Genomic DNA, 225,414 nt, shown 5'->3' with positions numbered 1-225,414 from the left:
GATCCATGGTTGGATCGGGCTCCGGGCGCGACGGTGCGACGGGAGTTTGGTGCGGGAGTTTGGTAACGGACTCGCAACGCGCGGGATGCGGGGTTTCCGGAGCCCCTCGAACTTCAGCTGTCGTGCGACGGCCACGATCAGGATCGGTGATGCAGGACTCCTTCGACTTGACGACCTTGATCTTCCTCGCCCTGGCGGTGTTCGTGATCTGGCGGCTGCGCTCGGTGCTCGGCCAGAAGACCGGAGCGGAACGCTCGCCGTTCAAGCCCGTGGACCGCAGCCGCACGGAGCCCCCGGCCAACCGGACGGAGGGCGACAACGTGGTGCGCCTGCCCGGCGCCGACCGTGCGCAGGCCGACCGGAGCCAAGCGGCCCCCAAGGCGGAGGTCCGCGACTGGCGCGGCATCGCCGAGCCGGGCTCGGCCATCGCCAACGGCCTCGAAGCGGTGGTGCAGGTGGAGCCCGGTTTCGATCCGCGCGGCTTCGTCGAGGGTGCCAAGTCGGCCTACGAGGCCATCGTGATCGCCTTCGCCAAGGGCGACCGCAAGACCCTGCGCAGCCTGCTCTCGCGGGAGGTCTGCGAAGGCTTCGAGCGCGAGATCGACGCCCGCGAGGGCCGGAAGGAAGTGGTCGAGACCACCTTCGTCTCCCTCGACAAGGCCGAGATCGTCGCCGTCGACGTGAAGAACCGCGTCGCCCAGGTGACGGTACACTTCCTGTCCCACCTCATCACCGCGACCCGCAACGCGCAGGGCCAGGTGATCGACGGCAGCGCCGAGACCGTGGTCGAGGTGCCCGACGTGTGGACTTTCGCCCGGACGCTCGGCACCCGCGACCCGAACTGGCAGCTCGTCGCCACCGAAGCCGGCGCCTGACCCCTCCGGACCGCGTGCGACCACTCGCCCTCGGCGCGGCCCTGGCCGCCCTCGCCCTCTGCCCTCCCCTCCCCGGCTCGGTCGCCCACGCGGCCGAGCCGCTGCGCTTGGGCGGAGCGGTCTCGGGCGGAGGGGTCTTGGGCGGAGCGGTGCTGGAGGGGGTTGATCTCGCGCACCTGCCAGGCTTTCCCGGTCCCGATCCGGTCCGTGCCCTCGAAGCCTTCCGCCGGACCTGCGCGGCGGCCCCCGTCCCGATGGCGCCGTCGGTCGCCGGCAATGCGGGCGATCTCGCGGCGGCCTGCGCCCGCGCCGCCGCCGTCCCGCCCGAGGGCGCGGCCGCCTTCTTCGCTACGGCGTTCGACGCCTACCGGATCGTCCGCCCCGCGGTTGACGGCGTTCCCGAGCGCCGGGCGGGATTCCTGACCGGGTATTTCGAGCCGGAACTCACGGGCTCGTCCGTCGCGGCTCCGGGCTTCACCGCGCCCGTCCTCGCCCGGCCCGACGACCTCGTGAGCCTGGAGCCCGGCGAGACCCGAACGGGCCTCGATCCGGCGCTCCGCGCCGCGCGCCGGACGGAGACGGGGCTGGCCCCCTATCCCACCCGCGCCGCCATCGAGGACGGAGCCCTGGGGGAGGTCGCCAAGGCGCTGCTCTGGCTCGACCCCGTCGACCTGTTCGTGCTGCAGGTCCAGGGGTCGGGGCGGGTGCGCCTGACCGACGGCCGGACGGTGCGGGTGCTCTATGACGGGCGCAACGGCCGGCCCTACACCTCCATCGGCAAACTCATCGTCACCGAGGGCCACCTGCCCCTGGACGGCCTCACCCTGGCGCGCTGGACGGGCTGGCTGCGGGACAACCCCGAGACGGCCCGCCGCCTGATGCGCCGCAACGAATCGTACATCTTCTTCAAGCTGGCGCCCGTCGAGGACCCGTCGCTCGGCCCCCCGGGGGCCGCCGGCGTCGCGCTGAGCCCCGGACACAGCCTCGCGGTGGATTCCACCCTGTGGCGCTACGGCCTGCCGTTCTGGCTCGAAGCCGCCGGCGATTCCCGGACCGCGCGCCTCGCCATCGCGGCCGATACCGGTTCGGCCATCGTCGGCCCGGCCCGGGGCGATCTCTACCTCGGCACCGGCGAGGCTGCGGGTGTCGCCGCCGGCAACCTGCGGGCGACGGCCGGCTTCGTCGTGCTGCTGCCCCGTTCCGGCGAGGCCAAGGCCTCTCCCGAGGTCTCTTCGAAGGCCCCCGCCGAGGTCCCCCCGAAGGCCCCCGCCGAGGTCCCCCGGAAGGCCCCTGCCCTCGCCCCGACCCAACCATGAGACTCCCCCGCCGACCCCGTGGCCTCTCCGGCGAGGACGCTTACCTGTGGGGTGAGATCGCCCGCCTGATCACGCCCCTGCGCGCGAAGTCCAAGCCCAAGCCGAAAGCGCCGGACGCCAATCCGCCCGCCACGCCGCTGCCGAAGGCCGGTGCGAAGCCGGCTCACAAGCCTTCGTCCGCGACGCCTGCGAAGCCGGCCGTGAAGCCGCCGGCGAAACGCGTCACCCTGAAACCCAATCCGCCTCCGGCCCTCCCCGCTCCCGTCGTCGCCCCGCCGGCCGCGGCTCCCGCCCTGGCGCCCGGGCTCGAGCGCCGCGTCCGTCTCGCTTTTCGGCGCGGCGCGCTCCAGGTCGATGCCCGGATCGATCTCCACGGGATGTACCAGGCCCAGGCCCACGGCGCGCTGACCGGGTTCCTCATGCGGGCACGGGCAGCCGGCCACACCCATGTGCTCGTCGTCACGGGCAAGGGTGGGATGGATTACAACGACGCCTTCTCGGAGCGCGGGGTCCTGCGCCGCAGCGTGCCGCATTGGCTGCGCGCGCCCGAGCTGCGCAGCATCGTGCTCGGTTTCGAGGAAGCGGCCCGTCACCACGGCGGAGCCGGGGCCCTCTACGTTCGCCTGCGCCGCCGCTGATAGGCGCGTCCCGGGGGCGGGTCGTGCCGGTCCCGGTTGAGGGCTTGAGAAAAATCGAGAATCACGATAGGGCTGAACTCCCTCCTCGTTATGCCGTGCTGCATCCCGTGAGCCCCAAGGCTCCCTCAAGACGATGCGCGGAGCCGTCCCCCTTCGACGCTCCGACCAAAGGCGCCTTCACCGCGCCCGGCGACTCCATCCCAGAATGCATTCCGCCCTTCCGTCCGTCCTGCCGCGGTTTTGAATTCCCAGGTTTTGAATTCCCATGACAGCCTCATACGACGCCCTTGAACCCGTGGATTCGCTGGCCGAGGGCGGCCTTGCCGCCGCCGATCTCGATAGCAAGCGCGAGGTCAAGCTCCAGGATCTCAAGTCGAAGACGCCGACCGACCTGATCGCTTTCGCCGAAGAGGTCGAGGTCGAGAACGCCTCGACGATGCGCAAGCAGGAGCTGATGTTCGCCATCTTGAAGCAGCTCGCGGCCAAGGAGGTCGAGATCATCGGCGCCGGCACCGTCGAAGTGCTGCAGGACGGCTTCGGCTTCCTGCGCTCGTCCGATTCGAACTACCTGCCGGGTCCCGACGACATCTACATCTCGCCGACCCAGATCCGCCGATTCGGCCTGCGCACGGGCGACACGGTGGAGGGGCCGATCCGGGGTCCGAAGGACGGCGAGCGCTACTTCGCCCTGCTCAAGGTCAACACGATCAACTTCGAGAACCCGGAGAAGATCAAGCACAAGGTCCACTTCGACAACCTGACGCCGCTGTTCCCGACGCAGCGCTTCAAGCTCGAACTGGACAATCCGCCGAAGAAAGATTTCAGCCCTCGGATCATCGACATCGTCGCCCCCATCGGTAAGGGCCAGCGCGCCCTGATCGTGGCGCCGCCGCGCACGGGCAAGACCGTGCTGATGCAGAACATCGCTCAGTCGATCACCATCAACCACCCGGAATGCTACCTCATCGTGCTGCTCATCGACGAGCGCCCCGAGGAAGTGACCGACATGATCCGCTCGGTGAAGGGCGAGGTCATCGCCTCGACCTTCGATGAGCCGGCCACTCGTCACGTGCAGGTGGCCGAGATGGTGATCGAGAAGGCCAAGCGCCTCGTGGAGCACGGCCGCGACGTGGTCATCCTGCTCGATTCGATCACCCGCCTCGGCCGGGCCTACAACACCGTGGTGCCGTCCTCTGGCAAGGTGCTGACCGGCGGCGTCGACGCCAACGCCCTACAGCGGCCGAAGCGCTTCTTCGGTGCCGCCCGCAACATCGAGGAAGGCGGCTCGCTCTCGATCATCGCGACCGCCCTCATCGACACCGGCTCGCGGATGGACGAGGTGATCTTCGAGGAGTTCAAGGGCACCGGCAACTCCGAGATCATCCTGGACCGCAAGGTCTCGGACAAGCGCATCTTCCCGGCCATCGACATCACCCGCTCGGGCACCCGCAAGGAAGAGCTCCTGGTTCCGCCGGACTCGCTCAAGAAGACCTACGTGCTGCGCCGCATCCTCAACCCGATGGGCGTCACCGACGCCATTGAGTTCCTCATGGACAAGCTGCGCCAGACCAAGAGCAACAACGACTTCTTCGACTCGATGAACACCTGAGCTTTTCGAGAAGGCCCCCTCCTTTCCTTTGGCGTGGGAGGGGGCCGAAAAATTCGTTTCGTTCCGACCGAGTGTCAGACCGACGCGGCACGCAAGTCATCGTTAAAAAACAACGAATTCCGCCGGAAACTATATCTCTTGCCGGCTTATGAAATTAGCCACTAAGCTGTGACTGCCCGGTGATGGACCAGCCCCCCACGATCTTCGCGCCGGCGAGTGGCTTCGGCCGCGCTGCTGTCGCGGTGATCCGGATCAGCGGCCCCGCCTCCGCATCGGTCCTGATCCGCCTGTCGGGCTCCCTCCCCGCTCCCCGTCGCCTCGTCCTGCGAACCCTGCAGGCGCCGCAAGTGCAGGAGACCTTGGATCAGGCCCTCGTCGTGTGGATGCCGGGACCCGGCACGTTCACGGGCGAAGACATGGCCGAACTCCATCTCCATGGCGGTCCAGCCGTCCGCGCGGCGGTGCTGGGTGCTCTTGCGGCTCTTCCCGGATGCATTCCGGCCGAGCCGGGAGCCTTCACCCGGCGCGCCTTCCTCAACGGTCGCCTGGGTCTCACCGAGGCCGAGGGCATCGCCGACCTCATCGACGCCGAAACCGAAGCCCAGCGCCGCCAGGCCCTGCGCCAACTCGACGGTACACTCGGTCGTCGGGTCGCGGCGTGGCGCGACCGCCTCATCGATCTCCTCGCCGGCGTCGAAGCCGCCCTCGATTTCTCCGACGAGGGCGATGTCGACGACGATGCCCTCGACGCCGCCCTGTTTGCCAAGGCCCGGGTGATCCGCGATGCCATCGCCGCCGCCCTCGATGACGGGGGGCGCGGCGAGCGCCTGCGCGACGGCTTCACCGTCGTCCTCGCCGGTCCACCGAACGCTGGCAAATCCACCCTGCTGAATGCCCTCAGTCGGCGTGACGCGGCCATCGTCTCCCCGGTTCCCGGCACGACCCGCGACGTCATTGAGGTACGCTGCGATCTCGGCGGCTTGCCGGTTCTCTTGATCGATACGGCGGGCCTGCGCGAGGCCGGCGACGCCCTCGAAGCCGAGGGCATCCGCCGGACAAGGGCTCGCATCGCCCAAGCCGATCTCGTGCTTCTCCTGGCGGAGGCCGGTTCGACCTCCGACATGACCGATCTGTCCGTTCCGATGCCCCCGGTGCTTCGGGTCCAGACGAAGGCTGATCTGTCCGAGGGTTCGCGCTCCGCCGATGGCCACGTCATCTCGGCGATGACCGGCGAGGGGCTCGACACCCTTCTCGATGCCATCGAACACCATGCCTCGGTGTCGATCGGGGGCGAGGCCGCGCTCATCACGCGCCAGCGGCACCGGGAGGGGCTGACGCGCTGTCGCGATCACCTCGACCGCTTGGTGCAGGGCGCTGTCCTACCCGAACTCGCCGCGGAAGATCTGCGTCTCGCTGTGCGGGCCCTGGGCGAGGTTGCGGGTCAGGTCGGTGTCGAGGAAATGCTCGATCGGCTGTTCTCCGGGTTCTGTATCGGAAAGTAGACAGGCCCGCAGTTTCACGTGAAAAACCGCCGGAATCGTTGACGGTGGCGCGCTCGGGCGCGTACTCCAGCGCCATGCTCCATTCCGTTCTGCCCTATGACGTGATCGTCGTCGGCGGTGGTCACGCCGGCACCGAAGCCGCCGCCGCTGCCGCACGGTTCGGTGCCCGCACGGCCCTGGTGACCCATAGCGCCGCGACCATCGGTGCGATGTCCTGCAACCCCGCCATCGGCGGGCTCGGCAAGGGGCATCTCGTCCGGGAAGTCGATGCCCTCGATGGTCTCATGGGACGGGTCGCCGACGCGGCCGGGATCCAGTTTCGCCTGCTCAACCGGCGCAAGGGACCGGCCGTGCGCGGCCCACGCACCCAGGCCGACCGCAAGCTCTACGCCGCCGCCATGCAGGCCGCCATCGCCGAGACGGCGAACCTCACGGTGATCGAGGGCGAAGTCGGCGACCTCACCGTTCACGACGGCCGAGTCGTGGGTGTCGTCCTGGGGGATGGACGTGCCCTCCCCTGCGCCACCGTGGTGCTGACCACCGGCACCTTCTTGCGCGGTCTCATTCATATCGGAGAGATCCAAACCCCCGCTGGACGAGTCGGCGAAGGCCCGTCCATTGGCCTTGCCGAAACATTGGATCGTCATGGTTTCGCACTGGGGCGTCTGAAGACCGGGACACCGGCCCGCCTCGACGGGCGTACCATCGCCTGGTCCGGACTCGAGATGCAGTCGGCCGACGCCGATCCCGTGCCGTTCTCGACTTTGACCGAGCGGATCACGACGCCGCAGATTCAGTGTGGCATCACCCGCACCACCCAGGCGGTACACGACCTCATCCGGGCCAATCTCCATCGCTCGCCGATGTATTCCGGTGGAATCGCCAGTCGTGGCCCGCGCTACTGTCCTTCGATCGAGGACAAGGTCGTGCGGTTCGGCGACCGGGAGGGCCACCAGATCTTCCTCGAACCCGAAGGGCTCGACGATCCCACGGTCTATCCCAACGGAATTTCCACCGCCTTGCCGGAGGCGGTGCAGCGCGCAGTGATCGCCCTGATCCCGGGCCTGGAGCGCGCTACCATCGTGCGTCCGGGGTATGCCATCGAGTACGACTACGTCGATCCCCGCGAACTCGATACGACGCTTCAGACGCGCCGGTTGCCGGGTCTGTTCCTGGCCGGGCAGATCAACGGCACCACCGGCTACGAGGAGGCGGCGGGGCAGGGGCTGGTGGCCGGTCTCAATGCGGCGCGTTTGGCCGGTGGGGCCGAGCTCGCCACCTTCGACCGGGCGGAATCCTATCTCGGGGTCATGATCGACGACCTCGTCACCCACGGGGTGAGCGAGCCCTATCGCATGTTCACCTCGCGCTCCGAGTATCGCCTGTCCCTCCGCGTCGACAACGCCGATGAGCGGCTGACGCCGCGCGGTGCGGCGTTGGGCTGCGTCGGGACCCGCCGCGCCAGCCACTTCGCCCAGGCGCAGGGGGGGCTTCACGCGGCAAGGGCCTGTCTCGACGGCCTGAGTCTCACACCGAACGAGGCCGCTGCGCACGGCATCCCGCTCAACCAGGACGGGATCCGACGCTCGGCGTTCCAATTGCTCTCCTACCCGGAGATCGACTGGGCCCGGCTTGCCGCGGTATGGCCGGACCTCTCGGGCGTCCCGGACCGGATCGCCGAGCGTCTCCAGACGGACGCCACCTATGCGGTCTATCTCGATCGCCAGAACGCCGACATCGCTGCGTTCCGGCGTGACGAGGCCGTCGCCCTCCCCGCCCGTCTGGATTACGGCGCGATTCCCGGCCTGTCCAACGAGATGCGGAGCAAGTTGGAAACCGTGCGTCCCGGAACCCTCGGCCAGGCGGCACGGATCGAAGGCGTGACCCCAGCGGCGCTGACCTTGCTCGCTGCTCATGCCCGGCGTGGGCACCGCCCGAGTGCCGCGCATGCAAGCTGAGTTCGGGCGCGACCGCGTCCTCTCCGAGGCCGGTGTTTCACGTGAAACAGCGTCGAGGCTGGACGTTTATGTCGAGCAGCTTCGCCGGTGGCAGACGGTGAAGAACCTCGTCGGTCCCGCGACACTCGACGAAGTCTGGACCCGTCACATCGCCGACGCGCTGCAACTCGCGGCGTTGGCGCCGGATGCCACGCGCTGGCTCGACCTTGGTTCAGGGGCTGGCATTCCCGGCCTGATCCTGGCGCTGGCCGGTCACGGGCGGCCGGGCTTTCAGGTCGATCTCATCGAGAGCAACGCGCGCAAATGCGCGTTCCTCCTCGAGTCCGCGCGCCTGACTTCGGCACCCGCGCGGGTGCACAACGTCCGGATCGAGGATGCGATCGGCAGCCAGACCGGTGTCGAGATCGTGTGCGCCCGCGCGCTCGCTCCCCTCACCCAGCTGCTTGCCTGGACCGAGCCCCTGTTGAAAACCGGCACCGTCGCGCTGTTTCCCAAGGGGCGTGACGTGCAATCCGAATTGACCGAGGCGGCGCAACGGTGGAGATTCGTTTACGATCTTGTGCCGAGCCGTACCGATTCTGACGCGCGGATCGTCCGCGTCACGGCCCTCTCCCGCGTGGATTCATGACCAGCGCTCCCACATCCGATCCCCTCAGCGGCGGCAGGCCGGACCGGCCCCTGCGCATCCTCGCCCTTGCCAACCAGAAGGGCGGGGTCGGCAAGACCACGACGGCGATCAACCTCGGCACGGCGCTCGCCGCCATCGGGGAGTCGGTCCTGGTGATCGACCTCGATCCGCAGGGCAACGCCTCGACCGGGCTCGGTGTCGACCGGCGCCAGCGCAAAATCTCGACCTATCATGTGTTGGCGGGGGAGGCGGAGCTGGGAGCCGCCTGCGTGCAGACGGCCGTGCCCCGTCTCATGGTCGCCCCCTCGACCATGGATCTCCTCGGCCTGGAAATGGAGATGGCGACCGCCCCCGACCGGGCGCACCGGCTGCGCAACGTCCTGAAGGGCGTCGGCCAGAGCGGGACGACGCAGGGCGTCACCTACGTCCTCATCGATTGCCCGCCCTCGCTCAACCTCCTCACCATCAACGCCCTGGCGGCAGCCGACGCGGTGCTGGTGCCCCTGCAATGCGAGTTTTTCGCCCTGGAAGGCTTGAGCCAGTTGCTGCGCACCGTCGAGCAGGTCCGGGGCGCCCTCAACGCGCGCCTGACCATCCAGGGGATCGTCCTGACGATGTTCGATCCGCGCAACAACCTCTCCGCACAGGTGGTGGCCGACGTGCGCAGCTTCATGGGCGACAAGGTCTACGAGACCATGATTCCCCGCAATGTGCGCGTGTCGGAAGCGCCGTCGCACGGCAAACCGGTGCTGCTCTACGATCTCAAATGCGCCGGCAGCCAAGCCTATCTCCGCCTCGCCTCCGAGATCATCCAGCGCGAGGGGCGTCTGCCCGTCGCTGCCTAATCCATGAAAACAATGCGTAACGGAGTCGAGCGGGTGGCGATGGCGGATGATGTGGTGCGGCCTCGGCTCGGGCGCGGTCTCGCGGCCCTGATCGGTGATTTCGGCGACGAGGGGGCCGACGCGAACCGGTCCCAGGCCCAGCGCAAGGTCGCGGTGGAGTTCCTGCGACCGAACCCACGCAACCCGCGCCGGCGTTTCACCGAAGCCGATCTCGAGGAGCTTGCGGCATCCATCAAGGTGCGCGGCATCATCCAGCCCATCGTGGTGCGGGCCCTGTCGGGGGTGCCCGACACCTTCGAGATCGTCGCGGGCGAGCGCCGTTGGCGTGCGGCCCAGCGTGCGGGTCTGACCGAAGTCCCGGTGGTCACCGTCGAGATCGACGACCGGACCTCGTTGGAGTTCGCCATCCTGGAGAACGTCCAGCGCACGGACCTCAACGCCATCGAAGAGGCGGCCGGCTACGAGCGGCTGATGAGCGAGTTTCAGTACAACCAGAGCGAGTTGGCCGAGATCATCGGCAAGAGCCGCAGCCATCTTGCCAACACCCTGCGCCTGCTGCAGCTGTCTCCCGCGATCCAGGATCGGGTGGTCGCCGGCGAGATCACGGCGGGCCACGCTCGCGCCCTCCTGGCGGTGAAGGATCCCGAGGCCGTCGCCCGGCGGATCGTCGAGGAGGGGATGTCGGTGCGCGAGGTCGAGGCCCTGGCGTCGGCCGAGGTTCCAGATAGCGACGCCCCCCGACCCGGCCGTCCCCGCCGTGGGGCCGAGAAGGACGCCACCCTGCGGTCCTTGGAGCAGGCCATGGGCCGGGCGATCGGCATGCCGGTCTCGTTCAAGACCAAGGCCGCCGGCACGGGCGAGATCCGCATCCGGTACGAGACCGCCGAAGAGCTCGATGGTCTCTGCCGTCTGCTTCAGGTGAGCCCGCAGGGGTAAGACGATCCCCCTGCCTCGTTGAGGCGGGGTGTCCCCCTTCAGGGCCGCCGCGCAGCCTCTGAGGCGATCCGCAGGAGGGTGCTCGACGCGTTGGCGTGGGCGAGATCCGGCGGCGAGCGGCGGCAGGCCAGCACGGCCTCCTGCAGGAGCTGGATCGCGTGGCGGAGCGCCGGAGGCGTCCAGCGCGCGAGCTGGGTCTCCACCGTGGCCTTGCGGCGAAAATGCAGACCGCGCCAATTGCCGACCATCATGCTGGCGCTCTGCCCCTCCCCGGCCAGACGGGTGGCGAGGAGCGTCAGGGCGTGGCGCAGGGCCGAGCCGAGCATCACCGAGGGGTCCATGCCCTCGTGGCGAAAGCGGCGGTAATCGCGCTCGACATCGGTGGTGCGGCCCGAGAAGGCCGCGTCGATCAGTGTGTTGAGGACACTGGCGGCGACGTCGCTCACCACGGCCTCGACGTCGTCGAGGCTCACCGTGTCCTGCCCGCGGGCGTAGAGCGCCAGCTTGTCGATCTCCGACAGGCTGGCACCGCGATCTCCCCCGAGGCTCGTCGCCAGCACGTCGCGCGCCTCGCGGGCGATCCGAAGCCCCTGCTCCTGCAGAGTGCGCTCGATGAGGTCGCCGAGGGCGCGCTCGTCGTCCGGGTAGCACGGGATCGCCAGGGCCTTGGGCGACTTCTCGCAGAGGGTGCGCAGCGGCGCGGATTTCGCCAGATCCCCGGCCTCCACGACGATGCGGGCCTGGGTGATCTCGGCCTTCAGGGCGGCCTCGACGGCCGGTGCGTAGTTGCGGCTTCCCGCCCGCACCCAGATCGTGCGGTTGCCGCCGAACAGGCCGACCGTGCCGGCCTCGTCGACGAGTCGGCCGGCATCCTGCGCCAGGGTGTCGCCGTCGATCTTCACCATGGCGAACGGGTCGCCCGGATCGGAGACGAAGGCCTCGGCGAGGCGCTTGGCACGTTCGAACACCAGGCCGGTGTCCGGTCCGTAGAGGAGCAGCACCGCGATGCGCGGGTCGGGCCCGCGCCGGATCAGCGCCTCGACATCGCTGGCCTTGACGGCGGTCATGCGGGCGAGCCCGTCAGGGCTTCGTCACCAGCACGGAGGCGATGCGGGTCTTGATCTGGTCGGCCAGCACCTTGGCGAGACGGATCTCCGCATCGCGGGCAGCGCGCAGGGAGGCGAAGCGCTGCACCGAGCGGTCGTAGGTCGCCGTCGAGGTGGCGACACCTTCGCTGATGATCTTGGTGCCGTCGAGATTCTCCAGGGAGTACTTCACGTTGGCGATGATGGTCCCGGCCTCGGCGCGCCCGGTCTGGGACGAGACGATGGGGGTCTGCACCGTCTCGCTCCCCTGCATCTTGAGGCGGTAGCGCTTGGTCGAGGGCTGGCCCGAGCCGTCGAGATCGAAGATCAATTCGCTGCGCAGATAGTGGCCGATGCGCTCCTGGCCCTGGGCCATGCTGACGTCGTCCACCTGCACGGACGCGAGCAGGGCCGCCATGGGCTCACCGGAGGCGGTGGGGCCGTAGAGGGGCCGGAAGCATGCGGAGAGATTGAGGCCGAGGGCGCAGACGAGCGCCACCCGGGCCGCCCGACGCGCAAGGCCGTTCCGCTCCGTCCGAATCGCCACACGCATCATCGTCGCCGCCGTTCCGACTGCCCAGTTTCGAAGGGCCGAGCTCGCTGTGTACGGCGAAGCCAGGCCCGCCGCCACCCTAGTGGCCGTGTGGTTTACGCTTCGTCTCCGGCCGGATCGTGGGCCTACACGACGAGGTTGACGATCCGGCCGGGTACGACGATCACCTTCTTCGGTGCACGGCCTTCGAGGGCCTTCCGCACGGCCTCGTCCAGGAGCGTCAGGCGTTCGACCTCAGCCTTGTCGGCGTCGCGCGGCACGGTCACGTCCGCCCGCTTCTTGCCGTTGATCTGGACGGGGAGGGTGACGGAATCCTCAACCAGGAGCGCACGATCCGCTACGGGCCAGGGCGCCTGGGCCACGAGGCCGTCGCGACCGAGGGCGTGCCAGCATTCTTCGGCGAGATGCGGCATCATCGGTGCCACGAGTTGGGTGAGGATGCCGGCGGCTTCTCGGGCGGCCCCCGCGTCGACGCCGCCGCGCAGGGCTTCGTCGAGGGCGTTGGCGAGGGTGTAGATGTGCGCCACGCAGCGGTTGAAGCGCAGGCGCTCGACATCCTCCTCGACGGAGGCCAGGGCCTTGTGTGCCGCCTTGCGTAGGGCGGCGTCGTTTGCGCCCGCCGTGCCGTTCGCCCCCGCCGCGAGGGAGACGAGGCGCCAGACGCGCTGGACGAAGCGGGCTGCACCCTGGACGCCGTCCTCGGTCCAGATCACGTCGCGCTCGGGCGGCGAGTCCGAGAGCATGAACCAGCGTGCGGTATCGGCGCCGTAGCTCGCGATGATGTCGTCGGGGTCGACGACGTTCTTCTTCGACTTCGACATCTTCTCGATGGCACCGATGGCGATGGGCGCATCGGTTTTCACGTGGAACGCCTGACGCTCACCGGACTCGGCGGTGATGCGGATGTCGGCCGGCTGGACCCAGGCGCCGGCCGCGTCCTTGTAGGTCTCGTGGACGACCATGCCCTGCGTGAACAACCCGTCGAAGGGCTCGGACACGCCGGACCAGCCGGTGGCTTGCATCGCCCGCATGAAGAAGCGCGCGTAGAGCAGGTGCAGGATCGCGTGCTCGATGCCGCCGATATACTGGTCCACGGCGAGCCACTGATCGACGGCCTTGCGGTCTGTGGGCGCGTCCTGCAGCCACGGTGCGGTGAAGCGCGCGTAGTACCAAGACGAATCCACGAACGTGTCCATGGTGTCGGTCTCGCGCCGGGCCGGCTTCCCGCAGGTGGGGCAGGGGACGTCGCGCCAAGCGTGGTCGCGCTCCAGCGGATTGCCGGGCACGTCGAACGAGACCTCGTCGGGCAGGCGCACGGGCAGGTCGGCCACGGGCACCGACACGGGGCCGCAGGCGTCGCAATGGATGATCGGGATCGGGCACCCCCAGTAGCGCTGGCGCGACACGCCCCAGTCGCGCAACCGGAACTGCACCTTTCGCGATGCGATGGGGGCGCCCGAAAGGGTCTCGGATTCGAGGCGGTTCGCCACCGCATCGAACGCCTCGTCCGTGGTCATGTCGTCGAGGAAGCGCGAATTGATCATCCGGCCGTCGCCGTCATAGGCGGTGTCGGTGACGACGAAGGTCTTGGCGTCCTGCTCTTCAGGGCAGACCACCGGAGTGTTGCCGAGGCCGTACTTGTTGGCGAAATCCAGATCGCGCTGGTCGTGGGCCGGGCAGCCGAACACCGCCCCGGTGCCGTATTCCATCAGCACGAAGTTCGCGACGTAGACCGGCAGCAGCCACGACGGGTCGAGGGGGTGGCGCACCCTCAGCCCCGTGTCGAATCCGAGCTTCTCCGCCGTATCGATGGCGGCCTGGGCCGTGCCCGTGCGGCGGCACTCTTCGATGAACATCTGGAGTTCGGGGCGCGCGGGCGCGAGCGCCGCCGCGATCGGGTGGTCGGCCGCGATCGCCAAGAACTTCGCGCCGAACAGGGTGTCGGGGCGGGTGGTGTAGACTTTCACCTCCGGCCCCACGCCGGAGGGGGGCGCGTAGAGGGCGAAGCGGACCTCCAGCCCTTCCGAGCGTCCGATCCAGTTCTTCTGCATCACCCGGACTTTTTCCGGCCACCGCTCGAGGCCGTCGAGGGCGTCGTACAGGTCCTGGGCGAAGTCGGTGATCTTGAAGAACCACTGGGTCAGCTCGCGCTGCTCCACCAGGGCGCCCGAGCGCCAGCCGCGCCCGTCGATGACCTGCTCGTTGGCGAGCACCGTGTGGTCCACCGGGTCCCAGTTCACCTTGGCCGTGCGGCGCGTCACCAGTCCCTTGTCGAGGAAATCGAGGAACATGCGCTGCTGGTGCTTGTAGTAGTCGGGATCGCAGGTCGCGATCTCGCGGCTCCAGTCCAGGGACAGGCCCATGCTCTGGAGCTGGCCGCGCATGGTGGCGATGTTGGCGTAGGTCCATTCGCGCGGGTTGACCTTGCGCTCCATGGCGGCGTTCTCGGCCGGCAGGCCGAAGGCGTCCCAGCCCATGGGGTGCAGCACGTTGAAGCCGCGCGCCCGCTTGTAGCGGGCCACCACGTCGCCCATGGCGTAGTTGCGCACGTGGCCCATGTGGATGCGCCCGGACGGGTAGGGGAACATCTCCAGCACGTAGTATTTCGGCCGGCCGTCGTCGTTCCTGGTGGCGTAGATGCCGGCCTCATTCCAGGCTTGCTGCCAGCGCGGCTCGGTCTCCTTGGCGTTGTAACGCTCGGGCGCGGCGGGGCGGGCGGACTGGGTCATGGCGGGCGCCATCCAAATGGAGGAGCGGGCGGCGTCCAGGCGCGCCCGAAAGGGTTGGCCGCCGGACTACCACGCGGCGTCACCCGGTCAACACGAAGGCGCGCCTGGAAATCTTGCTGGGTCGGGAGTTCTGCCGTGTCAGCGGCTCTGCCTTGCCGGCACCCGTGTTCTTGCCGGGACCCCTGCCTTGCCGTGCGCGTTCGGAATGGTAGTCCGATCCCAGATCCCACGACCCCTCCGAGAACGAACCCCATGGCCGACGCCCCCTTCGAGTATGCCCGCCCGCCCGCCGTCGATGTCGTCGCCGGCCTGGAGGCCGTGCGCGGAAAAATCCGGCAGGCGGCCGACGATGCCGAACGCGATCCGGCGTCCATCGCCCTCGTCGCCGTCTCGAAACTGATTTCAGCCGAAGGCATCCTGCCGGCCCTGCAAGCGGGACACCGGGTGTTCGGAGAGAACTACGTCCAGGAATCGAAGGCGAAGTGGCCGGCCTTGCGGGAGCGGTTCCCGGACGTGGAGTTGCACCTCGTCGGGCCGCTCCAGTCGAACAAGGCCCGCGAGGCGGTGGAGCTGTTCGACGTGATCCACGGCCTCGACCGGCTCTCCCTGGCCGCGGCACTCGGGAAGGAGATCGCGCGGAGCGGCCGGACCCCGAAGCTCCTCGTCCAGGTCAACACCGGCGACGAGCCGCAGAAGGCCGGCGTCTCGCCGGCCCATGTCGATGCCCTGCTGGCCGAGTGTCGCGACACCCACGGCCTCGCGATCGACGGGCTGATGTGCATTCCCCCGGCGGAGGACCCGCCCTCGGCCCATTTCGCCCTGCTCGCCCGCATCGCGGCACGCCACAACCTGCCGATCCTGTCCATGGGCATGAGCGCGGATTACCCGGCGGCGATCCAGATGGGCGCCACGCATATCCGCGTCGGTACGGCGATCTTCGGGGCTCGGCCCTCAAGAACCCAGTAGGACCGCGCCGTCAGAGCGTATCCACCACCCGCGCCATGGCGGCGCGAAGGGCCGCCGCCTCGGGGCCCCCGAATCCCTGCTCGAAGGCGGCCTGCGCCCGTTGCCAGAGCGGCGCCGCGGCAGCCAGGCGCTCCGCACCCGCCGGCGTCAGCGAGAGTTTGCGGGTCCGGGCATCGCGTCCGACGCCGATCGCCAGCAATCCCTCCCGCTCGAGGGGACGCAGCGCCCGGCCCAGCGTGGTGCGGTCCATCACCATCCCGGTGGCGAGGGCATTGATCGACATCGGACCCGACCGGCCGAGCCGGGCCAGTATCGGATACTGTGTCGCCCGCAGTCCCGCCGGCGCGAGGTGCCGGTCGTAGAATTGCGTCAGTTGCCGTGCGCCCTGCCGGACGGCGAGACACGTGCAGATTGCGATGGGGGTGGGCTCCGTCATGCCGGTACTTCCAGATGTTTCGCCACGACGCGACGGGGGATGCTTGAATAAAGCGTGCATATGCGCCTATGCAACGCGCATCTGAGACGGGCGGTTCGCCCCGGAGCGATCAGGCATGGCCTTTCGGGCCCTCCACCCTTCGACGGCCCTGGCGGGCGCCTTCGCGCGCCGCGACATCCACTATGGCTGGGTGGTGGTGGCGGTCACGTTCCTGACCATGCTGGTGACGGCGGGCGCGGTGGGCGCGCCGGGCGTGCTGATCCTTCCGCTGCAAAAGGAGTTCGGCTGGGACACGGCGACGATCTCCTCGGCCCTGGCCATCCGGCTGGTGCTGTTTGGCCTGATGGGACCTTTCGCAGCCGCCCTGATGAACCGGTACGGTCCGCGCCGCGTCGTCCTGACCGCCCTGTCCCTCATCGCCGGCGGCCTCGTGGCGTCCCTTTGGATGAGTCAAGTCTGGCACCTGATCCTGCTGTGGGGCGTGGTCGTCGGGATCGGTACCGGGCTGGCGGCCCTGGTTCTCGGCGCGACGGTGGCGACCCGGTGGTTCTCCCATCGCCGCGGCCTCGTGGTCGGCCTGCTCACGGCGAGTTCGGCCACGGGCCAGCTTGTGGTGCTGCCGGTCCTGGCGGCGCTGACCGAGCGGTTCGGCTGGCGGGCGTCCCTCCTGCTGATCTGCGGGCTCCTGCTCGCCGCAGGGCTCGGCGTCCTGGCCCTGATGCGCGACCGGCCGGAGGATCTCGGCCTGCTGCCCTACGGCGAGACGAGACCCCTCGCGGCCGCCTCGACCCCGACGGCGGGCGGGGCTGTCGCGGTCCTGCGCGACGCCGGACGGACGCGGGTGTTCTGGGTTCTGTTCGCCACGTTCTTCATCTGCGGGGCCAGCACCAACGGACTGATCCAGACCCACTTCATTCCCCTGTGCGCCGATTACGGCATCGGTCCCGTCCAGGGCGCCAGCGTGCTCGCCGCGATGGGGATCTTCGACTTCGTCGGCACCGTCGCGTCGGGCTGGCTGTCCGACCGCTACGACAACCGCTGGCTGCTGTTCTGGTACTACGGCCTGCGCGGCCTCTCGCTGATGTTCCTGCCGTTCTCGGACTTCTCGTTCGTCGGGCTTTCCCTGTTCGCGGCCTTCTACGGCCTCGACTGGATCGCCACCGTGCCGCCGACCGTGCGGTTGACGGCGTCGCGCTTCGGCCGGGAGCGGGCGAACCTCGTGTTCGGATGGGTGTTTGCCGGGCATCAGCTCGGCGCGGCGACGGTGGCCTACGGTGCCGGCCTGTCGCGCACGGCCCTGTCGAGCTACCTGCCGGCCTTCTTCGCCGCCGGCGCCCTGTGCCTGATCGCGGCCGGTCTGATCCTGACCCTGGCCGATCCGGCGCGGCGGGGCGACGGCGTTCCGAACGCCGTGCCGGCGCACTGACGGCGCGCGATGAGGTTATCCGATCCACATCCGCGTGCGCGGCCCGAGACGGCGCAGGAGCCGGGCGAGATCCGCGCGCTTCAGGGCGACGCAGCCCTCCGTTGGGGTGTAGCCCGGCCGCGCGCAGTGGAAGAAGATCGCCGAACCGAGGCGCTTGCGAATCGGTCCGCGATTGTAGTCGAGGTCGATGACGAGGTCGTACAGACCGTCGTCCCGCCACATCCGTTCCGTGCTCACAGGGCAGGGCAGGGTGACGGGCCGGTTGTAGCGCCGGTCCCCGGGCTCGTCGCACCAGCCGTCGCTCGGTCGCGTCGCGCGCAGGGCGAGGGCGGTGCGCGGTCGGGCCGCGAACACGTCGGGACGGTAGGCGCCCCCCCGCAGGCGAAAGTGCCCCCGCGGCGAGCCGCCGTCGCCCTCGCGCTTGCGCTGGACCAGCCCCGAGCGCCCGAGGGCACAGGGGATGACGGCCGGACCGGCGAGAACCTGTCCACGGGTGCGGTCGCCCACGAGGGCACGGACGCGCAGGTGCGAGAGCGTCGTTCGTTTCATGGGGCACCTTATCGCCCGGGACGGCACGGGATGCCATCATCGGCAGACCTTCGGCCCCTCCGTCATTTGCCACGCGACCGGACTGAAACTTTAGGCAGTCGTCGGTCGTTTGTGGGGATATTACTGCGCATACGCGCGTCTTTTCCTGAAGACGCGCGGTCCATCAAATCGTTTTCGTTCTGCCGCCGCCTCTCTGGATTCCGCTTGAGGCGGACGCCTTAATCCCTTCCCCTGGTCTGAGGATCACGCGCTGGACGTGACCTCACTCGTGCGCGAAAGTCGTCTGGTCGATGCCCAATACCCATCGCCTGCTGGTCTGCGACGACGATGCTTCGTTGCGGGAAACCCTGACGGAGCAACTGGACCTCTACGAAGAGTTCCGGGTAATCGGCCTGGCGGATGCCACCAGCGCCATCGCCTGCGTGACCGACGATCGCATCGACCTCGTGGTGATGGATGTCGGCCTGCCCGACATGGACGGACGCGAGGCCGTGCGGGCCATGCGCCGGAACGGCTATCGCGGGCCCGTCATCATGCTCACGGGCCAGGATTCCGAGGACGACACGGTGGAGGGGCTCGAAGCCGGAGCCAACGACTACGTCACCAAGCCGTTCAAGTTCGCGGTCCTGCTCGCCCGCATCCGCGCCCACCTGCGCAGCCACGAGGCGAGTGAGGATGCGGTGTTCCAGATCGGGCCCTACACCTTCCGCCCCGGCGCCAAGCTCCTGGTCGACGCGCGCGGGTCGAAGCTGAAGCTGACCGAGAAGGAGACCGCGATCCTGCGCTTCCTCTACCGCGCCGGGTGTGCGGTGGTGGGCCGGGACACGCTGCTCGCGGAAGTCTGGGGCTACAACGCCCAGGTGACCACCCACACCCTCGAGACGCACATCTATCGCCTGCGCCAGAAGATCGAGCCGAATCCGGGACTCGCGGCGATCTTGGTGACAGAGGGCGGCGGCTACAAGCTGCTTCCGTAGCGTATCGCGCCGCCGCGCGGCTTGCGGTAAGCTCGCCCATCGACGGAAGGGATAGGGCGGCTTGGGGCTGGACGACGACATCGCGATCCTGGCCGGCGCCCCCCTGTTCGGATTCCTGGGCCGCGACGCCCTGCGCCTGCTCTCCTTCGCCGCCGAGCGGCGCAGCCTGGGCTCCGGCGACCGGCTGTTCGCCCGCGGCGACGCCTCGGATGGCGGCTTCGTCGTCCTGTCGGGCACCATCGCCCTGGCGCCCCGCGTGGCCGGCGGCGAGACCATCACGCTCGGCCGCTCCGCCCTCATCGGCCGCCTCGCCCTGCTCCTGCCCGGTGAGCGGCCGACGGACGCCCATGCGGCGGCGGCGGCGGAGGTACTCCGCATCACGCCCGTCCTGATGCGGCGGGTGCTGGCGGAATTCCCGCAGGCCGCGCAGGCCATCCACGACGAACTCGCCGACGACCTGACCTCCCTCGCGGGCGACCTCGACCGGGTTCGCCGGCGCTTCGATGCCGTGACGCCCGTGCTTCGGGGTGATGGCGGCGCGGTGGCATAGCCCGCGCGGCGCCTGAGCCAGCAACGTGAGCCCGCGCGGCGCCCGAGCGCCGGTCCCCGGAGTTCGGACGGTCCTCTTTCGATCAATGTCGCGAATGCTCACGACCGCGTGAGGGCTTTCCTAAGACACGCGGGCGCAGGCTGGATCAGCGGAACGGGTGAGGGGGATCGGTGGAGTTCCGGCCTTCCTCGGAGACACTTCAGGACCATGCTGAACCATCTCGCGCAGGATGCGCAGGACCGGCGGGCGCAGATCGCCGGCGTGGCCTTCCTCGGCCTCGTCAGCCTGGGAGCCGTCTACGCCGTCGCGGTCTATTCCGGCCGGCTCATGGTCTGCCACGAGACCAACAGCTCCCTCACTGACCAGAACTTCATCGACATCATGATCGGCAACATCGTCCGCGAGGGCGATCACGGTGGACGCGCCTACGGCAACCGTCTCGACTACCTCGACGACCGGACCGAGTGCTGCACCATCGAACGGATCACGGACCGGCTTCCGTCGGGGGCGCCGGGCAAACCGGAGGTTTCCGTCTCGGCGAAGTACTTCAACACCACGCGCAAGGACTACGTCCTGATTCAGCGCCGCTTCGACGCCTGCGGCCACGCCGCGTCGAAACCCCTGACTGCCGGCTGACGGGTGACGCGGCCGAGGTGACAGGGCGGGCGGGCTTTTGTAAGCACGGAACCCTCGTCTCATCCCCGGAAGCCGTCATGTCCCACGCCGACCTCGCCACCACCATCGAGACCGCCTGGGAGGAGCGCGCCGGCATCGACACCGGCACCAAGGGCGCCGTGCGCGACGCCGTGGAGCACGCCCTCGACCTCCTCGATGCCGGCAAGGCCCGCGTCGCCGAGAAGGTGGACGGCGAGTGGCAGGTCAACCAGTGGCTCAAGAAGGCGGTGCTGCTGTCCTTCCGCCTCAACGACATGGAGATCATCCATGGCGGCCCCGACGGCGCGACTTGGTGGGACAAGGTCCCGTCCAAGTTCGAGGGCTGGAAGAAGAAGCATTTTCGCGAGGCCGGCTTCCGGGCGGTGCCCGGCTGCGTCGTGCGGCGCGGCTCCTACATCGCGCCCGGCGCGGTGCTGATGCCGTCCTTCATCAACCTCGGCGCCCATGTCGGCGAGGGCACCATGGTCGACACCTGGGTCACCATCGGCTCCTGCGCGCAGGTGGGGAAGAACTGCCACATCTCCGGCGGCGCCGGCATCGCCGGGGTGCTCGAGCCGCTCCAGGCCAATCCGGTCATCATCGAGGACAACTGCTTCATCGGCGCTCGCGCCGAGGTGGCCGAGGGCGTGATCGTCGGCGAGGGCAGCGTGCTCTCCATGGGCGTCTACATCGGCGCCTCCACCAAAATCATCGACCGGTCGACGGGCGAGGTCATGTACGGCCGCGTGCCGCCGTACTCCGTCGTGGTCTCCGGCACCACGCCGGGCAAGGACCTGCCGGACGGCACGCCCGGCCCGGGCCTGTACTGCGCGGTCATCGTCAAGCGCGTCGATGCCGGCACCCGCTCCAAGACCGCCATCAACGAACTGCTGCGGACCTGAATCCGTCGGCGGACCCCGGTCGAGCGCAGGCTCGGCGGGGTCTGGCCCCCCGCCGGCGGGCAGACCCGTCCGGCGGATCGCCGCGATCCCGCTTCGGAGCGGCGGGAGCACTGGTATTGTGCCGCATGTCGGGGGGAGGGGGGCGACCCCATCTTGCCGACGACGCACCCGTTGGAACTGCGCGATGATCGAGCCGGCCTGCTCCGCCCGTAGCCTGTCCCTCACCGTCGCCGGACGGCCGCTGCCGACGCCGTGCGACGTGATCGGCAACGGTCCCGATGCCCTGCTGCTCCCCGCCCTGTCGTCGATCTCCGCCCGGGCCGAGATGCGGCCGCTGGCGCGGGACCTTGGCCATGACTTCCGATGCCACGTACCGGACTGGCCGGGCTTCGGCGACCGGACGCGGCCGCGGATCGCCCTGAATCCCACCACGATGCACGGGTTCCTCGACGCCCTGCTGGCGGCGGAGCGCGGCCCCTACGCGCTCGGCGTCGCCGCGGGCCACGCGGCGGGTTATCTCGTGGCGGCGGCCCGACGGCATCCCGGCCTGTTCGCGCGTCTCGTCCTCGTGGCGCCGACCTGGCGCGGCCCGTTCCCCACCATGATGGGACCGAACCGGCGCGGCCTCATCGCGGGCATCCGCCGCGCCGTCGAGCTGCCGGTGCTCGGCGAAGCCCTGTACCGCCTCAACATCAGCCCGCCGGTGATCGGCCGGATGATGCGGGCCCACGTCTACGCCGATCCCGCCCACGTCACACCGGGTGTCATCGCCGACAAGCACGCCGTCACCCGCCACCCCGGCGGCCGCTTCGGCACCGCCGCCTTCGTCACCGGCGGCCTCGACCCGTGCGAGACCCGCAAGGACTTCCTCGACCTGTTCACCGATGACGGCCTGCCGCCGATCCTCGTCCTGCGCCCCGAACGGGCGCCGCGCCGCTCCGGCGCCGAGATGGATGCGCTCGTCGCTACCGGCCACGTCGCCCGCGCGTCGGTGCCGGGTGCCCTGAGCCCGCACGAGGAGTATCCCGGCGAAGTCGCGGCGGCGATCCGCGCGGCCTGAGGGCACGAGGGGCGTCACGAAACGCCGGGCCAAGGTCTCAACGGCGTGCCGACGCGGCGAGTGACAAAACACGCCGTCGGGCACCGTTCAGGCGGCGTGTGCGAAGGATCGGCCCTTGCCATAGGGCCGTTACATGGGAACCCTATGACACGAGGCTGCTCCGCCTTTCGTCCCCAGTTCCACACACGCTCTCAGAGACGCCGATGGCCCGCCTACCCTTCGCCCTCGTCCTCCTCGCCACCGTCGCTGGAATCGGGCCGGTCTGCGCCGAGGATATGCAGCCCAAAGATCCACTGGCCAAGGATGCGCCCGTCAAGGATGCACCCGGCAAACCCGCCTCCGCCCCCTCCGTGGCCACCACGCCGGTGACGCCGGCCAAGGTGGCGCGCCAGCCTTATCTCGCCGACGCCGTGGCGCCCGACACCGTGGCGATCCTCCCCGCGCCGCCGCGCGGCCAGTCGGCGGCGGAAACCGCCGACAAGGCCGCCTTCACGGCGACTCGCTCCCTCAAGGGCACCCCCCGCTGGGTTCTGGCCACCACGGACGTCGCCGACGGCGCCTCCGCGATCCTCGACGATTTCGCCTGCGTCATCGGCCAGCGCATCGATCAGGCCCGCGCACCTGCCCTGATGACCCTGCTGGAGCGCTCGCGCCTCGACATCGCCCGCGCGACCCGGGGGCCGAAGGAACATTACCGCCGTATCCGCCCGTTCGTCGGCAACGACGCGGAGATCTGTGTCGTCCGCTCGGCCGAGATCGCCAACGCGTTCAGCTTCCCCTCGAGCCACGCGACCCAAGGCTGGACCTACGCTTCGATCATGGCCGCGCTGATGCCCGAGAAGGCGACCCAGTTCTTCGTGCGCGCCCGGTCCTACGGCGAGAGTCGCGTCGTCTGCGGTTTGCACTGGATGAGCGATGTCCAGGCCGGCCGTACCGCCGGAAGCATCGTCTTCGCGGCCCTTCAGGGGGATGCGGGGTTCCGGGCCGATCTGGAGCGGGCCCGGGCGGAAATCACCAAGCTCGTCGCCGGGGGGGGCTCGGCGCCCGATCAGGCGATCTGCAAACGCGAGGCAGCCGGCACCGAATCCATCCTCTGAGACTGTCTCCGGATGATCCATTCGGAGACAGTCTCAGGCGGCCCGCGCGGCGCCTGAGCGAAGCCCAAATCCGCATCGCGAAGCGATCGACCGGACTTGGTATGAAACCGCGCCGCTCGTCCGCCTGTGGGCGGGACGTCGTGTGCCCATACGAAGAAGGCCCGCCGGAGCGATCCGGCGGGCCTTCTTGTTTTCCCGTGAAACCGACGGGTCCTACCCCTTGGCGGGGCCGGCTGCGCCCTGCTTGGCCCTGCGGCGACGCCGGGACAGCATGTTGAGGCCTTCGACACCGGCCGAGAACGCCATGGCTGTGTAGATGTAGCCCTTGGAGACGTGGGCACCGAACCCCTCCGCGATCAGCGTCATGCCGATCATGATGAGGAAGCCCAGCGCCAGCATTACCACCGTGGGATTGGCGGCGATGAAGCGCGAGAGCGGGTTCGCCGCCACCAGCATCACCGTCACGGCGCAGACGACGGCCACCACCATGATGGGCACGTGCTCGGTCATGCCCACCGCCGTGATGATGCTGTCGATGGAGAACACGAGGTCGAGGACGAGGATCTGGCCGATGGCCGTGGCGAAGCCGAGGGTCACGGCCTGCCCCAGGCCCTTGTCCTCCGGCTCCGGCTCCATGGTGTGGTGGATCTCCTTGGTGGCCTTCCACAGCAGGAAGAGACCGCCGCCGATGAGGATCAGGTCGCGCCAGGAGAAGGCGTGACCCAGCACCGTGAAGACCGGCTGCGTCAGGGCGACGATGTAGGCGACGGTCCCGAGCAACCCGAGGCGGAGCACCAGGGCGAGGCCGATGCCGATGCGCCGCGCCCGGTCCTGCTGGTGGGCCGGCAGCTTGTTTGTCAGGATCGAGATGAAGATCAGGTTGTCGATGCCGAGGACCACCTCCATCACGATGAGGGTGGCGAGGGCCGCCCAGGCGGTCGGGTCGCTGAGAAGGGGAAGGATGCTGTCCACGGGAGGGCTGTTCCGAACGTCGAGAAGGGCAGGGTACTGGAAGGCGAAGGTACTAGAAGGGCAGGGTGAAGGTAGGACGCGCGACGCCCGGGCGCTGCGACGCCTCCGGCGCGAAGATGCGGACGGCCTTGGGGAAGACCTTGAAGTAGGCCGGTGTGTAGGTCGACAGCTCGCCGTCGGTGTTCACTGGCCGGGGCTTCTTCGTCTTCACCACGATTTCGGTGGTGTGGAAGGCACGCACGTCCGCGGCCTTCCCTTGCGTGCCCCGCCGCAGGGCCGGCAGCAGGGCGAGCAGCCGCCACCAGTGCTTCACCTCCAGGCTGTAGAAGTCGAGCTTGCCGTCGTCGACGGTGGCGGTTTCCTCCACGGTCATGCCGCCGCCGTAATGACGCCCGTTGCCCACCGAGACCTGGATGGTGGTGATCGTCTCGGTCTGCCCGTCATGCTCGAGATAGACCGTGAACGGCCGCACCCGGCGCAGGACCCGCATGGCGGCGATGCCGTAACCGACGGTGCCCCACTTCTTCTTGGATTCGGCCGTGAGGTCACCGGCGAGCTCGGCCGAGAAGCCGATGCTGGCGACGTTGAAATAGTAGTGGCCGTTGACGCAGCCGAGATCGACCGGCCGGGCCTCCTCCGTGGCGATGAGTGTCGCGGCCGCCACCGGATCGGGGGGCAGGCCGAGGGAGCGGGCGAGGTCGTTGGCGGTGCCGAGCGGCAGGATGCCGAGGGGCAGGCCCGTCTCGACGAGGGCGGGCGCCGCCGCGTTCAGGGTCCCGTCGCCGCCGCCGAGGATCACCAGGTCGCTTTGCGCCGCATGCCGCTTGATGACGGCCGTACAGTCGGGATCGCCCGGTGGCTCGAAGGGTTCGATGCCGCCCTCGCGCAGGGCCTCGCGCACGGCATCGAGGGAGAAGCCGCCGTTGCGGGCATTGGGGTTGACGAGGAGGAGGCCCCGGCGGGCCTGCGGACCGGCGCTCACGCGCAGGCCTTGGGAACGGTGCGACGGGAAATCTGAATCGGCATGGGGTTGGAGACCCTCCGGTGCGTTCGCGCCGCGTGAGCGCAAAGGCAGAGAAGGGGTCCGACATCACGGTCAACGCCTCGACCGCCAGAGGGGCCCGGACCCAGTACGGTCAAGGTGGGTTGCCCGCCCGGGATGGCAAGGCCGAGGGCACCGGGAAAGCGGGATCGTGAGGCTGTGACCCTGGCGCCACGGTCGCGGATCATCGTACGTTGAGCGTCGATGGCGCGAAACCGAGCGCGCTCACGAAACGTTCAACCCCCATCGACCGCTCTGCTCCGCGAACCTTTCGCATCGGTCGCGACCCCGGTGATGATGCCATGCGCTACGGTTCGTGTTCCGTCTGCTTCGCCGCGTTGATGGGCGTCCTCTGGATCGGTGGGCCGGCCCAGGCCCAGTCGGGACCGGGCTGGATCGATCCGCCGGCCAAGACCGAGAGCAAGGCCGAGGGTAAGACCGAGACGAAGGGCGATGCGGCCAAGGCCGGATCCGGCAGCGAGCCCGAAGCCCGGACCGGGGCGAGGATGCAATCGGATTCCGGCACGCCGCGGGCCTCCGCCAGGGCGGAACCGAGTCCGCCGGCTGCGGTGCGCCGCCCGGCTCGTCCGTCCGCCCGGTATCGGGGGCCCGAGGATGCGCCGCCCCGCCGCCTGTCGCGTGTCCCCGCCGTGCCGGCGACGCCCATGGCGACGGCAGCCCCCGCAACGTCCATGGCCTCGGCCGACCGGTTCCCCGAATGGGCCGCCGCGGCGGAGCGCCTGAGCGACGACTATCTCGACAGCGTCTCCGCTCCGGGCCTCGGTCTCGTGACCGCCGCACCGCGCTTCTACGGCGAGCGTGTGCGCTTCCATGGCCGGGTCGTTTCCCTGGCCGCGCTGATGGCCGAGAAGCGCCGCTTCGCCGCCCGCTGGCCGGTGCGCCGCTACGAGCCGCAATCCGGCGCCACGCGCACCGCCTGCAACGCCGCCACCGCGACCTGCATCGTCCGCACCACCTTCGACTACCGCGCAGAGAACCCGGCCCGCGGCACCCGGGCACAGGGTGTGTCGGACCTCGTTCTCACCATCGACCTGTCCGGCCCCCGCCCGGTCATCGTCTCGGAAACCAGTCGCGTGCTGCGCCGCTATGGTCCGGGGCCGCTCGGCGCTATAGCGGGACGCACGCGCGGGGCGTGATCCCGCTGCGTCGTAGAATCCCTGGGAGTGGTCCACGCCTTGGAAGTGAGCGCCTTGAAACCCCGTGATCCGCGAGAGGGACCGGGCGATACCCCCGACGCGTTGGCGCGCGCCGCCCTGCGGACCCGGATCGCCGAGGAGATCGCCGCCCAGGGCGGCCATCCCCTGGCGCAGCGGACCCTCCAGCTTCTCACGGAAGCCGTCGCCGAGCCGCAGGACGCGCCGCCGGGCTACCGGATCCTCGACAGGGTCGGCCACCCGCGTCGCGGCCCCGCGGGGCCGAGCGAGGGCACGGGCAAGGCCGGCCCCGAACCGACCGTCGATTCCGAGCCGGCCATGACCCTGGCCGATTTCGTCGCGGACCTGCGCCGCCTTCACCCGGCCCTGTTCGTGCCGCCAGTGCCCGAGGCCGCCGCGCCTGCACCCGAGGCCGCGTCGGAAGGCGCCGCTGCTAGGGAATCCGCCACTCCGGTGCCGGCCGCTCCGGGCGCCGCAGCCCGGTTCGTCGAGGCCCGATCCACGCAGGCCAGACGCGCCCTCGCCCGTTCGGCCACCCGTGGTCGAGCCCTCGCCGGGCAGGCGACCGAGCGCTGGCAGGGCCTGCGCCGGCGCTTCGCTGCGCCTCTTGCTGCGACGTCCACGGAGTCCGCGCTCCCATTGACGGAAACGGCGACCCGGCCGGGCGGCCTCGGCACCTTCGCGCGCCAGGCGGCGGGGCGGGCGCGGGGCGGTTTCGCCGACACGGGCGCGCGCCTGCACGGGACCATGCGGGAGGGTGGGGTGCTTCGCGACCGCCGGGTTCTCGCCGCCGGCGCCGGCCTTCTCGGGCTCGTCGTCCTGATCGCCGTGGCCCAGCGCTCCGGCGAGGACACCCAAACGCCATTGCCGCCGCCGGTCTCCGACGCCGCCCCGTCCGCCACCGAGACGGTTCCCCCCGCCGTGAGCGAAGCGGCGAAGGCCGTCGGCGAGCGGGCCGCCGATGCCTTGACCGGCCCCGTCGAGGTCATCGACACCGCGACCCTGCGCGTGGCGGGGAAGCTCGTGCGCCTGTTCGGCGTCGAATGGGTGCGCGGGGGCCAGGCGGACGAACTCACACGCTATCTCGCCGGACGCACGGTCACCTGCCAGCCCGTGGCGGGCAGCGAGGCGCGCCTGTGTAACGTCGACGGCCGCGACCTGTCGGAGGTGGTGCTGTTCAACGGCGGCGGCCGCGCCTCGTCGGAGGCGACGCCCGATCTCGTCGCCGCCGAGGATCGTGCCCGGACCGAACGGCTGGGCGTCTGGGCCCGCTAGGGACCGTGCCCGACCGCTCCGGACCGGATCGCCCCGCCCGAACCGCGTTGCGCCGGGGTGTCCCCGGCGAACCCGCTTCCGCTCAACTGGACGGCACGCCGGACCGAAGCTGAAAAACTGGGCTGGATTGCATCGACCTTAAGCAATCCCTGCACACTCCATGCCCAAGGAGCATGGCTGACCCACCCGCTTTCCCTCTCGTCGTTGCAGTGCACAAACCTTACTTTCCGATCAGACGCCGCCGAACGAGACCAGGGCGGCAGAGACAAAGCCGGAAAGCAAAGCCCGTGACCCTCTCCCTCATCACCAGCCTGAAGTCCCGCTGGAAGGACAACGAAACCGCGCGCCAGATCGCCCAGCTGACCGACCGCGAGCTCGCGGATATCGGCGCCCAGCAGATCGGTGGCCGGATCCTCTCGAAGGCGCAGAACTACCGCGTCGCCGACGGCCTGCGTGGCACGCAGTCGCCGCTTCGCTACGCTTCGTTCCCTTCGGCCTGAAGACTCCTCCGACCCGCGGGTCGGGTCTGGCAGGGAATCGCCTGAACACGCCGGCCCCCCGTGGCCGGCGTTTCCATGTGCGGTGCAGCACGCGGCCGTGCGGCTACCCGAACGCGCCGACCTCGTGCTGGATCATACCGGAGAGCTCTCGCACCCGGGCGAAGGACCGGCGGATCGGCTCGAACAGGGTGTTGTGCTCCGCCTCATAGGTGCCGACATCGCGCGGCCCCGCCGGTTCGCCGAAGTTGAGACCGAGCGTCGGGTCCGGGGTCACCGGGAAGATGTCCTCCAGCAGAGTCAGGCAACCGTCGATGTCGAGACGCAGGAAGCGCTCGATGAGGGCCTCGCGGCTCACGCCCGATTGCGGCCGGAAGCCCGGGATGTGAACGGCCAGGAACCAGATCCGGTGGATCAGGGCCAGGCGGATGGCGTGCAGCAGAGTCAGGCGGGGCGACATCTTACCGAGGTCGGGGGCCGCCGCTTGGAGGCTGAGCCAGTCGCAGGTGAGGCGCCCGAACAGCCGGCGCAGGTCCGGCGCCAGACGCAGGCGGTCGAGGGCGGTGGCGATGACCACGAGTTCCTCCCGTCGCGCATCGCGCTGGGTGCGCCGCGCCCGCTCGAGCCACACGGCCGGGTCGAGGGTGTCGACATAGGCCCGCAGCACGTCGAGATCGCCGACGCTGGCGGCGTGCTGGACGAGGCGGAAGGCCCGGGAGAACCGCACGGAATCGCGCCGCATGTCGCGAAACAGGTCCGGCGCCCGGCCGGCGGCCCGGCCGATGCCGTGCAGGGAATTGGCGAGGAAGCCGAGCTGCTGCAGGATCGCGTTGTTGGGGATCGCCCGCATCTGGCGCGGATGGGTGATCATGCTCGGGCCCCCGCCATCGGATTGGCGCGCCACGGGTCGTGAACCGGTGCGGTCGAGGAGGCTCGGGCCGAACGTGCCGAGCAGGGCGGCGTAGCCCGGGTCGTCGACGAGGGTCTCCATGTCCTGGCGCACCACCGTGAAGAATTCGGCGGAGAAGTCGGCCTCGCCGTAGATCGGGTCGTCGGCCTCGTCGGCACCATTCGTCGCATCGGACAGGACATAGTCGGCAAACGAATCGTCGTCGGTGAGATCCAGGGCGAAGACGTGCTCGGCGATGCGCTCCACCGTGGCTTTCGCGAGCGGCAGGGTGCCGAACATGAGGTAGCCGTCGGAGCCCTGGAAGCTCGATTCGAGACGGACCCGGATGCCCGCCGCCCGGTTGCGCCGGCGCGCATCCTCGGGGGCGAGATAGGCGAGGCGGTCGCGCAGGCTCGTCGGGTGGGCGCCCCGGCCGATGGATTCGCCGTGGGTGTCGAAGATGGCGAGTTCGACGCCGGTGAGGTCGTTCTGCACCATGAGTTCGGTGATGCGCAGGCGCAGGCGCTCGATCCAGAAGCTCGCGGCGAGCTGGCCGACGTAGCGGCCGGAATCCGAGTAGCCGAACTGCACCGTGAGGCGGCCGATGCGCTTGAGGTATTGCCGCCAATGCGGGTTGCGCAGGGCGTCGTCGAGGACGCGGATGCCCTGCTCCAGGGCCGAGGCGGTCTCGAACAGGGGCGTGATCTCGACCTTGTCGGCGATCCCGTAGTGCCGGGCGAGCCAGAGGGCGGCCAGCAGGGTGTAGCCCGTCTCCGTCTCGGCGATGAGGAAGCGCACGGGATGCGTGCCGTCCACGTGCTTGAGGATCTGGGTGATGGTCATCATCAGCCGGGCGGCCGAGGCCCGCTCGGCGGCGAGCGCCCCGAAATCCACGTCCACGGCGTGGACGTCGTTGAGCAGCGCGTGGATCGTCGAGAGGTGGGAGCGGCGCTGGGCCGCGTCGGTCGGCTCGCCCTCGAGGTCGGTCACCCGGCGCACGGCGTTGTGGATCTGGCTGGCGTTGAGCCGGAAATGGGGCAGGGCGTTGGAGAGGCCGTGGGTGGCGATGCCCGAGCGCAGGATCGCGATGGCGCGCCGCTCCTCGTCCGTCGCGACCCCGCCCATGGCCCCGGCGAGGCCGGCGAGGATCGCGGTGGCGTCGGTCTGGGCGCGCTCGCGCTCGATGATGAGGGCGAGGGCGAAGCGGTGGACCGCCTCGAGGGACGGCTTGGTGCCGAGGCGCGGGGCCACGGCGAGCTGGCGATTGACCGCCGCCAGCGCCCCGGCCGTGAGGTCGCGGACCACCTGGGTCGCGGGCACCTGCGGCAGGTGGCGCATCACCCGGTCGAGCTGCATGCGCTTCGATTCGATGCGGTAGCGCAGGGTGTCCCACCACCCGATATCCGTGCGCCCGTCCGTGTCGCAGCCGACCCAGCTGGCGATGGCGAAGGGTTTCGGCACGAGTTCGGTCCAGCGGTCGGGCCAGCGCTGGCGGGCGGCCTCCAGGAGGGCGTCGTTGAAGGCGTCCAGGGCCGAACGGCCGTGATTGGCCGCGACGCAGGCCTGTTCGAACTCGTCGTCGAGGGAGATGGCCGGATCGGGCCGGGTGGAGAGGGCGGCGGCCTTCTCCGTCAGGGGCCGGCGCGCGGCCGCATCCGCCTCGCTCGCGGCCTCGGCGATGAGGCCGGCGACCGCCCGGGGCATGCCGAAGGTCGGATGCGCCGTGAACACCACGGCAAAGCCCGTGCGGCCGACGAGGTCGCGAAACGCCTCGAAATCGCCCTGGCGCTTCGGGATCGCCGCGACGAGGCGTGCCGGCGTGTGGGCCTCCTGCCCGGAGGCCGCATCCCGCTCAAGGCCCACATAGGCGCGCAGGCGCTCGGCCCGTTCGGCCAGGGCCTGCGCCCGCAGCCGGGCGAACAGGCCGTCGAGGACCTCCTCGCCGATCTCACCGCGATCGAACCGCCGGGTGATGGCCAGGGTCACCGCCAGGACGGGATTGCGGAACGGATCCTCCGCCGCCTGTTCGCGGGATTCCTCGATCAGCCCGAGGAGATCCGCCTCGAGGGCCTCGGGCGCGAGGACCCCGTGGGTAGGAACCCCGTGGGCAGGAACCCCGGGGGTCGGAACCGCGTGATCCGGGCTGCGGTCGTGCATGCGCATCGATGGACCTTGGTGACGGGGTGGACGGGGACCGTCATAGGACAATCCGGTGGCGGTGGGGCGATCCCCGGGCCGGACATCCCCAGACAGGCAGGTATCCCCGCTGGGCACCTGTATCCCGCCGGGCAAGGTATGCCCCGGCGGACGGGTATGCCGGCCCGACATCGCCACCCGGACGTTCGACGCCCGTGCGGTGCCACGCAAGGACCGTTCCGGGTCCGTCTCCCAAGCCGGGCGGCGGATGCATCGCCGGCCATCCTGGGGTAACGCTGACGGCGGCATGGAAACCACCCTGATCCTGGCCGCGATCGCGGTCTTCACCCTCTCGTGCATCGTGGTGATGGCGATGATGGCCCGCGCACGGCGGCCCGAACTGCGCATGGCGCGCGAGGAGGATCTGATGGAGGACCTCATGGAGGAGGACGAGGAGACCCTGATGCGCAGCCTGCAAACGCCCCGGACCAGCCCCATCGACCGTTCCGCGACGATCCTGCCCATCGAGCAGCAACCGGATGTCCGGCGCCTGCCTCCCGGCGACGGCACCCGATGACGGATCCGCGGATGCGTCCCACCCGCCCGACCCCCACGACCCGCTCGGGTCCTGCGGCCCGCCTGGCCCTCGCCGCGCTCCTCGCCGCCTGGACGCACGCCGCCGCGGCTCAGGAGCCGGCGCCGGACGAACCGGCCGCCGCCGCCCCGGTGCGAAAGACGGTGCCCCGCAAGGTCGCGCCGGCCAAGCCGAAGCCGGTCGCGCCGCCGCCCGCCGCCAGCGCACCGGAGACCCTCACGCCGGCGGCGCCGCCACCCGCCCCGCGTGCGGACCTCACCGTCGCCTGCGGGGAGAAGGCCGCCCTCTACGAGGGACCGAAGAACTTCTCCGTCTGGGTCACCCGGACCGGGCTCATCGTGGTCGAGAACCCCCTGCTGCCGCTGACGCCGGAGACGGCGCGGGTGCTGCAGGTCGTCATCGCCGGCAAGGTCGCGACCGCCTACGGGCCGGACCTGTACGCCCTGCGCCGGGGCGGCGCGCCCGCCGCCCTGGAGGGGGCGAAGGGTGGGACCATCCGCTGGGACCCGACCCCGACGCCCCTGCCCGACACCCTCAACATCGTCTCGGAGGCGGGCCAGCCCCTGGCACAGCTCGCCTTCCAGTCCTGCGGCGAGGCGCCGACCGTCAAGGCGGCTCCCGTGGCCAGATCCAACCCGGGCACCAAGCCCAAGGCCCGTCCGAAGACGGCGCCCGAAGCCCCTCCGGGGATGCGGCTGCCGGCCTCGGCCCTGGAGCCCTGATGCCGTCTCACCCGCAACAGAACGGAATGCCCATGGGCCCTGGACCGGGCGGCCCGACCGCCGCCGAAATCATCGCCCGCTTGCGGTTGGCCCCGCACCCGGAGGGCGGGCATTACCGCGAGACCTTTCGCGATGCCCGCACCATCGACGGGCGCTCCGTCGGCAGCGCGATCTATTACCTGCTCGATACGGGCGAGGTCTCGGAGTGGCACCGGGTCGATGCCGCCGAGATCTGGCACTGGCACGCCGGCGCGCCGCTGGTGATCACCCAGAGCCCCAACGGGCACGACGCGACGGCGGCCTATCTCGGGCCCGACCTCGCGCGCGGGCAGCAGCCGCAGATCGTCGTGCCGGCCGGCCATTGGCAGACGGCCACGAGCCTCGGGGCCTGGACGCTGGTCGGCTGCACGGTCGCGCCGGCCTTCGAGTTCGCCGGCTTCGAGATGGCTCCCCCGGATTGGCGGCCGACCCCGCGGACCTAACGGTCGCCGGCCCGCGAGGCCCGGACGGCGATCCCGGCGCCCAGGATGATGAGGGCGCAGGCCAGTCCAAGGGCCGGGCTCGGGTCCGCGTAGCCGCCGGCCACGAGGGTGATGGTCGAGAGCACGGGCGCCGCATAGGCGGCGACGCCGAGGAGCCGAAGGTCGCCCCGCTTCACGCCGACGTCCCAGAGGTAGAAGGCGGCGCCCACGGGGCCGAGGCCGAGGGCGAGGACTGCGCCCCATTGCACGGCGCCCACCGGCCACAGCGTCGTCTCGAAGGCCCAATGGCAGGCGAGGCTCAGGGCGGCGGTGCCGAGGCAGAAGCCCGCCACCGCGTCCGTCGGCACCGCGCCGACCCGCGCGGAGAGCACGGAATAGGCCGACCAGACGAAGGCGGCCGCCAGAGCCGCGAGGTAGCCGGGCAGTGCCCCGGGCTGGAAATCGAGGCCGCCCCGCCCGGCGAACAGGGCCACGACGCCGGCCAAGCCCAGGGCGGCGCCGACGAGATGCCCGGCGCGCAGGCCGGCCGCGCCCGGCATCTGCGCCGAGAGGAGCACGATGAGCAGGGGCCAGAGATAGTTGATCAGGCCGGCTTCCGCCGGCGGCGCGAGGCGCAGCGCGGCGAAGTAGAGGGAATGGTAGCCGAACAGGCCGCCGATGCCGAGGAGCCAGACCGGCCAGGGTTGGCGTAGGCCCCGGAGCCCCGCCGGACGCACGATCCAGCTGACGCAGCCCGCGAGTCCCCCGATGGCGAAGGTCATCGCGGCGAGCTGGAACGGCGGTACCGCCCCCGACAGAGCCGTCAGCAGGGCGAGCAGCGACCACAGCAGGATCGCGCCGAAGCCGAGAAGAGTCGCGGTGGACATGGAGGGCCGGGGTGGACTTGGAAGGGCCGGGGTGGCGCGCGCGGAGGCCCCTGTTCCACGCCGGCACGCCGAAAGGCAACATCGGTGCGCCACCAGTCTTTCACGGGCCGGTCACGGTTCCGGGCTACCGCTCGATACCGGTGTGAACGAAGCGTGGAGCGCAGAGAGCCATGCGGAGCATCATCCTGAGAGCGGCGCTCCTCGCCGGGCTGTCCGGTGGCGAGGCGCGCGCTGGCGAGATCGCTCAGATCGGACCGCGTCCGTTCTACCTCGTCGACAGCATGAAGCCCGGCCCGGTGCAGGATCGCCTTCGGGCCTGCGGTTCCGACAGAACCTACACGGCCCGCGCCTTCTCGATCGCGCATCGAGGCGCCCCGCTGCAATTTCCCGAGCACACCCGGGAGGGCGTCCGCGCGGCGGCCCGCATGGGGGCCGGTTCGATCGAATGCGACGTCCTCTTCACGCGGGACCGGCACCTGGTCTGCCGGCATGCGCAGTGCGACCTCCACACCACCACCGACATCCTGGCGCGGCCCGAACTCGCGGCGAAATGCAGCCGCGACTTCCAACCGGCCGATCCCGCCACCGGGCGCAAGGCGAGCGCGCGCTGCTGCACCGGCGACCTGACGCTGGCCGAGTTCCGGACCCTGAACGGAAAGATGGACGCCTTCGACGCGGAGGCCACGACCCGCGCCGCCTACATGAACGCCACCCCGCGCTGGCGTACGGACCTCTACGCCACCACCGGCACCCCGATGACCCACGGCGATTACATCGCCCTGGTGAAATCCCTGGGGCGCCGGTTCATCCCGGAACTGAAGGCGCCCGAGGTCGCGATGCCGTTCGGGGGCTACACTCAGGATCAGTACGCGCAGGCGATGATCGATGCCTACCGCCAGGCGGGGGTGCCGGCCGCCGACGTCCGGCCGCAGAGTTTCCAGCTGCGGGACATCCTGTATTGGCTGGAGGCGGAGCCGGACTTCGACCGGCAGGCGCTTTGGCTCGACAACCGCGACGAGACCGATCCGGGCTTCGACCCCGAGACGCCCGCGAGCTGGAAACCCGGCATGGCGGACCTCGCCGCCCTCGGCCTGCGCACGCTGGCGCCGCCGCTCTGGATGCTGGTGCGGGTGGGGGCCGGCGGGGGCATCGAGCCGTCCGCCTACGCGCGCGCGGCGAAGGCCGCCGGCCTCGAGCTGATCACCTGGTCGCTGGAGCGCTCGGGACCGCTGAAGGGCGGGGGCGGATACTACTACAAGTCCATCCGGCCGCTGATCGAGCGGGACGGCGACGTGCTCGCCCTCCTCGACGTCCTGTACCGGGACGTGGGTGTGACGGGGGTCTTCTCGGACTGGCCGGCGACGACGACGTTCTACGCCAACTGCATGGGGATCGAGTGAGGGGCGCGGCTCCCCCTCGGGGAAGCCGCGCGGGAGCCGGATCAGGCGATGTACTGGCCGCCGTTGATGGTGAGCGTCGAGCCGGTGACGAAGCCCGAATCCTCCGCCGCGAGGTACTCCACCGCGCGGGCGATCTCCTCGGCCTCGCCGAGGCGGCCGACGGGGATCGTGGAGATGATCTTGTTGCGGATGTCCTCCGCCACCGCCATCACCATCTCGGTCGCGACGTAGCCCGGCGCGATCACGTTGACGGTGATGCCCTTGCCGGCGCTCTCCTGGGCGAGCGCCTTGGCGAAGCCGATGACGCCGGCCTTGGCGGCCGAGTAGTTGGTCTGGCCGGCCTGGCCCTTCTGGCCGTTGATCGACGAGATCAGGATGATGCGGCCGAAGTTGCGCGAACGCATGCCTTCGATGAGCGGACGCGTGCAGGTGAACATCGAATCGAGGTTGGTCTTGATGACCGCCTGCCACTTCTCGAAGCTCATCTTGTGGAACGCGCCGTCGCGGGTGATGCCGGCGTTGTTCACCAGGATGTCGATGGGACCGACCTCGGCCTCGATCTGCTTGATGCCGGCCTCGCAGGCGGCGTAATCGCCGACGTCGAACTTGAAGACCGGGATGCCGGTCTCGGCCTTGAAGGCGTTGGCGGCTTCGTCGTTGCCGCCGTAATTGGCGGCGACCTTGTAGCCCTTGGCCTGAAGGCCCTTCGAGATGGCGGCACCGATGCCGCGCGTTCCACCCGTGACGAGGGCGACGCGTTCTTGAGCCATGATATCCTCCGGTTCGTGTTTTTTTGGCGGGTTCGCGAGTGGGTCGTGCGCGGCTTTAGCTGGCGAGGCAGCCGGCACGCGACCCATTTAAATTTGCGGCGCCATCAAGAATTATGGCGCCGCAAGGCCGTGCGATCAGACGCGCTCGATGCACATGGCGACGCCCATGCCGCCGCCGATGCACAGGGTGGCGAGACCCTTCTTGGCGTCGCGGCGCTTGAGCTCGTGCAGCAGGGTGACGAGGACGCGGGCGCCGGAGGCGCCGATGGGGTGGCCGATGGCGATGGCGCCGCCGTTGACGTTCACCTTGTCGGTGTCCCAGCCCATGTCCTTGTTCACGGCGAGCGCCTGGGCGGCGAAGGCCTCGTTGGCCTCGATCAGGTCGAGGTCGGACGGCGTCCAGCCGGCCTTGTCCAGGGCCTTGCGCGAGGCCGGGATCGGGCCGGTGCCCATCACCTTCGGGTCGACGCCGGCGGTGGCCCAGGACACGATGCGGGCGAGCGGCGTGATGCCCCGGCGCTCGGCCTCGGAGGCGGACATCAGCACGATGGCGGCGGCGCCGTCGTTGAGGCCCGAAGCGTTGGCGGCCGTCACGGTGCCGTCCTTCGAGAAGGCGGGCTTGAGCTTGGCCATCGCCTCGATGGTGGCGCCGTCACGGATGTACTCGTCGGTGTCGACGATGGTGTCGCCCTTGCGGCCCGGCACGGTGACGGGGCAGATCTCGTCCTTGAAGCGGCCTTCCTTGCGGGCGGCCTCGGCCTTGTTCTGCGACTTCGTCGCGAACTCGTCCTGCTGCTCGCGGGTGAGCTGGAAGGCCTGGGCCACGTTCTCGGCGGTGGTACCCATGTGGTAGCCGTTGAAGGCGTCCCACAGGCCGTCCTTGATCATGGTGTCGACGAGCTTGACGTCGCCCATCTTCTGGCCGCCGCGCAGGTACTGCGCGTGGGGGGAGAGCGACATCGATTCCTGGCCGCCGGCCACGATGACCGTGGCGTCGCCGTTGGCGATCTGCTGCATGCCGAGGGCGACGGTGCGAAGCCCCGAGCCGCAAACCTGGTTGACGCCCCAGGCCGTGGCCTTCTCGGGGATGCCGGCCTTGATGGCGGCCTGGCGGGCCGGGTTCTGTCCGGCGCCGGCGGTGAGCACCTGACCGAAGATCACCTCGTCCACGTCGTCGGGGGAGACGCCGGCCCGCTCCAGGGCGGCCTTGATCGCCACGGCCCCGAGGTCATGGGCGGGTACGGTGTTGAAGGCGCCGCCGAACGAACCGACGGCGGTGCGGGCCGCCCCGACGATGACGATATCTTCTGCTGCCATGGTGACGTTCTCCTCATGCCGGCCGGCGCTGCGTTGTCGCTTACGGGTGAGCGTGCGCGCCTTGTGCCGTTGCCATCGGATGAAAGCCCACGACCCCGCGAAGTCAAGGCGCTTTGGCGAGGACGCGGAGGCTCTGTCATACCCGTGGGTGCGGAGACCGGCACTATTCCGCGTGGACGGCGGTCAGATAGGTGTTTTCGTCGGCGGGCGAACGCTTTAAGATGAATCCAGGCGGATCTGGAGTGTTCACGGCTCCGTGTGCGTCGTCGAAGATCGAGCCGCAAGGATCGAGCGACCTGCATGATCGCGTTGGGAGAGGCCCCCAGAGATGGCGGACAACGGTAAGTCCAACCACACCGTTATCAAGAAGTACGCCAACCGGCGCCTCTACCATACCGGCACCTCGACCTACGTCACCCTCGAGGATCTCTCGACGATGGTCCAGAACGGTGAGGACTTCCTCGTCTACGACGCCCGTTCGGGCGACGACATCACCCGCTCGGTGCTCACCCAGATCATCTTCGAGCAGGAGAACAAGGCCGGCGACGACAACCTGCTGCCGGTCGCGTTCCTGCGCCAGCTCATTCGCTTCTACGGCGACAGCATGCGCACCATGGTGCCGAGCTTCCTCGAATTCTCCATGGCCAACTTCGCCCGCGACCAGGACGGTCTGCGCGAGAAGATGACCCAGAGCTTCGCCCCCACGGTGTTCCAGAACGCCATGGAGGAGCAGGTGCGGGCCAACATGAGCTTCTTCGGCGACGCCATGAAGATGTTCACGACCTTCGGCACGGGTCCCCTCTCGGGCATGGGCTCGCACCCCTCCGCCGCGCCGCGCCCGGCGCAGGCGGCGGTTCCGACGCCCACGGGGGCCGACCTCGACGATCTCAAGCGCCAGATGGCCGAGATGCAGTCGCGCCTCGAGGATCTCTCGAAGAAGTAGGGTCCCGCCGCCGCCCCAGGATGAAAGGTTGACGAACCGTTAACGTCGGCCCACCTCTTGCGCATCTCACCCCGGTTCACACGGGAATGGATGCGATGGGGCGATCTGGAACAGGCCGACGTCCGGAAACGGAACAGGCGCCGGTCTACGATCTCGTGGTGATTCCCGGCGGCGTCGAAGCGCAGGGCTTCCGGCGAGTCGCTTCCGCACGGGCGAATGCGGGTTTCCTCACCCACCTTCTCGTCAGCGCCGACCCGGCCATGCGCCCCGCACGGCTGGAGCGGACGCGCCTGGCCGCGGCCACCTATGCGGCTGCGGGTCGACGCATCGCCTGATCATCGGTCCAATACGAAAAACCGCGCCCGCTCTCGCAGGGCACGGTCTGTTCGCGCTCCGTCGGACCCGGTCTTCCGTCAGACCTGGTCTACGGGCGCGGTCCGTCGAACCCGGGCCGCCGGAGCGGCCATCCCGCCCGAGGGCGCGGCGTCGGGTTCAGGCCTCGGCCGACTTCACCTTGAGGACCTGACGGCCGCGGTACATGCCGGTCTTCAGGTCGATGTGGTGGGGACGGCGCAGCTCGCCCGAATCCTTGTCGGCGACGTAGGTCGGAGCCTTGAGGGCGTCGGCGGACCGGCGCATGCCGCGCCGCGAGGGGGAGGTCTTGCGCTTCGGAACGGCCATGGGATGATCCTGTCGATGGCAAAAAGGGCGCCTCAGGCGATCCCCCTCCGGGAGGACGCCTCGGCACCGTGTTCAAACGGAGATTCGAGGCCGGGCTTATAGCCGCGCGCGGTCGTCCTGGCTAGGGCACCGGGCGGAAAAGTGGAGCCGGTCTCCGCCGCGGCGATACGGGCGGAAAAGCGTACGGATCAAGATCTCGCGCGGTGATCCGGCGTTCCGCCAAGGCCTGCGCGGCGCAGTCGCATCGTTAAGCGGCGGTTCAACCGCGTTTGTCTAGGTCTTCGAAGGTTGGCGCGGCACCGCGATCACGCCATCGACTCGGGAGTGTCCCATGCCGTCATCCCTTCTTCGCAGCCTCGTCGTCCTGGCCGGCCTCGCCACCGTTCCCGCACTGGCGCAGGCTCCGAGCCCTTCTGCCCCGAGCCCCACAATCCCCACGACGAAGCCTGCCCCGGCGGTGCCGGCGCCCTCGAATCCCACTCCCCCCACCGTCACGCCGCCGAAGGCGCCGACGACGGCCGCCCAGCCCGAGACGGGCAAGCACGAGACGGGCAAGGCCGCGCTCATCGACCTCAACAGTGCCAGTCCCGCCGAACTCGATGCCCTGCCGGGCATCGGCGCGGCCCGGGCCGCCGCCATCGTCAAGGGCCGGCCCTATCGTGGCAAGGACGAGCTCGTCTCGAAGAAGGTCCTGTCGCAGGGCGTCTACGACGGTATCAAGGACAAGGTGATCGCCAAGCAGAAGTAAGCGCTCACGGCGCGCGGCGGATCGGGTATCCGCCGCGCTTGTCCGCCCGGGGGCCGGGTGTTACGCGCGGAGCCGTCTGTCTCCATCCGCGAAGCCCCCCATGCCGCCCCAACCCCTCGTGCGCGTCCATCGTGGCGACCTGCCCGCCGATTACGTCGCCGGCCCCGCCATCGCCATCGACACGGAGACCCTCGGGCTGAACCCGCACCGGGACCGGCTCTGCGTGGTTCAGATCTCGCGGGGGGACGGCAGCGCCGACGTGGTGCAGATCATCCCCGGCGGCCCGGTGCCGGAGGTCCTCGCCCGGGTGATGGGCGATCCCGGCACCCTCAAGATCTTCCATTTCGGCCGGTTCGACCTCGCCGTGCTGTTCAACGCGCTCGGGGTGATGCCTGCCCCGGTCTACTGCACCAAGATCGCCTCGAAGCTCGCGCGGACCTACACCGACCGCCATGGGCTCAAGGATGTGGTCCGCGAACTCGTCGGCGTCGACCTGTCGAAGCAGCAGCAATCCTCCGACTGGGGCGCCGAGACCCTGAGTCAGGCGCAGATCGACTACGCGGCCTCCGACGTCCTCTATCTCCACGCCGCCCGTGGCCGCCTCGACGCGATGCTGGCCCGCGAGGGGCGGACGGAGATGGCCCAGGCCTGCTTCGACTTCCTGCCGACCCGCGCCCGCCTCGACCTCGCCGGCTGGCCGGAGACCGACATCTTCGCCCACACCTGACGGAATTCTTCGCCGAGCCTTCGTCTTCGGCAAGTCTCTGTCTTCGCCAAGCCTTCGTCTTGGACAGGGCCTCGCTTCCATGGGGCGGTGCGTCCTCGCACATGAGCGCGGCCGGGCGTGCGGGCGCCCTTGATGATTTGGCAACGGGGTGGTCATAACTTCGCCATGGCCCGCGCGCATCCGGCGGCATGTTTGGGACTGTCATGCAGGTGGGCGAGGCCATCGAGACCGAGACATCCGGCGGCCCGCGCGCCGATGCGCGCCGCACCCGCGCCCATGCGCGCGCCCGCAGCCACAGCACCCGCGTCCGAACCCTGCGGCGGGTCATCCCCCTGGTGGCCGGCACGGCGGTGCTGGCCCTCGCGGCCGTCCTGTTCAATCCGTTCGGCACGAGCCTGCCGGGCGTGAGCGTCGGCCCCGTCAGCCTGTCCGGCACCAAGGTGAAGATGGAGAGCCCGCGCCTGTCCGGCTTCCGCCAGGGCGAGCGCGGCTACGAGGTCACGGCCACGGCGGCGTTCCAGGACGTGCGCAAGCCGACCCTCATCGAATTGCAGGCCATGAAGGGCCGCCTCAACACCGACGACAAGGGCGGCCGCGCCCATCTCGAGGCGGCGTCGGGCCTGTTCGACACGGCCCGGGAAGCCCTGACCCTGGAGCAGGACATCCGGATCTGGACCGACAAGGGCGAGGAGATCCGCCTGAAGTCGGCCGCCGTCGATTTCAAGGCCGGCACGGTCAAGTCGAACGAGACCGTCACGGTGACGATCCCGAGCGGCACCGTGGTGGCCGACACCCTCGACGTCACCGACAGCGGCCACGTCATCTCCTTCGTGGGCAACGTCCACACGGTGCTGCACGAACTCGACAGGCCGGACAAACCCGCCAAGCCCCCCCGCGTCCTCACCTCCGCGGCCGAGCCGACGGATGGGGAGTCCCGCCCGTGATCGCCCCGCGGTCCGTCGGCTGGGCGGCCCTCGCCGCCGGTCTCGCCCTCGCGGTGCCGGCCGGTGCGCAGACGGCCGCCCCCGCTCCGAAGAAGGAGAAGCCCGCCGGCGGCCTCGGCAATCTCGGCGGCGGCGGCAAGGAGCCGATCAAGATCGACGCCGACCGCCTCGACGTGTTCGACCGCGAGAACAAGGCCGTCTTCGCCGGCAACGTGGTGGCCGTGCAGGGCGACAGCACCATCCGCTGTTCCAGCATGACCGTGCGGTACAAGCGGGGTAAGAAAGACGACAAGAAGGGGGACGCGGCCCGGGAGCCGGCCGCCGACACGGCCGAGGCCTCGGAAAAACCCGCTGGCGGGATGGGCGAGAACGGCATCCAGCGCGTCGAGTGCGCCGGCCCCGTCACCGTGGTGCAGAAGGACCAGGTCGCGACGGGCGACAACGCGGTGTTCGACCAGGAGGCCAAGCGCATCGTGGTCACCGGCAACGTCGTGCTCAGCCAGTGCCAGAACGTGACCCGCGGCTCGCGCCTCGTCTACGACATGAACACCGGCCGGGCGAACATGGACCCCGTGGCCGGCGGCCGGGTCTCGGCCCTGTTCGTGCCGCAGAAGGAGGACGGCCCGAAGACCGGCAAGGGCTGCGCGACGCCCCCCGCCGCGGCCAAGGCTGTCCAGAAACCGGCGGACGGCAAGCCCGCCGAGGCGGCCAGGCCCCGGGCGCAGGCGAATTGAGCGCCGCGTCGCCGGTGTCCGCCGCCCCGGTCCAGCCGTCCCCGTTCAGCCGGATGTTCGGTCGGGGCCGCCGCGACGCGGCCGCCGCGCGCGAGGCCGCGATCCTCGCCGAGGGCGGCGGGCCGGGCATCCTGCACGTGCGCGGCCTGCGCAAGAGCTACGGCGCCCGCACCGTGGTGCACGAGGCCGGCCTCACCGTGCGCAACGGCGAGGCGGTGGGTCTGCTCGGTCCCAACGGCGCCGGCAAGACCACGATCTTCTACATGATCACCGGCCTCGTCTCGGCCGATCGCGGATCGATCAGCCTCGACGGCCTGCCGATCACCCACCTGCCGATGTACCAGCGCGCGCGCCTCGGCATCGGCTACCTGCCGCAGGAAGCCTCGATCTTCCGCGGCCTCACGGTGGAGGACAACATCCGGGCCGTGCTCGAAGTGGCCGAGCCCGACCGCAAGGAGCGAGCGAAGAAGCTCGACTCCCTGCTGGAGGAGTTTGACATCGCGCGCCTGCGCAAGTCCCCCTCCATCGCCCTGTCGGGCGGCGAGCGCCGGCGCTGCGAGATCGCCCGGGCGCTGGCCTCGTCCCCGAGCTTCATGTTGCTCGACGAGCCCTTCGCGGGCATCGACCCCATCGCGGTGGGGGACATCCAGGATCTGGTGAAGCACCTGAAGCAGCGTGGCATCGGCGTGCTCATCACCGACCACAACGTGCGCGAGACCCTGGGGCTCATCGACCGGGCCTACATCGCCCATTCGGGCCGGATCCTCACGGAGGGCACGCCCGAGGAGATCGTCGCCAACCCCGAAGCGCGACGGCTCTATCTCGGCGAGGATTTCCGCCTCTAAGCCGGGTTCGCTGAAACGGCCCCCGAACCGAGTGCGGCCCCGCGACGGCCCATTTCGCCCCATCCGAGACGCGTCGTCCGCCGCGTCCGGGAAGGCTTTCGTTACCGCCCCGATGTGATGCTGACACCACGCCGCGACGGCGCGTGCGGGCGGCTGGGCAATTTTTAGGCACCGAGCACCCAACACACTTTGACGTGGCCGCAGGTTGGGGCTAAACCTCGAAACGGTAAAAAGAAGCAAGATTGATGCCGAAGTTCGGCCCGCGCTGCCGCGCGCCGCCGAGCGGAGGTGCGACTCGGGGATCGGGACCTTACCATGAGTCTGGTGCAACGGCTGGAAATGCGCCAGGGCCAAGCCCTAGTGATGACGCCTCAGCTCCTGCAGGCGATCAAGCTCCTTCAACTCTCCCATCTCGACCTCACCGCCTATGTGGACGCGGAACTCGAGCGCAATCCGCTCCTCGAACGCGCCGAGGGCGAGACCGGGGACGAGCGTACCCCCGGCGAGACCCCGTCCGAATCCTCCGTCGACCGCCAGGGCGAGGAGGGGGGCGATTTCGACGGCGGCGATTTCGAGGGTGGCGAAGAGCCCTGGATCGCCACCACCCTGACGGCGAGCGGCGCCGACATGGAGGGCGCCCTCGACACCCGCCTCGACAACGTGTTCGCGGACGAGAACCCCACCCATGCCCGCGAGGCGGCGTCGGGCGACATGCTGTCCCTGACACCGGCACCCTACGGCAACACCGGAGGCTCCTTCGACGGCGAGGCCCCGGATTTCGAAGCGACCCTCACCTCCGAGATGTCCCTGCGCGAGCATCTGGTCGCCCAGCTCGACCTCGCCACCCGCGATCCGGCCGACCGTCTCATCGCCGGCTTCCTCATCGATGCCGTGGACGACGCCGGCTACTGCCGCGAATCCATCGACGACCTCGCCGAGCGGCTCGGCACGTCCCTCGACACCGTCGCGCGCGTGCTGAAACTGGTGCAGAGCTTCGAGCCGGCCGGCATCGCCGCCCGCGACCTCGCCGAATGCCTCGCCCTGCAGCTGCGCGACCGCGACCGGTTCGATCCGGCGATGCAGGCCCTGGTCTCGCGCCTCGACCTCGTGGCCAAGCGCGATTTCGCCTCGCTCCGGCGCCTCTGCGGCGTCGACGACGAGGACCTCGTCGACATGCTGGCCGAGCTGCGCCGCCTCGACCCGAAGCCCGGCCGCGCCTTCGGGGCCCGGGCCGTCGAGGTGCTGATCCCCGACGTGTTCGTGCGCGCCGCCCCCGACGGGTCGTGGCTGGTGGAATTGAACGCCGAGGCCCTGCCGCGCGTTCTGGTGAACCAGAGCTACTACGCCCGCGTCTCGCGCGGGGCGCAGGCCGAGGGCGACAAGGCGTTCCTGTCCGAATGCCTGCAGACGGCGAACTGGCTCACCCGCAGCCTGGAGCAGCGCGCCCGCACCATCCTCAAGGTCGCCTCCGAGATCGTGCGCCAGCAGGACGCGTTCTTCCTGCACGGGGTCGCGCACCTGCGCCCCCTCAACCTCAAGACCGTGGCCGAGGCCATCGGCATGCACGAATCCACCGTCTCGCGGGTGACCTCGAACAAGTCCATCGGCACGAGCCGGGGCACCCTGGAGATGAAGTACTTCTTCACGGCCGCCATTCCGGGCGCCGCCGGCACCGCCGCGCATTCCTCGGAGGCCGTGCGCCACCGGATCAAGCAGCTCGTCGACGGCGAGGCCCGCAGCGACGTGCTCTCCGACGACGCCCTGGTGCAGAAACTGCGCGACGAGGGCATCGACATCGCCCGCCGCACGGTGGCGAAGTACCGGGAATCCCTACGGATTCCCTCCTCCATCGAGCGCAGGCGCGAGCACTTCGCCTACGCGCGGTAGGGGAGCCCCCCCTCAGTACCCCTCCGCCAGGGTGCCGCGCTGGCGGGGGTCGGCCGCTCCGGCCACGAGCCCGTCCGCGGTCATCACCGAATTGGCCGAGCCCGAGGCCGGCGCCACCACCACCCGGTGGCCGCGCGCCCGCAGGATCGCGAGGGTGTCGGGCGAGACGCCTTCCTCCACCGTGAGCACGTCCGGGCGCCACTGGTGGTGGATGCGCGGAGCCGCCACCGCCTGCAGCAGGTTCATGCGGAAATCGACGACGTTGACGATGGTCTGCAGCACCGTCGAGATGATGCGGCTGCCGCCCGGACTCCCCGTCACGAGGAGCAGCTTGCCGTCCCGGAACACGAAGGCCGGCGTCATGGAGGACAGGGGCCGGGCGCCCGGCGCCACGGCGTTGGCCTTGCCGCCGACGAGGCCATAGGCGTTGAGCGCCCCGGTCTTGGCGGAAAAGTCGTCCATCTCGTTGTTGAGCAGCACCCCGGTGCCGGGGGCGACGAGGCCCATCCCGTAGGAAAAGTTCAGGGTGGTGGTGTTCGAGACCGCGTTGCCCTCGGCATCCATCACCGAGAAATGCGTGGTCTGGTCGGACTCGTGGGGGAGGGGATCGCCGGCCTTTACCTCCGCCGCCGGACGGGCGCGGGCCGGGTCGATGGCCGCGCGCAACCCCTCGGCGTAGGATTTGGCCGTCAGCCCCTCGACGGGGATCTGCGACCGCGCCGGGTCGCCGAGCCAGGTGGCCCGATCGGCATAGGCCGGCTTCATCGACTCGGCGAGGGTGTGGATCGCGTCGGCGCTGCCCGCTCCCATCCGGGCGAGATCGAAGCCCTCCAGCATGTTGAGGATCTCGATGAGGTGGATCCCCCCCGAACTCGGGGGCGGCATCGATGCGATGGACAGGCCCCTATAGGTACCGCGCACGGGTTGGCGGATCACCGGTCGGTAGGCGGCTAAGTCCTCCGCCGTCACGACGCCGCCGGCCTCCTGAACGGCCCGCGCGATAGCCACCGCGATGGGGCCGGTGTGGAACGCGTCGGGGCCGTCCTTGGCGATGGCCCGCAGCGTAGCGGCGAGGTCGGTCTGCACCAGCCGCTCGCCGCGACGAAGTGGTCTGTCGCCGGCAAAGAAGATCGCTCGGCTCGACGGCCAGCGCCCGAGCAGGTCGACGGCGCGGGGCAGGGAATCGGCGAGGCCGGCCTCGACGTCGATGCCCTCGCGGGCCAGCCGCTCGGCCGGGGCGACGAGGTCGGCGAGGGTGAAGCGGCCCGACCCGTAGAGCCGGTGCGCCTCGGCCAAGCCCCGCACGGTGCCGGGCACGCCGACCGCCTTGCCCGTGCGGGTGGAGGCGGCGTGGTCGGGCTCGCCCCGCGCGTCGAGGAACATGTCGGCGCGGGCCGCCGCCGGGGCGGTCTCGCGGTAGTCGATGGCCACGGTCTCGGCGGGGCTCGCCCGATGCACCATCATGAAGCCGCCGCCGCCGAGGTTGCCCGCGCGCGGCAGGGTGACGGCCAGCGCGAAGCCCACGGCCACGGCGGCATCGACGGCGTTGCCACCGGCCTTGAGGATCGCGACGCCGACCCGCGTCGCCCGCGCCTCCTGCGAGGAGACCATGCCGTGCGCGGCCAGTACCGGCAGCATCCGGGCGGTGTCCGACTGGATCGGCGAGGAATCCGCCTGCGCCCACGCCGCGTGGGGGAGGCCGAGCAGGAGGCAGAGGGCGAGGACTGGGGTCTGGCGGCGCATTCACACGGCTCCGTCGCGCGGGCCGAAGCGGCCCGCCACCAGCCAATAGACGAGGCCCGAGGCCGCGCCCGTGAGAAACAGGATGGCGGTGATGCGACCCTCCTGGGCGAAGGCCTGCGTGTCGCCGGCGCGGGCCGCGGACCGGGCGAGCCACGGCACGAGCGCCGTGAGGAGGCCCGTGCCGGCGCCGTACCAGGCGGCGGACCGCCAGTTCAGGGTCTCGCCGATCACCGCCAGGGCGACGGGCGGCAGCACGAGGAGGAGGAACAGGGCGCGGGCGAAGGCGGCGAGCGCGAACAGAATCGTCTCGGGGCCGATTCCGGAGGCGAGGTCGTTCAGCCCCTCGAACAGACCGGCGAGCCCGAGGCTCCCGAGCACGTCGCGTGAGACCGGATCGAGCATGGCTCCCAGCCCAAGGACGAACGCGCCGCACGGGATCGCCAGGAGCAGGGCGAGGCATCCGACGAAGACGCGGCCGAGGAACCGCATGGTGACGCCCTCTTGGATGTGTTGGAAACGCGGCCCTCCTCCCCACAAGGGGGAGGGGGGTGTCAGGCCATCAATCGTCGTCGCCGTCGTCGGCGCCCGCGTAGACGCCCTCGGCGCCGATCCCGTCCTCCAGCATCATCCGGGCGCGGGCGCGCAGCTTCTCGGTCTCGCTCTTGAGCTGACCGCAGGCGGCGAGGATGTCGCGGCCGCGCGGGGTGCGCACGGGGGACGCGTAGCCGGCGTCGTAGACGATCTCGGAGAAGCGCTCGATGCGCTCCCAGTCGGAGCATTCGTAGACGCTGCCGGGCCAGGGGTTGAACGGGATGAGGTTGATCTTGGCCGGAATGCCCTGGAGCAGCCGCACCAGCTCGCGGGCATCGGCGTCGGTGTCGTTGATGCCCTTCAGCATCACGTACTCGAAGGTGATGCGCCGGGCGTTGTTGAGGCCCGGATAGTTGCGGCAGGCGGCGATGAGTTCGGCCAGCGGATACTTGCGGTTGAGCGGCACCAGGGTATCGCGAAGATCGTCGCGCACGGCGTGCAGCGAGATCGCCAGCATGGCGTGGGCGTCGGTGCCGAGGCGCTGCATCTGCGGCACCACGCCGGAGGTCGAGACGGTGATGCGCCGGCGCGACAGGCCCAGGCCCTCCTGGTCGGCCATGACGCCGACGGAATCGATGACGTTGTCGATGTTGTAGAGGGGCTCGCCCATGCCCATGAACACGATGTTGGTCACCGCGCGGCGAACCTCGTCGGCCCCGGCCGGCGTCGGATTCTGCCCGGCCCAGTCGTTGAGGTGGTCGCGCGCCACCACCACCTGCGCGACGATCTCGGCCGCCGTCAGGTTGCGCACGAGGCGCTGGGTACCCGTGTGGCAGAACGAGCAGGTGAGGGTGCAGCCGACCTGGCTCGAGACACAGAGGGTGCCCCGGCCCCGGCCGGGAATGTAGACGCACTCGATCTCGGCGCCGCGATTGTGGTCGTGCTTGCCCGTCGGCGCCATGCGCATGAGCCACTTGCGGGTGCCGTCCCGCGAGACCTGCTCGGTGATCACCTCCGGCCGGTCGAGGGTGTAGGCGCGCGCCAGATCCGCCTTCAGGCCCTTGCCGACATTGGTCATGTCGTCGAAGTGCTTGGCGCCGCGCACGTTGACCCAGTGCCAGATCTGGCCCGACCGCATGCGCTGCTCGCGCTCGGACACGCCGATGGCGCCAAGCCGCGCCTTGAGGTCGTCCCGGGTCAGGCCGACGAGGGAGGACCGCCCGAGGGGGCCGCCGAGGGGCGTCGTCTCCGGCGCGAACTCGGGCAGCTTCTCGATTGCGGGGGCGGCGCTCGCGTCGCCCCGGGCGGTGTCGAACGACGCCGTCGCCATGGTCTTGGAACCTTCGATCTGGAATCGGTCCGATATAGGCGATCGGCGCGGCGAAGGCGAATACGGGTGCGGCATGGCCGGCGTGCACCGGGTTGGGCGCGGTGCGCCGGGTGTGGTACCGGGCGCCACGCCTGTTCTGACGCCCGCGAGGTTCGCCGTGATTCCCTGGGTCGCCCTCGACACCGCCCCGATCCCGGGCACAACCGACGAGCTGCGTCTGCTCCAGCGCGGCCATGAATTCCTCATCCGGATCGGCCGCAACGACCTGATGAACAGCCGCCTCAGCGGCTCGGAGGAGGCGCTGGCGACCCTGACGGCGGCGCGGATCGGCGGACGGGCCGGGGCGAAGGTCCTCATCGGCGGCTTCGGCATGGGCTTCACCCTGCGGGCGGCCCTGGACGCCCTGGGGCCGGATGCGCGGCTGGTGGTGGCCGAACTGGTGCCGGCGGTGCTCACCTGGGGGCGCGGCCCCCTGGCCCACATCTCCGCCGATGCCCTGTCCGACCCCCGGGTCGAGGCGCGGGAGGCCGATGTCGCCGCCCTGATCCGGTCCTCTGCGCTGGCCTTCGACGCGATCCTCCTCGATGTCGACAACGGCCCCGAGGGGCTGACCCGGGCGGAGAACGACCGGCTCTACGACGTGGGCGGGTTGGCCGCGGCGCGCAACGCCCTGCGCCCCGGCGGCGTGCTCGCCGTGTGGTCGGCCCATCCCGATCCGGCCTTCACCCAGCGCCTCGTCCGCGCCGGGTTCGCCGTGGAAGCGGTGTCCGTGCGGGCCGGGCGGGGGCGGGGCGCCCGCCACACGATCTGGCTCGCCGTGCGGCCGGAGCGGGCGAAATAGATCAGCCCGTGGCGCGCAGGCCGTCGCGGCGGCGGCTCAGGCGCGTGGCGCCGTAGATGGCGGCGAGCTGGCGCCGGGCCGCCTTGACCGGAGGGGCGTCGCGCTCGGCGCAGGCCGCCGCGATGGTCCGCAGGGTGTCGGCGACGGAGCGCTGCAGGCGCAGGTCGCCGGGCTGGCGCGCGACGTGATCGCTGGTGCTCATGCGTGTGGCCCCTCGGTGCCGACCCCCCCCGCGGGGCGTCGCCGCCAGCATCGGCACGGGGCTTGGCCGCAACATGGCAGCTTGGCCGTGACGCGTCCTGTCGGGACTGCGATGCCTATTCGCGGCCGCCGCCCTCGGTGAAGCGGTCGTGGCAGGTGTAGCCGACGAAGCAGCGCGGCGTGTCGCGCGTCAGCTCGAAGGCCGGCCGCGTCGTTTCCGGCAGGGGGCAGAAGCCGCCGTCGCGCACGAACCGGGCGTAGGTAAACGGCCCCGTCGTGAGCACGATGGCGCCCGTGCGGGCGACGAGGCCGGCCGCCTCGGCACAGATCATCTCCGGCATGGCCGGCCGCGGCTGGCCGAACCCTTGGCCGGAGGAGACGAGCAGGACGGCGGTGGCGAACAGGGTGGGGCGCATGGCGGGAGCCACTCTCGAAAGCGTGATCCCCAGTGTGGCCTCACGCGGCGGCGAGCGCCAGGGTGAAGTCGAACGCCTCGGTGACGCTCTCCTGCCACAGGGAGACGGGCGTCGGCCGGGCGAGGTGAAGCGCCCCCTCGGCCTCCCCGTCCGCCATCCGCAGGTCAGCGCCGACCCGGAGGGCGAGGTTCTGCATCGGCCGGTTCCGGCTGAGGCAGCGCACCCGCAGGTCGCGTACGCCGCGATTGCGCGCCGCCCCGGCGATCCGGCGAAACAGGGCGTGGCCGAGGCCGTTGCGCCGGTAGCCGCGCTCCACCGCGAAGGCGGCCTCCGCCTCGGCGCCGAGCCGGTAGCGCGACGGCGGCGCCCGGGTCGGTCGCAGCTCACCGAGGGCCCGCAGGGTGCCGTCGACGAACCCGCCGAACACCACGCCGTCGATCCTCAGGGCCCGGCGCGCATAGGCCAGGGCGGCCGCGTCGCTCAAGGTGCCCATGAAGCGGTTGGCGCGGGTCTCCGGATCGAGGCGCAGGAAGTAGGTCTCCACCGCCGCGGCATCGCTCGGCCACAGGCGGCGGATGACGGGGTGCAGGGCGCGCGGTTCCGATCGGGGTTCGCGCGTTCGGGATTCGGGCATTCGGGGCTCGGGCATGGTGATGCCTCTCCGGCGTGAGGGCGCGCCGCGGCGCGCCGGAATCCGGGCGTTGCCTCCCTCAAGGCCGGGCAGATGTGGCATCGCCACCCGATTTGTGCAATGCAGCAAAACGTCATGCCGGCCCTGTCGCTGGCATACCAATCACCCCGCTTGATCCGGCCCCGGACGCGCGGCAGACCCGGATCGTGCGGGCCGCCCGTCCCGGTCCCGGCCCCTGCGTCGAGGCTTACCGTCGTGAGTTCATCAGCCCCCGTGGCGCCGTCCGATCACGCCCGTTCGGGCGCGGTCTCCCCCGGTCCGGTCTTCGAGCGCTACGAGGCCCTGGTGGCGTCGGGCGCCATCGAGCGCGACCCGGCGCAGGTCCACCTCGTGCGGGCGCTGGACGGTCTGGCGCAGGAACTCGGCCGGCGCCGGCGCGCCCGCAAGGGCAGCGCGCTGGGCTGGCTGTTCGGGCGCAAGGCGGATCCGGCCGCCGTGCCGAAGGGCCTCTACATCTGGGGCTCCGTCGGCCGGGGCAAGACCATGCTGATGGACCTGTTCCACGAGGCGGCACCCGGCCCGAAGCGCCGGGTGCACTTCCACGGCTTCCTCGCCGACGCGCACGAGCGCATCCACGCCCACCGCCAGGCCCTCAAGGCCGGCACGGCGAAGGGCGACGATCCGATCCCCGTGGTGGCCGACGCGCTGGCCGACGAGGCGACCCTGCTGTGCTTCGACGAGTTCACCGTCACCGACATCGCCGACGCGATGATCCTGGGGCGCCTGTTCGACGCCCTGTTCAAGCGGGGTGTCACCGTGGTGGCGACCTCCAACGTCGAGCCCGACCGGCTCTACGAGGGCGGCCTCAACCGGGCCCTGTTCCTGCCCTTCGTCGCCGAGCTGAAGAACCGCGTCGACGTCCTGCGCCTCGATTCGCGCACGGATTTCCGGCTGGAGAAGCTCGGGGGCGCCTCGGTCTATCACGTGCCCGCGGACGCGGAGGCCGAGGCGGCCCTCGCCCGCGCCTTCAAGGGTCTCACGGGCAAGGCCCGGGGCAGGCCCGCCACCGTGCGGGTGAAGGGGCGGGACGTGCCGGTGCCGGAAGAGGCGGCGGGCGTGGCGCGCTTCACCTTCGCGGATCTCTGCGCGCAGCCGCTCGGGGCCTCCGACTACATGGCCGTGGCACGGGCCTTCCACACGGTGATCCTCGCCGACATCCCGGTGATGAGCGCGGAGACCCGCAACGAGGCCAAGCGCTTCATCACCCTGGTCGACACCTTCTACGATGCCCACGTGAAGCTCGTCGCCTCGGCGGCGGCCGAGCCGCCGGGACTCTACACGGCCACCGACGGCCGCGAGGCCTTCGAGTTCGACCGCACGGTGTCGCGCCTCATCGAGATGCGTTCTTCGGAGTATCTCGCCCTGCCGCACGGGGCCGGGGATTCGGAGGCGTCGGGATCGAGCGCGGGTCTGGTCGAGACCTGAGACCGCGATCGCCGCCCCACGCACCGCCCCTCACGTGCGATCGCGGCCCGCGGTCGCAGCGGCGCGGGTGCAGTTTGTGCGCCAACGCACATCCATAGTGCCGGATCGTCCCGGTCAGGGAGCCGGATCGGACCTCCGGCGTTGCACTGCAGCACGCGCTGCATTTAATTGGTCTCATTCCGAAGAACGACGTCGCGCCCGCCGCGCTGCCCATGCCGCCGCCGTCCGGTGGCGGTTGCCGTTCCTGCAGGAAGCCGGGGCTCTCCGCGCGAGCGATCGATGCGGGACCGCGACACGGATCGCGTGCCCGGACGCCGACCACGCGACCCAGACGGGCGCCCCGACGGTCCACGACCGCCGGAATCGCCCGATTCAGGATAGGACAGACCAATGATCAAACTCACCGTGAACGGGGCTGAACGCAGCTTCGACGGCGATCCCGACATGCCGCTGCTGTGGTACCTGCGCGACGAGGTCGGTCTCACCGGCACCAAGTTCGGCTGCGGCCAGGCGCTGTGCGGCGCCTGTACCATCCATGTCGGCGGCACCGCCGTGCGCGGCTGCGTCACGCCGGTCTCGGCCGCCGAGGGTCAGGCCGTCGTCACCATCGAGGGCCTGTCCCCCGACGGCAACCACCCGGTCCAGGCGGCCTGGCGCGACCTCAACGTCGCCCAGTGCGGCTATTGCCAGTGCGGGCAGATGATGCAGGCCGCCTCGCTCCTCACCGATACCCCGAATCCCACGGACGCACAGATCGACGAGGCCATGAGCGGCAACCTGTGCCGCTGCGGCACCTACCCGCGCATCCGCGCCGCCATCCATCAGGCCGCCGGCCAGGCTGCCCCCGCCGCCAAGGGAGAGCGCCTGTGATCCACGATTCGAAGATGATGGCGGAAGCCACCGCGACCCAAGACACCGCCCCGACGGCCCTCGCCAATGTCAGCCGCCGCGCCATGCTGGGCGGCATGGGTGCCCTGGTGCTCGCCCTGTCGTGGCGTGATTCGGCGAAAGCCGAGGACAAGGCGAACGAGCCGAAAAAATTCGGCGCCGATGCCATGCCGCACGGGTGGCAGGACGACCCCAAGGTGTTCGTCGCCATCGCCCCCGACGGCACCGTGACGGTGACCTGCCACCGCGCCGAGATGGGCCAGGGGGTTCGCACCTCCATCGCCTTCGTGGTCGCCGACGAACTCGAAGCCACCTGGGACAAGGTGAAGGTCGCCCAGGCCTGGGGCGACGAGACCCGCTTCGGCAACCAGGACACGGACGGGTCGCGCTCGCTCCGCCATTTCTTCCAGCACCTGCGCCACGCCGGGGCCGCCGCCCGCCTGATGCTGGTCCAGGCCGCCGCCAAGCAGTGGAACGTGCCGGTCTCGGAAGTGAAGGCCGAGAACCACGTCGTCACCCACGCCAAATCCAAGCGCAGCCTCGGCTACGGCGAGATCGCGGCGGCAGCGGCCGAACTGCCGGTGCCGGCCCGCGAATCCGTGACGCTCAAGGATTCGAAGGATTTCAAGTACATCGGCAAGGGCAAGATCGGCCTCGTCGACAACCGCGACATCACCACGGGCAAGGCCGTCTACGGCCTCGACACCAAGATCGACGGGATGCTCTACGCCCTCGTCGCCCGCCCGCCGGTCTTCGGCGGCAAGGTGGTGAGCTACGACGACACCGAGGCCAAGAAAGTCCCGGGCGTCGTCAAGATCTTCAAGATCGACGCCCCGGAGGCACCGGTCGAGTTCCAGCCGCTGGGCGGCGTCGCGGTCATCGCGAAAAACACCTGGGCGGCCATGAAGGCCCGCGAGGCCCTCAAAGTGACCTGGGACGACGGCCCCAATGCCTCCTACGACTCCGTCGCCTTCCGGGGCGAGCTGGAGAAGGCGGTGCGTGCCCCCGGCAAGGTCGTGCGCAACCAGGGCGACGTCGACGGCGCGATGGCGAAGGCCAAGAAGCGGGTCGAGGCCGAATACTTCGTGCCCCACCTCGTCCAGGCCCCGATGGAGCCGCCGGCCGCCGTGGTGCGGATCAAGGACGGTTTCTGCGAGGCCTGGGCCTGCACCCAGGCGCCGCAGGCGACCCACGACCGGCTGGCGAAGAAGCTGAATCTCGCGGCCGACAAGGTGCGGGTCAACCAGACCCTGCTCGGCGGCGGTTTCGGCCGCAAGTCGAAGCCGGATTACGTGCTCGAAGCGGCTCTGTGCTCCCAGGCCGTGGACGGCGCCCCGGTGAAGCTGACCTGGACCCGTGAGGACGACCTGCACCACGGCTACTACCACACCATCTCGGTGGAGCGCCTGGAAGCCGGCCTCGACGACAAGGGCATGCCGGTGGCTTGGCTCCACCGTTCGGCGGCCCCCACCATCGGGTCAATCTTCGCGGCGGGCGCCAAGAACGAACTCCCGTTCGAGCTCGGCATGGGCCTCACCAACACACCGTTCGCCGTACCCAACATCCGTCTCGAGAACCCGGCGGCCGACGCGCACGTGCGCATCGGCTGGTTCCGCTCGGTCTCGAACATCCCGCACGCCTTCGCGATCCAGTCGTTCGTGAACGAGTTGGCGCATGCGGCGGGGCGTGACCCGAAGGAGTACCTGCTCGCCCTCATCGGCCCCGATCGCAAGATCGATCCGACGACGCTCGGCGATGTCTGGAACTACGGCGAGGACCCGGCCCGCTACCCCATCGACACGGCACGCCTGCGCGGGGTCATCGAGGCGGCGGCCAAGGGCATCGGCTGGGGCCGCAAGATGGCGAAGAACACCGGGCTCGGCATCGCCGGTCACTACAGCTTCGTCACCCACACGGCGGTCGCCGCCGAGGTGGAGGTCGGGGCCAAGGGCGAGGTCATGGTCAAGCGCGTCGACATCGCCGTCGATTGCGGACCGCAGGTGAACCCGGAGCGCATCCGGTCGCAGATGGAAGGCGCCGTGGTCATGGGGATGGGCCTCGCGCTCTCGGCCGAGATCACGTTCAAGGACGGCCGCGCCCAGCAGAACAACTTCGACGGCTACGAGATCACCCGCATCGACGCCGCCCCGAAGGAGATCCACGTCCACCTGCTGCCGAACCCGAACTTCTCGGGGCCGCTGGGCGGCGTCGGCGAGCCGGGCGTGCCGCCGGTCGCCCCCGCCATCGCCAACGCGATCTTCGCGGCCACGGGCCGTCGCATCCGACAACTGCCGATCCGCGACCAGCTCAGCGCCTGAGCGGACGCCCCTCGGGGCGCCGCGACGAACCCGGCCCTGGGCCGGTGCCTCTCCGGGGGCTTCACGACGATGGACAGCACGAGAAACGGGGGTGTCGCATCGCGCGGCACCCCTTTTTCATGGTCGGGCGCGACGAAAAACGGTGGTTCCGCCATCCGGGCCGGAGCCGTCCCGCCTCCCGGCGGGTTGACCCGGGGAAGAGGCCGCCGCTTCGGCGCCTCCCTGCTGTATCGGGATTCGATTCGACGATGCCATCGAACACGACACGACCCGCCTGGCTCGCCGCCGGCCTCCTCGCCGCGACCCTCGCGGGTGCGGTGAGCCAAGCCCACGCCTCGCCCTGCGCGGACGAAATCGCGGCCCTCGAGGGCAAGGTGAAGAATCAGGCCAAGGAGTCGATCTCGGCCTCCACGAGCGGCCAGGCCGATGCCGGCGCGCGCGGCGGCGAGGGAGGGGCGTCCGGCGGCAATCCGAGCACGCACCCCACGACGCCGCCGGAGAAGTCGGCCGAGGCCGGCAAGGGCGGCGACAAGGCGATGCAGGCCAAGGTCGCCCTCGACGAGGCCCGCACCGCCGATGGCAAGGGCGACGCCAAGGGTTGCAGGGAGGCCCTCGGGCGCGCCAGGCAGCAGCTCGACGCGGCCCCTTGAGCGGGCGGCGGAGCGGCCCGGACGGGCGGGCTCCGCACGCGAGGCCCGGCGTCTCGTCCGACGAGACGCCGGGCCGGGCGGCACCCCTCAGGCGGCTGCGCTGAGGGCGTGCTTGTTGCCGTTGAGGCCGGCACAGAGGTCGTCGATGGCGGCCAAGTCCAGGGCCTCGCCGGAATGCCCGGCGATGGCGTCGATCAAATGATCCTGCTGCGGATTAAATGGATTTCCCTGCAAACGATAGAATTGATAATACCGCAGCGCAGCGATCACTGTATCCCGCTCGCGTTCGGTCATTGCAATACTTTGCATGCCACTCAATTTGACCTCATCCAGACTGCGAGGTGGCTGAGCGTAGGGAGTGCTCATGCCTGAGTAAAAGATGTAAACCAGCCGCGATGCCGACGTCTACCACTTGACAGCGGCGCGAAAACGGGCGGCGGGCCGCGTCGGAATGGGGGGGCGGACGCAAGTCTCTGGCACCGCGCCATTTCTCTTCGATCCAACGGTCACGCTTTTATTTCGCGCCTGTCGCCCGAGTCGCGGCGGACCGGTGGCCGATCGCCGGAAACGCATCCTTAACCCTGCTGTGCGATCTTCGCCGGGTCCGACCACGCCGATCCGGTGCCGTCGTGACGACGCGGCGAGAGGGGGCTTTTCGAATGCCCGAGACGCACGGCGAACGATCTCATGGCTCCCATGCCGCGGCTGCGACGGAGGCGGGTTCGGTGCGCCGTCCGCCGGCCCTGGCGCCGCACATCCGGCGCCACCTCGGCCACACCCTGCGGGCCTTCTATCCCGCGGATCCGGCCGAACCCGTGGGCGAGCGGATCGAAGCGTTGCTGATTCGGCTCGGCAAGATCGGTTAGCATCGCTTGCCCCGACGGTGTCCCCGGGACACGGCGCTGGAGCCGGCACAGGAGCAATTGATTCACGCCGTTCCGCATTGCCGGGTCGGCCGGGCCGTGGCGTTCATGAACCGGCCAGAAGCGTGGCCGTAAGGCTGGCCTCCCGGTCCTCGAAGCCTAAGATTCCATCGCCATGCTCGTCCTCGCTCTCGTCGTCGCCGGCAATGTCCTGTTGGCGGCCCTGTTCTCCCTCGTCGCCGTCGCGGCCGACTGAACCGGCGCCCCCGCGCGACCTCTTCCGTGCCGCCCGGCACGATCCGGTTCGCGGACGCCCGCCGGTGCCGCCGGGGTGGATCGACGCACCGTACGATTCGTGCTCGATGCGGGGCTCCCTCGCCTCGGGTCCCGGGGCGTTCCTCGGAGCACGTCACCGCATGAACACCAACGCCCTCTCGGTCACCTGGGCCCCGCGCCTGCTCAGCGTCCTGCGCATCATGGCGGGGCTGCTGTTCCTCGCCCACGGGACACAGAAGCTCCTCGGCTTTCCCGCACGCATGGGTGGCGGCGGCGCGCCGGAACTGGTCTCCCTGATCGGGATGGCGGGCCTGCTCGAACTCGTCGGCGGCGCGCTGATCGTGCTCGGCCTGTTCACCCGGCCGGTGGCGTTCGTTCTGTCGGGCCAGATGGCGGTGGCCTACTTCATGGCCCATGCGCCGAAGAGCCCGTTTCCCGCCCTCAACGGCGGCGACGCGGCGATCCTGTTCTGCTTCGTGTTCCTCTACCTCGCCGCCGCCGGCGCCGGCCCGTGGAGCCTCGACGCCCAGCGCCGCGGCCGGTTCTAACAAGCGCCGCGGCCGGTTCTAACAAGCGCCGCGGCCGGTTCTGATCGCGCCCTTCCCAACGTAAGCTGTGCCGTTCGTCACCGCCCCGGCGGCGCCGGCACGGCATCGTCCCGACACCGGGCCGATCGGGGCCGGACGGACCTTCAGACCATGAGCGCTTCCCTCTCGCCGGCCCCCTGGGACAGCACGCTGGCGTCCTCCGAAGGGGCACGCCAGCGCCTGCCGATGGCCCTCAAGCTCGCCTACACGGCTTTCATGGCCGTGCTGGTGCCGACCTACGGGTGGTATTACGGGCCGACGAACTTCCTCTACTTCTGCGACATCGCCCTGATCCTGACCCTCTGGGGGATCTGGACCGAGCGCGCGCTGCCCATCTCCATGGGCGCCGTCGGCATCCTGGCGCCGCAGGTGATCTGGGTGGCGGATTTCACCGCCGGCCTGTTCGGCCTGCCGATCACCGGCATGACCGACTACATGTTCAAGTCCGAGAATTCGCTCTTCCTGCGCGGCCTGTCGCTGTTCCACGGCTGGCTGCCGTTCCTGCTGATCTATCTCGTCTGGCGCCTCGGCTACGACCGCCGCGCCTGGACGGCGTGGTCGGGCCTCGCCGTGGTGGTGCTGGCGGTCTGCTTCTTCGCCATGCCGGCGCCGCGCCCCGATCCCGGCCTCACCCCGGTCAACATCAACTACGTCTGGGGCATGAGCGACACCGCCGCCCAGACCTGGATGTCGCCTTACGCCTGGTTCGGCCTCCTCGTCGTCGGCATTCCGCTCGCTCTGTGCGGGCCGACGCACCTCGCCCTGCGCGCCGTGATGCCGAAGGCCGTCAGGCGGTGAAGCGCCAGACGCTGCTCTGCTTGATCTCGGCATCCTCCAGGGACCGGCTCACCGGCACCGCGTAGGTGGCGAGCCGTTCGAGCCGGTCGCGCGGCAGGTAGGACCGGCCGGGATCGCCCACCAGCACGGTGGCGCCGCGCGCATGCAGCCCGGCCAGCCACGCGGTGACGCGCCCGGCGAGGTCGCATTCGTAGAAGATGTCGGCGGCGAGCACGACGGCGCTGCCGGGATCGGAGCCGATGAGGTCGTCCCGCACCGCCTCGATGCGGTCGGCGACGCCGTTGGCCGCCGCGTTGAGGCCGATGGCGGGGATCGCGAACCCGTCGAGGTCGCTCGCCGTCACGTGGATCGCCCCGGCTTTCGCCGCCGCGATGGCGACGAGTCCGGAGCCCGAGGCGAAATCGAGGACGCGGCGCCCGGAGACGAGCTCGGGGTTGTCGAGGATGTAGCGGGCGAGCGCCTGTCCCCCCGCCCAGGCGAAGGCCCAGAACGGCGGCGGCAGGCCGATGGCCTCGAGCTCGTCCTCGGTCTTCTGCCACAGGGCGGTGGCCTCGTCGGCGACATGCAGCACGATCTCGGGCGCGTGGGGCACCGGCAGCAGCCGGGTGTTTTCACGGATGAAGGCGAGGGGATCGGGCGAGGCGATCATGCCGAGAGCTCCGCGTAGATCGCACAGACGGCGCCGGCCACGGCCGCTTCCGTGAAGTCCCCCGCCCGGATGCGGTCGCGTGCCGCTTCGCCCATCCGCACCACGAGTCCCGGATCGGCGGCGAGGCGCGCGAGGGCGGCGGCCAGCGCCGCGGAATCGTCGGGCGGGACGACGAAACCTTCGAGTCCGTCGCGCACCAGGGAGCGGCAGCCCGGCACGTCGGTGGTGAGGAGCGCGCGCCCGCAGGCGGCCGCCTCCAGCAGGGTGCGGGGCAGGCCCTCGCCGCCCCGCGAGGGCAGGCAGGCGGCGTGGTGGGCGGCGTAGGCCCCGGCGACGTCGGCGGTGGGCCCGTGCCACGCGATCCCGTCGCGCGACCAGTCCCGGAGCGTCGCCTCGGAGATCGCCCGGCGGTTCGAGGGGTCTGGCGCGCCGTAGAGGGAGAGCTCCACCGCCACCCCGTCGGCGCGGGCGCGGCGCACGGCCTCCACGGCCGTATCGACGCCCTTCGACCACAGCATCCGGGCCACCAGGGCGACCCGCAGGGGCGGGGTCGGCGGCAGGGGTCGGGGCGTGAAGGCCTCGGGATCGACGCCGGCCCCGCCGACGAGGGTGACGGCGGTGTCGGCCGGGTCGAGGCCGAGCGCCCGGGCGTCGTCGGGATTCTCGAACAGGAACCGGGTTCGCTTCGAGGCGAGCGGTCCCCGGATGAGGCCGCGCAGCGCCAGGCGCGACAGCCGGCCGGTGGCATCGGCGCGGGCGCCGAGGAGCCCGAGGCCGGTCACCGCGTAGACCCGGGCGGGGATGCCCGCCATGGCGGCCGCGGTGCCGCCGACCAGGATGGCGCGCAGGGCAATGCAGTGGACGATGTCGGCCTTCAACGCCTTGAGGATACCGGCGAGCTGGCCCGCCGCGTACCCCGCCGCCATGGGGTTGAGGCTCGAGCGCTCCGCCTCCAGGTGGACCACCCGCGCACCCGTGGCCTCGATGGGCGCGCGGTGATCGCGCACCCGCGTCACCACCGCCACGGTGAGACCCATGGCGACGGCCGCCCGCGCCAGGGGCAGGAAGTGCGAGGCGAAGAACCAGTCCTCGGTGACGACGAAGACCAGGGTTTTTCGCGCGTGGGGCGGGTGGGGCGGCGTATCCATCCCTCAGCCTGTAGCATGCCTCGCCGCGCAGAAAGGCAAGACCGCACCAGGACAAGACCGCACGAAGACAAGACCGCCGGAGGACAAGTCCATGCACACGACCGAAAGCCTGACGATCCGGCCGTTCGAAGCCGACGACCGCGCGGCGGTGATCGCCCTGTGGCGCGCCTGCGGCCTCGTGGTGCCCCACAACGATCCGGACGCGGACCTCGACCGCGCCGCCGGGCGTCCGAACTCCGACGTCCTCGTCGGCGTCACGCCGGACGGGCGCGTCGCCGCGAGCGTGATGGTCGGCCACGACGGCCATCGCGGCTGGCTCTACTACGTAGCGGCCGAGGCGCGGGGCCGGGGCCACGGCCGGGCCATGGTGGCGGCCGGGGAAGAGTGGCTGCGGGTGCGGAAAATTCCCAAGGCGCAGCTCATGATCCGCGAGAGCAACGTGGGCGTGCGCGACTTCTACGCCGGCCTCGGCTGGAACGCGGTCCCGCGCATCGTCATGGAGCGCTGGCTGTAGCGCGATGTCGCGCCCGGAACGGGGCGGCCCGGCCACCGGTTGTCGCCTGACGAAATCATCCGGGGGGAGCGTTGCGCATGGCGTCGGATCGGGACGAGGACGGCACCGTCGCCGATCCGCGCGACGCGGCCGAGGAGGCGGGCCTCGCCTATGTCGACGAGTCCACGCCGGGGCTGACCCGCCGCCGGAGCGGCACGGGCTTCGCCTACCGCGACCCCAAGGGCGCCCCGGTGCGCGACGCGAAGACCCTGGCCCGCATCCGGGCGCTCGCCATCCCGCCCGCCTACACCGACGTGTGGATCTGCGCGCGCGCCAACGGCCACATCCAGGCGACGGGGCGCGACGCCAAGGGGCGCAAGCAGTACCGCTACCACGCCGACTTCCGCGCCGCCCGGGACCAGACCAAGTTCGAGCACATCATGACCTTCGCCGACGTGCTGCCGGGCCTGCGCGCCCGCGTCGACGCCGACATGGGCAAGGCCGGCCTGCCCCGCGAAAAGGTGCTGGCGACGGTGGTGCATCTTCTGGAGACCACGCTCATTCGGGTGGGCAACGACGATTACGCCCGCACCAACAAGAGCTTCGGTCTCACCACCCTGCGCGACCGGCACGCCACGATCGCCGGCGCCAAGCTCACCTTCCGGTTCAAGGGCAAGAGCGGCAAGACCTGGGACCTCGGCGTGAAGGACCGGCGCGTGGCCCGGATCGTCAAGGCCTGCCAGGATCTGCCCGGCCAGGAGCTGTTCCAGTACCGCGACGCGGACGGCGCCATCCGCGACGTGACCTCGGCCGACGTGAACGCGTACCTGCGCGAGATCACCGGCCAGCCGGTCACCGCCAAGGATTTCCGCACCTGGGCCGGCACGGTGCTGGCCGCCCTGGCGCTGCAGGAATTCGAGGCGTTCGACAGCCAGGCCGCCGCCAAGAAGAACCTTCGGACGGCCATCGAGAGCGTGGCGAGCCGGCTCGGCAACACGCCGACCATCTGCCGCAAGTGCTACATCCACCCCCAGGTGCTCGACGGCTACCTCGAGGGCGACCTGCTGCTGCAGGTGAAGCACGCCGTCGCGGACGAGCTGCGCGACGACCTTACGCGCCTGAAGCCCGAGGAGGCGGCCGTGCTGGGGCTGCTCCAGGCCCGGCTCGCCAGGGTGAGCAAGGCAACGCCGGTCAGGACGGCCACGCGTAAGACCAAGGCCAGCTCCCAGGCCAAATCTAAGGCCGCGACCAAGTCCGTCGGCAGGGCGGGATCGAACGGACGGGACACGGCGTCCGGCTCCGAAAGGCGCACGAAATCCCGGTCGAAGGCCCCCGATGCCGGGACGGCCGACCGGCCCACCGCCTGAGACCCATCCCGACCGCTGCCGCGAAGACGTGTCGTTTGGGCACGGACCTCCCTCCGCAACCGGATTCGAACACGTCCGTTGCCGAGGACGCGTCCCGGGAGACTCGCCGGACGGATCTGGATTTTTGGATAGCATGGCACGCATCGCGGTCGTCACGGGCGGGACCGCCGGCATCGGGCTGGCGACGGCGGAGCTGTTCGCCAAGCGCGGCTGGGCGGTGGCCGTCATCGCCCGCGATCCGGATCGCCTGTCGGAAACGGAGGCCCTTCTCAAGGCCTACGGCCGGCCGGTCCTCGCCATCGCGGCCGATGTCGCGGATGCCGAAGCCGTCGCGGGGGCGGCCGAGCGGGTGGAGCGCGAACTCGGCCCCATCGACGCTTGGGTCAACAATGCCATGGCAACCATCGTGAATCCGGCCGACCGGATCACCCCCGCGGAGTACCGGCGCGTCACCGAGACCACCTATCTCAGCCAGGTCTACGGGACGCTCGCGGCCCTGCGGTTCATGAAGCCGCGCAACCGCGGCGCCATCCTTCAGGTGTCCTCGGGCCTCGCCATCCGGGCCGCACCGCTCCAGGCTCCGTACTGCGCCGCGAAGTTCGCCGTCACCGGCTTCACGGATGCCCTGCGGTGCGAGCTCATCCACGACCGGGTCGCGGTCTCTCTGAGCATCGTCTACCTGCCGGCGGTCAACACGCCGCAATTCAACTGGGCCCGCAACCGCACGGGCCACGGCCAATACGCCCCCGACCCGGTCTACGACCCGCGCCTGTGCGCCGAGGCCATCGTATCCACGGCGGCAAAGCCGCAACGGGACGTCTGGGTCGGTCGCAGCGTGCTGATGATGCATGCGGCACAGGTGATCGCGCCCGGCTTCGCCGATTCCAAGGCCGCCAGCATGTGGGACGCCCAACTCACGGACGCACCGGCTGCGGACAAACCCGGCAATCTGTTCGAGCCCGTTCCGGGACCGGCCCGCATCGACGGGCGCTTCGGCGACCGTACGGAAACCACGCGCAGCGAGTATTGGACCAGCCGCGAGCGCGACTGGATGCTGGCCGGCCTCGGCGGTCTCGCCGCCGTGGGTCTCGTCGGTGCGCTCGCCCTGGCGCGCGGTCCGCGCCGTCGGCTCCCGCGCGCCTGAAGCCGAGGGCTGCGACCAAGCCGCGCCGCGCACGCGAATTTACAGTAGAGTAGACCGATTCGAGCAAGTTCTCCCGGGCCTGTCCTTCCGGACAAGTCCCGCCGGGGGACGCGGGCCGGACGGGAGGATGATCCATGGATGTCGATGCGCTTCTGCTTTCGCGGATTCAGTTCGGCTTCACCATGGCCTTCCACATCATCTTTCCGGCCTTCACCATCGGGCTGGCGAGTTTCCTCGCTCGCCTCGAAGGCCAGTGGTTGTGGACCGGCAACCCCCTGTACCGGAACCTCTACCGCTTCTGGGTGAAGGTCTTCGCGGTGTCGTTCGGCCTCGGCGTCGTGTCCGGCATCGTCATGAGCTACCAGCTCGGCACCAACTGGTCGCGCTACGCCGACTTCACCGGCAACGTGCTCGGGCCGCTGATCCAGTACGAGGTGATCACCGCGTTCTTCCTCGAGGCGGGCTTCCTCGGAATCATGCTGTTCGGCTGGGAGCGGGTGGGGGACCGCCTGCACTTCGTCTCCACCTGCATGGTCGCCATCGGCACCCTGATCTCGGCCTTCTGGATCCTGTCGGCCAATTCCTGGATGCAGACGCCCGCCGGCTTCGTCGTCGAGAACGGCCGGGCGGTGGCCACCGACTGGTGGCAGGTGATCTTCAACCCGTCCTTCCCGATCCGCTACGCCCACATGGTGATGGGCTGCTTCCTCACCACGGCCTTCGCGGTGGCGGGCATGTCGGCCTGGATGATTCTTCGCGGGCGGAAGGAGCCGCCGGCCAAGGTGGCCGGGGCGCGTGTCTCCCTGTCCATGGCCCTGTGGTTCGCGGTGATCTGCACGCCGCTGCAGATCATGATCGGTGACTCACACGGGCTCGCCGTGCTCAAGCACCAGCCGACGAAGCTCGCGGCCATCGAGGCGAACTGGGACCGGCAGGCCAACATGCCGCTGCTGCTGTTCGCGATCCCGAACATGAAGGAGGAGCGCAACGATTTCGAGATCGGTATCCCGAAGCTCGGCTCCTTCATCCTCACCCACGACTTCTCCGGCGTGGTGCCGGGCCTGAAGGACGTGCCGCCCGATCAGCGGCCGCCGGTCTGGCCGGTGTTCTACTCGTTCCGCATCATGGTCGCCATCGGGCTGGCGATGCTCGGCCTGAGCCTCTGGAGCCTGTACCTTCGCTGGCGCGGCACCCTCTACACCAACCGCTGGTTCCTGAATGCCGCGATGCTGATGACGCCGTCCGGCTTCGGCGCCGTGCTGTTCGGCTGGTTCACCGCCGAGATCGGGCGCCAGCCCTACATCGTCTACGGGCAGATGCGCACGGCGGACGCGCACTCGCCGCTCACGGTCAACGCGGTCACCACCTCCCTCGTCGCATTCCTCGTCGCCTACGCGATCATCTTCGGGTTCGGCTCGTACTACCTCGCCAAGCTCCTGCGCAAAGGCCCGGAGCCCCTGGAGGAGGCGGTCCGCGGCGAGGATGTCGCGCGGAAACCCAAGCGGCCCCTCTCGGCGCTCGACGAAACGGTTCGGGCGTAGCGTCAGAAGCCGGCCGGGAGGGCGAACTGGCCCGTGGACGGGCCGGCCGTGCGGCGCACGGGGGTGGATCCCTCGGTGTCCGTCACGGGGGCGAGACCGAGCTGGCGGGCCAGGGCGACGAGGTCCTTGAGGCGACCGGTCTGGGTCTTGCGGCGCAGGTTGAGCCGGTGGGTCTCCACGGTGCGGACGCTGAGGCCGAGGCGGCGGGCCACTTCCTTGTTGCTGAACCCGGCACTGAGGAACCGCAGGATCTCCGCCTCGCGCGGGGTCAGGCCGTCGGTGGGGGCCATACCCTGCGCCGGCGCGTCCAGGCCGGCCAGGGCCAGGATGGCGGCGCAGACGACCCGGGCGGAGGCGGTGCGGGCGACGAACATGTCGGTGCCGGCCGCGACCAGCCGCGCCATCGCGGCGGCGTCCAGGGTCTCGAAGGCGGCGACGATCTTGAGGCCGGGACACCGGGCCCGCAGACCGCCGATCCGCGCCACCCCGCCTTCGGGATCCCCGTCGCCGACGACCACGAGGGCGACATTGGCCCCCGGCACGTCCGATCCGCCGCGGGACAGGTCCGCTTCGCTCACCGTGTGCAGGGTCGGTTCGTGCTCGAGGGCCGCCCGAAAGCTCGGCTGCAGCCCGTGCGGCTCATCGACGATCAATACTCCAACGGCCTGATGCATGCCGCAATCCCCCTCATGTGCCACCACGAGACACCGCGGCAGTACTGCGAAGGTTCACTTCAAGATCTGTTCCAGGCTTCTGTTTACCATGTCTTGTGTGATTTCAAGATCAGCGCGGAGGAGCCGGGCGATGCCGGTGACGATGACTCCGCAGGATGCCGTACGCCGCTGTCTCGCTGCGGTACAGGCCGGAGTCCCGATGGGAGAGGGGGATCAGCCGGCGCGGGCGAGGATCAGGTCGGAGGTCGCGGTGACCACGCGGTTGCGGCCCGTGGACTTGGCTTCGTAGAGTGCGATGTCGGCGCGCTTGACCAGGCCCTCCACCGTGTCGGCCTCGATCCAGTCGCTGACGCCAAAGCTGCAGGTGAGCCGGATCGGTGCGCGCGCCCCGCGGATGCGCAGGGCCTCGATTCCCCGGCGCAGGCGCCCGGCGAGGGTCTCCGCCTCCGCCGCCGGACGATGCGGCAGGACGATGCCGAACTCCTCCCCGCCGAGGCGCCCGACGATGCCCTCGGTGCCGATCTCGCGGGCGACGGCCTGGATCGCCGCATCGCCGACATCGTGGCCGTACTCGTCGTTGATGCGCTTGAAGTGATCGATGTCGAGGAGGATCGCCGACATCTTGCCGTGGTTGCCGGCCCGGTCGGCCGCCTCGCGGGCGCGCTGGTAGAAGGCGCGGCGGTTGAGCAGGCCGGTGAGCGAATCCGTCTGGGCCAGGCGGATCAGTTCGCTCTGCATGGTGGTGAGCCGGTCGGCGGCGCGGAGCCGGGCGTGGAGCTCCTCGGGGCCGGGCGGCTTCTCGATGAAGTCGTCGGCGCCGCTGTCGAGGGCTTCGGCAAGGTTTCGGGCGTTGCGCGCCGAGGACATGGTGATCACGTACAGAGGCCGATTGGCCTCCGCCAGCAGACGGGCGGACCAACACAGTTCGAGGCCGCTGAGGGGCCTGACTTCGAGGCTGGTGATCAGGACGCGTACGGATTGTGTGGTCTCGACGAAATCCAGGGCCTCGCTGGAGTTCGTGAAGGCCGTGACCGTATGCCCGTTGGGCTCGAGCAGGGCGGCGATCATCTTGAGAACGACGCGGCTGGTGTCGACGAGAACAATATGCATGGCGTGCCCCTCACGTTTTCGGAAGGTATCGCCGAGAGATTAAATTGTTGCCAAGTTTTCTCGCCGCCCGCGATGCTTCGCCAAGCTCAGCGCAACGTTGCCTGCCGGGCCGGTACGCTCACGGGCACGACGCGTGCGCCCCCGGCCGACGCGTATGGCGTGGCGGACGGCGCCGGGGCGAACCGGCTCGCGCGGTCGCGTGCGAGCACCCGTGGTCCTGCCGTCGTACGCGCTTTTGCGGTCGCGCGGGCGGCGGGTGCAAGTGATTCGATCACGTAGACGGTGGGCGTTCCGACGGGCGCAGGGTGGATGCCCGAGACGGTGGGGATGCCGTAGGTGCCGTAGCCCCAGGCGCTCGGGACGATCTGGTCGGGCCGCGGAAACCGGGTGAGGGGTGCGCCGACATAGTCGCCCCGGATCGCGGAGCCGGCGTAGCCGTAGCCCGGCCCGACGTCGCCGTAGATCGCCTGTGCCTGCGCGCCGGCGAAGGTCGCGCACGAGAGGGCGGCTCCCAGCAGGGTCGCCTTGAGACGCGTGATCATCGGTGGCGCACTCCGCAACGGGGCCTCGTTCCTGGCCGGCATCATGAGGCACAAACCGCCGGACCGCCCCGGCGTTCCGGCGGGTGGGGGAGGGGAAGAGTGCGTAGGCCTCAGCCCGACGAGGAAACCCGCCTCGGGGCGGGTCCGATCCACGGGGGATCGCGTCGTCCTCCGGTCCGCGACCCTCGCGGGGTCGCTCAGCGGCAGGTGGTGACCCGCCGGACGATCCAGCCCTCGCCATCGACCCAGAGGCGGCGGCGCGAACGGCTGCAATTCGTCAGGTCGTCGTCCCCCTCGGTCATGGCCGCGACGGCCGTGATCGGACGGTTGGGAAGGGCGGACGCCTCGGACGAACCCTGGTTCGCGGCGGGCGCCGCCTGGGCGCCGGAAAGGCCGACGCACGTGACGAACAGGGCGCCCGCGGCCATGGCGGACAGCCGTGTGTGAAAGACCGACATATCTGAATCCTGACCGCGCACCGCTCGGTACCCTCGACCGCCGTTCGGAACGGCCGCGAAGGCCGCTCTCGCTACGACAGATCAAGTCGCGGCGGGCCGGAAGGGTTGCAGGAATTCAGGCGCCCCGGTGGCAGAAAAGTGTCGTTCGCCCCAAGACCAGGCTTCGCCGGCTCAGGGATTCGCCGTCACGGTGATCATCGGAAGGGTGACGGCGACCTGTGCGTCGCCCGGCAGGCCACCGGGCGAGGACGGAAGCAGGATGGCGCCGAGCCCGAGAAGTAGGCTGAACCCGAGCAGGGATACCTCGATGCCGCGATAGAATCCGTCCATGCCGCGCCCCTTCCCAGTGCCTGCGGCCATGATCCGCCACGGTGTGTGAGGAAAGGGTAACCTTGAGTGTGGAAGGGACCTTGGGTGTGGAAGCGGTACCCGCGCGCAGTGCGGATCCGCGGGCGGCCCGCCCCGCCCGCGTCGCGTCAGGCGGATCCGGCGGCCGGCATACGCAGGAGATCCGGCTGCGGCGGATGAAGCAGGGCGGCGGCGAGGTTGGCCTCGAGGACGATGAGGTCGCAATCGGGGTCGGGCTCCCAGCCGCACCTGCATCCGCCGGGCTGCTCGTGGGCCCGGGCCACCTGCCGGTAGAGGGCGCCGAGGGTCCGGGCCGCCGTTTCGAGGGCCTGCATGGCCGGCAGCGGCGCCCGGTTGAGGCTCTGCCAGAACGCCCGGCGCAGGGACTCGTCCAGGGTGTCCTCGGCCGAAGCCGCCTCGGCGCAGGCGTGAGGGGCGGGGTCGGCGTTGAGGCGGGGGTTCACGCGGGCGTCCTCCGGCGGATGTGGGCCGCGACCGGATCCGGGGCGGTGGCGACGAAATCGATGAAGTCGGTCAGGCGGTGCAGGCGCAGGTCGATGCAGGAGCCGTCCCACCAGGCGAGCTGCGCATAGCCCCGGACCCAATCCAGTGCCCGTTCCATCATCGTCGCCTCCCTGCCCGTCGCCGAATCGACGATGACAGCAATGCGGTGCAGCAAGATGGATTTCAATCGTATTGGGAAACATTGGAATGCGTATAAATCGACGCTTCGAGCCTAAAAGACCCAGCTTCGATTTGGATCAATTCCATGTCTTCGGTAAAATCCGAGCGCGGGCATGGGTTTGCCGCGTCGGCCCGCGAAGGGACGGCGGACGGGAGACGACAAACGGGGACGACGAAAAAAGATCGAGCGCGGTGACCGCCCGCTACAGCAGCGTTCGCATGGCCAGGAGGCCCAGCAGGAGGCCGCCGAGGCCGATCCCGACGGAGCCGAAGATGTAGGCGAGGGCGGCGGCATTCTCCCCGCGCTGCAGGAGGACGACCCCGTCGAGGGCGAAGGTCGAGAAGGTGGTGAAGCCGCCGAGCACCCCGGTGGCGAGGAACAGCCGCAGGGGCTGGCTGCCGCCGCGCAGGGCGTACCAGCCCACCAGCACCCCCATCAGGGCCGAGCCCAGGATGTTGATGGCAAGGGTTCCGAAGGGAAAGCCCTGACCGAGGCGCACGGCCGCGACGCCGACGCCGTGGCGGGCCATGCCGCCGAGGCCCGAGCCGAGGAAGACGAGGAGGAACCCCGCCGCGACGCTCACGGAGCGCGCCGTCTCAGCCGCGGGTGCCCCAGCGGGTGCCCATCCGGCTCGGCTGGCTGGCGTCGGGGCCCAGCGCCGGCCCGCTCGGCTTCGAGGGCGCGTAGGGCACCGGTGCCAGGGTCTCGGGGACCTCGGATTCCACCGCGACGCGGGGCTTGGCGAACTGGCCGGCGGTGCGGAAGCGCCAGAGATAGCCCGGCACCACCGCCTCCATGGTGGTGGGCTGGAGACCGATGCCCTCCAGGGTGCGCCCCTCCGCCTTGGCCGCCTCCGAGACGACGTTGTCGGACTGGAGCAGGGTGACCTGATCGCGGGTGAGCTTGAGGGAATCCGGCAGGAGGCCGAGGGTGAGGGTGTCGACGATCTCGAGGGCGCGGGCCTGGAGGCGGGCGACGGGCAGGGGCAGATCGAGCACCTTGCGGCGGCGCATGATCACCGTGAGCATGTAGCGCACGATGGCCTCCAGGGTGGCGACTTCCGGGCCACCGAGCTCGTACACCCGTCCGGCCGGCACGCGGCCCTCCACCGCCCGGGTCACCGCCTCGGCGACGTCGCCGACATAGACCGGCTGGAATCGGCTCCGGGCCCCGGCGAGCGGCAGCACCGGCAGGACCCGGGCCAGGGACGCGAAGCGGTTGAAGAAGCTGTCGCCCGGGCCGAACACCAGGGACGGGCGCAGGATCACGTGCTCGCCTCCGGCCTCCCCGATGCGAGCCTCGCCCAGCGCCTTGGTGCGGGCATAGGCCGACGGCGAGCCGGCATCGGCCCCGATGGCCGAGACGTGGACGAGGGGCGCCCCGACGGCGGCGGCCGCGCGGGCGATCTCGCCGGCGCCCTCGGCCTGGAGCTTGGCGAAGCTCTGGCGCCCGGTCTCCTGCAGGATGCCCACGAGATTGACCACCACGTCCGCGCCGTGGACCGCCGCAGCGATGGATTCGGGGTAGCGCAGGTTCGCCTGCACGGCGACGATCTGGCCGACCTTGCCCAGCGGCTGGAGGAACAGGGCGAGGTCGGGCCGGCGCACAGCGACCCGGATGCGGTAGCCGCGCTTGGCCAGCGCCCGGACCACGTGGCGGCCGAGGAAGCCGGAGCCGCCGAACACCGTGACGAGCTGGGCGTCGGGGCGGGTGAGGGGAAGGGTCTCGAAGCCGGTCATCGCTCTCAAACGTCTCGAAAAGCGGCCCCGGTGCGCCTGGCCGTGCCCCGATCGGGTCACGGGTCCGCGCCGGTCCTGGACGGGTGCCGGAACCGGCAGGCTTCAACCGGCAGGCTTCGACGGGGGACTATCTAGAACAGTTCCGGGCCCTGGGGGAGCCGGATGCCGACGAAAACCGCCGGCCTGTCACCCGGGGGCGCGTCAGCGCAGGCGCGCGGGCGCCTCGGGCGGGGCGAGGGGGGTGCGCCGGCTCAAGCCCTTGTGGACGTGGACCATCAGGGCGATGCCGAACAGCGGCGTGAGGAGGTTGAGGACCGGCACCACCATCAGGCCGGCCAGAAGCGCGCCGGCCGTGAGGGTGGTCGGCCCGTAATGGCGGCGCATGGCCCCGGCCTCGTCCATGGGCCGGAAGCGCCCGGCGGCGAGCTCGAAATACTCGCGCGAGAGCAGGTAGGCGTTGGCGCCGAAGAACGCCACGAGGTTCACGCCCGGCACGAAGAACAGGATCAGGGCGACGAGGTTCACCAGGAGGGCGAGGCCCGCGAAGCGCACGGCGTAGAGCATCGCCCGGCCGAGCGGCAGGGCGGTGCCCGGCGGATCGTGGGGAAAGTCCGTGCGCTCGACGATCTCGGCCGCGTCGTCGAGGAAGAAGCCCGCCACCAGGATCGAGATGGCCGGCATCACGTAGGCGAGCCCCACGAACAGGCCGGCCCCGGCGAAGAACACCGCCAGGGTGTCGAGGAACGGATAGTCCACCGAGAGGTGGTGCTGGGACAGGAACCAGTTGATCGCCCGGGTGAGCCCGGCCCAGACCACGATGAGCAGGCCGACGGTCAGCCCGAGGGACTTCCACAGGATCGCCCGCAGGGGCGGCGAGAAGACCTGCCGGAGGGCGGCGAAGGCGGCCTTGAACAGCATGACCGTGTCTCGAATCCCGTCTTCGTGTCGGATCGTCCGGCGCGGGCGCCGTTCCCGCACGCACGTCCCGAAGGTTCTGCCGGGACGGTTCTGGCGGCGCGGGCGGGTGGATGCAAGGGTGCCGCCGCACACGGTCCGCGTCCGGCAGCCTTCGGCCGCCCGGCGCGTTCGTCCCCGGAGCCCAGCCGGAACCGACGCCATGCGTGCCTTCCTCGCCGTCCTGATCCTCGCGGCCACGATGTCCGCGAGCGCGCATGAGGCCGTGGGCACCCATGAGGCCGTGGGCACCCATGAGGCCGTGGGCACCCATGAGGCMCCCATGAGGCCGTGGGCACCCATGAGGCCGTGGGCACCCATGAGGCCGTGGGCACCCATGAGGCCGTGGGCACCCATGAGGCCGTGGGCACCCATGAGCGCCTGGGGGCAGGGGGGCCGGAGGAGTCAGGCACCTGGCGGGCCGCCGCGCCGGCCTCCGCCCCGCGCTCGGAGGTGGCCGTCGCCGCGCTGGCGGGCCTCGCCTACGTGATCGGCGACTACAACGGGGCCACCGGCCTCCTCGTCCACGATCCGGCCACCGGCGCGTGGGGGACGGGGGCGGCGTTCCCGACGCCGATCCATCACGCCATGGCGGCGGGGTTCGGGGACCGGGTCTACGTCTTCGGCGGCTACGGCGCCGGCTGGCGGGCGAGCGACCGGGTCTGGGCCTACGATCCGAAGGCCGATGCCTGGAGCCCGCGCGCGCCGATGCCGAGCGCCCGGGCGGCAGGGGGCGCGGTGGCGATCGGCGACCGCATCCACGTGGTCGGCGGCAGCGTCTCGGGCGGCGGCAACGCGGCCGGCCATGCGGTCTACGACCCGGCGCGCGACCGCTGGACCGAGGCCGCCGCCCTGCCGACCCGGCGCGACCACCTCGCCGTCCAGGCCGTGGACGGCCGCCTCGTCGCCATCGGCGGGCGGATCGACGGCGACCCCGCCCGCAACCGCACCGTGACCGAGATCTACGACCCGGCCGCCGACGCCTGGCGCACGGGGGCGCCGATGCCGACGGCCCGGAGCGGGGCCGCGGCGGCGGTGCTCGGCGGACGGATCTTCGTCATGGGCGGCGAATCGGACGCCCGCACCTTCGGCGCCGTCGAGGCCTACGATCCGGCGCGGGATGTCTGGACCCGGCACGCCCCCCTGCCCACCCCGCGCCACGGCTTCGGCGCCATCGTGGCGAATGGGCGCATCCACACCCTGGTGGGCAGCCCGAAACCGGGGGGCGACCGCTCGAGCCTCGTCGAGGTCCTCGACCTCGGCGACGGGGCGCGGCGCTGACGCTGCGCGTTGCCGCGCATCGCCGGCCTCTGATAGGCCGACAGCCGAGCGAGCCCCGGACCCGACCATGCGCAGACCCGAGCACGACAGCCTGCCGCCCAGCATCGCGCCGCGCCTCGCGCCCCTGCCGGCCGCCGCGGAGGTGATCGTCATCGGCGCCGGGGCGGCCGGGATCGCGGCGGCGCGGGCGCTGACGCAGGCCGGGGTCGCGGTGGCGGTGCTGGAAGCGCGCGGCCGTGTCGGCGGGCGGGTGGCGACGGCCGCCCTGCGCGGCCACGCCGTCGATCTCGGCGCCCACTGGCTCCATGCGGGCCCGATCAATCCCCTCGTGCGCCTCGGCGAGGCCCGCGGCGAGCCCCTGCGGATCGCCGCGCAGGCGAGCCATGTCCGGGTCGGACGCCGCGCCGGCCGTCCGTCCGAAGCGGCCGCCCTCGGGCGCGCCTTCGCGGCGGCCGATCGGGCCATGAGCGACGGTGCGGCGCGCGGCGGACCGGACCGCCCCGCCGCCGGCGCCCTGCCGCCGGGGCTCGGCCCCTGGGGCCGCCGGGTGGAACTGGTGCACGGCCTCGTCTCGGGCCGGCCCCTCGACGCGGTCTCGCTGCAGGACTTCCCCAGCATGGAGTACGGCGACAACCGCTTCATCGCCGGCGGCTACGGCGGCTACCTCGCCCGCCTCGCCCAGGGGTTGCCCATCGCCCTCGACTGCCCGGTGACGGGGATCGACTGGGCCGGGTCGGGGGTGCGCGTCACCCTGGCGGATGGCGGCGTCCGCACGGCCCGCGCCGTGATCGTGACGATTCCCACCATGGTCCTGCGGGACGCGTCCCTGTTCACCCCGGCCCTGCCGCCGGCCGTGGCCGCGGCCATCGCGGGGTTCTCCGTCGGCATCTACGAGCACGCGGTGCTGCACTGGCCGTCCTGCCCGTTCCGGGGCGCCGACCGCCTCGCCAGCCTCGTCGGCGGGCCTTTTCCGGTTCCGGGGCTTCTCACCCGCATCGACGGCACGCCGTTCCACTACTTCGAGCTCGACGCGCCCATGGCGGCGTCCCTCGACGCGCGCCGCGCCGGCCCGGACGGGGTGCGGCGGTTGGTCCGGCGGGCGCTGGAACAGCATTTCGGCGCCCGCGCCCTGCACGACCTGTCGATCCCGGTGGTCAGCGAATGGCGCCACGACCCCTGGTCGCGCGGCTCCTGGGCGGTGGTGCCGCCGGGCCATGCCGGCGCCCGCCTGAGCCTGCACGCCCCCGTGGGCGAGCGGATCTGGTTCGCCGGCGAGGCCCTGTCGCGCCTGCAATGGGGGACCGCCGGGGGCGCCTACGCCGAGGGCCTGCGCGCGGGCGCGGAGGTCGCCGCGATGGTGCGCGGCGGGGCGGCGCCGGATCGCGCCGCAGACATCGCGTGACTTGCTCCGCGTGACTCGCGGGCCGTGCCTTGCGCCCCGTTGCGGCTCGGACGGATTGGTCAGCTGCGTTCGGGCCGCGTCGGCGGCGGGTCGCCCGCCCCCTCGCGCAGGGCATCCTCCAGGCGGACCAGCGCCGTCGCGATCCGGTGCGGCAGGTCCGTGCCGTCGGCCAGGGGAAACGCGTCGGCCAGGGCACGGTCGACGCCCGTCCGGAACGGGCTCCGATGGCCCGGCCCGGAGCGGGGCGTCCAGATACGGGATGCGGACGCTGTCATCGTGCTCGGGCTCACTTGCAGGCTACAGGCCAGGCTATTTGCGCTTCAGGACGTCTCGCAGCGGAAACGAGGCCCGCACGACGCGGTCCTCGTCCGTAATCTCGAAGACCTGACCGTTCACTTCCTCGCCAGCCCGAAGCTTCGAGGAGAGAATGTCGCGCGCGGCCAGCAGGGCTTCGCGACAGGCAGCCTCGACATTGGGCAGGAGGCTTCCTTCCTCGTCTTCGATGAGACAGTCACCATCACGGATGTTGATGAAGAAGCGCGGCATGTCCGACCAACGCAGGAGATGCTGCGGTGTTGCCGTACGATAGCGTCCCGGCTTCGTTTAAGATCGATCGCAGGGTCTTCCCGTGCGGTGAGCCCGCCTCCTGTGCGCTGGAAAAGCCTATGCGGCGACGCGCGCGTCCGTGATTTCGTCGGAGAAGATCGCCTGGAAGCGGTGGGGCAGGGTCGCGATGAGGCCGTCGATCTCGGCGCTCGGGCGGCCCGGACTGAACAGGAAGCCCTGGATGTCGTCGCAGTGGCGCGCCCGCAGCATGGCCGCCTGCTCGACGGTCTCGACGCCCTCGGCCGTGACGGTGATGGACAGCTTGGCCGCGAGCGTCAGGATCGCCTCGATGATCGCCAGGCATTCGTGCCGGGTGCCCATCTCGTTGATGAACGAGCGGTCGATCTTGATCTTGTCGACGGGGAACCGGATCAGGTAGCTCAGGGACGAGTAGCCGGTGCCGAAATCGTCGAGCGCGATGCGCACGCCGAGCCCGCGCAGTTCCTTCAGGTTCGACACGGTGGTGCCGTTCATCTCGAAGAACACCGACTCGGTGATCTCGAGTTCGAGGCGGTCGGGCGCGAGGCCGCTGGCCTCCAGGGCCTGGAACACGTCGAGGACGAAATCGGCGTGCCGGAACTGCGTCGGCGAGATGTTGACGGCGATGCGGATCGGCTCGGGCCACCGCGCCGCCTCCCGGCAGGCCTCGTGCAGCACCCAATGCCCGATCACGGCGATGAGGCCCGAGGCCTCGGCGACGGGAATGAAGTCGGCCGGCGAGACCGGGCCGCCGGGATTGCGGGTCCAGCGCAGGAGGGCCTCGAAGCCGCGGACCTCCCCCCGGGCGAGGCCGACGAGGGGCTGGTAGTGCAGGCTCAGCTCACCCTGGGCGATGGCGCGCTTGAGGTCGACTTCGAGGTCCCGGCGCTTCAGCACCGACGCTTCGAGATCGGGGGTGAATTCCGACACCTCGCCTCGGCCGGCGGCCTTGGCCCGGTAGAGGGCGAGGTCCGCCCGGCCCAGCAGGGCCTCGGGCGTCGTGGCATCGTTCGGGGCCAGCGCGATCCCGATGCTCACCCCGATCTCCACCTGCACGCCGTCGATGAGGTAGGGGAGGCTCACCTGCCCGATCACCGTGCGGGCGAGGGCGAAGGCATCGTCCGCGTCGGCGCAGGGATGCAGGATGGCGAACTCGTCGCCCCCGAGGCGCGCGACGAGGTCGCCGGGCCGGGCGAGGGCGCTCAGCCGCGTGGCGACGCCGGTCAGCAGCGCATCGCCGAGGGCATGGCCGAAGGTGTCGTTGACGATCTTGAATCCGTCGAGGTCGAGGTAGAGCAGGGCACAGGGCTGGCCCGTCCGCTCCGCGCGCTCGCATTCCATCGAGGCGAGATCCTGGAACAGGGCCCGGTTGGCGAGGCCCGTCAGGGAATCGTAGCTCGCCAGGTAGGCGATCCGGGCCTCGGACTGGCGCGCGACGGTGATGTCGACGCCGATCCCGCGAAAACCGAGAAAACCGCCCGACCGGTCGTAGAGCGGCTTGCCGCTCAGCCGCCACCATTGCGGCGTCCCGCCGAGGGTCACCTCGACGACGCGCTCGCGGAACGCCTGGCGCCCGGCCACGAGGGCGACGAGTTCCGCGGCGGCGGCGCCCGGGGCGGCCGTGGACATCTCCGCGTCGCGGAACAGCGTCTCGAACGGGGCGTCCCGGAGCCGCGTCGGGGATCTTCCCGAAATCTCGCCGAGGCGCTGCGAAACGTTCTGCAACCGGCCGTCGGGATCGGTTTCCCACAGCCACTCGCTGGCATTCTCGGTGAAATCGTTGAGGAGGAGGCCGATGGTCTCGTTCTGCTCGGCGACCCGGACGCGATCGACGATGCGCCCCATGGACACGTGCGCCATCCGTCTGGCGGTGAACAGGATGAAGCCGGCGTAGATCACGAACAGGACCGCGAGGACGCGGGCGACGTCGTCGCCGCGCGCCGCCAGCGCGAGGAATCCGCCGATGACCACGGGCACGGCGAACAGGGTCGCCACATGGCGGATCGGTCCGAGGGCATAGGCGGTCGCCATCAGCCCGGCGCACACGGCGACCACGTAGGTGCCGTGGTCGGGATCGGCCCGTACGAACAGGGCCATCGGCATCGTCGCCCAGGCGAGGCCGAGGCACAGGGCGAGGAGCCGGACGGTCGTCTGCCCCTTCTCGACGCGCGCCGCGGACGACGCTTCGCGGCGATAGAGGGAGGCGCCGGCGATGAAGGCGGCGGAGGGTAGGACGACGCCGGCGCACAGGGCGAGCAGGTAGGCGTCGGAGGCCTTGTTCCAGAACAGCAGCAGGACCGTGGCGACGACGACCACGTGCGTCAGGCCGATATGCACGCTGAGGTGAAGCGTTTCCTCGAGCTGCCCCGTCGCGGTCGCGATCCTGTACCGGGCGGACGCCGCGTCCCGTGCCGCAGGGGCGTCGAAGCCGGCGGCCTCGAAGGTCGCGTCCCGGCTCCGCGCCGAGACGCCGGTGGCGAGACCGGTGACGGCCGCCCGGAGGGTGGCCCCGCGGTGCGACAACGCGCGTGAGCCCGGAGTGGGACTTGAACTCGAAGTGCGACTTGAGCCCGAGATGGGACTTACGCCCGAAGTGGGACTTGAGCCCGAAGTGGGACTTGGCATTCGGAAGGTCCCGTTTCCGTTCAGCGTCCACCCTCCGCCGGAAAGGGACGGTGCACCCTGCGCGCGAGTCCTTTGAAGGATCGTTAAGCGCCCGCTTCGGTGAACGGAACGCCATCGGACGCGATCGCCGCACGAGCCCGAGCCCGGATGGATCGCGGCCGCCTGCCCCGCGGGTCGACCTCGCGGCGATCCACGGCGGGGCGGCGCTGGTACGAGTCGGTTCCGGGCGGGAACGCCGACGAAAAACGGCGCCTGACGACTAAAAATGTTCTTCTTGAAGAACACTTGCGCGGAGAACGAACTTGCTCCCGATGCCGGTGTGCGGAAAACGACCTTTTCCGTCTCCCCCGAAGCTTGACCCAAACATGGGAATTCCCATCTCCCGGAGCCTTGTCCCCGGGAAACGGTACGGGCAGGCTGGTTGACATCGTTCGTTATATAGAACGAAAACCTTGCCGTGGACCGGACGACCCGTGATCGGCTCCGGGATCCAGAACGGCCCGTTATCAAGAGGCGACAGATGTCGAGCGAGACCCACCAGACCCGAAGCCGTCGAAGCCTGGCTCTGTCCGCCTGCCTAGCCACCGCCCTGCTGCTGGCCGGGCCCGTCTTCCTGACGGGACCTGTCTCCCCGGCGGGACCCGCTCGCGCCGACAGCGAATTGCTCAACGTCTCCTACGATCCGACCCGCGAGCTCTACAAGGACATCAACGCCGCGTTCAGTGCCGACTGGAAGGCCAAGACCGGCGAGACCGTGACCGTGCGCGCCTCGCATGGCGGCTCCGGCTCCCAGGCCCGCACGGTGATCGACGGCATCCCGGCCGACGTGGTGACCCTCGGCATCCCCTCCGACATCGATGCCATTTCCCGGCTGTCGAAGAAGATTCCCGCCGACTGGCGCACGAAGCTGCCCAACGCCGGCCTGCCCTACACCTCGACGGTGGTGTTCCTCGTGCGCAAGGGCAATCCGAAGGGCGTCAAGGACTGGGGCGACCTCGTCAAGCCCGACGTCAAGGTCATCACCCCCAACCCGAAGACCTCGGCCGGCGGCCGCTGGAACTTCCTCGCCGCCTGGGGCTACGCCTACGAGAAGGACGGCAAGGACGTCGACAAGGCCAACGCCTTCGTGGGCGAGCTCTACAAGAACGTCCCCGTCCTCGACACGGGCGCCCGCGGCTCCACGGTGACCTTCGCCCAGCGCGGCCTCGGCGACGTGCTGCCGACCTGGGAGAACGAGGCCTACCTCGTGTTCGAGGAATTCGGCCGCGACAAGTTCGACGTGGTGGTGCCGCCGACCTCGATCTACGCCGAGCCGCCCGTCGCCCTCGTGGACGCCAACGTCGACAAGAAGGGAACCCGCAAGCAGGCGGAAGCTTACCTGCAGTTCCTCTACTCGGATGCCGCCCAGGCGATCTTCGCCAAGCACCATTACCGGCCCCTCAACCGCGCCGCCGCCAAGCCCGAGCATCTCGCAGAGCTGCCCGAGCTGAAGCTGTTCAAGATCGAGGATCTGCAGGGCAACTGGGACGATATCCAGAAGAAGAACTTCGACAACGGCGGCCTGTTCGACCAGCTGAGCAAGGCCGGGCGGTAACCGCTCCTTCTTCCCTGAACCGGCTTCGCCCAACGGGCCTGGCCTGAACAGGGGCCCCTCCTCCCCGCCCGCCGGGGAGGAGACCTCTCGAGACGCCCGGACGAGCCCATGGCCTCCCCACCCCTCCGCCCGCGACGGCGCTTCCGCCAACCGAGCGTCATTCCCGGTTTCGGCCTGACGATGGGCTACACCCTCACCTGCCTCAGCCTCATCGTGCTGCTGCCGCTGGCCGCCCTGGTGGTGCGCGCCTCCGGGCTCGGGCTCTCGGGGATCTGGGAGGTCGCCACCGATCCGCGCGTGGCCTCGGCGCTCCGCGTCAGCTTCGGCATCTCGGCCCTGGCGGCGCTCACCGCCTCGCTCTTCGGCTTCCTCGTCGCCTGGGTGCTGACGCGCTACGACTTTCCCGGCCGCAGGCTCGTCGACGCGGTGGTGGACCTGCCCTTCGCCCTGCCCACCGCCGTCGCGGGCATCGCGCTGGCCTCCCTCTATGCGCCGAACGGCCTCGTCGGCGAGCAACTGGCGAAGCTCGGCATCCAGGCCGCCTACACTCCGGTGGGCATCTACATCGCCATGGTGTTCATCGGCCTGCCGTTCGCCGTGCGGACGGTGCAGCCCCTCATCGTCGAGATCGACAAGGAGATCGAGGAGGCCTCGGCCACCCTCGGGGCGGGCCGCTTCCACACCCTGACGCGGGTGGTGCTGCCGCCCCTGATCCCCGCGGTGCTCACGGGCTTCGCCCTCGCCTTCGCGCGGGGCGTCGGCGAGTACGGCTCGATCATCTTCATCGCCGGCAACCTGCCCTACGTCTCCGAGATCGCGCCGCTCCTCATCGTCATCAAGCTCTCGGAATTCGATTACGGCGGCGCCTGCGCCATCGCGACGATCATGCTCGGCATCTCGTTCGTGACCCTGCTCGCCATCAACCTCATCCAGGCCTGGAGCCGCAGGAGATTCGGCTATGTCTGAGATCGCAACCGACCTGCCGAGGCAGCAGCCGGCCAGCGTCGTCACCGAGGGCGGCCTCGTGCGCGGCCTCCTCATCGCCGTGGCGATCGTCTTCCTCGCCCTGTTCCTGGTGCTGCCCCTGGCGACGGTGTTCGTCCAGGCCTTCGCAAAGGGCTGGGACGCCTATCTGGCCGCCTTCCACGAGGCCGACGCCCACGCGGCCATCCGCCTGACCCTGATCACGGCCGCCATCGCCGTGCCGTTCAACCTCGTCTTCGGCGTCGTGGCCTCGTGGGCCATCGCCAAGTTCGAGTTCCGGGGCAAGAACCTGCTCATCACCCTCATCGACCTGCCGTTCTCGGTCTCGCCGGTGGTCTCGGGGCTGATCTACGTCCTCGTCTTCGGCTCCCAGGGGCTGATCGGGCCGTGGCTGATCGAGCACGACATCCAGATCATCTTCGCGATCCCCGGCATCGTGCTGGCGACGATCTTCGTCACCTTCCCGTTCGTCGCCCGCCAGCTCATCCCGCTCATGCAGGAGCAGGGCACCGCCGAGGAGGAGGCCGCGTTGACCCTGGGCGCGTCCGGCTGGCACGCCTTCCGGACGGTGACGCTGCCCAACATCCGCTGGGGGCTCCTCTACAGCGTGCTCCTCTGCAACGCCCGCGCGATGGGTGAATTCGGCGCAGTCTCGGTGGTCTCGGGCCACATCCGGGGCCTCACCAACACGCTGCCGCTCCACGTGGAGATCCTCTACAATGAGTACAACTTCGTTGCCTCTTTCGCCGTCGCCTCCCTCCTTGCCGGTCTCGCTCTTGTCACCCTCGGCCTCAAATCCCTCCTCGAATGGCGCTACGCCGGCGACATCGCGGCGTCCGGCCGCCGGCACTGAACCGGTGAAGGGCTCCACCGCCATCCGGGTCGAGAACCTGTCGAAGACCTTCGACACGGCCGCGGTCCTGCACGACCTCTCCCTCGACGTGCGGGCGGGCGAATTGTTGGCGCTCCTCGGGCCCTCGGGCTCGGGCAAGACCACGCTGCTGCGCATCATCGCGGGCCTCGACTTCCCCGACCGCGGCCGCATCGTGTTCGGCGCCGAGGACGCGACGCGGCTCCCCGTGCAGCAGCGGGCCGTCGGCTTCGTGTTCCAGCACTACGCCCTGTTCAAGCACATGAGCGTCGCCGACAACATCGCCTACGGGCTGAATGCTCGGAAACGCGCCGACCGACCCAGCAAAGTCGAGATCAAGCGCCGCGTCGGCGATCTCCTCGATCTCATCAAGCTGTCGGGCTTCGCCGACCGCTATCCCTCCCAGCTCTCGGGCGGCCAGCGCCAGCGCATCGCGCTCGCCCGGGCGCTCGCCGTCGAGCCCCGGGTGCTGCTCCTCGACGAGCCGTTCGGCGCCCTCGACGCCCAAGTCCGAAAAGATCTGCGCCGGTGGCTGCGCGAGATCCACGACCGCACCGGCCAGACCACGATCTTCGTCACCCACGATCAGGACGAGGCCCTCGAACTCTCCGACCGGGTCGCTGTCCTGTCGCGAGGGCGCCTGGAGCAGATCGGGACGCCCGACGAGGTGCAGGAGGCGCCGGTCTCGGCCACCGTCCTGAAGTTCCTCGGCGACACCATCGAGGTCGAGGCCATCGCCCAGGGCGGCCAGGTCCGGGTCGACGGCCGGCTCACCCCCGTGGCGGCGCCCCCCGGCCTCGTCGGCCCGGTCAAGCTCTACGCCCGTCCCTGGCAGCTCCAGTTCGCGGAAAGCCACGAGGCGCACCTGCACGGCACCGTGCGCTCGTCCTACCGCAGCCAGGGCCGCCAGCGCATCGAGGTCGACCGCCCCGAGGGCAAGACCGTGGTGGTGGAGGCCTCCGACACCGCCCGCCTGCCCGCCGGCCGGCCCGTCGGCCTGCGCATCCTCGCCGGGCACGTCTTCGCCGGCTGACCGGGGTTCCGGACACGACGGCGGCCCCCTCGGAAGGTCCGAGGGGGCCGCATGGCATCGCCGGGTCCGTCCGCGGTGACGGGATCAGGCGGCCGAGATGTCGACCTGGATGTTGCCGCGGGTGGCGTGCGAGTACGGGCACACCACGTCGGCGCGCTTTACGAGATCCTGCGCCACGGCTGGGTCGACGCCCGGCAGGGTCGCCTTGAGGGTGACCACGAGGCCGAAGCCCGTGCCGTCGTCGCGCTTGCCGATGCCGACGGTGGACTCGACCTTCGAATCCTCGGCGATCTTCACCTTGTCCTGGGCGGCCACGAACTTGATCGCGCCGAGGAAGCAGGCGGCGTAGCCGGCGGCGAAGAGCTGCTCCGGATTGGCGCCGGGGGCACCGTTGCCGCCGAGCTCCTTCGGGGTGGTGAGCGTCACGTCGACGGCCCCATTGTCGCTGGCGGCGGAGCCCTCGCGGCCGCCGGTGGCGTGGGCGCGAGCGGTGTAGAGTGCCTGCATGATCGGTCTCCTCGTTGGGCTGATGGCCGTGACGGCGCGCCAATTCAATTGCGCGCAATCGATTTTTCATCTCGCACAAATATCGATTGCGCGCAACCCGGTTGCGGTACCGCGACGGTCGATTGTGCGCAATATGAGTTCCGCCTAAGATGGGCGCTCGTCGCGCCCTGGGGAAAGGGCGGCACCGGGAACCGGTTCCGTCCCCACCAACGGTGCGATGGGTCACGCATGGAAATGGAAAGTCGCCGCATGTCCGGCCGAGAGGATGCCCCGCTCTCTCCAGAAGTCCCGGCGGCCCCGTCCGCGGCGCAGAGCCTCGACGGGCAATTGTGCTTTGCCGTCTACGCGGCGGCGCACGCCTTCGGCCGGGCTTACCGCGCGCTCCTCGCCGCCCACGACCTGACCTACCCGCAATACCTCGTGCTCCTCGTGCTGTGGGAGCAGGAGGGCGTGACGGTCAAGGAGATCGGCACCCGGCTGTTCCTCGATTCGGGCACCCTGACGCCGCTGCTCAAGCGCCTGGAGGCGTCGGGCCATGTCCGCCGCGCCCGCGACCGGGCCGACGAGCGCCAGGTGAGCATCTTCCTCACGGAGAAGGGCCGGGACCTGAAGGGCCGGATGGACTGCGTGCCGCACGAGGCCGGCGGCCTCACCGGCCTCGATCTCGATGGGCGCCGGGCGCTCCTCGACGTCCTGGTGACCCTGCGCGGCGCCCTGCACGAGCGCCTGGGCGAAGGCGAGGGAACGTCCGCCGCCCCCGGCCGGGCGCGACCCGAGACGCGGGCCGGCAAAGGAAAAGCCGCCCCCGCGGGGGCGGGGACGGCTTCCTGACGATCTGCCTCGGCGAACCGACCCGCCGGTGGCGGGCCGGGCTCGGGATTTGGATTTGGTCTCGGATCAGGACTTGGTCTCGGATCAGGACTTGGTCTCGGATCAGGACTTGGTCTTGAGGTAGGCGATGATGTCGTCGACCTTCTTCGGGTCCTTGACGCCGGGGAAGACCATCTTGGTGCCGGGGATCTTCTTCTTCGGGTCGGTCAGCCACTCGTGCAGGTTGGCCTCGTCCCAGGTGATGCCGGAGCCCTTCATGGCCGCCGAGAAGGCGTAGCCGTCGGCACCTTCGCCGGCCTTCGCGCCGACGACACCCTTCAGGGTCGGACCGACGCCGTTCTTCTCGAAATTGTGGCAGGCCTTGCAGGGAGCGAACGCCTTCTCGCCGGCGGCCGCATCGCCTTCGGCGTGGGCGGAGAGAGGGAGCACGAGCGCGAGGGCGACGCCGAGGATGAGATGACGCATTCTTGTTTCCTCCTGAGGGGCGGTTTTGGGCCACCCCGGCTTATGGCAGAGCTTGGTCCTTTAGAACAGATCAAGGGTGAAAACGTTCCAGTCCGTGCGATGGCGTCTGCGGCGAAACGAAGCTTCGCCGGGCCGGCGCCGTCGACCCGTCCCCGACCCCGGCGCGAAGCCCCTGGGAAGGGCGCGGCTTTGGCTGTAGCGTCGTCCCTCGAAGACTGCTCCGACCGCATCGCCGGTCTACGCCGTCCAAGCTGAGCGTGGGCTGAAGACCCGGCGCCGACCGTCCCCGAGGAACGCCCGAAGGACCCGAGATGACCATCGCCTTTCCCGTGCCGGATGCCGGCATCGTCGCCCGCCGCGACGCGATCATCGAAGGGCTGCGCCCCCTGGTGGCGGCCGAGGCCCTGGTGACCACCGAGGACGAGCGCCGCGCCTTCGAGACCGACGGGCTGACGGCCTATCGCAAGATGCCGCTCGCCGTGGTCCTGCCCTCCACCACCGCGGAGGTCTCGGCCGTGATGGCGTATTGCCACGCCAACGGCGTGCGGGTGGTGCCGCGCGGCGCCGGCACCTCGCTCGCCGGCGGTGCCATCGCCCAGGAGGACGCCATCATCCTCGGGGTGGCCAAGATGAACCGCATCCTCGACATCAGCTACGAGAACCGCACGGCGCGGGTGGAATCCGGCATCACCAACCTGGCCATCTCGGGGGCGGTCTCCCACGAGGGCTTCTTCTACGCCCCCGACCCGTCGAGCCAGCTCGCCTGCACCATCGCGGGCAACATCGCGATGAATTCCGGCGGGGCGCATTGCCTCAAATACGGGGTCACCACCAACAACCTTCTCGGCGTCACCCTGGTGATGAACGACGGTACCGTGGTGGAGATCGGCGGCGAGCACCTCGATTCCGGCGGCTACGACCTGCTCGGCCTCGTCTGCGGCTCGGAAGGGCAGCTCGGCATCGTCACGGAGGCCACCGTCCGCATCCTGCGCGGTGCCGAGGGCGCGCGCCCGGCGCTTCTGGGCTTCGCCTCCGTGGAGGATGCGGGCGCCTGCACCGCCGCCATCATCGCCGCCGGCATCATCCCGGTGGCGATGGAATACATGGACCGCGAGGCGATCCTCATCACGGAGGACTTCGCCCAGGCTGGTTACCCGCGCGACGCCGAGGCCATGCTGATCATCGAGGTCGAGGGCTCGGACGCCGAGTGCGAGGCCATGCTCGCCCGCATCGTCGCCATCGCGGAGGATTTCCGCCCGACGAGCCTGCGGGTGTCGAAGTCGGAGGGCGAGTCCGCCGCCATCTGGAAGGGCCGCAAGTCCGCCTTCGGTGCCACGGGCCGCATCTCCGACTACATCTGCATGGACGGCACCATTCCCACCGGCCAGCTGCCCCTGGTGCTCGAGCGCATCGGCGCCATCTGCGCCGGCCACGGCCTGCGGGTCGCCAACGTGTTCCATGCCGGCGACGGCAACCTCCACCCCCTGATCCTGTTCGACATCAACAAGCCGGGCGAACTCCAGAAGGCCGAGGCCGCGGGCGACGCCATCCTCAAGCTCTGCGTCGAGGTCGGCGGCTGCCTCACGGGGGAACACGGCGTCGGCATCGAGAAGCGCGAGCTCATGCGCTTCCAGTACGGACAAGCCGATCTCGACCAGCAGATGCGGGTGAAGAACGTGTTCGACCCCGGCTGGCTCATGAACCCCGCCAAGGTGTTCCCCCTGGAAGGCCGCGTCGCGGCCTGACCCCGATTTGACTTCTCGCAGGCCGCGTCGCGGCCTGACCCCTTTCTGAGTTTGTCGACGGGCCGCATTGCGGCGTGAACGAAGTGAGCGGCGTCCCGGAACGGGGTGGAGCGTGACGGTGTTTCATCCTCCGCAATCGTGGAGGATCACCATGCGGATCGTTTCGACCCTGTCGGCCGTCGCCCTCGCCACCCTGGTGAGCGCCGGCGCGGCCGAGGCCAAGGGCTGCATCAAGGGCGCGATCATCGGCGGCCTCGCCGGCCATTACCTCGCCGAGCGCGGCGTCGTCGGTGCCGTGGCGGGCTGTCTCGGCGGGCGCTATCTCGCCAACCGCAAGGCCCGGCGCGAGCGCGAGATCGACTACGGCTCCCGCGTCCAGCAGCGCGGCGGCGGCTACAACCAGCGCAGCTACAGCTACTGAGCGTCACGGCCGGCCATCGCGCCGCCTTGCCGTGCTCGTGCCAGGAATCGCTCGCGGCCGGAGAGACGTGGAATGCTTCGGCCGGGCGGCTTCGCCGGGCCGGGCGCCGCCGTCTCCCGACGGGCCTGGATGGCTGCGCGCGGCGGAAACCTGACGCATCCCGCGCCTCCGGGCGGGGGCATCGCGGCTGGCCGTGAGCGCACGGGCCGTATCGCCGACTGGCCTGAGAGCCGACCGACGAGGCGCCGGGCTTGGCCCTCTCGGGTCGAAACGGCGTCCCTCTCCCAAGGCCCTTCGACTGCACGTGGAACCGCCGGAACGGCTCGCCCGCTGCCTCGTCGACGCGGTCATGCCGCCCGGCCGCCTCGTCCCGGCGCAGACGCGCCGCTTCGTCATAGGGGGCGGCTCGGATCGAAGCCGGATGCGCGCGGAACGTGTCTCCCGGCTATCGGATCGGCCGGTTTCCACGGCACGGTCGGGCGCCCCCGGCCGGCTCGCCGTATGACCTCGTCGGGTGATCTGGCTGTCGAAGGTCGAGACGTTGCACCAGTACAGGGCCGGGTGAGCGTTGAAGATCCGGAGGCCGCTCGTGCGCAGGGCCAGGAGGCACACCGCATCGACCCACTGCGTGATGCGGACGACCACGGGATGCCTGTACATCCTTCGGCGACGCTCGACGTCGCCGATTCCGGACGTAGAGCGGGTCGGTTGCGAGCCAAACGGTCTTCTTCGAAGTCGTGGCCGTCGGGGTGGAGGCCCCTGCGTCGGGACCTCCGAAAGCGTCGCGTATTCGAGATCACATGCCGCGGTTCATCATCCGGTTCTTCATCATGCGGCGCTTCATCATGTTCTTCCGCATCATGCGCTTCTTCATCATCATCCGCTCACTACGGTCCATACGGACCTGGGTGACGCCGCTCTCGGACTGAAGGCCGTTGACGGACATCGGGGCGGCCGTGGCCGAACCGGCGGCGAGGGCGATGCCGCCGAGGGCAGTCAAGGCGGTCAGCGCAAGGGTGAACGTCTTCATGTGTGATCTCCTGTGGAGGTGAACATCTTATCCAACCCACGAGACAACAGCATAATTGTATCGTTGTTCCCGAAAGAACGAAGAATTACTTTCCGATACTCTGATGATCTTGCAAGAGTCATCCCGCGCTCACATCAAGGCTTTTGCCTGGGCGCGATCCTATCCTCTCGCGTCGGTACGGAACGGGTCGGCGCGAAGTTTCAGGTCATCCACCAGGACGCCACGGAGTCGGATCTCGACCCCGGACGAGCGGACGGTGTCGACCCGACGAGATCGGGGCCGCCCGCATCGGGGCTCACCCTTTCAGCAAAGGCGGCCCCTCTCCCGCTCACGGGCGAAGGCCCGCCGATGTGGCGCCGCTGCCCCCCTCACCGATCGACGCACGACCGCTTCCGGCGGATGGCGGAGAGCGGCTTATCCGGCAAAGTCGGGTCGGGGGCTGGCTGGCCGCTCTGCGACTGGGTCGGGTGGATTTCTGCCTGTCTGCTATCGGGGTGCGCCTGCAAAGAACCGGACCTTCGCCGAGCTCGCGACGCACGACAGCATCGCGCCCATCTCGGTCACTTCACGACCCCGCGGAGCGCCATCGCATTCAGGCACTCGTGCAGAAGGCCTCCGAGTACGCTTAAATCATTATCATGCGGTTTTAGTCCGTGACCGAACTGGTCAACGGGAGCGCAGTGGAAGCGCCATGGCCCAAGGAAAGATTGAAAATCTCACACAGGTTATTTTTTGGATACGCAAGTGGCGGTAGGCTTTTCAAGTGTTCAGAAGTTATGCATCGGGTTGCTGCTGGTAGCCCATCGACAGATACAGCTTGAGCACAAAGTTGCGCTGCTCTCGGGGGTTATAGAGTCAGGACCTTAAAAAGGCCGGCTGCACGATCACTGAGGCTCGAAGGTCCCTCGACGTTTCTGAGGTGTGCCATGGCGAATCAAAACGATGGGCTCTCCCGACGGGATCGGGCGGAAAGTCCGGGTCGCATTGACGCAATGGCGTCCACTCGTTCCGGGTCGGGCTACCGGCAGGGCCGACAGGATGCTCCCGATGATCGCTCGAGTCTCGGCATGGTTGGACTGGCCCTCGCCGCCGCTGCCGGCGTGGCCGCCATCGGCATGCTCGGCGCTCAAATGGGCACTGCCGGGAACCGTACAGGGAGGGGGTCGAACCGACGCTCGGTTGTGAAGTACGAACCGGACTTCCAGCGTTCGATCACGATCGAGGATGTCCCCACGGACGAACTCTACCGTCGCTTGCGCGACCCGGACACCTTACGTCGGATCATGGCGCCCTTTGCGGATGTCCAACTAGTGGGCGACGGACAGACACGCTGGAGCGCCGGACACGATCTCGGCTCCTGGAACATGCGGATTGTGGATGACCAGCCGGGCGCGTTCCTGCGCTGGGAGGCTCAAGGCGAGGGGGATGTACTGATCCGGGAAGCGTCCGTGCGCTTCCGCGCCGCTGCAGGCAACCGCGGTACCGTGGTGACCCTGCGCATCAGCCTCGATCCGCCCGGAGGCATGGTCGGCCGGATCGCCACCCGGATGCTGGGCAACACTGTCCCGGCGGCGCTCGCGAGCAAGTCTCTCCACTACTTCAAAGCCCTCGTCCAGACCGGCGAGATCCCCACCACTGAGCGCCAGCCCGCGGCGCGGCCCGACCCTCGCTGAGGAGGACCTTTCTCATGCGCGCACTCGTCTGGAACGGAGTCAACGACCTGCGGGTCGAGACCGTCAAAGATCCCGAGATCATCAACCCGCATGACTGCATCCTGCGGGTCACCATGTCGACCACCTGCGGCTCGGATCTGCACTTCATCGACGGCTACATCCCCACCATGAAGGCCGGGGATGTGATCGGACACGAGTTCATGGGCGTGGTCGAGGAGATCGGGCCCGAGGTGAAGAAGGTCAAGAAGGGTGACCGGGTTGTGGTGCCGTCCTTCATCACCTGCGGCCAATGCTGGTACTGCAAAAACAAACTATCGTCCCTGTGCGACAACACCCATCCCAAGCCCGAGCTGCAGGAGCCTGTCCTTGGGTACCCGACTGCGGGCATCTACGGGTACACACACGCGTTCGGAGGCTATGCCGGAGCGCACGCCCAGTACGTGCGCGTGCCGTTCGCCGACAACGATTGCTTCAAGGCGCCGGAAGGTCTTCCGGACGAGCAGGTGCTGTTTCTCTCGGATGCGGCACCGACCGGCTATATGGGCGCGGATTTCTGCAACATTCAGCGCGGCGACGTGGTGGCCGTGTGGGGCTGTGGCGGCGTCGGCTTGATGGCCCAGAAGAGTGCCTTCCTGATGGGAGCTGAACGGGTCATCGCGATCGACCGCCTGCCCGAGCGGCTGCAGATGGCCCGCGAGCATGTCGGTTCGGAGACGATCAACTACACGGAAGTTGATAGCGTCCTGGAGGTGCTCAAGGAGATGACCGGCGGTCGGGGCCCCGACGCCTGTATCGACGCGGTTGGCATGGAGGCGCACGGGACCGGTCTGCAATATGCCTACGACCGTGCCAAGCAACTCACCTTCATGCATACGGATCGCGGCCAGGCTTTGCGCGAGGCGATCTTAACCTGCCGGAAGGGGGGAACGCTGTCGATCCTGGGCGTCTACGGCGTGATGGACAAGTTTCCGGTCGGCGCGATCATGAACAAGGGCCTGACAGTGCGCACGGCCCAGCAGCATGGGCAGGCTTACATGGACCGACTGCTCGCCCATGCGCAGAAGGGAGAGTTGAACCCATCGTTCCTGGCAACGCACCGCTTCTCCCTCGAAGAGGCTCCGCGCGGCTACGCCATGTTCAAGCACAAGGAAGACGGCTGCGTTCGCTCCGTGTTTGTTCCGTAAATCGAGCCGCGCTCCACAAAGAACAACCACTGTCCGTTTGAATTTACTATTCGTAATGAGCTCATAATCGTCACCTTTTTGTTCTCGACAAGTACATGATTCGTACATACGATGCCAATAGTCTCACAAGCGGATGTATCGACCGGCCGGATTAGGGCGGTTGTTTGTAGACCTCCGCACGCCATCAGCGGGAGAACAGCATGCGAGCCCTGGTCTGGCACGGAAAGGAAGATATTCGGTGCGATACCGTCACTGACCCTGAGATCGAAGACGATCGCGACGTCGTCATCAAAGTGACCAGTTGCGCTATCTGTGGATCGGATCTTCATCTGTTCCACAACTTCGTTCCCGCCATGCTTCCTGGCGACGTCATGGGTCATGAGACCATGGGTGAGGTCGTCGAGACCGGGCGCGGGATCAATGGCAAGCTGAAGAAGGGCGACCGGGTCGTGGTGCCCTTCACCATCGTCTGCGGCGAGTGCGACCAGTGCAAACGCGGATATTTCTCCATCTGTCAAAGAACTAACCGCAAAAAGTACCTCGCGGACAAGGTCTTCGGCCATGCGACTGCTGGCCTGTTCGGGTACTCGCATCTCACTGGTGGCTACCCGGGCGGACAAGCCGAGTACCTGCGCGTGCCGTTCGCCGACACGACCGTCCAGAAGGTGCCCAAGGGTATTCCCGACGAAAAGCTGCTCTTCCTGTCGGACATCTTCCCGACCGGTTGGCAAGCGGCTGTCCAAGCCGATATCCACCCACCGACACCGTGGCGATCTGGGGGTGCGGTCCGGTCGGTCAGATGACGATCCGCTCCGCTATCCTCCTCGGCGCCGAGCAGGTCGTCGCCATCGACCATCTGCCGGAGCGATTGGAGATGGCTGAGGCCGGGGGCGCCATCACCATCAATTTCGACGAGGAGAACGTCGTCGAGCGGCTGAACGAACTGACCGGCGGCGAGGGTCCCGAGAAGTGCATCGACTGCATCGGCATGGAGAGCCACGTCAGCCCCGCCATGCCCGACACCGTCTACGACCGGGCCAAGCAGATCGTCCTGGCCGAGAGCGACCGGCCGCACGTGCTGCGCGAGATGATCTATGTCTGCCGGCCCGGCGGGCTGATCTCGATCCCAGGGGTCTATGGCGGCTTGGTCGACAAGATCCCGATGGGCGCGGCGATGAACAAGGGCCTGACGTTCCGCATGGGGCAGACACATGTCCAGCGCTGGACCGCCGACCTCCTGCGCCGAATCGAGGAAGAGCAGATCGATCCCTCCTTCGTCATCACGCACGAGGCTTCGCTCGAAATGGGGCCCGAGATGTACCGGACGTTCCGCGACAAGCAGGACAGCTGCATCAAGGTCGTTCTCAAACCCTGATATTCCGTGGAGGGATCATGACCAATCTATTGAACATTGCGGGCCTCTCGAACATTGCCCGATCAAAAGGGGACCCGAAGATTGTTCGCTCCGGCCCGAGTTCACGCGGCATACCGGACAGCCTCGCCAAGGGGCTCGGCTGGTTCAGCCTTGGCCTAGGTCTCGCAGAACTCCTGGCACCCAGGCGCATCACCCGTGCGCTCGGCATGGAGGGTAAAGAGGCCTTGGTGCGCGCCTACGGAGCCCGTGAAATTGGGAGCGGTGTCCTGACGCTATCGGTCGACAAGAAGCTCGGGCTCTGGAGCCGGGTCGCCGGCGATGGCATCGACATCGCAACCGTGATGACGGCGCTGCGGCCGGACAACCCGAAGCGTGACAATGCCGTAGTCGCTCTGGCCCTGTTGCTTGGCATTACGGCCGTCGACCTGATCGATGCCCAAGCCACCACGATGCGGCATAGCCGCAAGGTCGGTCGGAAGCGCTCGTACCGCGACCGCAGCGGCTTTCCGCGTGGTGTCCAGGCGTCCCACGGTGCGGCGCGGGACTTCAAGATGCCGCCCGACCTGCGGCATGCACCGCCTCTCGCTGCCGTCTCCCAGCGCACCTCTGCCGCTTGAGGCCGCACGAACTACGACTGCGGCCGCCACCGGTCGCCGTGCGGGCGAGTCTTTACGGAGAAGGCGAAGCTTCCACGTCGGGACGAATGTTCAAGGGCCGCTTGCATCCTTATCCGAATCTTTGTGCCAGGCCACGCATATGTTCGTCCGGTGCCAGTTCGAGGCCTTCACTCAACGGCGCTGAACGACCGCCTCTCACTTGCCCAGGCTTCGAAGCTATCGAGCCACACTCGGGGAGGCTCGGTCGTACAGATGGATCTCTTGTGACGTCCGTTTTCAGGCGTAGGGTTCAGAGCCAAGAACGACACGCTTGGGTCAGGACCCGCTGGTCCGTTCTTCGGCTGGAACGGGTGGAAAGCGGCGCGACCGCTTTCGGTCGCGAAAAGCTCCAAGCGGACATCAACACCGTCCGTTCAGCAGGATCTCGGCGACCTCGGGCACGTCCCGGGTCGCCCGTTCGCACAGTCCGGCAAGGTCCGCACCTGAGAAGGCGTGCATGTAGAGAGGGTGGAGGGCCATCTCGACGAACCGCGCTGCCATCGGGGTTGCGTCCATCACCGCCGCGTCGGAGCCGTCCGTGGCCAAGCACTGCGCGATGCAGCGGACGCATCCGCCAAAGCCGATCCGGAATCCCTCGCGACCGAGTTCGGGAAACGCCTTCGCCTCGGCGATGGTCAGGCGCATCAGGGCGATGCTCTCCTCAGCCAGCGTAAGGTTGGCGAGCTCGATGCCAACCTGGACGAGGCGTTCCTTGGGCGTCCCGTTCGTCGGGACGATGGCCATTCGGGCCTGCAGTTCGTCGACGTAGCGCAGCACCACCGCCGAGAAGAGTGCCTCCTTGGTCGGGAAGCGCCCGTACAACGTCGTCTTCCCGGTGTGGGCGAGTTCCGCGATCTGGTCGACCGTGGTGCGGCCGAACCCCTGTTCCAGGAACAGGGACGAGGCGACAGTGATGATGCGCTCCTCGATTTGTCCGGCCTGGTCGGCGCGCGGGCGTCCACGGCGCGGGCGGTCCGGCGACGACTGGGCGGGGGCACGCTTGCCGGACTGGTCCAAGATCGAAGCCGATTTCGCTGGGGGACGCATGCATCGAAGGTGGTGCGTGTGAACGGCCAAGCCAAGCCGTCCCGCACGGCCGTCCACCTGTGATGGTAAGCGGCGACCGACCTGCGCGAGTGGGCGGAGCGCCGGCCGGTCGCCGTTATCACGAGGCCGAAGGCCCCGTGATCCCTGTCGCCGACGGGCTACGCGGCCTGCTTGCCGACCGCGGACTCGGCGGCCTTTGCGTAGCGCTCCTCCAGCGCCTTGCTCTCCTGGCTGAGGCACTCGAACTCCTCGGCCTGCTTCGAGAGGCCAAGTACCTTCGCGTAGGTCACGTGGCACTGGAACGCGGTGGCCACGTAGGTCAGGCCGGCCCGGGCACCGAAGCCGATGGCGACGTCGCGTGTCTCGTCGTCCTGGGCAGCTTTGACGGACATCTCCGTGCCTTCAGCGATGCCGGCCTGGATACGGTCCTTAAAGTCGTTCGGCTGGGTGTCGAGCTCCTTCAGGAAGTCGATCATCGCCTGCTGCTGGCGGCCGCACAGCGCCGCGCCCTCGCCAGCCAGCTTCTTGAACTGGGGATCCTTGAACTGCCCCTCGGCCTGGGAGGCTGCCGCCTTGCCCTGCTCGGAAGCCGAACGGTAGGCCTGAAGGCCGGCGATGTACCAGGTCTTGATCGTGTCGTGGGACATTCGGATTTCCTATCTGTTGGGGCGTACGATCCGCCACGCCCGAGGGAGATGCGGTCCGCGGGGCGATGCCCGGAGCATTAAAAGGACGATGTCGTCCTATTATGGGAAGTCGTGGTTCGGCCCATGGTTCCTGGCCGGTGCCGCTATTTCGACTGGGGCCTTCAGCCGGCGATGGCGTCGTTGAGGTAGCCCACCAGGGGCTGGGCCGCCTTGAAGGTCTCGACGACGACGTCGAGGGCATCCTCGTCCTGGAGCTGCTTGTTCGTCAGCTTCCGGTTGGCGCAGAACCCCTTCATGCGCAGGTACTCGATGGCCGGGTGGTCGGGCTCGTATCCCTGGGGCGCCCGCTTGAGTTCGCCCGGGCTCGTCAACCCGTCGGGGAACATCGCCTTCATCTCGCGGGACTCGACGACGCCGGTCCACTTCGGGACCGACCCCGCGATCCGCTTGCGGATGTGGTCGAGCGCCTTCGGCTCGGTCGTGAAGATGCCGCCACCCGCGTAGCAGCCGCCCGGCTCGACATGGAGGTAGTACGAGGCCGACCCCTGGTAGTCGCCGACGCTGTTGAGCATCACGAACAGGTCCGTCTTGTAGGGCGGCTTGCCCTTGGCGAAGCGCATGTCCCGGTTGATGCGGGTTACGCACCTTGTCGGTTCGGCGTTCGCTTTCTTCACCTTGGGGTCGAAGCGGGACGCCGCGTCGATCAGTAGGCCGGCCACGTCGACGAGGTTGGACTTCGCGCGCTCGTAGTCGTCCCGATGCTCCTCGAACCATTCCTTGTCGTTGTGGGCCGCGACGCCCTTCAGGAAGTCGAAGGTGTGCTTCTCGATCATCTGGGGGCATTCCTTTCGCCGAAATCGAACGATGGGGTTTCGTGCACCGGACGCGCCCCAAGCACCGATGACTTCGCCCCCCAAGCCGCGCGAGCTGCGCGAGCGGCGGTCAGGTGGTCGACCAGGGGCGGGGGCAGGGGCGATGCGGGATGCAGCCATGGCTCGTGGGCGAACCCGGCCGGAAGGCTGGCCATTTCCGGCAGCCAGGCGCGTACGTAGCTCTCGTCGGGGTCGAGGTCGCGGCCTTGCTTGACCGGGTTCAGGATGCGCGGCCCGCGATCCTGATCGACCCGACCGTCGTTGATCGCGACCTGAAGCCAGGTGATGCCTGGCTCGTAGTCGTCGAACATCTCCGCCAGAACCGTCCCGACCTCGAACGGAGGCAAGCCCAGGAGCTGCACTGCATAGGAGGCGGCAAGCTGGCGGAGGCGGAAATTGATCCAGCCGGTCGCCTTCAGCTCGCGCATGGCCGCATCAGGCATGGGAATGCCGGTGCATCCGTCCCGCCAACCTTCGACCCTGCGCCGCATCTCCGGCGTGATCGGGAGGGGACGCAGATCGTCCTCATAGCGGGAAAAGGTCGTCAGGAAGCCGGGACGGTAGCGGACGCGCCCCTTGAAGGCGCCGAAGGATTTCCCCGCAACTGTACGGGCCTGGCCCGGGTTCGCGCAGTGCCAGGCGCGTTCCGCCGCCTCGGTTTCGACCCTTGCCCTGTCGCTGGACAACGTGCCCGCCGCGAAGTGGGTCGATAGCAGGCTGGTGCTCAGCCGATCTCGGCCCGGCACCCACATGCCGGCCAGGTAATCGCGCTCCGGCAGGACCTTGAGGAATGCCCGCAGCAAGGCAATCGGGTGATCCTCCGGCAACGCCCCCTGCGCGACCTCGACCGCATCGGACAGGAACGGGGCATCGGGCCTGGCCCCTCCCGCACCCTTGCGACGGATCATCTCGCCGTTGACGGTCAGAACCTGGATGCCGGCCGCCGCCAACTCGTCCGTCCATCGCCTGTGATGGGCAAGTTCCACGGCCATGCCATCGGCTGCATTGCGGATGACCACGGAACATCCATGCCGCCGACAGGCCGCCGCGACGGACGTGTCGTCACCAGGGCCGCGCACCTCGAAAGGTATGCCTTTGGCCGAGAAATGCGCCTCAAGTCGCGCCTCGGCTGCCTCCTCAAGGGCGCGCCGATGCGGAGTCCGCCTGGGTCGCCCCCGCGCCTCCGGGGCGATGCGCAGCACCGCCATGCATCCGTAACCGGTCGTGGCCAGCCTGAGGGCAAGATTGTCCTCAAGCCTCAGATCTTCGGCAAGCCATAGAAGGACCCTGCAATCGGTTTGTCGGACGGTCGCTGCACGCATTGTGAAGAAATAGTACGATAGCGTACTATTTCAATATCGGAGTCGCAGGTAGGATGCGGATCGTCCGCTTCTCGTGCCGAGCCGAAGTTGCGGGGCGGTCGACGAACGACCGCTTATGGGAAGCGCCGATAGCGATCTTGGCGGCTGGGTTGGGTCGCGAGCAGCCCTTGGGACAGTCGGCCGGGTTGGGTTCTGATCCTGAATTCGTTCGCGCTTGCACGCCGACGCGAACTGATCCAGGCCTCGTCGATGACGCACAGTATCGACGCAGAACCGGAGACCATGCGTGCAAAACCGGCTTAGGGGCTTTGGCGGAGACACGACCGCGACGGCCTGGGTCGATCTCGACAGCACCCCGATTCCCGGTGGGCGGGAGACCCTGCACCTGCGCCGCTGGGGCGAGGCCTACTCGATCCAGGTCGGCACGGCCGAACTGATGACCGACCAGGATCGCGGATCGGAGCAGGCGCTCGCCACCCTCCCGTGCGGGCGGCTGGCGGAGAGGCCGGCCCCACGCATCCTCATCGGCGGCCTCGGCATGGGTTTCACCCTGCGGGCCGCCCTCGACGTGCTGGGCCCCCGGGCCGAAGTGGTGGTCGCCGAACTCGTGCCCGGCGTCGTCGCCTGGGCGCGGGGCGTCCTCGCGCACCTGCACGGGGCCAGCCTCGACGACCCCCGGGTCAGACTCGTCGAAGCGGACGTGAACCGCCTGATCCAGTCGGGCCCGGCCCGGTACGACGCGATCCTCCTCGACGTCGACAACGGCCCGAAGGGCATGACCCGGCGCTCCAACGACCGGCTCTACGATGTCTGGGGGTTGAGGCGGGCGCATTATGCCCTGCGGCCCGGCGGCCTCCTGGCGGTGTGGTCGGGCAGCCCGGACCGCCGCTTCAAGGCGCGGCTGAAGCGCTGCGGCTTTTCCGTGGAAGAGATCCGCTTCCCCGCCCATCCGGGCGGCCGCCGCCACGTGCTGTGGATCGCCGCGCGGGTGGAGGCGGAGGCCGCTGCGTCCGTTCCCTGAAGCCGGCCAACGAGGTCGGCTCCGGGTATGGCCGCCGAGGATCCCCGGGCGGGCCCTCAGAACACGAAGTCGATGGCGGTGCGGTTCCGGACGCCGACCAGGTCGATGGCGAAGGCCGCCCGGACATCGCCGTCCCGATCGCCCCCGATCAGCGTCGCGCATGAGCACCTCTGGCTCACGCGAACGTGCGGCTTGGTCGGAGGCGTTCGGCGGACGTCCGACACGGATGGGAACCGGAGACGCCTTGATTTTTGTTAAAGACGCCTGATTTCGCTGGCAGTGTCGGGTCGCGCAAGAGTTGCTTTCGCATGGGGGGATCGCACGCCTCACGGCGCCGGCGACGGCCCGATCCGTCCGGTGGCGCCGGCCCTGCGCCGAGGGAAACGTTGATGAACGAGATGACGACGGACAAGACCAACACCGACTCGTACCCGATGGAGGGCAAGTGCCCGTTCGGAGGTGACCGCATCGGCGGGGCGCTCGGCACCCGTCCGGCCCTGGAGAACTGGTATCCGCACCGCCTGAGGGTCGAACTCCTGCATCAGAACGGGCTCGCGGCCGATCCGCTCGGGCCGGATTTCGATTACGCCGCCGCCTTCGAGAGCATCGACCTCGACGCCCTCAAGGGCGACATCAAGCAGTTCCTGACCTCGTCGGTGGCGTGGTGGCCGTCCGATTACGGCAATTACGGCCCGCAGATGGTCCGCATGGCCTGGCACTCGGCCGGCACCTACCGCATCGCGGACGGGCGCGGCGGTGCCGGCACCGGGATGCAGCGGTTCGCGCCGATCTCGAGCTGGTGGGACAACGGCAACACCGACAAGTCGCGTCGCCTGCTGCAGCCGATCAAGCACAAGTACGGCAACGCGCTGTCCTGGGCCGACCTGATGGTGCTCACCGGCAATTGCGCCCTGGAGATCATGGGTCTGCCGACCTACGGGTTCGCCGGCGGGCGCCTCGACGCCTGGGAGGCGGACAACGCCACCTACTGGGGGCCGGAGGTCGTCGAGATGGGTACGGTCTCGAGCTTCGACGAGATGGTCAACCGCGACCAGCGCTGGCGGGGCCGGAACGGCGACGCCGATTACGACCTGGAGAACCCCCTCGCCGCCTCCCACCAGGCGCTGATCTACGTGAACCCGGAAGGGCCCTACGCGAACGGCGACCCGCAGGGCTCGGCCAACGACATCCGGACGACGTTCACCCGCATGGCCATGAACGACGAGGAGACCGTGGCGCTCATCGCCGGCGGCCATGCCTTCGGCAAGAGCCACGGCATGACCCCCGCCAAGGAGATCGGGCCGCCGCCGGAGATGGCGCCCATGGAGGCGATGGGGCTGGGCTGGAACAACCCGAAGGGCACCGGCTCGGGCAAGGACACCATGACCAACGGCATCGAGGGCAGCTGGACCCCCGATCCGACCCGGTGGGACAACGCCTACCTGGAGAACCTCTTCAAGTTCGACTGGGAGCAGACCAAGAGCCCGGCCGGCGCCCTGCAATGGACCCCGAAGGATCCGAACGCGCCGAAGACCCCCGACGCCCATGTCGCCGGACAGATGCATCCCCTGATGATGATGACCTCCGACATCGCCCTGAAGGTCGACCCGGCGTACCGCAAGGTCTGCGAGAAGTTCCTGGGCGACTTCGACGCCTTCACCCAGGCCTTCTCCAAGGCGTGGTACAAGCTCACCCACCGCGACATGGGGCCCAGGCACCGCTACCTCGGCCCGGAGGCGACCCTCGAGGACGGCCTGCTGTGGCAGGACCCGATTCCGGAGGCCGCCTACAGCCCCATCGGCGAGCCCGAGATCGCCGCCCTGAAGCAGGCGATCCTGACCACGAACCTCTCGGTCTCGGACCTCGCCTTCACGGCCTTCTCGGCGGCCTCGACCTACCGCGACAGCGACAAGCGCGGGGGCGCCAACGGTGGCCGCCTCGCCCTGAGCCCCCAGAAGGATTGGGCGGTGAACCGCCGGGCCGCGCCGGTGGTCGAGGCGCTCCGCGGCGTCATGACCACGTTCAACGGCGGCCGCAGCGACGGCAAGCAGGTTTCGCTCGCCGACCTCATCGTGCTCGCCGGCTGCGTCGCCGTGGAGAAGGCGGCCGGGGAGGCCGGGGTCGCGACGCGGGTGCCGTTCACGCCCGGCCGGGTCGACACCACGCAGGCGCTGACCGACATCGAGATGTTCACGTGGCTGAAGCCCGTCGTGGACGGCTTCCGCAACTACGTCGACGACGGGTTCGACGCGATGGCGCAGCGTTTGGCGCCGGAGGAGATGTTCCTCGACAAGGCCAACCTGCTGACGCTGACCGCGCCGGAATGGGTGGTGCTGACGGGCGGCCTGCGTGCCCTCAACGCCAATCACGACGGGTCGAACCGGGGCATCTTCACGGACCGGGTCGGCGTGCTGACGACGGACTTCTTCCGGACCCTGACCGACACGAACCTGGTCTGGGAGAAGACGGACGCGGCCGGGACGGCCTTCACGCTCAAGGACCGCGAAACCCGCCAGGCGAAGTTCGAGGCGACGCGCAACGATCTCGTGTTCGGATCGAACGCGCAGCTGCGCAACATCGCCGATGCCTATGCGGGCAGCGACGGCCAGAGCCGGTTCGTGGCGGATTTCGTGGCGGTCTGGGACAAGGTGATGATGCTCGACCGGTACGACGTGAAGGGCCACCGGCGTTACGGGCCCATGGCTGCCTGAGGGAGGGCCGCCTGAGTGAAGGCCGCCTGACCGACGAACGGCCGGTAGACAGCCCGTCCCACCGTCCGGTGGGACGGGGGCACCGCGAGGGCGGCTCGGCGCAGGAGCGCCGTCCCCTCCGTCGGTGCGATCCGTCGGGGTCCCGCGCTCAGGCGAGGAGGAGGGCGTCCCCACCGGCGGGTCCGACGGCTGGATGCCCGGGGAAACGCCCGCTTCTCCGCACGGCCGTCCGAACGCAGCTCGGCCATACCCCACGCCACCCAGGCGAAGAGCGGACCGGCGGATGTCGACCCAACCCGGCCATAGGGAGCGCAACAGGCGTTCCTCCAAAGCGGCCGCCCGTGCGCCATCCGGCAACTTCGGTTCGGGGTGGAAAGCTGACCTCGGCCGATCCGGTTCGCAGGACTCGACGTCCGCCATGCGAACCGGTTGCGGGTCGCGGGTCAGGCAGCCGATAAGTCGATCACCTCCGAGAAGGTCAGGTTCGTCGGCGTGATCCACCCGTGCGGGCGCGCCGATGGTGGAACGGGAGGTGTCGTCAGCGTCGCTGCGGCGGCCTCCTCCACACGGAAGTCTGCTGCCCAGAGGGCCCCCCGGCCTTTGATGAAGAAGCCGAAGTGCAGCGAGATCGCGTCGGGGGACACATCCATTACAACTTGGCGCTCAGTCCATGGCGCGCTACCGAACAGCCAGCCACCGGAAGCCTCTTTTAGGTTGTCGAACGCGAACGTGTGGCCCGGCATCGCGTCCACCCGGGCCCACAGCGTCGCCCCGTGGGTCACATCCTGACAGCGCAGCTTCGCGCCGATGGCCACCCGCCGACCGTGAAACGGCACTGCCGACACGGTTTGCACGTAGCAGCCGAACGCGCGGGCGGGATCAGGGTAGCGCCGCGGCCCGAGCACGGGATCGTGTCGAATGAGCGCGGCGGCACCGCCGGGCGCTGTCGTGTCGTCGTCTGACCCGTGATCGTAGGCGTCACGATGCTCGGCGAGCAGCGCCCAGCCCTTCAGCAAGGCGATGCGGCGGCGTGCGGCGGCATCGGAGCGCTTGGCCTGGGCGGCGAGGACGTTCCAGTCCTTGAGGCCGAACTGACAGGCCACGATGTCGAGGCACTCGCCGTGGGTGATGGTGAGGTTCTTGGCGCGCAGGGCGCTTTCCATGGCGCGGGCCATGGATTTGGCTTCGTCGACGGTGGGCATGGTGATCCTCGGACCGGATCGACCGCGATGTCGGTGCTCGCCTTGCCGACCGGCCGACCCTTGGTGCGGGATCGTGGTCGCGTGCGTTGATGCGTTCACCGTACCCCGAGAGGTGCGAGCGGCAGGCTGCATCATCCCACTCTGAGAGAAGCATCAGCGGGGCTGCCCCGTCAACCGCCCGCGTCCGCGAATGGTCGTGATCGGGAGCGGACCATGTCTGCTTCCATGTAATGCAGCCCTAAAGCGGACCAGCGGAAATCCACCCGACTCAGCCGTTCCATACGGTGAAGATGGTCGGGTTTCGACCCTACGCGACCGCCCCGAATGCCTCGCAGCGAAAGGCCCCGTAATCGCGGCGGGCGAGGCGCTCGGCGAGCGCCGGCAGGAACAGCATCGCCTCTTCGGCGAGGGTCCAGGGCGGGTTGATCACGATGAGGCCGTTGCCGTTGAGCCGCGTCGGGTCGGGTTCGCTGACGAGCAGGTCGAGGCGCAGGGCCGGGCGGTTCAGGGCGCCGTGGAGGTCGGCCACCATGGCGTCCACCAGGGCCACGTCCTTGATCGGGTACCAGCCGAGGTAGGTGCCCGTCGGCCACTTCGCCACGGCCCTGGCCAGGGCCGCCCCGAGGCGGTCGATCTCGCCGAGTTCCTCGTAGGGCGGGTCGATGAGCACGACGCCGCGCCGCTCGGGCGGCGGGATCAGAGAGCCCAAAGCCGTCCAGCCGTCGAGATGCATCACCTTGTTGCGCGAATCCTGGTTGTAGCGGTCACGCAGGATTTCGGCGTCGGCGGGGTGCAGCTCGACGAACACGCCCTTGTCGGTGGAGCGCAGGAACTCGCGGATGAGGGCGGGCGAGCCCGGATAGGTGGTGGCGCCGTGGCGGGCCTGAACCGCCGCCACCGCCGCCCGGTAGGGGCCGAGCAGGCTCTCGACGGCCTCCGGGAACGGTGTGTCGAGGCGGCCCCAGCCCTCGGCCGCCTCGCCCGTGCGCCCGGCCTCGTCGCCCGTCAGGTCGTAGAAGCCGAGGCCCGCATGGGTGTCGATGGCCCGGAACGGCGTCGCCTTGGCCTGGAGATGCGTCAGCACCCGCGTCAGGACGAGGTGCTTGAGGACGTCGGCGAAGTTCCCGGCGTGGAAGGCGTGGCGGTAGTTCACGGGAGCACCTTCAGCGCGCTGCGTCGATGGCGACCTCGCCGGCCCGGCAATTCTGGCGCGCCACCTCGGGGCAGGGGGTGAAGCCGCGCAGATCCTTGGAGAAGCAGATCCGCACCTCCTGCAGCCGGCCGCGCACGCAAGCCACCGACATCATGTCGGGGCGCAGACCCCGGTTAGCCATCACGAACTGCCGGGCGATCTCGATGGGCGCGGCGCGGGTGTCGGCGCCGGGCTTCTGGAACGCGTCGGGGATCGTCACCGCCTCGCGGGCCGTGCGGGCCGCGCGAAAATAGGCCGCCGGATCGAGGCCCGAGCAGGTGCCGTGGCGGCGCCACTCGTGGCGGGCGAGGCCCTCGCTCGGATAGACCTCGCCGGCCGCCTCCATGGCCTGCCGGGTCGGGGACCGCTCGACGCTGGAGCAGTTCGAGGGGTAGCCCCGGGTGTATTGCGGCCACAGGCCGTGGACGACGAAGCCGAGGCCCCGGCCCGGACGGCACTGCCCGTCGGCCTCGCGCCGCGCGCCGTCCCCGTCGCAATAGGTCGGCGACCACGACAGGGCGAGGACGTAGAAGTCGAACGCCCCCGGCGTGCCGCGCTGGTCGTAGCCCTGGGCCTGGGCCGCCGTGGCGCTGCCCGCGAGCAGGGCCAGGGCCAGAACGGCCTTGCGAAAGAAGGTCACGGGCGGGCTTCGCGGCAGGCCGTGGCGTAGGCGTAGGCGAGATTGCGGTCGAGGCCGTGGACGCAGAACTCGATGCCCCAGTCGGCGCCGATGATCCCGAGCCCGTCGCGCACGGAATAGTCGACCTTGCGCCGGACACCGTCCGAGGTGGTGGCCACCGCGCTGCAGTAGCGCCGGGGCACGAAGTCGAGGCCCCAGGGGCGCCAGGCCGTGCGCTCGATGCGCTCGTAGCTCACGATGGTGAGCGACGAGTTCCAGAACTTCGCCTCCTTCTCGGCGAAGTTCGTCGAGAGCCGCTCCAGCACCTCGGAGGCCTGGCAGCCGGGAATGTTGGCGTCGTAGTTGAACTCGCGCTCCTCGGCGGGGGTGATCTCCTCGCGGCCCGAGCGGGCCAACGCCGGCTGCAGGGTCGCGGCCAGGACGAGGCCGAGGGCGAAGGTCGTGAAGGATCGATTCGGGCGCATGCCGGCAATCTTTTGCTGGAGTCCGTACGGTTGCGCGGAACGATGGCCGCTGCCCCGTCGGAGTCAAGCTTGCCCGCCGCGCCGGCCGTCGGTTTCACGCCCCCTGGGGTACGGGGGGCACAGTCGCGGACCCGCCGGGTCGTCGGGGTTCAGTAGATCGGGCCGGACAGGCCGGGGGCCTGCAGCGCCAGGGGCTCGCGCGCGAATCCCGGGGCCGGCTCGTCCAGGGGGCGCGTGGTGGCGAGGCGGGGCCGGGGGGCCGGCGCGGCGACGTAGGCGGACGGCGCGGACCGGGCGTGTGACGGGGCCTCCACCGGCGCACGGGCCAGATGTGACGGCGCGGGGCGCGGCGCATTCCGGTTCTGCGGCGTGGCCTGGGACAGGGGGGTGACGCCGTAGGGATCGTCCTCTTCCACGTCCACCGGAGCCTGGGGCGGCGCCGGCAGGCGCTCGACGGGACGCGGCCGCGCGACCGGCCGGGCCGTGGATTCGCCGCCGAGCTGGGGGGTGAACTTGATCAGCGGCTGGCAGATCCGGCGCAGGCCGCGTGGGTCGTGGCGCGCGAGATCGACGTGGATGTGGTCGTAGTGAAACACGTTGGAGCCGGGCGCCAGAACCGTCGAGAACCGCGCGCAGGCGCCCAAAAACACTTCGCGCAGAAAGCCTTGCTCGGCTTCCGTGCCGCGCCAGCCACCCTTGACGGTGATGACGTAGCCGTCGGCGAGCTTGAACGACATGATGTCGAGGGCATTGCCGAAGGAGTGTTCGGATAGCTTGGCGCCGACCTGGTTGTTGCGGCCGCGGCAGGCATAGGTGCCGGCGTTGATCTCGGCCACGGGCTGGCCGAAATACAGGGCGGCCGCCGGCTGGATCGTGTCGGCGAGCCAGGCTTCGGCCTCCGCCAGCGCCGGGCAGGCCAGGGTCATGCGCTGCTTGAGGGCGACGCTGCCCCCGCCCATCCGGGTGACCCGGTAGGGCTGCAGCATGCCGCAGACGCCCGGCCCCTCGATGGCCTTCACCTGGGTGATGAACTCGCCGGTCTCGACCAAGCGCTTGGCGTTGCAGGCCTGTTCGGTCTGGTCGCGCCAGGGCTCGCGCTGCTCAAACTTGTTGAGCGCACAGCCAGTGAGCCCCGCGCCGAACAGCGCAAGGGCGGAGAACGCGAGAACGCTACGCCACATGATGAGGACGATGCGCGACTTTGCGTAAACGCTCCGTCAACGCTGCGGATCGGAAGATCGGGATGTGGATACGTGTTGACAGATCGCGCGGCGGATCGGACTCCAGGGGCATGCAGTCCCTCGTCGATCTTCGCACCCGGCTCGGTGCCGGCACCCTCGATCCGCACGGCGCCATCGCCCGCGCGCGTGAAGCCATCGCGGCGCGCGAGCCGGGCCTCGGCGCCCTCGCGCACATCGCCGCCGATCCGGCGATCGTTCGGGATGGCCCCCTCGCGGGCATCGCGGTCGGCCTGAAGGACATCATCGACACCGCCGACATGCCGACGGAAATGGGCTCGGCCATCTATGCCGGCTGGCGGCCCAAGGCCGACGCCGCCATCGTCTCCCGCCTGCGGGCCCTCGGCGCCGTGCCGCTCGCCAAGACCGTGACCTGCCCCTTCGCCAGCCGCGACCCGTCCGTCACGGTGAACCCGCACGCGTCCGGCCACACCCCGGGCGGCTCCTCGTCGGGGTCGGCGGCGGCGGTGGCCGCCGGCCTCGTGCCACTGGCACTGGGCACCCAGACGGCGGGCTCGGTGATCCGCCCCGCCGCCTTCTGCGGGGTCGCGGCCATCAAGCCGTCGTTCCGCCTGCTGCCCACGGTGGGCGTGAAGACCTTCTCGTGGGCCCTCGACACCCTCGGGCTGTTCGGCGCCGGCATCCGCGATGTCGCCCACGCCCTCGCGCTCCTGGCCGATCGCCCTGGCATCGATCTGGCGGAGGGCGGCCTCGCGGCACTCCGCATCGGCCTCGTGCGCCAGGATTTCGCCGGGCCCGCCGACCCGGACGCCGTGGCGGCCCTGGATCGTGCGGCCCGCGCGGCGGAGGCCGCCGGGGCTACCGTCACCGATCTCGTCCTGCCAGGAGCCCTCGCCGAAGCCTGGGCGGTCCAGGCGATCATCCAGGCCTTCGAGGCACGCCAGGCCCTCGCCTGGGAATACGCCCATCACCGCGACGCCCTCGGGCCCGGGCTGCGGGCCGAACTCGACGGCGCCCAGGCCCTCACGGCCGACGCTTACGACGGGGCCCGCCGCACGGCACACCGCGCCCGGCGCGTCCTCAAGGACGTGTTCTCGGAGTTCGACGCGCTGCTGACGTTCTCGGCCCCGGGTCGCGCTCCGGCTGGCCTCGCCAGCACCGGCGACCCGCGCTTCAACCGCCTCTGGACCCTCATGGGCGTGCCCTGCGTCAACCTGCCGGTCCCGGGCGACGGGCTGCCCCTGGGCGTGCAGATCATCGCCCGCTTCGGTGACGATGGACGGGCGCTCGCCGTGGCGCGGATGATCGAGGGTGCGCTGGACGAGTGAGGCCCGGGAAGGCGGCCCGCTGTCGGCGCGTCGCTTGAGCCGGAACCGCCCGACGGCTATCGCCACGACTCACCCGATCCTGGAGTTCAGCCCTCGGCCCCGATGCGTTCCTGGAAGCAGGCTGTGGCCCGGGCCTTCGACGGGGCCGAGGGCTATGATGCCGCCGCCGGCATTCAGGCGCGGGTGGCCGAGGGCTTGGCCGCGCGCATCGCGGCCCTGCCCCTGGCGCCCGCGCCGCGGGTGCTGGAGGTCGGCTGCGGCACGGGTCTCCTCACGGCGGCCCTGCACCGCCGGATCGTGCCGGGCCCGTACCTCGCCACCGACATCGCGCCCGCCATGGCCCTGCGCTGCCGCGCCCGGCTCGGGCCGGGGCCCGGCTTCGTGGTCATGGACGGGGAACGGCCCTGCCTCACGCCCGGCTTCGACCTCGTCTGCTCGAGTCTGGCGGCGCAGTGGTTCGAGGACCTGTCCGGCTCCCTGGCGCGGCTCGCCGGACTGCTCGCGCCCGGAGGGCACCTCGCCGTGGCGACCCTGGCCTCGGGCACCTTCGCCGAGTGGCGCCGGGCGCACGCCGACCTCGACTTCGAGGCCGCGACGCCGGCCTATCCCACCGTGGCGGCCCTCGCCGCCCTGCGTATCCCGGGCTGCACCGTGGCGGTCTCGGACGAGCCCGTGGTCGAGGCCCATGCGGACGGGCGCGCCTTCCTCGCGGCCCTGCGCGCCATCGGCGCCGGCACGCCGGAGGGACGGCCGCCGCTGACGCCCGGGGGGTTGCGGCGGGTGCTGCGCCGGTTCGATGCCGGCGGAGCCCGGGTGACCTACGCCGTCGCGACTCTGACGATCCGGCGCATCTGATCCATCATCCGATCCACCATCCCTTGCATCATCCCTTGCCGACGCCCGAGGACGGCTTCCAGGGCCGCGCGGGTCGGTGCCCGCAGGGGCGCCTCGTCGAGATGGTGGTCGCGCCCCCCTGCGCCGGCGATGAAGCGCGGCGCCACCGTCCCGTCGGGACCGAGCAGGGCATCGAACAGCGCGACGAAGCCGAAGCCCTCGCGCGCGCACAGGGCGGACAGGCGGTCGTTGAAGGCACGGTGCAGGCGGGTGCGCTCGGCGAGGGACGGGACCTCCAGGGCCGCCACGGCCGCAGCCGTGGCGGTGCGGTCGCCCGCCACGCCTTCCAGGGCGAGGACGTGGGCGTTGCAGTATCCGTCCGCCCAGGATTCGTCCGACAGGGCCGGCGGGAACACCGACAGGACATGGACCGGGCCGAGGCCCGAGAACCAGCGGACGAGGAAGGCGCCGTAAGCCGCCGCCGTGCGGTCGCAGAAGGTTTCGTACCCCGTCTCGTCGAAAGCATGCTCCCCGTTCGCGATGCGCCGGAAGGCCGCGACGAACTCGATGTCGACCTGCCCGAACTGGAACAGGATCGGCAGGCCGCGGGCGGCCGGCACGCGGGCGAGGGCATCGGCCAGGCGTGCGAGGCGCGCGCCGTAGCCCGAGCGCGAGGCCGGGTTGTCCAGTCCCGCCGCCGAGCCCGCCGTGCACAGGACGTGGATCGGCAGGATCGGCCCGGACCGTTGCAGCCCCACCCGCCGGTAGAGCCGCGAGTGACTGTCGCCGACGAGAAGGTACGGCCGGCCGACGCGGGCGAGGGCCGGCAGGATTTCGGCCCAGAAATCCGGGTCCGCGACGACGTCGGGCCGTTGGGCGAGGTGGGCGTTCACGAGGCTCGCCGCGAGGCGGGCCCGCCCGCGCCGATGCCACAGGCGGCTGCGCGTCAGGGTGTCGAACCCGGTCGGATCGAGGCGCAGCGGGTAGGTGACCTGCTCGTCGCCGCAGAAGCTCAGGAGGTGGAGTACGGCCGTGCGCGCATCCGGCACCGCCGCACCGAGGGCCGGCGATTGCGCGCGATACGCGTCGGGCGAGAACCCCGCCCCGGTCACCAGGGCGCAGAGGGCCTCGACCTGCCTCGGGTCGAGGTCGGGCGGCAGGAAGCGCAGGGCGGACGGGGTCAAGGCCGCCAGGGCGGCGGCCCGGCCCCCGAACCACCGCCTCACGGGCATGGCGTGGGGGTCACGAGACCCGCGGGCGGGAGAACCATCGGCCGACCCGCTGCACGGCGTCGCTGCGCAGGGGCGCGGTGATCCGCCAGGACAGGGAGGCGCGCAGGCGCTCCACCCGGTCCTTGTGGTAGGCGAGTTCCGCCTGGGCCTCGGCGAGTTGCGAGCGGTGGGCCTCATGGCCGCCGGCCACGCGCTTGGCCCGGTCCGTCGCCTCGGAAACGAAGTCCGGATCGATCGGGGCTCCGCCGACGACGTTGCGCATGGGCTCCCGCGTCCGGATGTCGATGGGTTCACGGAACAGGATGTTGCCGTGGAACGGGTCCGAGAAGAACGGCGTGTAGTAGGCGCACCCGTCGAAGAAGTAGTGCGTCACCTGTGACCACCGGGTCCGGTCCGGATTGGTCTGGCGCGCGCCGCCGTGGAGGATGTTGGCGACCCAGATGAGCGCCTGCCCCTTTCGGGCGAGGAAGGTCTTGGGCTCGCGCTTGTGGGCGGAGAGGAGGGCGTTCCAGGTCGCATCGTAGGCGTTGCCGGGCTTCCAGGCGTTGCCGTTCTGGAAGTGCAGGGCCGTGACGCCGAGGTGCTCGTTGTTGATCACCGGCCACTTGTGCGTGCCGGGATAGTAGATCAGCGGCCCGGCATCGGCCTCGATGTCCTCCAGGGCGACCCAGACGCCGCACATGAACTTCTCCGGCACCGAGCTGAAATGCGAGGCGTCCGAATGGGTCTGCTGCTGGGTGCCGACGGGGAAGTTGAGGGTCTGGAACGGCTTGGCCTCGCGCCCGAACACCGCCGTCAGGAGATCGAGGACCGCGGGGTTGGCCGCGAGCGCCATCACGTCGGGCTGGGTCTTCCAGGCGTCCTGAACCCGCAATCCCTCGTTGGCGGCAAAGCCCGTGGCGCGCCACCGCGCCCAGTCGAAGCCTCCGTCCAGGGCGGCGCGGATCGCGGCGGCGCGGGCGTCGAAATGGGCGTCGGGAAAGTCGATGACCGCATAACCCTGCTCGCGCAGCTGGCGCGCGACGGACAGGTGCTCCGGGCTCATCGCCGGGACGAAGCCGTCGCAATCCAGGAACGGCGACTCGAAGGTGGGAATTCCCGGCAGGAGGGCGGCGGTCCCCGCCGACGTCAAGGCCGCGTCGTATCCCATGGCTCTCCTCCTTGAATCGGGCCGCGCGGACGCGGGGCCACGGCTTTCACGGTTGCGGGGGCGTCTCGCCGGCGTCCAGGCTCAGCAGGAACACGCCTTGTGCGCCGATGAGGTTCCACACCCACCACGGCATGGAAAAACGCATGGGCCGGCCGCGCGCGTCGAGGGCCGTGGCCTTCTCGATCCGCGCGCCCACCGTCCGGCACAGGCCGACGAAGTCCCGGATGGTGCAGTGGTGGATGTTCTGGGTCTCGTACCACTCTTCCGGCATCAGGGCGGTGACCGGCATGCGGCCACGAAAGGCCAACTCCGCACGCACCCGCCAATGTCCGAAATTCGGGAAGGAGATCACCACCTGCCGGCCGATGCGCAAGAGGTGCTCGAGGACGATGCGCGGGTTGCGCGTCGCCTGGATGGTCTGGGACAGGACCACCACGTCGAAGGCGTCGTCGGGGTAGTTCGCCAGATCGGTGTCGGCGTCGCCCTGGATCACCGGCAGCCCGCGCGCGAGGCAGGCGTTGACGCCCTCGCGCGAGAGTTCGATGCCGCGCCCGTCGATGCCGCGCCGGTCGCGCAGGAGCGCCAGCAGGGTGCCGTCGCCGCAACCGATGTCGAGGACCCGGGCACCCGGGGCCACGAGGCTGAGCACCACGAGGTGATCGACCCGCGCGCTCCCGAGGTCGCCGCGCGGCAGGGAGGCCGCGGCATCCCATGGGGCCGGGGCGACGACGCGGTGGGACTTCACAGCGAGGTTCTCATAGACCGCGCGCCCGGGCGGCGGCGTCGATGAAGCCGCGCGCCGCGCCGAACATCACCGGCTCGTCGAGGAGGAATGCGTCGTGCCCCTTGTCGCTCTCGACCTCCACGAAGGCCACCGCCGCCGAAGCCGCGTTGAGGGCATGCACGATGGCGCGGGAATCGGCCGTGGGAAACAGCCAGTCGGAGGTGAAGGACATGACGCAGAAACGGGTCTTCGTACCCCGGAAGGCGTTGGCGAGCACGCCGCCATGGTCGGCGGCGAGATCGAAATAGTCCATGGCGCGCGTGAGATACAGGTACGCATTGGCGTCGAAACGCTCGACGAAGCTGAGGCCCTGGTGGCGCAGATAGCTCTCGATCTGGAAATCGGCGTTGAACGAGAAGGTGGGCGCCGACCCGCCCTGGAAGCGCCGTCCGAACTTCCGGTGCAGGGCCGGTTCCGACAGGTAGGTGATGTGCGCGCCCATGCGGGCGACGCCGAGGCCCTTGGCGGGACGGGTGCCGGCCTCGAGGTAGCGCCCCTCGGCCCAGGCCGGATCGGCCATGATCGCCTGCCGGCCGACCTCGTGGAAGGCGATGTTCTGGGCCGAGTGCCGTGCCCCCGTGGCGATGGGCATCGCGGCGAACACCCGCTCGGGGTAGAGGGCCGCCCACTGCAGCACCTGCATGCCGCCCATGGAGCCGCCGATACACAGGAAGAGTTTCTCGATGCCGAGGCGGTCGAGGAGCATCGCCTGCGCGCGGACCATGTCGCGGATGGTCACCAGGGGAAAATCGAGGCCGTAGGCCCGGCCCGTCGTCGGTTCGATGGAGGCCGGGCCCGTCGAGCCCATGCACGAGCCGACGACGTTGGAACAGACGACGAAGTACCGATCCGTGTCGACGGGCTTGCCCGGCCCGACGAGGGTCTCCCACCAGCCGCGCTTGCCCGTCACCGGATGGGTGTGGGCGAAATGCTGGTCGCCCGTCAGCGCGTGGCAGATGAGCACGGCGTTGGAGCGGTCGGCGTTGAGGGTACCCGCAGTCTGGTAGGCGATCTGGAACGGCGCGAGGGCCACGCCGGCATCCGTCGCCAGGGGCTCGTCCAGGCCGAATTGCGCCAGATGCCCCTGGGTGGCCTGCGCCTTGGCCTCGATCACCGGGGGGCCGTCCGTATCGGTCGCCTCGGCTCGGGTTTGGGTGGGAGGATCGAGCGACATGGTCATGAGGGGGAGATCTGACGGGGGAGGTCGCGGGACGAAGTGGGCGGTCGCCATGCGGAGGAGGGGAGGCGACATCCCGGCGGCGTGCGGAGCCGTCGCGTCGCAGATGGAGGTAGTGTGCGCCTCGCCGAGCGTCAACGAAACCATGCGTCATCGGGGCGTGCGTCATCGGGGGATGGACGCGCGTCGAACCCGCATACCACGTCGAAACGGTGTAGACGTGAATCGACATCCTGCCAGGTCGAGGGGGTGTCGTCGTTGCGAAGAGATGTCTCGGCGTCGTCCACCCGACGAAGCGGTGAAGCGTTTTACGGCGGACGTCTTCGTCTCCGCTGCAACGCGCCGCCCTGTCCAAGGAATTCAAACCGTTGCCCGAGCCCGTGAACGCCCTGCCCGACGCTCTGATCGCCCTGGGCTGGTCCCCGTTCTTCGCCGATCAGATCGCCGACAGGCCGGGTATGCCGGCCCGCATCGGCATGGTCCATCGCTCGCGCATGAGCGCCATCGGGCCGGAGGGCTCCGTCAAGCTCGCCCTGGACCACAACACCAACACCGGCGCCTACGCCGTGGGCGACTGGGTGCTCATCGATCCCGCCGCCCGCACCCTCCTGAGCCGACTGGAGCGGCGAACGTTGCTGGCGCGCCGCGTCGAAGGCTCGAAGGTCCCGCAGCTCGCAGCGGCCAACGTCGACACCCTGTTCATCGTCACCTCGTGCAACGCCGACTTCAATCCGGCCCGGCTGGAGCGCTACCTGGCGCTGGCCAACCAGGCCGGGACCGAACCGGTGATCCTCCTGACGAAGGCCGACACGGCCGCCGACGCCGAGACCTACCGCCGCGCGGCCGAGGCCCTCCAGCGCGACCTGCCCGTGGTGATGATCAACCCCCGCGAGCCGGACGCCATCGCGGCCCTGGCGCCGTGGTGCGGGCCCGGCCGGACCGTGGCGCTCGTCGGCTCCTCCGGGGTGGGCAAGTCGACCCTGGTCAACACCCTGGCGGGCGACGGCGTGGAGGAGCCCCAGCTCACCGGGGGCATCCGCGAGCACGACGCCAAAGGCCGCCACACCACCACGGCGCGCTCGCTCCACGCCATCGCGGCCGGCGGCTGGGTCATCGATACGCCGGGAATGCGCACCCTCCACGTCAGCGACGCGGCGGACGGGATCGAGACCCTGTTCGCGGAGATCGTCGAACTGGCGCCACTGTGCCGGTTTCGCGACTGCACCCACGCGCACGAGCCCGGCTGCGCCGTCCAGGCGGCGGTGACCGAAGGCCGTCTCGATCCCGAGCGCCTGTCGCGCTGGCGCAAGCTCCTGGACGAGAACCGGGTGAACACGCCCGTTCTGACCGGCCCGCGCGGCAACAAGAAGCGCTGAGCCGCCCGTGAGCGCGTGGCCTCCCCTCGACCGGGACCGGTTCGCCAAGTGCCGGGCACTGATGGAGCGCGGTGCGACGCCGGGCGAGCGTGCGGCCGGCCGGGCCGCCGCCGCCCGCATCGCCGCCGCCGCCGGTCTGACCCTGGCGCAGGCGGAGGCGTTCGACGCACCGAGGACGCGGCCGGCGCCCTCCAATGCCTGGCGCGCATCCAAGACCGCCTCCACGACTGCGCCTGAGCCGAAGGCTCCGCCCGCCCCGATCACCGTGGAGGAGTTGCAGGCCCAGAAGCGTGCCGCCGAGGCGCGTCGGCGCAAGCTGGCGGCGCGGGAGGCCCGGCGCCTGCGGGCGCTTCATGCCGAGCAGGAACGGCAGAGCGCCGCAATCCGGACCGCGCAGGGCGAGCGCGACCGGGCCTGGGCGGAGGCACGAGCCGGCGGACCGACAAACGAACCCCATCCTGTAACCGGATCGCATCTTGGCTAGCCGCTACGGCCTCGAGATCCGTGCCGCGAGCGCCGCCGATGCGCCCGGCCTCGCCGTGCTGCTCGCCGAGATCGGGCTTGCGATGCCGGCCGAAGCCCTGGCCGAGCGCCTGGAAGCGATACGGACCGGGCCGAGTGTCGCGCTCGTCGCACAGGAATGGGGGCCGCCGAGCGGCCTCGTGGTGCTGCACTGGTACCGGAGCGTCGCCGAGGCCCGTCCCGTCGCCCAGATCACCACCCTGTTCGTGGGAGCCGAGCAGCGCCGGCGCGGCATCGGACGGCTCCTGCTCAAGGCCGCTTCGCAGGCAGCCCGCATGGCCGAGTGCGACACCCTTCAGGTCGTAGCGTCGGCCGACTCCGCCAACCTTGCCGATTTCTGCCGCGCCACGGGCTTCACCCCGGGCGGCCCCGGCTTCGTCCGACCCCTGCGCAAGGGCCGCTGAACCGCGGCCTCGCCTCGTCAAGCCCGGCAAGCTTTGTTAGACGGTGCCCCTCGCGATCACCCCGGCCCGTTCCATGTCCTCCGCCCTGTCCCCCGAGACCCCCATCTCCACCCGCCCGGTGCCCCGCCCGGGCGTCCTCGCCATCGAGGCCTATGTGCCTGGCAAGAGCGGCGTGCCGGGGGCGCACAAGATCCACAAGCTCTCGTCCAACGAAACGCCCCTGGGGCCGAGCCCGCTGGCCCTGGCCGCCCTGCGGGAAGCGTCGGGCAAGCTCGAACTCTATCCGGACGGCACCTCGGCGCGCCTGCGCGATGCCATCGGCCGGCGCTACGGCCTCGATCCCGCCCGCATCGTCTGCGGCGCCGGGTCGGACGAACTCCTGTCCTTCCTCGCCTACGCCTATCTGGGGCCGGGCGACGAGGGGATCTTCTGCGCCCACGGCTTCCTCGTCTACCGCATCGCCATCCTGGCCGCCGGCGCCACGCCCGTCGTGGTGCCGGAGCGCGACCTCACGGCCGATGTCGACGCGATGCTGGCCGCCGTCACCTCGCGCACGAAGATCGTCTACCTTGCCAACCCCAACAACCCGACCGGCACCTACCTGCCGTTCGACGAGGTCCGTCGCCTGCACGCGGGCCTGCCGCCGCACGTGCTTCTCGTCCTCGACGGGGCCTATGCCGAGTATGTCCGCGCCAACGATTACAGTGCCGGCCTCGACCTCGTGCTCGAATCCCAGAATGTGGTGATGACCCGGACCTTCTCGAAGATCCACGGTCTGGCCGCCTTGCGCATCGGCTGGATGGTCGCCCCGGGCGAGGTCGCCGACGCGGTCAACCGCATCCGCGGGCCGTTCAACCTGTCCGGCCCCGGCATCGCCGCGGGGGCGGCGGCCATCGCCGACGAGGTGCACGTGGCGGGGGCGATCGCCCACAACGACACGTGGCTCGCCCGGCTCGTCGAGGGTGTGACAACCCTGGGACTCACCGTGACGCCGAGCGTCGCCAACTTCGTGCTGGTGCACTTCCCCGATGAAGCCGGCCGCTCGGCGGCGGAGGCCGACGCGTTCCTGACCGCCCGGGGGATCATCACCCGGCGGGTCTCGTCCTACGGCCTGCCCCATGCCCTGCGCGTGACCGTCGGCAGCGCCGAGGCCAACGCGGCCTTCCTCGCCGCGCTCACCGACTTCCTCGGGGCCGCCCCACGTGCCTGAGCTCGCCACACCTGTCGTCGACACCCTCGCCATCGTGGGGCTCGGGCTGATCGGCTCGTCCATCGCCCGGGGCGCACGCCAGTACGGCCTCGCCCGGACCATCGTGGCCATCGACGGCAATCCGGGCGTGCTGGAGCGCGTTCGGGCCCTCGGCCTCGCCGATACGGCCACGGACGACGTCGCGGCCGGCGTGACGGGGGCGGACCTCGTGATCCTGTGCGTGCCGGTGGGCGCCGTCGGGGCCGTGGCCGAGGCCATGGGCGGCGCTCTGAAGCCCGGCGCCATCGTGTCCGATGTCGGGTCCGTGAAGGCCTCGGTGGTCGCGGCCGTGGCGCCGCACATTCCCGAGGGCGTCGCCTTCGTGCCGGCCCATCCGGTGGCGGGCACCGAGTATTCCGGGCCCGATGCCGGGTTCTCGACCCTGTTCTCGGGGCGCTGGTGCATCCTCACCCCGCCCGAAGACACGGACCCTGCGGCCACCGCGCGGGTTCAGGCCTTCTGGGAAGGGCTCGGCGCCATCGTCGAGTCCATGACGCCCGAGCACCACGACCTCGTGCTCGCCATCACCAGCCACGTGCCGCACCTCATCGCCTACAACATCGTCGGCACGGCCGCCGACCTCGAGGCCGTGACGCAGTCCGAGGTGATCAAGTTCTCGGCCGGCGGGTTCCGCGATTTCACCCGCATCGCCGCCTCCGATCCGACCATGTGGCGGGACGTGTTCCTGACCAACAAGGACGCGGTGCTGGAGATGCTTGGGCGGTTCAACGAGGATCTTGCCGCGCTCGCCCGCGCCATCCGCTGGGGCGACGGCGACGCCCTGCACGAGCTGTTCACCCGCACCCGCACCATCCGAAAGGGCATCGTCGCCATGGGCCAGGAGACGGCCGAAGCCGATTTCGGCCGTGCCCGGCCGGGGCCGGCACCCGAGAAGGTGCCGCCCGCCGCCTGAGGCTTCAGCCCGGGAAGGGCGGGCTCACACGAGCCCGAGCTTCTGCGCCAGGCCGATGCGCTGGAGCTTGCCGGTCGCACCCTTGGGGATCTCGTCCAGGATGAGGATCTTGGCCGGCACCTTGAAGGCCGCGAGACGTTCGAGGGCGAAGCCCCGCAGATCCTTCTCCGCCAGCGTCTGGCCTTCGCGCAGGACGATGGCGGCCGCGACATCCTCGCCGAGCTTGTCGTGCGGCATGGCGAAGGTCACGCATTGCGACACGGCCGGATGGTCCATGAGGATCTCGTCGACCTCGCGCGGCGAGATCTTCTCGCCGCCCCGGTTGATGATCTCCTTGAGGCGTCCGGTGAGCGAGAGGTAGCCTTCCGGGGTGAGCGAGCCCTGGTCGCCCGTGCGGAACCAGCCCTGCTTCGTGAAGGCCTCGGCGTTGGCCTTGTCGTTGTTCTCGTAGCCCGCCATCACGTTGTCGCCCCGGATGACGATCTCGCCGATTTCGCCGGCGGGAAGCGGCTCGCCGTCCTCGTCCACGATGGCGATCTCGGGGCCGGCGGCGAGGCCGACGGAGCCGGCGTAATGCGGCTTCGGGGGCAGGGGGTTCGAGGCCATCTGGTGGGCGGCCTCGGTCATGCCGTAGGCCTCGATCAGGGGGGCGCCGAAGGTGTTCTCGATCTCTTTCATCACCTGCGGCGGCATGGAGGACGAGGACGAGCGGATGAACCGCAGCGGGTTCGCCTCGATGACCTCCCGGTTGCGGGAGGCACGGCCGAGGATCGCCTGATGCATGGTCGGCACCGCCGTGTACCAGGTCGGGCGGACCTCACCCATCCAGCCGAAGAACTTCAGGGCGTTGAAGCCCGGGGTGCAGGAAACCTGACCGCCGGCCGAGAGCGGCGCCAGGATACCCGCGATGAGCCCGTGGATGTGGAACAGCGGCATGATGTTGAGGCCGCGATCCCCCGCCGTGAAGGCCACCGCCTGCCGGATGTTGCGGGCCGAGGCGCAGACGTTGGACTGCTTCAACGGCACGATCTTGGGGCGCGACGTGGTGCCGGAGGTGTGAAGCACCAGGGCGATGTCGTCGGGCTGCGCCGGACCACCGTTGGCGGCGGGCGCGACGGCTTCACCCGAGAACGCCAGGGTGAAGGAGCCGGCCCCTGCTTCCGGGGTCGGGCGCAGGCGCACCACCGGCACGCCGAGCTTCTCGGCGACGGCCACGGCCGGCGTCTCGGAGCCTTCGGCCACCACCAGCAGCCGGGCGTCGAGGTCGGAGAGGTAGAACGTGAACTCGTCCGCCTTGTAGCTCGGGTTGAGCGGTGCCGAGGTGGCGCCCGCCGCGATGGCGATGAAGGCGGCGGCCATCTCGGGACCGTTGTCGAGGACGATGCCGACGCGGTCGCCCCGGCCGATGCCCTGGGCGTTCAGGGCCGCGATGGTGCGCGTGGTCAAGGCGCGCAGGGCACCGAAGGTCAGGGGCACGCCGCCGGGGCTCGACAGGGCGGTGGCCTCGTCGGCGCCGGCCTGGATCAAGGCGTGGAGGGTGGTGGCGTTCTCGGCCATGGAAGATGTGTCCTTGAAATCGCTCGAAAAATTCAGGCGGCCGTGATGGACAGGCGTCCCTGCGCCCGGTCCAAACTCTGCGCGAGCAGGCGCATCAGGGCGTAGACGGTGCCGATATGCGGGGTCGGGGTGTCGGTCAGGCGCCCGAGCTCGATGATCGATCCGACCAGCGCCTCGAGTTCGATGGGTCGGCCCGCCTCGACGTCCTGCAGCATCGAGGTCTTGTGGGCGCCGACCTTCTCGGCCCCGGCGATGCGCTTCTCGATGCCGAGCTTGAACGTGATGCCGAGCTTGCCCGCGATCGCTTCCGCTTCGCGCATCATGTCGGTGGCGAGTGCCCGGGTCTCGGGGAACTGGCAGATGTCCACGAGGGTGGCGTGGCTGAGCGCCGAGATCGGGTTGAAGCTGAGGTTGCCCCAAAGCTTGAGCCAGATCTCCGCCCGGATGTCGGAGGTGACGGGCGCGCGGAAGCCGGCCTTGATGAGGCGTTGGGCCAGGGACTGGACCCGCGGGCTCATGGTGCCGTCGAGTTCGCCGAGACCGAAGCGGTGGCCCTCGATCACCTGCACCACGCCGGGCTCCGTCAGGATTGCGGCCGGATAGACCACGGAACCGATGACGTGCTTCGGATCGAGGTGCTGGGCGATGAGGCCGCCCGGATCGGCCGTCTCCAGGTGGGTGCCGGTCAGGTCCCCGCCGTGGCCGCCGGAAAAGTACCACCACGGGATTCCGTTCTGCATGGTCACCACCATGGTCTCGGGTCCGATGAGGTGGTGCAGATCGGCGGCGATGGGGCCGACCTGATGCGCCTTGACGGTCAGCAGCACGATGTCGTGCACGCCGGCCTCGTCCATGGATTTCGTGGCCGATAGGTTCTTCACGTGGATCTCGGAGCCGTTCTCCTCGATCAGGCGCATCCCGTTGGTCTTGATGGCGTCGAGGTTGGCGCCGCGCGCGATGAAGGTGACGTTCTCCCCCGCGTTGGCGAGGCGTACGCCCAGGAATCCGCCGATGGCGCCGGCGCCGACAATGGCGATGCTCATGTGGGTGTCCTCAGATTCGTGTTCGTCAAATCCGTCACGCGAATGCGTTCGACAGTACGCCGATGCCCTCGATGTCAACTTCGACGGTGGCGCCCTTCGGGATCGGACCCGCACCGTTGGAGGTTCCGCAGGCGATGAGGTCGCCGGGCTCCAGGGTCATGCCCCGCGAGACCAGGGCGACGATCTCCCGCGGCTTGAAGATCATGTCGGCGAGCGGGTAGCGCTGGCGCTCGCGCCCATTGACCCGCACGGCGACGGAGAGGGCGTCCGGGTCGAGGCCGGTGGCGATGACCGGGCCGAACGGACCGAATCCGTCGAAACCCTTCGAGCGGGTCCATTGCACGAAGCTCGGATCGGCCTTGAGCACTTCCAGCGCCGTCACGTCGTTCACGCAGGTGTAGCCGAAGATGTGCTCGGCCGCCGCCTCGGGGCTGAGATCGCGTCCGCGCCGGCCGATGACGATGCCGAGTTCGCCCTCGAACAGGATGCGGCCGAGGCCGTCCGGGATCGTCACGGCCTGCCCGCTCGCCCGGTAGGTATTGGGCGGCTTGACGAAGAACAGGGGAGCCTCCGGCCGCTCCAGCCCCTGCTTCTCGGCCGCCGCGTGGAAATTGTTCCACAGGGCGATGAGCTTCGACGGCCGGCAGGGAAGGTCGAGGGTGACGTCGGCGAGCGGCATAGTCTCGCCCGTGGGAGTCGGAGTGGAGAAGAGATCGCCCTCGTAGACGGCGATGCTCTCCCCGTCGAGGCGGCCGAAGCCGTCTCGACCGCCATGGGTGTAGCGAAGCCAGCGCGCCATGGTTTCAGGCGTTCCGGGCGATATAGCGCGCACGCCAGGGCTTCAGCACGGCGATGGCCAGCAGCGAGGCGAGGATGTTGGCGCCGGCGGCGACCAGGAACACCCCGTCCCAGCTCGCCGAACTCTGCTGGAGATAGTTGGCGGCGGGGACCAGCAGGGCCGCCGTGCCCTTGGCGGTGTAGAGCAGGCCGGCATTGGTGGCGGCGAACTTGGTGCCGAAGGTGTCGGTGCAGGTCGAGGGGAACAGCGAGTAGATCTCACCCCAGGCGAAGAACACGAACCCCGAGAGCAGCACGAACCACAGGGGGTCGTGACCCCAGAGGTAGAGCATGTAGATGCCGAAGCCTTCCNACCAGCAGGGCCGCCGTGCCCTTGGCGGTGTAGAGCAGGCCGGCATTGGTGGCGGCGAACTTGGTGCCGAAGGTGTCGGTGCAGGTCGAGGGGAACAGCGAATAGATCTCACCCCAGGCGAAGAACACGAACCCCGAGAGCAGCACGAACCACAGGGGGTCGTGACCCCAGAGGTAGAGCATGTAGATGCCGAAGCCTTCCATGGCGAAGGCGATGAACATGGTGTTCTCGCGGCCGATCTTGTCCGACACCCAGCCGAAGAACGGGCGGGTCAGGCCGTTGAGCACCCGGTCGATGGTGGCCGCGAARGTGATGGCCACCATGGTGATGCCCATGATCGTGACGGGCACCTTGTCGACGCCGATGTCGGCCGCGATGGGCTTGAGGTTGGCGGTGATCATCAGGCCGCCGGCACCCACGATGACGAACATGAAGTACATCAGCCAGAAGATCGGCTGGCGTGCGACCTCGCCCGGGGTGTAGTTGCGCCGGGTCTGGGNTCAGGCCGCCGGCACCCACGATGACGAACATGAAGTACATCAGCCAGAAGATCGGCTGGCGTGCGACCTCGCCCGGGGTGTAGTTGCGCCGGGTCTGGGCGACGCTGGCATTGCTCGCCGCCTCTGCGACCTGCCCCTTCTTCGGGGAGACCAGGAACGCCGACAGCACCATGACGATGAGGCCCTGGCCGATGCCGAAGCTGAAGAACGCGGATTGGAAGCCGTTCTCGGCGATCATCCACTGGATCGGCGCGACGGTGAGAGCCGAGCCGGCGCCGAAACCGGCGGCGGTGATGCCGGCGGCSAGACCCCGCTTGTCCGGGAACCACTTCAGGGCCGAGCCGACGCAGGTGCCGTAGACGGCGCCCGCACCGATGCCGGCCACCACCTGGCCGAGGTAGAACAAGACCCCGCTTGTCCGGGAACCACTTCAGGGCCGAGCCGACGCAGGTGCCGTAGACGGCGCCCGCACCGATGCCGGCCACCACCTGGCCGAGGTAGAACATGTTCAGGGTCTCGGCGTAGGAGTTGATCACCCAGCCGATACCGCAGAGCAGGCCGCCGAACAGGACCACGACGCGCGGGCCGTACTTGTCGACGAACCAGCCCTCGACGGGGACGAGCCAGGTCTCGAACAGCACGAACAGGGTGAAGGCCCACTGGATCGCGGCGCGGTCGAAGCCGAACTTCTTCTGGATGTCGGGGACGAAGAACGTCCAGCCGTACTGGAGGTTGGCGATCATCACCATGCAGATGACGCCGATCACGAGCTGGCCCCAGCGGCCGACGCCCCGGCTCCCGAGGCTCCCGCTTCCGAGGAGAACGCGTGATGAAGCTCGAACTTCTTCTGGATGTCGGGGACGAAGAACGTCCAGCCGTACTGGAGGTTGGCGATCATCACCATGCAGATGACGCCGATCACGAGCTGGCCCCAGCGGCCGAACGGGGGGGCGGCGATCGTCGGAGAGGCGGCGTAGGCGGTCCCACCTGGGACGGGCGCAGCGGTGCGCGCGGTCATGGCGTTGTCCTTGGATCAACTTTTGGTAATGCCGCACGGTTCTAACCGCAATTATTTTGAATTCAAGCAGCTTCGCCGTGACGCCATCTTGCGCTCTTCTGTAAATTTTTTTCGATACCCATGTAAAAAATTTGAGATAGCCATGACTGAATAGCGATACCGGACGGTGATCTTGCGATGCAAAGGACTAAGCGTGCGCTGCAGCAATCGACGGGGAGCTGAGTCGCCGGGGTGGGCCGGACCGGAACATTCTTGGGTGCTGCACGGTTGCGCTTGGCCTGTGGCAGACGGTCGCCTCCCTGGTCGTCGGCCCAGATCCTGGCCCATTCACGGAGAGTTCGATGAGCAGCACGACGGACAAGATCAAGGGTCTGGCCAACGAGGCCGTCGGCAACATCAAGCAGGGCGTCGGTTCCGTCACCGGCAACGAGAAGCTTCAGGCCGAGGGCAAGGCCCAGGAACTGAAGGGCGAAGCGCAGAAGACCGTCGGCGATGCCAAGGACGGCATCAAGAACGCGGCCCAGAGCGCGGCCGATGCCGTGAAGAAGATCTGACCGGAGCCCCATCGGCGGGCCGTGCTTGGCTCGGGGCATTCAGCGCCGCGGACATCGGGTCCGCTGCGGCAGAGAGGAACCGGAATGAACAGAGATCAATTCGAGGGCGGCCTGCGCAACCTGCGCGGGCGCGGCCGGACGGCCCTGGGCGCCGTGACCGGGCGTCCGCGTCAGCAGATCGGCGGCGCTGTGGATCAGGTCGCCGGGACGCTCCAGCACGGGTATGGCCGGGCTCGCGAGACCGCGGACGGCCTGCATCGCGACGGCACGCAGTTCATCGACGAGGCCCGCAGCCGGGGTCGGGCCGTGGCGAGCGAGGTCCAGGATCGTGCCGAGGATCTGCGGGAGCGCGGACGCGGCTACCGTGACGAAGCGGTGCGGCGGGGCCGGGATATCGCAGCCCGAGCCGACGACAACCGGAACACCACGCTGCTGGTGGTCGCCGCCGCTGCTTTCGCCACCGGGTGGCTCATGCGCCGGACACGCTGAGGCGAGCCGCACCAGTCTCGCTGGCGCTGTCTACTCTCCGGTGGGGACGTGGTGCTCAGCCTCGGGTGCCGGGCGCCGGGCCTTCGCTTCGTACAGGGCCGTATCGGCCCGGGCCAGAACTTCCTCCGGGCTTACCGCGTTCGGTGGACAGGTGGCGATGCCGAAACTGGCCGCGATCCGCACCGAGGCTCCGTACACCTCGAACGGCTGTGCGAGGCCCGCGTGGGCGCGCTCGACGATGGTAGTGGCCAGTGCCCCGTCCGGCGCGACGATGACGAACTCGTCCCCGCCGAGGCGGAACATCCGTGCCGGTGCCGCCAAGCAGGCGATTCGGCCGGCGAGCAGGGTCAGCAGCAGGTCGCCCGCGGCGTGACCGAGGGTGTCGTTGATCGGCTTGAAATGGTCGAGGTCGAACAGGATCACGGCAAAGTCCGTCGCCGGCTCTGTCATGGCCTCGCTCAACCGCTCGCGCAGGGCCAATCGGTTGCCGAGCCCCGTCAGGTCGTCCCGGCGGGCGAGGTGATGCAATCGCGTCCGCTCCGTTTCCTGGGTGGTGACGTCCCGGTCGATCCCCCGATACCCCTGCAGCACGCCGTCGGCGTCAAAGAGCGGCACGCCGCTCGTCTCGAGGACGACGATGCGGCCGTCCCGGTGGCGGTTATGGTTGATCAGTCCGGCGAAGGAGCGCTTCTCGCGCACGATCTCGGCGAAGGCACTCCCCACCCGCTCGGCCTCGTCCGGCGGCATGAAGTCGAACGGCGTCCGGCCAATGATCTCGTGCGGCTCGTAGCCGAGAAGCACCAGGGAATGACGCGAGGCGTAGGTGTAGCGCCCCTGGGCATCCACCTCCCAGATCCAGTCCGAATTGGTGTCGAGCATCGCGCGCAGGCGAGCGATCTCCTGCAGCAGCCGTTCCGTATCGGCAGGTGCATCGATGAGTGCGCCGAATCTCTGGCGTCGGGCGTTTCGCTCCGGACTCGACCGATCTTTGGTCGGTCCGGGATTGCGCGTGCGAGATGTCGGGCTCATGCAGGACCGGTCGTGGCGTCGTTTCCATTAACCTTAGGTCACGCGACCATAAGGGTTCGTTACTGTACCGAGGATCTTGCCGGTTCAGCCCGCTTTTCGGCGGAGGAATGAGACCGAGGAGACCAGCCAGATGTCCATTCGTCCATGGTCCGCTTTGACGACCGATGAGTTTCGGCATCGAGATATGTGCCGCACCATCGCCGTGCTGCCCGTGGCCGCCATAGAGCAGCATGGCCCGCACCTCCCCCTCTCCACCGATCTCGACATCGCCGAGGGCTACCTCGCCCGACTCATGGCCCTGCCGGCCGATGATCTCGACGTCCTCGTCCTGCCCGTGCAGGCCATCGGGAAGTCCGACGAGCACGACGCGTTTCCGGGGACCCTGAGCCTCACGAGCGCGACGGCGCTCGGCGCATGGGGCGAGATCGGCACCGGGATTCACCGGGCCGGCTGCACCAAGCTCGTCCTCGTCACCGCGCATGGCGGCAACAGCGGCCTCATCGATCTCGTGGCCGCCGACCTGCGCGCCCGCCTCGACATGGTCGCCGTCACCACCGCCTGGAGCCGCTTCGGCTATCCCGAGGGCCTGTTTCCCGAAGCCGAGATCCGGCACGGCATCCATGGCGGGGGCATCGAGACCGCCCTGATGCTGGCGCTCTGCCCCGACCGCGTGCGGATCGACCGCATCGCCGACTTCACACCGCGCACCCTCGAGATGGAGCAGGCGTTCACGCACCTCCGAGCCGGGCGCCCGGCGGCCTTTGCCTGGAAGGCGGGGGATCTCAACCCGGCCGGGGCCATCGGCGATGCGCGCCTCGGGACGGCCGAGGCGGGACACGCCGCCCTCGATCACGGCGCCCGCGCGGTCCTCGAACTCCTGCGCGACGTCGATCGCTTCACCCTGGCGCCCTGAAGCTTGGCGAAGCCGAGAAACCGCGTAAAAACTCAGTCTTCGGGGTCTTCGGTCTCGGGCGTGCGGGCCGGCCAGGTCACGATGCGGTCCAGGAGTTCGTCGGCGGTGAACTCCTCCTCGTTGCCCGACACGCGACCGCGGATGGAGATGCCGGCCTCGTGGACGCTGGCTGCCCGGCCGCTCACCAGGGGATGCCAGTCGGGCAGGTCCTCGCCGTCGCGCACGAGGCGGTACCCACAGGTCGGCGGCAGCCACGGGATCGTCCGTACGGCCTCCGGCGTCAGGCGCACGCAATCCGGCACCCGCTTCTGCCGGCGGGGATAATCACGGCAATGGCAACCGTGCCCGTCGAGCAAGGTGCAGCCCACATCCGTATGGTAGACCTCGCCCGTGTCCTCGTCCTCGAGCTTCAGGAGGCAGCAACGGCCGCAACCGTCGCACAAGCTCTCCCACTCGGCGGGCGTCATCATATCCAGCGTCTTGGTGCGCCAGAACGGTTCGGTGGAAGCCGGCGGCCCGGACGGGCGTGCGGGCGTGCGATCCCGCATTCGGGAACCCCAAGGTCAGGATGTGCGGTGGGACGGGCGAAGGGTTCCCTTGCCGCAACGCGTCCCAATGAGCAAGCGCCACCGGCGCGCCCCATTCCCGCGTCAAGGTTAATCCGATCTTGAGCCGGTGCGCGCGGCGACGTGCCATGCCGCCGGTGCGTTGCGCATGGTATCGGGTGTCTCGCGAACCGATGCGCGGCTTGATAGATTGAATGCCGCGGTGCGGACCGGATCGGGCTGCCCTCCAGGGACGTGAAGAACAGATCGTGCGCTTGCCCAACGCCACTTCCCTGACGACGCGGTTCAAGCGTGCGGCCCTGGCCTTCGACGCCTGGGTGAACGCGGGTCTCTACGACAGCGGCCGCTCGGCCGGCGAGACCTACGAGCGTTTCCAGGAGCGTATGAACGTCTTCGCCGTGCGGGGCTGGAAGCGCGGTGTCCTCGACCTGACCAGCGAGGCGATGACGCTCGGTACCGGCGGCGCGGTATTGATGCTGGCGCTGGCGCAATCCGCTTTCAACCAGACCAGCGACAACTGGCTCAAGACCCAGGATCTCGCCGTCACCTTCCTCGACCGCTACGGCGCCGAGGTGGGACGGCGCGGGATCAAGCACGACGATTCGCTGAAGCTCGACGACTTCCCCGATATCATGATCAAGGCCCTGGTCTCGACGGAGGACCGGCGCTTCTACGAGCATTGGGGCATCGACCCCATCGGCACGGCGCGCGCGCTGGTTTCGAATTCGCGCGGCGGCGGCAACACGCAGGGCGGCTCGTCCATCACGCAGCAGCTCGCCAAGAACCTGTTCCTGACGAACGAGCGCTCCCTCGAGCGCAAGATCAACGAGGCCTTCCTCGCCCTGTGGCTGGAAAGCCACCTCACCAAGAACGAAATCCTGAAGCTCTATCTCGACCGCGCCTATATGGGTGGCGGCACCTTCGGCGCCGTGGCGGCCGCCGACTACTATTTCGGCAAGCCGCTCAAGGACATCTCCCTCGCCGAAGCCGCCATGCTGGCCGGTCTGTTCAAGGCGCCGACGAAGTATGCGCCCCACGTCAACCTGCCCGCCGCCCGCGCCCGCGCCGTCGACGTGCTGCACAACATGGTCGAGGCCGGCTTCGTCACGGAGGGCCAGATCCAGACGGCCCTGCGCAACCCGGCCACTCCGGTGACCCGCACCCGCGACATCACGGCGGACTACTACCTCGACTGGGCGTTCGGCGAGATCAAGGGCATGGCCGATGCGGGCCGCTTCCGCAGCGACCGCGTGCTCACGGTCAAGACGCCGCTGGACCTCACGATCCAGAAGCGCGCCGACGAGGTGGTGCAGAACACCCTGCGCCGCTACGGCGACCAGTACGACGTCGACGAGGCCGCCATGGTGATCCTCGACCCGGATGGCGCGCTGCGTGCCATGGTGGGCGGGGCCGATTACGGCGAGAGCCAGTTCAACCGCGCCACCGACGCCCTGCGGCAGCCGGGCTCCTCGTTCAAGCCCTACGTCTACGCCGCAGGCCTCGCGTCCGGCCTGTACCGGCCCGACACCCGGGTCGTCGACCGCCCGGTCTGCCTCGGCGACTGGTGCCCGCAGAATTACGGCCGCTCGTTCTCCGGCCCGACCAACCTCACGGTGGCGGTGGCCAAATCCATCAACACCATCCCGATCCAGATCTCCATCGCCATCGGCAAGGGCATGGGCATCAAGGGGGATTTCGCGGCCGCCACCGCCGGCCGGGTCAAGATCGTCGAGACCGCCCACCGCATGGGCATCACGACGCCGCTGCCGACGAACTCGGTGTCCCTGCCCATCGGCTCGGCCGAGGTCAACGTCATCGATCAGGCCGCCGCCTACGCGGTGTTCGCCAACGGCGGGCGCAAGGCCAAGCCCTACGCCGCCATGGAGGTGAAGAACTCATCCGGCGAGGTGATCTACCGCCACGCCGACGAGGCGGTCGAGCAGGTACTCTCGACCCAGGTCGTGGCCGACATGAACTACATGCTCACCAAGGTGGTGGAGGAGGGCACCGGCAAGCGCGCCCAGCTCGAGGGCATCAAGGTCGCGGGCAAGTCCGGTACCACGAACGCGTATCGCGATGCCTGGTTCGTCGCCTACACGGGCAACTATGTCGGCTCGGTCTGGTTCGGAAACGACGACCACACCTCCACCAACAAGATGACCGGCGGCTCGCTCCCCGCCATGGCCTGGCACGATGTGATGGAGATCGCCCACCAGGGTATCGAACTGAAGCCGATGCCGGGCCTCAAGGAGGTCGGGCGCGCCGTGGCCCAGACACCGACTGCCGCCCCGATCAATCCGGCGGCCAGCGCCGCCGGCAAGCTGTCGCGGCGTTCCTTCGAGGTCATCGGCGGCGTCAACGGCCTGTTCCGCACCGTCGAGGCCAGCGGCGCGTCCCCGCGCGCGGCCGGCAACGTGGCCGACGGGACACGCCCGGCATTCGGCCGCATCGCCACTCCGTAAGCGTGAGAGCTCAGGTTCGATGAAAGCCGCCGACATGGTCGCGCCCGCCCGCCCGGAGGCCGGAAACGCCGGTGTGCGGACCATCGGCGCGCGTATCGCCGCCGTGGCGCGTGACGGCGTACGCCGAGCCTCCACCGTCAGCCTCGTCCTCTACGCCCTCGCCCTCGGGGCAGGGATCGGGCTCGCCACCGCCGATTACGCCACCCGGGGCGGGTACCCGTTCGGGGGCGTCGCCGTCGGCGCATGGACGGCGTGGCCCCGCACCGGTTCCGTGGGGGCCGATCCCTATGCCCGGGCCGTGAACGCCCGCCGGGGCGAGATTCCCCTGGCGGTCGGCGAAGGGATGCTGCTCACCGCCGCCCAGGACGACGAGGGGCAGACCCTGGACGCCACCTGTACCTACAGCATCGCGGGCATCACACCGCCCGCCCGGGCCTGGACCGTGACGGTCGCCGGGCGCGGCCCACGCGATCCCGCCCGCACCATCGTACGCGAGGGCTACACCTCGACGGAGATCCTACGCGACCGCGACGGGCGCTTCGTCATCACCCTCTCGCCCGAGGTCCAGGCGGGCAACTGGCTGGCGATGCCGCGTGCCAGCGGGCCGGTGCGTCTCGCACTGCGCCTCTACGACACGCCCGTGGCCGCGAGCGCCGGGACCCTCGATCGCACGTCCCTGCCGGCCATCACCCGCACGGGATGCGCCGCATGACGCCCCGCGGCCGCTTCCTCCTCGCCACCGCCACGGGTCTCGTGCTGGCGGGGCTCGTCCATATCGGTGCCGTCCTCCTGATCCCCCGCCTGTCGGAAGCCGATGCCCTATCGCGGGCACGCACGGGCGAGACACTCGATCACGCCATGCCGGTCTACACGCTGGCCACCGGCGACACCCCCTCGCCCCCCGAGGCGTGGCTGCCCATTCCCGATCCGGCCGTGGCGGTCGGCATCTGCGCCTACGATCTCGCCGATGGCCCCATGCGGGTCTCTGCCCGCACGGGGCCGCTGATGCTGTCCCTCGCCGTCCACGGCCGGCGCGGCGCCTTCTACGCGGTCACCGACCAAGCGGCCGTGCGCGGTGCCCTCGATCTCGTGGTGCTCACCCGTGCCCAGTACGACGAGGCGCTCGCCAACGCGGACGAGAACGACGTCACCCGTGACGTCCGCATCGTGGCGCCGGACGCCAAGGGTTATGTGGTGGTGCGGGTGATCGCCGCCCTGCCGAGCCAGAGGCCGGCGGCCAACACGGCGGTGCAGGCCGTGTCCTGCACGGTGGACGTGCCCGCCGAGGACAAGGCCGGAGGCTGAGTGTCTCTCACAAAACTCCCGCTGCGCTGTCGGACTCAGGGTGAGAACCGGCGGTGATCGGGCGTTTTGTGAGGCGCTCTGAAAGCCCGTCAAGGGGGCGCCGCCGGCAGCACTCCGAGGCGGAAGACGGTGTACGCTCCGCCTTGCCCGAGGGGTTCCATCGACTGACCGACGCGTGCGAGGTCGGTGGCGAGGGTCGTCCAGAACGGATCATCTGTCAGGCAGACGAAATACTCGGCTCCGGAGGATGCGAAGATTTCCGCGAGGGCGGGTCCCCGATCCTCGTTCCGGACAGGATGACGCACGAACGCGAGCGCACTGGACGGCGTTTTCAGGCCGACGACATCGGTCAGGCGGAGTTCGGGCAGGCGCCAGGCCACGTAACCCGCGTCATGCACCGCCACGCGCGCGTTCGCCGGAACCGTTGCGCGCAGGGTGGCCACCATCGCTTCGCGAGCCTGCGCCATCCGCTGCGTTTCCCAAGCTGCCTGAAGGGTCCTCACCTGCAGGCACACGAGGCACAGCACCGCGACGCAGGCCACCCGTCGCCGCTCGGCTGTGAGCAAGCCGGCCGCACCGAAGAGCAGGACCGGCACCGCTTCCGCGAGATACCGGCAGTAATTGTGCGACAGGCCGCCGGGGAAAACCCAGGTCGCGGACCCGAGCCAAGCGAGAAGGAATATGGCTCCACACCATCCCGCCCGCCTGCGCCACAACCCGATGCCGCCGATGGCGACGATCAGGAGCGCGGAGTGCAGGATCGCCGAGGACGCGATCATGAGCTTGTCGGCGAGGGGGAGGGGCGCCTCCGCGAAGAACGCGATCTTCGCGCCGCCCGTCGCCGGGACGAGACTGCCGGTCATCATCCATGAGAACGCCACCCAGGGGATCGCCGCTGCGGCCGCGAGGGCCGTGATCCGCAGCACCTGCGAGGGTGCCCCACGCACCAGCCAGCACTGCCGGACGAGGAGGGGCAGGGCCAGCAACGCGAGTTCCGGCCGGAGGAAGGGCAGAGTTCCGCACAGCACGGGCAGCCACCGCGCGTCGCGTAGAACGAGGCTCCAGGCGATGGCTGCCGCCGCAAGTCCGGTTTCAAGGCCGTTGACAAGGTGCAGCGTCTGGTATCCGGCCAGGAGTCCGAGGCAGATCAGCACCACACGGCTGCATCCCGCCTGCACGGCCATACGGTCGAGGCCGGCCACGTAGAGCAGAATGGCGAGGAGACCGACGAGATCGCTCGCGGTCTCCAGCGGAAGAAGAAGCCCGAGACCCGCGATCGCCAAGAGATGGACGGCGCTCGTCGCCCCCGTCAGCGCCGTGGAACCGGCATAGGCCGGGTCCGCGCCGCCGGCGAGCAGCGTTCGGGCGTTGTGGAGCGTGATGTACGCATCGTCGATCCTGAGATCGGGGCGGCCGACCACGACAAGGGCGGCGATCACCGTAAACGTCAGCCACGCGAGCGCACGCCACCATCTCCCTGCGTCCGGCGCTCCGGCGTGCGGCGAACCTCGCCCGAGACCGTCAATGCCGCCCAACGGTTCGGCAGGTTGCAAACGCCCCATACTGTCCTCCCCGCCCAGGGATCGTGGAGAATCCGACTTGGACGCGTGTTCGGATCCGGATCGGTCTGGCCGAGGCGTCGCACCGGACGACGCACCTTCGACTCGGTCCTCAGTTCTTGACGACGAGGGGCCTCGGGGCGGGGGCAGCGTCTATCGCACGCTCCTCCCAGCCGCCGCAGCTTTCCTCCGTCGCCGGTGGGACCAGGGGCACGAGGAGGGGACGACGCTCCTCCAGGGCCCGCAGGATCCGCTCGACGAGGGCCGCCTCCGGCGAGGGAACGGCGACGAGGAGGTGTTCGAGGGCGTAGCGGTAGCGCGCGATCCGCAGGTCCGTCTCCGTCCGGACCCAGGCGACGAGGCAGCGGTTCTCGGCCACCCGCATGGCAGCCTGGCGCACGTCGCGGTCGTCCAGGGATTTGGCGAAGGGCAGGCTACGCAGACGGAGGGCGTCGGCCTGGTTCACCCGCGCGGCGATGGCGGCGAAGACCGGCAGCAGGCGCGCATCGATGCCGATATCCTCCGACAGACGGTGATAGCGCGATACGGGCGAGCGGAACGGACCATCCATGAGGGTGGCGTAGTACGCCGCCGGGTCGTCCGGGCGCCAGGATCGCGGCAGCACGCGGCTGCGGGTCAGGTTGGCGAGGGCGTCCGTGAAGGCATCGTGCCCCGCCGCCGGCATCAGGAGGCGCCAGACCCGGTCGCGCAGGGTGATCTCATCATCCGTGAAGGGAAAGGCCGAGGCCGGCTCCCCGCGCTCGCGCGCGGCCAGGGTGCCGGTGGTCTCGATCAGGCTGTTCCAGGCTCCCGGCTTCGGGCGACCGAAATCGCCTTGTTGGGCGCAGCCGGTGACGATCACGAGGATCGCCGTGATCGTCGCGATGCGACGGGAGAGAGGATCGGCCGCCATCGCCATCGCCATCGTCGGGTCCGGTCGCCGGGGACTCGCGAGGCCGCGCCTCAGGAGCGCCGACGCAGGCGGGGGGCCGGAGTCTCGGGTCCGATCGGGGTGCTGGCCTCGGTCATGCGCTCGTAGCGAATACCGGTGAACAGTAGAATCGCCCCGCGCGGGTCCTGCGCCGCGTCGGCGCTGCGCCGGAAGCGGCGGCGTCCGTCACGCGGGAAGGTCACGACGGTGGCCGTCGGACGCTCGGGACCCCCCGTATAAGATGACCTGTCGAAGTTCATCGGCTGCGATCCCGTCCCGTTGCTCTTGCGCGCCACGGGCTCCCCGTGCCGTCTCGACCGAAGGAGGAGACACCCTGCGGGGTCGTCCGATCGGCGTTCTCGTGGGCCGAGATCATCACGGGGTGGTTAACGGATTGTTGCCAAGGCGGGGGCGAGAGCGGTCGAACGGCTCGACCGACGCCGCCTTTCCATCACGGGCGTCCGGTGTGGCTTGGATGCCGCATGGCTTGGAAATTGGGTGGCGCATGGCTTGCATGAGCCTTGCCGCCCATGGCGGGCAATCCCTCCCTTGAACTCGGCCCCGCTTGCTCGCGCGAGCGGGGTTTTTTGTCCGGGCCATCAACTGCGGCCGTCCGACCATGTCGCGAGGCACGGGAACAAGCGTGGGCTTTCGCGCGCTTGCTAAGCGCCGGGGCGGCCCGATATGCCCCTTTCAATCTTTCCCCGAACGAAGGACACCGCAGGATGCGTGTGGTTACGTCACGACCCTTGAGCCTCTCGACGGCCCTGAAGATCGCGCCGCTCGCCCTGATGGTACTGGCGGCCGGTCCGGCCCAGGCCCAGCGCGAGGATCAGGGATTGCAGCTCGGCTGCGCGAACGACTATTTCCGCCTCTGCGCCGGTGTCGATCCCAACAGCAAGGACGCAGAGACCTGCATGGATCGCAACCGCGCCCGCCTGTCGCCCGAGTGCAAGGCTGCCATCGGCGACTACGACAAGCGCACCGGCGGCAAGAAGTAGCGTCCGGGGGCGGCTCTCCACCCTTTTCGAGATCCGGAGTTCGAGAGCCATGGCCCTGACCGTCGCGGTCCAGATGGATTCCATCCTGGCAATTCGTATCGCTGGTGACACCACCTTCGCCCTGCTGCTCGAAGCGCAGGCGCGAGGGCACCGGCTCCTGCACTACACACCCGACCGGCTGTCGCTCCAGGGCGGTCGGGTGACCGCGCGGGTGGAAACCCTGACGGTGCAGGACGTCGAGGGTGCGCACGCCACCCTTGGTGTCCCCGAGCGCATGGACCTGTCGGAGGTGGACGTGGTGCTCATGCGCCAGGACCCGCCCTTCGACATGGCCTACATTACCGCGACCCACATGCTGGAGCGGCTGCCGGCCTCGACCCTGGTGGTGAACAACCCGGCCGAAGTGCGCAACGCGCCCGAAAAGCTGTTCGTCCTCGATTTTCCCGCCCTGATGCCGCCGACCCTCATCACCCGCGACAAGGCGGAGATCGAGGCGTTCCGGGCCGAGCACGGCGCCATCGTGATGAAGCCGCTCCATGGCCACGGCGGCGCGGCGGTGTTCCGGGTGCTGCCGGAGGACGCGAATTTCGGCTCGATGTTCGATCTGTTTTCGGTGACGTTCCGCGAACAATGGGTGGTGCAGCGCTTCCTGCCGCGCATCACCGAGGGGGACAAGCGCATCATCCTCGTCGACGGCGAACCCCTGGGCGCCATCAACCGGGTGCCAGCCCTCAACGACATCCGCTCCAACATGGTGCGGGGCGGGGCAGCGGCGGCCTCCGACCTGACACCGCGTGAACTGGAGATCTGCGCCGCCATCGGTCCCGAGTTGCGGCGGCGCGGCCTGATCCTCGTCGGCATCGACGTGATCGACGGCAACCTCACCGAGATCAACGTCACGTCTCCCACCGGCATCCGGGCGATCAAGCGCCTGGGCGGCCCCGATCTGGCGGTGTCCGTGTGGGACGCCATCGAAGCCCGCGTGAGCACGGTGCTCTCCGCCTGAACCTCACCGCTCGGCGCGCGGCGTCGCGTTGAGCTCGGCCCAGTCGAACTCCTCCTCCAGGACGTAATAGGCGTCGTCGCCGATCTCGCCCGAGCGGCGCAGGGCGAGCACCCGGTCGCGGGCGGCCTCGATGGTACTGCGCCGTGCGGCGTCGGCCGGCAGGGTCTCGGAGGCGAACCCGTCCTCTTGCCTGCCGGCCTGGTCGAGGGCCGCGCGGAACTCCTCCCGCAGGGCGTCCACATGGGCGCCGGTCTCGCCCTCGAGGCTGTGGAGCGCCGCGCCGTAGGCCTGGGTGCGGCCGTACCCGATCTCGCGGCCCACCGGATCGTCGTCCTTGAGGCCGAGGCGTCCCAGCAGCGGGCGCAGGGTCAGGCCCTGGACCGTGAGGGTGCCGATGATGACGCAGAAGGCCGTGAGCACGATGAGGTCGCGGTAGGGAAACCCCGGATCACCCTCGGGAAGCGCCAGCGCCGTCGCGATGGTGACGATACCGCGCATGCCGGCCCAGGCCACCGCCGTCGCGGCGCCCGGGCCGCGGTCATCACTGGTTTCGCCCTCGGCCCCCAATCGTGAAAAGTGGTTGGCCGACAGCACCCAGACGATGCGGACCACCACCACGGTGAGGAACACCGCCCCGCCCACGAGCGCGTAGGAGATCTGCTGCTCCCGGGGCAGGCGCTCGAGGATCGGGCCGATCTGCAGGCCGATGAGCACGAAGGCGAGCACGTTGAGGACGAACACCGCCGTGTCCCACACGGCGTAGGAGACGATGCGGGTGCGCGGCGGCGTGCGCCCGGCCGTGAGGCGCGCCGCCGTGATGGCGAAGGTGACTACGGTCAGCACCCCCGACAGGTGGATGTGCTCGGCCCCGATCCAGATGCCGAAGGCGGCGACGAATTGCAGGACGATGACGCTCGGCGCGTCGGTGACCGGCCGCATGGCCCGGGTGTAGGCGTAGGCCAGGATCGGGCCGACGACGACGCTGCCGAGGATGCCGATGAGGAAGGCCGGGCCGATCTCGGCGATGGAGAATGTCCCGGTGACGGCCGCGGTGACGCCGAGGCGGTAGATCAGCAGGGAGCCGGCGTCGTTGAGCAGGCTCTCGCCGCGCAGGATCGTGGTGAGGCGGTGCGGCAGTTCGACGTGGCGCAGCACCGACAGCGCCGCCACGGCATCGGGCGGGGCGACGATGGCGCCGAGCACGATGGCGGCCGCGATGGGCATGTCGGGAAGGAGGAGCTTCGCCACGAACGCCACGGCCAGCGTCGAGGCCACCACGGCGCCGAGCGCCAGGCCGGCGATGGGGCGCCAATGGGTGCGCAGATCCCGGAGCGAGGTGGCGTAGCCGGCGTCCAGCAGGACGGGGGCGAGGAACAGGGCGAGCGCCAGTTCCGGGTCGAGGACGAGGTTCGGTACCGCCGGGATGAAGGCCAGGGCGATGCCGCCGAGCGCCAGGAACACCGGATACGGCGCGCCCACGCGCCGGGCGAGGGCGGCCAACAGGACGGCGCCGAACAGGACGCCGACGATCCACTCGAAAATCATCATGTGAAGGGGAGATAGGGCCGGCGCGCCCGAAACGCAGATCTCCCCTTCGCAGATCTCCCCTTCGAAACTCAGCCCCGCGTGTTCGAGACGGACAGGTCCGGCTTGTGGTTCAGGGTCTGGAACACGACGCAGTAGCGCTCCGTCAGCTTCAGGAGCTGGTCGAGTTTGTCCTGGGGCGCGTCGGTGTCGAGGGCGAAGCTCAGGCGGATCGCCCGGAAGCCCACGGGGGCTCCCTTGTCGACGCCGAGTGTCCCGCGGAAGTCGAGATCGCCCTCGGCGCTCACGGTGCCGGCGCGCAGCTCAATCTCCAGGACGGTCGCCACCGCCTTGAGGGTGACGCCCGCGCAGGCGACGAGGGCCTCCAGCAGCATGTCGCCCGAGCAGAGTTCGGCGCCGGACCCCCCCGTGGCCGGGTGCAGGCCGGCCACCGCCAGCGCGCGTCCGGTCTCGACCTTGCAGGCGATGGATGTGTCGTCGAGGCTGCCCCGGGCGCGCAGGGTCACCAAAGCGGAGTCGGCGTCGGTGCGGTACTGATCCTTCAGCGGAGCCTGGAGCGAGCGCAGGGCCGACGAGTCCATGGGCGTTTCCTCGTGTGTTTTTTGGGTGTTGGTCCCGAACCTAACGCCTTCGTGCGATGGCGGCCAGATCGAGGGAACGCGCGGCTCCGCACGCGGCGATCGGCGCGGTTTGGCCGCGCATTCGCCCGATGGGACCCGGTTTCCGGCTCGGAACAGCCCCGCGCCCGATGCTGGGCGATCCCGCGCCCCACGCCCGGCCTCCGCGAGGCCCCTGGCGCCGATCGGCCAACGTGCTAACGGGGTTGACTATGTTCGACGCCGTTGCCGCCCTCGCCGATGTTCTCGAGACGCTCGACCGCGACGCCCGGGAGGCGACGCGGCTGCGGGCCGTCCTCGTGCCCGAATTGCGGCGCGTGATGGACCTCGGGCGCGCCGATGCCGAGGCCCGCCTCATCGAGGAGCGCGACGGCCTCGCCTGTGCCCAGCGCCTGAGCAACCTCACGGACGCGGTGATCCGCGCAATCCACGACGCCGTGGTCTGGCGGCTTTATCCGAACGACAACCCCTCGACGGGCGAGCAGCTCGCGGTGGTGGCCACGGGCGGCTACGGCCGGGGTACCATGGCGCCGGGCTCCGACATCGATCTCCTGTTCCTGCTGCCCTACAAGCAGACGGCCTGGTCCGAGAGCGTCGTCGAGGCGATGCTCTACGTGTTGTGGGACCTCAAATTGAAGGTCGGCCACGCCACGCGCTCGGTGGAGGAGTGCCTGCGCGAGGGCCGCGCCGACATGACCATCCGCACTTCGTTGCTGGAGGCGCGGTTCCTGTTCGGCACCCGGGGGCTCTACGAGGAACTCGTGACCCGGTTCGATACCGAACTCGTGATGTGGACGGCGCCCGAATTCGTCGAGGCGAAGCTGCGCGAGCGCGACGCGCGGGTCACCAAGGCGGGCGCCTCGCGCTACCTCGTCGAGCCCAACGTCAAGGACGGCAAGGGCGGCCTACGCGACCTCAACACCCTGTTCTGGATCGCGAAATACACCTACCGGGTTCGCGATCAGAGCGAGCTCGTGCCCGCCGGGCTGTTCACCCCGGAGGAGTACCGGGTGTTCGAGCGCTGCGAGGAATTGCTGTGGCGCGTGCGCTGCCACATGCACTTCATCACCGGCCGCTCGGAGGAACGCCTGTCGTTCGGATTGCAGCCGAAGGTCGCCGAGCGCTTCGGCTACGAGCCACGCGGCGGCCTGTCCGGCGTCGAGCGCTTCATGAAGGCCTATTTCCTGATCGCCAAGGATGTGGGCGACCTCACCGCCATCGTGTGCGCCGCTCTCGAGGCGCGCCACGCCAAGCGCACGCCGGTCCTCGACCGCTGGATCGGACGTTTCCGCGACCGCTTCCGTGCCACCGCCATCGAGGCGGAGGATTTCGTGGACGACAACGGCCGCATCAACCTGCGCGACGCCGATGCCTTCGTGAAGGATCCGGTGAACCTGATCCGGCTGTTCTGGCTCGCCGACCGCCACAACCTGCCGATCCACCCGGATGCGACCCGTGCGGCCAACCGGAGCTTGCGTCTCATCGGCCATTCCCTGCGGGCCGACGAGGAGGCCAACCGGCTGTTCCTCGACATCCTGACTTCGAAGAATTCGCCCGAGACCATCCTGCGGTTGATGAACGAGGCCGGCGTGCTCGGCCGCTTCATCCCGGATTTCGGCCGCATCGTCGCGATGATGCAGTTCAACATGTACCACCACTTCACCGTGGACGAGCACCTGCTGCGCGCCCTCGGCGTCCTCACCGCCATCGAATCCGGCCGCACGGAAGAGGACCATCCGCTGGCCTCGCGCCTGATCGACTCGATCTCCAACCGGCGGGCCTTGTTCGTGGCCGTCCTCCTGCACGACATCGCCAAGGGCCGCCCGGAGGACCATTCCATTGCGGGTGCGGCCATCGCCGAGAAGCTCGGGCCGCGCTTCGGGTTGAAGCCCGCCGAGACCGAGACGGTGGCTTGGCTGGTGGAGCATCACCTGCTCATGTCCATGACGGCCCAGAGCCGCGACCTCTCGGACCCGAAGACCATCGAGAAGTTCGCCGGGATCGTGCAGACCCTGGAGCGGCTGAAGCTCCTGATGATCCTGACCGTGGCCGACATCCGTGCCGTGGGGCCGGGCGTGTGGACCGCGTGGAAGGGCACCCTGCTGCGTACCCTCTACGACGAGACCGAGGTGGTGCTTTCCGGCGGCCATTCCGAGATCGCCCGCACGGACCGGGTCCGCATGATCCAGATGGGTCTGCGCGAGCAGCTCGCCGACTGGGGGTCCGAGGCCTTCGATGCCTATGCGGGCCGCCACAACCAGGCCTACTGGCTCAAGGTCGATGCGACGCGCCAGTTCAAGCATGCGGGTTTCCTCGAGACCCTGATGGAGGAAGGCCGAACCGTCGCCACCGCGGACGAGACCGACCCCGTGCGCGGCATCACCGAGCTGACGATCTACTCGCCCGACCATCCGCGGCTGCTGGCCATCGTCACCGGGGCCTGCGCGGCGCTGGGCGGCAACATCGTCGATGCACAGATCTTCACCACCACGGACGGCTTCGCCCTCGATTCGATCCTGCTGTCGCGGGCGTTCGAGCGGGATGAGGACGAGTTGCGCCGGGCCAAGCGCATCACGACGGCCATCGAGCGGGCGCTGCGTGGCGAGATCCGCATCGCCGACCTCGTCGCCGACCGGCATCCCCCGGACAAGCGTACGCCGACGTTCCTGGTGCCACCGGACATGTCCATCGACAATGCCCTGTCGAGCCGCGAGACGGTCATTGAGATCACCGGCCTCGATCGGCCGGGCCTGCTCTACGAACTGACAGCGGCGCTGGGGCGGCTGAGCCTCAACATCACCTCGGCCCATGTGGCGACCTTCGGCGAGCGCGCCGTGGACGTGTTCTACGTCACCGACCTCACCGGCACGCGGGTGACCCAGCCCGATCGGCAGGTGGCGATCCGCTCCGCCGTGATGGAGGTGTTCGCCAGCGACGTCGCCGCCATGCGGGCCGAGGGTCTCGACGCCCTCCTCGAATCCCCGCCGCCGCGCGAAGCGTAAGGCCTGGGCCCGGGAACGGGATCCCCCGCACGCTGCACGGTTGATTTCGTGGCGCGCGCGCCTGATATCAGCGCCAATCCCCGGCAACCCCGATCCGACGAAAAGTGACGATGGCGAACGACATGGAGAACGACCCCACGGTCGAGACCACGCAGACCGAAGCGACGCCGGAGGGCGCCCCTGAGGCTGCGGCGCTGGCCACCCTCGTGGCCGAGCGCGACGAGTTCAAGGACCGCGTCCTTCGGACGCTCGCCGAGATGGAGAATCTGCGCCGGCGGACCGAGCGCGAGGTCGCCGATGCACGGACCTACGCCGTCACCAATTTCGCGCGCGACATGCTCAACGCCGCCGACAACATCCGGCGTGCCCTGGAGAGCGTGCCCGAGGCCGAGCGCACCGGGGCCACCGGTGCGTTCAAGGCGCTCCTCGATGGGATCGAACTGACCGAGCGCGACCTCGGCAAGACCCTGGAGCGTCACGGCGTGAAGAGCATCGATCCGAAGGGACAGCGCTTCGACCCGAACCGCCATCAGGCCATGTTCGAGGTTCCCGACGCCGAGGTGCCGAGCGGCACCGTGGTTCAGGTGATGCAGTCCGGCTACGTGATCGGCGACCGCACCCTGCGCCCGGCCCTGGTCGGCGTCGCCAAGGGAGGTCCGAAGCCCGTCGCCGCCAACCCGGCCGACGCGGCCTGACACGCGCCTCACGACGGGGCTCGACCGACAGGGCGACGGTGCCGAGGGCGCCGTCGCCTTTTTTACGACCCTCGAACGCCTACTTGATCTGCACGCTGTCGACGACTTCGCGGAAGCGGGCGAGGACGCCCTCGCGGTGGTCGGCCCGCACCACGCCGACGGCCCGGAGATACCCGTCCGGGGCGAAGCGGATGGTCTGCGAGACCACCACGGGGATGCCGGACGGCGTATCCGTGGCCCGCGCCACGATCTCGTGCCAATCGACGCCCTTCTGACGGTAGCTCTGCGACCGCTCGACGATGAAGTCCTTCATGGTCTGGTTGGAGGCCAGGGCCGTGCGGGCGAAGGCCTCGCGCTGCTCGGCCTGGGGCGGGGGCTGCACGGCCTGGGCGAGGACCAGGATCGGCTGTTCCAGGGCGGCCATCTGGTCCTTGGGGCCCTGGGTCATCAGCACGGAATTGCCGGCGAGCACCCGCACGGGCCGAAATCCCGCCGGGTCGCCGATCCGGAACGGCAGGGCTGCGACCTGCTGGTCCAGGGTGAGTTCGGGGCGGATTCGGACGCCCGTGAGCATCGACACCATGCTCTCGTCGGTCTCGGCGTCCGGTGTGGTCTGGGCGATGATGATGCCCGTCACCGTGGGATCGCCGACGAGCAGCATCCACTTCTTGATCGCCGGTCCGGTGCTCGGGTCGGCCGCCGGCTGCTCGCCGGTGAACAGCACCGCATCGACGTCGCCCGCGACCTTGATCGCCTGGCGGTTGGACACGATGAAGCCCTGCTGCTTCAGGTTCGCGTCGGTGAAGCTCTGTTCCAGTTCCGCGAAGGCGTTGGGCGGCAACTCGACCACCGAAACCGTGGCACCGCCCTCCACCCGCTCGAAGCCGGAGAACCGCTTCGAGGACACCATGTCCGGCGGTGGCTCGAAGCCGAAACGTGAACTCGCGGGGAAGATCGGATCGGCTGCCAGGCCCGCCTGCGTCAGGCCGAGGAGGAGGGCCAGGATCGTGGCCGGACGGGCGAGGCTACGCAGACGCATCGAGCTGTTTCTCCGCGGGGTGCCCGGTCTCGTCGCGCCGGGCATTCTGTCGTCCGTAAACCGGACCGATCAATCCCGATGGGTCGGCCCCAGTCCTGTCCGTGTCAAGCCGTCGGCGCATCTCCGGGCCGCGTCACGCGGCGCAAGGTGAGATTGCATCGCCCGTCCTGAGGGAGGAAGCCCGGGCCGGGTTCGGCGGAGTCCAGGAGATCCGGCGCGTGCGGCAGGATGCGGTCGATGCCGTGGTGGATGAGACGTGCGGCCCCGCCCATGATCAGGGCGTCGCCCGCGTGCAGGCGGACCGAGCGCGTCGGGTCGCTCCGGTTCGGGCCGCCGTAGCGGAACAGGGCGGAGGCACCCAGCGACAGGGACAGGACCGGCGCGTCGAGGGCCGCCTCGTCGCGGTCCTGATGCAGGCCTATGCGCGCGTCGGCGTCGTAGACGTTGACGAGGCACGCCTCGGGCGGGGCCGGATAACCCGACAGGTCGTCCCAGGCGCGCAAAGCGAGGTCCGGGATCGCCGGCCACGGTTTGCCCGTTTCGGGATGGTGGGCCTGATAGCGGTATCCGGACCGGTCCGAGACCCAGCCGAGGGCGCCGCAATTGCTCATGGTCACGGAGAAGGGCCGGCCGGTGCGCGGCATCCGGGGCCGGTAGGGGGGAGCGTCCGCGAGGCGGGCGGCGAGGTCCGCCGCCAGCCGGCTCCGCGCCGGTCCGTCGAGGTAGCCGGGGTAGTGGATCAGTCCCGGCAGGAGTTCGACGGGCCGGAGCTCCGCCGGCAGCCCCATCACTCGTCGTGGTCGATGTCGCGTTCCAGCACCGACTTGCTCTCCACCGTGGTGTCGGCCTTGAGCTGGTAGACCAGCGGAATGCCCGTGGCGATCTCGAGGCTGGCGATGGTCTTGGTGGTCAGGCCGTCGAGCACCATCACGAGGGCGCGCAGGGAGTTGCCGTGGGCCGCCACCAGAACGCGTTCACCGGCCATGACGCGGGGCAGGATGGTCTGGATGTAGTACGGCAGCACGCGGGCTGCGGTGTCCTTCAGGCTCTCGCCGCCGGGCGGCGGGATGTCGTAGGAGCGGCGCCACTGGTGCACCTGGGCGTCGCCCCAGCGCTCGCGGGCGTCGTCCTTGTTCAGGCCCGACAGGTCGCCGTAATCCCGTTCGTTGAGGGCCTCGGCGCGGATCGTCTCCACGTCGGGCTGGCCCATCTCCTCCAGCATCAGTGCGCAGGTGCGCTGGGCGCGGCGCAGGTTGGAGGTGAAGGCGACATCGAACCGGTGGCCCTGCTGCCCGAGCCAGCGCCCGGCCGTGCGCGCTTCGGAGATGCCGAGCTCCGTCAGCTCCGGATCGCGCCAGCCCGTGAACAGCTTCTTGAGGTTCCATTCGCTCTGGCCGTGGCGAGCGAGGACAAGCAGGCGCTCCATCGCGGATCGATCCCCTGAATCTGATTCTCTTGCAGCGCAGCATCGGGCTGGGCCGGGCGGTGTGTGCGCGCCACAAGCTGAACGCGCAATGACGACGGGGCCTTATCAGAGCCCGAGGACGTCGGCCATGCCATAGAGGCCCGGCGGCCGGTCGAAGGCCCATTGCGCTGCACGCACTGCGCCGCGGGCGAAGATCGCCCGATCCTCGGCGTGGTGGCTCAGGGTCAGGCGCTCGCCCGCGCCAGCGAAGACGACGCTGTGGTCGCCCACGACCGTGCCGCCGCGCAGGGTCGCGAAGCCGATGTCGCCCGGCCGGCGGGCCCCCGTATGCCCGTCCCGGGTCGAGATACGCGTGTCGGCCAGCGCCACCCCGCGTCCCTCCGCCGCCGCCTCGCCCAGCAACAGGGCGGTGCCGGAGGGCGCGTCGACCTTCATGCGATGATGCATCTCGACGATCTCGATGTCGAATTCCTCGCCCAAGGCCGCGGCGACCTTGCGCACGAGGCCGGCGAGGAGGTTGACGCCGAGGGACATGTTGCCCGACCTCACGATGCGGGCATGGTGGGCCGCCGCCGCGAGCTTGGCGAGATCCGCCTCCTCCATGCCGGTGGTGCCGACCACGTGGACGATTCGGGCCTGCGCGGCGAGTTCGGCGAAAAAGGTGGTGGCGGTGGGCGTCGTGAAGTCGAGAACACCCTCGGCGGCGGCGAAGACCGGCAGGGGATCGTCGGTGACGGCGACGCCGAGGGGCGCCAGACCGGCGAGCACCCCGGCATCCTGGCCGAGCACAGGGGCACCCTCGCGTTCGATGGCCCCCGAGAGGGTGCAGTCCTCGGCTTCCGCCACCGCGCGGATCAGCATCCGCCCCATGCGCCCACCGGCGCCGACCACCACGAGCCGCATCCCCGTGTCCTTCCCGAACGATTGGAGCCCTGCGGTACAGCCTCGGGCCAGACCTGCCAAGGCGCCCAGACCTGCCAAGGCGAAGGCCGCCGGGGCGGGCCGGCCTCGGCCTCAGCGGGGCGGCAACAGAGGCCCCAGCACGTCCGTGACGCCGTTCACGGTGATCTGCGTGCCCACGCAGAGAAGCAGGAAGGCGAAGAGCCGCCCGAGTACCCGAGCGCCGACGGGGCCGATCAGCGTCACCACCCGGTCGGCCGAGCCGTAGACGAACCGTACGATCACCGCGATGGCGAGGGCGGCGAGCGACATGCCGAGATAGAAGCCGATGCGGTCCGGCCCCGCCTCCGGACGATTGGAACCCAATGCGATGGCCACCGCGATGGTGCCGGGGCCGGTGGTGAACGGCAGGGTGAGGGGAAAGAACGCGAGTTCGGCGAGGTTGTCGGGCGTGCTGCCCTTCGCCTCGGCGTGCTTGCGGGCTTCGCGCGCCTCCGGAGCCGTCAGCAGGGTCCAGGCCGAAGCCGCCACCACGAGGCCGCCGGCAATGCGGAGTGCTGCCAGGGAGACTCCGAAGAAGTTGAGGATCGGCGCGCCTGCCCAGAGCGCCGAGAGCATGATCAGCGCCGCGTAGAACCCGATGCGCTTCGAGAGTTCCACCCGGTCGGCATGGGAGTTCTGTGCAGTGACCTGGGCGAAGATCAGCGCCGACCCAATGGGGTTCACGATGGAGAACAGGCTCGACAGGGCCAGCACGAAGCTCTGCAGCGTCGCCTCGGGAGCGAAGATGGACAGCATGGATCAACCGGGGGAGGGGGCCGGCACCAGGGCGCGGGCCGGGGCGAGGCGGGTCGCCCGCCGGACCCGCCGGACGGCGACGGGTCGATACAGCTGCTTGGTCGCGTCCACCACGTGCAGGCCGGCAAAGGGCAGCGACAGGCCAGTGCCGAGGCGCTCCCAGGCCCCGGCCGTGCGCAGCCAGACGCGGCTCTGCACCGGCGGCATGTACAGGGCCTCCGCCCAACCTTCGGGGGAGAACTGCGTCGTTCGCATCAGCCGCGCGAGCTGCGAGCGGCTGTAGGGTTGGCCATGGCCGAAGGGCGTCGCGTCGCGCCGGGCCCAGACACCGCGGCGGTTGGGGACCACCAGGATCATCCGCCCCCCCGGCGTCAGGACCCGCCAGACGTCCTGGAGCAACTCGGTGGGACTCTCGACGGATTCGAGGGCGTGAACCAGGATCACCCGGTCGACGGCGGCTTCGGGCAGGGGCATCATCGTCGGGTCGGCCAGTGCCGAGCACGAGCGCCCGCTGCCGGGCCAGTTCACCACGCCTTGGGTCGCCGGCATGAAGGCGAGCGTCCGCTCGGCGATGACGTGGACGGGCCCGAGATAGGGCGTGGCGTAGCCGAGCCCGAGCACCCGCAGGCCCGAGACCGAGCCGAGAAAGCCATGGATCGCGCGGGCGACGATGCGGTGCGTCACCCCGCCTAAGGGGCTGGCGTAGAAGGCGCGCAGGTCGGTGACGTCGAGGCGCATGAGCGAGGGTCCGGCGCGGCCGGTGTGCTTGATTTGAGGGAACGGCAGCGCGCACCCGCATCAATGGGGTCCTGAGGCGACTCCGGCAACCCCGCCAAGCTCAATCCGCCAAGCTCAATCCGGCAAGCTGAATGCGCCGGGCCCGATCCGCGAAGGCCGGCCGGGCATCCCGGCCGGAACCGGACCGCACCCGGCCCGGTTCCCCGCCGACATCGGACACCTAAGCCGAGGACAATGCCATGCCCGCTCCCCGACCGGACATCCGGACCTTCCTGTGCCGCAGCGACAACATCGGCGTGCTCCTGCATGACCCCGAGACGGGCGCCTGTGCAGCCATCGACGTGCCGGAGGCAGGCCCCGTGCTCGCCGCTCTCGATGAGGCGGGCTGGACCCTGACCGACATCCTCGTGACCCACCGGCACGCGGATCACATCGAGGGGATCGCCGAGGTGAAGCGGCGCACGGGCGCCCGGGTGACGGCTCCGGCCAAGGCAGGCGCAGCCGTGCCGGAGGTGGACGTCGCCGTATCCGAGGGCGATGTGGTGCGGGTCGGGGCGCTGTCGGCCGAGGTCTGGGAGACGCCCGGGCATTGCGCCGACCACGTCACGTACTGGTTCGAGGCGGCCGGCCTGGTGTTCGCCGGCGATACCCTGTTCACCCTGGGCTGCGGCCGGGTGATGGAGGCGGAGCCCAGCGTCCTGTGGCGCTCGCTCGCTCGCTTCGCCCGCCTGCCCGATGACACGCAGGTCTACAGCGGGCACGATTATGTCCTGTCCAACGCCGGATTCGCGCGGGCCGTCGATCCCGACAACGCGAAGCTGACGGCGCGGATGGAGGAGGCCGAACGTGCCAAAGCCGAAGGCCGCTTCCTGATTCCCACAACCCTGGGAGAGGAGCGGGCGACCAACCCGTTCCTGCGGGCAGGAGAGCCCGCCTTGGCCCATGCGGTCGATCTTGCACCCGGAACCGAGCCCGTACACGTCTTTACTGCATTGAGGGCCTGGAAGAATAAGTTCTGACCCGTTAAAGGGCTTGGCCAGTGTCTCGCACCTGCGAGACATCGGGGCTCGCGAATGTGCACGTCGTGGTGAGCGACGCTGGCGATTTGGTGAGGGGCCCCCGCTCCCTCTCGAACCGTGGTCGGTGTTCCCGAACGATGCAGCCTCCCGGCCCGCCCTTCGTGTTTGGGAAAGGTCTTGCCGCAGGCGACGCTCTCGAGGACGGGCTCCTCGACGACGTGCCCCGGAAGCCATCCTCCGATCGCTCCTCGGCCAGCCGAGCCGGTCGCTCCGTGCCGCGTACGGCACCGATCGCCGTCGATGCGCGCCTCCTGGCTGTCGCCACCGAGCACCTGCGCCGCCTCGGTCCGAAGCGGGTGACGGTGGTGGCCGTGGCGGCGGAGGCCGGGATGACCCATGCCAACGTCTACCGCTACTTCCCCTCGAAGGACGCGCTGCTCGACGCCGTCGCGGGCCGCTGGCTGCGCGACGTCGAGGCGGAACTCGCCCGCATCGCCGACGCGCCCGATCCCGCCGACGACAAGATCGAGCGGCTGCTCTCCGCACTGGCCTCGGCCCAGCGCCTGACCCTGGCCAACGAGCCGAACCTGTTCTCCGTCCATCTCGATGCGGCTGTCGGCGCGCGCCCCATCGCCCGGCGCCATCGGGTTCGTCTGCGCGGGCTCGTGGAGCGGGTGGTGGAGGAAGGCATGGCCACGGGTGCCTTCGTGGCACGGGATCGGGAGCGGGCCATCGCCTACATCTTCGACGCGAGCTACCGCTTCACCCATCCCCTGGCGATCCAACACGATGCGGATCTGCCGGCCGACCTGATCGAGGCGCGTCTCGGCGCCGTGATTCTCGCCATTCAGCGGGTCCTTCGAACGGGTGCGCTCTGAGCCTCCGTGACAGAACGTTTTTCCTGTCACCGAAGGAATCTTCCCGCACGGTGCGGGACTTCGAGCTCCTAACGCCTTCGAACATCTGTGTTTTCGCCGATGCTCCCGAACTGCATTGTCGGGAACGTGTGGCCCGAACCGTGCAATGCCGATCCAGCATCGGTTGAAGCTCTGGGCCTTTTCCGCCACACACCGCCGCAGCGCACAGAACCCACACGAAGGCTTGGCGGTGCGATCCTGCCGCCGCAGGTCGGACCCCGTCACACAAGCGGAACACCGCCCACTTATCCCGATCACCGGAGGCTCGTTTTACCCATGGCACGCAGCAAGATCGCGCTCATCGGCGCCGGACAGATCGGTGGCACCCTCGCGCATCTGGCCGGGTTGAAGGAACTCGGCGACGTCGTCCTGTTCGACATCGTCGACGGCGTGCCTCAGGGCAAGGCCCTCGACATCGCCGAATCCGCCCCCGTCGACGGCTTCGATGCGGCCTACTCGGGCGCCAGCGATTATGCCGGCATCGCCGGGGCCGACGTGGTGATCGTCACCGCCGGCGTACCGCGTAAGCCCGGCATGAGCCGCGACGACCTCATCGGCATCAATCTCAAGGTGATGGAAGCCGTCGGCAACGGCATCAAGCAGCACGCGCCCGACGCCTTCGTGATCTGCATCACCAATCCCCTGGATGCCATGGTGTGGGCGCTCCAGAAGTTCTCGGGCCTTCCGACCCACAAGGTCGTGGGCATGGCCGGCGTTCTCGACTCCGCCCGCTTCCGCCACTTCCTCGCCGACGAATTCAAGGTCTCCGTCGAGGACGTCACCGCCTTCGTGCTCGGAGGACATGGCGACGACATGGTGCCGCTGGTGCGCTACTCCACCGTCGCCGGCGTGCCGCTGACCGACCTGGTCAAGCTCGGCTGGACGACCCAGGAGAAGCTCGACGCCATGGTCGAGCGCACCCGCAAGGGCGGCGGCGAGATCGTCAACCTGCTGAAGACCGGCTCGGCTTTCTACGCGCCCGCCGCGTCCGCCATCGCCATGGCCGAGAGCTACCTGCGCGACAAGCGCCGTGTCCTGCCCTGCGCCGCCTATCTCAACGGCGAGTACGGCATCAACGGCATGTATGTCGGCGTCCCCATCGTCATCGGCGCGAACGGCGTCGAGCGCATCCTCGAAGTTACGTTCAACGACGACGAGAAGGCGATGTTCGATAAGTCGGTCGGGGCCGTGAAGGGCCTCATCGAGGCGTGCAAGGGCATCAATCCGGCGCTCGCCTAACAACGCATAAGATTCGGCGGCGGGTCGTGCGATCGGCCCGCTCAAGCCGAGCTATAAGGAAACCGGGAGGCCCGGTCCGGCCGGGACGAGGGAGGAGTTTGGCATGAACATCCACGAATACCAGGCCAAAGCGGTTCTCAAGGAGTTCGGCCTGCCCGTCTCGCGCGGCGTGCCGATCTTCAAGGCCGAAGAGGCCGAGGCGGCGGCACGCGAACTCGGCGGCCCGGTCTGGGTGGTGAAATCGCAGATCCACGCGGGTGGCCGCGGCAAGGGCTCGTTCAAGGGAGCGCCAGCCGGCGCCAAGGGTGGCGTGCGCGTCACCAAGTCCCTCGACGAGGTGAAGCAGTTCGCGGGCGAGATGCTCGGCCAGACCCTGGTCACGATCCAGACCGGAGAGGCCGGCAAGCAGGTCAATCGCCTCTACATCGAGGAGGGCGCCCAGATCGAGGCGGAGTTCTACCTCTCGATGCTGGTGGACCGCGAGACCGGCAAGGTCGCGTTCGTCGTCTCCACCGAGGGCGGCATGGACATCGAGACGGTGGCGCACGACACGCCGGAGAAGATCGTCACCTTCTCGGTCGATCCGGCCACCGGCGTGATGCCCCACCACGGCCGCCTCGTCGCCAAGACGCTCGGCCTGTCCGGGACCCAGGCCAAGGAAGCGGGCGACCTCACCACCAAGCTCTACGAGGCGTTCACCGCCAAGGACATGAGCATGCTGGAGATCAACCCCCTGGTGCTCACCGGCGACGGCCATCTCAAGTGCCTCGACGCCAAGATCTCCTTCGATTCGAACGCCCTCTACCGCCACCCCGACATTGTTGCGCTGCGCGATGAGACCGAGGAGGACGCCAAGGAGATCGAAGCCTCCAAGTACGATCTCGCCTACATCGCCCTCGACGGCACCATCGGCTGCATGGTCAACGGCGCCGGCCTCGCCATGGCGACCCTCGACATCATCAAGCTCTACGGCGAGGAGCCGGCGAACTTCCTCGATGTCGGCGGCGGCGCGAGTGAAGAAAAGGTCACGGCGGCGTTCAAGATCATCACCGCCGATCCGCAGGTGAAGGGCATCCTCGTCAACATCTTCGGCGGGATCATGAAGTGCGACGTGATCGCCAACGGCGTGATCGCGGCGGTGAAGGCGGTCGGCCTCGAAGTGCCCCTGGTGGTGCGCCTGGAAGGCACCAACGTCGAGAAGGGCAAGGAGATCATCCGGAATTCCGGCCTCAACGTGATCCCGGCCGACGACCTGGATGATGCCGCGCAGAAGATCGTCGCCGCCGTGAAGAAGGGCTGAGAGTACCCATGTCCATCCTGATCGACGCGAACACCAAGGTCATCTGCCAGGGCTTCACCGGCAAGAACGGGACCTTCCATTCCGAGCAGGCCATCGCCTACGGCACCAAGATGGTCGGCGGCACCAGCCCCGGTAAGGGCGGCTCGAAGCACCTCAACCTGCCGGTCTTCGACACGGTGGCGGAGGCGCGCGAGGCCACCGGCGCCGACGCCTCGGTCGTCTACGTGCCGCCGCCTGGCGCGGCCGACGCGATCTGCGAGGCGATCCAGGCCGAGATCCCGCTCATCGTCTGCATCACGGAAGGAATTCCCGTGCTCGACATGGTCCGCGTCAAGCGCGCCCTGGAAGGCTCGAAGTCCCGCCTCGTCGGCCCGAATTGCCCCGGTATCGTCACCGCCGGCGAATGCAAGATCGGCATCATGCCGGCCAACATCTTCAAGCCGGGTTCGGTGGGGATCGTCTCCCGCTCGGGCACGCTGACTTACGAGGCGGTGTTCCAGACCACCAACGCGGGGCTGGGCCAGACCACGGCCGTGGGCATCGGCGGCGACCCGGTGAAGGGCACGGAGTTCATCTCCATGCTCGAACTGTTCCTCGCCGACGACAGGACCGAGTCCATCGTGATGATCGGCGAGATCGGCGGCTCGGCGGAGGAGGAAGCGGCGCAATTCATCGCCGACGAGGCCAAGCGCGGCCGTAGGAAGCCCATGGTCGGCTTCATCGCCGGCCGCACGGCGCCCCCGGGCCGCCGCATGGGCCATGCGGGCGCGATCATCTCGGGTGGCAAGGGCGGCGCCGAGGACAAGATCGCCGCCATGGAGGCGGCCGGCATCCGGGTTTCGCCCTCGCCGGCCCGCCTTGGCAGCACCCTCGTCGAAGTCCTCAAGGGCTGACGCTTGCGGTGCGCGGGCCTGTGTTGCGCCGCATTCAGGCTCGGGCACCCATATGAGATCCGACGGGCGCGGCTCACCCTGCGTCCGACTTTCCAAATCCGATCCCCGGCGCCCGGCGCCGGATCGGGCGGCGGTCGCCCCGGATGGGGTGGCCTTGAGCCAAGCGGTAGGATGACCTGAACGATGGCACGCCAGGACGCGCTCGAAACCTCGTTCCTCTACGGCGGTAACGCCGCCTACATCGAGGAACTGCAGGCCGCTCATGCCCGCGATCCGAATTCGGTGGATCCCGCGTGGCAGGACTTCTTCCGCTCCCTCAACGAGGACAAGGGCGCCGCCGAGAAGAATGCCGCCGGCGCCTCGTGGCAAAAGCCGAACTGGCCGGTTCACGCCAACGGCGAGATCGTCTCGGCCCTCGACGGCAACTGGTCCACCGTCGAGAAGGCGATGGGCGATAAGATTCGCGCCAAGAGCGACACCGCCAAGGAGCCCGTCAAGGGCGTCGTCGTCGCCTCCGCTCCCGGCATCTCGGTCGAGCAGGCGACCAAGGATTCGGTCCGCGCGATCATGCTGATCCGCGCCTACCGCATGCGCGGCCACCTGCATGCGAAGCTCGACCCCCTCGGTCTCGCCCCACGCGGCGACCACGAGGAACTGCACCCGCAGCATTACGGCTTCGAGGAGAAGGACTGGGACCGTCCGATCTTCCTCGACAACGTGCTCGGCCTCGAATTCTCGACGGTTCGCGAGATCGTCGAGATCCTCGAGCGCACCTACTGCCAGACGCTTGGCGTCGAGTTCATGCACATCTCCAATCCGGAGGAGAAGGCCTGGATTCAGGAGCGCATCGAGGGCAAGGGCAAGGAGATCACCTTCACCCCCGAGGGCAAGCGCGCGATCCTCAACAAGCTCATCGAGGCCGAAGGCTTCGAGAAGTTCCTCGACTTGAAGTACACCGGTACCAAGCGCTTCGGCCTCGACGGCTCCGAGGCCATGATCCCTGCGCTGGAGCAGATCATCAAGCGCGGCGGGGCGCTCGGCGCCCACGAGATCGTGCTGGGCATGGCCCATCGCGGCCGCCTCAACGTGCTCTCCAACGTGATGGCCAAGCCCTTCCGGGCGATCTTCAACGAGTTCAAGGGCGGCTCCGCCAATCCGGCCGAGGTCGAGGGCTCAGGCGATGTGAAGTACCATCTCGGTGCATCCTCGGACCGCGCCTTCGACGGCAACAACGTCCACCTGTCGCTCACCGCCAACCCGTCCCACCTCGAGATCGTCGATCCGGTGGTGCTCGGGAAGGTCCGCGCCAAGCAGGACCAGCGCGCCAACCCGCATGTCCACCGCACCAGCGTCGTTCCGCTGCTCATCCACGGCGACGCCGCCTTCGCCGGACAGGGTGTGGTCGCCGAGTGCCTGGGCCTGTCGGGCCTGAAGGGGCACCGTACGGGTGGGTCGATCCACTTCATCATCAACAACCAGATCGGCTTCACCACCGATCCGCGCTTCTCGCGGTCTTCGCCCTATCCGTCGGATGTCGCGAAGATGGTCGAGGCCCCGATCTTCCACTGCAACGGCGACGACCCCGAAGCCGTGACGTTCGCGGCCAAGATCGCCATCGAGTACCGGCAGAAGTTCGGCAAGCCCGTCGTCATCGACATGCTGTGCTATCGGCGCTTCGGCCACAACGAGGGCGACGAGCCGGCCTTCACCCAGCCGAAGATGTACCAGCGCATCCGCAAGCACCCGACGGCGCTGGAGACCTACGGCAAGAAGCTCGTCGCCGAGGGCGTCCTGTCCCAGGAGCAGCTCGACGGTCGCAAGGCGGAGTTCCGCGCGATCCTCGACGGTGAGCTCGAAGTCGCCAGCAACTACAAGGCCAACAAGGCCGATTGGCTCGATGGACGCTGGTCCGGCTTCAAGGCCGTGCGTGAGGATGTCGACGATCCGCGCCGGGGCAAGACCGGTGTGCCGACGGAGATCCTGCGCGAGATCGCCCAGCGCATCACCACGCCGCCACCCGGCTTCCACCTCCACCGCACCATCCAGCGTTTCTTCGACAACCGCGCCAAGGCGGTGGAGACCGGTCAAGGCATCGATTGGGCGACCGCGGAGGCACTCGCCTTCGGATCGCTGCTTTTGGAGGGCCACCGGGTCCGCCTCTCGGGCCAGGATGTCGAGCGCGGCACCTTCTCTCAGCGCCACGCCGTGGTGATCGATCAGGAGAACGAGCAGCGCTACACGTCGCTCAACTCCATCCGCGAGGGGCAGGCCAGCCTCGAAGTGATCAACTCGATGCTGTCCGAAGAGGCGGTGCTCGGCTTCGAGTACGGCTACTCGGCGGCCGAGCCCAATGCCCTGGTGCTGTGGGAAGCGCAGTTCGGCGACTTCGCCAACGGTGCGCAGGTGGTCATCGACCAGTTCATTTCGAGCGGCGAGCGCAAGTGGCTGCGCATGTCCGGCCTGACCCTGCTGCTGCCGCACGGCTACGAGGGCCAGGGGCCGGAGCATTCCTCGGCGCGTCTGGAACGCTTCCTGCAGATGTGCGCCGAGGACAACATGCAGGTGGCCAACTGCACCACGCCGTCGAACTACTTCCACATCCTGCGGCGCCAGCTCAATCGCGAGTTCCGCAAGCCGCTGATCCTGATGACGCCGAAATCGCTCCTGCGTCACAAGCGGGCCGTGTCCGGCATCGACATGATGGCGGAGGGATCGAGCTTCCACCGCGTGCTGTGGGACGATGCCGAGCGCGAGGACGACGCCACCAAGCTCGTCAAGGACGACAAGATCCGTCGTGTCGTTCTGTGCTCGGGCAAGGTCTATTACGACCTCTACGACGAGCGCGAGAAGCGCGGCTTGAACGACGTCTACATCCTGCGGGTCGAGCAACTCTATCCGTTCCCCCTCAAGGCGTTGGCCGGCGAGATGTCCCGGTTCCGCAATGCCGAGGTGGTGTGGTGCCAGGAGGAGCCCAAGAACATGGGCCCCTGGGCCTTCGTCGAGCCCTACCTCGAATGGGTGCTCGGCCAGGCCCAGTCCTCGGTGAAGCGCGCGCGCTACGTCGGTCGGCCTGCTTCGGCCTCCACGGCGGTGGGCCTGCTTTCGAAGCATCAGGCGCAGCTCCAAGCCTTCCTCAACGAGGCGCTGGCGGTCTGACGCCGGTCCCTCGCAGCCCTTCCTGATCTGAGGGCGCCCGCCAACGGCGCCGTGACACCACCCGGACGGACAAACACCATGGCAACCGACATCCTCGTCCCGACGCTCGGCGAATCCGTCAGCGAGGCCACCATCGGCCGCTGGTTCAAGAAGCCGGGCGATACGGTTGCCGCCGACGAGCCCCTGGTGGAACTCGAGACCGACAAGGTCACCCTCGAAGTCAACGCACCGGCGGCCGGTGAACTCGGCGAGATCCTGGTCAAGGACGGCGAGACCGTGGAGCCGGGCGCCCTGCTGGGCTCCATCGTCGAGGCCACCGGCGGTGCCAAGGCAGCGGCTCCGAAGAAGACCGAGCAGAAGGCCGAGACCCGCTCCGAGGCGCCCGCCGAGGACAAGGGCGAGCAGAAGCCTGCCGAGGCACCGGCCGAGAGTTCGTCGGCCGGTTACGGCAATCACGGTGACGGTGCCCCGGCCCAGGCTCGTGAATCCGGCGACAACGGCCCGGCGGTCTCCAAGATGGCCCGGGAATCCGGCATCGATCCCGCGACCCTGAACGGCTCGGGCAAGGATGGCCGCGTCACCAAGGGTGATATGCTGGAGGCCAAGGCGAAGGGGCCGTCAGCACCGGCGGCGGCCCCCGCCCGGGAGGCCAAGCCAACCGCCCCGCGCGTCCCGTCGAAGCCCGACGATGCGGCCCGCGAAGAGCGCGTGCGCATGACCAAGCTGCGCCAGACCATCGCCCGCCGTCTCAAGGACGCGCAGGACACGGCCGCGATGCTGACGACGTTCAACGACGTCGACATGTCCGCCGTGATGGCCATGCGCAGCCAGTACAAGGACATCTTCGAGAAGAAGCACGGCACCAAGCTCGGCTTCATGGGCTTCTTCACCAAGGCGGTGATCGGCGCGCTCAAAGACGTACCGGCGGTCAATGCCGAGATCGACGGGCAGGATCTTGTCTACAAGAACTATTACCACATCGGCATCGCGGTCGGCACCGATAAGGGCCTCGTCGTGCCGGTGGTGCGCAACGCCGACGACCTCTCCATCGCGGGCATCGAGAAGACCATTTCCGGCTTCGGCAAGAAGGCCCGCGACGGCAAGCTCTCCATCGAAGAGATGCAGGGCGGCACCTTCACCATCACCAACGGGGGCATCTACGGCTCCCTGATGTCGACCCCGATCCTCAACGCGCCACAATCGGGCATCCTCGGCATGCATCGCATTGAGGAGCGACCGGTGGTCCGGAACGGGAAGATCGAAGCCCGGCCGATGATGTACCTCGCCCTGTCCTACGATCACCGCATCGTCGACGGGAAGGAAGCCGTGACCTTCCTCGTGCGCGTCAAGGAGGCGCTTGAGGATCCGGCACGCCTCGTGCTCGACCTCTAAGGCCCGGCAGCTAACCGTCCGCCGGCCGCGATCCACGCGGCCGGACGCTTCCGCGCGCTTCGTATCCGATGGTGGGGCATGACCCGCCGCCCACTTCAGCGAGTCAGAATCCCATGTCCTACGATCTCGTCGTCATCGGCACCGGTCCCGGCGGCTATGTCTGCGCCATTCGGGCGGCTCAGCTCGGCCTCAAGACTGCCGTGGTGGAGAAGCGGGCAACCCATGGCGGCACCTGCCTCAACGTCGGCTGCATCCCGTCGAAGGCCCTGCTCCATGCTTCGGAGGCCTTCGAGGAGGCGGGCAAGCACTTCGCCGACATGGGCGTGATCGTCAGCCCGCCGCAACTCGACCTCGCCAAGATGATGACGTTCAAGCAGGACGGCGTCGACGGCAACACCAAGGGCGTCGAGTTCCTGCTGAAGAAGAACGGCATCGACGCGTATCGGGGCACCGCGCGCCTGGCGGGTGCGGGCCGCGTCGAGGTGTTGTCCGAGGATGGCGGCAACCAGCTTCTCGAGACGAAGAACGTCGTCATCGCGACGGGTTCGGACGTCACCAAGCTCCCCGGGGTCACCATCGACGAGACCATCGTCGTCTCCTCCACCGGCGCGCTTGCCCTGGAGAAGGTGCCGGGCAAGCTTCTCATCATCGGGGCCGGCGTCATCGGCCTCGAGCTCGGCTCGGTCTGGCGCCGCCTCGGCTCCGAGGTCACGGTGGTCGAGTATCTGGACCGTATCCTGCCGGGCATGGATGGCGAGGTCGGCAAGCAGTTCCAGCGCATCCTCGGCAAGCAGGGCGTACAGTTCAAACTCTCGTCCAAGGTCACGGGCGTCGAAGTGGCGGATGGCGCCGCCACCGTCACGCTGGAGCCCGCCGCCGGCGGCGAGGCCGAAACGCTTCAGGCCGACGTGGTGCTCGTGGCTATCGGCCGCGTACCCTACACCGAAGGCCTCGGCCTGGAGACGGTGGGGGTCGGCCTCGACAACAAGGGCCGCATCCAGACGGACAGCCACTACGCCACCAACGTCACGGGGATCTATGCCATCGGCGACGTGATCAGCGGGCCGATGCTGGCCCACAAGGCGGAGGACGAAGGGGTCGCCGTGGCCGAGCTCCTGGCCGGCCAGTCGGGCCACGTGAATTACGGCGTGATCCCGAACGTGGTCTACACCTATCCCGAGGTCGCTTCGGTCGGAAAGACCGAGGAAGAGTTGAAGAAGGACGGCATCGCCTACAACACCGGGAAATTCCCCTTCACCGCCAACGGCCGCGCCAAGGTGAACCATACCACGGACGGCTTCGTGAAGATCCTGGCCGACGCCACCACCGACCGGGTGCTCGGCGTGCATATCGTCGGTGCGGATGCGGGCAATCTCATCGCAGAAGTCGCTGTGGCGATGGAATTCGGCGCCTCCGCCGAGGATGTCGCTCGCACCTGTCACGCCCATCCGACCCTGACGGAAGCCGTCAAGGAGGCCGCCTTGGCAGTCGCCAAGCGCGCGATCCACATCTGAAAGCGACGCGGCGGTCTCGCTGCCCGCGAGCCCGCCTCGCTCAGGTTTCCGTCGGGACCAACGGCGGAAGGCGCGACAGATGCAGCGCGATGACGAGCGCCAGCCCGTAGAGGGCTGCGAAAAACGCGACCACGCCGACCCAGCCCGAATGCGCGAAGAACCAGCCCCCTGCCGTGCCGAGCACCGACGAGCCGAGGTAGTAGAGGCATAGGTAGATCGAAGAAGCCTGGGCGCGGTCCCGGAGGGCCCGGCGGCCGATCCAGCTGCTGGCGACGGAATGGGCGCCGAAGAAGCTCACGGTGACGACGACGATGCCCAGGATGATGAGCCAGAGGCGGTCCGAAAGGGTCAGGGCGATGCCGGCCAGGCCCAGCAGGATGGCGAGCCAGAGGACCTTGCGTCGGCCGAGTCGGCTTGCGATCTCACCGGTCGCTGCCGAGGAGAAGGTTCCGAACAGGTAGACGACGAAGATCGCCCCGATGGCGGTCTGGCTCAGGTCGAACGGCGGGTCGAGCAGCCGAAAGCCGATGTAATTGTAGACGCTCACGAATCCGCCCATGAGCAGGAACGCCTCGGCGAACAGCCATGGCAGGCCGGGATCGCGGAAATGCTGGCCGAAGGTGCCGGGCACTTCGCGCCACCGCATCCGGTTGGCTCGAAAACGCCGCGAGTCCGGCAGGCTCATGAGAAACGCGATCGCCGCGACCAGAGCCAAAACGCCGATGGTGCCGAGCCCCCAGCGCCACGACGCATGATCGGCGATGATGCCGGCGACCAGCCGGCCGATCATTCCCCCGAGGGCATTGCCTCCGATGAGAAGGCCCATGGATAGGCCGATGGCGCGTCCGTGCATCTCTTCGCTCAAATAAGCCATGGCCACGGCCGGCAGACCGCTCGCGGCCAACCCCGTCAGGGCACGGAGAGCGAGGAAGCCGTGCCAACTCGGCACCAGGACCGCGACGATGGTGAGGATCGCCGACGCAAACAGGGACGCGACCATGACGGGCTTGCGTCCCCACACCTCGGAGAGGGGACTCACCACGAGCAGCGCGAGGGCGAGGGTGGCGCAGGGAAGCGACAGGGCCAGGCTGCTCTCGGCCGGCGAGACGTGAAATTGATCGGCAAAGACCGGCAGCAGCGGTTGCACGCCGTAGAGCACCGCGAAGGTGGAGAACCCCGCTGCCGCGAGCGCCAGGGTGGTGCGCCGGAAAGCCGGCGTACCGGCCTCGATCAAGCGAGGCGTTGCCTCGTCCATGTCGGCTCCTATGGGAGGCGATGGTCTGCGGTGCTGCGGCGCGACGAACGGAGCCGACGCTATCCGAAGACGACCGCGCCGGACGATGCCCGGCATGTGGGGGAGGAACAGTACACGCGTACTTCCGTGAAGGCGAAGCTCGGGGAGACGGGCCGTGCCAGGGATGACACGGCCCGTCGGATCGTCACCGCGGCGGCGTGCCGCCGCCGGCCTGCTGCTGGATCAGCGGGGTGATCCGCCGCACGGTGACCCGGCGGTTCTCGCGCGACGGCCCCTGTGTGTTCACCTTGAGCGCCTGTTCGCCGTAGCCCTGGGTCGTGAGGTTTTCGGGCGGAACCTGGAAGTTCTGAGTTAGAACCGTCGCCACCGACTGCGCCCGCCGATCCGACAAGGACAGGTTGTCGACATCGGAGCCCACCGCGTCGGTGTAGCCCTCCACGAGGAAAACTTCCTGCGGATTGGCCCGGATGGCCTGGTTCATCGCCGCCGCGATGGTCGCGAGGCGCGACGCCTGATCCGGCGTCACGGTGAACGAGCCGGTCTCGAAGGTGATGGTGTCGATGTCCACGCTGCGCATACGGGCCCGCAACTGCGGACTGTAGCGTACCTGATCGAGGGTATAGCGCCGGTCCAGGGGCACGACCGGCGGGGCCGAGAGGGCTTCATAGACACTGCGCTCGTCGGCTCCCTCGTAATCCACGACGTAGCGCTCGCGCGGAATGCGGATATCGGGCGGAGGCAGATCGACGACATCCTCGTAGATCGGGCGTCGCGGACCGCTGAAGCTGTTGTCGATGATCACGACCTCTCGACCATCACGGAACCGGCGTGAGCGCCGCACGAGACGGCCGTCGTCGTCGACGATGGTGACGATCTGTGCGCCGTCCGGTCGATCGAGATAGGTGACAGTGTCGCCGCCGCGGCGCTCGCTGCGGTAGCCGCCGCGGCCCAGATCGCGGAACCGCTCGTTCTCATCGTGGCGGATGAAGGTGCGGTCGCGATCGCGCACGATGATGCGACCGGGCTCGCGGATGTAGGTCCGGCCATCCTCCTGAAATTCACGCCGGTCGCGGCGGACACGGTCGAAGTCGCGAGTCTCATCGTCGTCGCGGAAGCCACCCGGAATGTAGCCGGGGCGACCCGGCGCGTTGAAGCCCTGGCGCGGACCGCCGCGCTCGAACGCATCGCGTCGCTCGCGATCCTGGCGATCATCATCGACACCGCTCCGGCGGTCGCCTCCGCGCAAACCGTCGTCGCGCAGCCCCGGCTGGTCGCCACGGTCACGGGGATTGCTCTGGTCCCGGGCCGCATCCGGATCGCGCGGGCCACGGGGGGCAATCCGATCCGGCGCCGTATCCTGCCCGCGTTCGTTCGAACGCCCGGTACCGGTCGGCTCGTCTCGACCCTCGGCACCCGGCGCACCGGGAGGCGTGAAGGGACGTCCGGGAACGCCCGGCCTGGCATTGGGCGCGACTTGAGGCGCCGTCTGGGGAGCGCCCTGTGGTGCGACCTGCGGAGAAGGTGAAACCGGCTGAGGCGCCCCCGGTGCAGCCGCGGGTGGTGTGGCCGGCTGCCCAGGCCGTGCGGGCTGCGTCGGAGCGGTCGGCTGGGCCGGATTCAGCGACGGCTGCCGCTCGGCCGGACCGGTGTCCTGTCCACGTCGTCCGGGCGCGTCTGGACGGACTGGCTCGGCACCGGGTGTCCGGCGTTCTGGCTCCGCGCCCCGGACCGGGGCCTGCTCCGACGGCCGTGTCGGGTCAGGTGTACGATCGCGTTGTGCCGGCGAAGTGGGTCGCTCGGTCGGTCCGCGTTGATCCGGACGACGGTCCTGTCGCTCAGGGCTTTCCTGTCGATCGGGGCGCCCCTGCCGGTCGGGCCGCTCCTGACGTTCCGGACGGGCCGGCCGCTCCTGCGGGTCGGGCCGCTCTTGTCTTTCGGGTCTCTCCTGCCGGTCAGGCCTGTCCTGGCGGTCGGGCCGCTCCTGTCGAGGTGCCGGGCGCTCGGCCGGGGTCCGGTCCTCACGCGGGGCAGAGCGCTCAGGCCTCTCCTGACGCGGCTCGGGCCGCTCCTGGCGCGGCGCCGGTCTCTCCTGACGGTCTGGCCGCTCCGGCCTGTCTTGGCGCTCTCCACGGGGTTCGGACCGTTCCCGGCTCGGGGATGGGCCGCCACGCTGTCCCTCACTGTCGGGTCCGCCTTGCGCGACCTGCATCTTTCCCATCCCCGCCGGATCCGCCCAGGAAGGGCCGGACAGCGCCAGAGTCGGCAGGATCGTACCGGTGAGAAGGAGCAGGCGGATGATCCGCATCGAAGGCACTCACGGCTGTGGATGAGGCCTTCGGAACAGAGTGGGGCCAGGATGGTTCCCGTTCGGAACGATACCGCGAACCCGCCAGGGCCACCGGCAGCCTGCGTCAGGGCGTCGTCGCGCGGCCCTGCCCCTGCCCCGGGAACAGGTTCGGTGCGATGATCCGGACGGCTTGGCGCTCCTCGCCGGCGACTGGGGCCGCGGGTTCCGTGGGAGCACCGGTCTCGTTGGTCACGAGGCCCGTGCGGGTGGCTGCGTCGGCCGCCAAGCCCGCCGCCGTCTTGTCGGCCCGTCCGACCAGGGTCAGACGAACCTTTGGCCGCGACAGGGCCTCGGCCTGCATGGGTGTGACGAAGATGTCGCCCTTGTGCCGCACCAGCATGCTCTCGGCCTTCACGAGCGATTGCGCCCAGCTCTGGCCCTCGCGCTTGCACGAGCAGTTCGGGGTGAAGGTCGTGCGGAACTTGAAGGCGTTGGCGAGCGAGACGTAGGCCTTCGCGCCCCGCAGCGTCGCGGCGTGTTTCAGGGCGTCGTCGCCGTGCGGCATCGAGTAGGCCACGGCCTCGGCGCCGGGGCATAGGGCCTGGCACAGGTCGTCGGCGCCTTCGCGCCCGTCGGGCAGGTTGGCCATGGGGAAATAGGCGCCGTCGCAGGTGCGGACGCAGACAACCTGGGCTCCGCCCCGGGCGCGTTGCTCGCGCGGCGTTCCATCCAATGCGTTGAGCGCCACGCGGCTCGCCGTATCCGTGCAGGCGGAAGCCACGGCCGCCGTGAGCTGCCGGCGGCGCGCGGCCGTGACTTCCCCGTTCTCGGCGCCGTAACCCGCATTGAGCGCGCGGATGCGCTGCTCCACGGCTCCGCATTGCGGCGGTCGCGAATCGAAGAACAGGAACCGGCCGCCCTCGCAATTCAAGGTGCGATAATAGGCATTCAGCCGCCCGATCTCGTTCTGGAGCGCGCGCGCCGTGTTCGCTCCGTCGCTCAGGTTGGCGAGCTCCGAACGGTAGCGCAGGCAGGCGTCGGAGGCTTGCACCTGTGCCGTCCCCACCGTCCCGAGGGCGACGAGGGTCATGGCGAGCGCCCGGACGAGCGTGCGGATCTGCGGAAGGATCAGCGGCATGGCCTGACAGGATCGGGAGTGGAACCTTGCCGCCGACGGGAATCGGAGCGGCGGCGAAGCGGAAGTTTTGTACTCGCCCTCGCGCGGGGGCGACAGCCTTCCCACATGCGCCCCAGCCGAGTTGGGGGGGAATGCAGGATGATGTGGCTTCGGGGTCTCACAGGGGGAATGGCCGCTGCTGCCGTCGTGGCAGGAGCGCTCGCCGGCGCGGTGTCCGCCAAGGCGGAGGATGCCGATCGGATCTTCGACAAATCGACGGTCTGGCGGCCCCTTACACCGAACGACAAGCTCGTGGTCTACGGCATCGACGATCCGGCCGTGGCCGGTGTGGCGTGCTGGTACACCCAGCCCGAGAAAGGCGGCATCAAGGGCACCCTGGGGCTGGCCGAGGACGTCTCGGACATCTCGCTCGCCTGCCGTCAGGTCGGTCCCGTGCAGTTCAAGGACAAGCTCGGTCAGGGCGAGGTGGTGTTCAGCGAACGCCGCTCGCTGATCTTCAAGTCGATGCAGATCGTGCGCGGATGCGACGCCAAGCGCAACACGCTGATCTACATGGTCTATTCGGATAAGGTGATCCAGGGCTCGCCCAAGAACTCAACCTCGGCCGTGCCGCTCATGCCGTGGGGCACGGAGCCGCCGCCGCGATGCGCCGATGCCATGAAGAAATAAGCTTCCAAACACGCTCGGTCCGGCCACGGATCCTGAAATCCGATGGCCGGCGCTGATCCGGTCCGGTCGCTCAATCCTGGCAGGTGATGCGGATCGGACGCTCGGCCTGCTTGATCACGGGAGGGGTGGGAATCGCCCCGGTGTACTCGTCCTGCGCCGCGACGCCGAAGGAACCGGCGGAGGCGAATCCCTGTGCTTCGCACCAGGCATTCGCGACCACCTGTCCGCAGCTGCTCTCGCCATTGCTCAGGCAATCGCCGACGCCGTAGCCCTCGCCGGCCGGGATCAGGAACGTCTTCTCCACCTGCGACACCGCTTTGGTGGGAGTCTCGCCGTCTCCGCCCGCGAGCGCGGTGGAGGAAATCATCAAGGCGAGGGCGAGGAGGGTGCCGATTTCGGCGGCCGGGCGGCGCATGGGCAGAACCTCGATGGAGGGATTCGGGTTGGGGGAAATCTCAAGGGTCCAGGTAAACAAACCCTTTCCGCCCTGGATCGCTTTCGATAGGCGGCGGAGCGGCGCTGTTCTCGAATTGCTCATGGGTTCGGGGTAGCCCAGGACGGCCGACGGCACCGTCGCCTTCGTGCAACAGGCGCCGGCTGCAGCGCGGCACCCCCGCCGTTGGACGTGTCGGTCGCCACGGGGTACCGACGCCGGGAAGCGGCGAAGAACCAAGGCGCTAGGGGCGGTCGAGCTGTGCGATCCGCTCGAGGGACGAGGGACGGTTTCATGGCCCCGATGTTGCGGCTCTACAACACGCTGACGCGGCAGAAAGCTGTGTTCGCGCCGATCGATCCGAGCCATGTCCGGATGTATGCCTGCGGTCCGACGGTCTACGACGCGGCCCATATCGGCAACGCCCGCCCGATCATCGTCTTCGACCTGTTGTTCCGGCTCCTGCGCCACCTCTACGGCGCGGCGCACGTCACCTACGCGCGCAACGTCACCGACGTGGACGACAAGATCAACGCCCGCGCGGCCGAGCGCGGCATCACCATCCGTGACCTCACGGATGGGACGCTCGCGGCCTTTCACGACGACATCCGTGCCCTCGGCGTGCTGATGCCCGAGGACGTGAACGTGGCGGGCGAGCGTCCGCGTTTCGTCGAGCCGCGCGCCACCGATCACATCGCCGAGATGATCGCCATCATCGAAGGGCTGGTGGCGGCCGGTCACGCCTACGTTGCGGATGGCCACGTGCTGTTCGACGTGCCCTCGATGCCCGATTACGGCGGCCTGTCGAAGCGGCCCCTCGACGAGATGGAGGCCGGCGCCCGCGTCGAGGTCGCCCCCTACAAGCGCTCGCCCCTCGACTTCGTCCTGTGGAAGCCTTCGAAACCCGGCGAGCCGTCCTGGCCCTCGCCGTGCGGCCTGCCCGCGCCCGGCCGTCCCGGCTGGCACATCGAGTGCTCCGCCATGTCGTGGAAGCACCTGGGAAAAACCTTCGACATCCATGCCGGCGGCATCGACCTCATCTTCCCGCATCACGAGAACGAGGTCGCCCAATCGCGCTGCTGCTTCTCCACCGACGTGATGGCCAACGTCTGGCTCCACAACGGTTTCCTGCAGGTGGAGGGGGAGAAGATGTCGAAGTCCCTCGGCAACTTCATCACCATCCGCGACGTGCTGAAGGACTGGCCCGGCGAGGTGGCCCGGCTCGCCATGCTCAAGACGCACTATCGCCAGCCCATCGATTGGACGGTGCGGGGGTTGGAGGAAGCGGCCCGGACCCTGGAGCGCTGGTACGGGATCGTCGGCGATAGTGCCGCCTCTCCGGTGATTCCGGACGGGCTGCTCGAACCCCTGACCGACGATCTCAACACCGCTTCGGCACTCGCGGAACTCCACCGCCTCGACGATCCCGCCGGCCTCAAGGCGGGCGCCAACCTGATGGGTCTGCTCACGCAGACCAAGTCGGCCCGCGACCAGGGCAGCATCCGGGCCGCCGGGCTGGACGTACTCGAGGTCGAGGCCCTGATCGAAGTGCGCCGCGCGGCCCGCGCCGCCAAGGACTGGGCCGCCTCCGATCGTGTCCGCGACGCGCTTCTGGCCATGGGCGTCACCGTGAAGGACGGCAAGGACGGCACCGTCTGGAGCGTGACCCCATGATCGCCCCCGCCGATCGCCAGCCGATCGTGGTCGCCGATGCCGGGCCGCTGATCCGGCTCGCGGCGGCCGGCATCCTCGATACGCTCCGAGGACTCACTCGGCGGATCGTCCTGGTGGACCGGGTCGAGAAGGAGGTCGCGGGCGACCTGTCGAAGACCTTTGCATTCCCAGCCGATGTCGACCGACGCGGATTGAGGGCGATTCAGAGCCGTTCGGTGACGAACGCCTCGGCCTGTGGGGCGGGCGGCGAAGCGGCCGCCGCGTCGCGCAGGATCCCGATCACGTCGCCGGCTTCGCTGGCGACGAGATAGCTGAGGTCGAGCCCCTCCCGGATGAATCCCTGGGCTCGCATGTGGTCGAGGAGCGTCAGGAGCGGCGTCCAGAAGTCCGCCACGGAGAGCAGCAGGATCGGCTTGTTGTGCTGGCCGAGCTGCGCCCAGGTGAGCTGCTCCACCAACTCCTCCAGGGTGCCGATGCCGCCCGGCAGGGCCACGAACGCGTCGGAACGCTCGAACATCAGACGCTTGCGGGTGTGCATGTCCTCGACGACGATGGTCTCCTGGATCTCGTCGAGCATGCGCTCCCGGGATTTCAGGAAGCTCGGGATGATGCCGGTGACATGGCCCCCGTTCTCGAGTACGGCGCGCGCCACCGTACCCATGAGGCCGACATTGCCGCCGCCGTAGACGAGGCCGAGGCCGGCCTGCGCCAGGGCCTTGCCGAGGGCCTCGGCCGCCGCGGTAAAGGCCGGGTCGCCGCCGAACCCGGAGCCGCAATAGACGCAGACCGTCCTCACCGGTGCCATGTGCCGCTTCCCCTCCGGGTCCGGCCGCGCGGGCGCATGCCGTCCACGGGCCAAAGTGCTGATTTTACGGGAGATCCGGCCTTGAAAAGGCCGTCGGGATTTGGTGTTCCGGTCATGTTCGTTAATATGTCGCCGTCAAGTGCCGATTTGTCGCCGGGGCAGGTCAGGGTCGATCGCGGTTTCGCCGCCCGGACGATGGAAGAGGGAGTGGTGCGTCATGAAGGCGGAGTTGCGACGGAGCATCTTCCTCGCCTGCGTGGGGCTTCTGGGCGGCTTCACCCTCGTCGTCACCCTCTATGGCGCGAGCGAGTTGTTCAAGCACGGATTCGGCACGCCCGAGGGCCGGGCCGTACCCCTCGTCACCGATCCGCTCGCGGGCTCCGGGGACGGAGCGCTGCCGGTGCCGGGAAAGCCCCGGTCGGACCGGCTGCCGGAGCCGGACCGGCTGCCGGAGCGGACGCCCGCCCAGGCATCGCGGGACACTCCGGCGGCGACCACCGGCACCGAGGCGTCGGCGCCGACCTTCGACATCATCCGCGTCGAGCCGTCGGGCGAGGCCGTCATCGCCGGGCGGGCTGCGCCCAACACCACCGTCGAGCTGCTGCGCGACAATCAGCCCATTGCCCGTGCGCTCGTCGACCCGTCCGGCCAGTTCGCCATCGTGCCGCCTGCCCTGTCCCCCGGCAGCAGTGAGATCACCCTGCGGTCCACGGGGGCCGATGGCCGATCCGTGGTTTCGCGCGACTCCGTCGCCGTGGTCGTCGCACCGAAGCGCGACACCAAGCCCTTGATCGCGTTGACGTCTCCCGACAGGCCGACGGTGGTTCTGTCCCACCCCGAGCCTGTAGCGCCGCCCCCGGCCGCCGTCGCCGCAGGAGCGCGTGACGGGGCCAGGACGGGGCCCAAGACCGGGGCCGACACCGCGAGGGCGGAGGCGAAACCCGAGGCCGGCAAGGTGCCCGAGGGCAAGGCGCCGGAGAGCAGGCCCCCGGAGACGGAGCGGGCCGCCGGCGCGAGCCCGGTCAAGATCGTCAGCGTCGAGGCGGAGGAGGGCGGCCGGCTCTACGTCACGAGCCAGGCCCAGCCCGGCGCGACTCTGCGGCTCTACCTCAACGACACCCTGGTGGCGCCGGGCAGCGCCGGGACGGACGGGCGCGTCGCCTTCACCATCGGGCGGGGCGTCCAGCCGGGTGCCTACACCATCCGGGTCGATCAGGTGGACCCCGTCTCGGGCAAGGTGAAGGCCCGCTCCGAGGTGGCGTTCTCCGTGCCGCCCGTGAAGCCGGCCGTGCCCAGACCCACCGCGAAGACCCCCGCGGCCACGCCCGAAGCAGCCGCACCGCCGGCGCGAATCGCCGTTCTGGAACAACCGCTTAGCCCGGCCTCGGCCCGACCGTCGGGCGAGGCCGCGCCCCCCCTTGCGGCGACCCCGACCCCGGCGGCGCCGGACCTCAAGCCCGGCACCATTCCGGAGCCGGTGCCAGCGCTGGAGCCGCCCCGGACGGTGTTCGTGCCGGAGGTCGGCACGGCGCGGATCGTGCGGGGCGACAGCCTGTGGCAGATCAGCCGGCGCATCTACGGGCGCGGCACCCGCTACACGGTGATCTACGACGCCAACCAGCCGCAGATCCGCAACCCGGACCGGATCTATCCGGGCCAGATCTTCGTGCTGCCGAGCGACGGAACGGCGGCGGTGGCGGGCACCGTTCCACGCGGCTGAGTCCGTTCCACGCCCTGCCGCGTGGAACGGTCCATCCCCCGAAAACCCGCTTTCTGGAACGGCGCATCCACGAGGGTGTCACGGCGCACGGTCCCCACGCACCGGCGCGGGGCGGCCTTGCGCCGGGGCACGGCTGTCATCGGGCGCGGACCGGCTTATATCCGTTCCAAATTCAGCCTTCACCGAGAATCGAAACGGCATGACACCCGACCCCGCGCAAGCGTCGGCCGGCGCGCCGCCCGCGCGCCCCGGCCTCGTCGCCACCTATCGCCGGCTGTGGCCCTACCTGTGGCCGTACGGCCGGCCCGACCTGCAGCGGCGGGTGTTCCTCGCGTTCGGCCTGCTGATCGTGGCGAAGTTCGTCACCATGGTGACGCCGTTCACCTTCAAGTGGGCGACCGACGCCCTGGTGGCCCTGACCGACCCGAAACCCGGGGCCGCGATTCCGACGGGCGTGTTCGCCGCCCCGATGGTGCTCATCGGACTCTACGGCCTGTCGCGGGTGGCGATGGCGGGGCTGACGCAGGTGCGCGACGGGCTGTTCGCCAAGGTGGCGATGCACGCCGTGCGGCGTCTCGCCTTGCAGACCTTCGAGCACATGCACCGCCTGTCCCTACGGTTCCACCTGGAGCGCAAGACCGGCGGCCTGACCCGGGTGCTGGAGCGCGGCCGCGGCGGGATCGAGGAACTGTCGCGCCTGATGGTGCTGACCCTGGTGCCGACCATCGTCGAGTTCGTCCTCGTCATCGGCGTCCTCGCCTACGAGTTCGACTGGGTCTACTCGGCCGTGGTGTTCGTCATGGTGGCGGCCTATCTCGGCTTCACCTGGAAGGCGACGCAGTGGCGCATCGAGATCCGCCGCCGGATGAACAACTCCGACACCGACGCCAACACCAAGGCGGTGGATTCGCTCCTCAACTTCGAGACGGTGAAGTACTTCGGCGCGGAGCGCCGCGAGGCGGAGCGCTACGACGCCTCCATGGCCAAGTACGAAAAGGCCTCGACGCAGACCTACGTGTCGCTGGCCGTCCTCAACGCCGGCCAGGCGGTGATCTTCACCATCGGCATGACCGTGGTGATGTGGTTGGCGGCGCGGGACATCATGGCCGGGCGCACCACACTGGGCGGGTTCGTCCTCGTCAACACCATGCTGATCCAGCTGTCGATGCCCTTGAACTTCATGGGCATGATCTACCGCGAGATCAAACAGGCGCTGATCGACATCGACGACATGTTCCTCATCCTGCACCGCAACCCTGAGATCGCCGACCGGCCCGACGCGACGCCGCTGCGGGCCCAAGGCGGCACGGTGGAGTTCCGGGACGTGCGCTTCGCCTACGATCCCGCCCGGCCGATCCTGCGGGGCGTCTCCTTCACGGTGCCGGCGGGCAAGACGGTGGCCATCGTGGGTCCCTCGGGGGCCGGCAAGTCGACCCTGTCGCGGCTGCTGTTCCGGTTCTACGAGCCGCAGGGCGGGCGCATCCTGGTCGACGGCCAGGACATCGCCGGGGTCACGCAGGGGTCGCTCCGCGCCGCCCTCGGCATGGTCCCGCAGGACACGGTGCTGTTCAACGACACCATCGGGTACAACATCCGCTACGGCTGCTGGGACGCCACGGACGCCCAGGTGCGCGAGGCCGCGTCGCTCGCCCAGATCGACCGCTTCGTCTCCGCCCTGCCGGAGGGCTACGACACCCCCGTGGGCGAGCGCGGCCTCAAACTCTCGGGCGGCGAGAAGCAGCGCGTCGCTATCGCGCGCACCATCCTGAAGGGCCCACCGATCCTCGTCCTCGACGAGGCGACCTCGGCCCTCGACAGCTTCACCGAACGCGAGATCCAGGACGCCCTCGACACCATCTCGCAGAACCGCACCACCCTCGTCATCGCCCACCGCCTCTCGACGGTGGTCAACGCCGACGAGATTTTGGTGTTGGACAAGGGGGTGATCGTCGAGCGGGGGACGCACCAGGGATTGCTGGATGCCGGTGGGGTCTATGCGAGCCTGTGGAGCCGGCAGCGGGAGGCCGATGCGGCTTTGGCGGTTTTGCAGGGGGTGGAAACGGAGCGTGTCGGGGTTGGGCGGGAGGCCGTGCCGGCGGAGTAAGGAGCGAATCTTGTCCCTCAAGTTATCTTTGACCTAATTTGAGCCCTTAATTGAAATACATCAGGAAGATGGATCGGTTCCAATCCAATGAATTGGCACTAATTTTTCATCCCCACGCCACTCCTCAGTCAGCACTACTCCTGGCAATTCCCCCCACACATCAGGGCCTGCATGATCTAAAATTATGGCTTGCAATCTTCCTTTGGAGTGAATGACTTCTGCGCCAAGGGCTTTAAAGGTCGCACGTATTGCCATTATATCTTGATCTCGGGTGCGTCCAAGCTCACTGACATGTTCTACTTCAAATCCTCGAGGGAAATAGACCTGGCTTGGCTGGTCAAGAATGATCAGCCCTGGAACGGGATGACCTATGTCCGTCAGGAAGAACCGTTGTAGCGCGAGTATAACGGCAACGTGATAGGCAAGCCAGTTTGCACCGCTACCGATTTCCCAAAGGTAATCTGATCGGTCTGCATGTACGACTCTAATCGTTAGATCTTCTACCGAAAGCTCAACCGGGGCATCGGGCCATTCTGCATCAAGGTTTGGAATGATAGCCGATATATAATTTTGTATTATCTTAAGTGCCGATGATTGTTTCTGCCTTACCTGAGATTCGGAGTAGATCTTCCGGAAACTAGCAATAAGTAGGTTTAATGATTCGATTTCAGCTGGTAGATTCGCGTCCTCCCCAGTCCGTTCATAAAGCAAAATAATCTGCTCTAATCGTCCTAAAAATCGCTCAATGCGATCGGAGCGGTAGGTTTGAGCTCGTACTTCCTCTGAATTTCTCTCTAACAGCGCGATTTGTTGTCGGACAGAACTTAGCGCTGCTGTTCCTTCCTCGGTTGCAGTACGTAGCCTGAGGCGTTCCTTATCGAAAGCATCAGACAATGACGGTTGCGAACGCAGCTGAATTTCTATGCCTGAGAGCGCTTGACGAAGCGCTTCGATTTTATTTTGTCCACCATCCCCTAGCGCGACGATTGGGTCAGACGACCTATCAGCTACGATCCCAAGCCAGTTTGCCACATCTAATCGTTCCCGTTGGACTTGAATAGCTGAACCATATGATGCGCTACTATCGATTAGACGTTGAACTTCGTTGAGCCTATGGCGGCGCTCGGCAAGCTCTGCGGCAGTTTTGCGTTCAGCATCTCTAAGTCTCTGCAGCTCTGCTAGAGTCGCCTCAACCGCAGCGATGGATGGCTGCGCGTCACGGCTTGTTGATCCCGAAATAACACGTAGCATTTCTAGGACATCAGGCCAGTCACTTGGAATCTCTGTATCTGGGTTGATTAAACCAAACTCAATGGCCTGTTTAATCCAACCTTGCGCTTCGACCTGCCAAGTACTCACTGAGGTTCGGGTGGCTGTAAGTTCACCCTCTTTGCGGCGTAGATTCCGCTGCAGCTTATCTATTTCCCATTTCGCACCAAGCATCTCAGCAGTAAGTGCACCTACGACATAAGGAAATATCGCCTTAAGTTTTTCGCGATGTTCATTAGTATCAGCATTAAAAAATAAGACTGATGGGTTCGCGACTATGTACTGTGGCTGAAACATAAAAGCTGTGAAGTCTCGAAAGCTTACTCGCGAACTAAATCCCGGTTCTCCGCCGGTTTCAAGGTCAAGATTAGAAAGGGCGGAAAGGCGGTCAAGCATCTGTTTAACTACATCGGCATTAATATTTTTTATCGGAGTTTCAATCGGAACTGAAATTTCGTCTTGCTCGATGAGCATCATATCGCCGGTTTGTTTAGCTTCGCCGGGTTCGCGTCGCGCTAAAAGTTTTTGACCCTCAACAGTCTGAATGATGATTCCAAACCACGAGCAAGCTTTGCGGATGGTTCCTACAGGAATACGACATTTACCCGAGGCCAAGCAATAATCAATAATAGGAATTACTGCCGATTTGCCAGTTTTAGAGGCTCCACTAATGACGTTTGCCAGTCCCGGTTGAAAGGTAACGATGCGCGGTGCGTGTCCCTGCCTTGCCCATAAAATCAGTTTCAAAATTTGGAAGTGCATTAGGGCCTCACACGTAGGAGAGAAAATATGCTGGCGGGTGGAACACGTGTCATCCAGTGTCCAAGTTTCTCTGCGCCAACCGTGTAAGGTTTGATCCGCTCGGGAGGGCGTCGGATGGGAACATCGTTGGTCCGAAAGAGCGCTTCCTCATAAATAATCGAAAGCAACCCTGAAGCAACTCCGGTCGACAACGCATCAAGCGTAAGCCTTCGCATTATTAATGCTCGACCGTGCACTGCTATTAAGTCTTCTCGCTGTCGCGATAATTTCTCTATAAACTTCCCAAGCCCGGATGATTGATTTGTGCTGCTGATGATATCAAGCATGGGCCGGTGAAGTATGAGCGGTAGAACTAGAAACGCAAAGTGCACAAGCGGAAGTTTGGCGAGCATTTCGTCCTGGTAGCCTCGCCCAAACGACGAAATAATTACCGCACAGAATGCGGAATTTTGAACAGCTTCAATTGAGGACACATTATTTCTAATCATGATCAATCTACAAAAAAATCCGAATACTTGGGGTGCCATCCGATCCGGCCGAAGTTTGCCAACAAGTTAAACGATCCGGGGATGAAATAATTTGGTACTACATGTCCCTCAAGGGAGGTTTGATGGGAAATGCACTTGCGGTAAACTCGTTGGCCACGAGTGACTTCATCGCTTGCAGAATGAAGATCTTCTATCTCGCTGCGTGTGATTTCGAAATGGCGTTCCAGGGTGTCGTTGAATTCATAGAGGCTTTCCTCAACAATCCGACCCTCGGCTGCCCAGGTTGTGTGATCAGCTTCTGAGCGAAGGTAGTCGCTGACTGCACGAATGAGGTATTCGTGCGAAATTTGTATCTTCAGAAGTTGTTGAACAAAGATCGGTGCTGATTCAACAATCTCTTTGATGGCGGCGTCGGCGGGTATTTCTATCGTCGGAGCTAAAAGATTAAGGATGCCGTGTTTCCGAATGAACGCCTGGAGCTGTTTACGGAAAATGGTTGTATCAATAATAGGAGATGAACCCGCGCGGATGAGTACAGCAATCTGGTTTTTGGCTGTGCCGATGGCATGTGCACAGAAATCGTCGAGGGTTTGATCTTGTACAGCGAGCCGTAATATTTCACGGATGGGTTCGAGTGGATCGACATCGCCGACTAGCTCAAAATTCAAGATTATCTGGCAGCATATATCTTTGCCGGCCCCAATGAATTCCGTGATGCTTGGGCTGCATCCTTTATCGCTATTTTTGGCAGTTACTTTTTTCGTAATCTTTTTCAACAATGCTGTGGCCTCAGCATCAGTCGTGGCGGCGTGCATCAGCTGAGCAAGATTTGCATCCTTTAGCGGACAAACGTAGAGCCGAAATTTTGTAGTGCTAGGGCTAACCTGTCTATCGACACAAAGGTTAGACCAATTCGCGAATGTCTTCCAGAGTTCGGGTGATCCATCAGAGACCGGATTGCCCTTGAGCGCACTTTTAGATTGCTCAAGCAAAAGTTTACCGTCAGAGTAATGGATTGCCGTGTCATCGACAAACTCAAGAGACACTGAAGTTCCGGGTGGTGTCTTGAGTAAATGATGGCATAAACGAACATCTTGCAGCCCATAGCCAAGATATTGACCCGGCGCAGTGCTTTTCGATTTAATTTTCGGTATCGCTGCGGTAAGCGTCCCGAGTTGCATTCATCAATTCCCTAATTGTGGGAGCACCTTAAATCCCGACCGGGACGTATTGCAACGACTGCGCGCATCTTAAACACCAAAATGGTGGCGAGGAACCGAAAGTCGGACCACGTCGTCGCCATTTTTCAAGGGAGGCGACAAGTTCGCAGCGCGTGGACGTGGGTCCAAAGAGAGTTTGGCTCATAGTTTAGCACGTCCCACCCCCCAAAGGTTGACGCGCGCCCCCCCGCCTGCCATCGCGCGGGGTCCGGATTCCCGTTCGCGCCCGCGCCGGGCCACGATCTGAAAGACCGCATGTCCGACCTCCTCGAGACGATTCGCCGAACCCTCGTGCCGATCCACAAGGAGGGCTATCCGTTCATCCTCATCGGCATCGTGCTGACGGTGATCGGCGGGTACTTCGCCCAGTTCCTCGGGTGGATCTTCCTCATCCTCACCCTGTGGGTCTGCTACTTCTTCCGCGATCCCGAGCGCGTGACCCCCGTGGGCGACGGGCTGGTGGTGTCGCCGGCCGATGGGCGGGTAAACCTCATCTCCACCGTGCTGCCGCCGCCCGAGCTCGACCTGCCGCAGGAGCCGATGCTGCGCGTCTCGGTGTTCATGAACGTGTTCGACTGCCACGTGAACCGCGTGCCGATGACGGGCAAGATCGGGCAGATCCACTACACCCCCGGGCTGTTTCTCAACGCCGAACTCGACAAGGCCAGCGACGACAACGAGCGCAACGGTCTCGTGCTGGAGACGACGCACGCGGGCGCGCCGTTGCGCATCGGCGTGGTGCAGATCGCCGGCCTCGTGGCGCGCCGCATCGTCGGTTGGGTCCATGCCGGCGACACCCTCGCCGTCGGCGAGCGCTTCGGCCTCATCCGCTTCGGCTCGCGGGTCGACGTCTACCTGCCCGTCGGCACCCGCGTGCTCGTCGGGCTCGGCCAGAAGGCGGTGGCGGGCGAGACCGTGCTGGCCGACCTCGCCGGCGGGCCCGAGCGCGCCTTCCGCCGCATCTGAGGGATGAGCATGGACGATCTGTTCCCGCCCTTCGCGCCCGACGCCAACGAGCCCCGGCCGCGCCGGTTCAAGCCGGTGCCGTTCCGGATGATCGCGCCCAACATGATCACCCTGATGGCGCTGTGCCTCGGGCTCACCGCCATCCGCCTCGCCTTCGAGGGCAAGTTCGAGCCCGCCGTCATCGCCATCGTGGCCGCCGCCTTCCTCGACGGCATCGACGGGCGGGTGGCGCGGATGCTCAAGGGCACCTCGCGCTTCGGGGCCGAGCTCGATTCGCTGGCCGACTTCGTCAATTTCGGCTGCGCCCCGGCGCTGATCCTCTACGGCTTCGCCCTGAAGGAGCTGAAATCCGTCGGCTGGATCGTCGCCCTCATCTTCGCCATCGCCATGGCCCTGCGGCTCGCCCGCTTCAACGCCATGCTGGACGATCCCAACCGCCCGGCCTGGAAGAAGGATTTCTTCGTCGGCATGCCGGCCCCGGCGGGCGCACTGACGGTGCTGCTGCCGCTCTACCTGCACTTCCTCGGCCTGCCCCTGGAGCGCTGGGCCGCCCCGGTGGTGCTCGGCTACATGCTGTGCATCGCGCTCCTCGTGGTCTCCACGGTGCCGACCTTCTCGGGCAAGACCGTGGGCAAGCGCGTGCCGCGCGAGGCCGTGCTGCCGATCTTCCTCGTGGGGGTCGCGGCCTTCGGGCTGCTGATCTCGTTCCCGTTCGAGGCCATGGTGGCGCTGGCGCTCGGCTACCTCGTCACCCTGCCCATCGGGGCGGCGCAGTACCGCCGGCGGGCCAAGGCCGAGGCGCGGGCCGCCGCCTCCCTGCCGGCGCCCGCGCCGGACGACCGCGATCCGGGCGGCTCCGAGCGCGATCGCGCCGTGGACAGCTGAGGCGCCCGCCTGTCGCCCTGCACCGGCATCCCGTAGTCTTCGCGCGAAGAATCAGGCGAGGAAACTGCGATGCTCGAAGAATTCAAAAAATTCGCCCTGCGCGGCAACGTGGTCGATCTTGCGGTCGGCGTGATCATCGGCGCGGCGTTCGGCGCCATCGTCACCTCGGCGGTGCAGGACGTGTTCATGCCGATGATCGGCGCCATCACGGGCGGCCTCGATTTCTCGAACTACTACATAGCCCTGTCGTCGAGCGTGCAGAAGGGCGCGGCCTACGCCGACGCCAAGAAGCAGGGCGCGGTGATCGGCTACGGACAGTTCCTCACCGTGGCGATCAACTTCATGATCGTCGCCTTCGTGCTGTTCCTCGTGATCCGGGCGATGAACCGCCTCGTCAGCAAGGAGGAGGCGAAGCCCACCCCCGAGGTGCCGGCCGACGTGAAGATCCTCACGGAGATCCGCGACCTCCTGGCGACGAAGCCGGCCGTCTAGGGCCGCGCCGGCCTCCCGGCTGCGCCAGCCTCACGGCTGGGGAGGCTTGCCCGTCAGGTCCTCCACGAGCCCGTCGAGGGCGTGCTCGACGGCGCCGGTGCCCTCCTCGTGGGTCTTCAGCCGCACTTCCAGGCGCTTGAGCTGAGGGCCGAACGCCTGGGGCGTCACCGGGTCGCCGAGGTATTCCGGCACCGCCTCGTCCGTGGTGAAGACCGAGCGCAGTTGCTGGCCGAGGTGATCGCGCACCGGCTCCGGCAGGGCGGCATCGTGGGGGTGGTCGCTCACGGCTGGAAGTCTCCCGTCGGTTCAAGACTGCACAACGGTCGGGCCCGGGCAAGTGTTGCGTCGGTGCTCACAAATGACGGTCCGCCCCTCGACAAAAAAGCCCCCGTCGCCGGGGGCTTTCTCAAATCCGGCCAGGCCGAACGATCAGGTCAGAGGACGGTTCGGGCCTAGTCGATGACTTCGACGATCCGGCGGCTGCGGTCGACCAGGACCGGGCGGTCGTTGACGATGGTGTAGCGCGAGTCGCGGGCGTTGTACTCGTCCGGCACGTCGTAATAGGTCACGCCGGCGCTCGGCAGCACGGTACCGACGCGGACATCGCCGTCATAGGCGTAGGACGAGCGGCGCTCGCGGGTGACGTACTGGCGGAAGCGCGGACGGTCGTCGATGCCGAGGATGCCGCCCACCGTGCCCGTGGCCGCGCCGACGGCGCCGCCCACGATGGCCCCAAGGGGGCCGGCCGCATCGGCGCCGTCCTGGGCGCCGCGCTCGGCCCCGCGCACGAGGCCCTGGGCCTGGACGGCCATGGGCAGGCTGAGGGCAAGCACCGAAGCGGCGAGAAGAGTCTTGAGATTCATGGTCGGGTCTCCCGAAAGGCTGTCCCGCGACGCCGTGAAGCACCGTGGGTTCGGGGCCTCAACGTGCGACCCCCCGAAAGGGATGCGGTGAAATCCAGTCTCCTTCCGTGGGAGACCCGGGGCGATCATCCCGAGCCGCGACGATGTCCGTGTCGGTGATGTGTGGGAAGGCACGATGCTTACTCTATAAGCAGTTAAGCCTGCGGATTAGGCCGTCTGGGTGGGACGTTGATTATTTTATAGTCCACTCGCACAGAAGAGCATCACATGCGTCTTGCCGCCCTCCTCATCGCCGCGCCGCTCCTCGTCGTCGGGACCAGCGGCGCCACCGCACAATCGCGGACCTGGAACGCCCTCAGCCAAGCGCCGACCTACCAGGCGCCCGAGCAGGTCATCGAGGGTCCGCGTCGCAACACCCGGCGCGATCCCACCGGTATCCTGCGCGGGCAGGGCGTCAGCAGCCTCTACGGCGGCATGGGGAACATGGGCGGCGGGTCCGGCCGCAGCGCCAACACCGGCATCGGGCTGGGCGGCATCGGCGCCTCCCAGGGCGCGCGGAACTGATCTCGGATCCGCCGCACCGGTTCTGGGACCGGCCGGCGCGATCCGTCACGGTCGCCGGTCCCGCAGGGCGAAAGGCGCGGCGCCCCGCGCGCTTCGTTGAGCTCGCGGCCTCGGCGGTCTATGCACGGATCCCATGGACCTCCCAGCTTCCCACCTCGAAACTTCCCACCTCCAGGCGTCCCCCCTGCAGGCGTCCCCCCTGCAAGCGTCCGCGAGCCGATCCGTGGCGCCCCTCGCCTGCAAGCCGCCGCGCCCCGGACGCGCGGCGCCGTTCCTGCCCATGAGCCGGGCAGAGATGGACAGGCTCGGGTGGGATGCCTGCGACATCGTCCTGGTGACGGGCGACGCCTATGTCGATCATCCGAGCTTCGGCATGGCCATCATCGGCCGCCTGCTCGAAGCGCAGGGCTTCCGGGTCGGCATCATCGCGCAGCCCGACTGGCAATCGGCGGAGCCGTTCAAGGTGTTGGGCCGGCCGACGCTGTTCTTCGGCGTCACCGGCGGCAATCTCGATTCGATGGTGAACCGCTACACGGCGGATCGGCGCCTGCGCAGCGACGACGCCTACACGGCGGGCGGGGAAGGCGGCGCCCGCCCGGACCGCTCGACCATCGTCTACACGCAGCGCTGCCGCGAGGCCTACAAGGACGTGCCGATCATCCTCGGCGGCATCGAGGCGTCGCTCCGCCGCATCGCCCACTACGATTACTGGTCCGACAAGGTGCGCCGCTCGATCCTGGCGGATGCCAAGGCCGATCTCCTCCTCTACGGCAATGCCGAGCGCGCCGTGGTCGAGGTGGCGAACCGCATGGCCGCCGGCGCGAAGCCGCACGAGCTCGATTCCGTCCGGGGCGTCGCCCTGTTCCGCCGGGTGCCCGAGCACTACACGGAGCTGCCCGCCGACGATCTCGATTCGGCCGACGAGGCCGCCATGCGCCGCCCCGGCGAGACCGTGATCCGGCTCCCCGCCTACGACGAGGTCAAGGACTGCAAGGAGGCCTATGCCCGCGCCTCGCGGGTGCTGCACCGGGAGGCCAATCCCGGCAACGCCCGCCCCCTGGTCCAGCGCCACGGCGACCGCGACCTGTGGCTGAACCCGCCGCCGATCCCGCTCACCAGCGAGGAGATGGATTCGGTCTACGACCTCCCCTACGCCCGCGCGCCCCATCCCGCCTACGGCGACGCGAAGATCCCCGCCTGGGACATGATCAAGTTCTCGGTGACGATCATGCGCGGGTGCTTTGGCGGCTGCACCTTCTGCTCCATCACCGAGCACGAGGGCCGCGTCATCCAGAACCGCTCAGAGGGCTCGATCCTGCGCGAGATCGAGCTGATTCGCGACAAGACCCCGGGTTTCACGGGCGTGATCTCGGATGTCGGCGGACCCACGGCCAACATGTACCGGATGGCCTGCAAGGACCCGAAGATCGAGGCGGCGTGCCGCCTGCCGTCCTGCGTGTTTCCGGACATCTGCCCGAACCTCAACACCTCGCACGACGACCTGATCCGCCTCTACCGCAAGGTCCGCGAGGTGGAGGGCGTGAAGAAGGTGATGGTCGCCTCCGGCGTGCGCTACGATCTGGCGGTCCGGAGCCCCGAATACGTCGAGGAACTCGTGACCCACCACGTCGGGGGCCGTCTCAAGATCGCGCCCGAGCACACCGAGCGCGGGCCCCTCGACCTGATGATGAAGCCGGGCATCGGCACCTACGACCGCTTCAAGGAGATGTTCGACGCCGCCGCCAAGAAGGCCGGCAAGAAATACTACCTGATCCCGTACTTCATCGCGGCGCATCCCGGCACCACCGACGCGGACATGATGAACCTCGCCGTCTGGCTGAAGAAGAACGATTACCGCGCCGATCAGGTGCAGACGTTCCTGCCCTCGCCCATGGCGACGGCCACGACCATGTATCACACCGAGATCAATCCCCTGCAGGGCGTGCGGCGCGGTGGCAGCGAGCCCGTAGACGCGATCAAGGGGATGCGGCAGCGCCGCCTGCACAAGGCGTTCCTGCGCTACCACGACCCCGAGAACTGGCCCCTGCTGCGCGAGGCGCTGCGGGCCATGGGCCGCGCCGATCTCATCGGGCCGCGGCCGGACCAGCTCATCCCGCTCGCGCAGCCGCCGGGAACGGGTTTGGGCAAGGCGGGCGGCAAGGGGCAAGGCCAGCCGCGACCCGGGCGCCACCCGGGCGCGCCGCGTTTCACCACCAAGGGCGTACCTCTGGGGAAGTGACGGGCCCACCCGGCCATCGGCCGCTGCGGGCGTTCCGGGGACGGCAAACCTGGGAACGGCAAAGCGCGGGCGACCACGGGACGGTTCTCCGCCCCGGGCCGCTCTTCGATCCGGGCGGCGCGTCAGTCCTTCGGCATCGCCGACTGGATCAGCCGGTCCGACGACAGGTCTTCCTCGTCGTAGCCGAGGAGTTCGGCGAGGCGCCCGCGGGCGCGACTGACGCGGCTCTTCACCGTGCCGACCTTGCAGCCCATGATGGCGGCGGCCTCCTCGTAGGAGACGCCTTCGGCGCCGACCAGCACCAGGGCCTCGCGCTGGTCGGGCGGGAGCTTGCCCAGCGCCGTCTGGAGGTCCTCCACGTCGAGGCGGTCGCCCTGGTGCGGGGCGGTGGCCAGCCGCGCGGCGTAGGAGCCGTCCTGGTCCTCGACCTCACGGACGCGCTTGCGGTGGTCCGAGTAGAAGATGTTGCGCAGGATGGTGAACAGCCACGCGTTGAGGTTCGTGCCCGGCTGGAACCGGGCGCGGTGCTGCCAGCCCTTGAGCAGGGTGTCCTGCACGAGGTCGTCGGAGCGGGCCGGGTTGCTCGTCAGCGACAGGGCGAAGGCGCGCAACGACGGCACGGCGGCGAGCAATCCGTTGCGGAACTCGGGCTCGATGGCCTCGCCGCGCGCCTTGAGGGCGGCTTCGAGCTTCTCGATGAGTTCGGCGAAGCGGGTCGGCTGCTCGTCCGTGGGAAGGCGGTCGTAGACCGTGCGCAGGTGCTCGCCGAGATGCGTCCGGATGTTGGACGACAGGTTCGGGCGGGCATCCTCGGCGGTGTCGAGGTCGGCGGCAGTGTCGATCGCGTCGCGGGTCATGGCTCGTCGTATTCTGGTCGATCGCGGGGGAGAGCGTCCGGCGCGTGGAAGACAACACGCGCGACGCCCGTCGTGTGGACGCGTTGTAGCGCATCCCGCCCGGCCACGCATCCCGGCCCGCAACCGTCAGGGTTGCGCCATCGTCCACATCAACAGCCCCGCGGTCCGATGCCTTGCGCGGGCAGCGTGGGTTTCCTCTCCGTCCAGGCAGGGCGATCGCATTCGACCATCTGCGTCATTCCGGGGCGCCGCAGGCGAACCCGGAATCCAGATTCGCGCCGGAGGCGTGCAATCCAGAGCCGCCGGTAGAGCAAGACTTGGCCAAACCCGTGTCTCCGGGGTCCGGGTTCCGCTCCGCGGCCCCGGGATGACAAAGCGGGGCGGGACTTCAAACGGTCCCAAACGGCATATGCAATCACCCTGACCGAAAGGAGCAATCGCCCCGCCCGAAAGGAGAGGGAGCGCGGCGGGCCCTACGCACCGCGCTCGAACACCTCTTCGGCGCGCCATCCGCCGTTGGGACCGGCCAAGGGCTGGTCCTGTATAAAGAGTCGCTCAGCAGCCGCAGGGGGAGGGCACCCGTGCCGAGGCCCGGCCGTCGGGCTTGAGGATGCGGACGGCGCCGTCGCGGAGCGAGAGCACGTGGCCGCGCTCGACGTCGGTCCAGCACTCGTCGCGGGTCAGCGCCTTGGTGGCGATCACCGTCACCACGTCGTCCGTGCCGGTCTCTTGCGCGAAATCGACGCGCCAATCCTCGTCCACCAGGGTGGCGGTGCCGAAGGGGGCGCAGCGGGTGAGGTAGCACAGGCGCTTGCCGCAATGGGCGTAGAGGGTGCGACTGTCCGAGAGCAGCATATTGAACACGCCCAATCCGTGGAGTTCGGCGCACAGATCCGCCACGGCCCGGTCGAGGCGGGCCGGGCTCGGAAGGTCGGGCCAGCGCTGCTGCAACTGGTCGAGCATCCAGCAGAAGGCGTGCTCGCTGTCCGTGGAGCCCACGGGCTTGAACCACGTCAGCGGCCACTTCTTCACACCCTTCAACTGGCCGTTATGCGCGAAGGTCCAGCGCCGGCCCCACAATTCCCGGCTGAACGGGTGGGTGTTCTCGAGGTTGACCCGGCCGCGATTGGCCTTGCGCACGTGGGCGATGACGATGCGGCTCTTGATCGGGGTTCGGCGCAGGAGCCGGGCCAGCTCCGATTGCGCGCTCGGCTCCGGCTCGTGGAAGGCGCGCGCGCCCCGTCCCTCGTAGAACGAGATGCCCCAGCCGTCGGCATGCGGGCCGGTCTCGCCGCCGCGCCGCGCCAGGGCGGCGAAGGAGAACCGGATGTCGGTGGGCACGTTCGCGCTCATGCCGAGCAGTTCGCACATGGGATTTCGGGGAGTTCCGGTCGGGACGGGCGGCGGGGCGGAGCGGGCGGACGCAGGCAGGCGGAAACGGACGGCCGGCGGAACCGGTTGCGCGGTCTAACCTATATTGGTCCGCCCGTGGCCCCGGGGAAGCCGGATTTCGCATTTGGGGCCGTCGCTCCTGCGGGAAACGCCCGAGGGGGCGTCAACCGGCCTTCGCATCCCTGCGCGGCCGGCCGCCGAGCCGGCCGTTCCGGGCCGCAGCCGTCGCCTTGGCGGCGGAGACGGCCTGCCCCGCCAGACGGGCTCCCGCCTGGCGGATCGTGACGGGGGATTGTTCGATCAGGCGTGTCACGAGGCCATCGACGTTGATGTGCAGATCGAGCGCCGCAACGGCGAGGAACGCGCCATCCTCCGTGGCGCGCAATCCATGGAGCTGCTCCGGCGAAGCCTCGCACAGGGACGGGATGAGGCTGCGCTGGGCGCCGAAGGCGCGCCCATCCGTCAGGATCATCAGCACCGCGTCGTGGTGTGGATCGAACCACGCCGCCCGGGCCTGATGTTCGTGGCTCGCACGCGCCGTTTCGGTGGCGGTGGCCCGATCCAAGATCGCCTTGGTGATCGGCTTTCGGCGCGGAAGGGTCCACGCGTCGTCCTGCTTTACCATTCCGCGGCCTCCTCGATGTGCTGGCCCGCCGTGAGCGAAAGCGTTCGTCCATCCGCGAGGCTCAGGGTGACCCGTCCCGTCCGGACATCGTAAGCCGCCGTCGTGATGCTGGCGGCGTGGGGATCGGCCTTGCGCGCCACCCTGGCCCGCACGCCGTCGCCATCCGGGGTGGGGCGGAATTCGACACGCTGGTTCACGAGGCCGATTCCATGCCGGGATCCGTGCGTGTTCCACCAGGCCTCCCGACAGGCGGGCAGATGATCCATGATGGCGTCGGCCACCGCGTTCAGGGTCGCGACGCCCGGTCGGCGCTGTCGGCGCCGAAATCTGTAGAGCCCCGTGATGTCGGACAGGAACGAGAACCTGAACCGCGCGGTCCATCCCTCGCTGGCGTGGTGTGCATGAATGTGCGGCGGTGGGTGATCTTCGGCTGCGATGAAGACCTGGATCGCACCGTGTCAGAAGATCGTCCCCGCCATAGGCTTCCTGATAACCCATCGGTTGGGTTATTCCAAGGGGGCAATGCCGGAGGGCCCGCCACCGCTCCGGGCCATCGCAAAACCAAAGAGTGCAGGCGCGGCCTTTGGATTTCTTGGCCCGCACCCCCGAAGCTGGCAGAACCGTCCTGCCCCGAGCCGCGTCCGGCTCCGCGATGAGGAAACCGCATGACGGTGTCGAGCGACGACGAGCTGGAGGCGCTGAAGCGGATCGGCCGCATCGTCGCCAACACCCTGGAGGCCATGGGCCGGGCCATCGAGCCCGGCATGACCACGGCCGAACTCGATGGGATCGGGCGGGCGTTCCTCGCCGGCGCGGGTGCGCGGCCGGCGCCCGAGCTCGCCTACGGCTTTCCCGGGGCGACCTGCATCAGCATCAACGAGGAGATCGCCCACGGCATCCCGGGGGCGCGCCGGATCGCGCCGGGGGATCTCGTCAACATCGACGTCTCGGCGGAGAAGGACGGCACCTTCTCCGACACCGGCGCGTCGTTCGCCGTGCCGCCGGTGACCCGCGCCGTCGAACGCCTGTGCCGGGACGGGCGCCGGGCGCTGTGGGCCGGCCTGCGCCAGGTCGGCACGGGCAAGCCGCTTTCGGGCATCGGACAGGCGGTCGGCGCCTTCGCGAAGAAGAACGGCTACACCCTGGTGCGCAACCTCGCGAGCCACGGCGTCGGCCTGTCCCTGCACGAGGAGCCGAAGGAGATCGCCACCTGGCCCGACGCCTCCGAGCGCCGGATCATGGGCGAGGGGCTGGTGTTCACCGTCGAGCCGTTCCTGTCCCTGGGCGCCGATTTCGCGGAGGACGGCGACGACCCCTGGACCCTCTACAGCCGCCCCCGCGCCCTCACGGTGCAGTACGAACACACCGTCGTCGCCACCCGCAACGGGCCGGTGGTGCTGACCGTGCCGGGATAGGGGGCTTAGACCAAGTCTCGGTGAGTCCGACCCATAGGTCGGTCTCACCGAGGTCCGGCGGACGACCGCCGCCGCGCCGTCGCGCGGGCAGACCTCGATGCGTCAGGCTCATCGAGGTCTGGTATTCGGTCGGCGGAGTCCGGCCCGTCACCCCTCCCGCAGCAGGGTCCGGACGGCGGCGTCGAGGGCGCGGGCCGCGGCGGCGGCCGTCGGGGAGCCGGTGCGTGCCAGCATCACGATCTCGGAGGGCGGCAGGTCGGGAAGGCCGAGGCGCGGTCCGACGTCGCCCATGCGTCCCGAGGCGACGGCCCCCATGGGGGCGACGCCGAGCCCCGCGCGCACGGCGGCCAGGAGCGCGCTGCAGCTGCCCCCGATGAAGGCCTCCCGCCACGGGCGGTTGGCCGCGTCGAGACGCCGGACGGCGACGGCCCTCACCCCGCAGGCCGGCCCGAGGGTGATCAGGGGGACGGCGCGGTCCTGCGCGAGGGCGTCGTCGTCCCCGCATCGCCAGCCCAGGGGGTCCAGCCCGAGCACCTCCCCCTCCGCGCCGCCCGCCTCCCGCCGGACGATCACCGCGTCGAGGTCGCCTTCGTCGAACGCCGCGCGGACCTGCAGAGAGGTCCCGCTGCGCAGCTCAAGGGCGCTGCGCGACGGGAGGGCGGCGCGGACGTGGCGGATCACGTGTTCCAGGCCGGTTCCGAGGGCGTGGTCGCTCGCCCCGATGGCGAACCGCATGGTCGGCGCGTCGTCGAAGCACGCGGCGCTGTCATGGGCCGCCATCAGCGCCCGTGCCTTGGCCAGGAAGGCCACGCCGTCCTCCGTCGGCCGAACGAAGCGGGGCGTGCGGTCGAGCAGCTTGCGGCCGAGGGCCGCCTCGAGCGCCTTGAGGCGCGTGCTGACCACCGGCTGCACCGTTCCGGCCGCTTCCGCCGCCCGGGTCAGGTTGCCGAACTCCACCGCGAGGATGAACAGGCGGACGGAAACGAGGTCGAGCATGATATCGAACCGCTATGATGAAGCGTGCGCATCATAGCGTTCTGCGCCGACGCGAACAGGGCCAAAGTCATCTCCGCACCCCGAAGCCCAAGGAGGCTCCCATGCCCATGATCACCGTCCGCTACGTCACCGCATCGCCGCGCGAGAACCTGAGGTCCGAGATCGCCTGGCTGGCGACCCGCCTCGGCGCCGAGCGGCTCGGCAAGGACCCGGACGTCACCGCCGTGCTGGTGGAGGAGGCCGATCCGCAGGGGTGGTTCATCGCCGGACGGCGCCCGACGGAGGCGGGGCTGTCGGCGTTCTGGCTCGACATCAAGATCACGGCCGGGACCAACACGAAGGCCGAGACCACCGCCTTCGTCCAGGCGGCCTTCGCCGGCATGGCGAGGTTGATCGGCCCGTTGCACGCGGAATGCTACGCGTTCGTGCATGCGGTCGACGGCGACGCCTACGGCTACGGCGGCCGCACCCAGAATGGCCGCTGGGCCGTCGCCAACCCGGGATAGCTGCTCGAGGGCGGCGCGCCGGGGGGCCGAACCGCGGCCCCCCGGCGCCCCGTCTTCACATCCGCGCCGTGATGGTCGCCAGCACCGTCAGGGGGGAGCCCGGCTGGTTGTTGAACTGGTTGAACGGCTGCTCGATGTAGCGCGCGTCCGTGAGGTTGCGGGCGTTGATGGCGAAGCGGTAGCGCTCGTAATCGTAAAACAAAGCCGCGTCGAGGCGTGTATAGGCGCCGACCTTGTAGCTGTTGTTGAGGTCGCCGAACCTCGCGCCCACATGGGTCGCGCCGAAGCCGACGCCGAGGCCGCGCCATGGGCCGTCGGGGATCTGATAGGTCGACCACACGCTGGCGCTGAACTCGGGCACGCCGACGAGGCGGTTGCCCACCGCGAAGGTGGTGTCCCGGGCGATTTTGGCGTCGAGGTAGCCCAGGCCGCCGATGATCTTCCAGCCCGGCAGGATCTCGCCGGCGATGTCGAATTCCACGCCCTCCGAGCGCTGGGCGCCGGTGATCACCGAGAAGGTGGCGTTGTTCGGATCGGTAGCGGACACGTTCTGGCGGGTGATGTTGAAGGCGGCCGCGCTCACGGTGAGCCGGTCGGGCACGAGGTCGTAGCGGGCGCCGACCTCGTATTGCACGCCGGTTTCGGGGGGCGGATTGGTGACGCCGAGCACGTTGTCGGTCTGCGGTTTGAACGAGTTCGTGTAGCTCGCGTACAGGGTGAGCGGCTCGACGGGGCGGTAGACGAGGCCGACGCGCGGCGAGAATCCGAACAGCTCCTGCTCGGGCGGCACCGTGCGCGAGGTCGGCGTGCGGCTGAAGAAGAACTGGCTGCCGAAATCCATGCGCGTGCCCAGCAGCAGCTGCAGGCCGGCGCCGAGGTCGATCTGGTCCTGCAGGTAGACCCCGTAGAGGTCGTTGCGCTGCTTCAGGTCGCTCTGGAACGTGAATGCCCCGTAGGCGATGCGCGGCACCGGGTTGAGGAAGCTCGTGGTCGTCGTGGCGGCGGTCTGCTGCGAGATCGGCCGGCGGTAGCCGTTGGTGTATTCGAAGCCGGCCAGGAAGGTGTGGCGCAGGCCGAGGATGTCGAACTTCGCCACGACCTCGGACTGGGTGTCGATGGACGCGAAGTCCGAATTGACGAGGGAGCCCCGCCGCGTGACCAGGGTGCCGGCGGGGTTCACCGCCGTGGCGCGGGCCGCGAACACGTCGAAGGATCCCGACTGGACGTTGACGATCTGGCGCAGGGTCACGTCCGGAGTGAGGTCGTGCTCCACGCGCAGGGTCGCGAAGTTCGAAGCCCCGGCGTAGCGGGAATTCGTGGTGCCGTAGAAGCGGGCGATGTCGTCCAGCGGCACTCGGCCGTTGCGGGCGATCAGGCCCTCGTCGTACTGCGTATCCTGCCGGGTGATCTCGGCCAGGAACTCGACGCGGGTGTCGGCGGTGGGCGTCCAGGTGAAGGCCGGGGCGACGAAGAAGCGCGAATTGCTCCGGTCGTCGCCGTAGTTGCGGAAGGTCGGGTCGTCCTGCGCGGCGAAGCTGACCCGGCCGGCGAAGCCCTCCGTCCCGGGCAGCGCCCCCGAGACCGAGCCCTGGAGCCGCGCGAAGCCGTAGCTGCCGCCCTGCACGGTGAGGTCGCCGGACGGCGCCAGGGTGGGGCGACGCGTGACGATGTTGACGAGGCCGCCGGGGTCGCCGCGCCCGTAGAGGACCGAGGCCGGGCCTTTCAGCACCTCGATGCGCTCGACGTCGGCGAGGTCGCGCTGGGTCGAGAGGAAGTTGTTGGCCTGGTTCAGCAGCACGCCGTCGACGGCGTAGGTCTGGGTGCGGAAGCCGCGGATGAGGAAGGTGTCCGAGCGGCCCTGGAGGGTGCCGCCGGGCTGCACGTTGCTGACGTTGGCGAGCGCATCCGACAGCCGGACGTCCTGGCGGTCCTCCAGGACCTCGCGCGGCACCACCTGCACGGATTGGGGCGTGTCGCGTAAGGGGGTGTCGGTCCGGGTCGCCGTGGCCGACCGGGTGGCGCGGTAGCCCACCACCGGGCCGGTGGCGCGCTCGCCCGTGCCGAGCCCGGAGCCGGCCACCGACAGCTCCGACAGGGCCACCTCCTCCGGCACACCGGCGGGCTGCGCGACGGCGCCGGCCACGCAGAGCGGCGTCAGGCCGCCGAGAACGGTCGCGACCCGCAGCCATCCATCCCCGTAGACCTTCGGCATCGCGTCCCCCTCCGACCTGCGGCGGACGCCCCGGCGCTCCGTCAACGCCGCCGTTGAGCACCCGCACCGGGGAGGCCGCAAGCGGGTGAGGCACAAAAGGTTCCGGACTTTAATCCGTGATGGTCGAGATGTGACAATAATTCAACAAACAAGAATTGTAATAATTAAAAACAACCCGACTTTCTCAAGTCTTCCACGAAAGGTAGCAGATAAAGTTTGTCTTCGCCTAGATCATCCGCCTCCGGGCCGCGCGGCGAACCATGGGGGATCGCGATGCGAACCCGTTCCGGCCATCCCCTCGCGACCGGATGTGCCCCGAAACCCCTGGGCGATCCTTGGCCGGGGCGCCGCAGCAGGGGCGGTCAGACCGTCGACGTGCCGTTCGCCCGCCGGGGCTGCGCCGCGACGTGCGCCCCCGCGCTTTCACCCATCGTCCCGATCCTCTAAGCCGGCGCCGAGGCTCCGGCGCGCGGGGCGGGACGCGAAGGATGCCGATGGACCGCGAGCCGATCGTCTTCACCTGGCGATCCGCGCCGGCGGAACACGGGGCCGCCATCGCCCTCACCCTGGGGCTCGGCGGCCCCCTCGCCCTCCTCGCCCTCCTGTGCCTGCGCGACCTCGTCGGCGTCCTGGTGGCGGCGCCCGACCACGCCGACGCGTTCCTGCGGGTGGCGGCGCTGTTGCCGTGGCGCCCGCCGGGGGAGGGGGCCTTCGTGCTCTTCGCGGGCTGGCCCCTGGCGCCGGCCGAGCGGGTGCGCCTCGCCCTCGTGCTGCTCTCGGGCGCGGCCCTGGCCTCGGCGGCCCTCGGCTGGGGCGTCGCCCGCCTGTGCTTCGTCGCCCAGAGCCGCACGGTGGAGCGCCTCAACGCCCGCGTCACCGAGGCGATCCTGCGCGCGCCCCCCGCCGCCCGCGACGACGCCCGCGCGGTGGCGCAGTCCGTGGGCGATCTCCTCGCCCGCATCGACACCCTGTTCGGCCTCGGCCTTCTCGTGCCCGCCATGGCGCTGGGCACCGCCCTCCTGGCGCTGGGCCTCGCCTGGCTCGCCGCGCCCCGCCTCGTGCCCACGGTCGCCGTGGGGCTGCTGGCCGCCGGCCTCGTCCGCGCGCTGATCCAACGGCGGATGCGGGCGCGCACGGCCCTGCGCCTGCGCTCCGGCGCCACCTTCGAGCGGGCGCTCGCCGACCTGATCCGTCGCATGCCGGCCGTGCGGGCCCACGGCGCTGCCGCCTTCGAGCGCGCCCGCCTCGCCGCCAAGGGGCAGGCCGCCCGGACCCATCTGGAGCGCTCGGAATCGGCCCTCGCCTCCGCCCGCGCGCCCTCCATGGCGCTGGGCATCCTCCTGCCCGCCATCGTGGTCGCCGTCGCCCTGTGGCGCGACGGGGCGCCCGTCGCGCCCGGCGCCCTGGTGGCGGCGGGCGGCGGCTTCGCCCTCGCGGTGGTGGCGCTCGCCGTCGCCCTCCACCTGCACACGGTCCACCGCGACCTGCTCGCGACCTTCCGGGGCATCGCCCAGGCCCTGCCGGCCCTCGAGGCCCGCACCCCGCCGCGTCCGGCCCGCGTCGCCGCCTTTCCCGAGGGCGGCGCCCTGAGCGCCCAGGGGGTCGGCGCCTACGATCCGGTGACGGGCGAGCGCCTCGCCGCCGTCGATCTCACCGTCGCGATGCCGGGCCACGTCGCGATCCTGGGCGAGCGCGGCGGCGGCGGGCGGGCGCTCGCCGCCCTGCTCGCGGGCCAGCTCGAGCCCACGGCCGGGGCCGTCACCTACGGGGGGACGGACCTGCGCGCCTTCGCGCCCGAGGAGCGCGCCCGGCGCATCGCGCTCGCCGGCGCCGAGGCCATCCTGGTCGAGGGGTCGCTGCGCCAGAACATCCTGTACGGCGCGGCGCCGCTCCACGCCGCCGAGGGCGAGCCCGACGACCTGCGGGCGATCCTCGCCCTCACGGGCCTCGACGCCATCGTCTACGACCGCGGTCTCGAGGGCACCGTCGATCCGCGGGCCGAGCCCGCCGTCGCCCGTGCGGTGGTGGTCGCCCGCGACGCCGTGCGGGCGGCGCTCGCCGCCGACAAGGCCGGCCGCCTCGTGGAGCCGTTCGACCCCGCCCGCTACAACCACCAGGCCACGGTCGGTGAGAACATCCTGTTCGGCGAGGCCGTGGGACCGGCCTTCGCGCCCGAGCGCATCGCCGCCCATCCGTACCTGCGCGCCGTGCTGGAGGCCGAGGACCTCGTCCGGCCCCTGGCCGAGGTCGGCCTGCAGGTGGCCCGCAGCCTCGGCGAGATCTTTTCGGACTTGCCCGACGACCATCCGCTGTTCGACGCGTTCTCGCTGTTTCCGGCCTCCGAGCGCGGGTTCTTCGAGGATCTCGTCGCGCGCATGCCCGAGGCCAAGGGCTGGCGGCGCGGGCCGGCGGGCCAGCGCGACCGCAAGCGCCTCATCGGCTTGGCGCTGCGCTACAGCGAGACCCGTCACCGCCTCGGCCTCGTCGACGCCGCCTTCGAGGCCCGCATCGTCGCCGCGCGCCATTCCTTCGCCCGGCTGATGCCGCCCTCGCTCCGCGACAGCGTCGAGTTCTACGATCCCGCCACCCTCACGGCCGCCGCCAGCCTGGAGGAGAACATCCTGTTCGGCCGCATCAACGGCGAGGAGGCCGGGGCCGAGGCGCGGGTGCGCGCCCTGGTGCGCCGGGTGCTCGCCGACGAGGGCCTGGAGCCGACGGTCTACCGCCTCGGCCTCGACAGCCGGGTCGAGCCCGGGATGGGCGGCGGCGGCGCGAGTCTCGGCGAGAACGCCATCGGCCCGCGCGAGCGCATCGCCATCGACCTCGCCCGCTGCCTCGTGCGCCGCCCCGACATCGCCGTGGTGGCCATCGCGCTGGAGGACCGCAAGCCCGAGGAGATCCGCCCCCGCCTCGCGGCCCTGCGCGCCGCCCGCGCCGGCCGCGGCCTCATCGTGTGCCTGCCGGACGCCGGCGTGCTCGATGGGGCGGCGCCGTTCGATACCGTGCTGCGGGTGGAACGGAACACCGTGGTGGCGGGGTAGGGAGTACCGGGAAAAAATCCCCCACTTGCGGCCGCAATGGGATGCGATACGCAAGGGAGATTGATCGCACGGCATCCGCGCCGGACGGGTCGCTCCATCCTCGGGCCGCGCATGGTCTTATCCCTTCGACCGTTCCTCTGGGCCGCGCTTTTCGCGATGAGCCTCGCTGCGCCCGCCCTCGCCGCCACCGGCAAGGCCTTCGCGCCGATCCCCGCCGCCACCCTGGCGCTGATGCAGGCGCGCGGCACCACCGCCCAGGCGCCCGTGCTGTTTCGCGCCTACAAGAAGGAGAGCGAGATCGAGGTGTGGAAGCGGGCCGGGTCCGGCCGCTTCGTCCACGTGAAGACCTTTCCCATCTGCCGCTGGTCGGGCCAGCTCGGCCCCAAGCGCAAGACCGGCGACCGCCAGACCCCGGAGGGGTTCTACACGGTGCCCCAGCGCCAGATGAACCCGAATTCGAGCTACTACCTCTCCTTCGACGTCGGCTACCCCAACGCCTACGACCGCGCCCACGGCTCCACCGGCTCGGCCGTGATGGTCCACGGCGTGTGTTCGTCCATGGGCTGCTTCGCCATGACGGACGCCGTGGTGGGCGAGATCTACGCCATCGCCCGCGAGGCCTTCGCGGGGGGGCAGGCGGCGTTCCAGTTCCAGTCCTACCCGTTCCGGATGACGGCCCAGAACATGGCCCGGCACCGCACCGACCCGAACATCGACTTCTGGCGCCAGCTCAAGGTCGGCTCCGACCGGTTCGAGGCCCTGGGCGAGGAGCCCGCCGTGAGCGTGGTCGCCGGCCGCTACAGTTTCGCACCGGACCGGGACCCCGTCCGCGAGGCCCGCGTCGCCGCCCACCGGGCCGACGAGGAGGGCCGCATCGCCCAGGCGGTGGAGGATGGGAGTGCGGCCGTGCGCACGACTTATTCCGATGGCGGGCAGCACGCGTTCTGGGCGGCGCACGCCGCGCGGGGCGGGTCGCTGGGCGAGGTCAGCCGGCCCGAGGCCCTGGCCTATGCGGGCTTGGAAGTGGTGACGATCCCGGCCCGCCCCCGCGTGGTCGTCGCCGAGGCCGTGTGGTCGCGCTGGGCCGGGCCGGAGCTGCGCATGGCCTTCGCCCGCACGGCCAACCTGTCGCGGCCGGTCGCGACGGCGCGGTTCGGGCCGCTGCTCACCGCCTATGCGGACGCCCTGCCGCGCTTGGTGCGGGCCAGCCTTGCCGGCACCTTGCCGCCGCCCGAGGGCCTCGCGCGCCTGAATGCGATGGACCGGGACACCGCCGGGCTCGCCCCGCCCGGACATTGGGCCGGCCCCGGTTCTTCGACAACCTCAGGATCTTCGGCCGGTCCGGCGTATCTCGCCCGGCGCTGAAACCGGCGCCCGACCATGTGCGAACCCGCACATCGGTAGTCCGAGGGGCTGCTTACCTCAGACTCGTTCCACTTCAATCCTGGCACACTCTCGGCCGCGACCACCGGCGACCCTACGGTCTCGCAGGTCGAAGGCGGCCCTCGGGCCCGAGGCGGATCGGGGCAATTGGTAAGCGAACCATGACACGCTCGAACGGGTCGCACGCGCAGAACGGGTTCACCCAGCCCGACGACGGCCTCGTTCGATCGGACGAGGGCCTCTCCCTACGCTTCTGGGGCGTGCGCGGTTCCACCCCGGTCAGCGGGCCGGACTACGTCGAGTTCGGCGGCAGCACGCCGTGCATGGAGATCCGCTACGGCGAGCGGCTGTTCCTCCTCGACGCGGGCTCGGGCCTGAACGCCTGCGGCCGGCACCACCGGGACGGCCTCTCGGGCGACATCGACCTCCTGTTCAGCCACCTCCACCTCGATCACACGGCTGGCTTGCCGTTCTTCAAGCCCGTGGTGCTCGACGCCGGCCGCACCATCAACACCTGGTGCGGCAACCTCGACGGACAGAGTGCCGCCGCCGCTCTCGACCGGCTGTTCGCCCCGCCGCTGTTTCCCGTGAGCCTCGACGTGCTGCCGTGCCGCTTCGCGCATCACGGCTTCCGCGCCGGCGAGACCCTGGCCTTCGCCGACGGCGCGCGGGTCGACACCATCCTGCTCAACCATCCGCAAGGGTCGGTGGGCTACCGCTTCGATCATGCCGGCCGGCGCCTGTGCATCATCAGCGACATCGAGCATTCCGATCCCTGGCCCGACCCGGCGCTCCTCGAGTTCGTGCGCGGGGCCGACCTCATGGTCTACGACGGCATGTTCACCGAGGGCGAGTACCCGGTCTGCCGGGGCTGGGGCCATTCCACCTGGCAGAAGGGCATGGAGCTCGCCCGCGCCGCCGGCGTCGAGGCCCTGGCGATCATCCACCTCCATCCGTGCCACACGGACGACACCCTGCGCCGCATGGAGGCCGAGATGCAGGCCGTCATGCCGACGAGCTTCATCGCCCGCGAGCGCCAACAGATCGTCCTCCCGCCCCGGCTCGGCCGCGGCGCACCCATCCGCCCGGCCCCCGCCCTCGCGGCCGTCCCGTAGGGCTGGCCGTCCCGCAGGGGGCTTTCCGCTTGTCCCGCAGGGACCTTCCGCCCGTCCCGCGGGGTGTGGCCAACCAGCCCTTCCGGCCCGGATTCACCCCGCCTGCCGCCGCCGCATCCTTTGCCCGCAAAACTTGTCCGGAAGGGGTTGCCAGCCGGAAAGGGAGCTTCTAAACACCGGCTCGCGGCCGGCACGTCTCCTCTGAGACCCACCGGCCCGGCACGCGCCCGTAGCTCAGCTGGATAGAGCACCAGACTACGAATCTGGGGGTCAGAGGTTCGAATCCTTTCGGGCGCGCCAACAACATCGAGCAGCGAGCGAGCCCAACAGGCCGCGTTGCCGACCAAAGCTTCCAACCCGGATATGGAACGCGAGCAAGCCCGACGTGCGGCTTGACGCGTCACGGCGTGCGCCAGGCTCGTATCCCGGGCCTTCGGCAGATTGCCCGCTCGGTTCCGTCCTTGATGCTCCATCTGTCCGGAGGCTTGCGTCTGAAGGCTTGTATCCGGAGGCTTGCGCTCGTGGCGATCGGGTTCGCGCGCGACCGCGGGGATGCGCTTGCCGTCGCGGCGGGATCGGCTGCTCCGTTCGGCCGCTGCCGCGTCCCGCGACGGTCGGCTCATCCGGCCGCGGGGGAGGGCCGCAGCCGGGCCATGCAGTAGGCGTCGGCGAGCACGCCATCGCGAAAGCTCGCCGCCCGGTGCGTCCCCTCGATCGCGAACCCGAACTTCTTGTAGAGGGCGATCGCCGGCGCGTTGTCGGTGAACACGGTCATTTCGATCCGGGTCACGTTGAGCCACTGCTCCGAGGTGTCGATGATCGCGGCGAGCAGGCGGGAGCCGATCCCGTTCCCGGCGAAATCGGCATGGACGGCGATCCAGAACTCCGCCGCATGCGCCCGCCGCCCGTAGAACGGACGCAGCGCCGCCGCGCCGACGACGCGATCCGACAGATCCGCGACGAGATGGAGGTCCCGCGGAGACCGCGGCTCCGCCCAGGCCTTGACCGTCTCGTACGATTCGTAGGGCAGCGCGAGCGTTCCAAGGCGGAAGGCCGGCTGATTGTAAATCTCGAACAGACCCGGCATGTCGGTGTCGCGCATGGCGCGGATGCCGACATCCGCGCTGCGCCCGGCGTGTTTCATTTCCGTCATCCCGCCCGTCATCCTCATCCATCCCGTCCCGCGACACGTCCTGCCCGGGGAACGCCCACCCCGGATCGGCGCCGGGCCTTCGACCTCACGACGACCATTCGAAGCGCAGCGTTTCCCGGAACGCGAAGCGCTCGACGTGACGCACGACGACGTCGCGAAAATCGGGGAGCCTGGCAGCGTCCTCGGCCGCGAGCACGATCGTCAGGGTCTCGGCATCGGCACTGAGCCGCGTCTCGCCGAGGGGCAGGACGATCCGGGCGCGGGTGGCGTCGAACTCCGTCTCGAACTTGTGGGACCAGTGCTTGCAGAGTTGCTGCAGGTAGCGGCTCGCATGGGGCGTCCTGACGACGGCGCTGCTCTCGGGCATGGGCTGTTGCTTTCCTGAGGTGGAGGTCGGCTCGCCGGAAGGGCGGGTGGCGTCGCACGGGGCCATGCCCCGGATCACGCGCGGTTGGATCACTCGGCGACGTGCAGGCGGAACGCCGGTTCGTCGGTGCGGTCGGCGGTGACGTCTCGGACCCGCGACAGGTCGGCCGGCAGAACCGTGAAGCAGGCGCCGCCGAACCATTCGAGGGAGGCCTCGGCATGCGCCGGCAGCGTTTCCAGGAACGGTTCGTAGTCCAGCGCGCCCTCGAACAGGCCGGTCATCCCGTCGCGCCGCCCGGCCGCGGCGTAGACGTTGGCCGGCTCGAAGACCGGGAGGTCCGACCGGTCGCGGATATTCTTGAGGTGATAGTAGTCGATGTGCTCCGCGAGCGTGTCGTGCGCGCGGTAGGGGTCGTCGCCGCCTTCCCAGACATGGAGCGTGTCGAAGTTCACCTTGAGGGCCGGGTGATCGATCTCCTCGAGCAGGCGCACGAGGGACGCCGTGGTGTCGGCCAGGGTGCCGGGATGCGTCTCGACGAGCAGCTTCAGGCCGTGGTCGGCGAGATAGGCGGCCGCCAGCCGCAGGCGGCTCGCGATCTGCGAGCGCTCGTCCGCCGAGGTCGCGGCGCTGCCCTTCGTCCCCGCGAAGGTGCGCAGCCGCGGCGCCCCCCAGTTCCGAGCCAGGCCGCAGAGGTCGGACATGCGTGCGATCAACACCTCCGGGCTCGCGTCGAGGGGCAGGTAGTCGCTCAGCATGGGCACGCGCAGGTCGTAGGCGGCGAGCCATTCGGCATGGTCCCCGGGGCCGAGGTTGCGGGCATGGACCCCCCACAGCTCGATGCCGTCGAAGCCGCTGCCCCGGGCGAAGCGGGCGATCTCGCCCATGGAGAGCAGGTGGTGGCGGAAGGTGATGGTGCAGAGGGAGAGCCTCATGCGGGAAGCCTTTCGCGTATGAGGAGCCTTTCGCGCGAGGACCTTTCGCGCGAGGGGAGCCTTCCGTGAGAGGGGGCGGCCCAGTCCTGGGGGCGGGTGTCCCGCCATGCGTCGTAGGCCGCCGCGAGCTGCCGCTTGATCGCGAATTCCGCGGTGTCGAGGGCGTCGAGCGAGGCCATCACGCCGGGGACGAGGGCCGCGTCCCCGGTCCGGGCGAGCTTCAGGACGTCGTAGTGCAGGGCCGTCAGGCCGTTCACCAGCGCCTCGATCGCGTCGCAGATGCGCTGGAATTCGGCATCCGGCCAGCGCAGGGCGCGCCAGAAGAAGGCGAAGCCGTGCTCGTAGGCCCATTTGCGGATGGTGATGACCGGGAGTTCGCGCAGGGCCACGCCGACATCCGCGAGGGCGAGGCCGCCGCGCGCCTCGGCATGGGCCGAGACGATGGCGCGCACCGCGTCGATCAACGGGTTGGCGTCGGGGCGGAAGCAGGCCGCGAAGAAGGCCGCCAGGTCCGCGTCCGCCGGCGGATGCGCGCGGGCGGGATCGAACCGGTAGCCGCCCGCGACGCTCGGCTGGCGGATGGCGTTCAGGAGCGTCTCGCGCGCGATGACGCCCTCCCAGCGGAAGTCGGGGTCGTGCACCCGCCACAGCGCGGGGTCCTCGGTGAGCGCCAGCAGGAGGTAGTGCGGGAAGGGGTTCTGGTTGAACTTGTTCTCCCGCTCCGGCAGGTGGAACATGTCGAGCATCACCATGACGCATTCGTCCGGCGCCCGCCGTTCGAGGAGGTCGACGAGGGTGGCGACGTTGGCGCCCTTGGAGGCCGCATGGTCGTACCAGGAGAAGAGCGGCACGCCGTAGAGCCGCTCGAACCAGTAGCGGAACGACTCGTGGTCCATGGCGTCCGAGTGGTAGGCGAGCCGGACATCCTCCGTGATGGCGAACTCGGCGTCCCAGATCAGGAAGTAGAACGGCCGGTGGTCGATGCCGCGCGCCTTCAGCCCGTCGCAGACGCAGCTGACGAAGCAGTGGATCTTGAGGTCGTAGGGCAGCTCGCCGTGGACGCCCTCCGGCGCCTCCGGCGGCGCGGCGGGGTCCGGGGGCGCCTCAGCCGGCGCGCCCGGGGCGAGGCGCGCGGCGAGATCGGCCACCGTCGAGACGTCCTGCCGGTTCATCGCCGCCTCGGGGATGGACAGCCCGCAGCGCATCTCGAGGGACAGGATGAGCTGAAGCAGCTGGACGGAATCGAGGTAGAGGTCTTCGTTCAACCGCGCCTGCGGCCCGAAGCGGTCGAGGTGGGGATGGTCCATCTCCTCGCGCAGGATGGCGCCGATGGCTTCGACGATATGGTCGCGGGTCATGCCCGGGCCTCCGCGAGGGCGCCGCTGCGGTAGCGCTCGGCCACCTCCCGGCGGGAGATCTTGCCATTGGCCTGGCGCGGGATCGCGCTCACCTGCACCGCCTGGCCCGGCACCTGATGGCCAGCGAGCCAGCGCCGGCACCAATCCTGGAGGTCGCGGGGCGGCACGGGCGCCTCGGCGCTGAACAGCAGCGTCACCCGCTCGCCCGCGAAGGGGTCGGGTCGGGCGAAGGCCACGGCGTCGGTGACGCCCGGCATGGCCATCACCACGTCCTCGACCTCGCCCGGATAGACGTTCAACCCCGACACGTTGATGGTGTCGTCGAGGCGGGACACGAAGACCAGCATGCCGTCGGGCCCCAGATACCCGAGATCGGCCGTGCGGACGGCGCCGCCCTTGCCCTCGACGACGATCTCCGCCGGATGGTCCGCGTCCTCGCCCGCCCGGACGCGGTGATGGGGCAGGGGGCGGCCGATGACATCGGCTCGGCGAAGGTCGGGGTTCACCGCGATGCAGCCGGTCTCCGAGCAGCCGTATTGCTGGAAGAGGTGCTCGACCCGGGCACGGATGGCGCCGAACCACGGCCCCGGCAGGAGGGTGCCGGAGGTCATGGCCGCGTGGATGCGCTCGCCCTCCGGGAGGAGCCGGCTCAGCGTGTGCAGCAGGGCGGGCGCTGTGTAGAGCAGCGGCCTCTCGATCTCGCGCAGGCGCCGCAGGAGGTATTTCGGGTTGGTGGTGTCGAGGATTACCGGCACCCGGCCGCGGCGCAGGCCGACGAGCAGCCCGCAGATCAGCCCGTACGAATGGGTGATCGGGCAGGCGACGACGGGCGTCATCCCGTCGGGCTCCGGGAAGGCCGCGACGTAGCTCTCGATCTCGCGTTCCACGGCGCTCCAGGCGCGGGCGATGCATTTGGGCTCGCCCGTCGTGCCGGAGCTCATCTGCAGGAGCTGGCCCTCGCCCGGAACCGGGGGCGGGGCGCCCGCCAGAACCTCGCCGTCCAGATTGTCGAGGAACAGGCGGTGGCAGCCGGCCCGTTCGGCGAGCCGCCGCGCGCCCGCATCGGGCAGGGCCGGATGGATCGGCAGCAGGGTCGCGCCACGGCGGCGCGCGGCGAGGATGAAGGCGAGGCACGTGGGCGTGTCGCCGAACCGCGCGGCGACACGCTCGCCGTCGCCGCCGGTCAGGCCGGCCCGCGCCTCGACGCGCCGGATCGCGGCCTCCATCTCGTCCGCGCCGATGCGGCGTCCGTCGATCTCGATCATGACCTCTCCCGGGGAATCTTGAGGGGCAGACAGCAGGGCGTTGGGCACGCGGCGGCAGCACCGTGCCGGGTCGAGGCCGAGCTTTCGCGACAGCAGGGCCTCGACCCGCAGCCGGGGGGCGTCGACCTGCAGGCGGGCGAGGCGGGCTTCCAGACCGTGCGCGACGGCGTGGCGGCGCAGGCGAAGGCCGAGGCCGCGCCAGAAGTCCGCCTCGTCGAGCCCGTGCCGCCGGCCCAGGAGGTGGGTGACCTCGCAGAGGCTGAAGACGAACAGGCTGTCGGTGACGAGTTCGGCCAGGACCGGGGCCGCGCGCATGGCGTGGAAGCGGTCGTCCGCCGGACCCGCATGGGCGGGATCGATGGCGCCGAAATCCGGCACGCGGGCGGGGTCGGCCACGAAGTCGACGCCGTACTCGGTGCTTTCGTGGAAGTCGCGCAGGATCACCCGTTCGGGCCACCCGTCGCGATGCACGAGGATCATGTTCTGGCCGTGCGCCTCCACGGCGATGCCGTGCGCCACCAGGAGGTGCCAGACGGGCAGGACCGCGACCTCCACCAGGCGGTCGAGCCAGGCCCGGAGGCCGTGGCGCAGGAGCCAGGGGGCGACGAAGGTGGATCCGTCCGGCTCGCAGGCCATCAGGGCGTTGAACGGCACCGCCGCCTCGCCGGGCGCGAGCCGCGGACTCTCGCGCCACAGGGCGGCGACCTGTCCCGCCAGCGGGCCGTCCCGGTCCGCCAGGGCGGCCGCGTACTCGCGCAGGACGTCCACCCGATAGGGGCCGCGCAGGAGCGGGTCCCCGGCGACGATCGCCGCCAGCCAGTCCGACAGGGCGGGCCCCGTCAGCACGAAATGCGGATCGAGGGTCCGGAGGCTCGACGTGCTGACGACGCTGAGGGCGAGCTTCACGCTGGCGGCGTGTGGATCGTCGAGGTTGTGCAGGGTGCGCAGGGATTGGCTGGCGCCGTAGCGCGCGCCGGCGGCCCCCAGCGCCACGGCGCGGCCCTCCGCCAGCCAGGGCCGCAAGGCCCCGGCTTCGAGGTGGCGCATCTGCCAGGGATGCACGGGCAGGACGGCGTGGGTGGCGAAGGAATGCCCGGCCGCGTGCAGGCGGCGCTCCAGCCGGTCCAGGTCGACGCCGAGTTCGGCGCGCCGGAAGTCGGCCTCCGTGCCCGGGAACCGGAGGGCGACGGCGTCCCGGCGGACGCCCAGCCATTCGAGGCGGAACGGCGCGGCGCCCTCCGGCCCGTAGCGGCGGTGGTCGTCGAGGGTGAAGCCCGTGCGCGTCTTGAAACAGGGATGGTACGGATGGCCTTCCCAGAGCGCCGCGTCGAGGGCGGCGAAGGGCAGGGGGCGGCGGTCCGGAGCGCGAAGGGTCTCGGCGTTCCAGCGGCAGAGCTCGATGGTCTGGCCGAGTTCCGCCAGCAGGCGCATCCGAGGCTCCGGGGCGGCCGGGAGGGCGTCCACCAGGGAGGACAGGTCGGCGGCGCGCCAGGCGCCGTCCGGCCCGGCCGTTTCCAGGGTCGCGGGGACGAGGCGCGGACGGCCGAACGGGCCGAGGACCCCGTCGGCGCGGAACCGGCGCGCGCCGAGGCGCCACGCCAGCCGCCCGGGGGCGTCGCGGCGCGGGGGGCTGAGATCCGCGAGGCCCTCGAACAGCACCGCCTCGGCGAGCTGGCGCAGGACGCGCCCCTCCGGCGGTTCGCGGGACGGGTGAGGCTCAGGAGGCAAGGGCACGGCCCGCCTCGCAGTACGCCGCCGCCCGCGCCCGCAGGGGGTTCGGCATGTCGATGTAGTTGCCGGTTCCGTCGCCCGAGGCGAGTTCGTCGCGGTCCGCCAGGCGGACCCGCAGGTTCGCCTTGGTGCAGAGCGTCGGCCCGTCCAGCACCGAGCGGGCGAAGGCCCGTCCGGCGCCGGTCATGCGGCGCGCCATCGCCTCCAGCCGGCGGGCGAGATCGTCGAGGAGAACGCTTTCGCGGATCGTGCCGTCATGCCCCATGCGGGCGATGACCGCGAAGATCTGGTTGACCACGAGATAGTAGGCGAGGCGCCGGCGGATCTCGTCGTCCGGGAAGTAGAGGGCGGCGATGGCGGCCGTCTCCGGTGCCTGGCGCAGGAGCCGGGGCCGTGCGTCCTCGGACAGGTAGAAGCCCTGGTTGTCGCGGTAGTACCCCCGGCGCGGCCAGCCGGCGGCGACGTCGAGGAGGGCGTTCTGCTGGTGCGCCTCGAGGGCGATGCCGTGGCGGTCGTAGAGGGCGACGACGGGCTCGAGCATGCAGTCCAGGTAGAGGCCGAACCAGGCCCGCGCGGTCCGCGCCCGTTCGTCGGCGCCCTCGGGGGCGAGGCGGCGCAGCAGGGCGTCGAGGCGCGAGGGGCGGCCGGGCAGGGGCTCGGCCGCGAGCGCCGCCAGGGTCGCGACGCCCCGCTCGGCCCCATCACGAAAAGGATTCTCGCGCAGCACCGTCTCGAACCCGCTCTCGTCGCGGCCGGGGCAGTGCAAGGTGAGATAGGCCGGGTCGGACACGATCCGGAAGGTGGGATGGCGCGTTCCGAACCCGTTGCGCGCCAGGAGCCGGGCCATGGCGACGCCGGCCTCGAGCTCGGCGAAGCGGTTCACCCGCAGGGAGTTGGTGAGGGTGACGGGCAGCGAGAACTTGGCCATCCACGGGCTGTCGGGGGCGTAGACCGTCCGTACGGACGAGGTGGCGGTGTAGCGGGGGCCGAACGCACCGAGGCACCGCACCCGGCCCGCCTCCATGAGGGCGGCGATGTCCGGGTCCAGCTTCAGCGCGTCGGCCTGGAGCGGATGCATGGGGAGGGCGATCTCCCCGGCGCGCAGGGGCAGCCGCCCGGCATCGGCGCCGAGGAGTTCGAGGGCGATCTCCGGCGCGGAGCGGGGGGCGGCCGAATCGTGGCGGACCCGTCCGGCCTCGACGGCGAACACGGCGAGCTGGAAGCCGCCGGCCTCCTCGGGCGCATAGACCCGCGCCTGCCAGGTAGAGAGGCCCTGCCGGCTCTTGGGCGTCGGATGCAGCCAGTGGCCGTAGACGAGGGAGCGTTCGGCCCCGATGAAGCTCGTGTCCGTCGTCGCGCTCTCGCCCGCGGGCCCCCGGGCGAGGTCGAGCTGGCGCGCCGTCTCGCGATAGCTGTCGAGGACGCGTCCCAGGAGTTCCAGTTCGTGCGCCCGGGCGGACTCGTCCCGGCCCGCATCGACGCGGGCGTAGGCTTCCGCGAGCAGGTCCTGGAGCGCCTGCATCGGGGCGACGCGGCGCCAGCGCGGCTCGTGGAGGTGGCGGGTCCAGAGGATGCCGAAGCCCTGGGCGCCGCACAGGGACGGCGACCGGATCTCGGCGCGGATCGCGATGCGCCGGCGGCCCAGGTTCCACTCCACGCACGCGGCGGGCGGCCCGTCGGAGCGGGCGTGACGGACCCGGATGCCGGGGTCGATCTCGCGCAGGTAGCCGTTGGCGAAGCTGCGGAAGGCTGCCGCTTCGGCAACGTGCTGGGACGATGGTGGCATGACGACCGAACCTCGTTCGAGCCCTGGAATGCCGACTGTGCGGCAAAGGACCGGCACTGCATGCCAGGTCATTCGTATTCGATCAGTCGATGTCGGCGCGATGCCCTGATTCGATCGCGCTTGCGTCGCAAGATGGGCTATTCACGTTCGTTCTCATAATCACAGACTGGACGATTAGGTTCCATGGTCTGCTCGATATGTGCAGCGTGTCGCTTATATTCGGTGTAGCGGTCAATAGGTCTGCCAAAAAAGCCGAATGATCGGTTTTTCATTGGAATTGTTCTTGGTCTACACTTGTGTGTGTATTGGGCGCTCGACCCGCCCAGGCCGCCGTTCAGGGACCGTGCGTCGGGACGGGGGCTCGAAAGGCGAGGGGCGACGCGGAGGCCGTGCGATGCCGGCGCTCCGGCGCCGCGTAGCGGGCGACCTTGCGGGCCGCGACGGCGAACAGGGCCGAGGCGAGGATCATCGTCCCGTCGAACCAGACGAACAGGGGGTCGCCTCCGAATCGCCTCAGGGGATGCTGGGGCACGGTGAGGAGGTCGGCGGCCGCCACGGCGAGGCAGAGGACCGCCACCGCCGCCAGTCCCTCGCACCACGCCCGGCGGCCGGGACGCGCGAGGGGCATCAGGGCGGCGACGATCCAGGCCGCGAAGAAGGCGCGGATCTCCCACTCGGCCCGGCCGGAGAGGTCCGCGGGCAGGAGCCGGTTGGCGAGGAAGTACACCGCCACCGCCGCCGGCAGGCCCGCGACGCTCCCGACGTTGAGGGCCTGGACCAGACGCAGGCCGGCGAAGGGCCGCTCGCCCGGCCGCGGCAGGCGCGCGAGGGACCACAGCACGATCCCGGTCGCGACGGTGGCGCAGGCCATGAGTCCGCACAGGAAGAACAGCAGCCGCAGGGCGGGCGCGGCGAAATGCGCCTCGTGCAGGCCGGTCAGCGTCGTGAAGGTCTTGGCGGCGGGCTTGAGGTCGACGCCCCGCACCTCGAGCAGCGCGCCGCTCACGCCGTCGAAGGCGACCTGCGGATGGTCGCGGGCGATGCCGCGGGGCTCGGCGAACACGGCGACCACGGTCGCGTTGGCGTCGCCCCGGTTCACCAGGGTCAGGCGCTCCAGGGGCTCCGCCACCATCGCGACGGCGCGCGCGACGAGGGGCCCCACGGGGGCCGGCACGGCGGGCCGGTTCGCCGGCCGGCGCGGCGTCGGGATCCAGGCGGCCTCGGCGAAGAAGGACTGGGTGTTTGAGCGATACGCCGCCGTCACGCCCCAGGGCATGTAGAACGTCGCCAGGGTGACGACCCCCGTATAGGTGATCATCAGGTGGAACGGCAGCGCGAGGACGCCGCCGACGTTGTGGGCGTCGAGGAAGCTGCGACGCGGTGCCTTGTCCCGCCGGAACGTGAAGACATCCGCGAAGATGCGCCGGTGGACGACGATGCCGGAGACCAGGGCCACCAGCATGATCATCGCGCAGATGCCGACGATCCAGCGTCCCCAGAACGGCGCCATGTGCAGTTCGAAGTGGAAGCGATAGAGGAAGTCGCCGCCCTCGGTGTCGCGGACCGCCGCCTCGGCTCCGGTCGCGGGGTCGAGGTGGACATGGCCCGGCGGCTCGCCCGGGCCCGCACGCCAGAACAGGTCGAGCACCGGTTTCTCCGGCTGCGGCATGCCGATGAACCAGGTCCGGGCCTTGGGGGCGTGCGTGGCGAGATAGGCCACCGCCCGCTCGGCGGCGGCGGCGAGGTCCGGGCCCGACATCGGCGCGGCGAGGCCGAGTTCGGGCCGCATCCAGCGGGAGATGTCGGCCCGGTAATAGCTCGCGGTCCCGGTGAGGCAGACGGCGAACAGCACCCAGCCGACCACGAGGCCGGACCAGGTGTGCAGCCACGCCATGGACTGGCGGAAACGTCCCTTCATGGCGCGCGCTCCGGCATGGCGGTCCCGAGGACGGGACCGACGTCGAGTACGGGACCAGGGACGAGGATGGGGGCCTCGTCCGTGGCCCGCGTCCCGGATCCGGCGGCCTGGCGCACCGGGGTCAAATCAGAAATCGACGGTTGCGGACAGGATGAACGTCCGGGGCGCGCCGACGGCCAGGAAGCCGCGCGCGGCGGAGGCCCAGTACGAATCGTTGAGCAGGTTCTGGACGGTGGCCCGCATCACCACGGGCTTGCCGTTCACGCCCTCGAAGGCGTAGCGCAGGCCGGCATCGAACCGCGTCCAGTCCGGCACCGACTGGGTGTTGCCCTGATCGTAGAACATGCTGCTCGTGTAGATCGCCCGTCCGGTCAGGGTCAGGCCGGGCGCCAGCCACGGCGGCAGGTCGACCTCGCCGTAGAGGTTGAACGCCGTGTCGGGCACGCCGGGCACGGCCCGTCCGTCGAACTGGCGGCCCACGGTGTTGACGAGCTTGGCGTCGATGAGGGTCAGGCCGCCCAGCAGCCGCACGCCCGGGACGAGTTCGCCGAACACGTTGAACTCGATGCTGCGGTTGCGCTGCAGGCCGCTGACGGAGAACAGCCGCGTGGCCGGATCGGTGAACGCGCTCGGCTGCTCGATCTCAAACAGCGAGGTCGTGACCGAGACGGCGCCGAGATCATACTTCGCGCCGACCTCCTTCTGCCGGCTGACCACGGGGGCGAAAACCGCGTTGGAATTGATCGCCGTCACCGGGGCGGACGGCCCGGCATCGAGGGACTCGATGTAGTTTCCGTAGAACGACAGGTTCTCGAACGGCCGGACCACCAGGGCGATGGCGGGGCTGAACCGGCCCTCGCGGTACCCCGTCGCCGGCGTGCCCTGGGTCGGGCCCGGACGGGTGACGTAGCTGCGCAGGTCGATCTCCTGGAACCGTCCGCCCAGGGTCAGCAGGACGCGGTCGTCGCCGAGCGACAGGGTGTCGGCGATGGCGACGCTGCGGGCGTAGAGCTCCGAGAAGATCGGCTGCCGGTCGGAGCGGGGGAAGGCGATGGTCGGAACCGAGCCGAACGGCAGGTCGACGGGGTTGTAGATGTTGATCGGGTAGGCCGGCAGGGCGAAGGGCACGAAGCCGCGCGAGAAGTTCTTGTTGACGGCCTCGACGGCCGCGACGCTGAATTGGTGATTGATGAAGCCCGTCTGGAAGTTGGTGCGGACGCCCACCTCGCCGGTGAAGCCCTGCAGTTCCAGGGGCTGGATCGCGAGGGAGTTCGTCGCCAGCCCGGTCGGGCTCGTGACCCGATAGTTCGAGGTCAGGAAGTCCTCGTTGTAGCGGCTGAGGCCGCCGGCCGCGTAGATCGTCGTCTCGGGCAGCACGTCGTACTCGACCCGGCCGGCGGCCATGTTGTAGCGGCTGTCGTTGTACTCGAACGCGTTCGCGGTGTTGCGGCGGGCGTTCGGCGCCCGCGGCACGGGGATGCCGGGCGCCACCGCGTTGAACAGCGAGGTCGGCGCGGTGATGTTCTGCGTCGAGTGATTGAAGTCGAACGACGCGCGGAACCGGTCGTTGCGGTAGTCGATGCCGAGGGCCGCGACCCCGACCTCGATGGCGTTCTTGTCCAGCGGCGTGTCGCCGTTGCGGTAGGCGCCGTTGAAGCGCACGCCCCATTCCTTGAAGGTGCCGAAGCGGCGCCCGAGGTCGAGATGCGTCCCGAACTGCGCGTCGCTGAAGTAGCTCGTGGTCACCCGCGTCAGCGGCTCGTCGTACGCGCGCTTCGGCACGAGGTTGATCGTGCCGCCGACGCGGCCGGTGCCGCCGCTGAGGAGCGCCGTCGGACCGAGCAGGACCTCGACGCGCTCCAGACCCTCGGTGAAGCTGCGGCGCGGGTTGGCGATGTAGAACAGCCCGTCGAAGGCGGTGTCGAGGTTGGTCACCGAGAAGCCGCGGATGAAGTACGAGTCGCGCTCGCTGTAGGGCGGCGCGTCGCTGCGGACGGACGGGTTGTTCAGGACGACGTCGGCGACGGAGCGCGCCTGCTGATCGTTGATCAGCTTCTCGGTGTATCCGGTGACGTTGAAGGGCGTCTTCTGGACGGAGCGGTTGCCGAGGAGTCCGACCCGCGTTCCGCTGCCGACCTGGCCGCCCGCATAGGGAACGGGCGGCTGGCCGACGGTTCCGGACCGGGGCGGCAGGCCCCTGGGCGCCCCGGGCGCCTGGGGCTGCCCCGCCACGTGCAGCTCCTCGAGGGCCACGGAGCCCGCCGCTTCGCCGCCGAGCTGAACGTAGCGCGGATTGACCAGGGTTATGGTGGAGGGACCCGCCGCGCGGAACGTCAGGCCGGTGCCCTTCAGGATGCGGCCGAGGCCGTCGAGGGGCTCGACCACGTCCTCGAGGCCGCCCGTGGTCAGCCGTGCGGTCAGGTCCGTGGCGTAGACGAGCTTCACCTTGGCCTGTTCGGTGAAGGCGACGAGGGCGGCTTCGAGGGGTCCCTTCGGGATCGTCAGGGCGACCCGCTCCACCGCCTGCGGGGCCGAAGCCTCGGAGGCCAGTGCGAGGATGCTCGCCGTCCGCGCCCGATCCGGCTGCGCCCGGCGCCCGTCCTGGGCCTGGACGGCCGCCGGCACCATCACCAGCATCGACACGCCGGCCAGGGCCGATCCGGCCAACCGCTCACCCGCAACACCACGCCCGCGCGTCGCCATTCTCTGTCCGTCCCTCGCTCAGACGGAGACGGGCGCCTCGCGGCAGCCTGTCCCCACCGATTGAGATCAACGGAGCCGCGATCTCCTGACGTCCGGGAACGAACTTTCCTTCAGAATTTTCGAACGGGCGATCCGACGAGGACGAGGAAGGGCGACAGGCGGGTGATTCCCACGCCCATCGTCGCGGCGATCGAGTCCAGCGCCTCGTCGGTGTCGCGCGGGTCGAAGGCGCCGGTGACGCGCCGCTCGCCGGCGGCCGCATCGAGGAGCACGATGCGACCGTGGCGGTAGCGGTCGAGCTCGGCGAGGACGACGGAGAGCCGCTCGCCGGAGAAGCGCAGGCGGCCCTCCCGCCACGCCGTCGTCCGGGCCAGGTCCGCGCCCGTGACGGCGAGGGAGGCGCCCTCCGTGCGTCGGACCGCCTCGCCCGCCGAGACCCGCACGGGCCGCCCCGAGGTCGCGACGTCGACGCTGCCCTCGACGACGCCCATCTCGACGCCGCCCGTCTCGCCGCCGGCGCCGTCGGCCCGGACGAAGAAGCGGGTGCCGACGGCGCGGACGCTCAGGCCGTTGCCGCGCACGACGAACGGGCGCTGGGGATCGGACACGACCTCGAAGAAGGCCTCGCCGCGCAGCAGCGCGACCCCGCGCTCCGTGGCGCCGAAGTGCAGGGCGACCGCCGTGTCGGTGTTGAGGTCGATTCGGCTGCCGTCGGCCAGGGTCGCGTGGACGATGTCGCCCACCCCGCTCCAGAGGTCGGCGCGGAGCCAGTCGACGAGGCCGAGCTGGAAGGCCAGGGCGGTGGTGAGGACGAGGGCGACGGCGACCCCGGTCAGCGTCTTGGTGGGCGGGCGGCGATGCCGTGGATCGGGCACACGGCCGAGCTTGCGCCACAGGGCATCCAGTTCGGCATAGGCCGCTTCATGGGCCGGATCGGCCGCGCACCAGGCCGCGAAGGCGTTCCGGTCCCGGTCCGTGGCGTCGGGCGAGGCGAGGCGCGCGACCCAGCCGGCGGCGGCCTCGTAGACCGGGTCGTCCCCCTCCGCCGCATGCGCGTCGGTGTCGTCGCCGCTGGCCACAGCCATGCTCCATCCGGAATCACCGAGCCCGGACGGCCCAGCCCCATGCTCCTACACCCTCAGATCAACGAACCGGCAAGATCCTGACGTCGCCCCACGAACAAGAGCCGCGCCACGAACAGGAGACAGGCCTCACACCCAATCGTGGCAGCACCGGCGACAGTGCAGGAGCGCCTTGATGAGGTGCTTCTCGACCATGTTCCGGCTGATGCCCAGGCGGGCGGCGACGTCGCCGTTCGAGAGGTTCTCGAACCGGACGAGGAGGAACACCTCGCGGCATCGCGGCGGCAGCGCGTCGATGGCGGCGGCCAGCCGTCTGAGCTCCTGCCGTGCGATCACCTGGCGTTCCGGCAGGGCATACCCGTCCGCGATCTCCGCGAGGTCCGTGTCCGTCATGGTGCGGAACAGGGTGCCTTCGAGGCGCTGCCGGTTGCGCATCCGCAGGGCGACGTTGTTGGCGACCTGGAAGAGGAAGGCCGAGGGGTGTTCGATCGGCGTGCGGGACAGCGCGCCCAGCATCCGCAGGTAGGTTTCCTGGTGGGCGTCGGCGGCGGCGTCGGCGCTGCCGAGCAGACGCATCAGGAATCGCCGAAGCCTGACGCCTTCGCTCCGATGCAGCGCCTCGATCGATGTCGACTGCATGCTTGGCCCCCGCTCCAATCACTCCTCGATCATCGCGACATCGCGGAATCTCGATCGGTCGGAGAAAGCAGTCAATCGGAAATTATGCAAGCATCTCAGTACTTTAGATGAACTCTAAAGATGACGGCGCCGTGCCGCCGCAACGTCTTGTATTTCTATCGGAAACGGCCCCGTAACCGGCCGGGGCTCCCCAGCAACGGCAAGGCGGGCCTCGGGGGAATGCCCATGCCTGTTGTGCACAGAGCACATGCCGCCACCTTATGAGCTCCGACCACGCCATCGGTTTCTCGTGGCCGCTTCCGAATCACGCGGGGATCACGCGGCGGACGCGTAGCGCGGCGCCGGGTGAACCTGCGCGAATCCCGGGATCATCGCCAGCCGGGCGGCCTGGAAGGCGTCCCACTGCCCGGCGTCGTGAAGCGGCGGGATCGTCACGGACTCGCGGCGGTCGAACCCCGCGAGGGCGGCGTCGACGAGGTCGCCGACCTCCATCATCGGCGGCAGCGCGGCGGGATCGACCCCCGACCGGCTCCACAGCTCCGTGCGGGTGGCCGATGGCAGCACGGCCTGCACGTACACGCCCTTGGGGGACAGCTCGTGACTCAGGCCCTGGGACAGGAACAGGACGAAGGCCTTGGTCGCGCCGTAGACCGACATGCCGAATTCCGGGACCAGCCCGACCACGGAGCCGATGTTGACGATGGCGCCCGCGCCGGCCCCGGCGAAGCGGGGTGCCACCGCGCTGGCGAGCCGGACCAGCGCCGTCGTGTTGAGGGTCACGAGGCGCTCGACGTCGTCGGTGGCCTGCGCGACGAAGCCACCGCCGACGTTGGCGCCGGCATTGTTGACGAGGATGCCGATGCCGTCGTCGTCGCGCAGCCGCGTCTCGACGGCCCGGATCTGGTCCGGCGCCGTGAGGTCGGCCGGAAGCACGTCGACGGCGACGCCGTAGTCACGGCGGAGACGGTCGGCGAGCTCGTCCATCCGTGCCTTGTCGCGGGCGACCAGCACGAGGCTGTGGCCGCGCCGGGCGAAGCGGTCGGCATAGGTCGCGCCGATGCCGGTCGAGGCGCCGGTGATGAGAACCGAACTCTGGGTGGCCATGGGATTCGCCCCTGCGTGTCTGATGAGCAATCATGATGATCATCATGATTGAACTCAAATATGATCGCGATCATATGAGTGTCAACGGGGTCGATGGGGAATTTTCGAGATGCGTGTCACGCAGGAGCAGATGCGGGAGAACCGCCGCCGCATCCTGGCGGCGGCGAGCCGTCTTTATCGCGACAAGGGGTATGACGCCGTCGGCGTCGCCGAGGTGATGAAGGCCACGGGCCTCACCCATGGGGGCTTCTACGGACACTTCGCCTCGAAGGAGGACCTGATGGCGCAGGCCATCGCGCAGGCGGCGACCGAGGTCGCGGGCAGGGGCGGGGACCTGCCGGCGTTCGTGGCGACGTATCTCTCGCCCGCGCATCGGGACGACGCGGCGGACGGGTGCCCGATGGCGGCCCTGGCCGCCGACGTTCGTCACCGGCCGGCGGCAGCGCGGGCCGCCATGACGACGGGCATCCGCGCACAGATCGACCGCCTGACCGAGGCGGTCCCCGACGCCGCCGACCGCCGCCGCGAGGCCATCGGCACCTACGCGGCCCTGATCGGCGCCCTAATCCTTGCGCGTGCGGTCGACGATCCCGCGCTCTCGGACGAGATCCTCGACGAGACACGCGCCTGGATGGCGCCCGGCGCGTGAGGCCCGTGTCCTGCGGCGGTTGACCTGGCCTCCGTCCGTGATCCGCAGGGGCCGAACGCGCTTGTCCGCTCCCCGGACACGGGCCTCGACCACCGGACAGGCGCTCCCGTCGCCCGAACGGAGGTCGCCCGGCAGAAGGTCGCCCGGCAAGAGGGTGGCACTGGCGGATCATCCCGCGAGGGCGGTGGCGATGACCGAAGCGAGTGAGGTGGTCGGGCGCCCGATGAGACCGTTCAGCTGATGGCCTGCATCGAACAGGCCCCCTTTTTGTGCTCCCGCATCGGAGTCCGCCAGGAGGCCGGCGAACGCTTCGGGGAGCCCCGCACCGATCAGGGCGGCCGCGAACTCCCCCTCCGCCAGGGTCCGGTAGCCGACCGGCTCGCCCGACACCTGCGCTACGAGGTCCGCGAAGTCCGCCAGCGTGTAGGCCTCGTCTCCGGCCAACTCGTAGATGCGGCCGCTCTGAGCGGTCTCCGACGCCAGCACGGCGCTGGCCGCCGCGGCGTAATCCGCGCGTACCGCCGAGGCGACCCGGCCTTCCCCGGCGGCGTCCAGGAAGACCCCATGCGCCAGCGCGGCCGGGATCGAGGCGTCAGCGCGGGCGGAATCGAGGCCGCATAGTTCTCGGTGTACCATCCGTTGCGCAGCAGCACGTGCGGTACGCCCGACGCGCCTTCGGTCGCGCGGTGCTCCTCCGCCAGACCAAGGGGCGACGTATCGGCCCGGAGGACGCTCGTATAGGCAATGCCTGCGTCACCTGGAACGCGATGGGTTCATCACGCGCCACGTGTACCCGACCAGCCTTCCGAGCTTTGAGTATCGCTTGGCCGAGCTGGGTCGCTCCTTCCTCGTTCCCTTGGACATGCCGGTGGATTGGGCCGAGGTCAGCCACCGACGCGTTCGGGAGGCGCGGCGCCTCTACGATGACGTCGAAGGGTCCGGCCCCGCCTGAACCGGTCGATCCGGACCGCGACGCGGCCGAGGCGAATGGATAAGGGCGTCCGGAACGCCACGTTCCATGCTCGGGAGAGCGGCCCTGGGGGCGGGAGTCCGGGGTGGAAGTCCCAGGGTTGAAGTCCCGGATCAGGGACCGGCCTTGGACGTGGCGACGAGGTCCACGTCGACCCCGACCTCCAGGGCCACCCATTGTCCCGACGCCCACGCACCCTGCCCGACGCCGAATGCCGTGCGGACGAGGCCGACATGCCCGGTGGCGCGGGCCTGGTCCCCCGCGAGCGCAAGCCGGAACGGAAGCGTGAGCGGGCGGCTCGTGCCCCGGATGGTCAAGGTTCCGACCGCCTCGTAGTCGCCGCCGCCCTTGTCGACGAAGCCCGTGGCCTCGAAGCGCGCCTGGCGCGCCGCCTTCACGTCGAACCAGTCCTGCTGCGGCAGGGCCGTGTCGCGCTGGACGTCTCCTGTGCGCGCGCTCGCCAGATCGATGAGGACCGTGGCGTGCCCGGCCTCCGGCTTGGCGGGATCGAACGTCACCTTCGCGTCGAAGCGCTCGAAGCGTCCCGAGAACGGGGCGCCGACCTGGACGCCCGAGAACCGGATCGCGCTCCTCGCCGGATCGATCACCCATTCGGCGGCGGCGGCCGGCGAGGCGGCCCCCAACAGAGTGCCCAAGAGTGTGCCCAGCAAGGGGGCTCTCCGGAGCGCCAACCGCGCGTGGGCGACGCGGAAGCGGAAGGCAGGCGTGGTCATCGGATCGCTTCCGTGTGTTCGGAGGATGTCGGGGGGCGGCCAGCGGGCAGCATGCGGCGCAGGCTGTCGTCGCGAAGGATGAGGTGGTGACGCAGTGCGGCCGCCACGTGCAGCGCGAGCAGCGCCGTAAGCAGCCACGCCCCGTAGGCGTGAACCCGCTTCGCGACCTCCTCGGCCGCGGCTGCATCCGTGAGGAACGCCGCCAGGGGCAGGTGTGGCCAGGGCACGAGGCCGTACAGCACCGTGGGGATCTGGAACGGCGAGAGCGACACGATCGCCCAGCCGGTCAAGGGCAGGCCGACGAGCAGGAGATAGAGCAGGCCGTGCACCGCGCCGGCCGCCCGGCGTGCGGGAGCCGGCATTCCGACCGGGTGCCGGGGCGGCCGATGGAAGGCGCGCCACGCGAGACGGAGCGTCGTCAGGGCCAGGACCGTGATCCCGACGGACTTGTGCCACTGGTAGAGCTGGAACTGGCGCATCGGCGCCAGCCCAGCATGGGTCATGACCAGGCCGATGCCGATGAGGGCGAGCACGCAGAAGGCACTCGTCCAGTGCAGCAGGATGGCCACGACGGTGTAGCGCCGCGCGGGCGGGCCGGGTCCCATGGCCCTCCTCCTCCCTCGGGCTCAGTCCTGGCGCTCGAAGGCGCCCGCGATGGTGAGGTGCAGGTCGTCGCCGATCAGCGGGACGTAGGTCTTCACGCCGAACTCGGAGCGCTTGAGCGTCCCGGCCGCCTCGAAGCCGACCGTGACCTTCTTGTTGAGGGGGTTCACGCCGGCGCCGACGAGGGTCACGTCCAGGGTCACGGGCTTGGTCACGCCGTGAAGGGTCAGGTTGCCCAGGACCTTGGCCTTGTCCTTGCCGTCGGGCGTCACCTTGGTCGACACGAAGGTCATCTCGGGGAACTTGCCCGCGTCGAGCCACTGGTCGCCCTTGAGTTCTCCGGTGAGCTTGTCGCTGGTCGTCGTCACCGAGGCGACGGGGATCTTGATGGCGAGCTTCGAGGCGGCCGGGTTCTTGGGCTGGAGGTCGAGGGTGCCGGAGACGTCCGAGAAGCCGCCGGCATAGTTCGAGAAGCCCATGTGGGACACGCGCCAGCCGACCTGGGTGTGGCCGGGATCGACGGCGTAGGTGCCGGCCTGGATCTGCGCGGGGTCCCGGGTCGGCGGCGTCTGGGCCGACGCGCCGCCCCCGAGGGCGACGGCGAGGGCGAGGCCGGAAGCGAGGAGGAGTTTCATGATCGTCTCCGAAACGTGAGTGGGCGGTCGCGGCGCGCGCGAGGGGGTCGGGAGGGTGCCGCGACCCGACGAAGGTCCGGATAGTCCCGTTGGCCGGTCCCGTAGAGCCTGCTATCCGGCACTACATGGTTGCGAAATCGGAAACCTTCGGCGGCAATCTCGACGATCTGCGGGCGTTCTGTGCCGTCATCGATCTCGGCACGGTCACGGCGGCGGCGGCGAGCCTCCGGGAGACCAAGGGCAGCGTCAGCCGACGGCTCTCGCGACTGGAGGCGGCCCTGGGCGCCACCCTGATGGCCCGCCACCCCCGCGCGGTCTCACCGACGGCGGAAGGTCTCGCCTTCTACGCAAAGGCCCAGGAATGCCTGGCGCTCCTCGACGAGGCGGCGGAGACCGCCCGTGGCGCATCGACGGTGCCGGCAGGGCACCTGCGGATCACCACCTCCGTCGATTTCGGCATCGAGGTGATGCCCGAGATCGTCGCCAGCTTCCGGATGGCGTACCCGCAGATCACCGTCGAGATGCTGAACACCGACACGCGCCTGGATCTGGCGGCCAACCGGATCGACCTCGCCCTGCGCCTGGGGGACGTGGAGGAAACCGGCTACCGGGCCACCCAGATCCTGGACGTCTGGCTGGGGCTCTATGCGGCGCCCGCCTACCTCGCTTCGAAGCCGCCCCTCGCGAACCCGGCGGCCCTGGCGGACCACGACGTGATCCTGGCGCGCGAGCGAGCCGGCGTGATGGGCATCCTGCTCGACGACGGCGGGGGGCGCATGGAGCAGGTCGGCCTCCGGCCGGCCATTCGGGTGAGCGATTTCGCGACCGCGCTTCGCTTGACCCTTGCGGGGGCGGGCATTGGGCACCTCCCGAGCTTCATCGCCTCACGGAGCGTCGCGGCGGGGCGGCTGGTGCGGGTGCTCGAACCGTGGGCGACCACCGGGGGAGCCTTGCGGGCGGTGAGCCTGGCGGGGCGGGAGTTGCCCGCACGCGTGCGCCTGTTCCGTGAGCATGTGCGAACCGAGATCGCGAAGCGGTCGTCCGTGGAGTTCAAGCCGCGCTAGAGCGCCTTCTGCCGAAGTGGATACCGGTCCGGAGGATAGGAGCGCGGCGAGACAAGAGCCTGGAGCTGCGCCCGACCCGACGTGGTCGGGCGCAGCTCCAGAACCGTGGGGCGGCCAGCAGACACCGTGCCCGGTCGGGCGACCGGGAGCGGGAACAGCCCTGACGGGCGCCGCCGACCGGAGGGCCCGTTATGCCGCGGGATCCTGCCCCGCGCGGAGCCGTTGAAGCGATGTGTTTCGAACACGGAGTCGTCGCCATGGCCCAGACCCGTCATTCACGCCCCGATCCCATCGAAGAAGGCGCCCAGGCCCGGATCCACGGCCGTCCGAAGGATGCCTGTCCCTACCCGCGCGACAGCGAGGAACGGGCGGCCTGGATGGAAGGCTACGATGGGACGCCCCGCGACGACGGCCCCGACCCGCGCCTGGGGTGAAGCGCAGCTCCTTCCGGGCGCTTCCCGGCCCAACATTCGAACATGCCCGGAAATCGGAACACTTCGCATCGCGTCACGTTGGCTCCCCAACGCAACAGCGAAGGAGACATCGATGCGTAAGCTCGCTCTCATTTCCGCCGTTACGCTCTCTCTCGGAGCTCTTGGCGCGACCGGTGCTCAGGCACAGGGTTACGGATACGGCGGTGACCGCGATGGCGGTTATGGCCGCGGCTACGGGCGCGGAATCGACCGGGGCTACGATCGGGATCGCGGCTACGACCGACGGGGCGATCGCCGGGACCGGCGCGGCCTGTCGACCGGAGCGGCCGTCGGCCTCGGGATCGCGGGCGTCGCGGCGGGCGCGGCTGCTGCCGGCGCCTACGATCGCGGCGGACCGGGTTACTACGGCCGGGGCTACTGAAACGGCGCGATCCGTGACTTCGAAGGCCCTGCCGCGCACGCCGCGGCGGGGCTTTTTCTCGTAAGGATCCCGTGTCGTCAGAACTTCGTCGCGCCGGAGGCTTGGTGTCCCGGCGCTCCATCCGGATCGCGACCGACGTCTCGCCCCCTCCTCGAAACCGACCGTCCGCGATCGGCGCAGGTCACCCTCCGTGACACGGCCCGGACCACGGCCCGGACAAGGTGAAACCATGCAGAGCAAGCTCTCGAAGACGATCATCGGTGCGATCATCGCGGTCGCGCTCGCGGCCGCGGTCTCGTATGGACTCATCAACCAGCAGACGGCCGATCAGCTGCAGACCAAAGCGAACCAGACCCTGTCGGACGATCAGGCCGCACCGACGACGAACCCGCAGCAGCCGGTGCCCGCACCCACGCCGCAGACCCCGACCCCCGCCCCCCGTCCATGACCCTCGCGGGACCCCCAGGTTCCGCGAAGGCGACACGGACCCCGAGGGGCGCACCATTTGGAGGATCGCCAATGACACAGGACAAGAGCGGCAGCCAGGATCGCGCCGAGACCAGGGCCGCGCGGGCCGCGGAGCGGGCCGACACGGCCGGACAGGTCTGGGAAGAAGTGAAGGCACGGGAGACGGCCCGCGACGACCAGATCGTGCGCCTGAAGGCCGAGCGCCTGGCCCGCGATGCCGAGGAAGCCGCCGCCCCGAAGCCTGCCGCCAAGGCGACCAAAGCGACCAAGGTGGCCAAGCGCTGAGGAGGCAGAGCGCTGAGGCGGCCCCGGCGCCGGCCCGGGGGGCGAGGACGCGCCGCATCGGGTGCGTTCGGGCACCGCGAAACGAACGGATCGGGGGCATGAAACATCGGCGCAGGACGTATCGCTGCAGGAAACATCCCTGCCATGCGCAAGCCCTATCGAAGGCGACGCTCCGATCCCGATCCAGCCCGTGAGGCCCCCATGCCCGTCGCCCGTCCCATCCGCTGGCTGCTGACGCTCCTCGCCCTCGTCGCCGCGCCGGCGGGTCTCTCCGGCGCCGGCCGGAGTGGCTCCGCCGATACGGGCGAGCCGGCGGGCGAGGCCTCGGCACAGGTCGTGTTTCGGCACTTCATCTGAACCGGCTTCGGCCCGTCAGTCGCGACGGCTCGGCATCTCGCCGGCGGCCACGAGCGCCCGGGCGATCGCCACCGTGCGCCGGCTCTGGTGCCGGATGGCGTCGAGATCCTCCGGGCGCGGATCACGGTTCTCGGCGCCGACGATGGACGAGGCGCCGTAGGGCGAGCCCGCTTCCAGCATCGCCGCGTCGGTGTAGCCCGTGGGCAGGATGACCATGCCGAGATGGGCCATCGGCGCGTAGAGCGAGAGCGTGACCACCTCGGACCCGCCATGCGGCCAGGACGCGGTCGCGAAGGCGCCGCCGACCTTTCCCGCCAGGGCTCCGCGCTTCCACTGAGGTCCGAGCCGATCGAGGAACGCCTTCAGCTCCGTCGCCATGGCGCCGAAATAGCACGGCGTGCCGAACAGGATGGCGTCGGCCCATTCCGCGTCTTCGTGCGTCGGCGCTTCGTAGAGCGCGTTCTGCCGCGTCGCGCTCTCGGCCCAGCCGTCGACCTTTTCCATCGTGGCATGGTCGACGACCTCGCGGGCCCGGCGGAGCCGCACGGTGGCGCCGGATGCCCGGGCGGTCTCCGCAGCGGCGACCGCCAGTGTTTCGACGGAGCCGGATCGCGAGTAGAACACGATCAGCAGGCGCGTCGGGTCGGCTTTGGGGTGGGGCACGGCATGATCCTGGGTGAACGCCTCAAGTAGCGCTCCGAGCCCCGACGGAACCCGCCCCTGCCAAAGGGTCGCGCCGCCTCGACGCAGGCCCCGTACGGCAGGTCCCGCGCGACAGGCCCTTGCCGTCCCGCCTTCCTGAACGCAAAATGAACACAGTGTTCCTGATTAACGGATCATGAACGAACGGCCCGCCAGACTGGCCTGCCCCGCAACTCCACAGGAGGATGGAATGTCGACCGGACTGTTCCAAAACCTGCCCGGCGCCCACGAGATGGGAGGCGCCTCCGCGCTGCCGAGCGAGCCGTGGCTGCTCCCGATTTCCGACCGTCCCGGCCCGTTGCCCGGCCCGGCCTCCGACGCGACGGATGCCCTGCTGCTCTCCGTGCGCAACGCCGCGCGTCCGGCCCGAATCGCCGCGAACGCGCTGATGGCCCTCTTGTTCGTGATGGTTCTGGGGCAGATCGCCAAAGACCGGTTCGGGGCCGCACCGGCCCACACCACCGCCGGGCAGCGCGCCGCTGCCGAGCAAGTCGCCGTCAACGAACAAATCGCCACCACCGCACAAGTCGCCGATGCGGCGCCGGCGGCGATGCCGGTCTCGAAGGCCTCGCTGACCGTCGACAACTGAGCGGGTTCGCACGGGCCGGCGCGGGACGATGCGCCGGCGGTGAGCCGCCTTTTCGCAGAGGCCCGCCGCCGGACCGGAACGCCGGTCTCGCGATCTCGCCCGATCTTGCGATTCCGTGAGGCCGCGGCGAAACTGATGCCCGGTCTCGACGAACCGGAGCACGAGCGGCAGTGAGCGACACGGCGATCAAGGGTCCGGCTTCCTACTTCCCGTCCATCGAGAAGACGTACGGACGTCCCATCGCGGAGTGGCAGGCGCTGGTGCGCCGGCATCTTCCGGCAAAGCATATGGCCCTCGTCGCCCTGCTGAAGACCGAGCATGGGATGGGCCATGGCCACGCCAACGCCCTGGTGGCGCACGTTCTGGCGGCCGAAAAGGGTTAGGGGTCGGACTCCCGGCAGGGGCGGGCACGAGTCGGTGTTCGCACGCCCGTCCGCCCGGGGTTCAGGGCCTGTCGCCCCGGAGCTTGGCGAAGAACGGGGCCAGCTCGTCGTCCGCGTCGTCCCAGGTGTCCCCTTCGGCCAGGCCGAACGCTTCGAGGGCCCCGTCTTCCCGGCGGATGACGCACCATGCGGTCTGCGTCGCATCGGGCGGCACGGGCCATTGCCGGATCTCGGCGGGCGTCTGGCGGCGAAGCCGGAACTGCCGCTCGGGGTTGTCGTGAAACCACAGGCTGTCGGTGTCGGTGGCGTGCATGGGGGGCTCGGACGGGCGGGGTGGCGGAAGCCGGCCGGCAGGACGGCGCTTCGGGACGGCGCTTCATGCCAGCCGACCGCCGCGGTTGTCGACCGGCTGCCCGCGAGAGACGCGGTCCGGCGCCGGCCGGTCAGACCAAATCTGGTTGATCGCTTTGCGATGCGGATTTGGGCTTCGCTCAGGCGCCGCGCGGGCTGCCTGAGACTGTCTCCGAATGGATCATCCGAAGACAGTATCAGACCCCGACGCGGCCGAGTCCGGGCAGCTTTAGGCCGGGGCGCCGCAGATCGAGACCCGCGACGGCACCGAGGATGTTGACCTCCAGCCCTTCGACCCAGCCGAGCGTCAGCCCGAGATAGCCACCGAGATTGATCCGGATTCCGGTGCCCGAGGGCGTCGTGCCGAACCAGCGGCCGTCATAGGGGAAGTCCTTCCCGATGGCGGTGGCCGGCAGGCTCGCCCGCATTTCCGGCACCGAACTCATCACCGCCGCCACGAAGGTGTTCGAGTTCGGCCCGGGCCACAGCCGGTAGTCGCCGACCTTGGCGTAGCGGTAAGTGGCGATGGTGGCCCGGATGCGCGGCAGCATCCGCTCCGCTTCCTCCCCGTCGGCGGCGAAGATCACCTCCGGGGCGCTGCCGAACCAGCGCCCGTCCGGCACGAAGCGGTCGATCCAGATCGGCATGCCCCAGGCCGTGTAGTCGAACCGCTGGTAGGCGCGGTCTCCCGCCCCCTTCACGACGATCCAGCTGTGGCTCGCGACGATGCCGCGCCAGCTCACGGTGCGGGCCGAGAACACCCGCACGACGGCCTGCGGGTTGCGCGCGGCGGGCGGCAGCAGGCCCGCGCTCGAGCGGTCGGCCGAGCGCCAGTCCGCGATGTCGTTCCTGAGGTAGTAGAGGGCGGCCGAGACCGCGATCGGCGCGAGGAACACGACGGCGAAGACGAGGAGGGCGATGCGGAGCACGGAGGTCTCATGGTGGGGGAAAGCGCGAGATCCCTGATCTAGGATGTCCCCGGAACCTACGGCAGAGGCGTGCGGCGTCATCGTGCCGTCCGGCACCGCCTGTCCTCGCACCGCCTGCCTTCGGGGGATCTGGTCGAAGACTCGGCCGTGGCGCCGGTCGAAGACCTTGCCAAGCCTGGGCGGCGGACGCATGCAGCATCCCGTCGCCGCCGCGAGTCCAGCCCCATGATCCCATCGACCCCGATGCCGGCCCCGCCCGTCCGGGACGGCCTCCCGCCGGGCCAGCGCGGCCGGGCGATGGTGGCGGTGCTCACGGGCGTCGGCCTCGCCACCCTCGACACCGCCATCGCCAACACGGCCCTGCCGACCATCGCGGCCAGCCTCGGCGTCGATGCGGGCGACTCGGTATGGATCGTCAACGCCTATCAGCTCGCCGTGGTGGCAACCCTGCTGCCCATCGCGGCGCTCGGCGAGATCATCGGGCAGCAGCGGATCTACATCGGCGGCTTCGTGCTGTTCACCGCGGCCTCCCTCGTCTGCGCCCTGGCCTGGTCGCTGCCGACCCTCGTCGCCGCGCGGGTGTTCCAGGGGATCGGCGCGAGCGCCCTGATGGCCGTCAACATCGCCCTCATCCGCTTCATCTACCCGGCGAACCAGCTCGGGCGGGGCGTCGGACTCAACGCCTTCGTGGTCGGAATCGGCTTCGCCGTCGGCCCCACCGTGGCCTCCCTGATCCTCGTGACGGCGCCGTGGCCGTGGCTGTTCGCCATCAACGTGCCCATCGGCCTCGGCGCCCTGGCGCTGGCCTGGACCGCCCTGCCGGAGACCGGCCGCTCCGGCAATCGGTTCGACATTCCCGGCGCGTTCCTGAACGCCGCCGCCTTCGCGCTTCTCATCCTCGGGCTCGGCGAGGCCGCCCACGAGGCGCCGCTCTGGCACATCGGGGCGGAGGTCGCGGGTGCCTTCGCCTGCTTCGCCCTGCTCCTGCGCCGGCAGGCAGGGCATCCGGCCCCCATGCTGGCCGCCGACCTCCTCGGGCGTCCGCTCTTCGCCCTCTCGGCGATGACGGCTTTGTGCTCGTTCGCGGCCCAGGGCCTCGCCTTCGTCTCCCTTCCGTTCCTGTTCCAGCACACCCTCGGACGCAGTCAGGTCGAGACCGGGTTCCTGATGACGCCCTGGCCCGTGCTCGTCGCCGTGCTGGCTCCCGTGGCCGGACGCCTCTCGGACCGCTACCCGCCGGGCCTGCTCGGTGGCCTCGGACTCGCCGTCCTCGCCCTCGGCATGGGGCTGCTCGCGGCCCTGCCGGCGAACCCGACCGTCTTCGAGATCAGTTGGCGGATGGCGCTCTGCGGCGCCGGCTTCGGCTTCTTCCAGGCGCCGAACCTGCGCGCCCTGATGACGAGCGCCCCGGCCGCCCGGTCGGGCGGTGCCAGCGGCATCGTCGCCACCTCCCGCCTCCTCGGCCAGACCCTGGGGGCGGCCCTGGTGGCGGCGTGCTTCACCCTCGCGGAAGCGCACGGGCCGGCCCTCGCCCTCGGGCTCGGCGGCGCCTTCGCGGGTGTCGCCAGCGCCGTGAGCTTCCTGCGCCTCGCGGTTCGTCCCGACGACGTGGGCGGTGCCGCGTGAGGCGGAGGCTCCGCGCCGGCGCCCTGGTGGCCCTCGGCCTCCTCGCCGGCGCGCCGGCGCGGGCCGACGAGGCGGCATGCGACAGCGCCGACACGACCGTGACGACGTTTCCGGTGCCGCCGCAGAGCGCCCTGGCCTATCGGCGCGCCGAGACGATCGCGGCCGCGGCCTCGCAGCGACGGGGCGTGGAGGTCGTCCTCCTCGGGGACAGCCTCACGCAGCTCTGGCCCGACGCGTCGGTCCGGGACACCTTCGGGGCCGATGTGCTGAACCTCGGCGTCGGCAGCGACCGGACGCAGAACGTGCTGTGGCGCCTGCAGGACGCCCGCTACGCGGCGCTCGCACCCCGCACGGTGTTTCTCATGCTCGGAACCAACAACCTCGGCTATGGCGACAAGGTCTGCGCGATCCGGGAGGGGCTCCGCCGGGTGCTGGAGCGCCTCGACGCCGTGTGGGGCAAGCCCCGGCTCGTGGTGGTCGGCATTCTCCCGCGCGGCCGAAAATCCGCGTTTCGCGATGCCGAGCGCCTGCGCCTCAACGCCGAATGGGCGACGCTCCTGGCCGAGCGGGGCAACGCCGTGATCGTCGACGGCGCGGAGCTCGCCCTGCGCTGCGACGAGGACCCATGCCCGGCCTTCGCACCCGACACGGTGCACCTCGCGCCGCCGGGCTACGCCGCCCTCGGCGCCGCGATCCGCCGGCAGTGGGACGCCCCCGGGACGCCGTGAGGCCGGCCGGGCGCCCGAGCCCTGCACCTCTCCCGCGCCCCAGAATTTTCCTGAATGCCAAGATTCTCCCGCGCCCCGCCGCCCTCCGGGATCGGCGCGCGTTGTCCCTTCGGCGCGCCGCACCGCCCGCCGGAGGGAATGGGACATGTCGAAGCTCTTCATCGCCAACATCCGCTCGCCCGAGGGCGACAGGCCCCTGGTGACCGTCCGCGCATCCGCCGAGGGCGAGGCCAGACTGTTCCTGGCCGCCGCCTACCCGGACGACGAGGTGGTCGACGTGGTGGAGCCGAGCGACTGGACGAGCGACGCGGACACGGGTGCGAAGGATGGCGACGTGCGTGAACATGCGGGCGTCGCGTGGCAGGCCCCGTCGAGTCTCGCGCGGTAGGGCTCGCACCGGGGCCCGGCATCCCCCGGAGCCGCGCCGACGCGGTGCCGAGGGCAACCCGACGGTGCGTCGGAAAGCGCAGGCCGCGGCGTAACGGCCGACGCCGTCCCGCGTTGTCCTGCGACAGGTCGGTTCTGCAACAGCGCGAGCAGACGATCCCGAGACGACCTGAGGAGACGACCCATGGTCCTGCGATCCGAAGACCCGCCGGCACCCGGCAACATCGCCGTCGAAACGCCGCCGGATTCGCGAGAACCGACGACGGCGATGCTGAAGGCCGACATCGACAGCGGACGAACCGGCGACAAGGTGTCCCATTACGATCCCGGCCTGTCGCAGCTCGGCACCGACGACGAGGCCGCCGGAAACCCGCCCTCGGCCGAACGCGTCGCCCTGGCGCGCAAGGCCGAGGCGGCCCCGCCGCGCGTGCGCGACTCGGCGCAGCCGCACGGCCGGAACGCCTGGGTGATGCCGGCCTTCGTCGGGGTCGCCCTCCTCATCCCGACGGTGGTCGGCGTGTCGCTCTACCTGCTCCGCTAGGGGCGGCCGGCCGGAGCCGGCGCCGGGCGGATGTCGGGACCGGGGATCGTTCGCCGCGTCCGTCGCGACGGATCAGCGATTGCTTCCGCCCGCGCTGCTGTTCGGCACCGCCTGCTCGGGCCGGCCGGCGTTGCCGCCCGCTGCCGAATTGTTCGTGATCGTATCGGCGCCCGTCGCCCCGCGGGAGATGGTCCGGGTCGGGCGGTTGCCGGTGCTGTTGGGCGCGGTGACCACCCCGATCCCACGTTTCTTCGGGCGAGACCGTGCGTCCGCGCTCGTGCCCATCTGCACCAGGACGAGGGACGACAGCGCCAGGACACAGGGCGAAAGCATGAACGTCTTCATGGCTGCTTCTATCATGGAATGAAGCAACGCCATGCAGCGTTCAAATGTTCATCCCCGACCTTGCGCGGCGAACGCTTGCTCGTGGCAGTCATTGCCCATGGCGTGCGACGCGGCGGATGCCCCCGGCCGCGTGGCGGGTTCACGTCCGCCACCGTCCGAACGGGTGACGAGAGGGCGGATGCGAGTAAACCGAGGCGGGACACATCACGAGCAACGGGAGAACGCATGAGCACGCCTGAACCGACACGCCATCTGCCCGAGAGCCATCCGGGGCTGCACTACATGGAGTTCATGGCTCACGTGAGCCGTGCCCGCGACAGCAAGCGCTATCTCGAAGTCGGCGTCAGTCAGGGACACCTCATGTCCCAGATCCACACCCGAACGGCCATCGGCGTCGACCCGTCGTTCGATATCACCTTCAATGTTTCGCACGGCAAGACGATCGTGACCTTGGTCCAGGTGCCGAGCGACACCTTCTTTGCCGAGTACGATTACGCAGCACTGGCCGGCGGTCCGCCCGATCTCATCTTCCTCGACGGCATGCATACCTTCGAGTACCTGCTGCGGGATTTCTTCAACGCCGAAGCCATCGCGTCGGATCGGACGTTGATCGTCCTGCACGATTGCCTGCCCCTCAATGCGGAAATGGCGGAGCGGAACGCCAAGGTGTCCGCCCAGCTCGGGGTGAACACCCGCTTCCCCTATCATTGGACCGGGGATGTCTGGAAGATCATTCCCATCCTGCAGACGTACCGGCCCGACCTTCGCCTCGTCTACGTCGACTGTCCTCCGACGGGCTTGGTCTGTGTCACGAACTTGAATCCTGCCTCGAAGACGCTCAAGACCCAGTACTTCGCGATCGTCGATGCGTTCAGGGCGCTCGGCAACGATCTCGCGGCGATCGATAACTTGTACGGCACCATCGACATCACGCCGTCGTCGCGGATCACCAACGATCACGACCTGACGCTCTACTTCGGGGGCTGACGGCGAAAAGCCCGCCCGGCTTTTGGCCGGACGGGCTCGGGTCCGAGACCTAACAACTGATCGGGCGCAGATCTCGGTGACCTCGCCGCAAAGTTGGCACGATCCCGGCGCGGATCGCAGCAACAATCCAGCAACAGATCCGAAAAACCGACCCGGCCGGGTCTGTGCCGTGCCGTGATCTTGGGGAAAAGCTCCGCCCCTGGGCGCCTCCCCTCGCCGGGGAAAGCAGTGAACGGCCCCGTTCAGTCGCGCTCAGCGCGATATTCCGGGGCGCCCGAGCGCCGAACTCGGCCGAGCGTCCCAGTCTCGGCGCGGGCGATATCCCTACAAACAGGAGCGGTTCTCGGGCAGTGATGATTCAATTCAGTCGAATTTTATGCATTCGGCAATGAACTCCTAACGAAGCAAAGCTGATCCCTGATTAGTCTAGTTGAACATTTCTACTCCGGCGCGTTATGTTCTCGCGTCGCTGGAGAAAGACAATGGCTTACCCTTCACTGCTCGACTCGCTTGGCCTCGCCGGAGCGCTGAAAACCCCCGTGGCCGATGTCGCCGCCTCGATCGGCGTCGGCCAACTCCTGAACGTCGATGGGAAACTCGCTCTGCTGGGCCCCAACGGCGTCGTGTCGGCCGTCGCCGATGTGGGGCTCCTCACCGGAGGCGAAGGGTCCGACGTGCTGTCCGTCGTCACGGGGACGGTCGGGTCCCTGCTCGGTCTCGGGGGCGACGACATCCTCAACGGCGGCCCGGGCGACGATACGCTCGACGGTGGATCGGGCAACGACAAGATCTACGGCGGACCCGGCAACGATCAACTCTTCGGCCGAACCGGTGACGATACCATCGAGGGCGGACCGGGAGACGATCAGCTCTACGGCGGCCAGGGGTCGGACTTGATTTCGGGCCAGGATGGCAACGACGTGATCTACGGCGGCGATGGACAGGCCGACCCGACCGACGCAGCGGATATCATCGACGGCGGCGCCGGAAACGACTCGATCTTCGCGAACGGAGGAAACGACACCGTCTACGGTGGGGCCGGGCGCGACTTGATCTTCGGCGGCGTCGGGGACGACACCCTCTACGGCGGGACCGGCCCCGGCGACGTCACGGACGAGGCCGATGTGATCGTCGGCGGCGAGGGAAGCGACACGATCTACGGCAATGCCGGCGACGATCTGATCTTCGGTGGCACCGGTTTCGTCAATCCCGAAGACACCGCCGACGTGATCTTCGGCGGTCTCGGCAACGACACGATCTACGGCAATGGCGGAGCCGACCGCATCTTCGGCAATGAAGGCAACGATATCCTCATCGGCGGCAAGGGCGACGACATCCTGACGGGTGGATCGGGCGCGGATCGGTTCGTGACCTTTGCGGGCGACAACGCCAATACGATCCTGGATTTCAACGCTGCGGAAGGCGACCGGCTCGATTTCGCCGGCCAGGCCTTCAACGCCATCGCGACGTCGGCCGGAACCCAGGTCGTGTTCGAGGATGGTGGCAGCCTGCTGCTGGTCGGGGTGAGTGGGTTCAGCTACGATTTCTTCGCCTAAGGGTTGAGCGGCTACCCGGAGGGTCGGCGGGGGCATCGCGTCCCGCCGTAATCCTGCCGAATGCGGACCGCCGTCGCGCGTCGTGATCCGGCCGGATCGCGGCGCTCGATCCACGTCGGGCCATGCTCCCGACGAGCCGGGCGTCCCACCGGCAACGCGTTGACCGAGGTCGGGAGCGGTGCACTGATCCTCCCCCGCTTTTACGGACACATTTGATACGCTCCTTGCGGGCCGGGAAGGTGTTTGAGGGCCAAGACGAGACGCGAGTTCACCCCCGAGTTCAAACGCGCGGCGGTGGCCCTGCTGGACAGCAGCGGCCGGCCGCAGATGCAGAACGCAGCCGAGTTCGGGACCCAACCCTCGATGCTGAGGCCGTGGCGCTCGGCGCTGATGGGTGGCTCCCCACCACCGCGGAGAGCAGGGTCACCGGGAGCCGCGCCTGCGAGCCCGGATTTGATACGCTCCTTGCGGGCCGGGAAGGTGTTTGAGGGCCAAGACGAGACGCGAGTTCACCCCCGAGTTCAAACGCGCGGCGGTGGCCCTGCTGGACAGCAGCGGCCGGCCGCAGATGCAGATCGCAGCCGAGCTCGGGATCCAACCCTCGATGCTGAGGCCGTGGCGCTCGGCGCTGATGGGTGGCTCCCCACCACCGCGGAGAGCAGGGTCACCGGGAGCCGCGCCTGCGAGCCCGGTGGCGTCCCCCTCCGACCAAGCCGCCGAGATCGCCCGTCTGCGGCGTGAACTCGACCGGACGCGCATGGAGCGCGACGTCCTAAAAAAAGCGATCGGCANGGCGTCCCCCTCCGACCAAGCCGCCGAGATCGCCCGTCTGCGGCGTGAACTCGACCGGACGCGCATGGAGCGCGACGTCCTAAAAAAAGCGATCGGCAGCTTCGCGCAGATGCCCAAGTGACGTTTGCCCTCATCGAGCAGCATGCGAGCACCTGGCCGGTGCGTCTCATGTGCCGCGTCCGCCACTCGATCCGCTCCTGACCATCGCGGTCAGCGTCCCGCCGCCCTCACGGCATCTGCGAAGCAAGCGATACACTTGCCGTTCGGTCACGCCCAACGTGGCTGCTGCTGCGCGGGCCTGCGCGCGGGAACAGACCGGTAGGGCGGCCAGAGGGCGAAGGACTGCCGTGCGCCGCTCCGCTTCCTGCCAGCGCGGTCCGGGGATAAGGCTCAAGTCAGGGGCCCGCTCCGCCATCTGCCGACATCCACTTCGAAAGAAATGCGACCTGCTGACACCGACTCTGACTGCCACCGACATCGACTGTGACCATTGCCGGCCCCGCTTAGCAAGCGGTCATCCACCTCCGGCTGACATCGACTTCGAAAAACGACACCAGTCTTGGCTCTGCCCGTAACTCTGGCTGTGCAAGGGCGCTGGCTTTGTCGGTGCCGGGGGCCGTCTGCGAGCGGAACCACTTCCCGGGGCAGCTTCGGACGTCTGGAGCACGGACCCCGTCCCGAGCAGATCCGGCATTCCTGCCCGACCGGCTCCGTTACCCGAGAGAGGGCTCCCATCGCCCGGCGAGAGGGCGCCGAGTGGGTCTTCAGGACGCGGATCTTCGGATCCGTCACCCCGGCGCCGGGACGTGCGACGCCCCAGGACCGGCCGCCGCCTGCCGGCGCAGCGCGCTCCGCAGTTGGTAGACGAGATCCCGCTTTTTCCCCAGCAGGGTCGCCACCTCGGCCGCGGGTCGGTCCGAGAGCAGCAGGGCTCGTGCAGCGGCGTCGAGCCAGGCCCGGCGCCCGGGCCGGGGGCCGCACAGCCGTCGGCGCATCACCATCGCGGTATTCCGCGGCACGCCGTGGCGGGCGGCGAAGGCCCCCGGCGGCAGGCGATCGAGGTCGTCCCGGCGGGCCTGCCACCAGGCGGCGGTCTCCCGCACGAAATCCTGGGCGAGACGCTGGCGCAGGCGCACGATGACGCTCTGTCCGAGGGGCAGGTCGAGCAGCCGTGGCGCGAGGCGGTGCCGCTCGAGATGCGCCGCCAGCGGTGGGGTCAGGATCACCGCCGGGCTGCCGCGCCCTCTGGGCACGCGGATGCCGCGCGCGACCGCAAAGCCGTGCCCGGTCGGGCTGGTGTGGGTCACCCGCCAGGGCGCTCCGAAGACATCGAGGACGATCCGGCGCCCGGACGCAGGAGTTGGCCGCGCGGCGCGGACGTAGCTCGCCCGCTCCCGCACGGCATGGGCCTGGGCCACCGTGCGAACCGTGCATCCCGCCCGTTCGAGCAAGTCCCGAATGGTCGTCCGGGCGAGGCCGTGGGCCACGGCGAGGTCGACGGTGCTGGCGCCCGCCTCGTAGGCGGCGCGCAGGGCGGGCAGGTCGATGGCCGCGGCCGTAGCGTGGCCACGCGCCTGGCTTCGCCCGCGTGGCTTGAGGGGCACAGGCGGGGGCCGACCAGCGGGTGGGGATGGGGGGTCGGGCGTGTCGTAACGCATGCGGCTGGCCAGAAGAGCACGGTTGAGCGGCGGCGGCAATCACTTGAACGTCGCGGTAGAAAGTTGCACAATTAGTCAACCGGAAGTAGTGCGTTGCGTTCCCGGCGTGACGGTTCGGAGATCCGCCGATGGAGCCCCATGTCCGCTACACGCAGGCGGGTCGTCTTCTGTCGATCGCGACGGTGCTGGGCGAGGACGCGCTGCTGCTGGAGCGGCTGGANCCGCCGATGGAGCCCCATGTCCGCTACACGCAGGCGGGTCGTCTTCTGTCGATCGCGACGGTGCTGGGCGAGGACGCGCTGCTGCTGGAGCGGCTGGAGGTCGAGGAGGGCCTGTCGGCGCTGTTCACCCTGCGCGCCACGGTGCGGGCCCAGCGCGAGAGCGTGCGGGCGGACGAGATCGTCGGCACCGCCGCCGATCTGTCCCTGACGCTGGCCGACGGCACGCCCCGGGTCTGGAACGGGCTCGTGACCGAGCTGCACGAGGGCCCGATCGTCACCCGCGGCGCCCGGCAGTACGCGCTGACCCTGCGCCCGCGCCTGTGGCTGATGAGCCAGCGGTCGGATTGCAGGATCTTTCGCGATCGGACCACGCTCCAGGTGCTCGAGACCCTGTGCGCCGAGCACGGCATCGCCGACTTCGATCTCTCCGGCGTGACGAGCCCGCCGGACAAGCAGCCCTACGCGGTGCAGTGGAACGAGACGGATCTGGCCTACCTGCTGCGGCGGCTGGAGGAGGACGGCACGTTCTACTACTTCGTCCACGCCGCGGGCCGGCACACCCTGGTGGTGGGCGACCATGCCTCGGCCTACCGCGACGGCGACCCCGAGCGGGTGCGTCTCGCCTTCGGCTCGGCCGATGCCGAGCACATCCACGACTGGCGCCGGCAGATGCGCTTCACCCCCGGCAAGCGGGCGGGGGGCGACTGGGAGTTCACCACCCCCAACACCCGCCTGCAGACGGCGACCCCCTCCCTGGTCAGCGTGCCGGGCAACGCGGCCTACGAGCTCTACGAGTATCCCGGCCGGTTCCTGTCGCCGGAGGCCGGCGAGGCGGCGACCCGCCTGCGGGTGCAGGCGACCGAGACCGACTTCGACCGCATCGAGGGCCGCTCGTCGGTGCGCGGCCTCGCGGCCGGGCACCGCTTCACCCCCTACGAGGTGGCGCACCCGGAGCACGTCTACGCGGCGCAGGTGGTGAGCCGGATCCTGCACCGGGCCGAGGACCCGACCTACGAGTCGGGCGCGGGCACGCCGCATTACGAGAACGAGTTCGCGGTGATGCCCGCGCACCTGCCGGCGACGCCGCACCGGGGGACGCCGCGCCCGCGCATCGACGGGCTGCAGATCGCCCGGATCGCCGGCCCGCCGGGCGAGGAGATCCACACGGACACGTTCGGGCGCGTGAAGCTGACCTTTCCGTGGGACCGGCGGGCGAAGGCCGACGGGACCGACACCGGCTGGGTGCGGGTGTCGCAGAGCTGGGGTGGCGGCACCTGGGGCCAGCAGATCATCCCGCGCATCGGCATGGAGGCGCTGGTGGCCTACCAGGAGGGCGACCCCGACCGGCCGATCGTGGTCGGCATCGTGCCCAACCCGAACAATCCCGTGCCGTACGACCTGCCGGCCAACAAGACCA

General features: G+C 69.5%; 217 protein-coding genes, 1 tRNA gene and 8 pseudogenes. 120 read left to right on the top strand and 106 right to left on the bottom strand.

Annotated features, from left to right (window positions below; all coding sequences use genetic code 11):
- The first annotated feature begins 149 nt into the window (after positions 1-149).
- The 9 genes from ASF22_RS17685 to ASF22_RS17645 all read left to right on the top strand — a co-directional run bounded on the left by ASF22_RS17685 (position 150) and on the right by ASF22_RS17645 (position 10,307).
- Positions 150-875 (top strand): Tim44/TimA family putative adaptor protein, encoded by a 726-nt coding sequence (locus tag ASF22_RS17685; RefSeq protein WP_056172518.1) that lies wholly within the window; start codon positions 150-152, stop codon positions 873-875.
- Positions 876-1,012: 137 nt separating this feature from the next.
- Entirely contained in the window at positions 1,013-2,191 is a 1,179-nt protein-coding gene (locus ASF22_RS17680; RefSeq protein ID WP_244474339.1) for an MltA domain-containing protein, read from the top strand.
- The gene (locus ASF22_RS17675; RefSeq protein ID WP_056266740.1) at positions 2,188-2,829 is read left to right on the top strand and encodes a Smr/MutS family protein; all 642 of its coding nucleotides are present in this window, start codon (positions 2,188-2,190) and stop codon (positions 2,827-2,829) included. The genes ASF22_RS17680 and ASF22_RS17675 overlap by 4 nt, the downstream gene beginning before the upstream one ends.
- A gap of 265 nt (positions 2,830-3,094) precedes the next feature.
- Positions 3,095-4,438 (top strand): transcription termination factor Rho, encoded by a 1,344-nt coding sequence (gene rho, locus ASF22_RS17670; protein WP_056172508.1) that lies wholly within the window; start codon positions 3,095-3,097, stop codon positions 4,436-4,438.
- A gap of 182 nt (positions 4,439-4,620) precedes the next feature.
- Positions 4,621-5,940, top strand: a complete 1,320-nt coding sequence (gene mnmE / locus ASF22_RS17665) for a tRNA uridine-5-carboxymethylaminomethyl(34) synthesis GTPase MnmE (RefSeq protein WP_056266738.1) — start codon at positions 4,621-4,623, stop codon at positions 5,938-5,940.
- 74 nt (positions 5,941-6,014) lie between these two features.
- Positions 6,015-7,898, top strand: a complete 1,884-nt coding sequence (gene mnmG / locus ASF22_RS17660; RefSeq protein ID WP_056267103.1) for a tRNA uridine-5-carboxymethylaminomethyl(34) synthesis enzyme MnmG — start codon at positions 6,015-6,017, stop codon at positions 7,896-7,898.
- Positions 7,888-8,526 carry a 16S rRNA (guanine(527)-N(7))-methyltransferase RsmG gene (gene rsmG, locus ASF22_RS17655; RefSeq protein WP_056267100.1) on the top strand — a complete coding sequence of 213 codons (639 nt, stop codon included), beginning with the start codon at positions 7,888-7,890 and terminating at the stop codon, positions 8,524-8,526. The genes mnmG and rsmG overlap by 11 nt, the downstream gene beginning before the upstream one ends.
- Positions 8,523-9,371, top strand: coding sequence for a ParA family protein (locus tag ASF22_RS17650; protein WP_056266735.1), 849 nt, complete (start codon positions 8,523-8,525; stop codon positions 9,369-9,371). The genes rsmG and ASF22_RS17650 overlap by 4 nt, the downstream gene beginning before the upstream one ends.
- Positions 9,372-9,410: 39 nt before the next feature.
- Positions 9,411-10,307, top strand: a complete 897-nt coding sequence (locus ASF22_RS17645) for a ParB/RepB/Spo0J family partition protein (protein ID WP_056172496.1) — start codon at positions 9,411-9,413, stop codon at positions 10,305-10,307.
- 38 nt (positions 10,308-10,345) lie between these two features.
- On the opposite strand, the gene holA is transcribed toward ASF22_RS17645, so the two are convergent.
- The 3 genes from holA to leuS form a co-directional block, all read right to left on the bottom strand.
- A complete protein-coding gene (holA, locus tag ASF22_RS17640) occupies positions 10,346-11,374 on the bottom strand; it encodes a DNA polymerase III subunit delta (RefSeq protein WP_056266732.1) in 1,029 nt (342 codons plus the stop codon).
- 13 nt (positions 11,375-11,387) lie between these two features.
- Entirely contained in the window at positions 11,388-11,945 is a 558-nt protein-coding gene (gene lptE, locus ASF22_RS17635) for an LPS assembly lipoprotein LptE (protein ID WP_056172987.1), read from the bottom strand.
- A 125-nt stretch (positions 11,946-12,070) separates the two neighbouring features.
- Entirely contained in the window at positions 12,071-14,674 is a 2,604-nt protein-coding gene (gene leuS / locus ASF22_RS17630) for a leucine--tRNA ligase (protein WP_056266731.1), read from the bottom strand.
- Between the two features lie 252 nt (positions 14,675-14,926).
- On the opposite strand from leuS, the gene ASF22_RS17625 reads away from it, so the two are divergent.
- On the top strand, positions 14,927-15,640 hold the full coding sequence (locus tag ASF22_RS17625) for a YggS family pyridoxal phosphate-dependent enzyme (protein WP_056266728.1): 714 nt from the start codon (positions 14,927-14,929) through the stop codon (positions 15,638-15,640).
- Between the two features lie 10 nt (positions 15,641-15,650).
- Here the strand turns inward: ASF22_RS17625 and ASF22_RS17620 are convergent, their stop codons facing one another.
- Positions 15,651-16,076, bottom strand: a complete 426-nt coding sequence (locus tag ASF22_RS17620; protein ID WP_056266725.1) for a MarR family winged helix-turn-helix transcriptional regulator — start codon at positions 16,074-16,076, stop codon at positions 15,651-15,653.
- A 115-nt stretch (positions 16,077-16,191) separates the two neighbouring features.
- On the opposite strand from ASF22_RS17620, the gene ASF22_RS17615 reads away from it, so the two are divergent.
- Entirely contained in the window at positions 16,192-17,502 is a 1,311-nt protein-coding gene (locus ASF22_RS17615) for an MFS transporter (RefSeq protein WP_056266723.1), read from the top strand.
- 15 nt (positions 17,503-17,517) lie between these two features.
- On the opposite strand, the gene ASF22_RS17610 is transcribed toward ASF22_RS17615, so the two are convergent.
- Positions 17,518-18,051 (bottom strand): L,D-transpeptidase family protein, encoded by a 534-nt coding sequence (locus tag ASF22_RS17610; protein ID WP_056172476.1) that lies wholly within the window; start codon positions 18,049-18,051, stop codon positions 17,518-17,520.
- A 290-nt stretch (positions 18,052-18,341) separates the two neighbouring features.
- Here ASF22_RS17610 and ASF22_RS17605 point away from each other — a divergent pair, with 290 nt between their 5' ends.
- The 6 genes from ASF22_RS17605 to ASF22_RS17580 all read left to right on the top strand — a co-directional run bounded on the left by ASF22_RS17605 (position 18,342) and on the right by ASF22_RS17580 (position 23,291).
- Positions 18,342-19,028 carry a response regulator transcription factor gene (locus tag ASF22_RS17605; RefSeq protein WP_056172474.1) on the top strand — a complete coding sequence of 229 codons (687 nt, stop codon included), beginning with the start codon at positions 18,342-18,344 and terminating at the stop codon, positions 19,026-19,028.
- 61 nt (positions 19,029-19,089) lie between these two features.
- On the top strand, positions 19,090-19,578 hold the full coding sequence (locus ASF22_RS17600; protein ID WP_056266720.1) for a Crp/Fnr family transcriptional regulator: 489 nt from the start codon (positions 19,090-19,092) through the stop codon (positions 19,576-19,578).
- A 207-nt stretch (positions 19,579-19,785) separates the two neighbouring features.
- Positions 19,786-20,214 carry a hypothetical protein gene (locus tag ASF22_RS17595; RefSeq protein ID WP_056266717.1) on the top strand — a complete coding sequence of 143 codons (429 nt, stop codon included), beginning with the start codon at positions 19,786-19,788 and terminating at the stop codon, positions 20,212-20,214.
- Positions 20,215-20,291: 77 nt separating this feature from the next.
- Positions 20,292-21,134 carry a 2,3,4,5-tetrahydropyridine-2,6-dicarboxylate N-succinyltransferase gene (gene dapD / locus ASF22_RS17590; protein ID WP_056172465.1) on the top strand — a complete coding sequence of 281 codons (843 nt, stop codon included), beginning with the start codon at positions 20,292-20,294 and terminating at the stop codon, positions 21,132-21,134.
- 184 nt (positions 21,135-21,318) lie between these two features.
- A complete protein-coding gene (locus tag ASF22_RS17585; protein ID WP_056172462.1) occupies positions 21,319-22,194 on the top strand; it encodes an alpha/beta hydrolase in 876 nt (291 codons plus the stop codon).
- Positions 22,195-22,397: 203 nt separating this feature from the next.
- The gene (locus ASF22_RS17580; protein ID WP_082483800.1) at positions 22,398-23,291 is read left to right on the top strand and encodes a phosphatase PAP2 family protein; all 894 of its coding nucleotides are present in this window, start codon (positions 22,398-22,400) and stop codon (positions 23,289-23,291) included.
- A 213-nt stretch (positions 23,292-23,504) separates the two neighbouring features.
- On the opposite strand, the gene ASF22_RS17575 is transcribed toward ASF22_RS17580, so the two are convergent.
- Both ASF22_RS17575 and ASF22_RS17570 read right to left on the bottom strand, forming a co-directional pair.
- Entirely contained in the window at positions 23,505-24,263 is a 759-nt protein-coding gene (locus tag ASF22_RS17575) for a TerC family protein (RefSeq protein ID WP_056266714.1), read from the bottom strand.
- A 52-nt stretch (positions 24,264-24,315) separates the two neighbouring features.
- Positions 24,316-25,245 carry a lipid kinase gene (locus ASF22_RS17570; protein WP_056266712.1) on the bottom strand — a complete coding sequence of 310 codons (930 nt, stop codon included), beginning with the start codon at positions 25,243-25,245 and terminating at the stop codon, positions 24,316-24,318.
- A 362-nt stretch (positions 25,246-25,607) separates the two neighbouring features.
- Here ASF22_RS17570 and ASF22_RS17565 point away from each other — a divergent pair, with 362 nt between their 5' ends.
- The 3 genes from ASF22_RS17565 to ASF22_RS17555 all read left to right on the top strand — a co-directional run bounded on the left by ASF22_RS17565 (position 25,608) and on the right by ASF22_RS17555 (position 28,255).
- On the top strand, positions 25,608-26,462 hold the full coding sequence (locus ASF22_RS17565; protein WP_056266709.1) for a hypothetical protein: 855 nt from the start codon (positions 25,608-25,610) through the stop codon (positions 26,460-26,462).
- Between the two features lie 54 nt (positions 26,463-26,516).
- On the top strand, positions 26,517-27,755 hold the full coding sequence (locus ASF22_RS17560) for a hypothetical protein (protein WP_082483799.1): 1,239 nt from the start codon (positions 26,517-26,519) through the stop codon (positions 27,753-27,755).
- Between the two features lie 287 nt (positions 27,756-28,042).
- Positions 28,043-28,255, top strand: a complete 213-nt coding sequence (locus ASF22_RS17555; RefSeq protein WP_056172448.1) for a DUF1127 domain-containing protein — start codon at positions 28,043-28,045, stop codon at positions 28,253-28,255.
- Between the two features lie 103 nt (positions 28,256-28,358).
- Here the strand turns inward: ASF22_RS17555 and ASF22_RS17550 are convergent, their stop codons facing one another.
- A complete protein-coding gene (locus ASF22_RS17550; RefSeq protein WP_082483798.1) occupies positions 28,359-31,298 on the bottom strand; it encodes a phosphoenolpyruvate carboxylase in 2,940 nt (979 codons plus the stop codon).
- Positions 31,299-31,584: 286 nt separating this feature from the next.
- Between ASF22_RS17550 and ASF22_RS17545 the strand changes: the two genes are divergently transcribed.
- Genes ASF22_RS17545 through ASF22_RS17535 form a run of 3 tightly spaced genes read left to right on the top strand, consistent with a single transcriptional unit; the run spans position 31,585 to position 33,076 of the window.
- Complete coding sequence (locus tag ASF22_RS17545; RefSeq protein ID WP_056266705.1) at positions 31,585-31,854, top strand: hypothetical protein; 270 nt, start codon at positions 31,585-31,587, stop codon at positions 31,852-31,854.
- An 11-nt stretch (positions 31,855-31,865) separates the two neighbouring features.
- Positions 31,866-32,594, top strand: a complete 729-nt coding sequence (locus ASF22_RS25240; protein WP_056172442.1) for a hypothetical protein — start codon at positions 31,866-31,868, stop codon at positions 32,592-32,594.
- Between the two features lie 32 nt (positions 32,595-32,626).
- Positions 32,627-33,076 carry a cupin domain-containing protein gene (locus ASF22_RS17535; protein WP_056172440.1) on the top strand — a complete coding sequence of 150 codons (450 nt, stop codon included), beginning with the start codon at positions 32,627-32,629 and terminating at the stop codon, positions 33,074-33,076.
- Here the strand turns inward: ASF22_RS17535 and ASF22_RS17530 are convergent.
- Positions 33,073-33,942 carry a DMT family transporter gene (locus ASF22_RS17530; RefSeq protein ID WP_056266700.1) on the bottom strand — a complete coding sequence of 290 codons (870 nt, stop codon included), beginning with the start codon at positions 33,940-33,942 and terminating at the stop codon, positions 33,073-33,075. The two genes, ASF22_RS17535 and ASF22_RS17530, sit on opposite strands and share 4 nt — an antisense overlap.
- Positions 33,943-34,112: 170 nt before the next feature.
- Between ASF22_RS17530 and ASF22_RS17525 the strand changes: the two genes are divergently transcribed.
- Entirely contained in the window at positions 34,113-35,342 is a 1,230-nt protein-coding gene (locus ASF22_RS17525; RefSeq protein WP_056266697.1) for a glycerophosphodiester phosphodiesterase family protein, read from the top strand.
- Positions 35,343-35,383: 41 nt separating this feature from the next.
- Here ASF22_RS17525 and phbB read toward each other — a convergent pair whose 3' ends face one another.
- Together phbB and ASF22_RS17515 are read right to left on the bottom strand one after the other, a co-directional pair.
- Positions 35,384-36,112 carry an acetoacetyl-CoA reductase gene (gene phbB / locus ASF22_RS17520; protein ID WP_056266695.1) on the bottom strand — a complete coding sequence of 243 codons (729 nt, stop codon included), beginning with the start codon at positions 36,110-36,112 and terminating at the stop codon, positions 35,384-35,386.
- Between the two features lie 135 nt (positions 36,113-36,247).
- Entirely contained in the window at positions 36,248-37,429 is a 1,182-nt protein-coding gene (locus tag ASF22_RS17515) for an acetyl-CoA C-acetyltransferase (RefSeq protein ID WP_056172427.1), read from the bottom strand.
- Positions 37,430-37,757: 328 nt separating this feature from the next.
- On the opposite strand from ASF22_RS17515, the gene phaR reads away from it, so the two are divergent.
- Complete coding sequence (phaR, locus tag ASF22_RS17510; protein ID WP_056172424.1) at positions 37,758-38,372, top strand: polyhydroxyalkanoate synthesis repressor PhaR; 615 nt, start codon at positions 37,758-37,760, stop codon at positions 38,370-38,372.
- A gap of 95 nt (positions 38,373-38,467) precedes the next feature.
- Entirely contained in the window at positions 38,468-38,707 is a 240-nt protein-coding gene (locus ASF22_RS17505; protein WP_082479079.1) for a hypothetical protein, read from the top strand.
- A 157-nt stretch (positions 38,708-38,864) separates the two neighbouring features.
- Here ASF22_RS17505 and rpmF read toward each other — a convergent pair whose 3' ends face one another.
- Complete coding sequence (gene rpmF / locus ASF22_RS17500) at positions 38,865-39,053, bottom strand: 50S ribosomal protein L32 (RefSeq protein ID WP_018046018.1); 189 nt, start codon at positions 39,051-39,053, stop codon at positions 38,865-38,867.
- A 331-nt stretch (positions 39,054-39,384) separates the two neighbouring features.
- Here rpmF and ASF22_RS17495 point away from each other — a divergent pair, with 331 nt between their 5' ends.
- The 6 genes from ASF22_RS17495 (at position 39,385) to rpoN (ending at position 44,938) form a co-directional block, all read left to right on the top strand.
- On the top strand, positions 39,385-39,801 hold the full coding sequence (locus ASF22_RS17495) for a helix-hairpin-helix domain-containing protein (RefSeq protein WP_056266692.1): 417 nt from the start codon (positions 39,385-39,387) through the stop codon (positions 39,799-39,801).
- A gap of 100 nt (positions 39,802-39,901) precedes the next feature.
- The gene (locus ASF22_RS17490; protein ID WP_056172414.1) at positions 39,902-40,528 is read left to right on the top strand and encodes a ribonuclease D; all 627 of its coding nucleotides are present in this window, start codon (positions 39,902-39,904) and stop codon (positions 40,526-40,528) included.
- A 203-nt stretch (positions 40,529-40,731) separates the two neighbouring features.
- A complete protein-coding gene (locus ASF22_RS17485; RefSeq protein ID WP_056172411.1) occupies positions 40,732-41,472 on the top strand; it encodes a hypothetical protein in 741 nt (246 codons plus the stop codon).
- Entirely contained in the window at positions 41,472-42,206 is a 735-nt protein-coding gene (locus tag ASF22_RS17480) for an LptA/OstA family protein (RefSeq protein ID WP_056267095.1), read from the top strand. The genes ASF22_RS17485 and ASF22_RS17480 overlap by 1 nt, the downstream gene beginning before the upstream one ends.
- Before the next feature lie 53 nt (positions 42,207-42,259).
- Positions 42,260-43,051: an LPS export ABC transporter ATP-binding protein gene (gene lptB / locus ASF22_RS17475; RefSeq protein WP_244473093.1), complete on the top strand. Its 792-nt coding sequence runs from the start codon at positions 42,260-42,262 to the stop codon at positions 43,049-43,051.
- A 315-nt stretch (positions 43,052-43,366) separates the two neighbouring features.
- Positions 43,367-44,938 carry an RNA polymerase factor sigma-54 gene (gene rpoN / locus ASF22_RS17470; protein WP_082479077.1) on the top strand — a complete coding sequence of 524 codons (1,572 nt, stop codon included), beginning with the start codon at positions 43,367-43,369 and terminating at the stop codon, positions 44,936-44,938.
- Between the two features lie 12 nt (positions 44,939-44,950).
- Here rpoN and ggt read toward each other — a convergent pair whose 3' ends face one another.
- From ggt to rlmN, 3 genes are all read right to left on the bottom strand, one after another.
- Positions 44,951-46,681 (bottom strand): gamma-glutamyltransferase, encoded by a 1,731-nt coding sequence (gene ggt / locus ASF22_RS17465; RefSeq protein WP_056266687.1) that lies wholly within the window; start codon positions 46,679-46,681, stop codon positions 44,951-44,953.
- A complete protein-coding gene (locus tag ASF22_RS17460; RefSeq protein WP_056172400.1) occupies positions 46,682-47,170 on the bottom strand; it encodes a hypothetical protein in 489 nt (162 codons plus the stop codon).
- 70 nt (positions 47,171-47,240) lie between these two features.
- Positions 47,241-48,542 (bottom strand): 23S rRNA (adenine(2503)-C(2))-methyltransferase RlmN, encoded by a 1,302-nt coding sequence (rlmN, locus tag ASF22_RS17455; protein WP_056172397.1) that lies wholly within the window; start codon positions 48,540-48,542, stop codon positions 47,241-47,243.
- A gap of 157 nt (positions 48,543-48,699) precedes the next feature.
- Here rlmN and ASF22_RS17450 point away from each other — a divergent pair, with 157 nt between their 5' ends.
- The gene (locus ASF22_RS17450) at positions 48,700-49,383 is read left to right on the top strand and encodes a spermidine synthase (protein ID WP_056267089.1); all 684 of its coding nucleotides are present in this window, start codon (positions 48,700-48,702) and stop codon (positions 49,381-49,383) included.
- A gap of 1 nt (position 49,384) precedes the next feature.
- Here ASF22_RS17450 and ASF22_RS17445 read toward each other — a convergent pair whose 3' ends face one another.
- The 3 genes from ASF22_RS17445 to ASF22_RS17435 all read right to left on the bottom strand — a co-directional run bounded on the left by ASF22_RS17445 (position 49,385) and on the right by ASF22_RS17435 (position 50,649).
- Positions 49,385-49,585, bottom strand: a complete 201-nt coding sequence (locus ASF22_RS17445; protein WP_056266684.1) for a hypothetical protein — start codon at positions 49,583-49,585, stop codon at positions 49,385-49,387.
- Between the two features lie 115 nt (positions 49,586-49,700).
- Complete coding sequence (locus ASF22_RS17440) at positions 49,701-50,000, bottom strand: hypothetical protein (RefSeq protein ID WP_056172389.1); 300 nt, start codon at positions 49,998-50,000, stop codon at positions 49,701-49,703.
- A gap of 40 nt (positions 50,001-50,040) precedes the next feature.
- A complete protein-coding gene (locus tag ASF22_RS17435; protein ID WP_244474332.1) occupies positions 50,041-50,649 on the bottom strand; it encodes a GNAT family N-acetyltransferase in 609 nt (202 codons plus the stop codon).
- A 237-nt stretch (positions 50,650-50,886) separates the two neighbouring features.
- Here ASF22_RS17435 and zapE point away from each other — a divergent pair, with 237 nt between their 5' ends.
- From zapE to ASF22_RS17415, 4 genes are all read left to right on the top strand, one after another.
- A complete protein-coding gene (gene zapE, locus ASF22_RS17430) occupies positions 50,887-52,116 on the top strand; it encodes a cell division protein ZapE (protein WP_244474331.1) in 1,230 nt (409 codons plus the stop codon).
- Positions 52,117-52,506: 390 nt separating this feature from the next.
- On the top strand, positions 52,507-52,986 hold the full coding sequence (locus ASF22_RS17425) for a (2Fe-2S)-binding protein (RefSeq protein WP_056266675.1): 480 nt from the start codon (positions 52,507-52,509) through the stop codon (positions 52,984-52,986).
- Complete coding sequence (locus tag ASF22_RS17420) at positions 52,983-55,322, top strand: xanthine dehydrogenase family protein molybdopterin-binding subunit (protein ID WP_056266672.1); 2,340 nt, start codon at positions 52,983-52,985, stop codon at positions 55,320-55,322. Before ASF22_RS17425 ends, ASF22_RS17420 begins: the two co-directional genes overlap by 4 nt.
- Before the next feature lie 248 nt (positions 55,323-55,570).
- Positions 55,571-55,972: a hypothetical protein gene (locus ASF22_RS17415; protein ID WP_056172374.1), complete on the top strand. Its 402-nt coding sequence runs from the start codon at positions 55,571-55,573 to the stop codon at positions 55,970-55,972.
- A gap of 87 nt (positions 55,973-56,059) precedes the next feature.
- On the opposite strand, the gene ASF22_RS17410 is transcribed toward ASF22_RS17415, so the two are convergent.
- Positions 56,060-56,281 carry a hypothetical protein gene (locus ASF22_RS17410; protein WP_056172371.1) on the bottom strand — a complete coding sequence of 74 codons (222 nt, stop codon included), beginning with the start codon at positions 56,279-56,281 and terminating at the stop codon, positions 56,060-56,062.
- Between the two features lie 416 nt (positions 56,282-56,697).
- On the opposite strand from ASF22_RS17410, the gene ASF22_RS24565 reads away from it, so the two are divergent.
- The 3 genes from ASF22_RS24565 to ASF22_RS17395 all read left to right on the top strand — a co-directional run bounded on the left by ASF22_RS24565 (position 56,698) and on the right by ASF22_RS17395 (position 58,496).
- Complete coding sequence (locus ASF22_RS24565) at positions 56,698-56,838, top strand: hypothetical protein (RefSeq protein WP_200918833.1); 141 nt, start codon at positions 56,698-56,700, stop codon at positions 56,836-56,838.
- Between the two features lie 413 nt (positions 56,839-57,251).
- Entirely contained in the window at positions 57,252-57,659 is a 408-nt protein-coding gene (locus ASF22_RS17400) for a DoxX family protein (protein ID WP_056172979.1), read from the top strand.
- A gap of 225 nt (positions 57,660-57,884) precedes the next feature.
- The gene (locus ASF22_RS17395) at positions 57,885-58,496 is read left to right on the top strand and encodes a hypothetical protein (protein ID WP_156467527.1); all 612 of its coding nucleotides are present in this window, start codon (positions 57,885-57,887) and stop codon (positions 58,494-58,496) included.
- Here the strand turns inward: ASF22_RS17395 and ASF22_RS17390 are convergent.
- Positions 58,486-59,145, bottom strand: coding sequence for a methyltransferase (locus tag ASF22_RS17390; RefSeq protein WP_056266664.1), 660 nt, complete (start codon positions 59,143-59,145; stop codon positions 58,486-58,488). The two genes, ASF22_RS17395 and ASF22_RS17390, sit on opposite strands and share 11 nt — an antisense overlap.
- Positions 59,142-60,293 carry a glycosyltransferase gene (locus ASF22_RS17385; RefSeq protein WP_056266662.1) on the bottom strand — a complete coding sequence of 384 codons (1,152 nt, stop codon included), beginning with the start codon at positions 60,291-60,293 and terminating at the stop codon, positions 59,142-59,144. Before ASF22_RS17385 ends, ASF22_RS17390 begins: the two co-directional genes overlap by 4 nt.
- 91 nt (positions 60,294-60,384) lie before the next feature.
- On the opposite strand from ASF22_RS17385, the gene ASF22_RS17380 reads away from it, so the two are divergent.
- From ASF22_RS17380 to ASF22_RS17365, 4 genes are all read left to right on the top strand, one after another.
- Entirely contained in the window at positions 60,385-60,807 is a 423-nt protein-coding gene (locus ASF22_RS17380) for a GNAT family acetyltransferase (RefSeq protein WP_056266657.1), read from the top strand.
- Between the two features lie 77 nt (positions 60,808-60,884).
- A complete protein-coding gene (locus ASF22_RS17375) occupies positions 60,885-62,153 on the top strand; it encodes a DNA topoisomerase IB (RefSeq protein ID WP_056266655.1) in 1,269 nt (422 codons plus the stop codon).
- A 133-nt stretch (positions 62,154-62,286) separates the two neighbouring features.
- Positions 62,287-63,297 carry an SDR family oxidoreductase gene (locus tag ASF22_RS17370; protein WP_056266652.1) on the top strand — a complete coding sequence of 337 codons (1,011 nt, stop codon included), beginning with the start codon at positions 62,287-62,289 and terminating at the stop codon, positions 63,295-63,297.
- Between the two features lie 134 nt (positions 63,298-63,431).
- Positions 63,432-64,838: a cytochrome ubiquinol oxidase subunit I gene (locus ASF22_RS17365; protein ID WP_056266649.1), complete on the top strand. Its 1,407-nt coding sequence runs from the start codon at positions 63,432-63,434 to the stop codon at positions 64,836-64,838.
- Between the two features lie 2 nt (positions 64,839-64,840).
- On the opposite strand, the gene ASF22_RS17360 is transcribed toward ASF22_RS17365, so the two are convergent.
- The 10 genes from ASF22_RS17360 to ASF22_RS17320 all read right to left on the bottom strand — a co-directional run bounded on the left by ASF22_RS17360 (position 64,841) and on the right by ASF22_RS17320 (position 71,312).
- The gene (locus ASF22_RS17360; RefSeq protein ID WP_056172343.1) at positions 64,841-65,512 is read right to left on the bottom strand and encodes a response regulator transcription factor; all 672 of its coding nucleotides are present in this window, start codon (positions 65,510-65,512) and stop codon (positions 64,841-64,843) included.
- A 213-nt stretch (positions 65,513-65,725) separates the two neighbouring features.
- Complete coding sequence (locus ASF22_RS17355; RefSeq protein ID WP_056266647.1) at positions 65,726-66,622, bottom strand: diguanylate cyclase; 897 nt, start codon at positions 66,620-66,622, stop codon at positions 65,726-65,728.
- An 86-nt stretch (positions 66,623-66,708) separates the two neighbouring features.
- Complete coding sequence (locus tag ASF22_RS17350; RefSeq protein WP_056266644.1) at positions 66,709-67,164, bottom strand: hypothetical protein; 456 nt, start codon at positions 67,162-67,164, stop codon at positions 66,709-66,711.
- A 197-nt stretch (positions 67,165-67,361) separates the two neighbouring features.
- On the bottom strand, positions 67,362-67,622 hold the full coding sequence (locus tag ASF22_RS17345; RefSeq protein WP_082479073.1) for a hypothetical protein: 261 nt from the start codon (positions 67,620-67,622) through the stop codon (positions 67,362-67,364).
- A gap of 171 nt (positions 67,623-67,793) precedes the next feature.
- Positions 67,794-67,952 carry a hypothetical protein gene (locus ASF22_RS24560; RefSeq protein WP_200918827.1) on the bottom strand — a complete coding sequence of 53 codons (159 nt, stop codon included), beginning with the start codon at positions 67,950-67,952 and terminating at the stop codon, positions 67,794-67,796.
- 146 nt (positions 67,953-68,098) lie between these two features.
- Positions 68,099-68,434: a hypothetical protein gene (locus tag ASF22_RS17340; protein WP_056266642.1), complete on the bottom strand. Its 336-nt coding sequence runs from the start codon at positions 68,432-68,434 to the stop codon at positions 68,099-68,101.
- Positions 68,431-68,595, bottom strand: a complete 165-nt coding sequence (locus ASF22_RS17335) for a hypothetical protein (protein WP_156369063.1) — start codon at positions 68,593-68,595, stop codon at positions 68,431-68,433. Before ASF22_RS17335 ends, ASF22_RS17340 begins: the two co-directional genes overlap by 4 nt.
- A gap of 262 nt (positions 68,596-68,857) precedes the next feature.
- Entirely contained in the window at positions 68,858-69,238 is a 381-nt protein-coding gene (crcB, locus tag ASF22_RS17330) for a fluoride efflux transporter CrcB (RefSeq protein WP_280137426.1), read from the bottom strand.
- Positions 69,239-69,251: 13 nt separating this feature from the next.
- Complete coding sequence (locus ASF22_RS17325; protein WP_056172333.1) at positions 69,252-70,394, bottom strand: complex I NDUFA9 subunit family protein; 1,143 nt, start codon at positions 70,392-70,394, stop codon at positions 69,252-69,254.
- A 201-nt stretch (positions 70,395-70,595) separates the two neighbouring features.
- Positions 70,596-71,312, bottom strand: coding sequence for a sulfate transporter family protein (locus tag ASF22_RS17320; protein ID WP_056172332.1), 717 nt, complete (start codon positions 71,310-71,312; stop codon positions 70,596-70,598).
- 327 nt (positions 71,313-71,639) lie between these two features.
- On the opposite strand from ASF22_RS17320, the gene ASF22_RS17315 reads away from it, so the two are divergent.
- Both ASF22_RS17315 and ASF22_RS17310 read left to right on the top strand, forming a co-directional pair.
- Positions 71,640-72,629, top strand: a complete 990-nt coding sequence (locus ASF22_RS17315; RefSeq protein WP_056266636.1) for a kelch repeat-containing protein — start codon at positions 71,640-71,642, stop codon at positions 72,627-72,629.
- A gap of 67 nt (positions 72,630-72,696) precedes the next feature.
- Entirely contained in the window at positions 72,697-74,031 is a 1,335-nt protein-coding gene (locus ASF22_RS17310; RefSeq protein ID WP_056266633.1) for an NAD(P)/FAD-dependent oxidoreductase, read from the top strand.
- 59 nt (positions 74,032-74,090) lie between these two features.
- Here ASF22_RS17310 and ASF22_RS17305 read toward each other — a convergent pair whose 3' ends face one another.
- The 3 genes from ASF22_RS17305 to ASF22_RS17295 all read right to left on the bottom strand — a co-directional run bounded on the left by ASF22_RS17305 (position 74,091) and on the right by ASF22_RS17295 (position 77,139).
- Complete coding sequence (locus ASF22_RS17305; protein ID WP_056172325.1) at positions 74,091-74,306, bottom strand: hypothetical protein; 216 nt, start codon at positions 74,304-74,306, stop codon at positions 74,091-74,093.
- Positions 74,307-74,340: 34 nt separating this feature from the next.
- A complete protein-coding gene (locus ASF22_RS17300) occupies positions 74,341-74,577 on the bottom strand; it encodes a hypothetical protein (RefSeq protein WP_056266631.1) in 237 nt (78 codons plus the stop codon).
- 117 nt (positions 74,578-74,694) lie between these two features.
- Positions 74,695-77,139, bottom strand: a complete 2,445-nt coding sequence (locus tag ASF22_RS17295; protein ID WP_056266628.1) for an EAL domain-containing protein — start codon at positions 77,137-77,139, stop codon at positions 74,695-74,697.
- Positions 77,140-77,761: 622 nt separating this feature from the next.
- On the opposite strand from ASF22_RS17295, the gene ASF22_RS17290 reads away from it, so the two are divergent.
- From ASF22_RS17290 to ASF22_RS17275, 4 genes are all read left to right on the top strand, one after another.
- Positions 77,762-78,835, top strand: coding sequence for a sulfate ABC transporter substrate-binding protein (locus ASF22_RS17290; RefSeq protein WP_056172316.1), 1,074 nt, complete (start codon positions 77,762-77,764; stop codon positions 78,833-78,835).
- A 108-nt stretch (positions 78,836-78,943) separates the two neighbouring features.
- Positions 78,944-79,801, top strand: coding sequence for a sulfate ABC transporter permease subunit CysT (gene cysT / locus ASF22_RS17285; protein WP_056266624.1), 858 nt, complete (start codon positions 78,944-78,946; stop codon positions 79,799-79,801).
- Positions 79,794-80,672, top strand: a complete 879-nt coding sequence (gene cysW, locus ASF22_RS17280; protein WP_056266621.1) for a sulfate ABC transporter permease subunit CysW — start codon at positions 79,794-79,796, stop codon at positions 80,670-80,672. Before cysT ends, cysW begins: the two co-directional genes overlap by 8 nt.
- A gap of 4 nt (positions 80,673-80,676) precedes the next feature.
- Entirely contained in the window at positions 80,677-81,723 is a 1,047-nt protein-coding gene (locus ASF22_RS17275; RefSeq protein ID WP_056172309.1) for a sulfate/molybdate ABC transporter ATP-binding protein, read from the top strand.
- Between the two features lie 84 nt (positions 81,724-81,807).
- Here ASF22_RS17275 and ASF22_RS17270 read toward each other — a convergent pair whose 3' ends face one another.
- A complete protein-coding gene (locus ASF22_RS17270; protein WP_056172306.1) occupies positions 81,808-82,230 on the bottom strand; it encodes an organic hydroperoxide resistance protein in 423 nt (140 codons plus the stop codon).
- Positions 82,231-82,479: 249 nt separating this feature from the next.
- Between ASF22_RS17270 and ASF22_RS25235 the strand changes: the two genes are divergently transcribed.
- On the top strand, positions 82,480-83,061 hold the full coding sequence (locus ASF22_RS25235) for a MarR family transcriptional regulator (protein WP_082483796.1): 582 nt from the start codon (positions 82,480-82,482) through the stop codon (positions 83,059-83,061).
- Between the two features lie 102 nt (positions 83,062-83,163).
- Here the strand turns inward: ASF22_RS25235 and ASF22_RS17260 are convergent, their stop codons facing one another.
- Positions 83,164-83,526, bottom strand: a complete 363-nt coding sequence (locus ASF22_RS17260; protein ID WP_056089739.1) for a cytochrome c family protein — start codon at positions 83,524-83,526, stop codon at positions 83,164-83,166.
- Between the two features lie 311 nt (positions 83,527-83,837).
- Here ASF22_RS17260 and ASF22_RS17255 point away from each other — a divergent pair, with 311 nt between their 5' ends.
- On the top strand, positions 83,838-85,271 hold the full coding sequence (locus tag ASF22_RS17255) for an FAD-linked oxidase C-terminal domain-containing protein (RefSeq protein WP_056172303.1): 1,434 nt from the start codon (positions 83,838-83,840) through the stop codon (positions 85,269-85,271).
- A gap of 151 nt (positions 85,272-85,422) precedes the next feature.
- Positions 85,423-85,692, top strand: a complete 270-nt coding sequence (locus ASF22_RS17250) for a hypothetical protein (protein WP_056172301.1) — start codon at positions 85,423-85,425, stop codon at positions 85,690-85,692.
- 796 nt (positions 85,693-86,488) lie between these two features.
- On the opposite strand, the gene ASF22_RS17245 is transcribed toward ASF22_RS17250, so the two are convergent.
- Positions 86,489-86,722 carry a hypothetical protein gene (locus ASF22_RS17245; RefSeq protein ID WP_056172298.1) on the bottom strand — a complete coding sequence of 78 codons (234 nt, stop codon included), beginning with the start codon at positions 86,720-86,722 and terminating at the stop codon, positions 86,489-86,491.
- A gap of 1,067 nt (positions 86,723-87,789) precedes the next feature.
- On the opposite strand from ASF22_RS17245, the gene ASF22_RS17240 reads away from it, so the two are divergent.
- The 4 genes and pseudogenes from ASF22_RS17240 (at position 87,790) to ASF22_RS17225 (ending at position 91,571) form a co-directional block, all read left to right on the top strand.
- Complete coding sequence (locus ASF22_RS17240) at positions 87,790-88,395, top strand: SRPBCC family protein (protein WP_056266619.1); 606 nt, start codon at positions 87,790-87,792, stop codon at positions 88,393-88,395.
- Positions 88,396-88,409: 14 nt separating this feature from the next.
- Positions 88,410-89,579 (top strand): zinc-dependent alcohol dehydrogenase, encoded by a 1,170-nt coding sequence (locus tag ASF22_RS17235; protein WP_056266616.1) that lies wholly within the window; start codon positions 88,410-88,412, stop codon positions 89,577-89,579.
- A 200-nt stretch (positions 89,580-89,779) separates the two neighbouring features.
- Positions 89,780-90,954, top strand: a pseudogene (locus ASF22_RS17230) (zinc-dependent alcohol dehydrogenase).
- A 17-nt stretch (positions 90,955-90,971) separates the two neighbouring features.
- Positions 90,972-91,571 carry a hypothetical protein gene (locus ASF22_RS17225; protein WP_082483794.1) on the top strand — a complete coding sequence of 200 codons (600 nt, stop codon included), beginning with the start codon at positions 90,972-90,974 and terminating at the stop codon, positions 91,569-91,571.
- Positions 91,572-91,970: 399 nt separating this feature from the next.
- Here ASF22_RS17225 and ASF22_RS17220 read toward each other — a convergent pair whose 3' ends face one another.
- The 4 genes from ASF22_RS17220 to ASF22_RS17205 all read right to left on the bottom strand — a co-directional run bounded on the left by ASF22_RS17220 (position 91,971) and on the right by ASF22_RS17205 (position 95,498).
- Positions 91,971-92,627: a TetR/AcrR family transcriptional regulator gene (locus ASF22_RS17220; RefSeq protein ID WP_056266614.1), complete on the bottom strand. Its 657-nt coding sequence runs from the start codon at positions 92,625-92,627 to the stop codon at positions 91,971-91,973.
- 188 nt (positions 92,628-92,815) lie between these two features.
- The gene (locus ASF22_RS17215; protein ID WP_056266611.1) at positions 92,816-93,304 is read right to left on the bottom strand and encodes a DUF892 family protein; all 489 of its coding nucleotides are present in this window, start codon (positions 93,302-93,304) and stop codon (positions 92,816-92,818) included.
- A 161-nt stretch (positions 93,305-93,465) separates the two neighbouring features.
- Positions 93,466-94,137 carry a DUF2461 domain-containing protein gene (locus ASF22_RS17210; RefSeq protein ID WP_056266610.1) on the bottom strand — a complete coding sequence of 224 codons (672 nt, stop codon included), beginning with the start codon at positions 94,135-94,137 and terminating at the stop codon, positions 93,466-93,468.
- Positions 94,134-95,498 carry an FAD-binding domain-containing protein gene (locus tag ASF22_RS17205; protein WP_082483788.1) on the bottom strand — a complete coding sequence of 455 codons (1,365 nt, stop codon included), beginning with the start codon at positions 95,496-95,498 and terminating at the stop codon, positions 94,134-94,136. The genes ASF22_RS17210 and ASF22_RS17205 overlap by 4 nt, the downstream gene beginning before the upstream one ends.
- Positions 95,499-95,856: 358 nt before the next feature.
- Between ASF22_RS17205 and ASF22_RS17200 the strand changes: the two genes are divergently transcribed.
- Positions 95,857-96,519, top strand: a complete 663-nt coding sequence (locus tag ASF22_RS17200; RefSeq protein WP_056267081.1) for a hypothetical protein — start codon at positions 95,857-95,859, stop codon at positions 96,517-96,519.
- Positions 96,520-96,575: 56 nt separating this feature from the next.
- Here ASF22_RS17200 and ASF22_RS25230 read toward each other — a convergent pair whose 3' ends face one another.
- Complete coding sequence (locus tag ASF22_RS25230; protein WP_280137425.1) at positions 96,576-96,698, bottom strand: hypothetical protein; 123 nt, start codon at positions 96,696-96,698, stop codon at positions 96,576-96,578.
- 210 nt (positions 96,699-96,908) lie between these two features.
- Between ASF22_RS25230 and katG the strand changes: the two genes are divergently transcribed.
- Complete coding sequence (gene katG / locus ASF22_RS17195) at positions 96,909-99,230, top strand: catalase/peroxidase HPI (RefSeq protein WP_056266604.1); 2,322 nt, start codon at positions 96,909-96,911, stop codon at positions 99,228-99,230.
- Positions 99,231-99,673: 443 nt separating this feature from the next.
- Here katG and ASF22_RS17190 read toward each other — a convergent pair whose 3' ends face one another.
- The 5 genes from ASF22_RS17190 to ASF22_RS17170 all read right to left on the bottom strand — a co-directional run bounded on the left by ASF22_RS17190 (position 99,674) and on the right by ASF22_RS17170 (position 103,909).
- Complete coding sequence (locus tag ASF22_RS17190) at positions 99,674-100,432, bottom strand: glyoxalase superfamily protein (RefSeq protein WP_056266601.1); 759 nt, start codon at positions 100,430-100,432, stop codon at positions 99,674-99,676.
- 307 nt (positions 100,433-100,739) lie between these two features.
- Entirely contained in the window at positions 100,740-101,585 is an 846-nt protein-coding gene (rlmJ, locus tag ASF22_RS17185; RefSeq protein WP_056266598.1) for a 23S rRNA (adenine(2030)-N(6))-methyltransferase RlmJ, read from the bottom strand.
- A gap of 10 nt (positions 101,586-101,595) precedes the next feature.
- A complete protein-coding gene (locus ASF22_RS17180; RefSeq protein WP_056267078.1) occupies positions 101,596-102,240 on the bottom strand; it encodes a ribonuclease T2 in 645 nt (214 codons plus the stop codon).
- A 20-nt stretch (positions 102,241-102,260) separates the two neighbouring features.
- Complete coding sequence (locus ASF22_RS17175) at positions 102,261-102,728, bottom strand: hypothetical protein (RefSeq protein WP_056176244.1); 468 nt, start codon at positions 102,726-102,728, stop codon at positions 102,261-102,263.
- A 149-nt stretch (positions 102,729-102,877) separates the two neighbouring features.
- Entirely contained in the window at positions 102,878-103,909 is a 1,032-nt protein-coding gene (locus ASF22_RS17170) for an extensin family protein (protein WP_056266596.1), read from the bottom strand.
- Between the two features lie 110 nt (positions 103,910-104,019).
- Between ASF22_RS17170 and ASF22_RS17165 the strand changes: the two genes are divergently transcribed.
- The gene (locus ASF22_RS17165) at positions 104,020-105,255 is read left to right on the top strand and encodes an amidase (protein ID WP_056266592.1); all 1,236 of its coding nucleotides are present in this window, start codon (positions 104,020-104,022) and stop codon (positions 105,253-105,255) included.
- A 123-nt stretch (positions 105,256-105,378) separates the two neighbouring features.
- Entirely contained in the window at positions 105,379-106,110 is a 732-nt protein-coding gene (locus tag ASF22_RS17160; RefSeq protein WP_244472903.1) for a methyltransferase domain-containing protein, read from the top strand.
- On the opposite strand, the gene ASF22_RS17155 is transcribed toward ASF22_RS17160, so the two are convergent.
- Genes ASF22_RS17155 through ASF22_RS17140 form a run of 4 tightly spaced genes read right to left on the bottom strand, consistent with a single transcriptional unit; the run spans position 106,074 to position 110,435 of the window.
- Positions 106,074-107,321 carry a hypothetical protein gene (locus ASF22_RS17155; protein ID WP_056266589.1) on the bottom strand — a complete coding sequence of 416 codons (1,248 nt, stop codon included), beginning with the start codon at positions 107,319-107,321 and terminating at the stop codon, positions 106,074-106,076. The genes ASF22_RS17160 and ASF22_RS17155 overlap by 37 nt on opposite strands.
- Positions 107,322-107,331: 10 nt before the next feature.
- Positions 107,332-108,471, bottom strand: coding sequence for a phytanoyl-CoA dioxygenase family protein (locus tag ASF22_RS17150; RefSeq protein ID WP_200927158.1), 1,140 nt, complete (start codon positions 108,469-108,471; stop codon positions 107,332-107,334).
- Between the two features lie 46 nt (positions 108,472-108,517).
- A complete protein-coding gene (gene metW / locus ASF22_RS17145; protein WP_056176260.1) occupies positions 108,518-109,216 on the bottom strand; it encodes a methionine biosynthesis protein MetW in 699 nt (232 codons plus the stop codon).
- 10 nt (positions 109,217-109,226) lie between these two features.
- Positions 109,227-110,435, bottom strand: coding sequence for a homoserine O-acetyltransferase (locus tag ASF22_RS17140; protein WP_156647836.1), 1,209 nt, complete (start codon positions 110,433-110,435; stop codon positions 109,227-109,229).
- 365 nt (positions 110,436-110,800) lie between these two features.
- Between ASF22_RS17140 and rsgA the strand changes: the two genes are divergently transcribed.
- The 5 genes from rsgA (at position 110,801) to ASF22_RS17115 (ending at position 114,896) form a co-directional block, all read left to right on the top strand.
- A complete protein-coding gene (gene rsgA, locus ASF22_RS17135; protein WP_244472904.1) occupies positions 110,801-111,808 on the top strand; it encodes a ribosome small subunit-dependent GTPase A in 1,008 nt (335 codons plus the stop codon).
- A gap of 7 nt (positions 111,809-111,815) precedes the next feature.
- Complete coding sequence (locus ASF22_RS17130) at positions 111,816-112,292, top strand: hypothetical protein (protein ID WP_244473884.1); 477 nt, start codon at positions 111,816-111,818, stop codon at positions 112,290-112,292.
- Entirely contained in the window at positions 112,285-112,734 is a 450-nt protein-coding gene (locus ASF22_RS17125) for a GNAT family N-acetyltransferase (RefSeq protein ID WP_056266586.1), read from the top strand. The genes ASF22_RS17130 and ASF22_RS17125 overlap by 8 nt, the downstream gene beginning before the upstream one ends.
- A gap of 73 nt (positions 112,735-112,807) precedes the next feature.
- Complete coding sequence (locus ASF22_RS17120; RefSeq protein WP_056266584.1) at positions 112,808-113,944, top strand: histidinol-phosphate transaminase; 1,137 nt, start codon at positions 112,808-112,810, stop codon at positions 113,942-113,944.
- A complete protein-coding gene (locus ASF22_RS17115) occupies positions 113,937-114,896 on the top strand; it encodes a prephenate/arogenate dehydrogenase family protein (protein ID WP_056266581.1) in 960 nt (319 codons plus the stop codon). The genes ASF22_RS17120 and ASF22_RS17115 overlap by 8 nt, the downstream gene beginning before the upstream one ends.
- A gap of 24 nt (positions 114,897-114,920) precedes the next feature.
- Here ASF22_RS17115 and ASF22_RS17110 read toward each other — a convergent pair whose 3' ends face one another.
- The 7 genes and pseudogenes from ASF22_RS17110 to ASF22_RS17085 all read right to left on the bottom strand — a co-directional run bounded on the left by ASF22_RS17110 (position 114,921) and on the right by ASF22_RS17085 (position 120,164).
- Positions 114,921-116,453: an acyl--CoA ligase gene (locus tag ASF22_RS17110; protein WP_056266578.1), complete on the bottom strand. Its 1,533-nt coding sequence runs from the start codon at positions 116,451-116,453 to the stop codon at positions 114,921-114,923.
- A gap of 32 nt (positions 116,454-116,485) precedes the next feature.
- Complete coding sequence (locus ASF22_RS17105) at positions 116,486-117,496, bottom strand: 2-dehydropantoate 2-reductase (protein WP_056266575.1); 1,011 nt, start codon at positions 117,494-117,496, stop codon at positions 116,486-116,488.
- Between the two features lie 34 nt (positions 117,497-117,530).
- Positions 117,531-118,295 (bottom strand): fumarylacetoacetate hydrolase family protein, encoded by a 765-nt coding sequence (locus ASF22_RS17100; RefSeq protein WP_056266573.1) that lies wholly within the window; start codon positions 118,293-118,295, stop codon positions 117,531-117,533.
- Between the two features lie 4 nt (positions 118,296-118,299).
- Positions 118,300-118,645, bottom strand: a pseudogene (locus ASF22_RS25010) (oxalate/formate MFS antiporter); the annotation flags it as partial.
- Between the two features lies 1 nt (position 118,646).
- Positions 118,647-119,077 (bottom strand): annotated as a pseudogene (locus ASF22_RS25005) (oxalate/formate MFS antiporter); the annotation flags it as partial.
- A gap of 69 nt (positions 119,078-119,146) precedes the next feature.
- Positions 119,147-119,895 (bottom strand): annotated as a pseudogene (locus tag ASF22_RS25000) (MFS transporter); the annotation flags it as partial.
- Positions 119,896-119,909: 14 nt separating this feature from the next.
- Positions 119,910-120,164, bottom strand: a complete 255-nt coding sequence (locus ASF22_RS17085) for a hypothetical protein (protein ID WP_056266567.1) — start codon at positions 120,162-120,164, stop codon at positions 119,910-119,912.
- 341 nt (positions 120,165-120,505) lie between these two features.
- Between ASF22_RS17085 and ASF22_RS17080 the strand changes: the two genes are divergently transcribed.
- Together ASF22_RS17080 and ASF22_RS17075 are read left to right on the top strand one after the other, a co-directional pair.
- On the top strand, positions 120,506-120,718 hold the full coding sequence (locus tag ASF22_RS17080; protein ID WP_056266563.1) for a CsbD family protein: 213 nt from the start codon (positions 120,506-120,508) through the stop codon (positions 120,716-120,718).
- Between the two features lie 84 nt (positions 120,719-120,802).
- A complete protein-coding gene (locus tag ASF22_RS17075) occupies positions 120,803-121,207 on the top strand; it encodes a general stress protein CsbD (protein ID WP_056266561.1) in 405 nt (134 codons plus the stop codon).
- 30 nt (positions 121,208-121,237) lie between these two features.
- On the opposite strand, the gene ASF22_RS17070 is transcribed toward ASF22_RS17075, so the two are convergent.
- Positions 121,238-122,236, bottom strand: a complete 999-nt coding sequence (locus ASF22_RS17070) for a sensor domain-containing diguanylate cyclase (protein WP_244474329.1) — start codon at positions 122,234-122,236, stop codon at positions 121,238-121,240.
- 130 nt (positions 122,237-122,366) lie between these two features.
- Here ASF22_RS17070 and ASF22_RS17065 point away from each other — a divergent pair, with 130 nt between their 5' ends.
- On the top strand, positions 122,367-123,149 hold the full coding sequence (locus ASF22_RS17065) for a creatininase family protein (RefSeq protein WP_056176294.1): 783 nt from the start codon (positions 122,367-122,369) through the stop codon (positions 123,147-123,149).
- 32 nt (positions 123,150-123,181) lie between these two features.
- On the opposite strand, the gene ASF22_RS17060 is transcribed toward ASF22_RS17065, so the two are convergent.
- The gene (locus tag ASF22_RS17060) at positions 123,182-123,697 is read right to left on the bottom strand and encodes a YcgN family cysteine cluster protein (RefSeq protein WP_056266557.1); all 516 of its coding nucleotides are present in this window, start codon (positions 123,695-123,697) and stop codon (positions 123,182-123,184) included.
- A 266-nt stretch (positions 123,698-123,963) separates the two neighbouring features.
- Here ASF22_RS17060 and ASF22_RS17055 point away from each other — a divergent pair, with 266 nt between their 5' ends.
- From ASF22_RS17055 to ASF22_RS17045, 3 genes are read left to right on the top strand one after another with little or no spacing between them, the layout of a single operon-like run.
- Positions 123,964-126,177 carry a PBP1A family penicillin-binding protein gene (locus tag ASF22_RS17055; protein WP_056176913.1) on the top strand — a complete coding sequence of 738 codons (2,214 nt, stop codon included), beginning with the start codon at positions 123,964-123,966 and terminating at the stop codon, positions 126,175-126,177.
- A gap of 19 nt (positions 126,178-126,196) precedes the next feature.
- Positions 126,197-126,889, top strand: a complete 693-nt coding sequence (locus ASF22_RS17050; protein ID WP_244473887.1) for a DUF1214 domain-containing protein — start codon at positions 126,197-126,199, stop codon at positions 126,887-126,889.
- Positions 126,886-127,482, top strand: a complete 597-nt coding sequence (locus tag ASF22_RS17045) for a hypothetical protein (protein WP_056267069.1) — start codon at positions 126,886-126,888, stop codon at positions 127,480-127,482. The genes ASF22_RS17050 and ASF22_RS17045 overlap by 4 nt, the downstream gene beginning before the upstream one ends.
- Before the next feature lie 89 nt (positions 127,483-127,571).
- Here ASF22_RS17045 and ASF22_RS17040 read toward each other — a convergent pair whose 3' ends face one another.
- The 3 genes from ASF22_RS17040 to ASF22_RS24555 all read right to left on the bottom strand — a co-directional run bounded on the left by ASF22_RS17040 (position 127,572) and on the right by ASF22_RS24555 (position 130,175).
- Positions 127,572-128,921, bottom strand: a complete 1,350-nt coding sequence (locus ASF22_RS17040) for a hypothetical protein (RefSeq protein ID WP_056266554.1) — start codon at positions 128,919-128,921, stop codon at positions 127,572-127,574.
- 232 nt (positions 128,922-129,153) lie between these two features.
- Positions 129,154-129,966 (bottom strand): hypothetical protein, encoded by an 813-nt coding sequence (locus tag ASF22_RS17035; protein WP_200927156.1) that lies wholly within the window; start codon positions 129,964-129,966, stop codon positions 129,154-129,156.
- Positions 129,967-130,004: 38 nt separating this feature from the next.
- Positions 130,005-130,175 carry a hypothetical protein gene (locus ASF22_RS24555; protein ID WP_200927154.1) on the bottom strand — a complete coding sequence of 57 codons (171 nt, stop codon included), beginning with the start codon at positions 130,173-130,175 and terminating at the stop codon, positions 130,005-130,007.
- Between the two features lie 522 nt (positions 130,176-130,697).
- On the opposite strand from ASF22_RS24555, the gene ASF22_RS17025 reads away from it, so the two are divergent.
- Entirely contained in the window at positions 130,698-130,973 is a 276-nt protein-coding gene (locus tag ASF22_RS17025; protein WP_056176304.1) for a hypothetical protein, read from the top strand.
- A 49-nt stretch (positions 130,974-131,022) separates the two neighbouring features.
- Positions 131,023-131,979 carry a glutathione synthase gene (gene gshB / locus ASF22_RS17020; RefSeq protein ID WP_056266552.1) on the top strand — a complete coding sequence of 319 codons (957 nt, stop codon included), beginning with the start codon at positions 131,023-131,025 and terminating at the stop codon, positions 131,977-131,979.
- A gap of 3 nt (positions 131,980-131,982) precedes the next feature.
- Here the strand turns inward: gshB and ASF22_RS17015 are convergent, their stop codons facing one another.
- Positions 131,983-133,527 carry a sodium:proton antiporter gene (locus ASF22_RS17015; protein WP_056266549.1) on the bottom strand — a complete coding sequence of 515 codons (1,545 nt, stop codon included), beginning with the start codon at positions 133,525-133,527 and terminating at the stop codon, positions 131,983-131,985.
- Between the two features lie 68 nt (positions 133,528-133,595).
- Positions 133,596-134,105 (bottom strand): OsmC family protein, encoded by a 510-nt coding sequence (locus ASF22_RS17010; RefSeq protein WP_056266546.1) that lies wholly within the window; start codon positions 134,103-134,105, stop codon positions 133,596-133,598.
- Between the two features lie 248 nt (positions 134,106-134,353).
- On the opposite strand from ASF22_RS17010, the gene ASF22_RS17005 reads away from it, so the two are divergent.
- Both ASF22_RS17005 and grpE read left to right on the top strand, forming a co-directional pair.
- Positions 134,354-137,143, top strand: coding sequence for a [protein-PII] uridylyltransferase (locus tag ASF22_RS17005; protein ID WP_056176316.1), 2,790 nt, complete (start codon positions 134,354-134,356; stop codon positions 137,141-137,143).
- Between the two features lie 110 nt (positions 137,144-137,253).
- The gene (gene grpE, locus ASF22_RS17000) at positions 137,254-137,838 is read left to right on the top strand and encodes a nucleotide exchange factor GrpE (RefSeq protein ID WP_056176319.1); all 585 of its coding nucleotides are present in this window, start codon (positions 137,254-137,256) and stop codon (positions 137,836-137,838) included.
- 79 nt (positions 137,839-137,917) lie between these two features.
- Here grpE and ASF22_RS16995 read toward each other — a convergent pair whose 3' ends face one another.
- The 6 genes from ASF22_RS16995 to ASF22_RS16970 form a co-directional block, all read right to left on the bottom strand.
- Positions 137,918-138,877 (bottom strand): hypothetical protein, encoded by a 960-nt coding sequence (locus ASF22_RS16995; protein ID WP_056266544.1) that lies wholly within the window; start codon positions 138,875-138,877, stop codon positions 137,918-137,920.
- Between the two features lie 104 nt (positions 138,878-138,981).
- Positions 138,982-139,665, bottom strand: coding sequence for an alpha-ketoglutarate-dependent dioxygenase AlkB (locus ASF22_RS16990; protein WP_056266542.1), 684 nt, complete (start codon positions 139,663-139,665; stop codon positions 138,982-138,984).
- Entirely contained in the window at positions 139,665-140,303 is a 639-nt protein-coding gene (locus tag ASF22_RS16985) for a 2,3-bisphosphoglycerate-dependent phosphoglycerate mutase (protein WP_056176327.1), read from the bottom strand. Before ASF22_RS16985 ends, ASF22_RS16990 begins: the two co-directional genes overlap by 1 nt.
- A 105-nt stretch (positions 140,304-140,408) precedes the next feature.
- Positions 140,409-141,206, bottom strand: coding sequence for a 4-hydroxy-tetrahydrodipicolinate reductase (dapB, locus tag ASF22_RS16980; RefSeq protein WP_056266539.1), 798 nt, complete (start codon positions 141,204-141,206; stop codon positions 140,409-140,411).
- Between the two features lie 111 nt (positions 141,207-141,317).
- Positions 141,318-142,001 carry a MarC family protein gene (locus ASF22_RS16975; RefSeq protein WP_056176332.1) on the bottom strand — a complete coding sequence of 228 codons (684 nt, stop codon included), beginning with the start codon at positions 141,999-142,001 and terminating at the stop codon, positions 141,318-141,320.
- Between the two features lie 3 nt (positions 142,002-142,004).
- Positions 142,005-142,739 carry a methyltransferase domain-containing protein gene (locus ASF22_RS16970; protein WP_056176335.1) on the bottom strand — a complete coding sequence of 245 codons (735 nt, stop codon included), beginning with the start codon at positions 142,737-142,739 and terminating at the stop codon, positions 142,005-142,007.
- Between the two features lie 239 nt (positions 142,740-142,978).
- On the opposite strand from ASF22_RS16970, the gene gloB reads away from it, so the two are divergent.
- From gloB to lpdA, 8 genes are all read left to right on the top strand, one after another.
- Positions 142,979-143,758 (top strand): hydroxyacylglutathione hydrolase, encoded by a 780-nt coding sequence (gene gloB / locus ASF22_RS16965; RefSeq protein ID WP_056266536.1) that lies wholly within the window; start codon positions 142,979-142,981, stop codon positions 143,756-143,758.
- Between the two features lie 272 nt (positions 143,759-144,030).
- Positions 144,031-144,636 (top strand): TetR family transcriptional regulator, encoded by a 606-nt coding sequence (locus ASF22_RS16960; protein ID WP_244472908.1) that lies wholly within the window; start codon positions 144,031-144,033, stop codon positions 144,634-144,636.
- Positions 144,637-144,951: 315 nt separating this feature from the next.
- The gene (gene mdh, locus ASF22_RS16955) at positions 144,952-145,914 is read left to right on the top strand and encodes a malate dehydrogenase (protein WP_056176341.1); all 963 of its coding nucleotides are present in this window, start codon (positions 144,952-144,954) and stop codon (positions 145,912-145,914) included.
- A gap of 103 nt (positions 145,915-146,017) precedes the next feature.
- Complete coding sequence (gene sucC / locus ASF22_RS16950) at positions 146,018-147,214, top strand: ADP-forming succinate--CoA ligase subunit beta (RefSeq protein WP_056176342.1); 1,197 nt, start codon at positions 146,018-146,020, stop codon at positions 147,212-147,214.
- Positions 147,215-147,222: 8 nt separating this feature from the next.
- Positions 147,223-148,107, top strand: a complete 885-nt coding sequence (gene sucD / locus ASF22_RS16945; protein WP_056176345.1) for a succinate--CoA ligase subunit alpha — start codon at positions 147,223-147,225, stop codon at positions 148,105-148,107.
- Between the two features lie 183 nt (positions 148,108-148,290).
- The gene (locus ASF22_RS16940) at positions 148,291-151,263 is read left to right on the top strand and encodes a 2-oxoglutarate dehydrogenase E1 component (RefSeq protein WP_056266531.1); all 2,973 of its coding nucleotides are present in this window, start codon (positions 148,291-148,293) and stop codon (positions 151,261-151,263) included.
- Positions 151,264-151,341: 78 nt separating this feature from the next.
- Positions 151,342-152,655: a 2-oxoglutarate dehydrogenase complex dihydrolipoyllysine-residue succinyltransferase gene (gene odhB / locus ASF22_RS16935; RefSeq protein ID WP_056176352.1), complete on the top strand. Its 1,314-nt coding sequence runs from the start codon at positions 151,342-151,344 to the stop codon at positions 152,653-152,655.
- Between the two features lie 113 nt (positions 152,656-152,768).
- Positions 152,769-154,169, top strand: a complete 1,401-nt coding sequence (gene lpdA / locus ASF22_RS16930; protein WP_056266528.1) for a dihydrolipoyl dehydrogenase — start codon at positions 152,769-152,771, stop codon at positions 154,167-154,169.
- A gap of 40 nt (positions 154,170-154,209) precedes the next feature.
- On the opposite strand, the gene ASF22_RS16925 is transcribed toward lpdA, so the two are convergent.
- Together ASF22_RS16925 and ASF22_RS25345 are read right to left on the bottom strand one after the other, a co-directional pair.
- Complete coding sequence (locus tag ASF22_RS16925; protein WP_056266525.1) at positions 154,210-155,424, bottom strand: MFS transporter; 1,215 nt, start codon at positions 155,422-155,424, stop codon at positions 154,210-154,212.
- A gap of 184 nt (positions 155,425-155,608) precedes the next feature.
- Positions 155,609-156,433 (bottom strand): OmpA family protein, encoded by an 825-nt coding sequence (locus ASF22_RS25345; RefSeq protein ID WP_338011720.1) that lies wholly within the window; start codon positions 156,431-156,433, stop codon positions 155,609-155,611.
- Between ASF22_RS25345 and ASF22_RS25340 the strand changes: the two genes are divergently transcribed.
- Entirely contained in the window at positions 156,401-156,949 is a 549-nt protein-coding gene (locus tag ASF22_RS25340; protein ID WP_348271157.1) for a hypothetical protein, read from the top strand. The two genes, ASF22_RS25345 and ASF22_RS25340, sit on opposite strands and share 33 nt — an antisense overlap.
- An 886-nt stretch (positions 156,950-157,835) precedes the next feature.
- On the opposite strand, the gene ASF22_RS16915 is transcribed toward ASF22_RS25340, so the two are convergent.
- Entirely contained in the window at positions 157,836-158,849 is a 1,014-nt protein-coding gene (locus tag ASF22_RS16915; RefSeq protein WP_056176363.1) for a DUF2865 domain-containing protein, read from the bottom strand.
- Positions 158,850-159,017: 168 nt separating this feature from the next.
- Between ASF22_RS16915 and ASF22_RS16910 the strand changes: the two genes are divergently transcribed.
- Positions 159,018-159,518: a CreA family protein gene (locus ASF22_RS16910; protein WP_156368869.1), complete on the top strand. Its 501-nt coding sequence runs from the start codon at positions 159,018-159,020 to the stop codon at positions 159,516-159,518.
- A gap of 70 nt (positions 159,519-159,588) precedes the next feature.
- On the opposite strand, the gene ASF22_RS16905 is transcribed toward ASF22_RS16910, so the two are convergent.
- Positions 159,589-159,933 carry a hypothetical protein gene (locus ASF22_RS16905; protein WP_056267062.1) on the bottom strand — a complete coding sequence of 115 codons (345 nt, stop codon included), beginning with the start codon at positions 159,931-159,933 and terminating at the stop codon, positions 159,589-159,591.
- A gap of 312 nt (positions 159,934-160,245) precedes the next feature.
- Between ASF22_RS16905 and cysS the strand changes: the two genes are divergently transcribed.
- A complete protein-coding gene (gene cysS / locus ASF22_RS16900) occupies positions 160,246-161,625 on the top strand; it encodes a cysteine--tRNA ligase (protein WP_056266519.1) in 1,380 nt (459 codons plus the stop codon).
- Positions 161,626-161,827: 202 nt separating this feature from the next.
- Here the strand turns inward: cysS and ASF22_RS16895 are convergent, their stop codons facing one another.
- On the bottom strand, positions 161,828-162,430 hold the full coding sequence (locus ASF22_RS16895; RefSeq protein ID WP_056266517.1) for a TIGR00730 family Rossman fold protein: 603 nt from the start codon (positions 162,428-162,430) through the stop codon (positions 161,828-161,830).
- Between the two features lie 217 nt (positions 162,431-162,647).
- Here ASF22_RS16895 and ASF22_RS16890 point away from each other — a divergent pair, with 217 nt between their 5' ends.
- Complete coding sequence (locus ASF22_RS16890) at positions 162,648-164,150, top strand: LysM peptidoglycan-binding domain-containing protein (RefSeq protein WP_056266514.1); 1,503 nt, start codon at positions 162,648-162,650, stop codon at positions 164,148-164,150.
- A gap of 199 nt (positions 164,151-164,349) precedes the next feature.
- A complete protein-coding gene (locus tag ASF22_RS16885; RefSeq protein WP_056266512.1) occupies positions 164,350-166,254 on the top strand; it encodes an ABC transporter ATP-binding protein/permease in 1,905 nt (634 codons plus the stop codon).
- Positions 166,255-166,314: 60 nt separating this feature from the next.
- On the opposite strand, the gene ASF22_RS23345 is transcribed toward ASF22_RS16885, so the two are convergent.
- A complete protein-coding gene (locus ASF22_RS23345; protein WP_082483819.1) occupies positions 166,315-168,285 on the bottom strand; it encodes a DUF3732 domain-containing protein in 1,971 nt (656 codons plus the stop codon).
- A gap of 490 nt (positions 168,286-168,775) precedes the next feature.
- Positions 168,776-169,954 carry an ABC-three component system protein gene (locus tag ASF22_RS24115; protein WP_156647835.1) on the bottom strand — a complete coding sequence of 393 codons (1,179 nt, stop codon included), beginning with the start codon at positions 169,952-169,954 and terminating at the stop codon, positions 168,776-168,778.
- 282 nt (positions 169,955-170,236) lie between these two features.
- Here ASF22_RS24115 and ASF22_RS16875 point away from each other — a divergent pair, with 282 nt between their 5' ends.
- The 3 genes from ASF22_RS16875 to mscL all read left to right on the top strand — a co-directional run bounded on the left by ASF22_RS16875 (position 170,237) and on the right by mscL (position 172,336).
- A complete protein-coding gene (locus ASF22_RS16875) occupies positions 170,237-170,959 on the top strand; it encodes a phosphatidylserine decarboxylase (RefSeq protein WP_082483787.1) in 723 nt (240 codons plus the stop codon).
- Positions 170,960-170,968: 9 nt separating this feature from the next.
- Positions 170,969-171,844: a CDP-diacylglycerol--serine O-phosphatidyltransferase gene (gene pssA / locus ASF22_RS16870; RefSeq protein ID WP_056176936.1), complete on the top strand. Its 876-nt coding sequence runs from the start codon at positions 170,969-170,971 to the stop codon at positions 171,842-171,844.
- 69 nt (positions 171,845-171,913) lie between these two features.
- Positions 171,914-172,336 carry a large conductance mechanosensitive channel protein MscL gene (gene mscL / locus ASF22_RS16865; RefSeq protein ID WP_056176393.1) on the top strand — a complete coding sequence of 141 codons (423 nt, stop codon included), beginning with the start codon at positions 171,914-171,916 and terminating at the stop codon, positions 172,334-172,336.
- A 30-nt stretch (positions 172,337-172,366) separates the two neighbouring features.
- Here the strand turns inward: mscL and ASF22_RS16860 are convergent, their stop codons facing one another.
- Entirely contained in the window at positions 172,367-172,621 is a 255-nt protein-coding gene (locus ASF22_RS16860) for a hypothetical protein (protein ID WP_056176395.1), read from the bottom strand.
- Positions 172,622-172,788: 167 nt separating this feature from the next.
- Positions 172,789-173,199: a DUF1236 domain-containing protein gene (locus ASF22_RS16855; protein ID WP_056176398.1), complete on the bottom strand. Its 411-nt coding sequence runs from the start codon at positions 173,197-173,199 to the stop codon at positions 172,789-172,791.
- A 267-nt stretch (positions 173,200-173,466) separates the two neighbouring features.
- Between ASF22_RS16855 and ASF22_RS16850 the strand changes: the two genes are divergently transcribed.
- Both ASF22_RS16850 and ASF22_RS16845 read left to right on the top strand, forming a co-directional pair.
- Entirely contained in the window at positions 173,467-173,763 is a 297-nt protein-coding gene (locus tag ASF22_RS16850) for a hypothetical protein (RefSeq protein ID WP_056176401.1), read from the top strand.
- A gap of 280 nt (positions 173,764-174,043) precedes the next feature.
- Positions 174,044-176,002 carry a YgiQ family radical SAM protein gene (locus ASF22_RS16845; protein WP_056267059.1) on the top strand — a complete coding sequence of 653 codons (1,959 nt, stop codon included), beginning with the start codon at positions 174,044-174,046 and terminating at the stop codon, positions 176,000-176,002.
- Between the two features lie 122 nt (positions 176,003-176,124).
- On the opposite strand, the gene ASF22_RS16840 is transcribed toward ASF22_RS16845, so the two are convergent.
- The 4 genes from ASF22_RS16840 to ASF22_RS16825 all read right to left on the bottom strand — a co-directional run bounded on the left by ASF22_RS16840 (position 176,125) and on the right by ASF22_RS16825 (position 179,073).
- The gene (locus ASF22_RS16840) at positions 176,125-176,859 is read right to left on the bottom strand and encodes a sigma-70 family RNA polymerase sigma factor (protein ID WP_056176406.1); all 735 of its coding nucleotides are present in this window, start codon (positions 176,857-176,859) and stop codon (positions 176,125-176,127) included.
- Between the two features lie 555 nt (positions 176,860-177,414).
- On the bottom strand, positions 177,415-178,230 hold the full coding sequence (locus tag ASF22_RS16835) for a class II glutamine amidotransferase (protein ID WP_056266500.1): 816 nt from the start codon (positions 178,228-178,230) through the stop codon (positions 177,415-177,417).
- A 184-nt stretch (positions 178,231-178,414) separates the two neighbouring features.
- Entirely contained in the window at positions 178,415-178,876 is a 462-nt protein-coding gene (locus ASF22_RS16830) for a DUF2442 domain-containing protein (RefSeq protein WP_056266498.1), read from the bottom strand.
- On the bottom strand, positions 178,870-179,073 hold the full coding sequence (locus ASF22_RS16825) for a hypothetical protein (RefSeq protein WP_156647834.1): 204 nt from the start codon (positions 179,071-179,073) through the stop codon (positions 178,870-178,872). Before ASF22_RS16825 ends, ASF22_RS16830 begins: the two co-directional genes overlap by 7 nt.
- Before the next feature lie 468 nt (positions 179,074-179,541).
- On the opposite strand from ASF22_RS16825, the gene map reads away from it, so the two are divergent.
- On the top strand, positions 179,542-180,291 hold the full coding sequence (map, locus tag ASF22_RS16820) for a type I methionyl aminopeptidase (RefSeq protein ID WP_056176411.1): 750 nt from the start codon (positions 179,542-179,544) through the stop codon (positions 180,289-180,291).
- 147 nt (positions 180,292-180,438) lie between these two features.
- Here the strand turns inward: map and ASF22_RS16815 are convergent, their stop codons facing one another.
- The gene (locus ASF22_RS16815; protein ID WP_056266494.1) at positions 180,439-181,287 is read right to left on the bottom strand and encodes a LysR family transcriptional regulator; all 849 of its coding nucleotides are present in this window, start codon (positions 181,285-181,287) and stop codon (positions 180,439-180,441) included.
- 101 nt (positions 181,288-181,388) lie between these two features.
- On the opposite strand from ASF22_RS16815, the gene ASF22_RS16810 reads away from it, so the two are divergent.
- The gene (locus tag ASF22_RS16810) at positions 181,389-181,793 is read left to right on the top strand and encodes a 4-oxalocrotonate tautomerase family protein (RefSeq protein ID WP_056267056.1); all 405 of its coding nucleotides are present in this window, start codon (positions 181,389-181,391) and stop codon (positions 181,791-181,793) included.
- A 55-nt stretch (positions 181,794-181,848) separates the two neighbouring features.
- Here the strand turns inward: ASF22_RS16810 and ASF22_RS16805 are convergent, their stop codons facing one another.
- Positions 181,849-184,005, bottom strand: coding sequence for a TonB-dependent siderophore receptor (locus tag ASF22_RS16805; protein WP_082483786.1), 2,157 nt, complete (start codon positions 184,003-184,005; stop codon positions 181,849-181,851).
- Between the two features lie 494 nt (positions 184,006-184,499).
- Here ASF22_RS16805 and ASF22_RS16800 point away from each other — a divergent pair, with 494 nt between their 5' ends.
- From ASF22_RS16800 to ASF22_RS16785, 4 genes are all read left to right on the top strand, one after another.
- Positions 184,500-187,046 (top strand): ABC transporter transmembrane domain-containing protein, encoded by a 2,547-nt coding sequence (locus ASF22_RS16800; RefSeq protein ID WP_056266491.1) that lies wholly within the window; start codon positions 184,500-184,502, stop codon positions 187,044-187,046.
- A 156-nt stretch (positions 187,047-187,202) separates the two neighbouring features.
- Positions 187,203-188,411: a murein L,D-transpeptidase family protein gene (locus tag ASF22_RS16795; protein ID WP_244474328.1), complete on the top strand. Its 1,209-nt coding sequence runs from the start codon at positions 187,203-187,205 to the stop codon at positions 188,409-188,411.
- Positions 188,412-188,590: 179 nt separating this feature from the next.
- A complete protein-coding gene (locus tag ASF22_RS16790) occupies positions 188,591-189,544 on the top strand; it encodes an MBL fold metallo-hydrolase (protein WP_082479061.1) in 954 nt (317 codons plus the stop codon).
- A 223-nt stretch (positions 189,545-189,767) separates the two neighbouring features.
- Positions 189,768-189,844, top strand: a tRNA-Arg gene (locus tag ASF22_RS16785).
- A gap of 319 nt (positions 189,845-190,163) precedes the next feature.
- Here the strand turns inward: ASF22_RS16785 and ASF22_RS16780 are convergent.
- From ASF22_RS16780 to ASF22_RS16730, 11 genes are all read right to left on the bottom strand, one after another.
- Positions 190,164-190,688 (bottom strand): GNAT family N-acetyltransferase, encoded by a 525-nt coding sequence (locus ASF22_RS16780; protein WP_056267051.1) that lies wholly within the window; start codon positions 190,686-190,688, stop codon positions 190,164-190,166.
- 94 nt (positions 190,689-190,782) lie between these two features.
- A complete protein-coding gene (locus ASF22_RS16775) occupies positions 190,783-191,064 on the bottom strand; it encodes a DUF2218 domain-containing protein (RefSeq protein ID WP_056176950.1) in 282 nt (93 codons plus the stop codon).
- Positions 191,065-191,153: 89 nt separating this feature from the next.
- Entirely contained in the window at positions 191,154-191,996 is an 843-nt protein-coding gene (locus ASF22_RS16770) for a sugar phosphate isomerase/epimerase (protein ID WP_056176418.1), read from the bottom strand.
- Positions 191,993-193,354 carry a DUF6005 family protein gene (locus ASF22_RS16765; RefSeq protein WP_056266490.1) on the bottom strand — a complete coding sequence of 454 codons (1,362 nt, stop codon included), beginning with the start codon at positions 193,352-193,354 and terminating at the stop codon, positions 191,993-191,995. The genes ASF22_RS16770 and ASF22_RS16765 overlap by 4 nt, the downstream gene beginning before the upstream one ends.
- Positions 193,351-196,353, bottom strand: coding sequence for an IucA/IucC family protein (locus ASF22_RS16760; protein WP_056266487.1), 3,003 nt, complete (start codon positions 196,351-196,353; stop codon positions 193,351-193,353). The genes ASF22_RS16765 and ASF22_RS16760 overlap by 4 nt, the downstream gene beginning before the upstream one ends.
- Positions 196,337-198,136 (bottom strand): IucA/IucC family protein, encoded by a 1,800-nt coding sequence (locus ASF22_RS16755; RefSeq protein WP_056266485.1) that lies wholly within the window; start codon positions 198,134-198,136, stop codon positions 196,337-196,339. The genes ASF22_RS16760 and ASF22_RS16755 overlap by 17 nt, the downstream gene beginning before the upstream one ends.
- A gap of 334 nt (positions 198,137-198,470) precedes the next feature.
- The gene (locus tag ASF22_RS16750) at positions 198,471-200,054 is read right to left on the bottom strand and encodes a PepSY-associated TM helix domain-containing protein (RefSeq protein WP_056266483.1); all 1,584 of its coding nucleotides are present in this window, start codon (positions 200,052-200,054) and stop codon (positions 198,471-198,473) included.
- Positions 200,055-200,180: 126 nt separating this feature from the next.
- The gene (locus ASF22_RS16745) at positions 200,181-202,757 is read right to left on the bottom strand and encodes a TonB-dependent receptor (RefSeq protein ID WP_244474327.1); all 2,577 of its coding nucleotides are present in this window, start codon (positions 202,755-202,757) and stop codon (positions 200,181-200,183) included.
- Between the two features lie 110 nt (positions 202,758-202,867).
- Entirely contained in the window at positions 202,868-203,836 is a 969-nt protein-coding gene (locus tag ASF22_RS16740) for a FecR domain-containing protein (protein WP_056176954.1), read from the bottom strand.
- Between the two features lie 132 nt (positions 203,837-203,968).
- Positions 203,969-204,478, bottom strand: coding sequence for a sigma-70 family RNA polymerase sigma factor (locus tag ASF22_RS16735; protein WP_056266478.1), 510 nt, complete (start codon positions 204,476-204,478; stop codon positions 203,969-203,971).
- Between the two features lie 315 nt (positions 204,479-204,793).
- On the bottom strand, positions 204,794-205,582 hold the full coding sequence (locus tag ASF22_RS16730; RefSeq protein ID WP_056266475.1) for an SDR family oxidoreductase: 789 nt from the start codon (positions 205,580-205,582) through the stop codon (positions 204,794-204,796).
- A 109-nt stretch (positions 205,583-205,691) separates the two neighbouring features.
- Between ASF22_RS16730 and ASF22_RS16725 the strand changes: the two genes are divergently transcribed.
- Positions 205,692-206,231 (top strand): TetR/AcrR family transcriptional regulator, encoded by a 540-nt coding sequence (locus ASF22_RS16725; RefSeq protein ID WP_056266474.1) that lies wholly within the window; start codon positions 205,692-205,694, stop codon positions 206,229-206,231.
- A 168-nt stretch (positions 206,232-206,399) separates the two neighbouring features.
- Here the strand turns inward: ASF22_RS16725 and ASF22_RS16720 are convergent.
- Positions 206,400-206,977: pseudogene (locus tag ASF22_RS16720) on the bottom strand (KR domain-containing protein); the annotation flags it as partial.
- 41 nt (positions 206,978-207,018) lie between these two features.
- Between ASF22_RS16720 and ASF22_RS24995 the strand changes: the two are divergent.
- Positions 207,019-207,183 carry a hypothetical protein gene (locus ASF22_RS24995; protein WP_244474326.1) on the top strand — a complete coding sequence of 55 codons (165 nt, stop codon included), beginning with the start codon at positions 207,019-207,021 and terminating at the stop codon, positions 207,181-207,183.
- A gap of 131 nt (positions 207,184-207,314) precedes the next feature.
- On the opposite strand, the gene ASF22_RS16715 is transcribed toward ASF22_RS24995, so the two are convergent.
- The 3 genes from ASF22_RS16715 to ASF22_RS16705 are packed head-to-tail and all read right to left on the bottom strand — an operon-like array spanning position 207,315 to position 209,173.
- On the bottom strand, positions 207,315-207,935 hold the full coding sequence (locus ASF22_RS16715; protein ID WP_056266471.1) for a YceI family protein: 621 nt from the start codon (positions 207,933-207,935) through the stop codon (positions 207,315-207,317).
- Positions 207,932-208,540, bottom strand: a complete 609-nt coding sequence (locus ASF22_RS16710; RefSeq protein WP_056176446.1) for a cytochrome b/b6 domain-containing protein — start codon at positions 208,538-208,540, stop codon at positions 207,932-207,934. The genes ASF22_RS16715 and ASF22_RS16710 overlap by 4 nt, the downstream gene beginning before the upstream one ends.
- Before the next feature lie 21 nt (positions 208,541-208,561).
- On the bottom strand, positions 208,562-209,173 hold the full coding sequence (locus ASF22_RS16705) for a YceI family protein (protein ID WP_056266469.1): 612 nt from the start codon (positions 209,171-209,173) through the stop codon (positions 208,562-208,564).
- A gap of 89 nt (positions 209,174-209,262) precedes the next feature.
- On the opposite strand from ASF22_RS16705, the gene ASF22_RS16700 reads away from it, so the two are divergent.
- The 6 genes from ASF22_RS16700 to ASF22_RS24110 all read left to right on the top strand — a co-directional run bounded on the left by ASF22_RS16700 (position 209,263) and on the right by ASF22_RS24110 (position 212,202).
- Positions 209,263-210,237, top strand: coding sequence for a LysR family transcriptional regulator (locus ASF22_RS16700; protein WP_244473892.1), 975 nt, complete (start codon positions 209,263-209,265; stop codon positions 210,235-210,237).
- Positions 210,238-210,494: 257 nt separating this feature from the next.
- Positions 210,495-210,671 (top strand): Rmf/CrpP family protein, encoded by a 177-nt coding sequence (locus tag ASF22_RS24550; protein WP_200918814.1) that lies wholly within the window; start codon positions 210,495-210,497, stop codon positions 210,669-210,671.
- A gap of 112 nt (positions 210,672-210,783) precedes the next feature.
- Positions 210,784-211,092 (top strand): hypothetical protein, encoded by a 309-nt coding sequence (locus ASF22_RS16695; RefSeq protein ID WP_056176453.1) that lies wholly within the window; start codon positions 210,784-210,786, stop codon positions 211,090-211,092.
- Positions 211,093-211,321: 229 nt separating this feature from the next.
- Positions 211,322-211,540, top strand: coding sequence for a hypothetical protein (locus ASF22_RS16690; protein WP_056176456.1), 219 nt, complete (start codon positions 211,322-211,324; stop codon positions 211,538-211,540).
- Positions 211,541-211,611: 71 nt separating this feature from the next.
- Positions 211,612-211,845, top strand: coding sequence for a hypothetical protein (locus ASF22_RS16685; RefSeq protein ID WP_056176458.1), 234 nt, complete (start codon positions 211,612-211,614; stop codon positions 211,843-211,845).
- A 144-nt stretch (positions 211,846-211,989) separates the two neighbouring features.
- Positions 211,990-212,202, top strand: a complete 213-nt coding sequence (locus ASF22_RS24110; RefSeq protein ID WP_156647832.1) for a hypothetical protein — start codon at positions 211,990-211,992, stop codon at positions 212,200-212,202.
- Between the two features lie 15 nt (positions 212,203-212,217).
- Here ASF22_RS24110 and wrbA read toward each other — a convergent pair whose 3' ends face one another.
- Complete coding sequence (gene wrbA, locus ASF22_RS16680) at positions 212,218-212,865, bottom strand: NAD(P)H:quinone oxidoreductase (RefSeq protein ID WP_056266467.1); 648 nt, start codon at positions 212,863-212,865, stop codon at positions 212,218-212,220.
- Positions 212,866-213,094: 229 nt separating this feature from the next.
- Between wrbA and ASF22_RS16675 the strand changes: the two genes are divergently transcribed.
- Entirely contained in the window at positions 213,095-213,493 is a 399-nt protein-coding gene (locus ASF22_RS16675) for a hypothetical protein (RefSeq protein WP_056266464.1), read from the top strand.
- A 170-nt stretch (positions 213,494-213,663) separates the two neighbouring features.
- Entirely contained in the window at positions 213,664-213,876 is a 213-nt protein-coding gene (locus ASF22_RS16670; RefSeq protein ID WP_056266462.1) for a DUF4287 domain-containing protein, read from the top strand.
- 61 nt (positions 213,877-213,937) lie between these two features.
- Here the strand turns inward: ASF22_RS16670 and ASF22_RS16665 are convergent, their stop codons facing one another.
- Entirely contained in the window at positions 213,938-214,189 is a 252-nt protein-coding gene (locus tag ASF22_RS16665) for a hypothetical protein (protein ID WP_056266457.1), read from the bottom strand.
- Positions 214,190-214,424: 235 nt separating this feature from the next.
- A complete protein-coding gene (locus ASF22_RS16660; RefSeq protein WP_244474325.1) occupies positions 214,425-215,156 on the bottom strand; it encodes a DUF3750 domain-containing protein in 732 nt (243 codons plus the stop codon).
- 225 nt (positions 215,157-215,381) lie between these two features.
- Here ASF22_RS16660 and ASF22_RS16655 point away from each other — a divergent pair, with 225 nt between their 5' ends.
- The 4 genes from ASF22_RS16655 (at position 215,382) to ASF22_RS16640 (ending at position 218,438) form a co-directional block, all read left to right on the top strand.
- On the top strand, positions 215,382-216,782 hold the full coding sequence (locus ASF22_RS16655; RefSeq protein ID WP_056266454.1) for an MFS transporter: 1,401 nt from the start codon (positions 215,382-215,384) through the stop codon (positions 216,780-216,782).
- On the top strand, positions 216,779-217,510 hold the full coding sequence (locus ASF22_RS16650; RefSeq protein WP_082483782.1) for a GDSL-type esterase/lipase family protein: 732 nt from the start codon (positions 216,779-216,781) through the stop codon (positions 217,508-217,510). Before ASF22_RS16655 ends, ASF22_RS16650 begins: the two co-directional genes overlap by 4 nt.
- 145 nt (positions 217,511-217,655) lie before the next feature.
- Positions 217,656-217,898, top strand: coding sequence for a hypothetical protein (locus tag ASF22_RS16645; RefSeq protein WP_056176480.1), 243 nt, complete (start codon positions 217,656-217,658; stop codon positions 217,896-217,898).
- Positions 217,899-218,081: 183 nt separating this feature from the next.
- Positions 218,082-218,438: a hypothetical protein gene (locus ASF22_RS16640; RefSeq protein ID WP_056176483.1), complete on the top strand. Its 357-nt coding sequence runs from the start codon at positions 218,082-218,084 to the stop codon at positions 218,436-218,438.
- A 72-nt stretch (positions 218,439-218,510) separates the two neighbouring features.
- On the opposite strand, the gene ASF22_RS16635 is transcribed toward ASF22_RS16640, so the two are convergent.
- On the bottom strand, positions 218,511-218,783 hold the full coding sequence (locus ASF22_RS16635; RefSeq protein WP_056266449.1) for a hypothetical protein: 273 nt from the start codon (positions 218,781-218,783) through the stop codon (positions 218,511-218,513).
- A 225-nt stretch (positions 218,784-219,008) separates the two neighbouring features.
- Between ASF22_RS16635 and ASF22_RS16630 the strand changes: the two genes are divergently transcribed.
- From ASF22_RS16630 to ASF22_RS24100, 5 genes and pseudogenes are all read left to right on the top strand, one after another.
- Positions 219,009-219,770 carry a class I SAM-dependent methyltransferase gene (locus tag ASF22_RS16630; protein ID WP_156647831.1) on the top strand — a complete coding sequence of 254 codons (762 nt, stop codon included), beginning with the start codon at positions 219,009-219,011 and terminating at the stop codon, positions 219,768-219,770.
- A 482-nt stretch (positions 219,771-220,252) separates the two neighbouring features.
- Positions 220,253-221,326, top strand: coding sequence for a calcium-binding protein (locus tag ASF22_RS16625; RefSeq protein WP_056266444.1), 1,074 nt, complete (start codon positions 220,253-220,255; stop codon positions 221,324-221,326).
- A gap of 243 nt (positions 221,327-221,569) precedes the next feature.
- A pseudogene (locus tag ASF22_RS23335) lies at positions 221,570-221,776 on the top strand (transposase); the annotation flags it as partial.
- 34 nt (positions 221,777-221,810) lie between these two features.
- Positions 221,811-222,117 (top strand): annotated as a pseudogene (locus ASF22_RS24105) (transposase); the annotation flags it as partial.
- A gap of 1 nt (position 222,118) precedes the next feature.
- Positions 222,119-222,298, top strand: a pseudogene (locus ASF22_RS24100) (IS3 family transposase); the annotation flags it as partial.
- Between the two features lie 608 nt (positions 222,299-222,906).
- On the opposite strand, the gene ASF22_RS16615 reads toward ASF22_RS24100, so the two are convergent.
- Entirely contained in the window at positions 222,907-223,722 is an 816-nt protein-coding gene (locus ASF22_RS16615) for a hypothetical protein (protein ID WP_056266440.1), read from the bottom strand.
- A gap of 275 nt (positions 223,723-223,997) precedes the next feature.
- Here ASF22_RS16615 and tssI point away from each other — a divergent pair.
- The coding region (gene tssI / locus ASF22_RS16610; RefSeq protein ID WP_210166663.1) for a type VI secretion system tip protein TssI/VgrG at positions 223,998-225,414 on the top strand (1,417 nt) is incomplete at both ends.

The sequence above is a fragment of the Methylobacterium sp. Leaf87 genome (genome assembly GCF_001422775.1).
Classification (GTDB): domain Bacteria; phylum Pseudomonadota; class Alphaproteobacteria; order Rhizobiales; family Beijerinckiaceae; genus Methylobacterium.
This window is presented reverse-complemented; position numbering and strand designations above follow the sequence as displayed.

Coding starts and splice junctions, on each gene's coding strand:
- rho (WP_056172508.1), top strand. CDS start 3,095: ATGACAGCCTCATACGACGCCCTTGAACCCGTGGATTCGCTGGCCGAG.
- lptE (WP_056172987.1), bottom strand. CDS start 11,945: ATGCGTGTGGCGATTCGGACGGAGCGGAACGGCCTTGCGCGTCGGGCG.
- ASF22_RS16990 (WP_056266542.1), bottom strand. CDS start 139,665: ATGGGGCTGCCGGCGGAGCTCCGGCCCGTCGAACTCCTGCCGGGACTG.
- ASF22_RS17035 (WP_200927156.1), bottom strand. CDS start 129,966: ATGGCGATGGCGATGGCGGCCGATCCTCTCTCCCGTCGCATCGCGACG.
- ASF22_RS17385 (WP_056266662.1), bottom strand. CDS start 60,293: ATGGATACGCCGCCCCACCCGCCCCACGCGCGAAAAACCCTGGTCTTC.
- gshB (WP_056266552.1), top strand. CDS start 131,023: ATGGCCCTGACCGTCGCGGTCCAGATGGATTCCATCCTGGCAATTCGT.
- ASF22_RS17045 (WP_056267069.1), top strand. CDS start 126,886: ATGACGCCCCGCGGCCGCTTCCTCCTCGCCACCGCCACGGGTCTCGTG.
- ASF22_RS17505 (WP_082479079.1), top strand. CDS start 38,468: ATGGGGCGATCTGGAACAGGCCGACGTCCGGAAACGGAACAGGCGCCG.
- ASF22_RS17415 (WP_056172374.1), top strand. CDS start 55,571: ATGCCATCGAACACGACACGACCCGCCTGGCTCGCCGCCGGCCTCCTC.
- ASF22_RS17425 (WP_056266675.1), top strand. CDS start 52,507: ATGATCAAACTCACCGTGAACGGGGCTGAACGCAGCTTCGACGGCGAT.
- ASF22_RS17120 (WP_056266584.1), top strand. CDS start 112,808: ATGTCCTCCGCCCTGTCCCCCGAGACCCCCATCTCCACCCGCCCGGTG.
- ASF22_RS17485 (WP_056172411.1), top strand. CDS start 40,732: ATGCAGGTGGGCGAGGCCATCGAGACCGAGACATCCGGCGGCCCGCGC.
- ASF22_RS16685 (WP_056176458.1), top strand. CDS start 211,612: ATGACACAGGACAAGAGCGGCAGCCAGGATCGCGCCGAGACCAGGGCC.
- phaR (WP_056172424.1), top strand. CDS start 37,758: ATGGCGGACAACGGTAAGTCCAACCACACCGTTATCAAGAAGTACGCC.
- ASF22_RS16915 (WP_056176363.1), bottom strand. CDS start 158,849: ATGCCGCTGATCCTTCCGCAGATCCGCACGCTCGTCCGGGCGCTCGCC.
- ASF22_RS16675 (WP_056266464.1), top strand. CDS start 213,095: ATGTCGACCGGACTGTTCCAAAACCTGCCCGGCGCCCACGAGATGGGA.
- ASF22_RS16810 (WP_056267056.1), top strand. CDS start 181,389: ATGCCCATGATCACCGTCCGCTACGTCACCGCATCGCCGCGCGAGAAC.
- ASF22_RS17150 (WP_200927158.1), bottom strand. CDS start 108,471: ATGGGATACGACGCGGCCTTGACGTCGGCGGGGACCGCCGCCCTCCTG.
- ASF22_RS17650 (WP_056266735.1), top strand. CDS start 8,523: ATGACCAGCGCTCCCACATCCGATCCCCTCAGCGGCGGCAGGCCGGAC.
- ASF22_RS17270 (WP_056172306.1), bottom strand. CDS start 82,230: ATGCAGGCACTCTACACCGCTCGCGCCCACGCCACCGGCGGCCGCGAG.
- ASF22_RS16655 (WP_056266454.1), top strand. CDS start 215,382: ATGATCCCATCGACCCCGATGCCGGCCCCGCCCGTCCGGGACGGCCTC.
- ASF22_RS16705 (WP_056266469.1), bottom strand. CDS start 209,173: ATGAAACTCCTCCTCGCTTCCGGCCTCGCCCTCGCCGTCGCCCTCGGG.
- ASF22_RS24110 (WP_156647832.1), top strand. CDS start 211,990: ATGCGCAAGCCCTATCGAAGGCGACGCTCCGATCCCGATCCAGCCCGT.
- ASF22_RS17170 (WP_056266596.1), bottom strand. CDS start 103,909: ATGTGGCGTAGCGTTCTCGCGTTCTCCGCCCTTGCGCTGTTCGGCGCG.
- dapD (WP_056172465.1), top strand. CDS start 20,292: ATGTCCCACGCCGACCTCGCCACCACCATCGAGACCGCCTGGGAGGAG.
- ASF22_RS16710 (WP_056176446.1), bottom strand. CDS start 208,540: ATGGGACCCGGCCCGCCCGCGCGGCGCTACACCGTCGTGGCCATCCTG.
- ASF22_RS16640 (WP_056176483.1), top strand. CDS start 218,082: ATGGTCCTGCGATCCGAAGACCCGCCGGCACCCGGCAACATCGCCGTC.
- ASF22_RS17515 (WP_056172427.1), bottom strand. CDS start 37,429: ATGGCAGCAGAAGATATCGTCATCGTCGGGGCGGCCCGCACCGCCGTC.
- ASF22_RS16730 (WP_056266475.1), bottom strand. CDS start 205,582: ATGGCCACCCAGAGTTCGGTTCTCATCACCGGCGCCTCGACCGGCATC.
- ASF22_RS17605 (WP_056172474.1), top strand. CDS start 18,342: ATGCCCAATACCCATCGCCTGCTGGTCTGCGACGACGATGCTTCGTTG.
- ASF22_RS17625 (WP_056266728.1), top strand. CDS start 14,927: ATGGCCGACGCCCCCTTCGAGTATGCCCGCCCGCCCGCCGTCGATGTC.
- ASF22_RS25235 (WP_082483796.1), top strand. CDS start 82,480: ATGTCCGGCCGAGAGGATGCCCCGCTCTCTCCAGAAGTCCCGGCGGCC.
- ASF22_RS17685 (WP_056172518.1), top strand. CDS start 150: ATGCAGGACTCCTTCGACTTGACGACCTTGATCTTCCTCGCCCTGGCG.
- sucD (WP_056176345.1), top strand. CDS start 147,223: ATGTCCATCCTGATCGACGCGAACACCAAGGTCATCTGCCAGGGCTTC.
- ASF22_RS17235 (WP_056266616.1), top strand. CDS start 88,410: ATGCGCGCACTCGTCTGGAACGGAGTCAACGACCTGCGGGTCGAGACC.
- cysS (WP_056266519.1), top strand. CDS start 160,246: ATGGCCCCGATGTTGCGGCTCTACAACACGCTGACGCGGCAGAAAGCT.
- ASF22_RS16840 (WP_056176406.1), bottom strand. CDS start 176,859: ATGACCCGCGACGCGATCGACACTGCCGCCGACCTCGACACCGCCGAG.
- ASF22_RS17215 (WP_056266611.1), bottom strand. CDS start 93,304: ATGTCCCACGACACGATCAAGACCTGGTACATCGCCGGCCTTCAGGCC.
- ASF22_RS17440 (WP_056172389.1), bottom strand. CDS start 50,000: ATGCGCCCCACCCTGTTCGCCACCGCCGTCCTGCTCGTCTCCTCCGGC.
- ASF22_RS17025 (WP_056176304.1), top strand. CDS start 130,698: ATGCGTGTGGTTACGTCACGACCCTTGAGCCTCTCGACGGCCCTGAAG.
- map (WP_056176411.1), top strand. CDS start 179,542: ATGACGGTGTCGAGCGACGACGAGCTGGAGGCGCTGAAGCGGATCGGC.
- ASF22_RS17305 (WP_056172325.1), bottom strand. CDS start 74,306: ATGACAGCGTCCGCATCCCGTATCTGGACGCCCCGCTCCGGGCCGGGC.
- ASF22_RS17595 (WP_056266717.1), top strand. CDS start 19,786: ATGCTGAACCATCTCGCGCAGGATGCGCAGGACCGGCGGGCGCAGATC.
- cysT (WP_056266624.1), top strand. CDS start 78,944: ATGGCCTCCCCACCCCTCCGCCCGCGACGGCGCTTCCGCCAACCGAGC.
- phbB (WP_056266695.1), bottom strand. CDS start 36,112: ATGGCTCAAGAACGCGTCGCCCTCGTCACGGGTGGAACGCGCGGCATC.
- ASF22_RS17535 (WP_056172440.1), top strand. CDS start 32,627: ATGGGCCCTGGACCGGGCGGCCCGACCGCCGCCGAAATCATCGCCCGC.
- ASF22_RS16690 (WP_056176456.1), top strand. CDS start 211,322: ATGCAGAGCAAGCTCTCGAAGACGATCATCGGTGCGATCATCGCGGTC.
- gloB (WP_056266536.1), top strand. CDS start 142,979: ATGCCCGCTCCCCGACCGGACATCCGGACCTTCCTGTGCCGCAGCGAC.
- ASF22_RS17550 (WP_082483798.1), bottom strand. CDS start 31,298: ATGCACGACCGCAGCCCGGATCACGCGGTTCCGACCCCCGGGGTTCCT.
- ASF22_RS17410 (WP_056172371.1), bottom strand. CDS start 56,281: ATGCAAAGTATTGCAATGACCGAACGCGAGCGGGATACAGTGATCGCT.
- ASF22_RS17190 (WP_056266601.1), bottom strand. CDS start 100,432: ATGCCCACCGTCGACGAAGCCAAATCCATGGCCCGCGCCATGGAAAGC.
- ASF22_RS25240 (WP_056172442.1), top strand. CDS start 31,866: ATGCGTCCCACCCGCCCGACCCCCACGACCCGCTCGGGTCCTGCGGCC.
- ASF22_RS17390 (WP_056266664.1), bottom strand. CDS start 59,145: ATGATCGCCTCGCCCGATCCCCTCGCCTTCATCCGTGAAAACACCCGG.
- grpE (WP_056176319.1), top strand. CDS start 137,254: ATGGCGAACGACATGGAGAACGACCCCACGGTCGAGACCACGCAGACC.
- ASF22_RS16805 (WP_082483786.1), bottom strand. CDS start 184,005: ATGCCGAAGGTCTACGGGGATGGATGGCTGCGGGTCGCGACCGTTCTC.
- ASF22_RS17075 (WP_056266561.1), top strand. CDS start 120,803: ATGAACAGAGATCAATTCGAGGGCGGCCTGCGCAACCTGCGCGGGCGC.
- ASF22_RS17060 (WP_056266557.1), bottom strand. CDS start 123,697: ATGCGGGATCGCACGCCCGCACGCCCGTCCGGGCCGCCGGCTTCCACC.
- ASF22_RS17400 (WP_056172979.1), top strand. CDS start 57,252: ATGAACACCAACGCCCTCTCGGTCACCTGGGCCCCGCGCCTGCTCAGC.
- ASF22_RS16625 (WP_056266444.1), top strand. CDS start 220,253: ATGGCTTACCCTTCACTGCTCGACTCGCTTGGCCTCGCCGGAGCGCTG.
- ASF22_RS17110 (WP_056266578.1), bottom strand. CDS start 116,453: ATGGCCGAGAACGCCACCACCCTCCACGCCTTGATCCAGGCCGGCGCC.
- ASF22_RS17580 (WP_082483800.1), top strand. CDS start 22,398: ATGGCCCGCCTACCCTTCGCCCTCGTCCTCCTCGCCACCGTCGCTGGA.
- ASF22_RS17300 (WP_056266631.1), bottom strand. CDS start 74,577: ATGCCGCGCTTCTTCATCAACATCCGTGATGGTGACTGTCTCATCGAA.
- mnmE (WP_056266738.1), top strand. CDS start 4,621: ATGGACCAGCCCCCCACGATCTTCGCGCCGGCGAGTGGCTTCGGCCGC.
- ASF22_RS16630 (WP_156647831.1), top strand. CDS start 219,009: ATGAGCACGCCTGAACCGACACGCCATCTGCCCGAGAGCCATCCGGGG.
- ASF22_RS17320 (WP_056172332.1), bottom strand. CDS start 71,312: ATGCTGTTCAAGGCCGCCTTCGCCGCCCTCCGGCAGGTCTTCTCGCCG.
- ASF22_RS17100 (WP_056266573.1), bottom strand. CDS start 118,295: ATGGCGCGCTGGCTTCGCTACACCCATGGCGGTCGAGACGGCTTCGGC.
- ASF22_RS16790 (WP_082479061.1), top strand. CDS start 188,591: ATGACACGCTCGAACGGGTCGCACGCGCAGAACGGGTTCACCCAGCCC.
- ASF22_RS17210 (WP_056266610.1), bottom strand. CDS start 94,137: ATGATCGAGAAGCACACCTTCGACTTCCTGAAGGGCGTCGCGGCCCAC.
- ASF22_RS16765 (WP_056266490.1), bottom strand. CDS start 193,354: ATGACCCGCGACCATATCGTCGAAGCCATCGGCGCCATCCTGCGCGAG.
- ASF22_RS17530 (WP_056266700.1), bottom strand. CDS start 33,942: ATGTCCACCGCGACTCTTCTCGGCTTCGGCGCGATCCTGCTGTGGTCG.
- ASF22_RS17395 (WP_156467527.1), top strand. CDS start 57,885: ATGGCCCTCAAGCTCGCCTACACGGCTTTCATGGCCGTGCTGGTGCCG.
- ASF22_RS16850 (WP_056176401.1), top strand. CDS start 173,467: ATGCGTCTTGCCGCCCTCCTCATCGCCGCGCCGCTCCTCGTCGTCGGG.
- ASF22_RS16845 (WP_056267059.1), top strand. CDS start 174,044: ATGAGCCGGGCAGAGATGGACAGGCTCGGGTGGGATGCCTGCGACATC.
- ASF22_RS17345 (WP_082479073.1), bottom strand. CDS start 67,622: ATGTCGGTCTTTCACACACGGCTGTCCGCCATGGCCGCGGGCGCCCTG.
- ASF22_RS17565 (WP_056266709.1), top strand. CDS start 25,608: ATGCGCTACGGTTCGTGTTCCGTCTGCTTCGCCGCGTTGATGGGCGTC.
- ASF22_RS24115 (WP_156647835.1), bottom strand. CDS start 169,954: ATGCAACTCGGGACGCTTACCGCAGCGATACCGAAAATTAAATCGAAA.
- ASF22_RS17495 (WP_056266692.1), top strand. CDS start 39,385: ATGCCGTCATCCCTTCTTCGCAGCCTCGTCGTCCTGGCCGGCCTCGCC.
- dapB (WP_056266539.1), bottom strand. CDS start 141,206: ATGCGGCTCGTGGTGGTCGGCGCCGGTGGGCGCATGGGGCGGATGCTG.
- lptB (WP_244473093.1), top strand. CDS start 42,260: ATGTTCGGTCGGGGCCGCCGCGACGCGGCCGCCGCGCGCGAGGCCGCG.
- mscL (WP_056176393.1), top strand. CDS start 171,914: ATGCTCGAAGAATTCAAAAAATTCGCCCTGCGCGGCAACGTGGTCGAT.
- ASF22_RS17350 (WP_056266644.1), bottom strand. CDS start 67,164: ATGATCACGCGTCTCAAGGCGACCCTGCTGGGAGCCGCCCTCTCGTGC.
- cysW (WP_056266621.1), top strand. CDS start 79,794: ATGTCTGAGATCGCAACCGACCTGCCGAGGCAGCAGCCGGCCAGCGTC.
- ASF22_RS17360 (WP_056172343.1), bottom strand. CDS start 65,512: ATGCATCAGGCCGTTGGAGTATTGATCGTCGATGAGCCGCACGGGCTG.
- ASF22_RS17310 (WP_056266633.1), top strand. CDS start 72,697: ATGCGCAGACCCGAGCACGACAGCCTGCCGCCCAGCATCGCGCCGCGC.
- ASF22_RS16835 (WP_056266500.1), bottom strand. CDS start 178,230: ATGTGCGAACTGCTCGGCATGAGCGCGAACGTGCCCACCGACATCCGG.
- ASF22_RS17645 (WP_056172496.1), top strand. CDS start 9,411: ATGGCGGATGATGTGGTGCGGCCTCGGCTCGGGCGCGGTCTCGCGGCC.
- ASF22_RS17490 (WP_056172414.1), top strand. CDS start 39,902: ATGCCGCCCCAACCCCTCGTGCGCGTCCATCGTGGCGACCTGCCCGCC.
- katG (WP_056266604.1), top strand. CDS start 96,909: ATGAACGAGATGACGACGGACAAGACCAACACCGACTCGTACCCGATG.
- ASF22_RS17080 (WP_056266563.1), top strand. CDS start 120,506: ATGAGCAGCACGACGGACAAGATCAAGGGTCTGGCCAACGAGGCCGTC.
- ASF22_RS16985 (WP_056176327.1), bottom strand. CDS start 140,303: ATGGAGCGCCTGCTTGTCCTCGCTCGCCACGGCCAGAGCGAATGGAAC.
- ASF22_RS17355 (WP_056266647.1), bottom strand. CDS start 66,622: ATGCATATTGTTCTCGTCGACACCAGCCGCGTCGTTCTCAAGATGATC.
- ASF22_RS16735 (WP_056266478.1), bottom strand. CDS start 204,478: ATGCAGTCGACATCGATCGAGGCGCTGCATCGGAGCGAAGGCGTCAGG.
- ASF22_RS17245 (WP_056172298.1), bottom strand. CDS start 86,722: ATGAAGACGTTCACCCTTGCGCTGACCGCCTTGACTGCCCTCGGCGGC.
- ASF22_RS16890 (WP_056266514.1), top strand. CDS start 162,648: ATGAAGGCGGAGTTGCGACGGAGCATCTTCCTCGCCTGCGTGGGGCTT.
- ASF22_RS16755 (WP_056266485.1), bottom strand. CDS start 198,136: ATGCCACCATCGTCCCAGCACGTTGCCGAAGCGGCAGCCTTCCGCAGC.
- ASF22_RS16775 (WP_056176950.1), bottom strand. CDS start 191,064: ATGCCCGAGAGCAGCGCCGTCGTCAGGACGCCCCATGCGAGCCGCTAC.
- rpmF (WP_018046018.1), bottom strand. CDS start 39,053: ATGGCCGTTCCGAAGCGCAAGACCTCCCCCTCGCGGCGCGGCATGCGC.
- ASF22_RS17610 (WP_056172476.1), bottom strand. CDS start 18,051: ATGAAACGAACGACGCTCTCGCACCTGCGCGTCCGTGCCCTCGTGGGC.
- ASF22_RS17290 (WP_056172316.1), top strand. CDS start 77,762: ATGTCGAGCGAGACCCACCAGACCCGAAGCCGTCGAAGCCTGGCTCTG.
- ASF22_RS16770 (WP_056176418.1), bottom strand. CDS start 191,996: ATGAGGCTCTCCCTCTGCACCATCACCTTCCGCCACCACCTGCTCTCC.
- ASF22_RS17250 (WP_056172301.1), top strand. CDS start 85,423: ATGCGGATCGTTTCGACCCTGTCGGCCGTCGCCCTCGCCACCCTGGTG.
- mnmG (WP_056267103.1), top strand. CDS start 6,015: ATGCTCCATTCCGTTCTGCCCTATGACGTGATCGTCGTCGGCGGTGGT.
- ASF22_RS17365 (WP_056266649.1), top strand. CDS start 63,432: ATGGATGTCGATGCGCTTCTGCTTTCGCGGATTCAGTTCGGCTTCACC.
- ASF22_RS17240 (WP_056266619.1), top strand. CDS start 87,790: ATGGTTGGACTGGCCCTCGCCGCCGCTGCCGGCGTGGCCGCCATCGGC.
- ASF22_RS16975 (WP_056176332.1), bottom strand. CDS start 142,001: ATGCTGTCCATCTTCGCTCCCGAGGCGACGCTGCAGAGCTTCGTGCTG.
- sucC (WP_056176342.1), top strand. CDS start 146,018: ATGAACATCCACGAATACCAGGCCAAAGCGGTTCTCAAGGAGTTCGGC.
- ASF22_RS17010 (WP_056266546.1), bottom strand. CDS start 134,105: ATGGACTCGTCGGCCCTGCGCTCGCTCCAGGCTCCGCTGAAGGATCAG.
- ASF22_RS16745 (WP_244474327.1), bottom strand. CDS start 202,757: ATGGCGACGCGCGGGCGTGGTGTTGCGGGTGAGCGGTTGGCCGGATCG.
- ASF22_RS17460 (WP_056172400.1), bottom strand. CDS start 47,170: ATGCGGTTCCTCGGCCGCGTCTTCGTCGGATGCCTCGCCCTGCTCCTG.
- ASF22_RS17015 (WP_056266549.1), bottom strand. CDS start 133,527: ATGATGATTTTCGAGTGGATCGTCGGCGTCCTGTTCGGCGCCGTCCTG.
- rsmG (WP_056267100.1), top strand. CDS start 7,888: ATGCAAGCTGAGTTCGGGCGCGACCGCGTCCTCTCCGAGGCCGGTGTT.
- ASF22_RS16750 (WP_056266483.1), bottom strand. CDS start 200,054: ATGAAGGGACGTTTCCGCCAGTCCATGGCGTGGCTGCACACCTGGTCC.
- ASF22_RS17435 (WP_244474332.1), bottom strand. CDS start 50,649: ATGCCCGAGCCCCGAATGCCCGAATCCCGAACGCGCGAACCCCGATCG.
- ASF22_RS17525 (WP_056266697.1), top strand. CDS start 34,113: ATGCGGAGCATCATCCTGAGAGCGGCGCTCCTCGCCGGGCTGTCCGGT.
- ASF22_RS16795 (WP_244474328.1), top strand. CDS start 187,203: ATGAGCCTCGCTGCGCCCGCCCTCGCCGCCACCGGCAAGGCCTTCGCG.
- lpdA (WP_056266528.1), top strand. CDS start 152,769: ATGTCCTACGATCTCGTCGTCATCGGCACCGGTCCCGGCGGCTATGTC.
- ASF22_RS16800 (WP_056266491.1), top strand. CDS start 184,500: ATGGACCGCGAGCCGATCGTCTTCACCTGGCGATCCGCGCCGGCGGAA.
- ASF22_RS17050 (WP_244473887.1), top strand. CDS start 126,197: ATGAAAGCCGCCGACATGGTCGCGCCCGCCCGCCCGGAGGCCGGAAAC.
- ASF22_RS17155 (WP_056266589.1), bottom strand. CDS start 107,321: ATGCCCGTGAGGCGGTGGTTCGGGGGCCGGGCCGCCGCCCTGGCGGCC.
- ASF22_RS17325 (WP_056172333.1), bottom strand. CDS start 70,394: ATGACCGGCTTCGAGACCCTTCCCCTCACCCGCCCCGACGCCCAGCTC.
- ASF22_RS16815 (WP_056266494.1), bottom strand. CDS start 181,287: ATGCTCGACCTCGTTTCCGTCCGCCTGTTCATCCTCGCGGTGGAGTTC.
- leuS (WP_056266731.1), bottom strand. CDS start 14,674: ATGACCCAGTCCGCCCGCCCCGCCGCGCCCGAGCGTTACAACGCCAAG.
- pssA (WP_056176936.1), top strand. CDS start 170,969: ATGGACGATCTGTTCCCGCCCTTCGCGCCCGACGCCAACGAGCCCCGG.
- ASF22_RS16780 (WP_056267051.1), bottom strand. CDS start 190,688: ATGAAACACGCCGGGCGCAGCGCGGATGTCGGCATCCGCGCCATGCGC.
- ASF22_RS16715 (WP_056266471.1), bottom strand. CDS start 207,935: ATGACCACGCCTGCCTTCCGCTTCCGCGTCGCCCACGCGCGGTTGGCG.
- ASF22_RS17085 (WP_056266567.1), bottom strand. CDS start 120,164: ATGACCGCGCGCACCGCTGCGCCCGTCCCAGGTGGGACCGCCTACGCC.
- ASF22_RS16635 (WP_056266449.1), bottom strand. CDS start 218,783: ATGAAGACGTTCATGCTTTCGCCCTGTGTCCTGGCGCTGTCGTCCCTC.
- ASF22_RS17205 (WP_082483788.1), bottom strand. CDS start 95,498: ATGCGTGCAGCGACCGTCCGACAAACCGATTGCAGGGTCCTTCTATGG.
- rpoN (WP_082479077.1), top strand. CDS start 43,367: ATGAGTCTGGTGCAACGGCTGGAAATGCGCCAGGGCCAAGCCCTAGTG.
- ASF22_RS16695 (WP_056176453.1), top strand. CDS start 210,784: ATGCGTAAGCTCGCTCTCATTTCCGCCGTTACGCTCTCTCTCGGAGCT.
- ASF22_RS16970 (WP_056176335.1), bottom strand. CDS start 142,739: ATGCGCCTCGACGTCACCGACCTGCGCGCCTTCTACGCCAGCCCCTTA.
- ASF22_RS23345 (WP_082483819.1), bottom strand. CDS start 168,285: ATGCACTTCCAAATTTTGAAACTGATTTTATGGGCAAGGCAGGGACAC.
- ASF22_RS16905 (WP_056267062.1), bottom strand. CDS start 159,933: ATGCGCCGCCCGGCCGCCGAAATCGGCACCCTCCTCGCCCTCGCCTTG.
- ASF22_RS17065 (WP_056176294.1), top strand. CDS start 122,367: ATGTCCATTCGTCCATGGTCCGCTTTGACGACCGATGAGTTTCGGCAT.
- ASF22_RS17445 (WP_056266684.1), bottom strand. CDS start 49,585: ATGAGCACCAGCGATCACGTCGCGCGCCAGCCCGGCGACCTGCGCCTG.
- ASF22_RS16665 (WP_056266457.1), bottom strand. CDS start 214,189: ATGCACGCCACCGACACCGACAGCCTGTGGTTTCACGACAACCCCGAG.
- ASF22_RS17140 (WP_156647836.1), bottom strand. CDS start 110,435: ATGACCATGTCGCTCGATCCTCCCACCCAAACCCGAGCCGAGGCGACC.
- rlmN (WP_056172397.1), bottom strand. CDS start 48,542: ATGGCGACGGCGTCGTTCGACACCGCCCGGGGCGACGCGAGCGCCGCC.
- ggt (WP_056266687.1), bottom strand. CDS start 46,681: ATGCGCCGCCAGACCCCAGTCCTCGCCCTCTGCCTCCTGCTCGGCCTC.
- ASF22_RS17070 (WP_244474329.1), bottom strand. CDS start 122,236: ATGAGCCCGACATCTCGCACGCGCAATCCCGGACCGACCAAAGATCGG.
- ASF22_RS17225 (WP_082483794.1), top strand. CDS start 90,972: ATGACCAATCTATTGAACATTGCGGGCCTCTCGAACATTGCCCGATCA.
- ASF22_RS17380 (WP_056266657.1), top strand. CDS start 60,385: ATGCACACGACCGAAAGCCTGACGATCCGGCCGTTCGAAGCCGACGAC.
- odhB (WP_056176352.1), top strand. CDS start 151,342: ATGGCAACCGACATCCTCGTCCCGACGCTCGGCGAATCCGTCAGCGAG.
- ASF22_RS16725 (WP_056266474.1), top strand. CDS start 205,692: ATGCGTGTCACGCAGGAGCAGATGCGGGAGAACCGCCGCCGCATCCTG.
- ASF22_RS24550 (WP_200918814.1), top strand. CDS start 210,495: ATGGCCCAGACCCGTCATTCACGCCCCGATCCCATCGAAGAAGGCGCC.
- mdh (WP_056176341.1), top strand. CDS start 144,952: ATGGCACGCAGCAAGATCGCGCTCATCGGCGCCGGACAGATCGGTGGC.
- holA (WP_056266732.1), bottom strand. CDS start 11,374: ATGACCGCCGTCAAGGCCAGCGATGTCGAGGCGCTGATCCGGCGCGGG.
- ASF22_RS16925 (WP_056266525.1), bottom strand. CDS start 155,424: ATGGACGAGGCAACGCCTCGCTTGATCGAGGCCGGTACGCCGGCTTTC.
- ASF22_RS17165 (WP_056266592.1), top strand. CDS start 104,020: ATGCAGTCCCTCGTCGATCTTCGCACCCGGCTCGGTGCCGGCACCCTC.
- ASF22_RS16940 (WP_056266531.1), top strand. CDS start 148,291: ATGGCACGCCAGGACGCGCTCGAAACCTCGTTCCTCTACGGCGGTAAC.
- ASF22_RS17585 (WP_056172462.1), top strand. CDS start 21,319: ATGATCGAGCCGGCCTGCTCCGCCCGTAGCCTGTCCCTCACCGTCGCC.
- ASF22_RS17335 (WP_156369063.1), bottom strand. CDS start 68,595: ATGATGGAACGGGCACTGGATTGGGTCCGGGGCTATGCGCAGCTCGCC.
- ASF22_RS24560 (WP_200918827.1), bottom strand. CDS start 67,952: ATGGACGGATTCTATCGCGGCATCGAGGTATCCCTGCTCGGGTTCAGC.
- ASF22_RS17175 (WP_056176244.1), bottom strand. CDS start 102,728: ATGCGCCCGAATCGATCCTTCACGACCTTCGCCCTCGGCCTCGTCCTG.
- ASF22_RS16885 (WP_056266512.1), top strand. CDS start 164,350: ATGACACCCGACCCCGCGCAAGCGTCGGCCGGCGCGCCGCCCGCGCGC.
- ASF22_RS17370 (WP_056266652.1), top strand. CDS start 62,287: ATGGCACGCATCGCGGTCGTCACGGGCGGGACCGCCGGCATCGGGCTG.
- ASF22_RS16830 (WP_056266498.1), bottom strand. CDS start 178,876: ATGGTAAAGCAGGACGACGCGTGGACCCTTCCGCGCCGAAAGCCGATC.
- ASF22_RS17545 (WP_056266705.1), top strand. CDS start 31,585: ATGGAAACCACCCTGATCCTGGCCGCGATCGCGGTCTTCACCCTCTCG.
- ASF22_RS17260 (WP_056089739.1), bottom strand. CDS start 83,526: ATGCGTCATCTCATCCTCGGCGTCGCCCTCGCGCTCGTGCTCCCTCTC.
- ASF22_RS16910 (WP_156368869.1), top strand. CDS start 159,018: ATGGCCGCTGCTGCCGTCGTGGCAGGAGCGCTCGCCGGCGCGGTGTCC.
- ASF22_RS17620 (WP_056266725.1), bottom strand. CDS start 16,076: ATGACGGAGCCCACCCCCATCGCAATCTGCACGTGTCTCGCCGTCCGG.
- ASF22_RS17255 (WP_056172303.1), top strand. CDS start 83,838: ATGACCATCGCCTTTCCCGTGCCGGATGCCGGCATCGTCGCCCGCCGC.
- ASF22_RS16895 (WP_056266517.1), bottom strand. CDS start 162,430: ATGGCACCGGTGAGGACGGTCTGCGTCTATTGCGGCTCCGGGTTCGGC.
- ASF22_RS16645 (WP_056176480.1), top strand. CDS start 217,656: ATGTCGAAGCTCTTCATCGCCAACATCCGCTCGCCCGAGGGCGACAGG.
- ASF22_RS17375 (WP_056266655.1), top strand. CDS start 60,885: ATGGCGTCGGATCGGGACGAGGACGGCACCGTCGCCGATCCGCGCGAC.
- ASF22_RS16995 (WP_056266544.1), bottom strand. CDS start 138,877: ATGCGTCTGCGTAGCCTCGCCCGTCCGGCCACGATCCTGGCCCTCCTC.
- ASF22_RS17675 (WP_056266740.1), top strand. CDS start 2,188: ATGAGACTCCCCCGCCGACCCCGTGGCCTCTCCGGCGAGGACGCTTAC.
- ASF22_RS17615 (WP_056266723.1), top strand. CDS start 16,192: ATGGCCTTTCGGGCCCTCCACCCTTCGACGGCCCTGGCGGGCGCCTTC.
- ASF22_RS17005 (WP_056176316.1), top strand. CDS start 134,354: ATGTTCGACGCCGTTGCCGCCCTCGCCGATGTTCTCGAGACGCTCGAC.
- ASF22_RS17105 (WP_056266575.1), bottom strand. CDS start 117,496: ATGAGCATCGCCATTGTCGGCGCCGGCGCCATCGGCGGATTCCTGGGC.
- ASF22_RS16855 (WP_056176398.1), bottom strand. CDS start 173,199: ATGAATCTCAAGACTCTTCTCGCCGCTTCGGTGCTTGCCCTCAGCCTG.